The sequence below is a fragment of the Methylocystis sp. ATCC 49242 genome (assembly GCF_000188155.2).
Lineage (GTDB): Bacteria > Pseudomonadota > Alphaproteobacteria > Rhizobiales > Beijerinckiaceae > Methylocystis.
Genome location: NZ_KE124774.1, coordinates 431,601 through 662,286 on the forward strand (window position 1 = coordinate 431,601; position 230,686 = coordinate 662,286).

The 230,686-nt window shown below is 62.6% G+C and carries 200 protein-coding genes, 3 tRNA genes, 2 pseudogenes and 1 riboswitch (1 of these 206 running past the window's edge); of the genes and pseudogenes, 101 read left to right on the plus strand and 104 right to left on the minus strand.

Annotated features, from left to right (window positions below; all coding sequences use genetic code 11):
• Both zapE and MET49242_RS03990 read right to left on the minus strand, forming a co-directional pair.
• Positions 1-957: the 5' portion of a cell division protein ZapE gene (zapE, locus tag MET49242_RS03985; RefSeq protein ID WP_036280849.1), read on the minus strand. 204 nt of this gene lie to the left of the window's left edge; only the first 957 of its 1,161 coding nucleotides appear in the window; its start codon is at positions 955-957; the stop codon falls past the left edge of the window.
• A 2-nt stretch (positions 958-959) separates the two neighbouring features.
• The gene (locus MET49242_RS03990; RefSeq protein WP_036286826.1) at positions 960-1,457 is read right to left on the minus strand and encodes a GNAT family N-acetyltransferase; all 498 of its coding nucleotides are present in this window, start codon (positions 1,455-1,457) and stop codon (positions 960-962) included.
• Positions 1,458-1,555: 98 nt separating this feature from the next.
• Between MET49242_RS03990 and MET49242_RS03995 the strand changes: the two genes are divergently transcribed.
• On the plus strand, positions 1,556-2,110 hold the full coding sequence (locus MET49242_RS03995; protein WP_036280851.1) for a GNAT family N-acetyltransferase: 555 nt from the start codon (positions 1,556-1,558) through the stop codon (positions 2,108-2,110).
• Between the two features lie 7 nt (positions 2,111-2,117).
• Here MET49242_RS03995 and MET49242_RS04000 read toward each other — a convergent pair whose 3' ends face one another.
• Positions 2,118-2,612 (minus strand): hypothetical protein, encoded by a 495-nt coding sequence (locus MET49242_RS04000; protein WP_036280853.1) that lies wholly within the window; start codon positions 2,610-2,612, stop codon positions 2,118-2,120.
• 22 nt (positions 2,613-2,634) lie between these two features.
• Positions 2,635-3,132 carry an NUDIX domain-containing protein gene (locus MET49242_RS04005; RefSeq protein ID WP_036280855.1) on the minus strand — a complete coding sequence of 166 codons (498 nt, stop codon included), beginning with the start codon at positions 3,130-3,132 and terminating at the stop codon, positions 2,635-2,637.
• A gap of 80 nt (positions 3,133-3,212) precedes the next feature.
• Here MET49242_RS04005 and MET49242_RS04010 point away from each other — a divergent pair, with 80 nt between their 5' ends.
• Entirely contained in the window at positions 3,213-4,094 is an 882-nt protein-coding gene (locus MET49242_RS04010) for a metallophosphoesterase (protein WP_036286842.1), read from the plus strand.
• A gap of 1 nt (position 4,095) precedes the next feature.
• On the opposite strand, the gene MET49242_RS04015 is transcribed toward MET49242_RS04010, so the two are convergent.
• Positions 4,096-4,821: a hypothetical protein gene (locus MET49242_RS04015; protein ID WP_036280857.1), complete on the minus strand. Its 726-nt coding sequence runs from the start codon at positions 4,819-4,821 to the stop codon at positions 4,096-4,098.
• A 211-nt stretch (positions 4,822-5,032) separates the two neighbouring features.
• On the opposite strand from MET49242_RS04015, the gene MET49242_RS04020 reads away from it, so the two are divergent.
• Both MET49242_RS04020 and MET49242_RS04025 read left to right on the plus strand, forming a co-directional pair.
• On the plus strand, positions 5,033-10,504 hold the full coding sequence (locus tag MET49242_RS04020) for a GH36-type glycosyl hydrolase domain-containing protein (RefSeq protein WP_036280859.1): 5,472 nt from the start codon (positions 5,033-5,035) through the stop codon (positions 10,502-10,504).
• A gap of 108 nt (positions 10,505-10,612) precedes the next feature.
• Positions 10,613-11,461, plus strand: a complete 849-nt coding sequence (locus tag MET49242_RS04025; protein ID WP_036280861.1) for a hypothetical protein — start codon at positions 10,613-10,615, stop codon at positions 11,459-11,461.
• Here the strand turns inward: MET49242_RS04025 and MET49242_RS04030 are convergent.
• Positions 11,455-11,808, minus strand: a complete 354-nt coding sequence (locus MET49242_RS04030) for a septal ring lytic transglycosylase RlpA family protein (protein ID WP_036280863.1) — start codon at positions 11,806-11,808, stop codon at positions 11,455-11,457. The two genes, MET49242_RS04025 and MET49242_RS04030, sit on opposite strands and share 7 nt — an antisense overlap.
• Before the next feature lie 440 nt (positions 11,809-12,248).
• Here MET49242_RS04030 and MET49242_RS04035 point away from each other — a divergent pair, with 440 nt between their 5' ends.
• Positions 12,249-12,788, plus strand: a complete 540-nt coding sequence (locus MET49242_RS04035; RefSeq protein ID WP_036286845.1) for a hypothetical protein — start codon at positions 12,249-12,251, stop codon at positions 12,786-12,788.
• 57 nt (positions 12,789-12,845) lie between these two features.
• Here MET49242_RS04035 and MET49242_RS04040 read toward each other — a convergent pair whose 3' ends face one another.
• A complete protein-coding gene (locus tag MET49242_RS04040) occupies positions 12,846-13,424 on the minus strand; it encodes a hypothetical protein (RefSeq protein ID WP_036280865.1) in 579 nt (192 codons plus the stop codon).
• A gap of 303 nt (positions 13,425-13,727) precedes the next feature.
• Between MET49242_RS04040 and MET49242_RS04045 the strand changes: the two genes are divergently transcribed.
• Positions 13,728-14,894 carry an AAA family ATPase gene (locus tag MET49242_RS04045; RefSeq protein ID WP_036280867.1) on the plus strand — a complete coding sequence of 389 codons (1,167 nt, stop codon included), beginning with the start codon at positions 13,728-13,730 and terminating at the stop codon, positions 14,892-14,894.
• Positions 14,895-15,057: 163 nt separating this feature from the next.
• Positions 15,058-15,375, plus strand: a complete 318-nt coding sequence (locus MET49242_RS04050) for a GIY-YIG nuclease family protein (RefSeq protein ID WP_036280869.1) — start codon at positions 15,058-15,060, stop codon at positions 15,373-15,375.
• Positions 15,376-15,863: 488 nt separating this feature from the next.
• Here MET49242_RS04050 and MET49242_RS04055 read toward each other — a convergent pair whose 3' ends face one another.
• Both MET49242_RS04055 and MET49242_RS04065 read right to left on the minus strand, forming a co-directional pair.
• On the minus strand, positions 15,864-19,502 hold the full coding sequence (locus MET49242_RS04055) for a vitamin B12-dependent ribonucleotide reductase (protein ID WP_036280871.1): 3,639 nt from the start codon (positions 19,500-19,502) through the stop codon (positions 15,864-15,866).
• Between the two features lie 415 nt (positions 19,503-19,917).
• A complete protein-coding gene (locus MET49242_RS04065) occupies positions 19,918-20,487 on the minus strand; it encodes a hypothetical protein (protein WP_036280876.1) in 570 nt (189 codons plus the stop codon).
• Positions 20,488-20,612: 125 nt separating this feature from the next.
• On the opposite strand from MET49242_RS04065, the gene MET49242_RS04070 reads away from it, so the two are divergent.
• Positions 20,613-21,503, plus strand: a complete 891-nt coding sequence (locus MET49242_RS04070; RefSeq protein ID WP_036280878.1) for a GNAT family N-acetyltransferase — start codon at positions 20,613-20,615, stop codon at positions 21,501-21,503.
• Here MET49242_RS04070 and MET49242_RS04075 read toward each other — a convergent pair.
• Positions 21,461-22,339, minus strand: a complete 879-nt coding sequence (locus tag MET49242_RS04075) for a 1-acyl-sn-glycerol-3-phosphate acyltransferase (RefSeq protein ID WP_244430690.1) — start codon at positions 22,337-22,339, stop codon at positions 21,461-21,463. The two genes, MET49242_RS04070 and MET49242_RS04075, sit on opposite strands and share 43 nt — an antisense overlap.
• A gap of 82 nt (positions 22,340-22,421) precedes the next feature.
• Here MET49242_RS04075 and MET49242_RS04080 point away from each other — a divergent pair, with 82 nt between their 5' ends.
• The 5 genes from MET49242_RS04080 (at position 22,422) to MET49242_RS04100 (ending at position 25,952) form a co-directional block, all read left to right on the plus strand.
• Entirely contained in the window at positions 22,422-22,973 is a 552-nt protein-coding gene (locus tag MET49242_RS04080; RefSeq protein WP_036280882.1) for an SRPBCC family protein, read from the plus strand.
• Between the two features lie 35 nt (positions 22,974-23,008).
• Complete coding sequence (locus MET49242_RS04085; protein ID WP_036280884.1) at positions 23,009-23,599, plus strand: SRPBCC family protein; 591 nt, start codon at positions 23,009-23,011, stop codon at positions 23,597-23,599.
• A gap of 5 nt (positions 23,600-23,604) precedes the next feature.
• Positions 23,605-24,585: a YncE family protein gene (locus MET49242_RS04090; RefSeq protein ID WP_084679291.1), complete on the plus strand. Its 981-nt coding sequence runs from the start codon at positions 23,605-23,607 to the stop codon at positions 24,583-24,585.
• Positions 24,586-24,688: 103 nt separating this feature from the next.
• Positions 24,689-25,096 (plus strand): NADH:ubiquinone oxidoreductase subunit NDUFA12, encoded by a 408-nt coding sequence (locus MET49242_RS04095; RefSeq protein WP_036280886.1) that lies wholly within the window; start codon positions 24,689-24,691, stop codon positions 25,094-25,096.
• A gap of 85 nt (positions 25,097-25,181) precedes the next feature.
• Positions 25,182-25,952, plus strand: a complete 771-nt coding sequence (locus tag MET49242_RS04100) for a DUF2155 domain-containing protein (RefSeq protein ID WP_036286850.1) — start codon at positions 25,182-25,184, stop codon at positions 25,950-25,952.
• Here MET49242_RS04100 and aat read toward each other — a convergent pair whose 3' ends face one another.
• The 7 genes from aat to lptG form a co-directional block, all read right to left on the minus strand.
• Positions 25,953-26,624 (minus strand): leucyl/phenylalanyl-tRNA--protein transferase, encoded by a 672-nt coding sequence (aat, locus tag MET49242_RS04105; protein ID WP_036280888.1) that lies wholly within the window; start codon positions 26,622-26,624, stop codon positions 25,953-25,955.
• Positions 26,625-26,746: 122 nt separating this feature from the next.
• Positions 26,747-28,105, minus strand: a complete 1,359-nt coding sequence (gene accC / locus MET49242_RS04110) for an acetyl-CoA carboxylase biotin carboxylase subunit (RefSeq protein WP_036280890.1) — start codon at positions 28,103-28,105, stop codon at positions 26,747-26,749.
• Between the two features lie 7 nt (positions 28,106-28,112).
• Positions 28,113-28,694, minus strand: coding sequence for an acetyl-CoA carboxylase biotin carboxyl carrier protein (gene accB, locus MET49242_RS04115; protein WP_084678872.1), 582 nt, complete (start codon positions 28,692-28,694; stop codon positions 28,113-28,115).
• An 18-nt stretch (positions 28,695-28,712) separates the two neighbouring features.
• Complete coding sequence (gene aroQ, locus MET49242_RS04120; RefSeq protein WP_036280892.1) at positions 28,713-29,144, minus strand: type II 3-dehydroquinate dehydratase; 432 nt, start codon at positions 29,142-29,144, stop codon at positions 28,713-28,715.
• A gap of 197 nt (positions 29,145-29,341) precedes the next feature.
• Complete coding sequence (locus MET49242_RS04130; RefSeq protein ID WP_036280896.1) at positions 29,342-30,133, minus strand: DsbA family protein; 792 nt, start codon at positions 30,131-30,133, stop codon at positions 29,342-29,344.
• A gap of 87 nt (positions 30,134-30,220) precedes the next feature.
• The gene (locus MET49242_RS04135) at positions 30,221-32,809 is read right to left on the minus strand and encodes an LPS-assembly protein LptD (protein WP_036280898.1); all 2,589 of its coding nucleotides are present in this window, start codon (positions 32,807-32,809) and stop codon (positions 30,221-30,223) included.
• Entirely contained in the window at positions 32,809-33,894 is a 1,086-nt protein-coding gene (lptG, locus tag MET49242_RS04140; protein WP_036286856.1) for an LPS export ABC transporter permease LptG, read from the minus strand. Before lptG ends, MET49242_RS04135 begins: the two co-directional genes overlap by 1 nt.
• A 372-nt stretch (positions 33,895-34,266) precedes the next feature.
• Between lptG and MET49242_RS04145 the strand changes: the two genes are divergently transcribed.
• The 12 genes from MET49242_RS04145 to ppx all read left to right on the plus strand — a co-directional run bounded on the left by MET49242_RS04145 (position 34,267) and on the right by ppx (position 46,818).
• Positions 34,267-35,826 (plus strand): leucyl aminopeptidase, encoded by a 1,560-nt coding sequence (locus MET49242_RS04145; RefSeq protein WP_036280900.1) that lies wholly within the window; start codon positions 34,267-34,269, stop codon positions 35,824-35,826.
• Positions 35,827-35,939: 113 nt separating this feature from the next.
• Complete coding sequence (locus tag MET49242_RS04150) at positions 35,940-36,515, plus strand: hypothetical protein (RefSeq protein ID WP_051133988.1); 576 nt, start codon at positions 35,940-35,942, stop codon at positions 36,513-36,515.
• A 1-nt stretch (position 36,516) separates the two neighbouring features.
• Entirely contained in the window at positions 36,517-36,996 is a 480-nt protein-coding gene (locus MET49242_RS04155) for a DNA polymerase III subunit chi (protein ID WP_036286863.1), read from the plus strand.
• Positions 36,993-37,697, plus strand: a complete 705-nt coding sequence (locus MET49242_RS04160; RefSeq protein ID WP_084678873.1) for a bifunctional 2-polyprenyl-6-hydroxyphenol methylase/3-demethylubiquinol 3-O-methyltransferase UbiG — start codon at positions 36,993-36,995, stop codon at positions 37,695-37,697. Before MET49242_RS04155 ends, MET49242_RS04160 begins: the two co-directional genes overlap by 4 nt.
• Entirely contained in the window at positions 37,694-38,743 is a 1,050-nt protein-coding gene (locus MET49242_RS04165) for an ABC transporter ATP-binding protein (protein ID WP_036280904.1), read from the plus strand. The genes MET49242_RS04160 and MET49242_RS04165 overlap by 4 nt, the downstream gene beginning before the upstream one ends.
• Entirely contained in the window at positions 38,740-39,654 is a 915-nt protein-coding gene (locus MET49242_RS04170; RefSeq protein WP_036280906.1) for an ABC transporter permease, read from the plus strand. The genes MET49242_RS04165 and MET49242_RS04170 overlap by 4 nt, the downstream gene beginning before the upstream one ends.
• A complete protein-coding gene (locus tag MET49242_RS04175) occupies positions 39,651-40,445 on the plus strand; it encodes an ABC transporter permease (RefSeq protein WP_036280908.1) in 795 nt (264 codons plus the stop codon). The genes MET49242_RS04170 and MET49242_RS04175 overlap by 4 nt, the downstream gene beginning before the upstream one ends.
• Before the next feature lie 28 nt (positions 40,446-40,473).
• Positions 40,474-41,022: a CDP-alcohol phosphatidyltransferase family protein gene (locus tag MET49242_RS04180; RefSeq protein ID WP_036280910.1), complete on the plus strand. Its 549-nt coding sequence runs from the start codon at positions 40,474-40,476 to the stop codon at positions 41,020-41,022.
• 3 nt (positions 41,023-41,025) lie between these two features.
• Entirely contained in the window at positions 41,026-42,273 is a 1,248-nt protein-coding gene (locus tag MET49242_RS04185; protein WP_036280912.1) for an AI-2E family transporter, read from the plus strand.
• 5 nt (positions 42,274-42,278) lie between these two features.
• Positions 42,279-42,983 carry a DnaA ATPase domain-containing protein gene (locus tag MET49242_RS04190; protein WP_036280914.1) on the plus strand — a complete coding sequence of 235 codons (705 nt, stop codon included), beginning with the start codon at positions 42,279-42,281 and terminating at the stop codon, positions 42,981-42,983.
• A 72-nt stretch (positions 42,984-43,055) separates the two neighbouring features.
• Complete coding sequence (locus MET49242_RS04195; protein WP_036280916.1) at positions 43,056-45,278, plus strand: RNA degradosome polyphosphate kinase; 2,223 nt, start codon at positions 43,056-43,058, stop codon at positions 45,276-45,278.
• Positions 45,279-45,282: 4 nt separating this feature from the next.
• Positions 45,283-46,818, plus strand: a complete 1,536-nt coding sequence (gene ppx, locus MET49242_RS04200) for an exopolyphosphatase (protein WP_036280918.1) — start codon at positions 45,283-45,285, stop codon at positions 46,816-46,818.
• Here the strand turns inward: ppx and MET49242_RS04205 are convergent, their stop codons facing one another.
• On the minus strand, positions 46,819-47,775 hold the full coding sequence (locus tag MET49242_RS04205; RefSeq protein WP_036280920.1) for an FAD-binding oxidoreductase: 957 nt from the start codon (positions 47,773-47,775) through the stop codon (positions 46,819-46,821).
• Between the two features lie 5 nt (positions 47,776-47,780).
• Positions 47,781-48,146, minus strand: a complete 366-nt coding sequence (locus tag MET49242_RS04210; protein WP_036280922.1) for a group 1 truncated hemoglobin — start codon at positions 48,144-48,146, stop codon at positions 47,781-47,783.
• A 120-nt stretch (positions 48,147-48,266) separates the two neighbouring features.
• Here MET49242_RS04210 and MET49242_RS24725 point away from each other — a divergent pair, with 120 nt between their 5' ends.
• Both MET49242_RS24725 and MET49242_RS04215 read left to right on the plus strand, forming a co-directional pair.
• On the plus strand, positions 48,267-48,482 hold the full coding sequence (locus MET49242_RS24725; RefSeq protein ID WP_144259459.1) for a hypothetical protein: 216 nt from the start codon (positions 48,267-48,269) through the stop codon (positions 48,480-48,482).
• 9 nt (positions 48,483-48,491) lie between these two features.
• Complete coding sequence (locus MET49242_RS04215; protein ID WP_036280924.1) at positions 48,492-48,944, plus strand: Rrf2 family transcriptional regulator; 453 nt, start codon at positions 48,492-48,494, stop codon at positions 48,942-48,944.
• A gap of 287 nt (positions 48,945-49,231) precedes the next feature.
• Here MET49242_RS04215 and rnd read toward each other — a convergent pair whose 3' ends face one another.
• Positions 49,232-50,413, minus strand: a complete 1,182-nt coding sequence (gene rnd / locus MET49242_RS04220; RefSeq protein WP_036280926.1) for a ribonuclease D — start codon at positions 50,411-50,413, stop codon at positions 49,232-49,234.
• A 46-nt stretch (positions 50,414-50,459) separates the two neighbouring features.
• Entirely contained in the window at positions 50,460-50,786 is a 327-nt protein-coding gene (locus MET49242_RS04225; protein ID WP_036280928.1) for a YbjQ family protein, read from the minus strand.
• A 150-nt stretch (positions 50,787-50,936) separates the two neighbouring features.
• On the opposite strand from MET49242_RS04225, the gene MET49242_RS04230 reads away from it, so the two are divergent.
• Positions 50,937-51,881 carry a lipopolysaccharide assembly protein LapB gene (locus tag MET49242_RS04230; protein ID WP_036286865.1) on the plus strand — a complete coding sequence of 315 codons (945 nt, stop codon included), beginning with the start codon at positions 50,937-50,939 and terminating at the stop codon, positions 51,879-51,881.
• A gap of 23 nt (positions 51,882-51,904) precedes the next feature.
• Here the strand turns inward: MET49242_RS04230 and MET49242_RS04235 are convergent, their stop codons facing one another.
• Complete coding sequence (locus tag MET49242_RS04235) at positions 51,905-52,399, minus strand: peroxiredoxin (RefSeq protein WP_051134449.1); 495 nt, start codon at positions 52,397-52,399, stop codon at positions 51,905-51,907.
• A 173-nt stretch (positions 52,400-52,572) separates the two neighbouring features.
• Here MET49242_RS04235 and MET49242_RS04240 point away from each other — a divergent pair, with 173 nt between their 5' ends.
• Both MET49242_RS04240 and bcsS read left to right on the plus strand, forming a co-directional pair.
• A complete protein-coding gene (locus MET49242_RS04240) occupies positions 52,573-56,073 on the plus strand; it encodes a DUF3971 domain-containing protein (RefSeq protein WP_244430692.1) in 3,501 nt (1,166 codons plus the stop codon).
• 176 nt (positions 56,074-56,249) lie between these two features.
• Entirely contained in the window at positions 56,250-57,146 is an 897-nt protein-coding gene (gene bcsS, locus MET49242_RS04245; protein ID WP_144259460.1) for a cellulose biosynthesis protein BcsS, read from the plus strand.
• Between the two features lie 35 nt (positions 57,147-57,181).
• Here the strand turns inward: bcsS and tyrS are convergent, their stop codons facing one another.
• Positions 57,182-58,447, minus strand: a complete 1,266-nt coding sequence (gene tyrS, locus MET49242_RS04250; RefSeq protein WP_036280931.1) for a tyrosine--tRNA ligase — start codon at positions 58,445-58,447, stop codon at positions 57,182-57,184.
• A gap of 122 nt (positions 58,448-58,569) precedes the next feature.
• On the opposite strand from tyrS, the gene MET49242_RS04255 reads away from it, so the two are divergent.
• Positions 58,570-59,409, plus strand: coding sequence for an SDR family oxidoreductase (locus tag MET49242_RS04255; protein WP_084679293.1), 840 nt, complete (start codon positions 58,570-58,572; stop codon positions 59,407-59,409).
• Here the strand turns inward: MET49242_RS04255 and MET49242_RS23910 are convergent.
• Positions 59,384-60,222 (minus strand): annotated as a pseudogene (locus MET49242_RS23910) (IS5 family transposase). The gene MET49242_RS04255 and the pseudogene MET49242_RS23910 overlap by 26 nt on opposite strands.
• Before the next feature lie 188 nt (positions 60,223-60,410).
• On the opposite strand from MET49242_RS23910, the gene MET49242_RS04270 reads away from it, so the two are divergent.
• Complete coding sequence (locus MET49242_RS04270; protein ID WP_036280935.1) at positions 60,411-61,853, plus strand: MBOAT family protein; 1,443 nt, start codon at positions 60,411-60,413, stop codon at positions 61,851-61,853.
• A 3-nt stretch (positions 61,854-61,856) separates the two neighbouring features.
• Positions 61,857-63,056, plus strand: coding sequence for an alginate O-acetyltransferase (locus MET49242_RS04275; protein WP_036280937.1), 1,200 nt, complete (start codon positions 61,857-61,859; stop codon positions 63,054-63,056).
• Position 63,057: 1 nt separating this feature from the next.
• Here MET49242_RS04275 and MET49242_RS04280 read toward each other — a convergent pair whose 3' ends face one another.
• On the minus strand, positions 63,058-63,906 hold the full coding sequence (locus MET49242_RS04280; protein ID WP_036286874.1) for an EcsC family protein: 849 nt from the start codon (positions 63,904-63,906) through the stop codon (positions 63,058-63,060).
• Between the two features lie 310 nt (positions 63,907-64,216).
• Between MET49242_RS04280 and MET49242_RS04285 the strand changes: the two genes are divergently transcribed.
• Positions 64,217-64,765: a DUF992 domain-containing protein gene (locus tag MET49242_RS04285; protein ID WP_036280939.1), complete on the plus strand. Its 549-nt coding sequence runs from the start codon at positions 64,217-64,219 to the stop codon at positions 64,763-64,765.
• Positions 64,766-64,798: 33 nt separating this feature from the next.
• Here the strand turns inward: MET49242_RS04285 and MET49242_RS04290 are convergent, their stop codons facing one another.
• The 9 genes from MET49242_RS04290 to MET49242_RS04330 all read right to left on the minus strand — a co-directional run bounded on the left by MET49242_RS04290 (position 64,799) and on the right by MET49242_RS04330 (position 73,683).
• Positions 64,799-65,539: an SDR family NAD(P)-dependent oxidoreductase gene (locus MET49242_RS04290; protein ID WP_036280941.1), complete on the minus strand. Its 741-nt coding sequence runs from the start codon at positions 65,537-65,539 to the stop codon at positions 64,799-64,801.
• Between the two features lie 11 nt (positions 65,540-65,550).
• Entirely contained in the window at positions 65,551-66,099 is a 549-nt protein-coding gene (locus MET49242_RS04295) for a Uma2 family endonuclease (protein ID WP_036280943.1), read from the minus strand.
• Positions 66,100-66,136: 37 nt separating this feature from the next.
• On the minus strand, positions 66,137-67,633 hold the full coding sequence (gene purF / locus MET49242_RS04300) for an amidophosphoribosyltransferase (protein WP_036286876.1): 1,497 nt from the start codon (positions 67,631-67,633) through the stop codon (positions 66,137-66,139).
• 127 nt (positions 67,634-67,760) lie between these two features.
• Complete coding sequence (locus MET49242_RS04305) at positions 67,761-68,366, minus strand: CvpA family protein (RefSeq protein WP_036280945.1); 606 nt, start codon at positions 68,364-68,366, stop codon at positions 67,761-67,763.
• Positions 68,367-68,669: 303 nt separating this feature from the next.
• Positions 68,670-70,058 carry a DNA repair protein RadA gene (gene radA, locus MET49242_RS04310; RefSeq protein ID WP_036280947.1) on the minus strand — a complete coding sequence of 463 codons (1,389 nt, stop codon included), beginning with the start codon at positions 70,056-70,058 and terminating at the stop codon, positions 68,670-68,672.
• Positions 70,059-70,154: 96 nt separating this feature from the next.
• A complete protein-coding gene (locus MET49242_RS04315; protein ID WP_036280949.1) occupies positions 70,155-70,541 on the minus strand; it encodes an integration host factor subunit alpha in 387 nt (128 codons plus the stop codon).
• A gap of 278 nt (positions 70,542-70,819) precedes the next feature.
• Positions 70,820-71,809, minus strand: coding sequence for a beta-ketoacyl-ACP synthase III (locus MET49242_RS04320; protein WP_036280951.1), 990 nt, complete (start codon positions 71,807-71,809; stop codon positions 70,820-70,822).
• Positions 71,806-72,882, minus strand: a complete 1,077-nt coding sequence (gene plsX, locus MET49242_RS04325) for a phosphate acyltransferase PlsX (protein ID WP_036286878.1) — start codon at positions 72,880-72,882, stop codon at positions 71,806-71,808. Before plsX ends, MET49242_RS04320 begins: the two co-directional genes overlap by 4 nt.
• A gap of 219 nt (positions 72,883-73,101) precedes the next feature.
• Positions 73,102-73,683, minus strand: coding sequence for a DUF177 domain-containing protein (locus MET49242_RS04330; protein WP_051134450.1), 582 nt, complete (start codon positions 73,681-73,683; stop codon positions 73,102-73,104).
• Between the two features lie 136 nt (positions 73,684-73,819).
• Between MET49242_RS04330 and MET49242_RS04335 the strand changes: the two genes are divergently transcribed.
• The gene (locus tag MET49242_RS04335; protein WP_227968263.1) at positions 73,820-74,350 is read left to right on the plus strand and encodes an outer membrane protein assembly factor BamE; all 531 of its coding nucleotides are present in this window, start codon (positions 73,820-73,822) and stop codon (positions 74,348-74,350) included.
• 314 nt (positions 74,351-74,664) lie between these two features.
• Entirely contained in the window at positions 74,665-75,654 is a 990-nt protein-coding gene (locus MET49242_RS04340; protein ID WP_244430693.1) for a transglycosylase SLT domain-containing protein, read from the plus strand.
• An 18-nt stretch (positions 75,655-75,672) separates the two neighbouring features.
• On the opposite strand, the gene argC is transcribed toward MET49242_RS04340, so the two are convergent.
• From argC to MET49242_RS04355, 3 genes are all read right to left on the minus strand, one after another.
• On the minus strand, positions 75,673-76,593 hold the full coding sequence (gene argC / locus MET49242_RS04345) for an N-acetyl-gamma-glutamyl-phosphate reductase (protein WP_036286885.1): 921 nt from the start codon (positions 76,591-76,593) through the stop codon (positions 75,673-75,675).
• A 137-nt stretch (positions 76,594-76,730) separates the two neighbouring features.
• The gene (locus tag MET49242_RS04350; protein ID WP_051133989.1) at positions 76,731-77,129 is read right to left on the minus strand and encodes a polymer-forming cytoskeletal protein; all 399 of its coding nucleotides are present in this window, start codon (positions 77,127-77,129) and stop codon (positions 76,731-76,733) included.
• Between the two features lie 274 nt (positions 77,130-77,403).
• Positions 77,404-77,802, minus strand: a complete 399-nt coding sequence (locus MET49242_RS04355) for a carboxymuconolactone decarboxylase family protein (RefSeq protein ID WP_036280955.1) — start codon at positions 77,800-77,802, stop codon at positions 77,404-77,406.
• Positions 77,803-78,025: 223 nt separating this feature from the next.
• On the opposite strand from MET49242_RS04355, the gene MET49242_RS04360 reads away from it, so the two are divergent.
• Positions 78,026-79,546 carry an outer membrane protein gene (locus MET49242_RS04360; RefSeq protein WP_036280957.1) on the plus strand — a complete coding sequence of 507 codons (1,521 nt, stop codon included), beginning with the start codon at positions 78,026-78,028 and terminating at the stop codon, positions 79,544-79,546.
• 118 nt (positions 79,547-79,664) lie between these two features.
• Here MET49242_RS04360 and MET49242_RS04365 read toward each other — a convergent pair whose 3' ends face one another.
• Positions 79,665-80,162 (minus strand): winged helix DNA-binding protein, encoded by a 498-nt coding sequence (locus MET49242_RS04365; protein WP_371212519.1) that lies wholly within the window; start codon positions 80,160-80,162, stop codon positions 79,665-79,667.
• Positions 80,163-80,441: 279 nt separating this feature from the next.
• Here MET49242_RS04365 and MET49242_RS04370 point away from each other — a divergent pair, with 279 nt between their 5' ends.
• The gene (locus tag MET49242_RS04370) at positions 80,442-81,248 is read left to right on the plus strand and encodes a cyclase family protein (protein WP_051133990.1); all 807 of its coding nucleotides are present in this window, start codon (positions 80,442-80,444) and stop codon (positions 81,246-81,248) included.
• Positions 81,249-81,355: 107 nt separating this feature from the next.
• On the opposite strand, the gene MET49242_RS04375 is transcribed toward MET49242_RS04370, so the two are convergent.
• From MET49242_RS04375 to MET49242_RS04390, 3 genes are all read right to left on the minus strand, one after another.
• On the minus strand, positions 81,356-81,610 hold the full coding sequence (locus tag MET49242_RS04375; protein WP_036286891.1) for a hypothetical protein: 255 nt from the start codon (positions 81,608-81,610) through the stop codon (positions 81,356-81,358).
• A 718-nt stretch (positions 81,611-82,328) separates the two neighbouring features.
• Positions 82,329-82,718: an HU family DNA-binding protein gene (locus tag MET49242_RS04385; protein WP_036280963.1), complete on the minus strand. Its 390-nt coding sequence runs from the start codon at positions 82,716-82,718 to the stop codon at positions 82,329-82,331.
• 32 nt (positions 82,719-82,750) lie between these two features.
• Positions 82,751-83,146 (minus strand): polymer-forming cytoskeletal protein, encoded by a 396-nt coding sequence (locus MET49242_RS04390; protein WP_051133991.1) that lies wholly within the window; start codon positions 83,144-83,146, stop codon positions 82,751-82,753.
• A 201-nt stretch (positions 83,147-83,347) separates the two neighbouring features.
• Between MET49242_RS04390 and MET49242_RS04395 the strand changes: the two genes are divergently transcribed.
• From MET49242_RS04395 to MET49242_RS23915, 5 genes are all read left to right on the plus strand, one after another.
• The gene (locus MET49242_RS04395) at positions 83,348-83,542 is read left to right on the plus strand and encodes a DUF1289 domain-containing protein (RefSeq protein ID WP_036280965.1); all 195 of its coding nucleotides are present in this window, start codon (positions 83,348-83,350) and stop codon (positions 83,540-83,542) included.
• 57 nt (positions 83,543-83,599) lie between these two features.
• A riboswitch (cobalamin riboswitch) is annotated at positions 83,600-83,803 on the plus strand.
• Positions 83,804-84,013: 210 nt separating this feature from the next.
• Positions 84,014-86,338, plus strand: coding sequence for a TonB-dependent receptor (locus MET49242_RS04400; protein WP_244430695.1), 2,325 nt, complete (start codon positions 84,014-84,016; stop codon positions 86,336-86,338).
• Positions 86,339-86,737: 399 nt separating this feature from the next.
• Positions 86,738-87,493 (plus strand): MORN repeat-containing protein, encoded by a 756-nt coding sequence (locus tag MET49242_RS23130; protein ID WP_244430885.1) that lies wholly within the window; start codon positions 86,738-86,740, stop codon positions 87,491-87,493.
• 567 nt (positions 87,494-88,060) lie between these two features.
• Complete coding sequence (locus MET49242_RS04415; RefSeq protein ID WP_084678876.1) at positions 88,061-88,858, plus strand: DUF2092 domain-containing protein; 798 nt, start codon at positions 88,061-88,063, stop codon at positions 88,856-88,858.
• A 27-nt stretch (positions 88,859-88,885) separates the two neighbouring features.
• A complete protein-coding gene (locus tag MET49242_RS23915; RefSeq protein ID WP_084678877.1) occupies positions 88,886-89,425 on the plus strand; it encodes a hypothetical protein in 540 nt (179 codons plus the stop codon).
• A gap of 531 nt (positions 89,426-89,956) precedes the next feature.
• Here MET49242_RS23915 and MET49242_RS04425 read toward each other — a convergent pair.
• From MET49242_RS04425 to MET49242_RS04450, 4 genes are all read right to left on the minus strand, one after another.
• The gene (locus tag MET49242_RS04425) at positions 89,957-90,430 is read right to left on the minus strand and encodes a GNAT family N-acetyltransferase (protein ID WP_036286902.1); all 474 of its coding nucleotides are present in this window, start codon (positions 90,428-90,430) and stop codon (positions 89,957-89,959) included.
• 1,258 nt (positions 90,431-91,688) lie between these two features.
• Positions 91,689-92,198, minus strand: a complete 510-nt coding sequence (locus MET49242_RS25445) for a hypothetical protein (RefSeq protein ID WP_158497253.1) — start codon at positions 92,196-92,198, stop codon at positions 91,689-91,691.
• A protein-coding gene (locus tag MET49242_RS04440; RefSeq protein WP_371212538.1) for an IS3 family transposase occupies positions 92,195-93,381 on the minus strand; the annotation gives its coding sequence in 2 pieces (ribosomal slippage) (positions 92,195-93,129 and positions 93,129-93,381; 1,188 coding nt in all). The genes MET49242_RS25445 and MET49242_RS04440 overlap by 4 nt, the downstream gene beginning before the upstream one ends.
• A 223-nt stretch (positions 93,382-93,604) precedes the next feature.
• A complete protein-coding gene (locus MET49242_RS04450; RefSeq protein WP_158497254.1) occupies positions 93,605-94,741 on the minus strand; it encodes a galactose oxidase-like domain-containing protein in 1,137 nt (378 codons plus the stop codon).
• Between the two features lie 237 nt (positions 94,742-94,978).
• Between MET49242_RS04450 and istA the strand changes: the two genes are divergently transcribed.
• Both istA and istB read left to right on the plus strand, forming a co-directional pair.
• Entirely contained in the window at positions 94,979-96,517 is a 1,539-nt protein-coding gene (gene istA / locus MET49242_RS04455) for an IS21 family transposase (RefSeq protein ID WP_051133996.1), read from the plus strand.
• On the plus strand, positions 96,514-97,356 hold the full coding sequence (gene istB / locus MET49242_RS04460) for an IS21-like element helper ATPase IstB (RefSeq protein WP_036280977.1): 843 nt from the start codon (positions 96,514-96,516) through the stop codon (positions 97,354-97,356). The genes istA and istB overlap by 4 nt, the downstream gene beginning before the upstream one ends.
• Before the next feature lie 378 nt (positions 97,357-97,734).
• Here the strand turns inward: istB and MET49242_RS04465 are convergent, their stop codons facing one another.
• From MET49242_RS04465 to MET49242_RS26530, 4 genes are all read right to left on the minus strand, one after another.
• Entirely contained in the window at positions 97,735-99,555 is a 1,821-nt protein-coding gene (locus tag MET49242_RS04465; protein WP_036280979.1) for a calcium-binding protein, read from the minus strand.
• Positions 99,556-99,628: 73 nt separating this feature from the next.
• On the minus strand, positions 99,629-102,190 hold the full coding sequence (locus MET49242_RS04470; RefSeq protein WP_036280981.1) for a TonB-dependent receptor: 2,562 nt from the start codon (positions 102,188-102,190) through the stop codon (positions 99,629-99,631).
• A 102-nt stretch (positions 102,191-102,292) separates the two neighbouring features.
• On the minus strand, positions 102,293-103,306 hold the full coding sequence (locus tag MET49242_RS04475; protein WP_036280983.1) for an outer membrane protein: 1,014 nt from the start codon (positions 103,304-103,306) through the stop codon (positions 102,293-102,295).
• Between the two features lie 191 nt (positions 103,307-103,497).
• Complete coding sequence (locus MET49242_RS26530; protein ID WP_371212539.1) at positions 103,498-103,914, minus strand: DUF2946 family protein; 417 nt, start codon at positions 103,912-103,914, stop codon at positions 103,498-103,500.
• Positions 103,915-104,703: 789 nt separating this feature from the next.
• Between MET49242_RS26530 and MET49242_RS04485 the strand changes: the two genes are divergently transcribed.
• On the plus strand, positions 104,704-106,857 hold the full coding sequence (locus tag MET49242_RS04485; RefSeq protein WP_036286908.1) for a sulfatase-like hydrolase/transferase: 2,154 nt from the start codon (positions 104,704-104,706) through the stop codon (positions 106,855-106,857).
• Positions 106,858-107,078: 221 nt separating this feature from the next.
• Here the strand turns inward: MET49242_RS04485 and MET49242_RS04490 are convergent, their stop codons facing one another.
• The 8 genes from MET49242_RS04490 to MET49242_RS04530 all read right to left on the minus strand — a co-directional run bounded on the left by MET49242_RS04490 (position 107,079) and on the right by MET49242_RS04530 (position 113,289).
• Positions 107,079-107,564, minus strand: a complete 486-nt coding sequence (locus MET49242_RS04490; RefSeq protein WP_036280987.1) for a hypothetical protein — start codon at positions 107,562-107,564, stop codon at positions 107,079-107,081.
• 243 nt (positions 107,565-107,807) lie between these two features.
• Positions 107,808-108,020: a hypothetical protein gene (locus MET49242_RS04495; protein ID WP_144259462.1), complete on the minus strand. Its 213-nt coding sequence runs from the start codon at positions 108,018-108,020 to the stop codon at positions 107,808-107,810.
• Between the two features lie 93 nt (positions 108,021-108,113).
• Positions 108,114-108,908 (minus strand): hypothetical protein, encoded by a 795-nt coding sequence (locus MET49242_RS04500; protein ID WP_144259463.1) that lies wholly within the window; start codon positions 108,906-108,908, stop codon positions 108,114-108,116.
• A gap of 281 nt (positions 108,909-109,189) precedes the next feature.
• Positions 109,190-109,672: a 30S ribosomal protein S9 gene (gene rpsI / locus MET49242_RS04510; RefSeq protein ID WP_036280995.1), complete on the minus strand. Its 483-nt coding sequence runs from the start codon at positions 109,670-109,672 to the stop codon at positions 109,190-109,192.
• A 2-nt stretch (positions 109,673-109,674) separates the two neighbouring features.
• Positions 109,675-110,145 (minus strand): 50S ribosomal protein L13, encoded by a 471-nt coding sequence (rplM, locus tag MET49242_RS04515; protein WP_036280997.1) that lies wholly within the window; start codon positions 110,143-110,145, stop codon positions 109,675-109,677.
• 142 nt (positions 110,146-110,287) lie between these two features.
• Positions 110,288-111,322: a DUF2865 domain-containing protein gene (locus tag MET49242_RS23135; protein WP_084678882.1), complete on the minus strand. Its 1,035-nt coding sequence runs from the start codon at positions 111,320-111,322 to the stop codon at positions 110,288-110,290.
• A gap of 307 nt (positions 111,323-111,629) precedes the next feature.
• Positions 111,630-112,931, minus strand: a complete 1,302-nt coding sequence (locus MET49242_RS04525; protein ID WP_084678883.1) for an ammonium transporter — start codon at positions 112,929-112,931, stop codon at positions 111,630-111,632.
• 19 nt (positions 112,932-112,950) lie between these two features.
• Complete coding sequence (locus MET49242_RS04530) at positions 112,951-113,289, minus strand: P-II family nitrogen regulator (RefSeq protein WP_036280999.1); 339 nt, start codon at positions 113,287-113,289, stop codon at positions 112,951-112,953.
• 291 nt (positions 113,290-113,580) lie between these two features.
• On the opposite strand from MET49242_RS04530, the gene MET49242_RS04535 reads away from it, so the two are divergent.
• A complete protein-coding gene (locus MET49242_RS04535; protein ID WP_051133998.1) occupies positions 113,581-116,283 on the plus strand; it encodes a caspase domain-containing protein in 2,703 nt (900 codons plus the stop codon).
• Between the two features lie 24 nt (positions 116,284-116,307).
• Here the strand turns inward: MET49242_RS04535 and MET49242_RS04540 are convergent, their stop codons facing one another.
• Positions 116,308-116,928 (minus strand): tetratricopeptide repeat protein, encoded by a 621-nt coding sequence (locus MET49242_RS04540; protein WP_371212520.1) that lies wholly within the window; start codon positions 116,926-116,928, stop codon positions 116,308-116,310.
• Between the two features lie 332 nt (positions 116,929-117,260).
• Here MET49242_RS04540 and MET49242_RS04545 point away from each other — a divergent pair, with 332 nt between their 5' ends.
• Genes MET49242_RS04545 through MET49242_RS04555 form a run of 3 tightly spaced genes read left to right on the plus strand, consistent with a single transcriptional unit; the run spans position 117,261 to position 119,976 of the window.
• Positions 117,261-118,655 (plus strand): M17 family metallopeptidase, encoded by a 1,395-nt coding sequence (locus tag MET49242_RS04545; RefSeq protein WP_036281001.1) that lies wholly within the window; start codon positions 117,261-117,263, stop codon positions 118,653-118,655.
• Complete coding sequence (locus tag MET49242_RS04550; RefSeq protein ID WP_036281003.1) at positions 118,652-119,503, plus strand: C40 family peptidase; 852 nt, start codon at positions 118,652-118,654, stop codon at positions 119,501-119,503. The genes MET49242_RS04545 and MET49242_RS04550 overlap by 4 nt, the downstream gene beginning before the upstream one ends.
• An 11-nt stretch (positions 119,504-119,514) precedes the next feature.
• On the plus strand, positions 119,515-119,976 hold the full coding sequence (locus MET49242_RS04555) for a MaoC family dehydratase (protein WP_036281005.1): 462 nt from the start codon (positions 119,515-119,517) through the stop codon (positions 119,974-119,976).
• Between the two features lie 11 nt (positions 119,977-119,987).
• On the opposite strand, the gene MET49242_RS04560 is transcribed toward MET49242_RS04555, so the two are convergent.
• The 8 genes from MET49242_RS04560 to MET49242_RS04595 form a co-directional block, all read right to left on the minus strand.
• Positions 119,988-120,794 (minus strand): phosphorylase, encoded by an 807-nt coding sequence (locus MET49242_RS04560; protein WP_036281007.1) that lies wholly within the window; start codon positions 120,792-120,794, stop codon positions 119,988-119,990.
• A gap of 88 nt (positions 120,795-120,882) precedes the next feature.
• Positions 120,883-122,529: an ABC transporter ATP-binding protein gene (locus MET49242_RS04565; RefSeq protein ID WP_036281009.1), complete on the minus strand. Its 1,647-nt coding sequence runs from the start codon at positions 122,527-122,529 to the stop codon at positions 120,883-120,885.
• Positions 122,529-123,689, minus strand: a complete 1,161-nt coding sequence (locus MET49242_RS04570; RefSeq protein WP_036281011.1) for an ABC transporter permease — start codon at positions 123,687-123,689, stop codon at positions 122,529-122,531. The genes MET49242_RS04565 and MET49242_RS04570 overlap by 1 nt, the downstream gene beginning before the upstream one ends.
• Positions 123,690-123,692: 3 nt before the next feature.
• Positions 123,693-124,805 carry a microcin C ABC transporter permease YejB gene (locus tag MET49242_RS04575; RefSeq protein ID WP_036281013.1) on the minus strand — a complete coding sequence of 371 codons (1,113 nt, stop codon included), beginning with the start codon at positions 124,803-124,805 and terminating at the stop codon, positions 123,693-123,695.
• 3 nt (positions 124,806-124,808) lie between these two features.
• On the minus strand, positions 124,809-126,725 hold the full coding sequence (locus MET49242_RS04580; RefSeq protein ID WP_036281015.1) for an extracellular solute-binding protein: 1,917 nt from the start codon (positions 126,723-126,725) through the stop codon (positions 124,809-124,811).
• 101 nt (positions 126,726-126,826) lie between these two features.
• Positions 126,827-128,935 (minus strand): exopolysaccharide transport family protein, encoded by a 2,109-nt coding sequence (locus tag MET49242_RS04585; RefSeq protein ID WP_158497255.1) that lies wholly within the window; start codon positions 128,933-128,935, stop codon positions 126,827-126,829.
• An 80-nt stretch (positions 128,936-129,015) separates the two neighbouring features.
• Entirely contained in the window at positions 129,016-130,035 is a 1,020-nt protein-coding gene (locus MET49242_RS04590) for a glycoside hydrolase family 5 protein (RefSeq protein ID WP_244430696.1), read from the minus strand.
• Entirely contained in the window at positions 130,032-131,384 is a 1,353-nt protein-coding gene (locus MET49242_RS04595) for an O-antigen ligase (protein ID WP_144259464.1), read from the minus strand. The genes MET49242_RS04590 and MET49242_RS04595 overlap by 4 nt, the downstream gene beginning before the upstream one ends.
• A 193-nt stretch (positions 131,385-131,577) precedes the next feature.
• Here MET49242_RS04595 and MET49242_RS04600 point away from each other — a divergent pair, with 193 nt between their 5' ends.
• Complete coding sequence (locus MET49242_RS04600) at positions 131,578-132,966, plus strand: lipopolysaccharide biosynthesis protein (protein ID WP_036281019.1); 1,389 nt, start codon at positions 131,578-131,580, stop codon at positions 132,964-132,966.
• Positions 132,967-132,983: 17 nt separating this feature from the next.
• On the opposite strand, the gene MET49242_RS04605 is transcribed toward MET49242_RS04600, so the two are convergent.
• Positions 132,984-134,549, minus strand: a complete 1,566-nt coding sequence (locus MET49242_RS04605) for a hypothetical protein (protein ID WP_051134000.1) — start codon at positions 134,547-134,549, stop codon at positions 132,984-132,986.
• Complete coding sequence (locus MET49242_RS04610; RefSeq protein WP_036286923.1) at positions 134,546-135,664, minus strand: glycosyltransferase family 4 protein; 1,119 nt, start codon at positions 135,662-135,664, stop codon at positions 134,546-134,548. The genes MET49242_RS04605 and MET49242_RS04610 overlap by 4 nt, the downstream gene beginning before the upstream one ends.
• Before the next feature lie 223 nt (positions 135,665-135,887).
• Here MET49242_RS04610 and MET49242_RS04615 point away from each other — a divergent pair, with 223 nt between their 5' ends.
• Entirely contained in the window at positions 135,888-137,336 is a 1,449-nt protein-coding gene (locus MET49242_RS04615; RefSeq protein ID WP_036281021.1) for an NAD-dependent succinate-semialdehyde dehydrogenase, read from the plus strand.
• Positions 137,337-137,357: 21 nt separating this feature from the next.
• Here the strand turns inward: MET49242_RS04615 and MET49242_RS04620 are convergent, their stop codons facing one another.
• Positions 137,358-138,845 carry a L,D-transpeptidase family protein gene (locus tag MET49242_RS04620; RefSeq protein ID WP_036281023.1) on the minus strand — a complete coding sequence of 496 codons (1,488 nt, stop codon included), beginning with the start codon at positions 138,843-138,845 and terminating at the stop codon, positions 137,358-137,360.
• A gap of 22 nt (positions 138,846-138,867) precedes the next feature.
• Positions 138,868-139,188 carry a hypothetical protein gene (locus MET49242_RS04625; protein WP_036281025.1) on the minus strand — a complete coding sequence of 107 codons (321 nt, stop codon included), beginning with the start codon at positions 139,186-139,188 and terminating at the stop codon, positions 138,868-138,870.
• Positions 139,189-139,416: 228 nt separating this feature from the next.
• On the opposite strand from MET49242_RS04625, the gene MET49242_RS04630 reads away from it, so the two are divergent.
• A complete protein-coding gene (locus MET49242_RS04630; protein ID WP_036281027.1) occupies positions 139,417-140,283 on the plus strand; it encodes an oxaloacetate decarboxylase in 867 nt (288 codons plus the stop codon).
• An 88-nt stretch (positions 140,284-140,371) separates the two neighbouring features.
• On the opposite strand, the gene MET49242_RS04635 is transcribed toward MET49242_RS04630, so the two are convergent.
• Entirely contained in the window at positions 140,372-141,091 is a 720-nt protein-coding gene (locus MET49242_RS04635) for a DUF2076 domain-containing protein (RefSeq protein WP_036286926.1), read from the minus strand.
• 204 nt (positions 141,092-141,295) lie between these two features.
• Here MET49242_RS04635 and MET49242_RS04640 point away from each other — a divergent pair, with 204 nt between their 5' ends.
• Positions 141,296-141,904 carry a hypothetical protein gene (locus MET49242_RS04640; RefSeq protein ID WP_144259465.1) on the plus strand — a complete coding sequence of 203 codons (609 nt, stop codon included), beginning with the start codon at positions 141,296-141,298 and terminating at the stop codon, positions 141,902-141,904.
• 22 nt (positions 141,905-141,926) lie between these two features.
• On the opposite strand, the gene proB is transcribed toward MET49242_RS04640, so the two are convergent.
• Positions 141,927-143,057: a glutamate 5-kinase gene (gene proB / locus MET49242_RS04645; RefSeq protein WP_036281031.1), complete on the minus strand. Its 1,131-nt coding sequence runs from the start codon at positions 143,055-143,057 to the stop codon at positions 141,927-141,929.
• Complete coding sequence (locus MET49242_RS04650) at positions 143,054-143,740, minus strand: DUF2585 family protein (RefSeq protein WP_244430698.1); 687 nt, start codon at positions 143,738-143,740, stop codon at positions 143,054-143,056. Before MET49242_RS04650 ends, proB begins: the two co-directional genes overlap by 4 nt.
• Before the next feature lie 199 nt (positions 143,741-143,939).
• Between MET49242_RS04650 and MET49242_RS04655 the strand changes: the two genes are divergently transcribed.
• The 8 genes from MET49242_RS04655 to MET49242_RS04690 all read left to right on the plus strand — a co-directional run bounded on the left by MET49242_RS04655 (position 143,940) and on the right by MET49242_RS04690 (position 155,129).
• Complete coding sequence (locus MET49242_RS04655) at positions 143,940-144,752, plus strand: IS5 family transposase (RefSeq protein ID WP_036281033.1); 813 nt, start codon at positions 143,940-143,942, stop codon at positions 144,750-144,752.
• Between the two features lie 401 nt (positions 144,753-145,153).
• Positions 145,154-146,386, plus strand: coding sequence for a chemotaxis protein CheA (locus MET49242_RS04660; protein WP_202804153.1), 1,233 nt, complete (start codon positions 145,154-145,156; stop codon positions 146,384-146,386).
• A complete protein-coding gene (locus MET49242_RS04665; protein ID WP_036281035.1) occupies positions 146,383-147,207 on the plus strand; it encodes a protein-glutamate O-methyltransferase CheR in 825 nt (274 codons plus the stop codon). Before MET49242_RS04660 ends, MET49242_RS04665 begins: the two co-directional genes overlap by 4 nt.
• Positions 147,204-148,259: a chemotaxis response regulator protein-glutamate methylesterase gene (locus MET49242_RS04670; protein WP_036281037.1), complete on the plus strand. Its 1,056-nt coding sequence runs from the start codon at positions 147,204-147,206 to the stop codon at positions 148,257-148,259. The genes MET49242_RS04665 and MET49242_RS04670 overlap by 4 nt, the downstream gene beginning before the upstream one ends.
• 12 nt (positions 148,260-148,271) lie before the next feature.
• Positions 148,272-148,844 carry a chemotaxis protein CheW gene (locus MET49242_RS04675; RefSeq protein ID WP_051134456.1) on the plus strand — a complete coding sequence of 191 codons (573 nt, stop codon included), beginning with the start codon at positions 148,272-148,274 and terminating at the stop codon, positions 148,842-148,844.
• Between the two features lie 49 nt (positions 148,845-148,893).
• Positions 148,894-151,401 (plus strand): methyl-accepting chemotaxis protein, encoded by a 2,508-nt coding sequence (locus MET49242_RS23140; protein WP_051134001.1) that lies wholly within the window; start codon positions 148,894-148,896, stop codon positions 151,399-151,401.
• A gap of 70 nt (positions 151,402-151,471) precedes the next feature.
• The gene (locus MET49242_RS04685) at positions 151,472-151,873 is read left to right on the plus strand and encodes a response regulator (protein WP_036281039.1); all 402 of its coding nucleotides are present in this window, start codon (positions 151,472-151,474) and stop codon (positions 151,871-151,873) included.
• 67 nt (positions 151,874-151,940) lie between these two features.
• The gene (locus tag MET49242_RS04690) at positions 151,941-155,129 is read left to right on the plus strand and encodes an Hpt domain-containing protein (RefSeq protein ID WP_036281041.1); all 3,189 of its coding nucleotides are present in this window, start codon (positions 151,941-151,943) and stop codon (positions 155,127-155,129) included.
• Positions 155,130-155,299: 170 nt separating this feature from the next.
• Here MET49242_RS04690 and MET49242_RS25450 read toward each other — a convergent pair whose 3' ends face one another.
• The 4 genes from MET49242_RS25450 to MET49242_RS04705 all read right to left on the minus strand — a co-directional run bounded on the left by MET49242_RS25450 (position 155,300) and on the right by MET49242_RS04705 (position 156,943).
• The gene (locus MET49242_RS25450) at positions 155,300-155,452 is read right to left on the minus strand and encodes a hypothetical protein (RefSeq protein WP_158497256.1); all 153 of its coding nucleotides are present in this window, start codon (positions 155,450-155,452) and stop codon (positions 155,300-155,302) included.
• 174 nt (positions 155,453-155,626) lie between these two features.
• Positions 155,627-155,702: transfer RNA gene (locus tag MET49242_RS04695), tRNA-Trp, on the minus strand.
• Between the two features lie 70 nt (positions 155,703-155,772).
• Entirely contained in the window at positions 155,773-156,312 is a 540-nt protein-coding gene (gene pal / locus MET49242_RS04700) for a peptidoglycan-associated lipoprotein Pal (protein ID WP_036281043.1), read from the minus strand.
• Positions 156,313-156,478: 166 nt separating this feature from the next.
• Positions 156,479-156,943, minus strand: coding sequence for a hypothetical protein (locus tag MET49242_RS04705; RefSeq protein ID WP_036286936.1), 465 nt, complete (start codon positions 156,941-156,943; stop codon positions 156,479-156,481).
• Positions 156,944-157,122: 179 nt separating this feature from the next.
• On the opposite strand from MET49242_RS04705, the gene MET49242_RS04710 reads away from it, so the two are divergent.
• Complete coding sequence (locus MET49242_RS04710) at positions 157,123-157,572, plus strand: hypothetical protein (RefSeq protein WP_036281045.1); 450 nt, start codon at positions 157,123-157,125, stop codon at positions 157,570-157,572.
• Position 157,573: 1 nt separating this feature from the next.
• Here MET49242_RS04710 and xseA read toward each other — a convergent pair whose 3' ends face one another.
• The 3 genes from xseA to glmM all read right to left on the minus strand — a co-directional run bounded on the left by xseA (position 157,574) and on the right by glmM (position 161,670).
• Positions 157,574-159,142, minus strand: coding sequence for an exodeoxyribonuclease VII large subunit (gene xseA, locus MET49242_RS04715; protein ID WP_036281047.1), 1,569 nt, complete (start codon positions 159,140-159,142; stop codon positions 157,574-157,576).
• 70 nt (positions 159,143-159,212) lie between these two features.
• Positions 159,213-160,082, minus strand: coding sequence for an outer membrane protein (locus MET49242_RS04720; RefSeq protein WP_036281049.1), 870 nt, complete (start codon positions 160,080-160,082; stop codon positions 159,213-159,215).
• Positions 160,083-160,323: 241 nt separating this feature from the next.
• Positions 160,324-161,670: a phosphoglucosamine mutase gene (gene glmM / locus MET49242_RS04725; RefSeq protein WP_036281051.1), complete on the minus strand. Its 1,347-nt coding sequence runs from the start codon at positions 161,668-161,670 to the stop codon at positions 160,324-160,326.
• A 157-nt stretch (positions 161,671-161,827) separates the two neighbouring features.
• On the opposite strand from glmM, the gene arsC reads away from it, so the two are divergent.
• Together arsC and MET49242_RS04735 are read left to right on the plus strand one after the other, a co-directional pair.
• Positions 161,828-162,190 carry an arsenate reductase (glutaredoxin) gene (arsC, locus tag MET49242_RS04730; RefSeq protein WP_036281053.1) on the plus strand — a complete coding sequence of 121 codons (363 nt, stop codon included), beginning with the start codon at positions 161,828-161,830 and terminating at the stop codon, positions 162,188-162,190.
• A gap of 93 nt (positions 162,191-162,283) precedes the next feature.
• Positions 162,284-162,604, plus strand: coding sequence for a PilZ domain-containing protein (locus MET49242_RS04735; RefSeq protein WP_051134003.1), 321 nt, complete (start codon positions 162,284-162,286; stop codon positions 162,602-162,604).
• A 63-nt stretch (positions 162,605-162,667) separates the two neighbouring features.
• Here the strand turns inward: MET49242_RS04735 and ftsH (MET49242_RS04740) are convergent, their stop codons facing one another.
• From ftsH (MET49242_RS04740) to ybgF, 3 genes are all read right to left on the minus strand, one after another.
• Entirely contained in the window at positions 162,668-164,587 is a 1,920-nt protein-coding gene (ftsH, locus tag MET49242_RS04740) for an ATP-dependent zinc metalloprotease FtsH (protein ID WP_036281055.1), read from the minus strand.
• Positions 164,588-164,709: 122 nt separating this feature from the next.
• A complete protein-coding gene (gene tilS / locus MET49242_RS04745) occupies positions 164,710-165,708 on the minus strand; it encodes a tRNA lysidine(34) synthetase TilS (RefSeq protein ID WP_244430700.1) in 999 nt (332 codons plus the stop codon).
• Between the two features lie 25 nt (positions 165,709-165,733).
• Positions 165,734-166,738 carry a tol-pal system protein YbgF gene (gene ybgF / locus MET49242_RS04750; RefSeq protein WP_051134004.1) on the minus strand — a complete coding sequence of 335 codons (1,005 nt, stop codon included), beginning with the start codon at positions 166,736-166,738 and terminating at the stop codon, positions 165,734-165,736.
• Between the two features lie 209 nt (positions 166,739-166,947).
• On the opposite strand from ybgF, the gene MET49242_RS04755 reads away from it, so the two are divergent.
• The 3 genes from MET49242_RS04755 (at position 166,948) to MET49242_RS04765 (ending at position 170,289) form a co-directional block, all read left to right on the plus strand.
• Positions 166,948-167,832, plus strand: coding sequence for a nuclease (locus MET49242_RS04755; RefSeq protein WP_244430702.1), 885 nt, complete (start codon positions 166,948-166,950; stop codon positions 167,830-167,832).
• Complete coding sequence (locus MET49242_RS04760) at positions 167,810-169,285, plus strand: M48 family metalloprotease (protein WP_036281059.1); 1,476 nt, start codon at positions 167,810-167,812, stop codon at positions 169,283-169,285. Before MET49242_RS04755 ends, MET49242_RS04760 begins: the two co-directional genes overlap by 23 nt.
• A 119-nt stretch (positions 169,286-169,404) precedes the next feature.
• Positions 169,405-170,289, plus strand: coding sequence for an RNA polymerase factor sigma-32 (locus MET49242_RS04765; RefSeq protein WP_036281061.1), 885 nt, complete (start codon positions 169,405-169,407; stop codon positions 170,287-170,289).
• A gap of 50 nt (positions 170,290-170,339) precedes the next feature.
• Here the strand turns inward: MET49242_RS04765 and MET49242_RS23145 are convergent, their stop codons facing one another.
• Positions 170,340-171,041: a CarD family transcriptional regulator gene (locus tag MET49242_RS23145; RefSeq protein ID WP_084678885.1), complete on the minus strand. Its 702-nt coding sequence runs from the start codon at positions 171,039-171,041 to the stop codon at positions 170,340-170,342.
• Positions 171,042-171,072: 31 nt separating this feature from the next.
• Here MET49242_RS23145 and MET49242_RS23150 point away from each other — a divergent pair, with 31 nt between their 5' ends.
• Complete coding sequence (locus MET49242_RS23150; protein WP_144259466.1) at positions 171,073-171,909, plus strand: hypothetical protein; 837 nt, start codon at positions 171,073-171,075, stop codon at positions 171,907-171,909.
• Positions 171,910-172,249: 340 nt separating this feature from the next.
• Here MET49242_RS23150 and fdxA read toward each other — a convergent pair whose 3' ends face one another.
• Positions 172,250-172,588, minus strand: a complete 339-nt coding sequence (gene fdxA, locus MET49242_RS04780) for a ferredoxin FdxA (protein ID WP_036281067.1) — start codon at positions 172,586-172,588, stop codon at positions 172,250-172,252.
• A gap of 125 nt (positions 172,589-172,713) precedes the next feature.
• On the opposite strand from fdxA, the gene MET49242_RS04785 reads away from it, so the two are divergent.
• Positions 172,714-173,532 carry an RMD1 family protein gene (locus tag MET49242_RS04785; RefSeq protein WP_051134006.1) on the plus strand — a complete coding sequence of 273 codons (819 nt, stop codon included), beginning with the start codon at positions 172,714-172,716 and terminating at the stop codon, positions 173,530-173,532.
• Here the strand turns inward: MET49242_RS04785 and miaA are convergent.
• Positions 173,516-174,436: a tRNA (adenosine(37)-N6)-dimethylallyltransferase MiaA gene (gene miaA / locus MET49242_RS04790; protein ID WP_036286948.1), complete on the minus strand. Its 921-nt coding sequence runs from the start codon at positions 174,434-174,436 to the stop codon at positions 173,516-173,518. The genes MET49242_RS04785 and miaA overlap by 17 nt on opposite strands.
• Before the next feature lie 18 nt (positions 174,437-174,454).
• Between miaA and serB the strand changes: the two genes are divergently transcribed.
• A complete protein-coding gene (gene serB, locus MET49242_RS04795) occupies positions 174,455-175,357 on the plus strand; it encodes a phosphoserine phosphatase SerB (RefSeq protein ID WP_371212521.1) in 903 nt (300 codons plus the stop codon).
• A gap of 19 nt (positions 175,358-175,376) precedes the next feature.
• Here serB and MET49242_RS04800 read toward each other — a convergent pair whose 3' ends face one another.
• From MET49242_RS04800 to hflK, 4 genes are all read right to left on the minus strand, one after another.
• On the minus strand, positions 175,377-175,853 hold the full coding sequence (locus MET49242_RS04800) for a VOC family protein (RefSeq protein WP_036281069.1): 477 nt from the start codon (positions 175,851-175,853) through the stop codon (positions 175,377-175,379).
• 127 nt (positions 175,854-175,980) lie between these two features.
• Positions 175,981-177,477, minus strand: coding sequence for a Do family serine endopeptidase (locus MET49242_RS04805; RefSeq protein WP_036281071.1), 1,497 nt, complete (start codon positions 177,475-177,477; stop codon positions 175,981-175,983).
• A gap of 60 nt (positions 177,478-177,537) precedes the next feature.
• Positions 177,538-178,464, minus strand: coding sequence for a protease modulator HflC (hflC, locus tag MET49242_RS04810; RefSeq protein ID WP_036281073.1), 927 nt, complete (start codon positions 178,462-178,464; stop codon positions 177,538-177,540).
• Positions 178,461-179,609 (minus strand): FtsH protease activity modulator HflK, encoded by a 1,149-nt coding sequence (hflK, locus tag MET49242_RS04815; RefSeq protein WP_036281075.1) that lies wholly within the window; start codon positions 179,607-179,609, stop codon positions 178,461-178,463. Before hflK ends, hflC begins: the two co-directional genes overlap by 4 nt.
• A 138-nt stretch (positions 179,610-179,747) precedes the next feature.
• On the opposite strand from hflK, the gene MET49242_RS04820 reads away from it, so the two are divergent.
• Entirely contained in the window at positions 179,748-180,131 is a 384-nt protein-coding gene (locus tag MET49242_RS04820; protein ID WP_036281078.1) for a YidH family protein, read from the plus strand.
• A gap of 243 nt (positions 180,132-180,374) precedes the next feature.
• On the opposite strand, the gene MET49242_RS04825 is transcribed toward MET49242_RS04820, so the two are convergent.
• The 4 genes from MET49242_RS04825 to MET49242_RS04840 all read right to left on the minus strand — a co-directional run bounded on the left by MET49242_RS04825 (position 180,375) and on the right by MET49242_RS04840 (position 184,885).
• Complete coding sequence (locus MET49242_RS04825; RefSeq protein WP_036281080.1) at positions 180,375-181,598, minus strand: acyltransferase; 1,224 nt, start codon at positions 181,596-181,598, stop codon at positions 180,375-180,377.
• Positions 181,599-181,856: 258 nt separating this feature from the next.
• Positions 181,857-182,759: an outer membrane protein gene (locus MET49242_RS04830; protein ID WP_051134007.1), complete on the minus strand. Its 903-nt coding sequence runs from the start codon at positions 182,757-182,759 to the stop codon at positions 181,857-181,859.
• A 277-nt stretch (positions 182,760-183,036) separates the two neighbouring features.
• The gene (locus MET49242_RS04835; protein ID WP_036281082.1) at positions 183,037-184,329 is read right to left on the minus strand and encodes a hypothetical protein; all 1,293 of its coding nucleotides are present in this window, start codon (positions 184,327-184,329) and stop codon (positions 183,037-183,039) included.
• Between the two features lie 466 nt (positions 184,330-184,795).
• A tRNA-Ser gene (locus MET49242_RS04840) sits at positions 184,796-184,885 on the minus strand.
• Between the two features lie 370 nt (positions 184,886-185,255).
• On the opposite strand from MET49242_RS04840, the gene MET49242_RS04845 reads away from it, so the two are divergent.
• From MET49242_RS04845 to MET49242_RS04860, 4 genes are all read left to right on the plus strand, one after another.
• Positions 185,256-186,143 carry an outer membrane protein gene (locus tag MET49242_RS04845; RefSeq protein WP_036281083.1) on the plus strand — a complete coding sequence of 296 codons (888 nt, stop codon included), beginning with the start codon at positions 185,256-185,258 and terminating at the stop codon, positions 186,141-186,143.
• 317 nt (positions 186,144-186,460) lie between these two features.
• Positions 186,461-187,336, plus strand: coding sequence for an outer membrane protein (locus tag MET49242_RS04850; RefSeq protein ID WP_036281085.1), 876 nt, complete (start codon positions 186,461-186,463; stop codon positions 187,334-187,336).
• 115 nt (positions 187,337-187,451) lie between these two features.
• Complete coding sequence (locus tag MET49242_RS04855) at positions 187,452-188,282, plus strand: autoinducer binding domain-containing protein (protein WP_084678886.1); 831 nt, start codon at positions 187,452-187,454, stop codon at positions 188,280-188,282.
• An 81-nt stretch (positions 188,283-188,363) separates the two neighbouring features.
• On the plus strand, positions 188,364-189,011 hold the full coding sequence (locus tag MET49242_RS04860) for an acyl-homoserine-lactone synthase (RefSeq protein ID WP_036281087.1): 648 nt from the start codon (positions 188,364-188,366) through the stop codon (positions 189,009-189,011).
• A 920-nt stretch (positions 189,012-189,931) separates the two neighbouring features.
• Here the strand turns inward: MET49242_RS04860 and MET49242_RS04870 are convergent.
• On the minus strand, positions 189,932-191,404 hold the full coding sequence (locus MET49242_RS04870) for a GlxA family transcriptional regulator (RefSeq protein WP_036281091.1): 1,473 nt from the start codon (positions 191,402-191,404) through the stop codon (positions 189,932-189,934).
• Between the two features lie 176 nt (positions 191,405-191,580).
• Here MET49242_RS04870 and ftsH (MET49242_RS04875) point away from each other — a divergent pair, with 176 nt between their 5' ends.
• The 3 genes from ftsH (MET49242_RS04875) (at position 191,581) to MET49242_RS04885 (ending at position 195,368) form a co-directional block, all read left to right on the plus strand.
• Positions 191,581-193,506: an ATP-dependent zinc metalloprotease FtsH gene (gene ftsH / locus MET49242_RS04875; RefSeq protein ID WP_036281093.1), complete on the plus strand. Its 1,926-nt coding sequence runs from the start codon at positions 191,581-191,583 to the stop codon at positions 193,504-193,506.
• Between the two features lie 224 nt (positions 193,507-193,730).
• Entirely contained in the window at positions 193,731-194,501 is a 771-nt protein-coding gene (gene amoC, locus MET49242_RS04880) for a bacterial ammonia monooxygenase, subunit AmoC (protein ID WP_084678888.1), read from the plus strand.
• Positions 194,502-194,870: 369 nt separating this feature from the next.
• A complete protein-coding gene (locus MET49242_RS04885; protein WP_036281098.1) occupies positions 194,871-195,368 on the plus strand; it encodes a DUF1269 domain-containing protein in 498 nt (165 codons plus the stop codon).
• A 55-nt stretch (positions 195,369-195,423) separates the two neighbouring features.
• Here MET49242_RS04885 and MET49242_RS04890 read toward each other — a convergent pair whose 3' ends face one another.
• Positions 195,424-196,092: a hypothetical protein gene (locus tag MET49242_RS04890; RefSeq protein WP_244430704.1), complete on the minus strand. Its 669-nt coding sequence runs from the start codon at positions 196,090-196,092 to the stop codon at positions 195,424-195,426.
• Between the two features lie 200 nt (positions 196,093-196,292).
• On the opposite strand from MET49242_RS04890, the gene MET49242_RS25690 reads away from it, so the two are divergent.
• From MET49242_RS25690 to MET49242_RS04925, 7 genes are all read left to right on the plus strand, one after another.
• Positions 196,293-196,463, plus strand: a complete 171-nt coding sequence (locus MET49242_RS25690) for a hypothetical protein (protein WP_192815571.1) — start codon at positions 196,293-196,295, stop codon at positions 196,461-196,463.
• A gap of 552 nt (positions 196,464-197,015) precedes the next feature.
• On the plus strand, positions 197,016-197,828 hold the full coding sequence (locus MET49242_RS04895) for an IS5 family transposase (protein ID WP_036279258.1): 813 nt from the start codon (positions 197,016-197,018) through the stop codon (positions 197,826-197,828).
• Between the two features lie 627 nt (positions 197,829-198,455).
• Positions 198,456-199,211 carry a hypothetical protein gene (locus tag MET49242_RS23155; protein ID WP_144259467.1) on the plus strand — a complete coding sequence of 252 codons (756 nt, stop codon included), beginning with the start codon at positions 198,456-198,458 and terminating at the stop codon, positions 199,209-199,211.
• Between the two features lie 359 nt (positions 199,212-199,570).
• Positions 199,571-200,911, plus strand: a complete 1,341-nt coding sequence (locus tag MET49242_RS04910; RefSeq protein WP_051134459.1) for a leucine-rich repeat-containing protein kinase family protein — start codon at positions 199,571-199,573, stop codon at positions 200,909-200,911.
• A gap of 229 nt (positions 200,912-201,140) precedes the next feature.
• Positions 201,141-202,055 carry an outer membrane protein gene (locus tag MET49242_RS04915; RefSeq protein WP_036281100.1) on the plus strand — a complete coding sequence of 305 codons (915 nt, stop codon included), beginning with the start codon at positions 201,141-201,143 and terminating at the stop codon, positions 202,053-202,055.
• A 169-nt stretch (positions 202,056-202,224) separates the two neighbouring features.
• Complete coding sequence (locus MET49242_RS04920; RefSeq protein WP_036286975.1) at positions 202,225-202,683, plus strand: YaiI/YqxD family protein; 459 nt, start codon at positions 202,225-202,227, stop codon at positions 202,681-202,683.
• A gap of 270 nt (positions 202,684-202,953) precedes the next feature.
• Positions 202,954-203,484: a hypothetical protein gene (locus MET49242_RS04925; protein ID WP_036281102.1), complete on the plus strand. Its 531-nt coding sequence runs from the start codon at positions 202,954-202,956 to the stop codon at positions 203,482-203,484.
• A 100-nt stretch (positions 203,485-203,584) separates the two neighbouring features.
• On the opposite strand, the gene MET49242_RS04930 is transcribed toward MET49242_RS04925, so the two are convergent.
• From MET49242_RS04930 to MET49242_RS04940, 3 genes are all read right to left on the minus strand, one after another.
• Positions 203,585-204,436 carry a right-handed parallel beta-helix repeat-containing protein gene (locus MET49242_RS04930; protein ID WP_158497257.1) on the minus strand — a complete coding sequence of 284 codons (852 nt, stop codon included), beginning with the start codon at positions 204,434-204,436 and terminating at the stop codon, positions 203,585-203,587.
• 261 nt (positions 204,437-204,697) lie between these two features.
• On the minus strand, positions 204,698-204,994 hold the full coding sequence (locus MET49242_RS04935) for a hypothetical protein (protein WP_036286978.1): 297 nt from the start codon (positions 204,992-204,994) through the stop codon (positions 204,698-204,700).
• A gap of 330 nt (positions 204,995-205,324) precedes the next feature.
• Entirely contained in the window at positions 205,325-205,615 is a 291-nt protein-coding gene (locus MET49242_RS04940) for a hypothetical protein (protein ID WP_036281106.1), read from the minus strand.
• Positions 205,616-205,831: 216 nt separating this feature from the next.
• Here MET49242_RS04940 and MET49242_RS25695 point away from each other — a divergent pair, with 216 nt between their 5' ends.
• Together MET49242_RS25695 and MET49242_RS04950 are read left to right on the plus strand one after the other, a co-directional pair.
• Entirely contained in the window at positions 205,832-206,257 is a 426-nt protein-coding gene (locus MET49242_RS25695; RefSeq protein ID WP_036281108.1) for a hypothetical protein, read from the plus strand.
• Between the two features lie 334 nt (positions 206,258-206,591).
• Positions 206,592-209,870, plus strand: coding sequence for a GH36-type glycosyl hydrolase domain-containing protein (locus tag MET49242_RS04950; RefSeq protein WP_036281110.1), 3,279 nt, complete (start codon positions 206,592-206,594; stop codon positions 209,868-209,870).
• 662 nt (positions 209,871-210,532) lie between these two features.
• Here MET49242_RS04950 and MET49242_RS25700 read toward each other — a convergent pair.
• Positions 210,533-210,694: a hypothetical protein gene (locus MET49242_RS25700; protein WP_192815572.1), complete on the minus strand. Its 162-nt coding sequence runs from the start codon at positions 210,692-210,694 to the stop codon at positions 210,533-210,535.
• Positions 210,695-211,247: 553 nt separating this feature from the next.
• Here MET49242_RS25700 and MET49242_RS04955 point away from each other — a divergent pair.
• Entirely contained in the window at positions 211,248-213,008 is a 1,761-nt protein-coding gene (locus MET49242_RS04955; RefSeq protein ID WP_036281112.1) for a PepSY-associated TM helix domain-containing protein, read from the plus strand.
• Here MET49242_RS04955 and MET49242_RS04960 read toward each other — a convergent pair.
• On the minus strand, positions 212,977-213,381 hold the full coding sequence (locus tag MET49242_RS04960) for a hypothetical protein (RefSeq protein ID WP_036281114.1): 405 nt from the start codon (positions 213,379-213,381) through the stop codon (positions 212,977-212,979). The genes MET49242_RS04955 and MET49242_RS04960 overlap by 32 nt on opposite strands.
• Positions 213,382-213,406: 25 nt before the next feature.
• On the opposite strand from MET49242_RS04960, the gene MET49242_RS26535 reads away from it, so the two are divergent.
• The 3 genes from MET49242_RS26535 (at position 213,407) to MET49242_RS23160 (ending at position 217,617) form a co-directional block, all read left to right on the plus strand.
• A complete protein-coding gene (locus MET49242_RS26535) occupies positions 213,407-213,775 on the plus strand; it encodes a DUF2946 family protein (protein WP_371212540.1) in 369 nt (122 codons plus the stop codon).
• A 77-nt stretch (positions 213,776-213,852) separates the two neighbouring features.
• Positions 213,853-216,207, plus strand: coding sequence for a TonB-dependent receptor (locus tag MET49242_RS04970; protein ID WP_036281118.1), 2,355 nt, complete (start codon positions 213,853-213,855; stop codon positions 216,205-216,207).
• Positions 216,208-216,261: 54 nt separating this feature from the next.
• Entirely contained in the window at positions 216,262-217,617 is a 1,356-nt protein-coding gene (locus MET49242_RS23160; protein WP_144259468.1) for a sialidase family protein, read from the plus strand.
• 167 nt (positions 217,618-217,784) lie between these two features.
• On the opposite strand, the gene MET49242_RS04980 is transcribed toward MET49242_RS23160, so the two are convergent.
• A tRNA-Thr gene (locus tag MET49242_RS04980) sits at positions 217,785-217,861 on the minus strand.
• 134 nt (positions 217,862-217,995) lie between these two features.
• Here MET49242_RS04980 and MET49242_RS04985 point away from each other — a divergent pair.
• Positions 217,996-219,180 carry a site-specific integrase gene (locus MET49242_RS04985; RefSeq protein ID WP_036281120.1) on the plus strand — a complete coding sequence of 395 codons (1,185 nt, stop codon included), beginning with the start codon at positions 217,996-217,998 and terminating at the stop codon, positions 219,178-219,180.
• Here MET49242_RS04985 and MET49242_RS24735 read toward each other — a convergent pair.
• Both MET49242_RS24735 and MET49242_RS04990 read right to left on the minus strand, forming a co-directional pair.
• Positions 219,177-219,965, minus strand: a complete 789-nt coding sequence (locus MET49242_RS24735) for a hypothetical protein (RefSeq protein ID WP_144259469.1) — start codon at positions 219,963-219,965, stop codon at positions 219,177-219,179. The two genes, MET49242_RS04985 and MET49242_RS24735, sit on opposite strands and share 4 nt — an antisense overlap.
• A gap of 795 nt (positions 219,966-220,760) precedes the next feature.
• Positions 220,761-221,186 (minus strand): hypothetical protein, encoded by a 426-nt coding sequence (locus MET49242_RS04990; protein ID WP_036281122.1) that lies wholly within the window; start codon positions 221,184-221,186, stop codon positions 220,761-220,763.
• A gap of 428 nt (positions 221,187-221,614) precedes the next feature.
• Here MET49242_RS04990 and MET49242_RS23165 point away from each other — a divergent pair, with 428 nt between their 5' ends.
• The 8 genes and pseudogenes from MET49242_RS23165 (at position 221,615) to MET49242_RS05020 (ending at position 230,261) form a co-directional block, all read left to right on the plus strand.
• Positions 221,615-222,622 carry a hypothetical protein gene (locus MET49242_RS23165; protein WP_051134011.1) on the plus strand — a complete coding sequence of 336 codons (1,008 nt, stop codon included), beginning with the start codon at positions 221,615-221,617 and terminating at the stop codon, positions 222,620-222,622.
• Positions 222,623-222,936: 314 nt separating this feature from the next.
• Entirely contained in the window at positions 222,937-223,530 is a 594-nt protein-coding gene (locus MET49242_RS05000; protein ID WP_036281124.1) for a hypothetical protein, read from the plus strand.
• 82 nt (positions 223,531-223,612) lie between these two features.
• Entirely contained in the window at positions 223,613-223,954 is a 342-nt protein-coding gene (locus MET49242_RS05005; RefSeq protein WP_036281126.1) for a hypothetical protein, read from the plus strand.
• Positions 223,955-224,165: 211 nt separating this feature from the next.
• On the plus strand, positions 224,166-224,420 hold the full coding sequence (locus MET49242_RS05010; RefSeq protein ID WP_084678891.1) for a DUF3768 domain-containing protein: 255 nt from the start codon (positions 224,166-224,168) through the stop codon (positions 224,418-224,420).
• A 137-nt stretch (positions 224,421-224,557) separates the two neighbouring features.
• Positions 224,558-225,532, plus strand: a complete 975-nt coding sequence (locus tag MET49242_RS05015; protein ID WP_202804154.1) for a transposase — start codon at positions 224,558-224,560, stop codon at positions 225,530-225,532.
• Between the two features lie 109 nt (positions 225,533-225,641).
• Positions 225,642-225,944, plus strand: coding sequence for a hypothetical protein (locus MET49242_RS25825; protein ID WP_202804155.1), 303 nt, complete (start codon positions 225,642-225,644; stop codon positions 225,942-225,944).
• A gap of 609 nt (positions 225,945-226,553) precedes the next feature.
• Positions 226,554-226,853 (plus strand): annotated as a pseudogene (locus MET49242_RS26540) (DUF6531 domain-containing protein); the annotation flags it as partial.
• A gap of 60 nt (positions 226,854-226,913) precedes the next feature.
• Positions 226,914-230,261 (plus strand): RHS repeat-associated core domain-containing protein, encoded by a 3,348-nt coding sequence (locus MET49242_RS05020; protein WP_036281129.1) that lies wholly within the window; start codon positions 226,914-226,916, stop codon positions 230,259-230,261.
• Positions 230,262-230,686 lie beyond the last annotated feature (425 nt).

Genomic DNA, 230,686 nt, shown 5'->3' on the forward strand with positions numbered 1-230,686 from the left:
CATGATGAAGCGGCGCGCCTCGTTGCGCTGCTCCGGCGCGATGATGGGAACGTCGTCGATGAGCATCGCGTCGAAACGTTGCGCCAGCGCGAGATAGTCGCCCGCCGCCAGCGCCCGCCCGCAAATGTCTGCGAAGCCGAGACGGGCGACGCGGCCCGCCGCCTGCGGAATGAAGATGGCGCGACGCTTCACTTCGATCGTCGCCGGCGCGCCATGCGTAACGCCTGACAGCGACAGGAACAGAGCGTCGAGCGCGGCATGGGCGCGCGTATCGGCGGGTGTGAAATAGACCTCGCCGACACAGCCCTTCTGCGCGCGATAATCGACCGGCGCATCGAGGCGCAGAACGTCCATGCGGTCCTGCAACAGCGCGACGAAAGGCAGGAAGAGATCGCGGTTGCGGCCGCCTTCGTAAAGGCGCGACGGTTCGACGTTGGAGGTTGCGACGACGACGACGCCCGACGCGAAAAGCGTCGAGAACAGCCGCGCGAGAATGGTCGCGTCGGCAATGTCGTGCACCGCGAATTCGTCGAAGCAAAGCAGCCGCGTCTCGCGCGCGATCTCCTGCGCGACGCAGCTCACCGGATCGTCGGCGCAAACGCCGGCGTTCTGCCGGAAGCGATGCAGGCGCTCGTGCACATCCGCCATGAACGGATGAAAATGCGTGCGGCGCTTCTTCTCGACCGTCGCAGCCTCGAAAAAGAGGTTCATCAGCGTCGTCTTGCCGCGCCCGACCGATCCCCACAGGTAAAGGCCGCGGGTCGGCGGCGCCTCGCGCCTGCGGAAAATCGACGTGACGGCGCGCGCCAATCCTGCGCCGGCGACGCCGCGTCCGGCGAGCGCGTTGACGAGCGCCTGCAGCTTCTCGACCGCAGTCCGTTGCGAGGCGTCGCTCTGCAGCGCGCCTTCGACGACCAGCGCGTCATATCGGTCGATGAGCGATTCCGTTCGCGTCATTCTCAGGCGCGCCGCATCTTGCCGCTTGCGGCGTCGAGCGCGCCGGGGCGCAATTCGCAATAGAGCAGGCGGTCGGGATCGACCGGGCCGGGCATGACGATCTTGCCGCGCGGAACACGGGCGAAGCCCATGCGCGAATAATAATCCTCATCGCCGACAAGCAGCACCAGCCCATGCCCTGCCTCGCGGGCGGCGTCGAGCGAATGTTTGACGAGCTTCTCGCCCACGCCCTGCGAGCGGAAGGCCGGCTCCACCGTCAGCGGGCCGAGCAGCAGGGCGGGGGAGGAGCCGACGAGAACAGGCGTCATGCGATTGGCGCCGACAAGAAGCGTGCCGACGCGGGCGACGAAGGAGAGCGACAGATCGGGCGCGACGCCCTCGCGCAGCCGGTAAGCCGTGCGCGCGTAGCGGCCGGGACCGAAGGCGCGCTCGTCGAGTTTCTCGATATGCGCTTCGTCGGCGGCCGTGGCGGGGAAGAATTTGATGACGAGGTCGATCATGACGCTTTTGTTACCCGTGGCCCGCCATATCATGCGGCGCGCGGAGGGCAAAACGCGACCGTTGCCTTGGGCGCAAAGCCCATGCAAAATCGCGGCAAATGAGCAAAACGCCCATCCGCCGCGCCGGAATCGAGGATGCGCGGACGATCGCCGAAATCCATGTCGCCGCCTGGCGCGAGACCTATGCGCAGATGATGCCCGCCGAGACCTTGGCCGGCCTCGACGTCGACGAATGGGCGGCGCGCTGGCGCAAGTCGCTGGCCGCGGGGGCGGGCGACCCGGCATGGGCTGTGTTTCTTGCGCTCGACGAGGAGGGCGCGGCGGCGGGCTTCGCGAAATGCGAGCGTCAGACCAGCGAGAAAATGGCGCCGCTCGGCTACGAAGGCGAATTTTCGTCGATCTATCTGTTACGGCGGATGCAGCGTCGCGGGGCGGGGCGGCGCCTGATGGCGGCGATGGCCGGGCATCTGCTCGCGAGCGGATGCAAGAGCGCCAGCGTCTGGATGTTTCGCGACGCGCTCCACGCGAGGCGCTTTTATGAAGCGCTCGGCGCGACGCCGACGGGCGTCGAAGGCGTGTGGGAGATTTACGGGCTGGTTTTGCCGGATGTCGCCTATGGCTGGCGGGATATTCGCGCGCTGGCGCAGTCCTGAACGCGCTTCAGTGCAGACTCCTGAGCAGTTGCCGCACAAATCTCGCGCGCTTGAACGCGTTGAGATCAATGCGCAATTCTTCGCCTTTTCCCTCGCCGTGCATTGCGGCGCGCGCGTCGCCGAGCACGCCGTTGCGATAATCCTCGAGGGTTAACGCCCCTTTCTTCCGGCGATCCCAGCGATCGAAGATCGCATCCTTGGCGCGCTCATACGAATGCGACACGCCCTGTTCGGCGGCGACGTCGGCGAGGCCGAAGCTGAAATTTCTCCACGCTTCCTTCGTCATCCGGCCCGTGTGACGCGGGTCCATTTCGGCGAAGGTTTTGTCGATGAAGTGATTGGCCTCGGCGGATGTGATGACGCCGTCGCGATTTTCGTCGAAATTGTAAAAGATGGCGTCGAGCGTATGTATCGCATTGGATTGGGCGCGCGGGGAGGAAGACGCCATCGCGACGGCGAGCGCGACGAGCATCGCGGCAGGGAAATGTCCGGCTTGCGACATGATCAATCTCTCCAATGCGGATTCACCAGTAGGGCGAGACCGGCGCGCCGTGAAAGACTTCCGCCAGCCGGGCGCGCGTCGCGGCGGTCGTGTCGTCGGGCAGGGCGTCGAGCGTGAAAAAACCTGCTTCCGCAATCTCCCGGTCGGGCGTGCGCGGACCTTTGCAATGAAAATCCCGCACGACGTAAAGCGCCACATGATCGCGCGGCGAAACCCGGCGGTTGAGAAAGACGCCATGCAGCGCCGGCTCGTTGACGTTGTGGATTTCGCCTTCCTCGGCCAGCTCGCGGGTCAGCGCCTCCAGCATGGTCTCGCCGCTCTCGACGCCGCCGCCGGGAAGGTAGAAGCCCGGCACATAGGTGTGGCGCACCAGCAGAACGCGATTGTCGGGGTCAATCACCAGCCCGCGAACGCCGAGCGTCATCGGCCGCTGGAACAGCGCGCCGAGGGTTATGATCCGCGAGACCGCGCGGGCGCGAAGCGACGGGGGCGGTCGTTCTGTGGGCGGCGGCGTCACCATTGTCTCCTGTTTCGTCGCGCGACTATGGCAAATGGCGCGCGAAGGCTCTAGGACTATTCGCAAACAACAAAGGCCGTCGCGTGACCTTTCTTCTCGCCCATCTCTCCGACGCGCATATCGGACCGATTCCACGCCCCAATCTTGCGGAACTGCTCGGCAAGCGCGTCACTGGCTATGTCAACTGGCTCTACAAGCGCGCTGGACAGCACGACATGGGAGTGCTGTCGCGCCTCGTCGAGGACATGAAGGCGCAAAAGCCCGACCATGTGCTGATGACCGGCGACATTGTGAACATCGGCCTTCCAGCCGAGATCGCGCTGGCGAGGGATTGGCTTGCTTCTCTCGGCGGACCCGAGGAGGTGAGCTACACGCCAGGCAATCACGACGCCTATGTCGCCGACGCCACGCAACTCGTGCATGAGGTCTTCGCGCCCTGGACGGCGGGCGAAACGGCGGCGGCCGGCTTTCCCTATTTGCGCCGGCGCGGGGGCGTGGCGCTTATCGGGCTCGACTCTGGCGTGCCGACGGGGCCGTTCATCGCCTCCGGCCGGCTGGGGGAGGAGCAACTGTCGGCGCTTGGGGCGTTGCTGGAACAGACGAAAACCGAAGGGCTCGCGCGCGTGGTGTTCCTGCACCATCCGCCCCATGTCGGCGGCGCGCGCATCCTGCGGGGTCTCGACGACGCGGCGGCCTTCGAGGACGTCATCGCCCGACATGGCGCGGAACTCGTCCTGCACGGCCACAACCACAAGCCGAGCCTTGCGCACATCGCCGGCCCGCTGGCGGCGGCCCCCGTCGTCGGCGTCGCCTCCGCCTCGGCGCGCCCCGGCGGCCACTATCCGGCCGCGGCTTACAACCTCTATTCGATCGGGCGCGAAGGCGACCGCCTGCGGATCAACATGCGCCAGCGCGGGCTGAACGAGGCGGGTGAAATCGTGGAGATGGCGGCGGTCGATCTTTAGATCAGTGCGCGATGTAGGTGCGATAGGCCCAGAGCGCGATTACCGCCAGCATTCCGAAGAAGGCGGCCGAGCCGAGGAACTCCACGACGAAGAGGAACGCCTGAAATGCCTTGCCGCGCAAGGCGCCGACTTCGCCCGCCGATTGCGCGGCGCTGTCGACACGCAGCGCTCTCGCCGCGCCGCCGCTCGCGTAATCGATGGCCAGCGCCCTTTCGCGCTCGATAAGCCGGTGAGCGATGTAATTTGTGACTGCGTCCACCAGCGCGTCGATTTTTTCGCTCTCGATCAGCGTCACGCGGCCATGGCGGGTGTCCTGCAGGAAGCGGTAGGTGCGACGGTCGCGGTCCATCTCGACGAAGCCGATCTGGTCGATGAACAGTCGCGGCCGCTCGCTGGGCGACACGGCGACGTCGAAAATGTCGCAGTCCGCCGGCACCTGCGCCAGAACCGGGGCGAGGGCGTCGGCGAGGATTTCGAGCCGGGCGATTTCCGCCGCCCGGAGATCGGCGAGCGCGGCGGAATGGTCGGCGTTCTCGACCCGGGCGCGACGAAGCGCCGCGGCGAGACTGGCCATGCGCTCGTCGAGCGTGGCCTTTCCCTCCACCGCCCTCGCGGCGCCCTTTTCCTGCGCAATGATCGCAGACAGGCGGTCGGCCGCCTGGGCGGTCGATTTTCTTCGCAGGCCGGAACGAGGGTTTTCCGTCGGCGCGGGCATGGGTTCGTCCATATCGTCCACTTGCTTCGCCCTCGCCGGAGCGCGGGATTTACGCTTTTTTGACTATAACGGCTTGCACTGCTTCTGCGAAGGGCCGCAGCCGCCGACGGGGGCGAGGGGTCGACATTTCCCCCGCCGTCCGGCAAGGGAATCCTTTATTCTGCCGGTGATTCCGGGGATTAACTATAAACAGCGCCGATGAGCGGACGCGTGGAGGGAACCCATGGCGACTATCCATGGCGAAACGGACACTGGCGGCGCGCTTTTCGAAAGAATCCTTTTTGGGCTCGGGCTCGCCGTCGTCGCTGCGCTAGAGGCTTCGGGCGGCTATGATCACGCCCTCGTCGCGGGCTTCTTCGCCGGCGCCGCGGTCTATCTGCTGCGGCCCTCCGGCGAGGCTGCGCGGCAGGCGATCGATTTCGTCGTCGATTTCCTGGTCATCGCGTCCTTCTCCGTGATGTGCGACCGGGCCGGCGTGTTGTGGCGGGCGCCGGACACGCTGGAGCAATTGTTCCGTTTCTCGCCGGTGGGCGCGGGCGTCGCGACGATCATATACATTTCTGGCGTCGTCACGCTTCGCGCGCGGTCGCGGCTGGCGGTCCGCGCGGCGCTGTTCGCGCTCCCGCTGCTTTTCAGCCTGCTGATCGCGTTGGGCTCCCCGCCCGTGACGCAAATCGGCGGCATGTTTCTGCCGGGGATCGACGCGCCGGAAATACTGAAAAAGATCATCGGCCGCACCTTCGTCCTGTTTCTGCTCAACGAGGCGGTCGTCGTCGGCGTGCCGCTGGCGCTCGGGCGCTTCCTGCCGCGGCAGTGGCGACCGCATGGCATCCTCTTCGCGGCGGCCTTTCTGGCGTCGCTCACGCCATTCGTCGCGACGGCGGTTTCCGCCTTCCTCACGCCTTATCTGCCGGCGCCCTTCGCGGCGTTCGCCGCGACCGTGATGGAGGCGCTGGCGCAGGGGGGGCTGTGGGGCGAGACCTATCTCGTGACGCAGGCGCTCGCCGGCCTGTTGCGCGCAACCCCGTCGCTTTCCGTCGTCGTCTACCACGACTGGAAGGTCGGCGCGGAGAAGGGCGCGGTCTACGGCTTCGTTTACATGGCGCTGCTGCTGGCGGTCGGGCTCGTCGTCTCGTTTCCGCCGGCCGTCTCGCTCATCAAATTGTCGGGTCCCCTCGGCGCGGCGCTGATCGGCGCGGCGACCTATCCGCTGGTCCGCACCATCGTCGAGAGCACGGATTCGACATTACCCTTCGTCGGGCGACTGGAGGAGGCCTATCTCCGGCCGTCGAATTTCGCGCGCGGTCTGGTGGCGGGCGCGGGCGTCGGCGTAGCGCTCATGATCGATCTGCCGGCCATGAGCGGATGGGACCGGTTCCTGTTCGGCGTCGTTGTCGGCGCGCTGGCCTACGCCGGCGTCGACGCGGCCTTCGATCTGCGGGCGCTGACACAGCGTCGTCGCCAGCACTTCCGCAGCTGGCGCGTCTACTCGCTCGGCGCGATGCTCGGCGGCGTCGTCGCGGGCAGCGTCGCCTGGTATCTGGACACGGGCCAGATCCAGACGATCGTCGGCAAATTCTTCGCCTATGTTTCGATCGATTACGCCGCGGACGGGCGGCCGGTCTACGCCTACATCGTGCGCCCGCTGTTCTCGAAATGGGGCGCGACGGATCTTGGCCTCGTCGATGGCGGGGTGCGGCTGCTCTATGACGAGTCGCTTTCGGGCGTCATCCAGTGGGTGTTCGCGGCGCCGCTCTTCTCGATCAATTTCTTCTTCCTCAGCGCCCTCGTGCAGCGCAGCCTCTCGCCGTTGCGCCAGCTCGCGAGCTGGGAAGGGCTTGAGATGCTCGTCGATAACGCGGTGCGCGTGCTGCGCTGGGGCCTGTGGATGGCGCCGGTGATCTACTCGTTCCTCAAGGCGTCGCCGGAGCCGGCCTGGTACAATCAGGATGGGCTGATCCGCACCGGCGTTGCGACCTGGATGAGCTACATCCTTCCGGACAATGAATTCCGCGCGTGGAGCCTCGACATCTTCACCGCGCTGCTCGCCTATGACGTGCTGCGCGTGCTGATCTGGTTCGACCACATGGGCCTGCGCGTTGCGACGCTGGTGAACTTCTCCTTCGTCGGCGGCGATCTCCTCGATGAGCGGGCGGCGCGCTTCGTCGGCAAGGAACAGGTGAGCCGCGCCATTCCCGAGGGCATCCGCCGTTTCGGCACATGGGCGCCTTTGCTCCTGCCCTTCTATATTCCGCAGGGGAGCAACTGGGACAAGGCGTGGACGGGCGCCGAGCAGATGGCGCAGACGCGGCCGCCATCCTACACCTATCTCGTCGGCGGCTATCTCCTTTACGCGGGGCTCGTGGCGCTGGGCCTCGTGCTTTTCCTGCTCGGCCGTCTCGCCCAGGCGCAAAAGCTCCCGCTCGAAGGCGTTACCGGCGCGGGCGGCGTGCCAGGCTCGAAACCTCTGAAGCTCACCAATGGCCTGATGACCAGCGAATGGTTCCAGGACAGTCAGGGCGCCATCCGCATCGAGGGCGTCGCGCGCGGCGGCCCGCCGATCGATCTCACGCGCCGCCCCGACGATCACGCCCATCCGCGCGGACGTTTCCTTTTCCTTCGCGAGGAAAGCGGCGAGTTGTGGTCGATTGGCGAGGCGCCGACGCGCTGCGCCGCTCACCGCGCGACTCTGACGGACGCCGGCGAAAACTGCCTGTTCTTCATGGCCGAGCGGAATGGCTTCGCCGTCGAGGCGCGCGTTTCTCTCGCGCCGGATGAGGCGGTGGAGATCACGCATCTGCGCATCGTCAATCTCCAGCAGCGCGGGCGCAGGTTGACGCTCGCGAGCCTGCGCGAATGGGTGCTGAACGAAACCAGCGTCGAAATGCGCGACGCAGCCTATAACGCCATCCACGTCGGCACATGGTACGTGCGTTCGCTCAATGCGATCTTCGCGCAAAACCGCCTGCTCAAGGGCGGCGCGCGGCGCCATGCGGACAGGCGTCTGTCGCCGGAAATCGGCTTCCACGCCATCGGCGCCGGGGCTGACACGAAAATAACGATCGTCGGCTATGAGGATGTGAAGTCGCGCTTCTACGGCATGGGGCCGGTGAATTCGCCCGACAGCCTGAAAGGTCTCGGCGAGCCGCGCGATCCTGACGACGAAGGGCTGCTCTACGGTTTCGAACCCTGCGCGAGCCTGCGCGTCGACATCGACATCGGCCCGGCCGGCGAAGCGGAGCTCATCATCGTCGACGGCTGGGCGCGCGACATGGGGCGCGCCACCGCCTCCGTCGCGCGTCATCTCGGCATGGCGCCGGTCGCGCCGGAAATTCTTGACAGGGCGCTGTCGCGCCAGCGTTCGCTGATCATGCCGCCGGCGCCGAAAGAGCATCGTTACAAATTCTCGCAGGACGGCCGCAGCGTCACGCTCGCGCCCGGCACGCCTCGGCCCTTCGCGCATGTCATCGCCAATGCGCTGGGGCAGGGGGCGGTGCTCACCAACGACGGCGACATCTTCTCCTTCAACGCCAATTCGCGGCTGAACAGCTTCACGCCGTTCCGCATGGGCGAGGGACGCATGGCCCCGACCGGGCAGATGATCTACGTCTATGATCTGGCCCGCACCGACGCCCATGCGCCGACTTTCGTGCCGCTGCGCCGGAGCGACGCGGAACATGAAGTGACCTTCTCGCCAGGCGCCGCCGTCTATCGCGCCGAGCGCGATCGCCTCGAACTCGAGATGACGGTCTTCGTCAGCCCGACGCGGCCGATCGAGTTCAAGATTCTCAAGATACGCAACAAATGCGATCACGAACGTCTGCTTCAGATCGTGCCGGCCATGGAGATCGTGCTCGCCGAAACGCCGAACGAAAGCCTCGGCGCGGTGCAATCGGTCATCGACGATGATCTGCACTCGATCTACTTCCTCAACCCGCGCAATAATTTCGTGAAAGGCTGGGCTTTCGTGACGACGTCTATCCCGGCGGAATTCGCCGAGACGTCGCGCCGCCGCTTCCTCGGCCACGAGAGCCGCGATCCCTGCCTGCCTTACATGGTCGAGCACGGCCACCCCGACGCCGGCGCGCCGGAGCATGAGCGCAAGGTCGCCGCCTTCTGCGGATCGATCGACGTGCCTCCCGGCGGAGAGGCGATCGTCATCGTGGCGCTCGGCCAGACCACGACGATGGAGGAGGCGCAGAAGCTCGCGGCCTTCGCGCGCGATCCGGCCAATGCGCGCATGGAATTCGAGGCGAGCGCGCGCGCATGGGACGAACAGCTCTCGGTGCTGCGCATCAAGACCAACCGTCCGGACGTCGACCGCCTCGTCAACGACTGGCTTCCCTATCAATTGCTCGCCGCGCGCCTTTGGGGCCGCACGGGTCCGTCCCAGCGCTCCGGGGCCATTGGCTATCGCGACCAGTTGCAGGACGTTTTGCCGCTCGTGCATCTCGCCCCCGAGCGCGCCCGAGCGCAGATATTGTTGCACGCGCGGCACCAGTATCTCGAAGGCGACGCCTGCAAGTGGTGGCATCGGGCGCCGAACGGCGGCACGGGCCTCGCCGACCGCACCCATTCGTCGGACCCGCACCTGTGGCTGCCCTATGTCACGATCCGCTACGTCAACGGTTCGGGCGACGCGGGAATACTCGACGCCGTCGAGCCATTCCTCGAAGCCAATCCGGTGCCGAAGGGGCAGGAGGGCGAGGCCACCGTGCCGCTGACCTCACGCGACAAGGACACGCTGCTCGGCCATTGCGCCCGCGCCATCGACTACACGCTCGACCGCTTCGGCGCGCATGGCCTGCCGCTGGTCGGTTCGGGCGACTGGGACGACGGCATGCATCTTGTCGGCGTGGAAGGGCGCGGCGAGAGCGTGTGGCTCGGCTTCTTCCTGCACGGCATCCTCATCGACATCGCGCCCTTCTTCGAGGCGAAGGGCGATGTCGACCGCGCCTCGCGTTATCGCGATGAGGCCGCGAAGCTGCGCCTCGCCCTCGACGCCTGCTGGCGCGGCGACCGCTATGTGCGCGACTTCGCGGACGACGGTAGCGAGATCGCGCCGATGAGCGCCATGACCGCGCATTGGCCGGTGCTCTCCCGGGCCGTCGACGCCGGGCGCGGGCGCGAGGCGATCGAAAAAGCGTTGGCGGCCCTCGGTCGGCCCAATCGCGTGTTGCTCGTCACGCCGCCCTATAACGAGCATTCAAGGCCATACCCCGGGCGCAGCGCCGAATATCCGCCGGGCGTTCGCGAGAACGGCGGGCAATATTCGCATGGCGTGTCCTGGTTCGTGGACGCGCTGGCGAGGCTCGGGGCGCAGGCGCAGGCCGAAGGCGATACGAAGGCGGCGGAAGAGCTGTTCCGTCAGGCGTTCGAGACCTGGATCGCGATTTCGCCCATCTCGAAGCTCGCGACCCCCGCAGAGGCGGACGTTTATGGCATGCCGCCGCATCAGCAGCCGGCCGACGTCTATGAGGGGCCGGGCTACGAAGGCCGCGGAGGCTGGAGCTGGTACACCGGCGCGGCGGCGCGCATGATCTCCGCCGCCTACGCCATGCTCGGGCTGGAATTCGAGAACGGCGAATTGCGTCCGCGCCCGGACGCTTTCGAGCCGAAAGGCGACCTTGAGCTCGAGAGCGTGACCTATCGCGGCAAGACGTATTCGAAGGATGGGAACAGGAAGGAAACATAGAAAGAACATTTTAAATGCTCGTCTACAAACATTGCCAAAGCGTTAACTTGGCAATAGACTCGGCGTCTTACACTGCCTGTGTTATCAAGCGTGTAGCGGCGTCGCGTCATGCGTGCATTTTTTGTTCTTTGTTCTCTTGCCTGCGCCGTCTTCGCCGCCGCTCCGGCCCGGGCCGGGGCGTGGCTTTATCCCGCAGGCAATGGCCAGGTCATCGTCACGACGACTTTCGCCGACGCGCGCAAGGCCTATGACGCCCGGGGACGGCTGATCGCGACGCCCTCCTATCGCAAGTTCGAGGCGCGCGTTTATGTCGAACACGGAATAACCGACTGGCTGAACTTCGTCGGCGAGGGCGGCTACATGGATTTCAGCGGCGCCGCGTCGCCGACGAACCATCTCAACCAGTTGATCGCCGAGGCCAAGGCCCGCTTGCCGCTGACGCTGAAGCCGCCGCCCGGTCCGCAATACGAGGGGCTGGGGCTGGGCTCGGCCGGCGCGCGACTGCGCCTCTTCACCTACGGCGACTATGTCTTCGCGCTGGAGGCCAGCCTGCGCGCGGCATCGCCGGAAGCGCGGCGGTTCCTCGACATGCGCGATCCGGTGCAGATCGACGCCCGGTTCCTGATGGGGCGGCCGATCACCGTCTTTGGCCTCAAAGGCTTCATCGACACTCAGATCGGCTATCGCTCGCGCGGGCAGAACGGCGACGAGTTGCGCGCCGACTTCACCGCCGGTCTGCGCCCGTGGGATAAACTGCTCGTGATGGCTCAGAGCTTCTCGGCCTTTGCGCCGCGCGGCGGCGTCGCCACATTCGTCGCCGCGCAGAAGCTCCAGCTCAGCGCGGTCTATGACGTGACGCCGTCATTGTCCGTGCAGCTCGGCGGCGTTACGGCGCTCAGCGGGGCAAACTCCCCCGCCGAGCGCGGCGTCATCAGCGCCCTGTGGTGGCGTTATTGACCGGAGACGGGCTCTACCCTGACCATCGCCACGCCGGCCGAGCGGAAGCCCAGGCTGTCCGCCGCATGGGCGGAGACGTCGATCACGCGGCCGCCGGTGAAGGGCCCGCGATCATTGACAGTGACGATGACCGAACGATTGTTCCGCAGATTGGTCACGCGCACATGAGAGCCGAATGGCAGGGTGCGATGGGCGGCCGTGAAGGCGCCGACATGGCCGCCGCTCGCGGTTCGTCCGCCAAGATTATAGTAGGACGCCTTGCCAACCCAGGCGGCGTCGGCGCTGACAGTGAGCGCCAGCAGCGCGACAGATCCAATCACCAATTTCTTCAACAGCACATTCTCCATGCAGGATGGCGGCTCTGCGCCGACTGTATGCGTCACGGAGCGACGCGAGCCCTTGAAGTAGCCGGACGCCCGGGCGAAATAAAGGCAGTCACAAAACCGTATTATTTGCGATAATTTGTGCCCAGGGGCGGATTTTTCCGAAAACTATAGTTTTACGATTTCCCAATTATATCGCCAGCTTGTTTGACAACACGATGCGGATGTTCGCCAGCTGAAACCTGTTTTTCGTCCATGTGGTAAAAATACTACAGCCACTGAAATTCTGGTCCCCTTTGCCGCTCTCGACACTGACACAGCAAAAACCGGCCAGCGATGAGCGGCCGCATGGCCCGGGTTGATTTGGTCCGGCAGGAGCTCAAGTAAAACGATTGGCGATGCGGCGGCAGGGAAGCGCCCGCATTTGTTCCGCGGGCCGTCGCCCTCGTTGGGAGGACGCGATCATGGTCAGGAAAAATATCACGGCGGGCGTCGCGGCCGCGGCCCTCGGGGCCGCGCTCTTGGCGCAGACCGGCGCAGCAGAGGCGCAACATCGCGGCTTTGGGGGCGGCGGCTTCGGCGGATTTCACGGGAGACCGGCCGGCGTCGGCTTCGGCGGGGGCGGCTTTCATGGCGGCTGGGGAGGCGGGATCCGTCCCGGATGGGGCGGGGGCATCCGTCCTGGATGGGGCGGCGGGATTCGCCCCGGCTGGGGTGGCGGCTGGGGCGGCGGCCATCATTGGGGCGGCGGCTGGGGCGGCGTTCGACCGGTCGGCTGGGGATGGCGGCACAGGCCCTATTGGGGCGGCTGGAGATACCGCCGCCATTGGGGCGGCGCCTGGCCGTGGTACGCCGGCGCGGGCCTGATCGGCGCCGGCTGGGGCTACAGCTATCCCACTTATGGCGGCTGTTATCGCCTTCGCACCGTCTGGACCGGCTATGGCTGGGCGCAGCAGTGGGTAAACGTCTGCGGCGGCTGGGGATATGGCGGTTGGGGCTGGTAGGCGCTCAGGCGGAAGGGATTCATGGGCTCTCCCGGAAACGGGAGAGCCCAATGTTTTTCAGGCGGCGGCGGCCGAATGAGCATGCACGTCACGGCCGCCGTTACGTTCCATGATGCCGATGGCGGCGCGTTCCTTGTCCTTGTCCCATGCGCGCGCCCACAACAGCAGGCCGCCGTGCTGCATCTGCTCCTCGAGCCACTGGGCTTCGCGATATCCGACCCATTTGGCTATCGCCGCGCCGATGAGACCCGTTCCGCCTCCGGCTATCGCCGCGCCTGCGACCGCCGCCGGCAGGGCGCCGCCCGCCGCAAGCACGGCTCCGGCCCCCAGGATCGCTCCGATGTAGAACAGACCGCCGATAACGCCGGCCTTGGCCTCGTTCCTGGCCTCCGGGTCGATATATTCGCTGCGTGGCGCGACGACGCTGTCTTGGAGCTCCTTTGCCGGAATGTGATCGGCGCCGAGCTTCTCGCGCACTGTCTGCTCGTCCGCCAAAAGGCTGATGGTCGAATAATCGAAGCCATTGGTCATAAGATCGTCGATCGCCGATATGAGCGCGTCCGAGGTGTCGAATACGCCTACGACCTCGCGCACCTCCCCACGTTCCTCAGGGGTTGAAACCTGTTTTTCTTCCATGGGCGTACCTCCGCGAGCGCATTGCGCCGGGGGCGATCCGAGCTGTCGCGCTCTACGTTTGTTAAAGGGAGCGGATGCGCTGGTGTTTCAAGATGGCGGAATCGGAAAAATCCAAGCAGGAGCTGGACTTCGGCGCGTAGCCGACGGCGCATTGCCGAACGTCGCATTCATAGAAGCTCTTTCTGCGCGCGCGCACCTTGCGTGGACGGCTTGGCGTTCTCATCTGATGAGGCTGCGAAGCCGGGGCGTGGTCGGCGAGGCGGCGAACATGCGCGCCTCGAAACGCATGTACGAAGGGCGCTCATGAACTATCTCGACACCGCATTTTCCGCGCTGACGTCCAACCAGCTTCTCGTCGGCGGCGTCGGGACGCTGGCCTTCGGCTCGCTGATGTATGTCCTGCGAACCGTGCCCGAGACCATGCTGGATCTCGTAGAGAGGACAGTATGGACGAAGGTCTTCGTCGAGAGCCTCTCGAACGAATATCCGGACGTCGACGCCTTCATCGAGGGCCGGCGCCTCGATTTCTTCAGCCGCTCGCTGGAGATCAAGGATGGCGGGCTGAAGACCGGCTTCGGCGGCGGCTGGGGCGTTTATGGCGGAACGTTCTTCAAATATTCCAAGACCAAGTCCGCACAGCAATTCACGCCTTTCGAGACGATCACGATCTCCTTTCTGACCCGCGACCGCTGCGTGGTCGAGCGCTTCATGCGCGACTGCAAGCCCGAGGAGCATCGGAACTCGATCCAGATTTCCATGTTTTCCGCCGGCGGCGGCGAGGGCGGCCTGCGCCGTCGCAAGCGCGGTCTCGACACGGTATTCGTCGATCAGTCGATCAAGGATCGGCTCGTCTCGCGGTTCTCATGGTTTCAGGGCGCCGAGGAATGGCACGCGTCGCGCGGCATTCCGTGGAAGCTCGGCGTCGTGCTTCATGGTCCGCCCGGCACGGGAAAGACGAGCCTCATCCACGCGCTCGCCTCCGACTTCGGCTTCGACATCAAATATATCAAGTCGCTGCACGGGCTCGGCGCGGCGTTCAAGTCGGGAACGTCGAACGATCTCTTCGTCATCGAGGATATCGACACGATCGCGAACAGTCTCGATCGCGGAACGAAGGCGAAAGACGAAGACCCCGCCATGCGCGCGTCGCCGCTGCATGAAATCCTGAATTCGATGGACGGCATGCAGACGCCGGACGGGCTGAAATTCATCGTGACGACGAACCATCTCGACCGGCTCGATCCCGCGATCGTGCGGCCGGGGCGCATCGACGAGGTGATCGAGGTCGGGCCGCTGCCGATCGAGAGCGCGCGGGCGATGTTCCGTGCGTTTTATGGGCGCGAGGGGATTGCAGGTTACACGCCTCGCACCGGGGCGGAGTTGCAGCAGATGTTTTCGACGATGAGCGCGGAGGAGGTGGAGAGCGAGTTGGGGCTGAAGGTTGTGGAGCGGGTAAGGGAGGTGGCGTGAGAGCGACCGCTGGAATCGGCCCCTCGCCCTTCGAGACGCGTGCTGCGCAGGCTCCTCAGGGTGAGGGGCCTGATGCTCGCGAGGTGGTTATTTCACGGAAGTCCCCTTGCCGAGCCGACAGGAGCGCCCGAAGGACGCGTCTCGAAGGACGAGGATTGCTGTGATGGCCGAAGGCGCAAGCATCTACATCCTGCTTTGCGCCGATGGCAGTTACTACACCGGGCTGACGCGCAAGGAGGTAGAAACGCGCGTTGGGGAGCACAATGCCGGGGTTAACGCGGATTATACTAGCCGCCGACGCCCTGTAACGCTCGTCTGGTCTGCTTACTACGAGCGACTGACTGACGCGATTGCAGCGGAACGCCAGATAAAAGGTTGGAGCCGCGCCAAAAAAGAAGCGCTGATTAAAGGCGACTACGACGCCTTGCCCGCGCTTGCTGCGCGTCGAAACAGGAAGAGCGGCGCGCCTTCAGGCCAATGATCCCGGCCCCTCGTCCTTCGAGACGCGCGCTGTGCGCGCTCCTCAGGATGAGGGGCCTTGCATTGCCATCACCGCCCATCTCCAACTCAGGCTGCCTTACCGCGCCGACAAGCAATCCTCATCCTGAGGAGCGCCCGAAGGGCGCGTCTCGAAGGACGAGGATTGCGCCGCCAGCGATTATGACGCCTTGCGCGCGATGGGCGCGCCACAGCAAGAAAGGTGTGAAGGCTAGTGAGGATTGATCGTCGCGGCCCCTGGTCCTTCGAGACGCGCGCTGTGCGCGCTCCTCAGGATGAGGGGCGTTGCATTGCCATCGCCGCCTATTTCCAACCCGGGCTGCCTTGCCGCGCTGACAAGCAATCCTCATCCTGAGGAGCGCCCGAAGGGCGCGTCTCGAAGGACGAGGATTGCGCCCGGGGACATCGGCGCATGGCCTCAACGACAATGGCCGGGACGAGCCCGGCCATGACGACTGAGACGTTGCCTGCTCAACTACACCCCGTCGTCGATCCACACGTCTCACACTTCAGACACGTCCCATTGCGCACCAGCGTGAAATTCGCGCACTCAGGGCACGCTTCGCCGACATAGCCCTTCATCCGCGCTTCGGCGCGTTTCTCCGCGACGCCCTGCACGGTCTTCGTCGGCTCGGTCCAGCCGAGTTGTGACAGCGCTTCCGCTTCTTCGACGGCTTCCGGCGTCGGCTCGCTTTTGAGGGCGACGGCGCCGCCGCGCACCACCATCAGCTTGTCGGTCTTGGAGCGCAGCAGGCCGCGCGAGACGATGGAGCTCGTCTCCGGCGCCTTGCCCTCGTGCTCACCCTTGCCGAGCACGTCATGGCCGATGTCGTCGGGCGAGACATGCGCGAGGTCGGTGCGGCCGAGATAGGACACGGCGAGTTCGCGGAACACATAGTCGAGGATCGACGTCGCGTTCTTGATCGCGTCATTGCCCTGCACCGGACCGGCGGGTTCAAAGCGCGTGAAGGTGAAGGCGTCCACATATTCCTCGAGCGGCACGCCATATTGCAGGCCGAGCGAAATCGCGATGGCGAAATTGTTCATCAGGCTGCGGAAGGCTGCGCCTTCCTTGTGCATGTCGATGAAGATTTCGCCGAGGCGCCCGTCCGCATATTCGCCCGTGCGCAGATAGACCTTGTGGCCGCCGACCGCCGCCTTCTGCGTATAGCCCTTGCGGCGATCCGGCAGTTTCTCGCGCTCGCGGATGACCTGATGCACCACGCGCTCGACGATGCGCTCCGCGACCATGGCCGCGCGCGCGGGCATCGTCGCCGACACGATTTCGTCGATCACATCCGCCGCGTCGATGTCGTCGTCGCCCGAAATGAGCTGCGCCGACAGCGGCTGCGAGAGCTTGGAGCCGTCGCGATAGAGCGCATTGGCCTTGAGGCCGAGGCGCCAGGACAGCAGATAGGCCTGCTCGCAATCCTCGATGCTCGCGTCATTCGGCATGTTGATGGTCTTGGAGATCGCGCCCGTGATGAAGGGCTGCGCCGCCGCCATCATGCGAATGTGCGACTCGACCGAGAGATAGCGCTTGCCCGTGCGGCCGCAGGGGTTGGCGCAATCGAACACGGCGTAATGTTCGCGCTTGAGATGCGGCGCGCCCTCCAGCGTCATCGCGCCGCAGACATGGGTGTTCGCCGCCTCGATCTCGGACTTGGCGAAGCCCAGATGCGTGAGAAGGTCGAAGTTCCGGTCCTCGAGCGAATGCGCGGGAACCTTCAGCGTTCCGGTCAGGAAGTCCGGCCCGAGCGTCCATTTGTTGAAGACGAATTTGATGTCGAAGGCGGAGGGCAGGGCGGCCTCCACCGCCGCGAGCTTCTCGTCCGTGAAGCCGCGCGCGCGCAGGCTCGCGGTGTTGATCGCCGGCGCGTTGGCGAGCGAGGCGTGGCCGACGGCGTAGGCCTCGATCTCCGCAATCTCGCTCTCGCGATAGCTTAGCGCGCGCAGGCCCTCCGGCACGGCGCGGTTGACGATCTTGAGATAGCCGCCGCCTGCGAGCTTCTTGAATTTCACCAGCGCGAAATCGGGCTCGATGCCGGTGGTGTCGCAATCCATCACCAGGCCGATGGTGCCGGTCGGCGCCACGACAGTGACCTGCGCGTTGCGATAGCCATAGAGTTCGCCCTGCGAAAGCGCCTTGTCCCAGGCGGCCGCCGCACGCTCCGCCAGCAAGGGATCGGGGCAGGAGGCGATGTCGAGCGGCACGGGTTTCACCGCGAGGCTTTCATATCCGTCATGCTCGCCATGCGCGGCGCGGCGATGGTTGCGGACGACGCGCAGCATCGACTCGCGGTTCTCCATGAAGCGCGCGAAGGGTCCGCGCTCCTTCGCCATCTCCGCGGAGGTCGCGTAGCAGACGCCGGTCATGATGGCCGAGAGCGCGCCGGTGATCGCGCGGCCCGCGGCGCTGTCGTAAGCGACGCCGGACGACATCAGCAAGCCGCCGACATTGGCGTAGCCGAGACCCAGCGTGCGGTAGTCATAGGAGAGCTGCGCGATTTCCTTCGACGGGAACTGCGCCATCAGCACCGAGATTTCGAGCACGATGGTCCACAGGCGCACGGCGTGCTCGTAGGAGTCGACGTCGATGCGCTTCGTCTCGTCGTCGCGGAACTGCAGAAGGTTCAGCGAGGCGAGGTTACAGGCCGTGTCGTCGAGGAACATATATTCCGAGCACGGATTGGACGCGCGGATCGGGCCGCCGGCGGGGCAGGTGTGCCAGTCGTTGATGGTCGTGTGGAACTGGATGCCCGGATCGGCGGAGGCCCATGCGGCGTAGCCGATCTTTTCCCACAGGTCGCGGGCTTTCAGCGTCTTCGAGACCTTGCCGTCGAGACGCTTGATGAGATTCCAGTCGCCGTCATTTTCCACGGCATGGAGGAACTCGTCCGTCACGCGCACGGAGTTGTTGGAGTTCTGGCCGGAGACGGTGAGATAGGCCTCGCTGTCCCAGTCGGTGTCATAGGTCTCGAAGGAAATGTCCTTGTAACCCTGACGCGCGAACTGGATCACGCGCTTGATGAAATTATCAGGCACCTCGTTGCGGCGCGCGAGCTTGATCTCGCGCTTCAGCGCCGGGTTCTTTTCCGGGTTGAAGCAGTCGTCGCCGGGGCCGTCGCAATTCACGCAGGCGCGCAGGATCGCCTTCAGGTGCTTCTTGACGATCTTGGAGCCGGTGACGAGAGAGGCGACTTTTTCTTCCTCCTTCACCTTCCAGTCCACGAAGGCTTCGATGTCGGGATGGTCGACGTCGACGACGACCATCTTCGCTGCGCGGCGCGTGGTGCCGCCGGACTTGATCGCGCCCGCCGCGCGGTCGCCGATCTTGAGGAAGGACATCAGGCCGGAGGAGGAGCCGCCGCCCGAGAGCTTCTCCTTCTCGCCGCGCAGCCTGGAGAAATTGGTGCCGGTGCCGGAGCCATATTTGAACAGGCGCGCCTCGCGCACCCACAGATCCATGATCCCGCCTTCGTTGACGAGATCGTCCTCGATCGACTGGATGAAGCAGGCGTGCGGCTGCGGATGCTCATAGGCCGACTTCGACTTCACCATCTTGCCATTGGCGTAGTCGACATAGAAATGGCCCTGGCTCGGCCCGTCAACGCCATAGGCCCAGTGCAGGCCGGTGTTGAACCATTGCGGCGAATTGGGTGCGGCCATCTGCGTGGCGAGCATGTAGCGCAATTCATCGCTGAAGGCCCGGGCGTCCTCCTCGCTGTCGAAATAGCCGCCTTTCCAGCCCCAATAGGTCCAGGCGCCGGCGAGACGGTCGAAAACCTGACGCGCGGAGGTTTCCGACGTGTGGCGCTGATCCTTCGGCAGCGCCGCGAGCGCCTCCGTGTCGGCGATCGAGCGCCACAGGAAGGAGGGGATGCTGTTCTCCTCGACGCGCTTCAGCCGCGTCGGCACGCCGGCCTTGCGGAAATATTTCTGCGCCAGCACATCTGCGGCGACCTGGCTCCACTGCGTCGGCACTTCGATATTGTCGAGCGAGAACACCACGGAGCCATCGGGATTGCGAATCTCGCTCTTTGTCGTGCGGAACTCGATGTTCGCATAGGGAGACTCGCCAGCCTTGGTGTATCGCCGCTCGATTTTCATGTGCCCAGATCCCTTCAATGCGCAAGCTACCGCTCGCGCGCAGCCGTCCGCCGGCCAGCGACGCAAATGTTCGCCAAACCAAAACTCGAGAGACGCGCGCCCGGCGCCCCCGGATAGAGTCGGGGCGAGAGCGAGCACGCCAGAAACGAGGAATAACGCCCGCGCAGAATGTCGCTCGCGCCCGGCTCGCGCCAGGAACAGCCAGACATTGGGAGGAACGTCCGCCGCTGCGTCATCGCGTGGTGTCCTCACAGTGCGCGAGTCTGCCGACCGCGTCAAGATATTGTGTCGGGAATTAACAGGCAGACAATATGTGGAGAAAATAGTGGATATTGGGGAAAATTCTACCTAATCCGCCAAAACAGGCTCGACGAAAGCCGGAGATTCGGCAAGGCAAAGATTTCAGCGCGGGATGCTACCTGCAGGCCCCCTCTGGGGCCGGCCTCAACAGAAACGCGTGATTTTCCGCGTTATTGGGGCTGAGATAGAGGAAGCTCCTGCCCTCCGGCGGCCCGAGAAGCTCCAGCCGCTCCCGCACCGTGACGAGCAGGCCGTCGCCTTTGGGCGCGATCTCGAAGGAGCCGGCGTCGTCCATGGAGAGGCGGCAGTCCCTCACGCCGTCCTCTTTCGTCTTGCAGAGCGTGGTCTCCTCCGCCGAAAGGGAGGCGTTGCAGGTCAGCGCCTCGCTCTCCATCGAGCAGGCGCCGAGCGTGCCGAAGCTGCGTTTGTTCCCGACGACCCATATCTGGAGGTTGGCGTCGGCGACGATCGGGCGTTCGTCGCCCGGCGTCTTGGGAACCGATGTCGGCCCGATCATGAGCTTCACATGTCTCACGATCTGGCCGCGATGCGCCTGAAGATGCGCAGCGTCGTAGACGCGCTCGTAGCAGCCGGCGAAGGGGGCGGGGTCTCCCGCGCGGACGGCGGTCGCAGACAAGGCGCCGCAGATCGCAATCGAGACCTTCAAACCCCGCACCCAAACCATTCGACTCTCCTCATGATGTCAAGCTTACGCTGTCGCGCGACGGGTGTCATCCAAAGGCCGGCGTCACAAAAGCGTTGCCGACTCGTGATTTTTCATTCTTGCGCTTCGCAGGAGAAAAAACGCGGATGTGGACGATCAACGCCGGATTCGGCCGCACGATCATCGCTTCGACGCAACCAACACAGCCTCACGCTAAAAAAGTAAAGCTCGACGAGACGCTTGGAAGGCTCGGGACGCTCGAGGCGCGCCTCGCGCGCGGCAAGAAGGAAATCCGAAGGGCCCAGCGGCTGCGATACGACATCTTCTACAAGGAGGGCGGGGCCATTCCCGACGCGCGCACCGCTTTCACGCGCCGCGATGCGGACCGCTTCGACAAATATTGTGATCATCTGATCGTCATCGATCACGCCGCGAAGAATCGTCGCGGCAAGGTCAAGCCGAGGATCGTCGGCGCCTATCGCCTTCTGCGCGACGAGATGGCGGCGAAGGCCGGCGGCTTCTATTCGGCGGACGAATACGACATCGAGCCGCTGCTCGCGCGTCACGCCGGCAAGCGCATATTGGAGCTTGGCCGCTCTTGCGTTCTCGCGGAATATCGCAGCAAGCGCACCATCGAGCTATTGTGGCGCGGCCTCCTCGCCTATGTGCGGGCGCATGACATCGACGTCATGATCGGCTGCGCGAGTTTCCCCGGCGTCAGCCCGCTCGCCCATGCGCAGGCGTTGAGCTATCTCGCGCATTACGCCAGCGCGGACGGGGTCTGGAGCGTGAAGGCGCGCAATGATCTCTACAAATCGATGGCGCTGCTTCCGAAGGACGCGCTCGACGTGAAGAGCGCACGCGAGGCGCTGTCGCCGCTGATAAAGGGTTACATGCGGCTGGGCGCGCGCTTCGGCGACGGCGCGGTGGTGGACATCAAGTTCAACACCACGGACGTCTTCGTCGTCATGCCCGTTGCAGAGATCGACGCGCGCTACATCGAATATTTCAGCGGAACCGAACGCCGCGCGGCCTGATCGCCGCGCGCGGCCGAAAGCATGTCGCGCACCCGCGTCTCGGTTTCGATTGCGAGCGTCTTGCGGTCCTTGCCGCGCAGATCGACGGGCTCGCCAAAGGTGATGTGACAGCGCGCGCCGCCGCGTTTCATCAAATCCCACAGATGCGGCAGGAACGTCATCTCGCCATACCAGCCAACGTCGATCGGGCCTTCGCTGTCAGCATAGAGAATCGCGACGGGCGCGATTGCAGCCTCGCCGTCGTATTTTTCCAGAGCGTCGAAATGCGCCGGATTGAAGCGCAGAACATTCGTGCCGTCGCTCGACGTGCCCTCGGGAAAGACGACGAGATCGCGGCCCTTGCGCAGAACGTCGCGGAGCGCCGCATTGACGCGCGGAATCTCGCCGCGGGCGCCGCGATTGACGAAGACAGTGCCCTGAAGCCTCGCGAGAAAGCCGAGCGCCGGCCATTTCGCCACTTCGCTCTTTGCGAGAAAGACAAAGGGATGAAGGCTCGCGAGCGCGATGATGTCGGTCCACGACACATGGTTCGCCACGACGAAGCGCGGCGCCGGGGTGGGCAGGGCGCCCGTGGCCTCAACCCTTATGCCGATGGTGGCGCAGATCGCCCGGCAGAAGCCCGTCTGGATCCAATGCTGCAAGGCCCAGCCGCATCGCCGCGCCAACGCCTGCAGGGGAACGAGAAAGATGAAGGCCGCCGACATGGCGAGGACGAAAGCAAGCGCGCGCAGATAGGGCATGGCGCGCAGATGGCGCGCCTGTGAGACGGGCGTGTGACAGAAAGAGACGCATCGTCTTGAGAGGGGCGGGGCCGCGCCGCCGCTTCCACCCTCCACGGCCTTGACGCCGCCCCTTCCAGTCCCTTTATGTGCGCAATCCGCCGCGACCGGCGGCAGATCAGGTTCAGGAGAATTTCCCATGTCCTTTGTGATTGCGCGCCGCGCTGTCGTCGTTGCGGCCCTGTCGCTCGTTTCCGCCGCGGTCGTGTCGGCCCCGGCTTTCGCGCATGGCCCCTCGCGCCAGAAGGTCGTCGAGAAGATCGAGATCGACGCGCCGGCCGACAAGGTCTGGGGAATCGTCGGCAATTTCCAGGATCTGAACTGGCACCCCTCCGTCGCCTCGACGGAAGGAACGGGCGGCAGCGACGTTGGCGCGAAGCGCAAGATCACGCTCAAGAACGGCGGCGTGATCGAGGAGTCGGCGACGAAGGTCGACGCGGCGGGCAAGTCGCTCAGCTACAAGATCGATAATGTGGACGTTAAGGTCGTCCCGGTGAACAACTACTCCTCGACGATTTCGGTCAAGGAAGAGGGCGGCAAGAGCGTCGTCGAGTGGAAGGGCGCCTTCTACCGCGGCTTCATGAACAACGATCCGCCGCCGGAGCTCTCCGACGAAGCGGCCGTGAAGGCGGTGTCGGACTTCTATAAGGCCGGCCTCGCAGCGCTCAAGGCCAAGGCGGAGGGCAAGTAAAGCCGGGGCGAGAGGGGCCGCCGGGAGGTTTTGAAATGTCCAGCCTGTCGCGCCGCGCGGCGTGTCTCGCGCTGGCGGCGTTCGTCCCTCTGGCCACAACGGCTTTCGCCGCCGGCGCAGAGCCGCCTGTTCCGGGGCCGAATTCCTGGGCCGCGCATGGCGCGGCCCCGCTCAAATCCGTCGAAACAATCGTCATCGACGCGACCCCCGAAAAAGTCTGGGCGGTGGCAAGCGATTTTGCCCATTACGACTGGCTGCCCGGCGTCGCACGCGTCGAGGCGAGCGGCGGGAACGCGCCGGAGCAGGGCAAGCGCAGGCTCCTGTTGGCCGACGGCGGCGCGATCGACGAGACGCTCGTGAGATGGGACCCGGAGCGCATGACGCTCGCCTGGCATCGCGACCGCGACGACGTGAAGCGCCTGCCCGCCATCAATTACATGACCCACGTGACCGTGAAGCCCGCCGCGGACGGCAAGGCGCTGGCCGAATGGAAGGGCCGGTTCTACCGTGGCCATCCCTTCAACGACCCGCCGCCGGGACTCGACGACGACACGGCCCTGGCCGCAGTGACGGCGCTGCATCGGGCGAATCTCGCTGCGCTGAAGGCGCGGGTGGAGGGGAAGTGACGCATATGCGGCGGAAGGGGCGGGGCGGTCGTAAACGCACAGCGCTGCATGGCGTCGCGCGACTCGCTTTCGCGACGCTTCTTTGTCCCGCTCCCGCCCGCGCCGATGAAGTCTTCATCACCGCGCAGGGGGCGGACGCGCTCGAAATCATCGACGTCGCGACGATGAAACCTCTGGCCCGCCTGCCAATCGGCGGCAAGCCCGCCGGAATCGCGGTGAGCCGGGACGGCGCGCGCGCTTTCGTGACCAGCCCCGAGGGCAAATTTCTCACCGTTGTGGACGCGGAGGCGCGAAAGATCGAACGACGGATCGCCGTCGCAGGGGGGCCGCTCGGCGTCGCTGCCGCAGCGGACGGCCGCCGCGTCTATGTCGCCGATCTCTATGGACGCCGACTTGTCGAGATCGATCCCGAGAAAGGCGAGACCCGCAGCGTCGGCGTCGGAGCGATGGCCTCCGGCGTGGCCGTGACGCCGGACGGCGGGACGATCCTCGTCGCCGACCGCGACGACAATGCGGTCTCGGTCATCGACGCCGCGAGCTTCACCCGCGTCGCGACGATTCCCGTCGGCAGGCATCCTTTTGGGGTCACCATCGACGCAGAAGGCGCCCGCGCCTATACGGCCAATGTCGAATCGGACGACATGAGCGTCATCGACATCGCCGCCCGCAAGGTCGTCGCGACGGCGAAGACCGGCAGCCGGCCCTATACGGTGGCGCTGGCGGGCGGGCGAATCTTCACCGCCAACCAGCATGGCGACAGCCTCAGCGTCTTTGACGCCGCGACCCTCGCGCCACTGGAAACCGTGAAAGTCGGGGAATATCCCGAAGGAATCGACGCGAGCCGCGACGGCAGGACGGTCTATGTCGCAAACTGGTTTTCAAACGAGCTCTTGGCGATCGACGCGAAGACGCTCAAGGTCGTCGGCAGGGCCGAGACCGGCGACGGTCCCCGGGCGTTCGGCGCCTTCGTCGCGGCAGGTAGATGACGCGCGACACTAGACACCGCCGCGCGGCGACGCCATAAGGAGCGCAACGCCAAGACTGGCGGCCGCAACACTGGCGGGCTGCAAGCAAGAGGCCGGAACTCTCATGTCCTATATCGTCCGTTTCTTCACCTGGTGGAACCGCGCAACCCTTTCGACGGGATTGTGGACGCTGCTCTATGGCGAGCGCGTCGGCGAGGATGAATTCGGCAACGTCTATTACCGCCGCCGCGGCGGCAAGAAGGACAAGGCGCTCGGCATCGAGCGGCGCTGGGTTATCTACAAGGGCTATTGCGAGGGTTCGGCCACGCCGCCCGGCTGGTACGGCTGGCTGCATCACACGGTGGACACGCCGCCGACCAAGGAAACCTACAAGCCGAAGGACTGGGAGCTCCCGCATCAGGAGAACCTCACCGGCACGCCGCGCGCCTATCGCCCGCCGGGATCTCAGCTGGCCACCGGCGAGCGCCCGGCGACGGGCGGCGACTATGTCGCCTGGCGCCCGGAGGGCTGAACGCCGCCGTCCTTGGAAACGCCTTTCTTGCCTGTTTCTGTGACCTGCGTGTTCCTCAGCCCCTCGCGTGTGGCGCGGTGAATCGATGATCAAGTCTTTTCGTTTTGGCGCGGCGCTCGGCGTCGCGGGTTTCGCGCTTTCCGGCGTCGCCGTCGCCGAACCGATTCGGCATCCGACGGCGACCTTCGCCGGTCTCGACAAGACGACGGGCCGCATCATCAATTTCGACGTCGCCATCGATGAAACGGTGCAGTTCGGCGCATTGCAGGTGACGCCGCGCGTTTGCAACACCCGCCCACAGACGGAGACGCCGCAGACCACGAGCTTCGTCGAGGTCGATGAACTGATCCTGAAACCGGAGCGTCAGGGCCGGCCGGAGGCCAAGCCCGAGCAGGCCAAGACCGACGGCAAGCAGGAGGCCAAGCGCATCTTCTCGGGCTGGATGTTCGCGGCCAGCCCCGGCCTGCACGGCGTCGAGCATCCGGTCTATGACGTGTGGCTCGTCGACTGCAAGGGCGGCAAGGAGAGCGCGCCGGCACCGGCTGCGGCCGCAGCCGAGCCTTCCGCTGCCCCCGACGCGGCCGCTCCCGCCGCGGAAACCGGCAAGAAGCGCCGCTCGCGCAAGGTCGAGCCCGCAGCGCCCGCGCCGGTGGAGAACCAGCCGATCGGCCCCGCCGACCAGCCGCCGGCGGCCGCCGATTCCGCCGTTCCGGCGCCGGAGGCTGTTCCCGGAGAGGCGCCGGCCGAGCCCGCGCCCCCGCCAGCCCGGAAAAAGAAGAGGAAGAAGCCCGCGGCCGATGCTCCTGCCGCCGCGCCTGTCGAGCCGACCGGCGGAAATCCGCTGCTGCCCTTCTGATCAGCCGTCCTCGAGAGCGGCGAGCGCGTGCGCGCCGCTCACGCTCTGGTCCGGAGACCAGACGTAAAAATCGGCCACAACCGTCAGAGCCTCCTCGAGCGCCCGGTGATAGGCGTCGCGAGAAATCTCGATCGCGCCGAGTGAAGCGAGATGCGTGGTCATGAATTGCGTGTCGAGCAGCTGGAAGCCGCCGGCCCTGAGCCGGGCGACAAGATGCGTCAGCGCCACTTTCGAGGCGTCCCGCTCACGGTGGAACATGCTCTCGCCGAAGAACGCCCCGCGCAGCGAGACGCCATACAGGCCGCCGACGAGTCGCCCCTCGCGGCGGCATTCGACCGTATGGACGAAGCCCATATCGAACAATTCGCGATAGAGGCGGCGGATCTCCGCATTGATCCAGGTCTTTTCGCGATCCGGCGCCGGCGCGGCGCAGGCGTCGATCACCGCGTCGAAATCCCGGTCGACGGTCACCTCGAACCTGTCCGAGCGCACCGTCTTGGCCAGCGAGCGCGAGACGATGAAAGTGTCGAGCGGAAAGATCGCGCGCTTCTCGGGATCGACCCAGAAAAGCTGGTCGTCTTCGGCGCTTTCGGCCATCGGAAAAAGGCCGATGGAATAGGCGCGCAGCAGAAGGTGCGGAGTGATTGCGCTATTGGCGCCGGGTTTGGACATGACGGAAAGATAGCGCCGATCAACGGTTTTTTGCAGCCTCGGCGCTCAAACTGTCATGGCTGCCCCGCCGAAGACCTTTGTGGTCGTTCGGCGGGCATGGTCGCTTGCCGTCGCCGTGCGGTTCAGAACCCCGGCTCGATCCCGCCTGTCGCGAGGAAGTGCTCCAGCCAGTGGATGTCGTAGACGCCGTTCTGAACATCCGCATTGCGGACGAGCGTGCGGAACAACGGCAGCGTCGTGTCGATGCCGTCGACGATGAATTCGTCGAGCGAGCGTCGCAGGCGCATCAGCGCCTCGGTGCGGTTGCGGCCGTGCACGATCAGCTTGCCGATGAGCGAGTCGTAATTCGGCGGGATCGCGTAGCCCTGATAGACGGCGGAATCCACGCGGACGCCGACGCCGCCCGGCGGGTGGTAATAGGCGATACGGCCGGGCGAGGGTCGGAAGGTCAGCGGATGCTCAGCGTTCACGCGGCATTCGATGGCGTGCCCGTAGAACCAGATGTCTTCCTGCTTCATCGAAAGCGGCGAGCCGGCGGCGACGCGGATCTGTTCGCAGACGAGGTCGACGCCCGTGATCGACTCCGTCACCGGATGCTCGACCTGAATGCGGGTGTTCATCTCGATGAAGTAGAACTCGCCGTTCTCGAAGAGAAACTCGATCGTGCCCGCGCCGGCGTATTGCAATTCGCGCATCGCCCTGGCGCAGACCTCGCCCATCTCGCGCCGCTGCGTGTCGTTGAGCGCGGGGGAGGGGCTTTCCTCGAAGACCTTCTGGTGACGGCGCTGCAGCGAGCAGTCACGCTCGCCGAGATGGATCGCCTCGCCCTTGCCGTCGCCGAAAACCTGAAACTCGATGTGGCGCGGCTTTTCGAGATATTTCTCGATATAGACCGTGTCATCGCCGAAGGCCGCCTTCGCCTCGGTGCGCGCGGTGGCTATGGCGATGGAGAGGTCGTGCGGATCGCGGGCGACCTTCATGCCGCGGCCGCCGCCGCCGGACGCCGCCTTCACCAGAACGGGAAAGCCGATCTTCTCGGCGACCTTGAGCGCTTCCTTCTCGCTGCGAACCGGGCCGTCGGAACCCGGCACGCAGGGGATGCCGAGCTTCTTCGCCGTGGCCTTGGCCTCGATCTTGTCGCCCATCAGCCGGATATGCTCGGACTTCGGGCCGATGAAGGTTATGTTGTGTTCTTCGAGGATTTCCGCGAAGCGCGCGTTCTCGGAGAGAAAGCCGTAGCCAGGATGAACGGCGTCAGCGCCCGTGATCTCGCAGGCGGAGAGCAGGGAAGGAATGTTGAGATAGGAATCGCGCGCCGCGGGCGGGCCGATGCAAACCGACTCGTCGGCGAGCTTCACATGCATCGCGTCGGCGTCGGCGGTGGAGTGCACGGCGACCGTGGCGATGCCGAGCTCTTTCGCCGCGCGAAGGATGCGCAGCGCGATTTCGCCGCGGTTGGCGATGAGAATCTTGTCGAACATGCGACGCCTATTCGATCACGAGGAGAGGTTCGCCATATTCGACCGGCTGGCCGTCCTCGACGAGAATGGCGGTCACGACGCCCGCCTTCGGCGCAGTGATGTCGTTGAAGGTCTTCATCGCCTCGATGAGCAGCAGCTTGTCGCCAAGGGCGACGCGCGATCCGATCTCGATGAAGGGCTTGGCGTCCGGGTTGGGGCGGAGATAAGCAGTGCCGACCATCGGCGATTTCACCGCGTCGGCGTAATCGGCGGCGGGCTCGGGGGCGGCCGGCGCAGGCTTCGCCGCCGGCGCGGCCGCTGGCGCAGCGACCGGCGCCGCATGATAGGTTTGGGCGGCCGGCGGCGCGGCGATCGTCAATGTTGCGGGCGGCGGCGCGATCAGCGTGCGCGCGGCGCGGATGCGCAGGTCGCCCTTCTCGACCTCGAATTCAGTCAGATCGCTGCTGGAGACGAGTTCCGCGATCGTGCGAAGCAGTTCCGGGTCGACGACCGGCGCGGGGCCGGTCGGAGCCGGCGCAATGCGCGGGGCGGCTTTCGGCGCCGGGGACTTGCGCGAGGCGGTTCGAGACGTTTGAGCTTTGCGCGCCATGGGAATCTCGGGTCTTTCTCAGATGTTTTCGAGAACGGCCTCTAGGGCCAGCAAATAGGACGTCGGGCCGAAGCCCGCGATGACTCCGCGCGCCACCGGCGAGATATAGGAGTGATGCCGGAAGCTCTCGCGGGCGTGCACGTTGGAAAGATGCACCTCGATCACGGACGCGTTCGCGCCCTTGATCGCGTCATACAGGGCGATGGAGGTGTGGGTGAGCGCTCCGGCGTTCAGAATGATCGGCGCGCCGGATTGTCCTGCCTCCTGAACCCAGGTGACGAGATCGCCCTCGTGATTCGACTGCCTGAAGACGAGCGAGACGCCTCGCGCGGCGCATCGTTCCTCCAACATCGCCCGCACGTCGTCGAGAGTCGCCGATCCGTAGATCACCGGCTCGCGCTTGCCCAGAAGGTTGAGATTGGGACCGTTGAGCACATGGACGACTGTCATTGCGTTCTCGAACGATCCCACATCCTGAAAAAGCGCGACGCGGTTCTTCTCTTAGCCTTATTGCAGCCACAAAGGAAGCCCGCCGCAACACGGCTTTCGAACGAAATCGGCGAATTCGGGTTCGCCAATTTCGCGCTCGTTTCATATTCAGTCGCGCGTTCGGAGGGAAAATCGCGCGCACTTTTTGTAATAGCGCATCAGCAGGCGGTCTTGCCGCATTTGCGCACGTTGTCGATCTTCGTCTTGATCTGGTTGTAGGGCAGGCCGCCGACGAACGCTTCGGAGCCGACCACCCACGACGGCGTGCCGTCGAAACGCATCTGCTCGGCGAGCGCCACGACTTCCTTCAGCGCGGCCTGGGTCTCGGGCTTGGCCATGTCCTTTTCGAGCCGGTCCATGTCGGCGCCGACTTCCTTGGCGGCGGCGAGCGCCTGCTGCTTGCCGATATGGCCGCGGGTGGAGAGCAGCTTCTTGTGGAACTCCCAGAACTTCTCGGGGCTTAGCTGCTGACGCGCCGCGGTTGCGATCTGAGCCGTTTCGACCGAGTCGGGGCCGAGAATCGCGAAATCCTTCAAGACCACCCGCAGCTTGGGATCGCCCTCGATCAGCTTCGCGACGGTCGCAAGCGACTGCTTGCAGTAGCCGCAGTTGTAATCGAAGAACTCGACAAGCGTGACGTCGCCGTTCGGATTGCCGACCACGGCCTGGTTCGGCGAGTTGAACAGCTTGTCTTTCTGCTCTGTGACAGCCCTCTCGCGCGAGGCGGCCTCCGCAACCTTCTGGCGCTTCTCCAGTTCTTCGATCGCCTCCTTGATGACCTCGGGATTGGTGACGAGGTAGTCGTGGACGATTTTCTCGATGACCGTTTTCTGCGCGGGGGAGAATTCGCTTGCGGCCCGCGCGGCGGGGGCCGTCAACACCACGCCGGCGATGACGCTCGCGGCAAATATTGCGCGCGAAGCGCCGGCGAAAGAGAGGGGAAGGCGCATCGAGTTCTCCTTGTCGCGTCAGAGCGCGGTTGTGCGTGGTGGCGCTTCTAACACAGCTTGAGCCCCGTGGCTGTACAAATGGCCGGATCAGCGCGGAATGGCGGTGCGCACGCCGTCGTTCACCAGAACGGAGCCGAGGCCGTAGTTGAACCGCGCTTCGCCGAGAGTGCGGAAATTCAGGCTCACCATCACAGTCTGGTTGCGCGCCGGCAGGCCCGTATAGGACTGCGGCTGGTAAATCTGCGAATAATTGACCATGAGCGTCGTGCACTCGTCATGGTATCCGACCCCGGCTCCGAGCGCGGCCACCGAGAACAGCGGAGCGGTGCCGGTCAGGTTGATGCCCGTGAATTGCGTATAAAGCCACGGGTTTTCAGTATACCGGTTGTAGAGGTAGCGGCTCATGTCGAAGGTGACGGAGCCGGTCATGAAGTAGTTTTTGGTGATATCGTAACGGCCCGCCGCGGACATGCCCTGTCGGCGCACGTCGAAGCCGATCGCGGGCTGCGCGGAGTAATTCGCATATTGGAGGTCGACAGAGATCGGATTCAGATTGAACGACGCGAGAAGATCGAGCCGCCGCATCTGCATGTTGTCCTTGTCGAACCGGCCTTTGGCGACAAAATTGACCCATGACGCGGGGGCGAAGGCGAGGCGGCCGACGAGGTCGGAAGTGCGCGAGTCGAGGCCGGAGTTGAGGCCGACATTAGCGGCGTCCGCCGTAGAGTAGGAGTTATTGCCGGCGATCTGGCGGGACTGACCGAACATGGCGTTGATGAATCCGCCGTTCGCCAGCGACAGCGTCGCCTGACCGCCGTAATTCAGACGCGTGCCGGTCTCGAAGCGGTCGTAGCCGGAGAATTTGCTCCACTCAAACAGGGTCGAATCGTCGAAGACGAGGCTCTGCGCGTCCATATTCACCAGCGACGGAATCGACGTCTGGTTCGGACGCGCGACGAGCTGGACGATCGGCTCGAACACGACATTGCCGAGAGGGCTGCGCGCCAGAATCGGGTAGCGCCATTCCGCGCCGACGCCGGGCAGCGCCTGGCCGCGGAAGCGGTTGTCCGACCCGTTCACGAAGAACGCCTGATTGGCGTTCGGGATCGGTGAAAAGGTGTTGGTGATCTGGTCGTAGCTGTAGATCGGATACAGACCCTGACGGTCGTAATCGAGATAGCTGCCGACGAAACGGGCGAAGGCGAAGCCCGTCCATACGCCGCCGACCGGATCGATGGCCTTGCGTTTCCAGTTCGCGCTGATCGTGGCGTGCTGGTAATCGCCGCCGACGCCGCGCAACAGGCACTGGCTCCCGTTCTTGTCGATGAGCGGGGAATAGATCGAACAGACGTTGTAGAGGCCGTAAACGACGTCCAGGCGGCGCGGATTGATCGATTCGTAATTGGCGAGCTGGGCGGAGGTGCTCGTCACATTCGCGTCGAGTTCGACCTGGCCGCCAACGCCGCCCGTCTTCGCCGGATCGATGTCGAAAACCCGGTTGTAGTCCGTGACAGGATGGACGACGGACTGCTGCGCCTGCACGTCGTTGGGCGACAGGCCCTGGAAGTAGTAGCCGCGCATGTCGAAGAAGCTGCGCGGGCCTTGCCCGGTCAGATAGGCCGTCGACGACGTTTCACGGAAGAAGTAGTTCTGAAGCAGATAGTTGTACTGCTTGTAGTCCTGCAGGAAATAACGGTCGGACAGCGCCGTGATGTCCCACCCCGCGCGCCAGCGGTCGTTGATCGCGAAGTCGCCGAAAGTGTGGATCGAACCGCGCCACCTGCGGTCGCCGGCGCCGAGCGGCGGTTGCGCGAAGGCGCCGGGGTCGCCGACATGCGTGCCTTCGGCGCGGATCGTGAAGCCGCCATTGTCGAAGCGCTTACGGAATTCGCCGGTCAGATAGGGGCCCTGGCGCGTGAAGACGGTCGGCGTGATCGTCAGATCGTAATCCGGCGCGATCGCCCAGAAATAGGGGACGCCGAAGCCCATGCCGAGCTGCGAGCGATAGGTGAACTGCGGCGTGAGGAAGCCGCTCTTGCGTTTGACGGACGGATCGGGCGACGACCAGAACGGCACATAGGCGATCGGCGTGCCGAGCATCTCGAAGGACGCGTCCTCGTAGTAGATCATCTTCTCGACATTGTCGTGGATGATCCGCTTGGCGCGCACTTGCCACATGCGAGGCTTCGACGGATCGTCCTTACAGGCCTCGCAGGCCGTGTAGGTGCCCATGTCGAAGGTGGTCGTGTCGCCGGAGCGCTCGGCGCGCGGCGAGCTGAAATGGGTGTTGTCGGTGGTGTCGACCTGCAGACTGTCGACGAAGCCCTGCTTGAAGTCGTCCGTGAGGTCAAATCGCTCGGCGCGGGCGATCGTGCCGTTCGTCTCCGTCAGCTTGGCGTGACCCTCGGCGAAGACGCGCGAGGTGTTGCGGTCGTAAACGACCCGATCCGCCTCGAGCAGGCGGCCCTTGTAATAGATCTGCACGTCGCCGCGGGCCGTGACGGTGTTCTTCTTTTCGTCGTAGACCATCTCCTTGGCCTCGACGACCATGCGCGCGCCATCGCCCGTCTTCGGCGCCGCGAGGGCGGGCGACGGCAAAAGAGCGGCCGCGCCCGCGAGCGTGGAGGCGCTGGCGAGGAGAGCGGAGAGGAAGCGGAGCCGGCGACGTTCAGCCATCAGCCGTCCTCCGAATACAACAGGGTGAGAGTACCCAACATGCTCCCGACAAGCGCAGGCGACCATGCGGCGACGAGCGGGCTGATGAGCCCCGCGCCGCCGAGATCCGAGAGGACTTTGGTAACGATATAAAGCACGAAGCCTGCCGCCACGCCACCCGAAAGGGTTTTGGCCACGCCGCCAAATCGAAAGAATCTTAATGAAAAACTAGCGGCTACGAGAACCATGGCGACGAGAAGTAGTGGACGCGCCAGAAGCGTCTGGAATTGCAACCTGTAGCCGGTAGAGTCGAGGCCGGCCTCGGTCGTGCGGGCGGTCATTTCCGGCAGCTCCCAGAAGGGCGTGCCCTGCGGCGGAGTGGTGGCCGCGGCGGCCTGCTCGGGGGTGAGGTCGGTCGCGAGCATATAGGAAGCCACCGGCCGGGCGGGTTCGCCCGGCGCGCTCACGATGGCTCCGTTCAGCACCCAGACGCCGGGTTCGAGCCGGGCGCTCTGGGCTTCGACGCGCTCCAGAAACCCGCCGTTCGGCGAATATATGTTGACGCTGACGAAGGTCAGCTCCGTCCCGCCTTTGGCGGTTCCCATGGCGTGCATCACGGCGAGGCCGTCGACGCCGTGCTGGCGAAGCCAGACGCCATGGTCGATGCGCAGGCTCCCCGGCACCCCGAAAAGCTCCAGCTCCATCTGGTCGGAGCGCTGCTTCATGGAGGCGGAAAGGGGATTGTAAACAGCGACTGAAAACACCCCGATGAGCAGGGCGGTCAGCACGGGCGGCGTGATGAACTGCCACACCGACATGCCGGCCGCGCGCGCCACGATCAGCTCGAGCTTGCGGGTGAGGTCGACGAAGGTCGCCATCGAGCCGAAGAGCACGGCGAAAGGCAGAATCATCTCCGCCGCGGCGGGAACCTTCATGGCGGTCATCAGCGCCACCATCCCCGCGCCGGCCTGTGGATTGTCGCTCGCCCGCCGCAGCATCTCGACGAAGACGACGACGAACATCAGGCAAAAGATCGTGAAGAAGATCGCCAGTATGGTGCGCATGAAGCGCCAGGCGAAATAGCGGGTGATGGTGACCCCGATCATGCGAGGGCCTCCGCGCCGGCGCCGGGAATCGGAAGCGTCGCGAGACGGCTCGCCGGAAGGTTCGGAGCGCAGTTTCGCGTCTTCGTCGCCATCGGCCGGGCGCCATCCTTTCCCTTGAACCATGCGCCGACGGGGCGCGTTGACTACGATGGCTAGACGCTCCGCCGCGCCGTGGCAAGCGCCGGCCGACCGCCGCGGGCGCTCCCAACACATTCATATTGCGAGCGTTGCTTTTGCGCCACGCCACTCTCTCTGCGTCCCGATCGCGGCGATTTGGCGGCGCCATTTGACCCGGCCCCGTCGGCGGGATATTGCGCGACCAACATCCCGACGCGCCCGGCGGGCGCCCAATCTCCTTTCCACGAGGCAGCCATGACTCTCAACGCCAAATATGAGGTCCAGACCTTCGACGAGGCGGAGGCGCTGCTGCGCACGCCCGAGGACGCCGAGCGTCCCCGCACCCTGGTGGTCTTTGCCGGCTCCGAGCTGGCCATGGCGGAGCGCGTCAGGACGCTGCTGAAGGACGCCCAGGCGCAGATCGCCCGCGCCGCGGCCGCCGCGAAGTTCAAGGGCAAGTCCGGCTCGTCACTGGAGATTCTGGCGCCCATCGGTGCGCCGGCGAGCCGCCTCGTCATCATGGGCGTCGGCGTCGCCAGCGCCGACGAGGGCGAGGAAAAGGCCGAAAAGCAGGCCAAATTCGAGGACTTCCTGAACCTCGGCGGCCAGACGGCGGCGAAGGTCGGGCAGGGAGCCAGCGCGGTCATTCTCTTCGACCTGCCGGAGACGCCGGCGGACGCCGCCGCCGCGGCGGCCCAGTTCGCGCTCGGCGGCTGGCTGCGCGCCTACAAATTCGACCAGTACAAGACGAAGAAGAAGGACGATTCCGACAAGGAGGGTCCGACCGAGGCGCATCTCGCCGTCTCCGACGCGGCTGCCGCGCGCCCGCTGATCGCCGAGGCCTCCCACACGGCCGAGGCCGTGGTGCTCGCCCGCACGCTGGTCAACGAGCCGGCCAACGTCCTGTCTCCCGCTGAATTCGCCCGTCGCGCCTCCGAGTTGATGAAGCTCGGCGTGGAGGTCGAGATCCTCGACGAGAAGACCATGGCGGAACTCGGCATGCGGGCGCTTCTCGGCGTCGGGCAGGGCTCGGAGAACGAGAGCCGCCTCGTGGTGCTGCGCTGGAACGGCGGCGCGGCGGATGCGGCGCCGATCGCCTTCGTGGGCAAGGGCGTGGTTTTCGACACCGGCGGCATCTCGATCAAGCCGGCCGCCTCGATGGAGGATATGAAGGGCGACATGGCCGGCGCCGCCGCCGTCACCGGCGCGCTGCACGCCATCGCCGCCCGCAAGGCCAAGGCCAATGTCGTCGGCGTTCTGGGTCTCGTCGAGAACATGCCCGACGGGAAGGCGCAGCGGCCGGGCGACATTGTCAGGTCCATGTCCGGCCAGACCATCGAGGTCATCAATACGGATGCCGAAGGCCGCCTCGTGCTCGCCGACGCGCTGACCTATGTCATCGAAAAGCACAAACCCGCGGCGATCGTCGATCTTGCGACGCTGACCGGCGCGATTCTGGTCGCGCTGGGGCAGGAATATGGCGGCCTCTTCTCCAACAATGACGAGCTTGCTGACCGGCTGACCAAGGCCGGGACCGCGACGGGCGAGAAGCTGTGGCGCTTCCCGATGGGGCCGGCATACGACAAGTTGATCGATTCGAAATTCGCCGACATGAAGAACACCGGCGGGCGCCACGCGGGCTCCATCACCGCCGCGCAATTCCTGAAGCGCTTCGTCGGCAAGACCCCCTGGGCGCATCTCGACATCGCCGGCACCGGCATGGGCTCGCCCGCGAGCGACATCAACCAGAGCTGGGGCGCCGGCTGGGGCGTGCGCCTGCTCGACCGGCTGGTACGCGATTATTACGAGGGGTGAGGGCGGCGATGGCGGGCGATGCTGGTGGGGAACAGGCAGCGTCGCTGGGGTCGCGACGGAATCGCGTTACCCCTTTCGGCGAACTTGTCCTCGGCCCGCGAGGGGCGGCGCTTATGGGCAACCGGGGCGATCTGCACGACATAGACGGTCGGATCATCCGAAAGCGGAAAAGCGGCAATCGGCGTTGGATCGCCTGCTCGCTGTCGAATGATACGGGCTGGCGTGTGCCCTTTGACAAGCCAGGTCACTACACGCCATTGTTTTTCGCCGATGAGGCGACGGCCTTCGCCGCGGGTCATCGACCGTGTTCGCAATGCCGCAATTCACATTACAGGCTTTTTCAAAACTGCTGGCGCGCCGCATTTGTGTTACCGAAGGCGCCATCCGCCGACGACATGGACACCGCGCTTGAAGCAGCGCGTATCGATGCGCATGGCAATCAAATTACACGCTCGATGCCGCTCGCCGACCTGCCTGATGGCGTATTTCTAACCCTACCGGAAGATGCGAACGCGCCAGTGCTCAAGTGGGGAGAGGCGCTTTTTCCCTGGTCGCTTACGGGGTACGGCGCGCCGAAAACGGCGCAAAAGACGTGTTTGGTCACCGTGCTGACTCCCGCGCCGATCATTGAAGTTTTTCGCCATGGCTATCGGCCGGCGACCGCCATCTCGCCCGAGCTCTGTTCGTAAGATGCCCGAAATCGCCTTCTACCATCACACGAACAGCACGCTCGAGCAGACGCTGCCGGTGCTGCTGGAAAAGTCTCTGGCGCGAGGCTGGCGCGTCGTTATCCAGGCGGCGAGCGAGGCGCGCTTGCGGCGGCTCGACCAGTATTTGTGGTCCTACAGGCCGGAGAGCTTCCTGCCGCACGGGACGAAGGCCGACGCTTCGCCGCAGACGCAGCCGATCTATCTCACATGCGCGGCCGACAATCCCAACGGCGCCGATGTGCGCTTTTTTGTCGAGGGAGCGCATATCGCGCCCGTGCTCCAGAGCGACGCCGCCCCGCGCGAACGCGCCGTGCTGCTCTTCTCCGGCGAGGATGAAGCCGAGCTTGCAGGCGCCCGCGCGCAATGGAAGGAACTGCGCGACGCCGGTCATACGCTCGTCTATCAGCAGCAGGACGAGAACGGCCGATGGATCGTGAAGGCGCGGGAGCCAAAAGCATGAGCGACGATTTCGCCGACCGCCGCGCGAGGGCGCGAGAAAAGCTCGACGCGATCGATCCCCACAAGCGCGAAGGCGGCGTCGCCGCCGATCCCAAACGCGTCGAATGGTTCGAGGCGGTTTACGAACTCGCGGGCGACGATCCGGCCGCCGTGCCATGGGCGGGGCTGGCGCCGCACCGGTTGCTCGCGCAATGGCTGGATGGGCGTTCGCTCGCGGGTCTTCGCGCGCTCGACGTCGGCTGCGGGCTCGGCGACAACGCCGAGGCGCTGGCGGCCGCCGGCGCGCGCGTGACTGCCTTCGATCTCGTTCCGCGCGCCGTGGAATGGGCGCGCCGGCGCTTTCCGCAAAGCGCGGTCGATTATCGCGTCGCCGATCTCTTCGAGGCGCCGCCGGAATGGCGCGGCGCCTTCGATCTCGTGCACGAACTTTACACATTGCAGGCGTTGCCGGACAGGCTGCTGCCCGACGCGGCGCGGTCGCTGGCGTCCTTTGTCGCCCCGGGAGGCGCGCTGCTCGTGATCGCCCGCGCGCGTGACGAGGCGCAACGCATCGACGGACCGCCATGGCCGCTGACGCGCGCGCAGATCGAGGCGCTCGCAATTGACGGATTACGGATCGCGTCACTCGAGGACATCGCCGCGCAGGGCGACATGGTCCGCCATTGGCGGGCGGAATTTGTCCGCGAGGAGGCGCGCGGTTGAGCGCGCCGCTGCTCGCCGTCGCCAATGCGACGAAGAGATTCGGCGCCGTCGTCGCCCTCGATGATGTGTCGCTCGACGTCGGCCCCGGTGAATTTTTCGCCCTGCTCGGGCCGTCTGGCTGCGGCAAGACGACGCTCATGCGCTGCATCGCCGGGTTCGAGACGCCGGACAGCGGCCGTCTCACGCTGAACGGCGACGATCTTGCGGGCGTGCCGCCCTACCGGCGGCCTGTGAACATGATGTTCCAGTCCTATGCGCTCTTTCCGCATCTCGACGTTTTCGAGAACGTGGCCTTCGGCCTGCGTCGCAAGGGCGAGGCGCAGGAGGCGATCCGCGCGCGTGTGAATGAACTACTGGAGATGACGCAGCTGACGCCTTACGGATCGCGTAAAATCAATGCGCTTTCCGGCGGACAAAGACAGCGGGTGGCGCTCGCGCGCGCGCTGGCGCCGCGCCCGAAGCTCCTGCTGCTGGATGAGCCGCTCGGCGCCCTCGATCGCAAGCTGCGCGAGGAGACCCAGTTCCAGCTCAAGGAAATCCAGCGCAGGACGAACACGAGTTTCGTCATCGTCACCCATGATCAGGACGAGGCGCTGGCGCTCGGCGACCGAATCGCGGTGATGCGCGCGGGCAGGGTGGAGCAGATCGCCTCGCCGGTCGACATATACGAGCGGCCAGCGACCCGCTTCGTCGCGGGCTTCGTCGGAGAGACGAATTTCATCGACGGGCGGATCGCGCGCGACGGCGGCGCCCGTCTCGTCACGTCCTTCGGAAATCTCGCGCGCGATCATTGCCCGCTGGCGGAGGACGCGCGCGCGACTCTCAGCCTTCGGCCCGAACGCATTGCCGTCTCGCGCGAAGGCGAGGGCGTTTCTGGCGTCGTCGAGGATTTCGTGTTTCGCGGGGAAAATACGCTGTTGCGTGTGCGCCTCGCGCCCGACGTCGTGCTGCGCGTCCTGGCGCATGAGGCGCGCTATGCGATCGGCGATGTGGTTCTGCTCCAGATCGCGCCCGACGCCGGCGTTCTTTTCGGGGAGGAGGCATGAGCGTGCGCCGCAAGCTTTCCGTCAGTCAGCGGCTGGCGCTCGCGGCGCCATATGTCTGGATCGCGGCCTTTTTTCTCGCGCCGATGTTGCTGATTGCGAAAATCTCCTTGTCAAATTCGGTGCTGGCGCGGCCGCCCTATGAACCGACTTTTTCGCCCTCCGACAGTATCGCTGCAATGTGGGCGAAGGCGCAGACTTTCACGCTCGACTCCTACCGCGCCCTCGCGACAGACAGTCTCTATCTCGACTCCTATCTTTCGTCGCTGACGATCGCCGCCATTGCGACATTCGTCACGCTGCTCGTCGCCTATCCTTTCGCGCTCGCCATGGCGCGCTCTGCGCAGCGCTGGCGGCCTTTTCTCATCGGCCTTGCCGTGGCGCCTTTCTGGACGAGTTTCCTCATCCGGGTCTACGCATGGATCGCGCTCCTGAAAGATGAGGGCCTCATCAACAATGCGCTGATCGCGCTAGGCTTGATCAATGCGCCGATCGAGATGTTCGCCACGCGCGGCGCCGTCGTCGTTGGCATCGTATATTCGTATCTGCCCTTCATGCTGCTCCCGATTTATGCGGCGCTGGAGCAGCAGGACGCGACATTGCGCGAAGCGGCGGCCGATCTCGGCGCTTCGCCCGCGCAAGTGTTTCTGCGCGTCACCCTGCCGCTCTCGCGGGACGGCGTCATCGCCGGCGCGCTTCTCGTTTTCATTCCCGCTGTGGGAGAATTCGTCATTCCCGATCTTCTCGGCGGCTCCGACACGCTGATGATAGGCCGCACCCTCTGGAACGACTTCTTCGCCAATCACGACTGGCCGGCTGCGTCAGCCGCCGCCATCGTGCTCGTCAGCCTGCTGATCATCCCGTTGCTGCTGTGGGAGCGCGCGCGGCTGAAGGAAGAGGGGGAGAGCCAATGACGGCGACGGCCTCCCGTCTCGCGCGTCGCTCGGTTCTTCTCGCGGGCTTTGTTTTCCTTTACGCGCCGATCGTCATACTGGCGGTCATGAGCTTCAACGCCTCGCGGCTCGTCTCGGTCTGGGGCGGTTTCTCGACGAAGTGGTATGTGGCGCTGCTCGAAAATGATCGGCTCATCGACTCTGCCAAAGTCAGCCTCGCAGCGGCAACATTGTCCGCGGCGGTCGCAACATTTCTTGGCCTGCTGGCAGCGATAGCTCTCGCGCGTTTCGGCGCCTTTCGCTCGCGTATGCTGTTCTTCGGCGCGATTCACGCGCCGCTGGTGTTGCCGGAGGTGGTGCTGGGCCTCGCGCTTCTGACATGTTTCGTCGCCCTCGGCGTCGGCCGCGGCTTTACGACTCTCGTCATCGGCCATGTGACCTTCACCATGTGCTTCACCACGGTCGCCATTCTCGCCGCGCTGCGCGGCTGTGATCCGACGCTGGAGGAGGCGGCGATGGATCTCGGCGCGACGCCGGTCAAGGCTTTCATCCTCGTCGCATTGCCGCAGATCGCTCCGGCGGTCGCTAGCGCCTTTCTCCTGGCGTTCACCCTCTCGCTCGACGATCTCGTCATCGCGAGCTTTGCCGCCGGTCCGGGCGCGACGACATTGCCGATGCGCATCTATTCGCAGGTGCGGCTCGGCGTGTCGCCGCAGATCAACGCGATTTCCACGCTGCTGCTCGGGCTCGTGGCCATGGCGTTGGGGCTCTCTGCGCTCGCCATGCGCGCGGGGCGGCGGCGAGGATTGTGACGGGCCTCCGCCGCCCCACATAGCGGATATGGCTTTCAACTGGTTTGCTTCCTTACCCAATTTCATCACCATCGCCCGGCTGGTGCTTACGCCTGCCGCAATTTCCTTCATCGTCGACGAAAATTGGCGGATGGCCTTCGCGATCTTCGCAACGGCGGCGGCGTCGGACGCGCTCGACGGCTGGCTCGCGCGGACCTTCCGCCTTCAGTCGGAACTCGGCGCGATACTGGATCCCATCGCGGACAAGGCGCTGATCGTCTCGATCTATGTGTCGCTCGCCATTCTCGGGGTGTTGCCGTCCTGGCTGACGATCATGGTGGTGTCACGGGACGTGATGATCATTGGCGCGGTCGTGATCTCCTGGCTGATGTCGCGGCCGGTGAAGGTGCAGCCGCACCTCGCCTCCAAGGCCACCACGGCGGCGCAACTCGCGCTTGCGGGCGTCGTTCTCGCGGGCAAGGCCTTCGGAGAGCAATTCTTTCTGTTGGATGCGGGGCTTGTCGGGCTCGTCGCCGCATTGACCGTTGCTTCAACCGCTGTCTATCTGTGGCTGTGGTTCCAGCACATGAGGCCGTGAAAGATGGCGAAGCAGGTGGACCTGGCGGCGAGCGGCCGTCACGGCGCGGGTGAAGCGGCGCATATGCCCCCGGTCGACGCTCCGGCCGAGGGGGCGACGGCCAACGGTCCGGAGGTCCGGGCTGTCAAATGGGCGGGCCTCAGTCTGGAGCGGCAACTCATGCTCTGGGGCCTCTCATTCGTCGGGCTCGCCGCAATTCTCTATTTCCTCAGCCCCGTGCTTGCGCCTTTCGTCGCCGGTACGGCGCTCGGCTATCTGCTCGATCCCGTCGCCGACCGCATGCAGCGCTGGGGCGTCTCACGGCTCGGCGCAGCGTTGATCCTGCTTGCGGGATTCATCGCCTTCGTCGTCACGGCGCTCATCATCCTGCTGCCAATCCTGTCGCACCAGTTGGCCGGCTTCATCACCGCGCTGCCGGGCTATTTGCAGACCCTGCATGGGCTCGTCACTGAATGGAGCTCGAGTTTCACCAGCGAATATATCAACGAGTGGCTTCAGAAATACGGGTTGGGAGCGGCCGGCGCCTCTTTCGACGCGCAAAAATATTTCAATGATCTCGCCAGTCAGGGCGCCGCGTTGATCGGAGATTTCCTGAAGTCGCTCGTGTGGCGCGGCTACGCGCTGATCAATGTGGTGTCTCTCATCGTCATCACGCCGGTCGTGGCCTTTTACATGCTGCTCGACTGGGACCACATGGTCGAGATCATCGACGATCTCATTCCGCCGCGCCATCGCGACGACGTGCGGATGCTGGCGCGCGACATCGACCGTGCGCTGGCGGGTTTCGTGCGCGGCCAGTCGCTCGTCTGCCTCTTCCTCGGCGTGTGGTATGCGGTGGGCCTGTCGGCGATCGGGCTGAACTTCGGATTCCTGATCGGCGTTATCGCGGGCATCCTCAGCTTCATCCCGTATGTCGGCTCGATCACCGCCTTCGTGTTCTCCATCATCATCTCGATCGTTCAGGCGTGGCCGCACATCAATCTGCCGATCGAGGCGGTGGCGATCGTCACGACCGGCCTCATCATGGACGGCTATGTGCTTTCGCCGCGTCTCGTCGGCGCCTCGGTCGGCCTGCACCCGGTGTGGATCATGTTCGCCTTGCTCGCCTTCGGCGCCCTGTTCGGCTTCACGGGTCTGATCATCGCGGTGCCGACGGCGGCGGCGCTCGGCGCCATCATGCGCTTCCTGGCCCGCCGCTACCGCGCGAGCGCGCTCTATCGCGAGCGGTCCTACGCGCACGACAGGGCCTAGGCGGGATGGTCGCCGGCGCCCGCGGTCCGGCGCAGCTTCCGCTGGAGCTGCCCGTTGAACCGCGCTTCGGTCGTGATGATTTCCTTCCCGCCGCCTGCAATCGGGCGGCGCTCGCCATGGTCGAGCGCTGGCCGGACTGGCCGGACCGCATCCTTTCGCTGATCGGTCCGCCGGGCAGCGGCAAGAGCCATTTGCTCGCCATCTGGGCCGAAAGCGCCGGGGCCTTGCGCGTCGACCCCGTGACCTTGCCGACGCTGGAGGCGCTCAACGCGGCGGCGCCGGCGGCGATCGTGATCGACGACGTCGACCGCGTGAGGGACGAGACGGCGCTGTTCCACCTGCTCAACTTCGCTGTCGAGCATCGCGTTTTCCTTCTGATGAGCGCCAGCCGCCGGCCGCGCCCGGAGGACGTGCGGCTCCCCGACCTATTGTCACGCCTTCGTCGCGCGCCTGTGGTGGAGATCGGCGCGCCGGACGATGAACTGATGCGCGCGGTGCTTGAAAAGCTCTTTCGGGACAGGCAGTTGATAGTAGATGAGCCCGCCTTGGCCTATGTGTCGCTGCGGCTGGAGCGCTCTCTCGACGCCGCCCGCGCCCTTGTCGCGGCGCTCGACCGCGAGGCGCTGGCGCGACGTCGGCCGATAACCCGGGCGCTGGCGGCCGAGGTGATGGAGCGCTTTTCCGACCATGCGGCGGGAAGCGAAGAATAGCCGCAGGCGCAACTTCCGCCTGCCGCCGTGGGCGCCGATATGGCATGATGACTCAAAAGGCGGGACAGCGGCATGTCGACAAACACACGAAGCAAACCCGAGCGCAGCGAGGCTGAAGTAGTGGTCGCCAATATCGAAGTCATGGATCCTGCGGGCGAAATTCTGGAGCATCCCGAAGAACTCGCGACGTCCCCATTGCGCTTCATCAATCGCGAATTGTCCTGGCTCGAATTCAATCGCCGCGTTCTGGAGGAGGCGTCGAACCGCAACCATCCGTTGCTCGAACAGCTCCGCTTCCTGTCCATCTCAGCGAACAATCTCGACGAATTCTTCATGGTGCGCGTCGCGGGCCTTCGCGGCCAGATACGCTCCGGCATGACCGCTCTTTCGCAGGACGGGCTGACTCCCGCCGAGCAGCTCGCCAAGATCACCGAGCGCGCCGCGCGGCTCACCAATGAGCAATTGCGCCGCTGGCGTGAGCTGCGGCGTGAAATCGAAGAAGTCGGCATCGCCATAGTGGAGCCGGCCGACGTCTCGAAGGCGGATCGCGAGTGGCTGGAGGAGCACTTCCTCAATCGCATATTCCCGGTGCTGACGCCGCTCGCCGTCGATCCGGCGCATCCCTTTCCCTTCATCCCCAATCTCGGATTTACACTCGCGCTGGAGCTGATCCGGCCCGGCGACCGCAAGACGCTTCAGGCGCTGGTGCGTTTGCCCCCGAAGGTCGAACGTTTCGTGCATCTGCCGAGCGCGGGCGGCGCGCGCGAGCGTTACATGTTGCTCGAAACGCTGATAGCGATGAACGCGCAGCGCCTCTTTCCGGGCTATCTGTTGCGCGGGCAGGGGCTCTTCCGTGTCATCCGCGACAGCGACCTCGAAGTCGAGGAGGAAGCCGAAGACCTCGTGCTGCTCTTCGAGACCGCGCTGAAGCGGCGTCGCCGCGGGTCGGTGATCCGTCTCGAGGTCGCCGCCGACATGCCGGAGACGCTGCGCGCGCTTGTCGCCGACGAACTCGATGTGGGGCCGAACGAGATTTTCGAGATCGACGGCATGCTGGCGCTCAACGATCTCTCCGAACTCGTCGCGCTCGATCGGCCCGATCTGAAGTTCAAGCCATATAATCCGCGCTTTCCGGAACGCGTGCGTGACAATGGCGGCGACCTGTTTCAGGCGATCAAGCAGAAGGATCTCGCCGTTCACCATCCATATGAGTCGTTCGACGTCGTCGTGCAGTTTCTTCAGCAGGCGGCGCGTGATCCGAATGTCATCGCGATCAAGCAGACGCTCTATCGCACCTCGAATAACAGCCCGATCGTGCGCGCTCTGGCCGAGGCCGCGGAAGCCGGCAAATCCGTCACTGCGCTCGTCGAACTGAAAGCGCGCTTCGACGAGGAAGCCAACATCCGCTGGGCGCGCGATCTCGAACGTGCGGGCGCGCAAGTCGTTTTCGGCTTCATCGAACTCAAGACGCACGCCAAACTGTCGATGGTCGTGCGTCGCGAGGGCTCGGGGCTCGTCACTTACTGCCATATCGGCACGGGCAATTATCATCCCGTCACCGCGCGTATTTACACCGATATCTCGGTCTTCACCGCCGATCCGGTGATTGGGCGGGACGTGTCGCGCATCTTCAATTACATTACCGGCTACGCCGAGCCTGCGGGGCTCGAACGCATGGCTGTTTCGCCGATCTCGCTGAAAAAAAAGCTGCTCGAACATATTCAGCAGGAGATAGATTTCGTGAAGGCCGGCAAGCCCGGCGTGATATGGGCGAAGTGCAACGCGCTCGTCGATCCCGAAATCATCGACGCGCTTTACGCGGCGTCGAAAGAAGGCGTCTCGATCGATCTCATCGTGCGGGGAATATGCTGTCTGCGGCCCGGCGTTCAGGGGATATCGGAAAACATTCGCGTGAAATCGATCGTCGGGCGCTTTCTGGAGCACGCGCGCGTCTATGCCTTCGGCGCAGGGCATCCGCTGCCGCATTCGCGCGCGCAGGTTTATATCTCCTCCGCTGATCTTATGCCGCGCAATCTCGACCGGCGCGTCGAGTCGCTGATGCCGATCACCAATCCCACCGTGCATCAACAATTGCTCGATCAGATCATGCTCGCAAATCTCATGGACAATGAGCAGAGCTATCGTCTGTTGCCCGATGGCTCGTCGCAACGCATCACGCCGCCGGAAGGCGAGGAACGCTTCAACGCACATAAATATTTCATGACTCATCCGAGCCTGTCGGGCCGGGGCAAGTCGCTGAAGGACTGGCGCCCGCGTTCGTTGCTGAAGCGTTAGAAAAATGCTCAAGGGCTTTCTTCGTTCACGCGCCGAGCCGGTCGCTCCGGTGAAAATCGAGGCGGCGCCGGTCGCGATCGTCGACATCGGCTCCAACTCGGTGCGTCTGGTCGTCTATCAGGCGCTGTCGCGCGCGCCGACGCCGCTCTTCAACGAGAAGGCGATGTGCGGTCTCGGCAAAGGCGTTGTCACGACAGGCCGGCTGCCGGAGGACGGCGTCGACAAGGCGCTGAAAGCGCTGCGCCGCTATCGTGCGCTTTGCGATACGATGGGCGTCGGGGATATCGAGGTCATCGCCACGGCGGCCGCGCGAGACGCGGAAAATGGCCCCGCCTTTCTCGACGCCGCGCGCGCCGCGATACGCAATGACATCACGCTGCTCTCGGGGCGGCGCGAGGCGGAGCTCTCGGCGCTTGGCGTCGTCTCCGCCGTGCACGAGCCCAATGGCGTGGTCGGCGACCTCGGCGGCGGCTCGCTTGAACTTATCGACGTCAAGGGCGACCAGCTGGGCAAGGGCGTCACGCTGCCGCTCGGCGGTCTGGCCCTGATGGACGCCTCGCGCCGCTCGACGCGCGACGCCACGCGTATCGCGCGCAAGGCCATCGCCGACGCCAAGCCGCTCGAACATCTCAAGGGCCGCACATTCTACGCCGTCGGCGGCACCTGGCGCTCGCTCGCCAAGCTGCACATGCGTCAGCGCAACTATCCGCTGGGCGTGATGCACAACTATCGCATACAGACCAGCGAGGCCGCCGACTTCGCCGAACTTGTCGAGCATGTCGACAGCGAGGCGATCGGCGACATCAACGTCGTCTCCACGGCTCGCCGGCCGCTGCTGGCGTACGGCGCCATCGTGCTCGACGAGATCATACGTCGCGCCAAGCCGCGTGAAATCGTCATCTCTGCGGCCGGCGTGCGCGAAGGCATGTTGTTCGAGAGACTGCCAGAGGCGGAGCGTCGCGTCGATCCGCTGCTTTCGGCCTCGCGCGAACTCGAAGCCACATTCGCGCGGGCGCCGGGCTATGGCGACGATCTCATCGCCTGGACCGATGACTTCATGCGGTCGGGAGCGATCGACGAGACGCCCGAGGAAAAGCGGCTGCGCCATGCGGCGTGTCTGCTATCCGACATCGCCTGGCGGGCGCATCCGGAATATCGCGCACAACGAGCGATGAATGTCGTGACGCAGGGGCCGTTCGTGTCGATCGACCATCCTGGCCGCGCATATTTGTCGCTCGCCATCGTGCTGCGACACGAAGGGCCGGACGGCGGCGAGGGGGTCGCGACGATTCGCAGCCTGTTGACGACGCGGCTTTTCCTGCGCGCGCGCGTGCTCGGCGCGGCGATGCGCGTCGGCTATCTGGTGTCTGCGTCCATTCCGGGCGTCCTGCCGCGCACGACGATGCGACTCACCAAAGGCGCGCTGGTTCTGACGTTGCCGCAGGACTTTGCCGATCTCGCCAGCGACCGCGTGCTCAACCGGCTGAAGGCGCTCGGCCGCTTGATGGGCGTGGACGGCGTGATCGAGATCGCGCCGTAATCAGCCCGTTGGCGTGAAGGCGTCCGAACGGATGCTTTTCAGGCTCGCGCCGCGCATGAAGAGTTCGCGCTTCAGGCGCTTCACGAGATTTTCGCCGCCACAAAGAAAAAAGGCCGAATCAGCAAGATTGGTCTCCGACTCCAGCGCCACCGCCGCGACGTCTCCGCCTAGCGGCGCATCGGGGTCCAGCGCGCAGGGGCGGTAGACGACATTGTCGCGCGCCACGGCCAGCGCCTCGAGATCGTCGTGCAGGTAAAGACCCTTGCTGTCGCGCGCGCCGTGATAGAGGCGGATCGGCCCGCGATGGCCGCTGCGCAGGGCGTCGCGTAGCACGCCATAGAGCGGCGCGAGGCCAGTGCCGGCGCCGATCAGCACCAGCGGCTGATCGGATTCGACGCCCTCATAAAAGCATGTGCCCGAAGGGCCGGCGACGTGGACGCTGTGGCCGGGGGCGAGCGACTCCATAAGATGCCGGCTCATGCGGCCGTTCTGATGCAGGCGGATGTGCATTTCGAGGAATGGGTCTTCCTCGGGATGGCTGGCGAGCGAATAGTGGCGCCTGAGATCGTCCGCGGCGATCAATTCGAGAAACTGGCCGGGGCGGTAGGAGAAGCCGTCCGTCTCCACGCGCAGCCGCACGATGTCATGCGAAAGCTGTTCGATCGAGCGCACGGTTGCGTCGAGGCGCGCGCCGATGTCGTCGGGCCTCACAATGGTGAGCGGCGTCTTGAGCTCGCAGACGCAGGGAAGAAAATAGCCGAGCGCCTTCTGCGCATCGGAGAGGCCGACCTGCGACTCTGGTGGCGGCGCGCCCTCGATGGCGCGATGGGTGCACGTCTGGCAGTGGCCGGAACGGCAGGAGCTGGGCGCGTCAATTCCGGCGCGAAGCAGCGCTTCGAGAACGGTCTCGCCCGGCGCAATGGCTACCGGGCGATCCTCGTAGGTCAGCAGCGACAAGGCCGTCAGCGATTCAGGACGTCGTCGCGGACGGAATTGGCGAGCGCCGCCACCGCCTGCACGTCTTTCTCCGCAACGCCGAGCTGGCGCAGCGTGCCGTTCAGGTTTTCAATCACCGCGTCGACATGCGAGTCGTTGAGGCCCTGGGCGACGAGGTGCTTGTGGGCGTTGCGCATATCGAGACCGGTGTAGTTGTTCGGTCCGCCAAACACCATGGTGAGGAACGCCTTCTGCTTGGCGGCCTGCTTCTCCATGTCCACGCCTTCGAAGAACTTGGCGATGCGGCCATCGGCGAGAACGCGGCGATAGAAGATGTCGACTGCAGCGTTGACGGCCGGTTCGCCGCCGAGACGTTCATAAAGGCTGGACATTTGGACGCTCCTCCTAAAGAAGTATTTTTGATACTCCTTTTTAGCCCGTCTGTGGAATCTTTGCAAGAAGGGGATATTTCAAGGCGGTCATGTTTTATGTAACGGAGGAGTTCGGAAGGGGTGGCCGGAGACATTCAGCGTCACGTCCTCAACTTTATGTTGTCCGGCAGTTGCGAATCTTGTCGCGCCTCAGCATTTCAAATTGTTGTGATCGAAAACCCCGCTCTCGTCCCCGAAGCGCATGTCTTTTCCGGCGGGGCAATTAACAAGCTCGACGAAGGGCTTCGCCCATTTCACCCCGAAGCGCATGTCTTTTCCGGCGGGGCAATTAACTGAAAGTCTTCCATGCGTCTGACAACACACAGCGATCTGGCGTTTCGAACGCTTATTTTTCTGGGCGTGGCCGGGGAACGCGGAGCGACGATCCCTGAAATTTCCTCGGCATTCGGCGCCTCGGAACATCATTTGCGCAAGGTGGCGTTCGAGCTTGTGAAGCTCGAACTCATAAGGGCGACCCGCGGGCGAAATGGCGGATTGGCTCTCAACATCTCGCCTGCGCAGGTGACGATCGGCGAACTTTTGCGCAAACTCGAGCCGGAATTTGCGGAGTCGGAATGCCTGGGGGCGGGGCAGAAGGGCTGCGTCATCTTCGGCGCATGCGGGCTCCAGCGTGTTTTCAACGAATCTCTCGGCGCGCTTTTCGGCGTGCTGGATCGCTATACGCTCGCGGATGTGCTGGATTCATCGCAGGGCGTTGCGGCGAGGCTCGGGATCGAGCCTCGGCCGCCCTTGATGTGAATCGGCGACCGCAACAGCGCGGTCATCGTCAATCGTAACGCTATTCGGCGGCCGGGTTGGCCGCGAGGCGATCACGCTTGCGGACGCTCGCCGCAATTGCGGCAGACTCGCAGTTGAAGGGCGGAGAGCGCCCCGGAATGTAATCAGTCGCGCGCTCTTGCCCGGACCAAACGAGAGCCTGCGCGCGAACCCCCCCGCGCTCGTCTTGTCGCCGGCGTCCCATCGGCGTGCAAGAGGCCCGAGCCCGCAGCAAGGCGCAGCGCTCCGCCGCGAGCCGCCGGGAAAAATCAACCCGAGGCGGGCGCCTGTGCGTGAGCTTCCGACTCCTGCCAGTCGAAGGTGACGACCCGGCCATTCTCCACGGCGAGGGCAAGCCTGCCGCGTTTGAGCTCCAGCGCTTTTTCGCCGAAGATCGCGCGCCGCCAGCCCTTCAGCGCCTGAACGTCGGCGTTGTCGTCCGAGGCGATGGCTTCGAGGTCCTCGACAGTGGCGATCATTTTTGCGGCGACGCCGGTTTCTTCGGTCACCTGCCGCAAGAGCACCTTCAGCAGCTCGACCGTCGCGCCATTGGCGCCCCGGCGTTCGCGTTCGATGCGCGGCATCGTCGCCGGATCACGGGCGAGGCCGCGTTCCACGGCCGCGACGATTTCCGCGCCGTTACGAGAGCGCTCCATGCCCTTGGGGAAGGAACGCAGATTGGCGAGCGCTTCCTGTGTGCGGGGAGCGGCCTGCGCGATCTCGATCAGCATGTCGTCCTTGAGCACGCGGGAGCGCGGGACGTCGCGCGTCTGCGCCTCGTTCTCGCGCCAGGCGGCGAGCTCCATCAGCACGGCGAGGTCGCGTGGCTTGCGGGCGCGGTGGCGCAGCCGCTCCCAGGCGTTTTCCGGATGCTGTTCATAGGTCGCGGGCGAGGTGAGCGTCTGCATCTCGTCGGCGAGCCATTCCAGGCGATTCGAGCGCTCCAGCCGTTGTCGCAGCGTCGTGTAGATGTCGCGCAAATGCGTTACGTCTGCAATCGCATAGTCGATCTGCGCCGCCGACAGCGGACGGCGCGACCAGTCGGTGAAACGCGAGGACTTGTCGAGATTCGCGCGGGTGATCGCCTTGACGAGCTCGAGATAGGAGGCCTGTTCGCCGAAACCGCAGACCATCGCGGCCACCTGCGTGTCGAAAAGCGGCGCGGGAATGAGGCGCGCGAGCCGCCAGATGATCTCGAGATCCTGGCGGGCGGCGTGAAACACCTTGACGACGTCCGCATTCGCCATCAGGCTGAAAAATGGCGTAAGATCAATACCTTCCGACAGGGCGTCGATCGCGACGGCTTCCTCGGGCGACGCGATCTGGATGACGCAGACCTTGGGCCAGAAGGTGGTCTCGCGGAGGAATTCCGTGTCGACGGTTACGAAAGGATGTCGGGAGAAGCGGTCGCAGACCGCCGCAAGCTCGTCAGTGGCTGTCAAGAGGCTCATGAGCCAATTCTAGTTGATTTTGCGATCAGTCTGAAGTCCAAACCTTTCATACTGACGCACGTTCCACAATCACAGCGGTTCCATAGGCCAGAACTTCGGTCACGCCGTCCATGATATCGTTCGCGTCGTAGCGCATGCCGATGATGGCGTTGGCGCCGGCGTCGGCCGCATGCGCGCACATGTGGTCGAACGCTTCCTGCCGCGTCGCCTCGGCGAGATTGACGTAGACAGACAGTTTGCCGCCGAAGATCGTCTGGATGCCGCCGAAGAAATTTCCCACCACGGAGCGGGAACGAACGGTGACGCCGCGAACGAGACCCAGATGGCGCACAACGCGGTAGCCTGCAATTTCATTCGTGGTGGAGACGATCATGAAGCACTCCGTGAAAAAGCGAATCGGCTCCCGATTCTAGCTCATCCGGAGCCGTGCGCCTGCCTGAAACGGCTGATAATTCATGTTGCAGGCGGCGCCCAAACGAGTAGCATGGCCAAGCCACTCTTCATCAGGGAGCTGTTCCGGCGCATGTCCGCTCAAACTTTCAACGCCGCCCGCCCGGCGACGCGGCCTCTTTCGCTTTTCGTCCTTTTCGCAACGGTTGTTGCGGCCGGTTCCCCGGCCATGGCCGCCCATAAAGGCGGCGTCAGCGCCGGCTGGAAGCTTTGTCGCTCGGCGAATGCTGACGAGCGCATCGCGGGCTGCACCCAGGTCATTGGCGAAATCGCCAAGGAATCCAAGCACAATCAGCTCGCCGCCTATGTCAATCGCGCCAGCGCCTATCAGGCCAAGGGCGACTACGAACATGCGATCGAGGACTTCGGCAAGGCGCTGGAGGTCGACGCAAAGGCCGCCGCCGTGATGTTGGCGCGCGGCGCCGTCCACCATGCGAAAGGCGACCTCGACAAGGCCATCGCCGATTATGATCAGGCGATTGCGGCGGACAAGAAGAACGCCGCCGCATATCTGGCGCGCGCCTCGGCATGGCGCGCCAAGGGCGACGCCGAAAAGATGCTGGCGGACCTGGAAGAGGCCGTGAAGCTTGACAAGAAATCGGCCGCCCCGCTTACGGCGCTCGGCGCCCATCACCACGCCAAGGGCGAGCATGATCGCGCAATTGAGGATTTCTCGCAGGCGATAAAGCGCGAGCCGAAAAACGCGCAGGCCTATAACGGGCGGGGCGCCTGTTACTACGCCAAGGCCGAATATGACAAGGCGATCGCGGATTTCGATCAGGCGCTGAAGCTCGACGGCAAATATGTGAGCGCCCTGGTCAATCGCGCCAACGCATGGCGCGGCAAGAAGGAGTTCGAGCGCGCCAAGGCTGATTACGAGGCCGCGCTGGGCGTCAAGCCCGATCTTGCCGCGGCGAAGAAGGGGGCCGACGACATGGCGAAAATCATCGCCAAAAAAGCGGCCGGAACATCAGCTCCGGCCGACGCCGCGCCCAAGGCCGAGCACGAGCACGACTGATTCCCGCTCGGGCGGTCGGCGCTTTACAGCGCCTTGGCCGCCTCCAGCACTTCCTCCGCGTGGCCGGGCGCCTTCACCTTGCGCCAGATTTTCGCGATCTTGCCCTTCTCGTCGATGAGGAAGGTGGAGCGTTCGACGCCCATATATTTGCGGCCATACATGCTTTTTTCGACCCACACGCCATAGGCCGAGAGGATTTCCTTGCTCTCGTCGGAGGCGAGCGGGAGTTCTAGCTCGTATTTCGTCCGAAATTTGTCGTGGCTCTTTACGGAATCCGGCGACATGCCGACGACGGCCGTCTTGGCCCTGCCGAATTTGTCGAGCAGCGCGTTGAATTCGATCGCCTCCTTGGTGCAGCCGGAGGTGTCGTCCTTTGGGTAGAAATAGAGCGCGACCTTCTTGCCCTTGAGCGCCGCGAGCGACAGCGTCTCGCCGCCCGCGCCTGGAAGCTCGAACGGGGGGGCGGCGTCGCCTTCTTTCAATCCTGTTACGGCCGAGCTTGCCGTTTTCGTCGCCATGGCGCCTTCCTTTCGTCGCATCCGCCATTAAATTCGGACCAAAGAATGCAGAGTAGGCGCCAGCAAGCAAGCCCTTACGCGCGTCATGAACGCCGAGGGCTGATTTTTGGAGTGGCGTCCCTGTCGAGCCTGATGCAGCATTGCAACTGCGACGGCTCCGAGAGCGAGGATATTTGACCGACAGCACTGAGCGCGACGACCGCGAGGATGAGGCAGGAGCGCTGGCGCGCATGCCGAGATTCGCCGTGCGCGCTCCCTCGCGCCGGCTGCGGCGGGTGGCAACCGGCCTCGGTCTCGGCGCGTTGCTGTTGCTGTGTGTTTCCGTCGGCGCCTTTTTCCTGCTCCTGTCGCGCGGGCCGCTGACCTTCTCCTGGCTCGCGCCGAAAATCGTCGAATCGCTCGATGAGCTTGCGGGTGGGCGATATGATTTTCAGCTCGCCGGCGCAGCAATCGCCAATACGGACCACGGGCCGACGCTTTCGGTGGACGGCCTCGTGGTCAAGACCGACGGCCGTGCGATCCTCGCGGCTCCTCGGGCGGAGCTTTCGCTCGATCTCGCCTCGCTCCTTGTCGGGCGCATACAGCCGCGCCGTCTCGAAGTGCTGGACCTCGACCTGCGTCTTTCGGTCCAGGCCGATGGGGCTATCGCCGTTTCTGCAGGCGCCGACCCGCTCGCCACGACCAAACCGGCGGTCGCGCCGACCGAGAACGCCGCCTCGCCGGCCGTGGCGCCCGCCGCGCGCGTGGCGCTGTTGCGCGCCGCTGCGGGAGCTTTGCGCGGCCTGATGGATCTTGCGACGAGCCCCACGAGTCCGATCGGCGCGCTGGATCGTCTCGGCGTCCTTCACGGTCGCCTCGTCATCGACGACCGCACGCTGGATCGCGTCATCCAATACAACGACGTGACGCTCAGCCTCGACAAGGGCGTGAGCAGCATGCGCTTCAGTCTCGCGGCCTCGGGGCCGTCGCGCCGCTGGGCGGCGACGGCGGTGGCGAAGGGCGCGCCGGGGCAGCGCCGTGATTTTCTGGCGCAATTGCATGATCTTTCGATCGACGAAGCGGCGCTGATCGGCGGCTTCCGCACCACGCGATTCGACACCGACGCGCCGATGTCGCTCAATTTGGGTTTCGCCCTGTCGCCGGACGACCGCATAATCGAGGCCGCCGGCCATGTGGAGGTCGGTCATGGATTTTTCCGGCTGGAGGAGCCGGACCACGAGCCAGTGATGATCGACCGGCTGGCGCTCACTGCCTCCTGGGACGAGGAGGGGCGCAAGGTCGTGCTGTCGCCGATCGAGTTCGCCGCGGGCGGCTTCGACATGTCGATTGCGGGCGAGGCGGCGGCGCCGGCCGACGTTCCCGCCGGCGCCGATCCCGGCGCCGACGCCTGGACAATTGCGCTGCGCCTCAATCGACCGACGGTCGTTGCGCCCGAGCGCGCCGGGGAGAAAATCGTCAAGATCGAAAAAGGCTCGCTCGCGGCTCGGCTGATGAACGGGCAGGGCCGCGTTCTCATCGACAAATTCGCTTTCTCGGGGCCGGAGGTGAATGTCGGCGTTACCGGCGCGCTTTCATTCCGCGACGAGATGCGCGTCGCCTATCAGCTCGATGTCGAGGACACGCAAATCCGGGCGCTGGCGCGCCTGTGGCCCACGCATGTCACTCCGCCGGTGCGCGCCTGGTTCGTCGATCATGTGCCGACAGGCATGCTGAAGCGCGCGAGATGCGCAGGCGAATTCGACAATGCGGCGTTGACCGCCATGCGTTACGAGCGGCCGCCGCCGGACGACTCCGTGCTGGCCGAAGGCGAGATCGTCAACGCTTCCGTCGTCGATGTTCTGCCGGGGCTGTCTCCCTTCACGGGGATTTCCGGGCGCCTCCGTGTCACCGGCCGGACGGCGTCGTTCACCGCGAGCTCCGGCGCGCTTGAAACCGCGCCGGGGCGTCGCCTTGCGCTGTCGGAGGGGCGCTTTTCCGTCGCCGACAACGCCATCCGTCCGACCCCAGCGGTCGTCGAGGTTCATGTGGCGGGAAGCGTCGAATCGGCTGCCGATCTGCTGCGACTGCCCGCCATATCGTCACATGCGAGTCTGCCCATCGATCCCGGCGCGCTCAAGGGACAGGTCGAGGGGCGGGTGCGGGTGGATTTCGAGATCGGCGACAATGCGCGCGACGATCACACGACGTTCCAGATCGACGCGACGACCTCCAATCTCATGATCGACCGGATCATCGGCAAGGATAGGCTCGAGGGCGGCTCGCTACGTGTATTCGCCGACCGGGCAGGCCTGCGCGTCAACGGATCGGGCCGGATATTCGGCGCGCCCGCGACGATCGACCTGCGCCGCGCCTTTGGCGAGAAGGGGCCGGCGCAGGCTCAGGTGACGCTGACCTTCGACGAAGCGGCGCGCCAGCGCGCCGGCTATGTGATCGCCGGGATCAGCGGCCCCGTGTCGGCGACGATCCGAACGCCTCTGCCCATCGAGGATCTCGACACCCAGATCGAACTGGACCTCACACGCACGACTTTCGACAATCCCGTTCCGGGAGTGGTGAAGCCCGCGGGCAAGCCCGCCAAAGCCTCCTTCATGCTCGTGAAGCGCGGGGAGGGGGTTGCGCTGGAGAAATTCGATTTCGACGCGGGGCCGACGCAGGCGCAAGGCGTCATCGAACTCAACCGGGACGGCGCTTTCCGCTCCGCGAAACTCGCGCCGCTTCGGCTGTCGTCGGGCGACGATATGCGCGTCGATATCCAGCGCAGCGGTGAAGTGGTAAAAATCGTCGCGCGTGGCTCGAATTTCGACGCGCGTCCGATGCTGCTTTCGATGATCCGAACCGGCGGCGAGCGTGGCGCCGCCGCCGCCAAGGCGACGAGTTCTTTCGACGAAGTCGACGTCGACTTCAAGTCGCCGATCGTCACCGGTCACAACAAGCAGATTCTTTCCAACGTCGATCTGAAGATAGAACGGCGCAAGGGCGTGCTGCGAGGTCTGTCGCTGACCGGCAATTTCGGTCGGGAGCAATTGGCCGTTTCGCTGGGCCGCAACCAGAACAATGCGCAACAGGCCGAAATATCGACGAATGACGGCGGTTCGTTTCTGTCCTTCCTCGACGTGTATCGCAAGATGGATAGCGGCGTGCTCAACGCCAGCGTGCAACTCGGCCAGAACCGCGCTGACGGAACGCTGCGCATTCGCGACTTCTATGTGAAGGGAGAGCCGACCATGCGCCAGCTCATGGCGCAGGGCGGAAATGCGCGCGCGGACGATCGCGGGGTTATGCGGTTCGATCCCGAACTGGTGCGCATCGGTCGGCTGCAGTCCGCCTTCTCCTGGGCGGGCGGCCGCCTGTCAGTGCGCGAGGGCGTGATGTCGGGTCCCGAGATCGGCCTGACATTCGACGGCTTTATCGACTTCCCGCGCGACCGCATCGATCTCTCGGGCTCCTATGTGCCGGCTTACGCGCTCAACAGTCTTCTGTCGAACATCCCTGTGCTCGGTGTCGTCATCACCGGCGGGCAGCATGAAGGGATTTTCGCGCTCAATTATCGCGTGACGGGCGCGCTGTCGTCGCCGGTGGTGAATGTGAATCCGCTCTCGGCAATCGCGCCGGGGCTGATGCGCAAGATCATGGGCGTGCTCGATGGGACGGCGAGGATGCCGGAGACGAGGTAGTTTTGGGCTGTTTGCGTGTTCTGCACTAACCTAACTTCGCTGTTCCCGAGAAAGGGGAGGTTCGGATGAAATGAGCCTCTAACAGCTTGACGATAAATAATGTTTCCGTTAGCCGTAATTAAGGAGCGGGGGTCGTTACGATGACGTCTTTGTGCCGCAGGAAGCATTCGAAGTAAATGTCGTCGCATAGCCGAATGCTTGCAAGATTTCTTCCGGCAATCGGTCTTTTGACTTCTATTCCGCCAGCGTTTTCGCAGTCTCCGAGCGATATTTTTCAGGGACCGGTTAATGGCCGGACAGAAGCTCCGAAATCAAAGCCACGTCTCGAGATTTATAATTGGCTTTACGGATCGTCACGTCGGGCTTGGTACGAATGGTTGACCGTGACGGCTTCGCTGAATTCCTCTCTCGATGAGTCCGGTTTTCGCTCCCGTGTGATGGGAGCCGTCGGCGGTTACGCAATTGATATTCCTGGAAGCGAAGCGGAAATCTTGTCCGCCTCGGGATATGAGCAAAATGATATCCTGCCGTTGATGGGAACCGTCGGTAAACTTTACGGGATGAACGCTTTTGGCGGCTTTCAGTTTGGCTATACCTACCAACACGACAGGGGGAAGCTCAGTGGATTTGTCGGTATGGCTGTTGTCAAAGATTGGGCGAATTCCTCCAATTTGATAGCGTCGACGATAAGGCACTCGGTTGACGCGGCGACATTTAATGTAAGCCGTCTGGGTGTCCTCGGGAGTCTTGAAGGAGAGTTTTATCCAACAGATCAGACGATGATTTCAGGGTGGGCTATATATACGCCGGCTTATAATTGGGGTTACTTCGAGGCGAGGGCTGGAGTGCTTGTTCCTTTTCGGAACCTTCTTCCACGATCTCTGGCGGAGAATGCTTACATTGGCCCTCACGTAGCCCTTAGCATGACAGATGGCGTAAGACAGCCAATGTTTGGCGCTCATCTGAGCGGGCTAAATATAGGGAATATCCATCTCAATTACACCGTAGGTTACGCCCGTGAGTTTGCAGGAAGCGGCGTGTATTCAATTCTCGAAACAACACTCCAATTCTAGTACTCGGACGCAAAACGTCTCAGAGTCCTCTCAAATCATCCGTCTTTTTCAAGAAGAACATGCTTTTTCTTGCCAAGCGACAGCTTGGCGACGCCGTCCGTCTCGAAGTCCTTTTCATTGAGCGTCCCGCGCTCGTCGGTCACGACTACATCGTTGACGCGCAACCCGCCGCCCTTGATCTGGCGACGCGCTTCGCCGGTCGAGGCGACGAGGCCGGCCTTCACGAAGGCCGACAGCACCCCCAGTCCGGCGGCGATTTCCTCGGCGGAAACGCAGACCTTCGGCAATGACAGCGCCAGCGCGCCTTCCTCGAATGTCGCGCGCGCGGTTTCGGCCGCCTGTTCCGCAGCCTCGCGGCCGTGGATCAGCGCGGTCGCCTCTGTGGCGAGAGTCTTCTTCGCCTCGTTGATCTCGGCGCCCTCGAGCGCCGCGAGCCGGGCGACCTCCTCCATGGGCAGGAAGGTGAAGAGCTTGAGGAAGCGAGCGACGTCGGCGTCTTCCGTATTGCGCCAGTATTGCCAGTAATCATAGGGCGAGAGCATGTCGGCGTTGAGCCAGACCGCGCCCGCCGCCGTCTTGCCCATCTTGGCGCCCGAGGATGTCGTCAGAAGCGGCGAGGTGAGGGCGTAAAGCTGCGGCGTTCCCATGCGGCGGCCGAGATCGAGGCCGGTGACGATATTGCCCCATTGGTCGGAGCCGCCCATCTGCAGCAGCGCGCCATGGCGGCGGTTGATCTCTACGAAGTCATAGGCCTGCAGACACATATAGTTGAATTCGATGAAGGACAGCTCATGCTCGCGCTCGAGCCGCAGCTTCACCGAATCCATCGTCAGCATGCGGTTGACCGAAAAATGCCGGCCCACGTCGCGCAGGAATTCGATGTAGTTGAGCGGAGCGAGCCACTCTGCGTTGTCGAGCATCAGCGCGTCGGTCGCGCCGTCGCCGAATGTCAGGAAGCGCTCGAAGACGCGCCGGATCGAGGCCTTGTTGGCGTCGATCTGCTCGATCGTCAGAAGCTTCCGGCTCTCGTCCTTGCCCGATGGGTCGCCGACGCGAGTCGTGCCGCCGCCCATGAGGGGTAATGGCTTGCCGCCTGTGCGCTGCAGCCAGGCGAGCATCATGATGGGCAGGAGAGAGCCGACATGCAGCGATGGGGCGGTGCAGTCGAAGCCGATATAGGCCGGAAGCCCGCCGGCGAGCGCCTTTTCGTCGAGCCCTGCGAAGTCCGAGCATTGATGCACGAAACCGCGCTCCATGAGAACGCGGAGGAAGTCTGATCTGGGGGAGAAATCGTCGGCCATGGCGCCGGTGTTACGGCGGAAGGGGCGCAGAGGCAAGGCGCGTGAAGGCCCGCGGTCGCGGCGTGTCGTTTGCGTCCCGAAAAGAGCCGCTGTAGCCTTTGATTTGGCAGGAGATCCTTGCGATGGACATTCGGGGCAAGATCGTTCTGGTCACGGGCGCTTCGAGCGGCGTCGGCGCTGCGGTGGCGCGGGCGATGGCCGCCGCCGGGGCGGGGCAGATCGTCCTCGTCGCGCGCAACGAGGCGGCCTTGCGGAAGGTTGCGGACATCATTGCAGCCGATGGCGGCCGCGCCGACGTCTACGCCGTCGATCTCTCCGATCCCGATCGGACAACCGAGATCGCGCGCCGTATTCTGGAAGAGATCGGCGCGCCGGATATTCTCGTGAACAACGCCGGCGCCGGCCAATGGAAGTTTCTCGACGAGTCCACGCCGCGGGAAATTCAATCCGCGATAACCGTTCCCTATCTTGCGGCCGCCTGGGTGACTCGCGCTTTCCTACCGGCCATGCGCCAGCGCGGGAGCGGCCATATCGTCAATGTCAGCTCCGCGGCTTCGCGAATCGTGTGGCCCGGGGCCACGGCATACACCGCGGCGCGCTGGGCGATGCGCGGTCTCACCGAAGCCCTGCGCGCGGATCTTCATGGAAGCGGAATCACGGTAAGTCTGTTTGAAGGCGGAGCGATCGATTCGCCCTATTGGGCGCATAATCCGGGCAGCCGGGAGCGGCTGCCGGGGATCTCGAAGCTCATTCCGCTCCTGACGCCCGAAGACGCCGGCGCGGCGATCGTCGCTGGCGTGCGGGCCGACAAAGGCCTGATCGTCGCCCCATTCCTCCTGAAGGTGATTTACGCGCTGCACTACGTCTTCCCATGGGCGGCGCAGGGCCTGCTGACGCGCAGAGGCTATCGCAGACCTGAGAGTCTGTCCGTGAACTTCACTCTTGATTACAGAGCCTTCTGAGTATCAGGCGGATGGAAGCGAGGTGCAGAAACGCGAGCGCCTTGCAATTGAGGTTTTCGAAGTCCTTTGCCAGCCTTCGGCAGCGGCCAAGCCATGAAAAGGTTCTTTCGACGACCCAGCGTCGGGGCAAAACCTCGAAACCTTTGGCGGCATCCGAGCGCTTGACGATCTCGGTGACGACGAAGGGCAAGGCCTTCTTCTGCGCGTCCCTGAATTGCGGGCCCTGATAGCCGCCATCCGCGAACAGTTTTTGCAGAAACGGGAATTTTCCCAACATCGTGCGCAGGACGAGAACGCCGCCGTCGCGATCCTGGATGCCGGCAGGATGAACGAGCGCGTGAAGCAGCAGGCCTATCGTATCGACGAGAATATGCCGCTTCTTGCCCTTGATCTTCTTTCCTGCATCGTAGCCATGCGGATCGATGCGACGCCCCCTTTTTCTGCGCCTTTCACGCTCTGGCTGTCGATAACGGCGGCGGTCGGGCTGGCCTCGCGCCCCGCCGCTTCGCGGCATTTCACGTAGAGAGCATGGTGGATGCGATCGAGCGTCCCATCATATGTCCAAAGATCGAAATAGCCGTAAACCGTGCTCTTGGGCGGCAAATCCTTCGGGATCGCGCGCCACTGACAGCCGGTCGAGAGCACATACATCAAGCCGTTCACAACCGCGCGCATCTCGACCGTGCGTTTCCCTCCACCCCGCTTCGCAGGTGGGATCAGCGGTTCGACGAGCGTCCATTCCGAGTCGGTCACGTCGCTCGGGTAGCGCAATTTGCTGCGATCGTATCGCGCACGATTTTCATTCGTCCACATCGGCGGCCCCTTCGAGAATCAGGCCGCATCATTGAATCATAACCGATTCATTCGATTCAACTTGTCCTCGGACCGACACTGAGGGCGCATAGCGCGGCCGGGCGCCATTCGGCCTGGTTTCTTGCCGGCGTTCGGCGCTTTTGTTAGAAGCGGCCGCGCGCAGTTGCGACACGAACAGGGTCGGAGGAATGCTTTTTTACGAGCCGCTGTTCCTGTTTCTCTTCGCGCCGGCGGTCTATCTCCTCTACCTTTTCTTCGGCGCCGAGCGCGGCAGGCGCGCGCTTATCCTGCTTCTCGCGAGCGTGGTCTTCTATGGCTGGAGCGAGCCGACCTTCATCTTCGTCGTCTTCGCGTCGATCGCGCTCGATCTCTTCGTCGCGCGCCGGATCGGACTTTCACGTTATCTCGAGGGCAGGGACGACGCGGCCGACGGTGAGGCGCGGCGGCGCTGGCTCGCGCTTGGAGTCATCTCGAATCTGGCGATCCTCGTCTATTACAAATATACGGGCTTTCTCGCGCTCAATCTCGATGCGCTGCTGCGCGCCCTGACGATGCCGGGCGTCAATATCCCGCAGATCGCATTGCCGATCGGCGTCAGCTTCATCGTCTTCGAAAAAATTACCTATCTCGTAGATGTCTATCGCGGCGTCACGGCGCCGGCGCGCGGGCCGCTGCTTTACGCGCTTTATGTGTTCTTCTTTCCGAAGCTTCTGGCAGGGCCGATCATCAAATATCACGACATCGCGCGGCAACTCGAGGAGTGCCCGCATGCGGATGTCGACGATTTCGTCACCGGCTTCTCGCGCTTCATGCTCGGCGTGGTGAAGAAGCTGCTGATCGCCGACACAATGGCGAGCGGCGCCGATCTCATCTTCGCGCGCGACGCGGCGACGCTCGGTTTCGTGGACGCATGGGCGGGCGTGATATTCTTCACCCTGCAAATCTATTTCGATTTCTCCGGCTACTCCGACATGGCGATCGGCCTCGCGCGCATGTTCGGTTTTCGTCTGCTCGAAAACTTCAACATGCCCTACATCGCCACCAGCATCACGGATTTCTGGCGGCGCTGGCATATGTCGCTGACGAGCTGGATACGCGAATATCTCTATTTTCCGCTTGGCGGAAACCGGCAGGGAGAGGCGCGCACCTATTTCAATCTGTGGGTCTGTTTCCTTGCCTCCGGCGTCTGGCACGGCGCCGCATGGACCTATGTCCTGTGGGGCGCGTACAATGGCGTCTTTCTCGTGCTCGACCGCCTGTTTCTCGTCGAGCGCCTCCGGGGTTTGCCCGACTGGCTCTCCAATATCATCACCATGCTTGTTGTCATGGTGGGATGGACGCTCTTTCGGGCCACTTCGCTCGAACAGGCGGACGCCTTCCTCTCGCTGATGTCGCGGCCATGGACGCCGTCCGTCGTCGCAATTCCCCCCGAATATGTCGTGATGGCGGTGATCGCTACGGGCGTTTGCGTGGCGCAGCGCATCGCGCTCAGTTTTGAAGGTTTCGACTGGGCGGGCGCCGCGCGGCGTTTCGCGTTTGCGTCCAACAGCGCGCTCGCGCTCCTCTTCGTCGCGGCCTTGGCGAAAGGGCTTGCCGATCCCTTCAAGCCGTTCATCTATTTCCGGTTCTGAGCGATGACGCGCCTGTTCCTCTCCCGCCTTCCCATCTTCGCCTGCGCAGGCTTCATCGCCTTTCTGTTTCTTGCGAACATCTGGAATTTCGCCGTCGAGCGCGACTGGCCCAAGCTGCGCATCCGCAGCGCGCATCCGCTCTTTGGCGTTGCGAAGCCAAAGCCGGCGCCCTGGACGCTCGACGCCTTTCTTGCAGGGGAGACGCAGAAGGCCGTCTCGGCGAATCTCGGCCGGGCTTTGCCGGTTTTTCCGATTTCAGTGCGTGCGAAAAATCAGCTCGTCTACACGTTGTTTGGAAGTTCCGGGGCGCCGGGCGTGGTGGTGGGACGCAACGGGCAACTTTACGAGCAGTTCTACATCGACGAATTCTGCGCGCGGGGCGGCGCGCCGGACCTCGCGCGCGTCACGCAATGGGCGACGACGATCCGCGAAATTCAGGACGCGGCGGAAGCCGCCGGGAAGAGATTCGTCTATCTGATCTCGCCGTCGAAGGCGGCCCGTTACCCGGAGGACCTGCCGCGTAGCGCGCCATGTGCGTCGCGCGCGGCCGCCATGCCCGACAAGCTCGCGCCCTATCGCGCTGCGCTCGATGAAAGACGCGTGCATTTCGTCGACGGCGCCGGTCTGATCGCGCAGAAGCGCGCCGAATATTCCGTCCCGCTGTTTCCACGCGGCGGCACGCATTGGAACAGTCTCGGCGCCGCACTCGCCTTGCGGGAAATGACGCGCGTCGCGCCATCCTCAATCGGCGATTTCGAGTTCGAATGGGCGATCGCGCCCGAAGCGGTCGGCACGGATCGCGATCTCATCGAATTGATGAACCTGCTCTGGCCGGACGTGTCCTATCCCACGACAATCGTCGCGCGCGCCGGCGCGTCGGGGAACTGCCCCCGCGCGCCGCGCCTGCTGGCGATGGGCGGCAGTTTCGTGCATGAAATTCTCGCCGCCGGGACCCAGTCGCCGTGCCCGCCGCAAATCGACTACTGGTTTTACATGCGCACCGAGGACAATGGCGTGGAGCTCGGCCATTTTCGCCGCGCGCCGGGCGATCCCGCCAACGGTGAGCGCCAGTCGGCGGACCCCGACGCGCTCGATGAAAACCTCCGCGGCGCCGATCTCATCGTGCTGGAGGAGAATGAATCCAACATCGCCACGATGAAACAGGTTGGCGATTTGCGCGCGGCCGTGCGCCGCTCACAGTAGATCACGCCGCCTGGGAGGGATCTTCCCAATAGCCTTCCTCGCGCGCGATCCGCGCATATTCGGCGCGCACCATGACCGGATTATAAACGCGCTCCAGCCGCCGCATCGTGAAATGGCCCCGCGCGAGGGTCTGGAAATGGTCGGTGAAGGCGACATTGATCGCCGCGCCGCTCAAGGCCCCGATCAATGGCGCGGCCTGCGCGGCCGCCTTCTGCGAAACCACCACGCCGAAGCGGCCGGCGATCTGGGCGACCAGCCGAACCATCGCCGGCGCGCTTTCCTGCGCCACGCCGCGCACGGTGACAAAACGCGCGGCGTCGCTGACGGATTTCGCCAGAATCGATCGGACGGCGAGATAGCCGCCCTCGAGAAGATTTCCCTCCGCCGCATGGGCGCCGAGCGCAAAGACCTCGAGGCAGGCGAGGGCGGTCGCCGGCTCACGCAGGTTTTCGCCCTCATGGCGGGCGATGTCGGCGATGGAGCGAAGCATGATGGTCGTGGACAGGGGCAGTTCGATCGGCAGGGCGGCGAGCCCGACGGCGCCGCCGACGCCCCCGGTCAGGGCCGCGAGCCGGAGGTGGAAGCGCGTAGAATTGCCCGGCCGCGCGTCCTCCAGGCTTGTCAGGGCCACGCTCAGGGCGGCGGTCAGGGCCTTTTGCGCCGCAAGGGAGGCTGCTTCCTGCAGCTTTGGAGACAGCGCGAGGCCGACGACGCCCATCTTCCCGCCTGCAAGGCCCGCGAGGCGCGCGACAAAACTCTGCCGCTCCAGGGCCGCCACCGCGGCGCGCAGCGCCTCGTGATCCGAACCGGAAAGTCCGGGTTCGAAAAGGACGGGCAGTTGGGTCGCCATGACAAATGCCTCCATCGCCGCGTCCTTGCGACACATCGCCGCCTTCGCGCGTCAGGGTTAACCTCAGAATTCGTTCGCCAAGAGGCCGTTTGCAAGGGCTTATTGAGCATGCATGATGCGCCCGAGGCAGAATCAAGCGCAAGCTGTGCGGCGTCGCACAACGCATTGGGCCGCCTTGTTCTTAGACGCTGTAGCGTTTTCGCCGGTTGTTCTATATTGCGCCCCGAGCGTAGCAGTCCGACAGACCGCGACCGCGACCGCGATTTCGGGGCGAGAACGCCCCGGTGAGTTGTAAGAGGAGGAGAGATATATGTCGAAACGCTTCACTTTGGCCCAGGCCCTCGGCGGCGCCTGCATTCTGGCGCTGCTCGCGCCGGGCGCCGCCTTCGCCGGGGACCGCATCGGCTCGCTGACCTGCCGTCTTCTCGGCAGCGGCCTCAGCGTCCTGATCGAAAATCAGCAGATGGATTGTATCTACCGTGACGACGCCGAAGGCGCCGAACCGGCGCATTACACCGGCACGCTGACCAAGGTCGGCCCCAACATCACGATCAATGGTCAGGGCGAACTGGCCTGGGGCGTTGTCGCGGCGACCGGTCATATCGGCCCCGGAGCGCTGGCCGGCAATTATGTTGGCCCGGGCGTTTCCGCCAAGGTTGGCGTCGGCGGCGGCGGAGCAATGCTCGTCGGCGGCTCCGACAACACCTTCTCGCTGCAGCCCTTCAACGTGCAGGCCGGCGCCGGCCTCGGCTGGACGGCGGGCGTCGAGAGCCTGACGCTCACCTATGTGCCGCCGCCGCCCCCGCCCGCGCCGCACCGTCACCACCATCATCATCACCATCATCACCATCATCATTGATGATGGCGGGCGCGGGTTTCGGCCCGCGCGTTCTCACGACGGCGCTTGAAAATCGAGCAGCCGGTCGGTGGGAAAATCATACAGCCTCGCGCTCTCGCGCCATTCCGGCGTCAGCAGCGCGAGGCATTTTCTTGCGAATTCCTCGGGCGTTTTCAGCGTCATGGGGTCTTCGCCCGGCATCGCCTGGGCGCGCATGCGCGTGCGCAGCGGACCGGGATTGGCGAGCATGACGGTGACGCCGTCGCCCGCCGCCTCGACGGCGTAGGTGCGGGCCATCGCCTCCAGCGCCGCCTTCGAGATCGCATAGGGACCCCAAAAAGGCTTCATCGCAGCGCGATGCGCCGCGGCCGATGTGATGAAGGCGACGCGGCCATTGCCCGAGGCGCGCAACAGCAGGTCGAGCGAGCGGATCAGGCGCCAGTTGGCGGTGACGTTGACCGCCATGACGCGCGTCCAGTCCTTTACATCGACATGGGCGAGCGGCGACAGCGGCCCGAGCACGCCCGCATTGCCGACAAAGACGTCGAGCTTGCCCCAGCGTTCGAACAGCGCCCGTCCGAGACGGTCCAGCGCGTCGAAATCGGCGAGGTCGCAGGGAACGAGCGTCGCCTCGCCGCCAAGCGCGCGAATCTCATCGTCGAGTTCTTCCAGCGCGCCCTGCGTGCGGGCGAGCGCGACGACATGAGCGCCGGCGCCGGCGAGTTCGAGCGCAAGGGCGCGGCCAACGCCGCGCGAGGCGCCGGTGACGAGGGCGATACGGGGGGAGGGGGTCAAGCTGCTGTCCGTTATGAGAAAATTTCGGCTGTCTCGATTGCGAGGCCGGGCGGATCGAGCATTATCGCGCCGTCCTTCACGAAGGCGACGACGATCTGCTCGCCCTGCCGTTGATAGTGAAGGACAAGGCGGCGTCCGAGATCGACAACGAGATAGTGGATTACGCTCGCGACACGGAAATAGTCGCCAAGTTTAGTGTCCGTGTCGATATTGCGTGACGAGGGGGAGATCACTTCCACAATGACGGATGGAGACGGGGCCAGAAGCGAGTCCGGTGCGACCGCCTCGCCGCAGTTCACCAGCGCGTCGGGTTCGTAGACAGTCTGGTCGTCGATCGCCACGCCGAGGCCGTCGACGAACGCCTCGCTGGGCAAGTCGGCCTTGGCGATGGCTCCCGACAGGGCGCGCCAGATTTTGGCCTTGGCCGTCACATGAGCCGCGCGCTCCGGCGCCATCGCGAAGATTTCGCCGCGAGACAGCTCATAGCGCCCTCTCTCCCGGGTTTCCGCCCAGGCAAGAAATTCGACGGCGCTCATACCTTTGGCGGCGGTCGCGGTCATGGCTTCTCATACCACGCGGATGGCTGCGAGCCTCCGCTCAACTCGCCTCGGCCAGCAGCGACAGTTGCGCGCGGTTCTCGCCGGCGAGGTCGGTCAGCGCCGTCGGATAGTCGCCCGTGAAACAATGGTCGGTAAATTGCGGACGGATGGGATCACGCCGCTCTTCGCCCATGGCGCGGTAGATTCCGTCGACCGACAGGAACGAGAGCGAGTCGCAGCCGATGTATTCACGCATTTCCTCGATCGAATGCGTCGCGGCGAGAAGCTTTTCCTTCTGCGGCGTATCGATGCCGTAATAGTCGGGATTGGTGATCGGCGGCGAGGAGATGAGGAAGTGCACCTCGGTCGCGCCCGCGTCGCGCATCATCTGCACGATCTTCACCGAGGTCGTTCCGCGCACGATGGAGTCGTCGATGAGAATGACGCGCTTGCCCTCCACCACGCAGCGGTTGGCGCTGTGCTTCATGCGCACGCCGACTTCGCGCACCGACTGCGTCGGCTGGATGAAGGTGCGGCCGACATAATGGTTTCGGATGATGCCGAGCTCGAAGGGAATGCCCGATTGCTGCGAATAGCCCAGCGCCGCCGGCACGCCGGAGTCCGGCACGGGCACGACGACATCGGCGAAGATGCGCCGCTCGCGCGCAAGCTCGCGGCCCATCGCCTTGCGCACCTCATAGACCGGCCGGCCGTGCACGACGGAATCGGGGCGGGCGAAGTAGATATATTCGAAGATGCAGGGCCGCATCGGTTGCGGCGGGAAGGGCTCGAGACTCTCGAGGCCGTTCTCGGAGATGACGACGATCTCGCCGTTCTTCACGTCGCGGACGAAGCGCGCGCCGATGATGTCGAGCGCGCAGGTCTCGGAGGCGAGGATATATTTGCCGTCGAGTTCCCCGATGACCAGCGGGCGGATGCCGAGCGGATCGCGTGCGCCGATGAGCTTCTTGTTGGTGAGCGCCACCAGTGAATAGGCGCCCTCGATGGAGCGCAGCGCCTCGATGAAGCGGTCAACAAGCTGAGTCTTGCGGCTGCGCGCAACGAGATGGAGGATCACTTCCGTGTCGGATGTCGACTGGAAGATTGCCCCTTCCTGGATCAGTTCGCGCCGCAGCGTCTGGGCGTTGGTGAGATTGCCATTGTGGGCGACGGCGAATCCGCCCGTGTTCAATTCGGCGAATAGCGGCTGCACGTTTCGCAGCATTGTCTCGCCCGTTGTCGCGTAGCGGACGTGCCCGATCGCCGCGACGCCGGGCAGGCGCTTGATCGTGCTCTCTTTCGAGAAGTGGTCGCCGACGAGTCCGAGACGGCGTTCGCCGTGGAATCGGCCGTTGTCGAAAGTGACGATGCCCGCCGCCTCCTGACCGCGATGCTGTAGCGCATGCAGGCCAAGCGCGGTGATCGCGGCGGCGTCGGGGAAATCGAATACGCCGAAGACGCCGCAATATTCACGAAGGCGATCGCCGTCGAGATCGTCCGTCGTCTCGATCTCGCTGGGAAGGGAGCGTTCGTATTCCGCCGGTGACTCCGTCATCTCGCCGTCTCCTTTTCCCAACGCATCGCCCTGTCGAACCGCGCTCCGCGCGACATAACCAAACGCTCGATCCTGCAGCCCGACGGTCGCCGGGGCGGCCTGCATCACTCTCTTGCCGGGCCGTCGCTTATGGCTCGGTCTTCTTCTCTTCGCCGGGCGCGGCTTCGGGCGACTTCTCCGGCTCCCCCTCCGCGGGCGGCGCCTCTATCGTCGTGGACGAGCCCTTCTTCGCCTTTATCTTGGCGACGATGCTGTCGACGTCGTCCGGCAGCATTTCGCGCAGCTTGTCGCCACCCGCCTGCAGGATCGGCTTGGCGCGCGCGTTGCGCACCCATTCCGGCTGATTGGCCTCGGGAACCAGCCAGCCGTAGAAGGCGAAGGCGACGATTGCGAGCAGCACGCCGCGCGCCGCGCCGAAGACGAAGCCGAGGGTTCGGTCCAACGCGCCGATCTTCGAGTCCAGGATCAGGTCCGACAGCTTGACGGTCACGATCGACACCAGAATCAGCGCGACGAAGAACACCGAGGCCACGGCCGCAGCCAGCGCAATTTCGTCCTTGGAAATATAGGGTTTGATGTAAGGCATCGCCATCGGGTGCAAATAATAGGCCGCCGCCGCCGCGACGACCCAGGAGAGGATCGCCAGAACCTCGCGGGTGAAGCCGCGCAGCAGGGCCAGCATGCCAGACACCAGAACGATGATAATCACTGCCAGATCAAGATATGACGGCATCGCTGTCCTCTTCTCTCCGCCCTGACGCCCAGGAAAACCACGATTGCCCGGGCACGCCCAAGAAGCTCCAAGCGCTGCGCGCTCGGCGGCGACGCCGGCGCCAATCGCATGATCCTCTACGAAAGCCCTGTCAACTTCCGCAAGTCACGTATTGCGGGAATGATCCCGCCATGGGCCGGATTTGCAGGGCCTGAAACCGGGCGGCTTCAACGCCACGATTGTCGCGATGCTCCGCTTCTAGCGCAACTTCGCGCTGTTCGGAAACGGGAAAGCGCAATTTTTTGGGCGCCGCCCCGCCGACGCTCATGCTCGCGCGCGTGTGCGGGGGGCGCTCTGCGCGATCGTCGCCACGAGCTGACCCACGTCGGCGCAGGGTCGCAGCGACAATCCCGCCCGACGGTCGTCGTCGTTGATCTGCTGCGCCTGCGCGAGCACGGCCTGATGAAAACCGAGTTTGGCCGCTTCCCGCAGCCGCATGCCGGCGTGAATCACCGGACGGATGGCGCCGGAGAGGCCGATCTCGCCGAAGAAAGCCTGATCCGGCGGCAGCACGGCGCCGGTCAGCGACGAGACCAGCGCGGCGGCGGCGGCGAGGTCGGCGGCCGGTTCGTCGGCGCGCAATCCGCCCGCGACATTGAGATAGACGTCGTGCATGCCGAGTTTCAGGCCGCCATGCGCCTCCAGCACCGCGAGGATCATCGACAAGCGATTCTGGTCGAAGCCAACCACAGCGCGGCGCGGCGTGCCAAGCGAGGTCGGCGCGACCAGCGCCTGGATCTCGACGAGCATCGGCCGTTGCCCCTCCATGCCGGCGAAGACGGCCGCCCCCGGCGCGGAGGCGTCGCGGCCGGCGAGGAAGAGGGCGGATGGATTGGCGACCTCCGCGAGGCCGAGGCCGGTCATCTCGAAGACGCCGATCTCGCCAGTGGCGCCGAACCTGTTCTTCGACGCCCGCAGCATGCGGAAGTGATGCGCGGCGTCGCCCTCGAAGGAGAGAACGGCGTCGACCATGTGCTCGACGACGCGCGGACCGGCCACCTGGCCGTCCTTGGTGACATGGCCGACGAGAATGATGGTCGAGCCGCTGGTCTTCGCGTGGCGCAGCAGCGCCTGCGCGCTCGCGCGGACTTGAGTCACCGTTCCGGGCGCCGAGGGAGCCAGCTCGGTGTGCATGGTCTGGATCGAATCGATGACGATGAGCGTCGCGCGCTTGCCGGTCGCGCAGGTGGCGAGAATGTCCTCGACCTGGGTCGCCGAGGCCAGTTCAACCGGCGCATCGGCGAGATTGAGCCGCGATGCGCGCAGCCGCACCTGCGCCACGGCCTCTTCTCCGGAAATATAGATGACGCGCGCGCCGCGCCGCGCCAGCGCCGCGCAGGCCTGGATCAGCAGCGTGGACTTGCCGATGCCCGGCTCGCCGCCGAGCAGCAACACGGAACCGGGAACGAAACCGCCGCCGGTGACCCGGTCGAATTCATCCACTCCGGTGACGATGCGCGCGGCGGGGCGATCGTCGCCGGCGAGGCCCTCGAGTTCGAAGGCGCGTCCACGCGTTACACGTACGGCGGTCGGTCCGCCGTCGCTTTCCTCGACGATGGTGTTCCACTCGCCGCATGACTCGCAGCGGCCCTGCCAGCGCGAGGCGACGGCGCCGCAATTCTGGCATATGAAGACTGAGCGCGATTTGGCCATGGGCGGTTGGCGCATGTCGCGCGCTGTTTTGTCAAGCGCTTCCCGACTGTTGCTCAGGTGGCGTCAGCACGATTCCGTCGCGCTCATACGCTTCAACTATTCTTCTTCGTCGTCGTGGCCGTTGGCGACGCTCCGCCCGCCGTTGATCCTCGAGCGCAGAATGTTGGACGGCTTGAATGTCACGACCAGCCGCGCGGTGATTTTGGCGCCGGCGCCCGTCTTGGGATTGCGCCCCAGCCGCTCCTTTTTCGATCGCACCAGAAAGGCGCCGAAAGAAGAAAGCTTCACGTCCTCACGCGAAACAATTCTGTCGAATATTTCCTCGAGGACCATTTCTACATAGTTGGCGGAGTCGGCGCGAGGCAATCCCAGCCTCTTGTGGATTGCGTCGGCAAGATCCGCCCGTGTAACGGTTCTGCCCGGACTGCCGTTCCCTTCGATTGTCCAGCCATTCGGCTTCGTTTCGTGTTCCCCCTGGCGCATCTTCTACCTTGTATATTCTTTTGGACTGAAAAAAGCTTCCGAAGAAGTCTATTGATCTCTTGACCGTTCGTCTGGCCAAAAACGGCGAAAGCTATGGATGGAAGGCTTACGCCGCGTGTAATTTCTCCGCCGCGAATGCTCAAGGCAAAGCTTGAACTCGCTGATTGTCAAATTTTTCCAGAAATGTAATCGGAAATCAAGCGCAGGTTGTATGTCTGCTTGACAAAATGTATCCGCTATATCTGTTTACAAATAAAATTGCGTTTTCTTTCACCCACTTACCAGCGGATCAAAGCAGAGCCCCATGTAAAGCCGCCGCCGACCGCTTCGAGCATTACGAGGTCGCCCTGCTTGATGCGGCCATCCGCCGCCGCCACGGAGAGGGCGAGCGGCACGCTTGCAGCCGACGTGTTACCGTGTAAATGCACGGTCGCGATCACTTTTTCCGGCGCAATTCCCAGCTTTTGCGCCGACATGTCGATGATCCTGCGATTCGCCTGATGCGGCACGAACCAGTCGAGCTGCTCTGGGGTGATTCCCGTCGCCGCGAAGGCGTCCGCGACGACGTCGGTCACCTTGCCCACCGCGAATTTGAAGACTTCCTTGCCCTCCATGCGCAGGTGACCGACGGTCTGGGTGGCGGAAGGCCCGCCGTCGACATGGAGTTTGGCGCGATGACGTCCGTCCGAGCGCAGATGCGTCGTCAGCACGCCGCGTTCGTCAAGGCTCCCCGTCGACGCCCGCGCCTCGAGCACCATCGCGCCCGCGCCGTCGCCGAACAGCACGCAGGTCGTGCGGTCTTCCCAGTCGATGATGCGTGAAAACGTCTCCGCGCCGACGACGAGGGCGCGCTTGTGAGAGCCGGAGCGCAGGAACTTGTCCGCCGTCGCGACGGCGAAGACGAAACCGGAACACACAGCCTGCAGGTCGAAGGCCACCCCATGTGTAATGCCGAGCGCAGCCTGAATTTGCGTTGCGGTCGAGGGGAAGGTCCAGTCCGGCGTCGAGGTGCCGACGATGATCAGATCGATGTCGTCGGGCTGGAGGCCGGCGTTGGCGAGCGCCGCGCGCGCGGCCTTTTCGCCGAGCATGGAGGTCGTTTCGCCCTTCGCGGCGATATGGCGCTCCTTGATGCCGGTCCGCTGGACGATCCACTCGTCGCTGGTGTCGACGAGCTTCGCGAGCTCGTCATTGGTGAGAGTCTTTTCGGGGAGATAGGAGCCCACGCCGAGGACGACAGAGCGGAATTGGGAGTTTACTGTCGTCACTGGGCGGCTTCCTGAGGCGGGTTTGAAGTATTGGCGGCGCGTTCGCCCTCGAACTGGTGCGCCAGCGCGACGGTGTCGCGGATCTGGTTCAAGAGGTCGCTGCGCGCCATTTCGTAACCGATCTCGACAGCGCGGGCGAAGCCGACGGAGTCGGTTCCGCCATGGCTCTTGATGACGACGCCCTCGAGGCCGAGGAACACGCCTCCGTTGATGGAGCGCGTGTCCATCCGGGACTTCAGCTCCTGAAAAGCGCCACGCGCCAGAAGATAGCCGAGCTTTGCGAGGAGCGACCCGCCCATCGCCTGGCGCAGATAGGCGGCGATCTGTTTCGCCGTGCCTTCGGCGGTCTTCAGTGTGATGTTCCCGGTGAAGCCTTCCGTCACCACGACGTCGACCGCGCCCATGCCGATGCCGTCGCCTTCGACGAAGCCGGCGTATTCGAGACCGGGCAAATTGGATTCGCGCAGAATAGCGGCGGCGGCCTTGACCTCCTCGACGCCCTTGATCTCCTCGGTGCCGACATTGAGCAGGCCCACAGTCGGGCGCGCCCGTCCGAGAATGATGCGCGCCATCGCCGAACCCATGATCGCCAGATCGACGAGATGGCTGGCGTTGGCGCCCATGGAGGCGCCGACGTCGAGCACGACGGACTGGCCGCGCAGGGTCGGCCACAGGCACGCCAGCGCCGGCCGGTCGATGCGCGCCATGGTGCGCAGGCAGATTTTCGACATCGCCATCAGCGCGCCGGTGTTTCCGGCTGAAACCGCTACGTCCGCCTCGCCTTTCTTGACCGCCTCGATGGCCATCCACATCGAGGAGACGCGGCGGCCGTAGCGCAGGGCCTGGCTCGGCTTGTCGTCCATGCGGATCGCAACCGCGGAATGGCGCACCTCGGAGCGTTCGGCGAGGCGAGGGTGATTGGACAGCTCGGCGCGGATCGCCGTTTCGTCGCCGATGAGCAGGAATCGGCTGTCGGGGCGTCTTTCGAGCGCGATCGCGGCGCCCGCGATCGTCACTGACGGGCCGAAATCTCCGCCCATCGCGTCGAGCGCGATCCGAACATTCTGCGGCATGTGACCGGTCATCTCCCGACTGATTGCGAAGCCGCGCCACATTCTGTCGCGCCGTCTTCGGCCACTGATTCTCCGCGGGCGAGCACAGCTCTCCGCGACGATCGATTCCGGCTCGCCGACGCTTCCAACACAGGCTCCGCGTTCAACCGCGCGTGACTTGCCATTTGGCGGGCGGCCGCGCAAGTGCCTAATCTCGCGCGAATCAGAGGCTGAACTGGTTCAGTTTCCGTCGGCTGGCGTCTTGTTCCCGACAGCCGCCCGCAACTTGGCGAAGGGGGAAACGTTCTCGTCCGGCGTCGAAGGGGCGGGCTCGACGAATTCGACGCCGGGTTTGCGCGGGTAGGGGTCCAGCGCCAGCGTCAGGAATTCGGAAACGACCGCCCCGAGGTCCGCCGCGCCGCCGATCAGCGGATCCGGCGGGTCTTCGCCCAGCGCGTCATGAGCGTGCTCCTCGCCGGACGAGTCGTGGTGGGGCCGGCTGCGCGGGGCGTCCTGCGGCGGCGCGAAGCGCAGGTGCAATGGCTCGGCGACGTCCGACTCGAACTCATCGAGCGTCACCACGCAGGTCTGGCGGATGCGGGCGCGGACTTCGCCCTCGATGTCGAGGCCGTCGCCGCGCCAGCGTTTTGCACGCAAGGTCGCTTCCAGTGAGAGGATGGCGGGCAGGCCGTTGAGTTCGGCGAGCGCCGCGCGTTCGGCTTCCGTCGCGACGAGCTGGATGTCGAGGCCCTCCGGGGGAACCTCGGCCAGAGACAACGGGCGCGAGTGCGCCGCATGACTGTCGTGGGACTCGTGTCTCATAATAATGTCTTTCCCCATGCGCCCCGCTTGCTTCGTTAGCGGGAAGATATGTGCGCGGGCGCACAGACGCCAGCGTCCCCTCGCAAGAAGAGACGAGCGGCTTGCTTTCGCGTCGATCGAAGGTTACGCACTGCTCATGGATTGCATGATCGCCGCGGCGCTGTCGCGGGCGCGGCGAGGTTTGGCGGAGAATTACATGACGGCGCTGGCGTTGCGCAATTTTTCCCAAGGCGCGTCCGGCCGGGCGGTTGTGCGGCTCGCGGCCGCTTGCGGCGTCGCGCTGGCGTTGTCCGGTTGCCTCGGCTACGAGGGCGTCATCAACCGTGGCGCAGTGATCGACCAGCGCAAAGTCATGCAGGTGAAGCCCGGCATGACGGCGCCGCAAGTGCTCACGGCGCTCGGCACTCCCTCGACGACCTCAACCGTCGGCGGCGAAGCGTGGTATTACGTCAGCCAGCGCATCGAGCGGTCGCTCGCCTTCATGCCGCAGAAGATCACCGACCAGCATGTTCTCGCGGTCTATTTCGACAAGAACAAGAAAGTCACGCGCGTCGCCGATTATGGCATGGAGGACGGCAAGCCGATCGATTTCCTGTCGCGCACGACGCCGGTCGCCGGTCCGGAATATCATCTGTTGCAGGGCCTGCTGTCGAAGATTTCCCTCTAAGGGATTGGATTCGATCGCGTTGAGCCGCCAATCGGGTTTCGTGGCGCAAATAAGGCGGTCCTTGCAGGGCGGCGCAGTCAAGCCAGCCCTTCTGCCCGTTTTCCGGGCGTTCGCCTCGAATGGCGGCGCGCGGGAATGTGGCCGCGGCGTGACACATCGCGCCGCTCTTTCGCCGTCCCCTGCGTTTAACCTCCTGTTTATGCCGCCTTTGCGGAGACAGGGAGTTTTGGCATCGCATGACGGATTTGACGCTATCGACACGAGCGGCCGGATCATCTGCAGCGGGCGGGACGCGTTCGTCCCGTAGTCTCTCGATGCGTATCAGGGAGGGCTGGTCGGCGATCCGCACAGACCGTTCCTTCCCGATCCTTGTGCGCGCCCTGTGTGTCGGAGCGCTACTTTCGGCGATCGCCGCACTCTCTCTTTCCGTCCAGCGCGAAGACACGGCGCGGCCCGACAGATTGTCCCGGCTGACCCGCGCGCGGGCCGCCACCGCGCCCTTCATGACGCTCGCGGCCAACGTAGACGACACCGCGCTCGATTCCGATTTCTCGCTCGAACAGGCGGCCCTCACCTGGTCGCATCGCCTCGGCAAGGATCAGGATGTCGCCGACGCTCAGGGCGTGCTGCGCTTCGGTCCGGTGAAGGTGCATCAATCCATTGTCGAGCGCGTCGTGCAGGCGGCGAACAAGACGGAGATGGACCCGGCGCTGCTGATGGCCATCGCCGACAAGGAGTCGAGCTTCTCTTCGACGGCCAAGGCCAAGACTTCCTCCGCCAGCGGACTTTTCCAGTTCGTCGAGAAGACCTGGCTACAGGCGTTGAAGAATTTCGGCGGCCGCTATGGTCACGAAGAAGACGCGAAGGCCATCGCCGCGCAGGACAAGGCCGTAAGCGTCGCCCCGCAGAAGCGCGCGCAGATTCTCAATCTTCGCAACGATCCGTTTCTGTCAGCCGCGCTTGCGGCGGAAATGCTGAAAAAAGACAGCGCCAAGATCGCCGAAAAAATCGGCCGTGCGCTGACCGCCGGCGAGACCTATCTCATTCACTTCCTCGGTCCGGAGGACGCCGAGCGGTTCATGAAAACGGTGGAGGAAGCGCCCAACACCTCCGCGGCGGCGCTGCTGCCCAAGCCGGCGCGCGCCAACAAGCCGATCTTCTATGAACAGCAGGGCGGCAAGCTGAAGGACCGTTCGGTGAGCGAGGTCCATGAGGCTTTCGAGTCGATGATGGGCAAGCGCACCAGCCGCTACGAGGATGTGGCGGCGAAGCTTCCGGCGGGCGTTACGGCCTATGCGGAGTAGGGCGGCAAAAGCCGCCGCCTATTTCCCGGCGCCGATCATAAGGTCCAGATTCTGAACGGCGGCGCCGGACGCGCCCTTGCCAAGGTTGTCGAGCCGCGCGACGAGGATGGCGTGACGGCGCGTCTCATTGGCGAAGACGAAAAGCTCCATGTCGTCCGTGCCGTTGAGCGCCAGTGCGTCCAGCCGTCCGTTCGCCGGCGCCTTCACGACGCGAACATGCGGCGCGCCCTCGTAATGACGGGCGTAAGCCGCTTCGAAGTCGGCGGCCTTGGGCCTGCCCGGCAAGGCGTCGAGCGCGAGCGGGATCGACACGAGCATCCCTTGCCGGAAGTTGCTCACTGACGGCGCAAAAAGGGGACGGGCCGTCAGCCTGGAATAGGCCATTATCTCCGGAATATGCTTGTGCTCGAGCCCGAGTCCGTAAAGCTCGAAGGCTGGGGCCTCGCCCTTCTCATAGGCTTCGATCATCTGCCGCCCGCCGCCCGAATAGCCGGAGACGGCGTTGATGGTGAGCGTCTGGTCTGGCTGGATCAGGTCAGCGTCGATCAGCGGGCGCAGCAGGGCGATGGACCCGGTCGCGTAGCAGCCGACATTGGCGACGCGCGGGGCTGAAGAAATGGCGTCAGACTGACCGGCGCAGAGTTCAGGAAAGCCATAGACCCATCCCGGCGCGACCCGATGCGCGGTCGAGGCGTCGAGTAGACGCGGGGCCTTCTCTCCCAGAGCGTCGCAGAGCGCGACGGTTTCCTTCGCGGCGTCGTCGGGGAGGCAAAGGATCGCGATGTCGACGGCGCCGAGAATGTCACGCTTGGCGGCGGCGTCCTTGCGCTTTTCGGCCGGGATCGCCACGAGTTCGATGTCGGCGCGGCCCGCAAGTCGCTCGCGGATTTCCAGACCGGTCGTGCCGGCGTCGCCGTCGATGAAGATTTTGGAGCGCATCGCGATTGCCTGACTGAGAGATTGCCAGCGGTCAATGTCGCCCGCGGCTGTCAAAGTCAACCAATCTGCTTCAGGCGCCGGGGAATCGATCCCGGCGACACGCGGTCGAGGAGCGCGTGCGCTCCGTTCATCGGCCTCTACTTTCTGGAGCGCGTAAGTTTCAGCGGTCCTTCCGACGGGGGGATGGCGCGCTCGCTGCGAAACGCGGTCGATTCGGCGACTCCTTTCAGCACGCCGCCCTTTTCAATTTCGATTTCGCCGTAATTCCAGTTCCCTTCGACGCGGCCGGTCGAGCGCACGCTCAGCAACTGCTTGATGGTCACGTCGCTGCGAATGCTGCCGGATATCTCGGCGTCCGTCGCAGAAATCACGCCATCGATGACGCCGGACTCGCCGACGATCAGCAGACCGCAATTTACTTCGCCGTTCAGTTCACCTTGAATCATGACGACGCCGGTTGCGTGAATCTCTCCGGTGATTTGAACGCCTTCGCCGAGGAAGACCGCGTTCTTCGTATCCGGCGTGAATTCCATCATTCGATTATTCCTGTAATTTCACTATGTTTGCAAACAATGCGAATGTTTGCCTGAGTTGCTTTTATAGTTATTTTGCCATCCTTCCAAGTCGGACGCCCTGAAAAAGGAAATCCCTGTCCTTCAACGATCGCCGTCATCGCCTTTGTCAACTAAGGCGCTAATCATTTCGACGGCGCGCTAAACCCGCGCCGGCCCGCCGTTTCGATCTGGATATTGTAATTTGCGTCGCGATGAAAATAGGCCGTATTTTATCATCGCGCGCCTCGCCGCACGGTCAGCGAACCTCATACGCTTCGTCGATCGGCACGCCCAGCGCCGTCACGAGGCGATTGGTTTCAGCGGCCATGCCGATGACGGCCAGCAGTTCATGGTATTCCGCATCCGTCATGCCTTTGGCGCGCGCGCTCGCGGTGTGAGAGTGGATGCAATAGGGGCATCCCTGGGCGACGGATACGGCGATGTAGAGCATCTCCTTCGTCTTGGGGTCGAGGGCCCCGGGCCCCATCACGGCCTTTATGCTCTGCCATGTCCGCCTGAGCGTCGCCGGATCATGCGCGAGCGCGCGCCAGAAATTGTTTACGAACTCACTGTTGCGGGTGGCGCGGATGTCGTCGAAAACCGCGCGCGCCTCCGGTGAAAGCTGTTCATCGGTGAGCAATGAAACTGTGGCCATGGCGTTATCCGGGTTGGCTTTTTGGTCGCGCCCGCAATTATCTGACCGAGCGGATGTGCGACAACCGCTCATTTCGCCGCTTTCCGATGATTTAAGCGGGAAAACGCCGAAGAATCCGGGGGTGTGATCCTAAAGCCACGGTGGGAAAATTTCTCAAGAAATCAATGTTGGGCTACTGTATCGCCTGCTAGATTAGCAGGGTGGTCCATCGAGGAGCGTACGGTTGCGCAAGCTTGCCCCGATTGTTGTTTTTACGGCTCTGTCCTTCCCGGCATTCGCAGCGGAAGCGCCCTCCGAGGAGGATGCGCCGCCCGCCGCGCCGCCGCGGCCGTTGTGGACGAGCTTCTACATCGGCTTTAACCGAGGCTTCGGCGGCGGCGTGCTGGACTCGGACGTCGGTTTTGTTTCGGCTGTACCCGGTCTCAGCACCGCGACCACGACGACGAATCGGGCGAGCGGCTTCATCGCCGGCGGTCAGTTCGGCTACACCTATTCCTTCGCCAATCATTTCGTGCTGGGCTTGGAAAGTGATTTCCAATGGAGCGACATGAGGTCGTCGCATCAGGCGACGACCTTCGCGACGAATCCGGCCCTTATCACCAACGCCGACATACACAGCGGGATCGACTGGTTCGGCTCGACGCGCGCCCGCGCGGGCTATTCAGTCGGGCGCCTGCTGCCTTACGTGACCGGCGGCGTGGCCTATGGGCAAGTGCAGTCGAGCGGGGTGCAGTTCCTGGGGTCGGGACTGGCGACGACGGGCTCCCGGACCAACACCCGTGTCGGCTGGGCGATGGGCGGCGGCATCGAGTTTGCGCTGAACAGCAATCTTTCCGCCAAGGCTGAGTATCTCTATCTCTACCTTCCGGGCGTCGGCGGCGGCGCGACCGGCGTCGGGGCGCCGCCCGTGACGCCGATGGCGGGATCGTTCCGAACTAACTCCGTGGACGTACACATCGTCAGGAGCGGCCTGAACTACAAGTTCGGCGGGGTCGGCGATTTCTCGAATCTCGCCGATGGCAGTCTGCTTGCAACGATCTTTTCCGAGCCGTCCTATGACTGGACCGGCTTCTATGTCGGCATCAACGGCGGCTACGGCGGCGGCGTCGTGACGGGCTCGACCACCTTCGTCCAGCCGGGCGCGCCGGGGCTTGCGGAGACGACGACGGCGTCCAACCGGACGGCTGGTTACGTCGGCGGCGCCCAGGGCGGATATAATTACCAATTGACGAAAAACATCGTCGTCGGCGTCGAGACCGACGCCCAGTGGAGCGACGTGAAGGCCCAGCATCAGGCGGCGACGATCGGCGGACCGCTGGGCTTCGTCTACACGAACACGCCAAACGACGTATCCTGGTTCGGAACAACGCGGCTTCGCGCCGGCTACGCTTCCGGTAACGCGCTCAGCTACGTGACCGGCGGCGTCGCCTATGGCGAAGTGAACGCGCACGGCTCCCAGATTTCCGGCGGCGTGTTCGGCGGCTCGGCGTCGCAGAACAAGGCGGGCTGGGCGCTCGGCGGCGGCGCGATGTATGCGCTGACGAAAAATCTCTCGATGAGGGCCGAATATCTCTACGTGAGTTTCAGCGGCGTTTCGGGGCCGGCTTATGGTGTGGCGCCGCTGCCTATGCCACCGCTCGCGGGCAGCTTTTCGACCGGAACCTTCGGAACGAACGTCTTTCGCTTCGGCTTCGACTGGAAGGTCGACGGAATCATCAGTTCGGCGGTCGCCGCAGCGCAGTGATTTTCGTGGCGGCGATCTTTGCGCCAAAGGCGTGAGCGCCTTCGGCATACGCCTGAAACGCCAGCGGCCGCCGGATCGATCGGCGGCCGCGTGAGCGATAAAGCTGCGCTGCAGTCATTCAAAGCCGATACTGGATCTGGTCTTCCCAGAAGCGATCGAGGCGCGACATCGAGCGATTGAGGGCCGAGAAATCGTCAGCCTCAATGCCGCCCAGCTGCTCGATCGTCTGCGCGTGCTTCTGATAGGCCTGCGCGACGAGCGCATGGATTTCCTTGCCGCGCTCGCCGAGGCTCAGGCGCACGCAGCGGCGGTCGATGCGGGACTTGGAGTATCGCATGAAGCCGCCTTCGACGAGCTTCTTGACATTATAGGACGAGTTGGAGCCCGTGTAATAATTGCGTGCGCGCAGTTCGGAGGCGGTCAGTTCCTGGTCGCCGATGTTGTAGAGCATCAGGGCCTGAACTGCATTGACGTCCTCGACCTTGGCGCGATCCAGCGCGTCCTTGATCACTTCCAGCAGGCGGCGATGCAGGCGCTCCAGCAGCAGGACCGTGTTCGTGTAGGCCGGCATGATTGAAGCGGCGCGGTCGGCGGTTTTGGTTTCGGCGCGAAGCATCATCTTGATCCCTGAGTTTCTTGGTTATTTTTCTCGCTTGTCGATGGAGAGGAATTTAGCGACCGCGTCTGAATTGCGGCTTAAACAAGATCGTGAATCAAGAGTTGTCCGAGTTTACATGAATCAATCCTGAATCGTCGGGTTTCAGAAAGATGTTCATCGAGCGCCCCCGTTCGTTGCAACGTCGGCAAAGTTCAGGGAAGCTCTTTTCGCGGGCCGGACCCGATTGCCGGCGCCGGCGATTGATGCGCGGGTTTTCGTTTCAATGGAGATGGTGGAATGTCGCGAATCCTGTTTGCGGGAGCGATTGCTCTGGGAGCCCTTTCATCGGGACTCATTTGCTCAGCTCAAGCTCAGACGATCGACCTCGCCGCCACGAAAATCGTGGATCTCAGTCACGCCTATGATGCGGACACGATCTACTGGCCGACGGAGAAATCGGGCTTCGAACTGAAGCAGCAGCACAAGGGGCTGACGAAAGGCGGGTTCTTCTATTACTCGAACACTTTCTGCTCGCCCGAGCATGGCGGCACGCATCTCGACGCGCCGATGCATTTTGCCGAGGGGCGATGGGCGAATTCGGATATTCCGGTCGAGCGCCTCGTCGGGCCCGCCGTCGTGATCGACGTTTCCGGGAAGGCCGCAAACAATTCCGACTATACGCTCACGCCGGCCGACATCGCCGACTGGGAGAAGGCCCATGGTCGTATTCCCGACCAGGCGATTTTCCTGCTTCGCACGGGCTGGAGTTCGCGCTGGCCGGATCGGAAAGCCTATATGGGCGACGACACGCCAGGCGACGCGTCCAACCTTCATTTTCCGTCCTTTGGACCCGAGGCCGCGACTTTTCTCGTAAACGAAAGGCGCGTCCGCGTCATCGGCGTGGACACGGCCAGCGTGGACAACGGACCGTCACGCGAGTTTCTGGTGCATCGGATCGTCGGCGCCGCCAATGTCGCCGGATTGGAGAATTTGACCAATCTCGATCAGCTTCCCGCGACGGGCGCCGTCATTGTAGCTGCTCCCATGAAGATCGCGCACGGCTCGGGCGCGCCGACGCGCGTGATCGCCTTCGTTCCGCGTTGACGCGAGGCGGCGGGCTCGATGCGCTGGCGGGCTTTGAGTTTCCCGATTGCGAAAAAGGCCAGCGCCCTCACGGACGTTGGCCTCGATCATGTGAAGGCGCCGGACGATCAGTCGAGGACCTTGCCGCCGGCGTCCTCGCAGGCCTTTTCCGATTCCGTGAACACCCAGCCCTGACCCTTGCACGCATTCATGCCCTTGCAGGCGTTCTTGGGCGTATGGCAGTCGGTCTTGCCCTTGCAACTGTTGGCGCCGAGGCAATGAACTTTGCCGGGCGTCGCCTTGACCGGCGCAACCGCGCCCGACAACGCAAGCGAAACCGCAGCAATGGCCAGCACCGCGCCTTTTTGTGGAATTTGCTTCATCGACGTTTGCCTCCTTTTGAGAAGTTTATCGGCGCCGCCGCGAGCCTGGCAAGCATTCATCATGGCGTCGGCGTTTAACGGCGTCTGCGCTCGAATGCTCGCGCCGCCGGAGCTCGGTAAGCGCAGGTCAGGCCAGTCGTTCGGCGACGCCCCAGAAGATGTAACTCGTCATCGATTGATCGGGCCATCGCCGGAAAAAATACGACAGAGATCGCCGCCGAGTCGTTGACGCAAGTCCATTCAGACAAAAAAATTATACTCAATTCACAGATCATGAACCACAGTCGATCATCCGCGCGTCGTCATTGATCAACTCAAACGATTGGCTCAATTTTCAAGCCTTTGCGCCTTTGACGAAGGCCGAACAGGTGGGCCTGCAGCACACGCCGCCGACCTGCGGAGAATGGCGTTTCCCCATCTCGCGATCCGAACGCCTTGCGGTCGCTGAGGCCGGCCGCGATCAATATCGCCTTGCCGCCGCTATCGACGCTCTGCCTCGGACAGGTTTTCAAAATTTTGGTCGAACCCAACGAGCGAAGCGTCAAAGACACGGGACTCGAAGAATACGTTACGACTGTGGCTTCAACGCGCCAAACCGCGAGGAGGAGAGGGCGGACGCACGGCTCAGGCCCCTCTCATTTCCCGGATTGGATGAACGGCGGCGTCACGAGAGCTTTCGCCGCCGTTCCCGGCAGTTTTCGACTGGCGGCAAGCCGGATCAGGGCGTAGCCGCGTTCTTCAATTTCGACAGAGCGCGGATTTTCACGCGCACGCTGGCCGGCTTCGCGGCGCCCTTCACCATCTCGCCGGTGGCGGGGTTGCGGACGAGCGTTCCCGCCTTGCGCGCAGGCACTTTGCGGAGGGTGACCTTCAACAGGCCGGGCAGGGTGAATTCGCCCACGCCCCTGGGGTGCACGGAGCCGAGAAACACGCTTTCGAGCGTCGCGTAGACGCCGACGGCCGTCTTGCGCGGAAGTTCGTTCTGCTCGGCGATCAGATTGATAAGCGCCGATTTGGTCAGGGTTTCCTTGAACGGACGAACAGTGGCCGGTTCGGGTTTGCTCTTCTTTTTCGCCGGGGCGGGTTTGCTGACTTTTGCCTTAGCCACGATGAGTCTCCTCAGGTTGAATAGCTGACTGGCTATTTTTTCGGACGGGGCAGCCTGGTCGGCTGCTCGTGAGATACAGCGGGACGCTCACTGCGGAAGCCTGTCGACTCAGCCCTACCTTTGAGCAGGCCGCCTTTTTCGATTTCAATCTCGCCGTAATTCCAATTACCTTCGACACGGCCGGTCTCGCGGACGGTCAGCAACTGCTTGATGGTGATTTCGCTGCGGATGCTTCCGGAAATATCCGCTTCAGTCGCCGAGACGACGCCGTCGACAACACCGGTTTCGCCGACAAGCAACAGGCCGCAATTGACCTCCCCCGTCAACGTGCCCTGAATCATCACAATGCCGCTTGCATTGATTTCGCCGTTGATATGCACCCCTTCACCGACAAAAACCGCGTTTTTCGTATCGGGTTTGAACTCCATCGTCGGTTGACTCCTTCAGGCCGCAGAGCATGGCCGTAAATGATCGTGGGCGTAACAGCGTTTTCCGCGCTTCAGCCTAGCTTCTATAGACGCAACTGATTCTAAGCAAACGTTTACTAGGCGGCCCATTGATAATATTGGGGACGCCGGCCGAATCCTCCGGCCCGTCTTTACGGTTAGGCGAGTGGAACGGGAAATCAAATGGTCGATAGCCCATGCGTGAAGGTTTGCAAGCTGAATGACAAGGGCGTTTGCACAGGCTGCGGTCGCGATCTCGACGAGATCGCGAACTGGATGCGTATGTCGGACGCGGATAAAAGCAAGGCGGCGCAGCGCGCCAGGATGCGGCTGAAAACCATCGACGGGAAGCAGGGCGACAAGAAAAGCCTCGGCTGACGGATCGGGGCGACTCTATTCTTGTTTTCAATCGACTTGACTCGCCAGCCCTGTCAAATGTTTACTCGTGGCGATGGTTCCCGAAAGGGATCAAAAGGGAACGCGGTGAGCGCGCTCGAGTGCGCAATGCCGCGGCTGCCCCCGCAACTGTAAGTGGTGAGCCGTAGACCAAAAAAGCCACTGGGACATGGCGTTCCGGGAAGGCGGTCTCGAGGCGACGACCCACGAGCCAGGAGACCTGCCATCATTCGTGGTCACGCGCGAAAGCGTCGGGCGGGGTGCACCGATGCGGCCGAAACCTGTTGTCCGCCGCAACGGCGGAGGATGGGGAGCGACCTCTCGCAGTGACGGTCCACGTCTGTTGCGAGCGCCACCATGTCCGGCTGTCGTTTGCGCATTTCTGCGCATATTCCTCCATTATCGTCTGTCGCTTACCTTTCTCGTCCCACTGTCCGCAGCGCTGCGGCGCTGGTGTTTGCCTCTTATGCCGGCGCGGCGCTCGCTCAACAGGCGCTGCCAACCATCGAGGTGGGCGGCCATACGACGCGCCGGGTCCCGTCGCCGGCAGCACACGCGCCGGCGCCCCATCCCGTCGCGACCGTTTCCCCGACGCGGACGCCGGCGCCGGTTGCCGCGCGTTCGACGGAGAGCGTTCCAAGGCCGCCCATAACGGCCGCGAGCGAGAAATATTTTACAGGAGCGGAAATCAACGCCGTTCCCATCGCGCGTCCGGCCGACGCGCTCGAAATCGTTCCCGGCCTCGTCGTCAGTCAGCACAGCGGCGACGGCAAGGCGAATCAATATTTCCTTCGCGGATTCAATCTCGACCATGGCACGGATCTCGCGCTCTATCTCGACGGCATGCCCTTGAACATGCGCACCCATGGCCATGCGCAAGGCTACGCGGACGCCAATTTCATCATTCCCGAATTGCTGCAGGGCATGCTCGTCCGAAAGGGGCCTTACGACGCGGAGGACGGTGATTTCTCTTCCGCCGGCTCGGTCTATCTGCAATATCTCGACAAGGTAGATCGCGACTATTTCCAGCTTACCGGCGGAAGTTTCGCCTATGGCCGCGCGCTTGGCGTCAAATCCTGGCGCGATGTCCACGAGGGGACCGTGCTCGGCGCGGCGGAGGCGCAATATTACAACGGCCCCTGGGAACGCGGCGACAATTTGCGACGCATCAACAGTGTCTTGCGGTGGACGCGCGGCGCGCAGTCGGACGGCATGTCGCTTACCGCCATGGCCTACGCCAACAAATGGTTTTCGACGGACCAGATCCCCGCCCGCGTCGTAGATTCGGGTCTGAAGTCGCTTTGGGGAACGATGGACCCGACCGACGGCGGCGACACGACCCGCTTCAGCCTCTCCGGCCGCTGGAGCCGGACCGAAGGCGCCCACGCTTCGCGCATCGAAGCCTATGTGGTGCGCTCGACGCTCGAGTTGTACAACAATTTCACCTACTTCCTGGCGCATCCTGATCTTGGCGACCAGTTCCGGCAGTTCGATCGCCGAACCATGATCGGCGTCAACGCTCGGCACGATATCAAATGGGATTCCTTCGGCCTGCCGGTAGTGACGCGCCTGGGTCTGCAGGGTCGTTACGACGACATCCGCCTCGGCCTGCAGGAAGGCCTGCGCCGGCAATCATATGACGCGATCCGTAACGATTATGCGGGCGAGGGGAGCGTCGGCTTATGGACCGACACGACCGTAAAGTGGCTGCCGTGGCTGCGCACGGTCGCCGGCGCGCGCTTCGATTTCTTTACCGCCGACGTGAACTCGATCCAGACGCTGTGGGACGCGCCGAAATTCCTCGCCAGCACAGGATATCCCGCCTTTCTGTGGACGGGACCGTTCAACAGCGGCTCGAAAGACGCGGCGATCATGAGTCCCAAGGCGTCGATCATTCTCGGCCCCTTCTACAAGACGGAGCTTTTCCTGAACTATGGCGAGGGCATGCACTCGACGGACGCGCGCGGCGCGGTGCAGAGATTCGCCACATCCGAACTCTCCGACGCCGATGGCTTCGCGCCTGTTGCGGCTATCCCATTGCTCGTCAAATCTCGAGGCGCAGAGATCGGCGCGCGCACGAAATTCATCGAGGGGCTCGATTCGAGTCTCAGCCTGTTCTGGCTCAATCTCGAATCGGAAGACCAGTTCGTGGGCGACGCCGGCACGACCACCTTCGGTCGGCCGAGCCGGCGCTATGGCCTCGAGATCACCAATCACTATAGGCCGAACTCCTGGATAACCTTCGACGGCGACGTCGCGCTGGTGAATGCGCGCTATCGCGGCGTCGACCAGCCTCAGACCCTGGCCTGGCTCGATCTCATCACGGCGGAGACGCTTCCCTACGGAACCTTTCTCGGCAACGCTCCCGGCAATTACCTTATCAACGCGCCATCGATCGTTGCGACGGGCGCTCTGGAGCTGGGCGCGGCGACGGGGTGGTTCGGAGCGCTGAAATATCGTTATGTCGGCATGCGGCCGCTGACCGAGGACGGCTATCTGAAATCCCCCGCCATCGGGACGCTGAACGTGCGACTCGGCTACCGCTGGGCGGACGGCTGGCGTCTGCAGGTCGACGCCTTCAATATCTTCAACTCGCGGTCGGACCAGATAACATACGGTTACGGCTCGCTGCTGCCGAGCGACCCGCTCTATGGCCTCTGCGTCAATCGCATCGCGCCTGACGCCGTATGCGCAGTCGGCGTCATGGATCGCCACTTCAAGCCGGCCGAGCCGCCGGCGGTGCGCGTGACGCTGGGGGGGCCCTTGCCGGCGTTTTGACGCCAACGCCCGAATCGCCACGCCTTGCCGAAGTTGTCTTCGAAGGCGCGGGCGCGACAGATGTTCGAACCGCAGGCGCCGCTGGGCCGGACGAAAAGGGGGCAGGGCGGGACCCTTTTCCTGCCCCCCGAGCCTCGGCCGACATCAGTGCAGGCCAGGCGCGACGCAAGACATATGCGGGTTCACAGAAGCGCATCGCTTTGAAACGAATAAAACAGCGCTGCGGAAAAGCGCGCGCGGACTTTCGCGCAACTGAACGACAAAATATGAAGCATGAGCCAATTCGCTGAAATGGGGCATGGTTCTTGATTTATAAGCGTATCGGCGAAAGAACTCCTGCCATGGTCTACATGCTGCCGCAGAGACGATCCAGGATCGACGGCGAAGGGAGAATTGAAGATGATGGTTTGCGGCAAAAAAAATGATGCGAAACCTGGCAGGCCGAAGCCGCTGATCTCATTGATGAACGCCATGTTTGTTCTTGGCGTGTTCGTGTCGCCGGCAACCGCTGTTTCAAAAGTCCTTTTGCCCGCGTGTCCAGCGACGCCGGTCGCAAGCTGGAATGGCTGTCAGGGAACACACACATATCCCGACGGTGGAAAATATGTTGGCGAATATCATGACGGCGCGCCAAACGGACAGGGCATCCTTACCTATCAATATTGGGGAGAATACGTCGGCGCATTTCGCAACGGCAGACCTGACGGCGAGGGCGCATTCACCTATCCCGACGGACGGAAGTATAACGGTCATTGGCGTGACGGCGCATTGCACGGCCGTGGCGTTCTGCTTTACCCGGACGGCCGCGCGCAAAGCGGCGAATGGCGCGAAGGGCAATTCACGACTCCTGAAGAAGATTCTTCGACGCCCATTACAGCGGCCTTAATCGCCTTTGCCGTGACGATCGGCGCGGCCCTGTTCGCGATCGCAAGAATCCGGACGCTTAAGACGCCGGAGAATGAAGCTGCAACGAGTGACGCTGAGGCGTCGTCACAGCAAAGTCTCGACGCTGCTCTTCGACTTCTCGAGGAAGCTGTAGAGGATTTCAGCGTTTCCGACAGAAAGATGCTGGAACTGCGTGAAAGCGCGAGGCGCCAATTCGCGGCGCAGAGAGCGGCCCGCAAGGGGTTTTTGGGATTTCTGAAATTCTGGTGATCGGATCTACATCTGTCAGGGCGATCGAGAGGCCATCCTCCAGACTTTTGATCGCTCACATCGCACTTGAACTCGATAGGCCTCCAAGATTCTTGGTATCGCAGCGGCCAAAGACATCAAGCATTGAAGCGCGAATCGACGAACGCCAATTTCTCCGACCGCGTGAACTATGGTTGTGACTGCATAAAGGCGGGATCGAGTTGCGCCGAACTTTATTGATCTTGGTTGAAAATGATAGTGCAAGAATTGCAAACAGACTTTGGCGAGTTGGCGGCGTGACCCCGTGGCCCGAGATCATTTTCACATACCCGTTGTCGACCTTTCACCGGCATGGCCGCCAGCAATCTCGGGCCTCGCAATGTAGACACCTTCGTCATTGCGACACCACGTATATCCTTTTATCATGCGCACAGTTGTGAGGGAATGACGTTCCTTCGCATGAGGACGCGACTGATAGCGCCTGATCTCAGCGGTGCGAAATATTGCATCGCTGGCAGTCGACAAATGTCGAGGGGCGGCCGGAGATCCAACAAGCGCGAACCACGCGTCGGCTTATGGGGGGCATGAATGAAATATCGTTTATTGCTACTGACAACGCTTGCGCTGATCGGTGTCGGCGTTCAGGGGCCGGCATCTGGAGAGCAGCCACCTGCCGCGACGGCTCCAAAGGCGTCGATCGGTGCGATTGATCCAAAAGCGCTCGATATTCTTAAAGGCATGAGCGACACTTTGGCGAAAGCTAAGTCGATGTCGTTCAATATTCGACGCGCATTTGATGAACCCGCGTCGAACGGTCAGCCTCTGTTTTATATGATCTCGTCAAATGTAACCCTTCAGCGTCCTGACAAGCTGAAGATCGTAACCTTGGGCGACGGTCCTGCTTCGGAATTTTATTACGACGGCGCCGAGATGGCCGTGTTTCTTCCTGCGTCCAATCTCATCGCGGTGGAATCCGCTCCTCCGAAGCTCGATGATATGCTGGAGGCCGCCTATTCAAAGGCGGGGATTTATTTTCCTTTTGTCGACTTCATCGTCGCGGATCCCTATGCTGCAATCATCGAGGGTCTGACCTCCGCCTTCGTCATGGGTCAATCAACGGTCGTCGGTGGGACAACGACAGACATCGTGGCAATCGCAAATGCGAATTTTCAGGCCCAGATCTGGATCGGCGCAAAGGATAAGTTGCCGCGTCTGGTCTGGCTGACGCCCGCGAAATCGAAAGACAAGCCGCGCAGCATGCTGGAATTTTCGAACTGGAGAATTGATGCAGCGACGTCGGCAAAGACCTTCCGGTCAACGGCGGCGGCAAAAGCTGGCCGTATCAAATTCTCAAAGCCGGGGCTGTCAGCTCCGGCGAATAAATGATCTGAACTCGCATCAAGGAAGACCGCGATGAATAAACGCAGATTTTTCTCCCTCGTCCTTGCAGCATCGTTCCTCGCAATAAATCCTGCTCACGCATGGCGGGGCGGAGGTTTCGGCGGATTTCACGCCGGGGGCTTCGAGGGCTTTCGCGGCGACGGCGCATTTGTCGCCAGAGGTCCGGAGGGCGGCGTCGCGGCAGGCTATCGTGGACCCGCAGGTGAATGGCATGCGGGTGGGATCGGCGGTAATGGCGGTACATGGCACGCAGATGGATACCATGGCGGCGCATATTGGGGCGGCTATCATGGTCCCGTCGTCGTCAATAGCTATTATGGCGCGGGGTGCTACGCGTGTGGCGCCGGTGCAGCCGCCGCTGCTATCGGAACGGCCGCCGCAGTGAACGCCGTCGCAAATTCCTATGCGATTGGAACCAGCATTGCCGTTCTGCCAGAGGGCTGCGCCTATCGCCTTGTGAACGGCGCCGCTTACTATGTCTGCGGGAGCACATGGTTAGCTCCGCAATACGGCAATAATGGCGTTCATTACCTTGTCGTGGCGCCGTTATGAGAGTGGCAATGAACCGTGCACGTAATTGATAACGGTTCATTTCTCCTCTGAAGCGGAGAGCGTTTTGGAAGTTCGACCTGAAATGCGTGGCGAGTTACGCAGCTCGTTCAGGCGTCTAAGACGCCGAACCACTTGAAAAGACTCATAGAAGACCGCAAGGAAAAATCATGCGTAGAGCTTTCATCCTTCTGACACTTATTTCCTCGATAGGCGTCACGCCTGCGTCGGCCCAGGGGACCGCTCAGGAGCGATCCGATTGCATGGGAGATGCATTCAAGTTCTGCAGTTCCGATATTCCGTTCGTATCTGAAATTGAGGATTGCCTGAGATCGAACATGAGTCGCCTCAGCAAGTCATGCCGACGTGAATTTGCCGGGCCAGATCACAAGACGAAGCTCAAGGAGGAACATTTTCAGTAGATTATCAGCGGCTGAAAACGCGTCAGCAGCCGGGGCCCGTCAAGCGGGTTAACGTCGGCGCGTCAAGGGAGCGGCCGTTTCCCCGTGACACTGCGAGCAGTGTCACTGACAATTATAGCGCCTTGACCATGTAGCTCGCCCCGGGGCCATAAGAACCAAGTGTCGGTGACTTCCCGGCTACTTGAATCTCATCGAACCCGAAGCGTCGCCAAAGTGAACCGCTACCATAGATTGAGGTGAGCGCAATGAATGCAAGTCGGTTTCGCCTCGCGATGGTCGCCAAGTGTCCGACCAATGTATTTGCAGCGCCTCGGCCTCGCATATGAGGCAAAATCGCGATGTCATGCAGGTATAGACAATCGGGCGATTTTGGTAAGTCATTCAGGAAATTGTCGAGCGGCGGCGCGTCATAGAGCATCCAAGGATGCGAAATGGCGTAACCCGTCAGATTTCCGCCCCTCCCTAAGATGAAGCAGCCACTGGGGAAAAGCTTAAGCTTTTCCGCAAATACTTCGGGGCGCTCGCTCATATTGGGGTGAATGATTTTTGAAACCGAAACAATTCCTCGAAGATCACGCTCGGTCATCGAACTCCATACAGGCCCTTGTTTCATATCGCTTCGTGTCCTGCTGCGCCTCGGGATGTGCATTCTAAACATTCAAATATTGTGACTCCAGCGACGGCTAAACAAGCACCCCCGAAGCGTCGCTAACACATGCTGGTATTCGAAGTCATCTTTTCAAATCGCTGGGGAACATAAAGATATTCTGATGTCCGATTGTCTACGTCTAGACGACGGCTTAATACAGGTTAGAGCTGTTTACAAGCGCGTCAGATTTTTGCTTTACTCCTATCGGTAAGCGGCGCAAAAAATAGTGGTAATGGAAAGCAAAACTGCGCGAGGTTGCTTCATGGTTTGGGTTGCGAGCCATGAGGAGCAGATTGGATAGAGTATCCTTGGAGCCGTGACGAAAAGTGCGCAGAGGCCTTGAAGCGAGAGTGGTAGTGTCGGTTCATTAGGCTCATTCAAACTTTGTCGCGCTTCTTGTTTTGTTGGGCGCCGGGGGGAGAGTTCGCGCACGCTTTTCCTGAACGGTCTTTCGTGATGCCGAGACTCGTGATCATGTAATTGATTTGTGTGCGGCGTCATCAGTTTCCTGACGTCATCTCGTTAACTCAAGTGGGGGGCGCCATAATGTTTGGAAGCACATCTGCTTTGTCGCAATTATCTCTGTGCGTAATGGTGGCGCTTGTGCTTTGGTCATTCGGCGCTTCGGCGCAACAGCGTCGGCATTTTCGTGACGCATATGATAACATGATCGGTCAGAGACATGAGACGCCGATCACCGGAAGGAGCTATTATACCGACCAGCAAAGCAATATGGCGGGTCGATCAAATACCGACGCAGGCGTGAATCCGCGTGGCAACGTGAGGGTAAATCCACTTGGCTTCGGCGGCGTTAATCCTTTCGGGAGTTCGACGGAGCCAAACACGACAGAGTGAATAGTTTCGGCGCGGAGGCGCGGGAATCACGACGTGAACCGGGTCATCGTTCATGGACTTCAATTCTCCGGTATTCGGCTGATAGCCTTTCGGGCGCTTTTTGAAGGCCGAGAATGTGTGCTTCGTGAAATTCTCGGCCGGATATGGGAGGAAAGACATTCGGGCAATATTGACCGGGATTTAACGGAATCTGGCCAGCGGGTGATTCCGATTGTTGCCCCGACCCGGACGAGACTAATAAATGCTGACGTAGATTTGGTATGCGGCAGGTGAAGATTGGGAGGCGTCAATTAACCGCAAACGTTTGCTTATCGTCGCCCATGCGCCTTCCCCCAACACACTAAGGCTTCGGGAAGCTGTTGCAGACGGCGCGCGTTCGACAGACATAATGGACGTTGACGTCATCGTGAAAAGTCCGTTTGCGGCCAGTGAGGTTGACGTGCTGCCGGCAAGTGCGATCATTCTTGGGACGACAGAGAATCTCGGTTAAAAGAGCGGCGCGCTGAAGGATTTTTTTGATCGTTGCTATTATCCATGTCTTGAACGTTGCCAAGGCATGCCATACGCCTTGTATATCCGGGCCGGAAATGACGGGACGGGGACAAAAAGAAGCGTGGAAGCAATCACGACAGGTTTGCGGTGGCGTAAAGTGCAGGAACCGCTGATTTGCCGGGGTCCTTGGAGTGAGGATCTTGTTGCCGAATGCCACGCCTTGGGAGGATTGATGGCCTCGGGCCTGGATGCCGGAATATTCTAAACCAGTGATGTGAATCTGAAATTCGGGACAGGAAATGTAATCTGCTTTCTGGCTGATGCGCTTGTTGGATGTGACCTGCCCCTGAACTTTCATCCAGCGGCGGGTTGAGTCCTTCCGGTTGATACGCCCGAGGGCGCGAATGGAGCAACAGGCGATCGGCGGAGTTGGTCCGGGTTGCGCAGCCGATCGCCTGTTGCGGTGAGATTGGCCGCGAAGGCGGCGGGCGTCGCATAGCCGAGGGCCGAATGCGGGCGGCGGTGATTGTAGTCCTGGGCCCAGGCGCTGATCTTCTCCCGGGCATGGTCGAGCCCGAAGAACCGCGTCTCGTTCAGCAGTTCGTCGCGCATGCGCCGGTTGAAGCTCTCGCAGAAGCCGTTCTGCATCGGCTTGCCCGGCGCGATATAGCGCCACTCGATCCTGTTCTCGCTCGACCACGACAGCACGGCGTTCGAGGTGAACTCCGTGCCGTTGTCCGAAACGATCATGCCGGGCCTGCCGCGCCATGCGATCAGCGCCGACAGTTCCCGCGCCACGCGTTGGCCCGAGATGGATGTGTCGGGGATCGCCGCGAGGCATTCACGCGTCACGTCGTCGACGATGTTCAGGATGCGGAACCGGCGTCCGCAGGCGAACTGGTCATGCACGAAGTCCAAAGACCAACGCGCATTCGGCCGCGCCTCGACAGGAATGGGCGCCCGCGCGCCGACAGCCCTTCGGCGGGCGCGCCGCTTTCTCACCGTCAGCCCTTCCTCGCGATAGAGCCGGTAGATGCGGTTCTTGCCCGACGTCTCGCCCTCCTGCCGCAGCAGCACGAACAGCCGCCGATAGCCGAAGCGCCGGCGCTCGTTGGCGAGTTCCCGCAGCCGCTCCCGTAACGGCTTGTCGGTCGGCCGCTTCGAGATGTAGCGGACGGTCGCGCGATCGACGGCGACAATCTGGCAGGCCCGACGCTCCGACAGAGCCATGGCGGCTCGCAGATGCACAACGGCTGCGCGCTTGGCGGCGGGCCCTACCATTTTTTTGACAAAAGCTCCTTCAGCGCCGCGGCTTCCAGCATCTGATCGGCCAGAAGCTTCTTCAGCCGCGCATTCTCTTCTTCGAGCGCTTTCAACCGCTTGGCCTCGGAGACGTCCATGCCGCCATATTTGGCCTTCCAGTTGTAAAGCGTCGTCTCCGACACAGCATATTTGCGAGCCAGATCCGCCGCCTTCGCGCCCGCCTCGTGCTCCCGCAAAATCCCGATGATCTGCTCTTCCGTGAACCGCTTCTTCTTCATCTCGTCCGTCCCGATATGGCCGGACTCTAATCGCATCTGGTCGAGTTTCTCAGGGGCAGGTCAGATGCAAGGATTTCATCGGCGGACCTGATCCGGCGATTTGGCTTGGGCTGTCATTGCGCCGCTCGACGAAGGCGCGGATATGAACTTCGAACTTGCTCGTTGACGCATGGAAGCCGATAAATCAACGTCGTCCGTGGTCGTCTCGACGATGCCGATCGGCCTACCGGATGTTGATAACCTTCGCGACGCTTGGTGTACCGTCACTCTTCATCGCAAAGAGCATGTAGTTTCCTGACAGGACAAGGCCGCGATTGGCGGGAATGCGGAGCGTCGCGCTCGTAGCTGTCCGGCTGACGATCGTCAACGGTACGCGGCGCTGGTCAGTGTTCAGGGAGTGCGTCACGGAGGACATCCGAACGAGGCTGAGGGACGACACGCTGTTCCCGATACCGACCGTAATCGTCTCACCATGGGTCGCTGTCGCGGGCGCGGACGACAGGGTGGGGCGGTCGCGCGAAGCGCCGTCCGGATTCAAAAGATAGGGCGGTTTGAAAATCTGCGCGTCAGGATGGTTTGTCGTGCATTTTCCGCATTGCCCTCCGCCGCCAACAAGCACGCTGCCGTCGAGCAAGAGAAGAGCAAATGAATGATAATTACGCGGTGTATTCATCGGCGCGAGCGACGTGAAGTTTGCCGTCGTCGGATTCCAGATTTCGGGGATCAGCACCGAGTTAAAATCAGAGAAAAGGTTGCCACCGCTTTTTACGCCACCGAAAACCGCCACATCGCCGTTCGGCAGCACAACCGAGTTGGCGAAGGTGCGGGCATATTTCATCGAGCCAAGTTTCTTTACGTAAGGCGCGACGGCGGGACCCGGGGCCAGGTCGAGGATAAAGGCGTTGTTAGTCGGCGTTGGCTTATCGTAGCTTGGCGCGCCGCCGACGGTCAGAATTTTATTGATGTCGTAAGGAATGAAATTGCCATTCATCGCATCGCTGTCATCGCCTCGTAGCCCGGCATACACGACTGACCCGACGCCGGCTGTGTTGATCCAGTGCATTTTTCGCGACGGTCCGGCGTGGAAGACCCAGCCGTCGCGGGATCCAAAAAGCCACATATGGTTGTCTGCGCGATACGCGCCGGTCGGATCAGCGGTCATGAAATCGTCGGGCAGAACATTTGCAAGCACCGTCCATCTTCCGCCTGGCGTCAGAAGTTCGCCTTTCTTGTCTTCGTTGCCGCCGCTCCATGAGCCGCCCAAGGTAAAGACCTTGCCGCTGGAGGTGAGAGTCGAACTGGAATACCCACGCGGAATATTCAACTCGGGTCCGGACAACCACTGCCCGCGGCTATTCATCGCACTTGTGCGTGTCGCATTGGTGCCTCCAGTCATGACGAGCGAGCCGTCAGCAAGAAAATTTGTACCCTCGCAGAAATATTCGTGATTTGTGTTTGTTATGACCGTCTAATGAACAGCGGCGGCAAAGTGTGCCACTGAAGCGGCTTTGCGGGCTGCTGTGACGGCGGCGCAAAAGTGTACCGGTCCTGATAGGCCGAACTCGATGTCATCGACTGGCATGGAGAGGCCGAAAGGATGTTCACAGTGGAACTCTATGCCCGGGTGAGACGCGCGGTGATGGCGGAAGGGCTGAGCCGCCGGGAAGCGGCCAGGCGCTTCGGCGTGCACCGCAATACGATCACGAAGATGCTTCAATATTCGGTTCCGCCGGGGTATCGGCGTCGGGAGCGGCCGATCTCGAAGAAGCTGGGGCCGTATATGGCCTGGATCGACAAGGTCCTGGCGGATGATCGGCTTGTTCACGCCAAGCAGCGTCATACGGCACAGCGGATATTCGAACGGCTGCGGGACGAAGAAGGGTTTTCCGGCGGTTACACGATCGTCCGGGAATATGTCGCGCAGGCGCAGTTGCGGTCGCGCGAGATGTTTATTCCACTCAGCCATCGACCGGGGAATGCGCAGGCGGATTTTGGCGAGGCGGACGCCTATATCGCCGGCAGGAAGGTCCGCTTTCATTATTTTTGCATGGACCTGCCGCATTCGGACGGCTGCTTCGTCAAGGCCTATCCGGCGGAGACGGCGGAAGCCTTCTGCGACGGCCATGTCGCGGCCTTCGCCTTCTTTGGCGGCGTCCCCCAGTCCATTCTTTACGACAATACGCGTCTCGCGGTCGCCAGGATCGTGAAGGGTGGAGAGCGTCTGCGTTCGCAAATGTTTGCGGAACTCCAGAGCCATTACCTTTTTGCTGATCGCTTTGGCCGGCCCGGCAAGGGGAATGACAAGGGCAAGGTCGAGGGGCTTGTCGGCTATGTCCGGCGCAACTTCATGACGCCACTGCCCGTGGCGGAGAGTTTCGAGGCGCTGAACGCGAGGTTCCTGGACGCCTGCACGAAACGACGGCGGGCGATCCTGCGCGGCCAGTCGACGCCGATCGGCGAACGCATGCAGGCGGATATGGCGGCATTCCTGCCGGCGCCGCCGGCTCCCTATGACGCCTGTCACAAGGTCGCGACGCGCGTGTCGTCGATGGCGCTGGTGCGCTACCGCAACAACGATTACTCGGTCCCGACGCGCTTCGGCCATCGGGAGGCGCTGGCCAAGGGCTATGTCGATCGGGTCGAGATTGTCTGCGGCGGGGAGACCATCGCCGTGCATGCGCGCAGCTACGGCAAGGCCGAGTTCATCTACAACCCGCTGCATTATCTCGCCCTGCTCGAACACAAGAGCCGCGCGCTCGATCAGGCCGCGCCGCTCGACGACTGGCGGCTTGCCGACTGCGTGCATCGTCTGCGGCGGCTGATGGAGGCGCGCATGGGGAATGGCGGGCGCCGCGAGTTCATCCAGGTGCTGCGGCTGATGGAGGACTTTCATCAGCATCAGGTCGAACAGGCAGTCGCGGAGGCGCTGCGTCTTGGCGCGATCAGCTTTGACGCAGTGAAGATGCTGCTGCTGGCCAGGCTGGAGAACCGGCCCGCGCGGCTCGATCTGACATTCTACCCCTACCTGCCGGCGGCTACGGTCGGCGCGACGGATCCGCGCGCCTATCTCGGGCTCGTCGCCGGCGCGAGCGTCATCGCGGGCGTCATGGAGACGACCGCGGGAGGTCCGGCATGACCATCTCGCATGAGCCAGGTTCGCAGACGATCGTCGCGCCGCAGGTGCTGCTGGGTAATCATCTCAAGGCGCTGAAGCTTCCCACCTTCGCGCGCGAATATGAGAAGGTGGCGCTGGAGTCGGCGCAGGACCGCGCCGATTACCCGCGCTATCTGCTACGCCTGTGCGAACTGGAGCGCATTGATCGCGAGCGGCGCAATGTCGAGCGCCGCATCCGGCTGGCGCGCTTTACGCAGGTCAAAAGCCTCGACACATTTGACTTTACCGCCCAGCCTTCACTCAACAAGCCGCTCGTGCTGGAGCTGGCGCGGTGCGAATGGATCGAGAAGCGACAGAACTGCATCGCCCTTGGGCCAAGCGGAACGGGGAAGACCCACGTCGCGCTCGCCCTGGGGCTCGCCGCCTGCCAGAAGGGGTTCAGCGTCGCGTTCACGACCGCCGCGGCTCTTGTGCACGAACTGATGGAGGCGCGCGACGAGCGCCGCCTGCGCGCGCTGCAAAAGCATCTCAACACCGTCAAACTGCTGATCGTCGACGAGCTGGGCTATGCGCCGTTCACGGCGGTCGGCTCAGAGCTGCTCTTCGAGGTCTTCAGCCAGCGCTATGAACGCGGTGCGACGCTGGTGACCAGCAATCTGCCCTTTGATGAATGGACGTCGGTGTTTGGCTCCGAGCGTCTCACCGGCGCATTGCTCGACCGGCTCACCCATCATGTCCACATTCTGGAAATGAACGGCGAGAGCTATCGGCTGGCGACCGCAAAGAAAGCGCAACGGCGAAACCGCGATCTCCCCGACGCGCCCGCAATCGACAAAGGAGGCGCCGACACGACGAACTGATCGCCGTCGCGCGCGTTGAACCGCGCTGCGCTACGCTCCGCGCGCCTCAACGCCCGCGTCAACTAAACTACAAGGGCCGTGCGGCCCTTTTCTCGAAACCAGACCGGTACACTTTTACCCCGCCTTCATGCACATTTTGTCCCCGCCATTGACACATCACCTCTTCATTAGGGGAGGCTCATTTATCGGCCACCGGTCGTTGGTCGCTGATAACTTTGTGCTGTCTGCAATCGATTGATGTTAGCGTGCAGGGTTTGCGTGCAAGCCCACATCACCAAAGCCGTGTCATGATAGAAACAGATATAATCGAATAGACCGATGAAAAATTAGCGTGCAGGGATGAATGAAGCATTCCTGCACGCCAGGAGGGTGCCCGTCTCAATATATAAAATCAGTTGCAGGATTAAGGGTCGACACGCCAGTCAAGGCGATTTCGAAATCCGCTGTACGATTTCCATCCACGTCTCCAGACAGAATTCCCCCCGAGAAGCGAAGCTGGCCGGGTGTTCCACTAAATCCGCTTGCGCCGATATATGTGAAGCTTTGATCTCCCGGCTGAGAGGTGTTTGCGTCGACACGCCATAAGTCAATGCGGTCAACGCCCGAAGTGAAGTCCACTATCACGTCACGATTAGGGCCGACAGACATATCGGTCAACCGGGCGAAAACGAACGTGTCTCTCCCAAGCCCGCCTCGGACGATATCTTTGCCGGCGCCGCCTTCTATCACATTTGCCAAATTATTGCCCGTTAGAACGTCATTGAAGGGTGTCCCTACAATATTCTCAATCGCGGTCAAGGTGTCGACGCCCGCGCCCTGAGTGTTCTGTGCGCCAACTATCGACAGGTTCACAACTACTCTCGCGGTGGCGTGGAGATACGATACTGTGTCTATTCCCGCGCCGCCATTGATCGAATCATTTCCGGGTCCGCCTTCGATCACATTGGGGCCCCCATTACCGATCAGCGTGTCGTTGAACGACGATCCGATGAGGTTTTCGATTGAAGTCAATGTGTCGACCCCGGCTCCAATCGTATTCTGGGCGCCGGCGATTGAGAGATTCACAACGACTCGGGCGTTTGCGTGTTCGTATGACGCGGTGTCGAATCCAGCGCCGCCGTTTATGGAGTCATTACCGGGGCCGCCCTCGATTACGTTAGGGCCGTTATTGCCAATAAGCGTGTCATTGAATCTCGATCCTCTCAGATTTTCGATCTGCAGGAGAGTATCGGTCCCTGCGCCTATTGTATTCTGGGCGCTGGTAAGTGCGAGATTGACGACGACTCTGGAGGAGGCGTTTTCGTATGACGCCGTGTCAGAGCCAGCGGCGCCGTTTATGGAGTCGTTTCCGGGCCCGCCTTCAATGATGTTGGCGCCTGCGTTTCCGACAAGAGTATCGTTAAAAGCGGAGCCGATGAGGTTTTCGATCTGCAAGAGCGTGTCGATGCCCGCGCCAAGCGTGTTCTGAGGTCCCGCAAGGGCGAGGTTTACAGCCACTCGCGACCTTGCGCGCGTATAGGACGCGGTGTCGGATCCCGGTCCGCCGTCGATCCTGTTTTTCCCCGTCCGGCCTTCAATATTGTCGTCGCCGGCGCTGCCGGAAATTATATCATCCTGCGAAGTTCCGACAATATTGTTGTTACCCGTCGAGCCATTGATATGTATCGTATCGACGCCGCCGACTTCGCCCAATCCCGGATAAACATATGGCCCCCATACTGCGCCATAAGTGATGAGATCAGTTTTGAACACCCAGCCGGAAGCATTGAAGCTGGAGTTGCCCGGCGTCAGATTCACCGTGATGTCCTGATTGCCCCATGCGCCATAGATGGCGAGATTGTTCGACATAAGGCCAGGGCCAAATTGGGAAGATGAAAAAATTGCCTGACCAGGCATTTCCATCAGCATGTAATTGAAGGCGAGCACTTCGAGATTTCGGAGCGTGGCGGTCGAAAAATTGAAATTGTCCGCGGGAAAATCAATGCCGGTCATCGTCTTGGTGACCCAAAGCGTATCGACGCCGGCGTTGCCGTTATATGTGTCCCCCGGTATGAAGCTTCTACGATTGACGATTATGTTGTCGCCGCCGGGAGTTCCCAGAAGTGTGTCGGGAGCGGCGGTTGCGTAGAGATCAGCGGCGAGTGCTGAATTCGCCGAAATTGCGAGGGCTGTGGCGGAGAGAAAGGTAGAAAACTTCATGAGTTAGATCCTTCTCCAGAGTTTTTCAGCGACGTCGAGCGGTCCAACGTTCAGTCGCTTCTCGATTTGACGGTTAAAATTTTACGGTCAGGCCTGCGACGATGTTTCGTCCCATTCCGGCGACCGGGCTCGGTATGCTGAAGGGACTAAGACCGGTATTAGTCCAGGCCTTGTAGCCGGTGATGTAGAAGCCGCCCAACGCGGGGTAGTAGAGCGTGTTGGCGATGTTCTCGATTGCGAAATCAAGCCGCAGGTTCGACCACTCGTAACTCGACCGCAAATTGACGAGCGTATATGCCGGCGTGTGAAGTTCGTTGCGCTGGACAGATACATGGTTTTTGGCGCCGACAACGACAAGTTCAACACCGTTCGTCCATCCACCGAGCTTGTGCTCAATTCCAAGTCGCGTGTTGATGGGCATGATATTGTATAGGCCATCGCCCTTCTTCTGGGCGTCTGCGAGCAGGTAACACAACTGGTCCGCATAGACGGAGCCGATAGTCGGCGGATTGCCCGCGGCAAAGAAATTACAGTTGCGCGGGTCGCCCGTGTCCAGGTTTCGGCCGTAAGTGTAACTGGCGAGCGCTGTGCCGTAGAAGCGGCCGAAATCAGGATCTTCGAATATCTTCAGCCTTCCGGAGAAATCCACACCCCATATCAGGGCATTGTGGTTTCTGAATTGAAGCTCTTGAAACACGTAAGGACCGGGAGCCGCCGGCCCCGTGAAAGCGAAGCTGCCAACACGATTGGCGTCGATATAATTTTGAACAAAGCTGTAATAGGGCGCGATACGCGCCTCCCACTCATTCTTCGGGTCGCGCCAGGAGCCAGTAAGCGAAAAAGTATGCGCCACCTCCGGCACGAGATCGAGATTGCCAACGTAACCATTCGCGTCGCCGAACTGGTTGACCATGGCAGCGGTCATGGTGCCGACGCCCCAGGCGTATCGTTCATACAAATTCGGTGATCGCGTCTTGCGCGAATACCCGCCTTCGTACGTTGTATTTTCGTCGGGCTTGTAACGAACTTGCGCTGTCACGTCGAAGTTGACGTCGGTGCGTCGATGGCTGCGGGAGTTGAAAATCTGCGCAGCGACGGCGTCCGGATTCAGCATGATGCCGGGAATCCAGAAGTCGCCGATTTTCATGGGCATGAATGCAGGATTTCTTGGATCGTAGGCCGCCGCCTCTCCGGCGTTCGAAAAGACGAGATCATTTCGCACGCCGACGAGCGTTGACCACTGCGGCGTCCATTTCGCTTCCCACTCTGCGAAATGACTGAGCCGGTTACGTATGCCATTCCGGATGTTCCATTGCGTGAATGGCGTCATCATCTTCATCGTCATGTCGAAGATGGTCGGATCAGGCAGCATGAATGTCGTATTGTCGCGCGCTGTCATGATGCCGCCACCGGGAATTGGCTCCCACCAATCATTCAATCGGAAGCCGTGAAATTCGCTTCCGACGCGGACGAGATGATCTTCATTTACCGGGTGATCGAGCTTGACGGAGTAGCCATAATCGAGACCGTTCGTGGCCATCGGCATGTAGTCGGGCTGCTTGTCGTTGAGAAAGCCCATCGTGTGCGAAACATTGTGCCAATAGGCGCGCGCGTCGACGAAACCCCAGTCTCCTGTTCCCTGATACTTTGCTTCGACCTGATACCCGCGGTTGGCGGTCATATCCATGCGCTGATTGGCGAAGCCCTGGTAGGGAATATTCGTGATGGCGCCCCTGAGCGACAGAAGATGCCCGTCGTTCTGATAGGCGATCGTACCCTGGTGGTTTTCGGAAATGAAATTCGTCGAGAGAACCTTGGCGTCATTGCCGCCAGCGCGATAGTCGGTCGCCCGTGACCACGAGCCGTTGTATAGGAATGCGTAGTGGTCAGTCGCCGTATTGACGATGGCTGAAGCGCCAATGCCGGTGTTGTTCGAACGAAAGAAGCTCGACGTCTCGCCGGTCACGAGAACGTTGTTGTCGGGGCCGAGACGTAACTTGCCTGCCTCAAAAAGCTCTATGAACGGCTTTCTGGCGTCAGCGGGTTCGGGAGGCGCGGCGGTCGTCGTCGCCGCCGATCGGAAAACAGGCGACGGTGGTTCGACGATGATCGTTCCGCCGATCGAATCGCCGCCTTTGCTGACCGGAACAACGCCGGAATACACTTCGACTTTCCCGACCGTGTTGGCGTCGGAATAGGAGAGCGGCGGGTTCATGTGATTGGCGCATGCTGACGTGACAGCGACGCCGCTGGTCATAATCTTGATTCGATCATCCGCCATGCCATGGATGACGGGCAGTCGTGAAACGCCGCCAGCCTCATACATGCTGACGCCGGGCGTTCGCTCGAGGAGTTTCGTCGTGTCGGGCGACGTGGCGCGTTCGTCCGCGATTTCTGCGCGAGGCACGACCTCCGGTTCTCGCATCGGCTCGGGGGCGGGCGCCGGCTCCGGCGCAGGAGCCGCAACCGGAGCGGCTACAGGCGTCGCAACGCGCCGCTGTGGCGTTGTGGATGTCGCGTGCCTTGGGCGGTTGGCCGCAATGGTGATGTCGGGGAGGGCTTGCTGCGCCAAACCGGGCGTTGCACAGACGAGCGCGATGAGACTGGCGCTGCGAGCGATAGATACGCGGAACATGGTCTTTCCTCCGCCCAACGCGATAAGCAATTAATTCCGGCTCGCCACGATCCTCGAGCGGATTGCGGCGAGCCGGACATCCATCATCGTTTTTTCAGTCGATCAGTAAGTCGTTAGCCCGGGAGCCGCGCCCCAGTTGAAGTGGTAGTTGATACCCGCGCGGGCGATGACGCCGTCGTATCGCACACGTGTCGTGGGGAAGATCATCTGCGCATCCGGCACAGCTCTGCCCATATGAGCTGCGACGTTTGAAACGGCGGCCACTGCGCTGCCGTTGAGATTCATGGAGCCGAGATCATAGTAGAAGGCCTCGGCTTTCAGGCTCCAGTTCGGCATGAACATCCACTCGAAACCGCCGCCGGCGTTCCAGCCGACCAGCGTGCTCGAAGTGCGGCCCGAGCCGACCGCGATCTGGGAGTAGGGGGTCGTGATCATGCCGCCGTAACATGCGTCGGTCGGCGTGCCGCACCAGGCGGAGGTCGATGTATAATTGCCATTGGCCCAGGCGCCGCCATAGGTCAGACCGCCGGTGCCGAAAACGAGCAAGGTCGGCGTGACCAGATAGCCGACGCGACCGCGCACGGTGCCGAACCAGTCAAGGCCCGCCTGAATCGTGCCGCCGCCGACCGAGTTGCGGGTGCCGTGCGGCATGAGCATCATGCGGCCCATGGAATAGAGATCCTGACCGACGCCGGTGTAGCCGCCCGAGCCACGGATCGCCGAACCCTGCATGTCAGCTTCGACGCCGATGACAATGGTGGGGCTCCATTGATAATTGTAACCGATCTGCCCGCCGCCGATGAAGCCGTTCTGGTTGAGACTGGCGTTGCCGCTGTTGGCGGCCATCAGTCCGCCATAGCCGGCGACGAGGAGCGGAGGCCAGCCGGGCTGATTGAAATAGCTCGTGTAATACTGGTCATAGGCGTTGCCGACGGTCGTCGCGTTGGAGCTCAAACCGAAGCCGTAGCCGGCGTTGAGACCGGCGTAGAAGCCGGTCCACATGGGCGGCGCGACATAAACGGGCGGCGGAGCCTTGACGGAGGGGAGGTCGGCGGCGAAGGCCGATCCTGCCGAAACCGCCAGCAGAATGGCGGATAAGGTGGGGGCGAGTTTCATTCTCTTGCCTCTTTGCTTTCGTGCGGGTGGTGTTGATGACGGTATCGGAAGCCAAGGGTGCTTACGCCAGAACCGAACAAGGTTCATGGCAGTAGGCGCCTGTGGCGACAGATCTGAGAGTGACGGTTGAAGTCGCTAATCTGGCGGGAGTCCGCGGGACTCCCGGGCGAGATCGAACTCGCCCGCCTGGATCAGGCGTGAGGCGGCGCGGTTGACGACCAGCTGCTTTCCCAGCCCGACTGGCGCAGTCCCACTCGGCGCGGGAGGAAATAAGCGCGCGGCGCCCCGATTTGCGGCGGAGACGGAGCGATTATTTTCGCAAGGACTGCGAGAGGAATGAGCGACGCATCGTCATAAAGCGCTGCACAAAGCACGCAGCATTGAGAGAGATCATGCTGGTGGCCTGCGTGACCGTTGTGGTCGCCGGTATCGTCACAAATCGCAGTCGTGGAGGCAATTGACGCCGACCGCTCGCCGACGTCTGGCGTCATAGACCCGGACGAGTGGATTCCCGTCGCGCTGAGCACTTGGATAGCGAGCAGACACGCCAAAGCGCACGCGACGAGCGCGTGTTTTAGAAGCGTTCTATTTGCCCAAGAGCGAGTCATGACGATAAAATAAGTGCAGCACCGCTTAAAATGCAATGTCAACAAAGTTTTTGCCGATGATGTTCCGTTTGTTGTGACCCAAATGACACATGTTTGATTTTTATCATAAAGCGCAATGACGCCGAGCAATCTTGCTGGACGGCCGATTTGGCCGGAGCCGGCCGATGTCTCGTGATCGCGATCGATGTCATGAGATCGTCAGGCGGGGTTCGGTCGGGAACTTCGAAGAGAGGCCGTCGATGATCCTGGCCCGGCGCTTTGGCGGCCCGCATGAACCGGCGCGCCGCGAAGCGGGCGCTGCTCCGAATCCAAGAACCTCCGCGCAGGACGCCTCAACGACGAAGTTTTACGACTGGGTGGATGGAGGCGCACGCGCCGTTGGCAATGTTTGTATCGTCACATTCGGCGCCTGCAGGCTCCTGGAATGCATAACTAATTGCGCCATCAATAATGTAATTGTTGACTGGATGAAATGAAAATTTTTAGCGGGTTTGGATTCGTGCGGAAGCGATCTTGAAAAAGATCAATATCGTATATTTACTGCGCAATTATGTTAGCAGAGCTGAGCATTACAATAAGTAAAGATGGTTTGCGTGAGGCCGTCGACAAAGTGATACAGGCGGTGTGGGCGAATATTGGGCCGGCGTAATCCGCAAGGTTCAGAAATACTGAACAAGATAAATTATCGATCGTCGGCGTTGACGTTTGCGAGATGCAAAATGTCGCCAGTCGCATATGATGCCGAGGCGTCAGGCCATGCGTGGAAGAGGTGAGATCATGAGATGGGATATGCGTCGCTGGAAAGTCACCTCCATACCGATCGGCGTCGCTGCGCTTGCGCTCGCCTCAACATGCGCAGCAGCTCCTGCGCAGTTGCGCCGGCCAAACATACTTCTCATCCTCACGGATGACGCTGGCATAGATCAGATTCGCACTTTCGGTTACGGCGGCCGCACCGCGCCGCCCACTCCGAGCATTGATGCAATCGCCAATGCGGGCCTGCGGTTCAGAAACGCATGGACGATGCCCGCCTGCTCGACGGCCCGCGGCGTGCTGTACACCGGGCGCTATCCTTTCCGCACCAATTTATACGCCGCGCTCGGTCCCTCCGATCTCGCCAATTCCATGATCTCGCCATGGGAGATGACGCTTCCGAAGCTTATGAAGAAAGGCGGCTATACGAGTGGGCTGTTCGGGAAATTCCATATCGGTCTTCAGGGAAACAATCCCTTCAAACTTGCCATGCCGGGCGCGCTCGGTTGGGATTACTTTTCCGGATGGCTGGACGAAACCGGCGATCCGTCGTCGATCGATACGACCGCCGGCGGCGTGGGCGCTCCGGACCAATATCCATGGGGCTATGTGCCCGGTTCGAGGAACGGCGGCGCCGATCGCGGCGCCTGCTATGCGGGCGACGGAAGCTGCCAGCTTCTGAGCGCGCCATATGCCTCGAAGAATCCGCCCGGCCGCGTCTGTCGGGACGGCGGCGGCATTTTCACGCCCGGGCGGTCCTGCCAGCTGCGAACTCCGCCGAAAATCAACTTCGGCATATTGAGCGCTCACTATGTTTCTCCGCTCGTGATCAATCGCGGCGTGAGCGTCGAGCAGCCTCTGATCACGAACAGGCGGGCGCGAACCTATCGCAATGTCGAAGCGACCGACGCGGCTATCCGCTGGATCAAGCAGCAGCAGGCTGCTGGTGGGCCATGGATGGCAACGGTCTCGACCGCTACTGTCCACACGCCGATGCAAGCGCCCCCTGTGCCCCGTCTGCCCGCGAATTCGGTCGACACCAATGGGCTCGATCCCGACAACCCCGCAAGCCAGATCATCATCGCCAATCAGATGATCGAGGAAATGGACGCTGATATCGGCCGGCTTCTTGTGGAAACAGGACTTGCGCGCAGGAGCCCGAGCGGCTCGCTGATTTACGAGCCCGAAGCAACGGACACGGTGGTCGTCTATGTCAACGACAATGGCTCCCTCGGCTCTCAGGTGCGACTGCCCTTCGACGGAAGCCGCGCGAAAGGCACGCCCTATCAGACCGGCGTGTGGACGCAGCTGGTCGTCGCTGGCCCGCTCGTGAGCCAGCCGGGTCGCGCTGTGACAGCAATGGTCAATATTGCCGATCTGTATCAGTTGTTCGGCGAAATCGCCGGAATAGATGTGCGCAAGGTCGTGCCGCGCACGCTCGATTCCCGGCCCATGCTGCCCTATCTCCGTAACCCCGCCCAGGCGCCCATCCGCACCTCCAATTTCACGCTCGTCGGCCCGAACATACAGGCCAATGGCGCAATGAACGGCCCCTGTCAGTTTGCAAGCAGTTGCTCGCAGATTCCTGTGACCAAGAGCGTCTGCGAGGATAATGGCGGCGTCTGGTTCGGGCAGCGCGCGACCGGGACTTATCCCGTGTCGGGCGGCACGCCGATCCCAGCGAACGGCTTTACCTACTGTTGCCAGGTCCAGATCTGGCTGCATGACAACGGTTACACGCCGACCAAGATTAATCCGGAAACGGGCATGGCCATCCGGAATCGCATCGGCTACAAGCTCGTGCGCAACAGCCTGAAGGATTACAGCTCGGCCAGCAATTCATGCCTCGACACGACTACCGACGAGCTCTATGTCGTGAATGAGGCGGAGCCTGTGCCGTTGCTGGACCGGGAAGACAGGTTGATCCCCACGCCCTATACGCCCGTTCAGCAGCGCAACCATGACGCCTTGTCGAAGGAGCTGGACGCCCTGCTCGGATCACAGCCGTCGTGCCCGGGCGACGGCAATATCGATGGCGTCGTGAACCTGCAGGATGTTCACGACTACGGCGTCATGGTGCATCTGTCTCGCGGGAAATCGAGTTGGTACGACTTCAACGAGGACGGGCTGACCAATCCGGCCGATTTGGCGATCATTCAGAAGAATTACGGAAAGGTGTGCCGAAAGTAGAGGCGTGTGTGGAGCTGGCGTTCTGTAATCTTGCTAGCGATCTCGAGCGGTCTGCCTGCAGCGTCAGTAATGTCAGGAAAAATCGAGCCCTGCGGACAGTCCCGGGACTGTCTGCAGGCTCGAAAGAGCGGCTGTATCGATAAGCGCTCATCGCGCTCCGCACGATGTCGATGCCCGAACACTTCGTCGCGTCAGCGTAACGCCCGCAATCGTCGAGGCGATCAATGGAATGATTTGTCGACGAGAAAAATCCAGATCATGACAAGAGGCAACAGGAGGGAGAAGGCGACCTTCGTGATGTGGAGCGACAAAAGGTACGTATTTCGCCTTTTGGAAATTTCCATCAGCAGATCGTTCTCAAATTCGGCGATCGTTTTGGCGCCGATCTCGGCGTCCGGTCCCATCATGTTCAGACAGCGCAGGTCGATCCATGCTGCTGACGCGAATGCAGCCATAAATGCGAAGATCGCGACCTTGATGTAATGGCCATATGGCGTGCCTTCATCGATCAGGCCAAGAGAGAAAGTTAAGGCGGCCAGCATTACGGATATGAATTGCAGTAAATCGGCGCTTTTCGAGTCGATCACACTCATGTCGTGCAGGACGCTGTCGATGAGCGTCTTCAGGCCCGCGCTCCCTTCGTTTCGTATCGCGTGATATTTCCTCTCGTTTTGGGTATGGTCGTTTGCAGTTGTCAAAATAGGCATCGGCTCCTCTCCCGCGCGCCGCCCCGCATTTTGTGAAGCATCTAGCGGCCGACATTAATGCGCCGCCCGAATATACATAAGGTTCCACTATCGCCGAAGCCGATTTTCAAGCGCCGGAAGGAAGGCGCCGAAAGCTCGATCCTGCCGAGCTTTCCGAAGCCGTGATCGACGGTTGGCGAGCGCGTCTCTCGAATGAAGCCATCACGACAGAACTATCGGCTGAGCGGTTCGCTTCGTTGGAATTCACTCATCATCCTGGGTCAGAATGTGTCGAAGCAAAAAACCGACAGAATAGGAAAATGCGGCGCCAAAGATTCCGAGAAAGGTCGAGTTGACATATTTTGGCTCCAAACCCTCCGAAACGATCTTGAATATCGAGGCTCCGATAAGCAAAACAAACGGCAATGAAATCAGAATGCCAACCCAATAGAGAATGTTTGCAAGCTGTTTCGTCATAGCCATGTCCCCTGTTCGTCCTGTCCGCTGTCGCCATCGTGGTGACAGGATAGAAAACTCCATGCGCTCATGGAAGCGGTCGGCTTGCCGATTTCACGGAGTGTCGGTGACGCTCTCGGCGCCTTTGCAGCGGCTCTGGAAGTTCATGTCATCAAGGTTTTCACTGCGATGAGTAAGACAGATGGCGCCGTTCCTCACGTGAACGAGCCAAATGGAGTCGAAATCGCACTGAAGCCATTTGCTCGGTAATTCACATTTATATTCCTCGCCCTCGACCGCCAGTGCGTTTCCCGCCAATTCCCTCAGATTTCCAAGCCTGACGAGCTGCTCGTATAACTTCCGTATGTTGTTGCGTTCCCACGCGATGAAGACAGTCTTCGCCTTGCCGTTGACGTCAGGCGCGAAGGCTCTGTCACCGAGTAGATCGTGGGCCAGGGACTCGTTTTGATTGTATCCATACGGCGTCCAGACCGGGAAATTGATCCTGGCGGAAAGAGGAGCGATCGTCGCCAGCGGCCTAACATAATTGAAATAGTGTCCCGTCGCCTTGTTGATCATTTTCACCGCAGGATTGGCGGCTATCAACAAATCGGGGCAGCCAAACTGATTCAATAGGGCATCCGGCAGGCGTGACAGCCGGCCGGCCGCCTCGCTGCCCAGATTGCCGTCTTCGATCATCACGCCGTCATCCCTGATCGGCTTTTCGGCGTGACGGAACATGACGACAACAAGCGATCCAATCGTCTTGGGGTCGATCGGAACCGACGCGGGCGTCGGTTCGGTGGCGGTGGTCCACGACGACGGGGGCGGGGAGGGAGTACAGGCGGCTGACGCTGTCGCGGGAACCAAAAATAGCAATGCGACAGTAATGCGCGAAGTCGATTTCATGGCGCGGGTCCGGAGTATGGAATACGCCAATGATTTTAGTCGGTTTTGTTGTGGACGCTATGGTCAAGATCGCTTCATTCGCGTCGGTAGCTCTGGTCTCAGGCTGAGATGGTTGGGAATTGTTGCGAAACAACGCGCGCAATTGTCATAAAGGCTCGCAATCGAAATTTTGCCCCGCATTCATCATGCGAGACGCCTGCGCCACAAAAAAAGCCGAGCGGCTGCTCGGCTTTAATGATTTGTGACGGTAAGCGGAACGCTGAAAAACAGCGTCCTGACCGTTAGCGCTTCGAGAACTGGAAGCTGCGGCGGGCCTTGCGCTTGCCGTATTTCTTGCGCTCGACCACGCGCGAGTCGCGGGTAAGGAAGCCTTCCTTCTTGAGCGGCGAGCGCAGCTCCGGCTCGTAGTGCGTCAGCGCCTTGGCGAGGCCGTGGCGCACGGCGCCCGCCTGACCCGAAAGGCCGCCGCCGGCGACGGAGACGACGAGGTCATATTGGCCGGTCCGCTTCGCGACGACGAGCGGCTGCTGCAGGATCATGCGCAGCACGGGACGCGCGAAATAGACGGCGACGTCTCGGCCGTTGACGGTGATCTTGCCGGAGCCCGGCTTGACCCACACGCGGGCGACGGCGTTCTTGCGTTTGCCGGTGGCGTAGGCGCGGCCCTGCTTGTCGAGCTTCTGCTCGTATTTCGGCGCCTCGGACGCCGCGGCGACGGCCGCCTGGTTGAGGTCGGACAGCGAGGAAAGGGTGGTCTCGGCCATGATCAGGCGCTCCGGGCGTTCTTGGCGTTCAGGGCGGCGACGTTGAGCGCCTGCGGGTTCTGCGCCTCATGGGGATGCTCAGCGCCCTTGTAGACACGCAGATTGCCGAGCTGCTTGCGGCCGAGCGGGCCGCGCGGCAGCATGCGCTGCACGGCCTTTTCGAGCACGCGCTCCGGGAAGCGGCTTTCGAGGATGAACTTGGCCGAACGCTCCTTGATGCCGCCGGGGAAGCCGGTGTGATGGTGATACACCTTCTGGTCGCGCTTGCGGCCCGTCAGCACCACCTTGTCGGCGTTGATGATGATGATGTTGTCGCCGTCGTCCATATGGGGCGTGAAGCTCGCCTTGTGCTTGCCGCGCAGGCGGAGGGCGATGATCGAGGCGAGGCGGCCGACGACGAGCCCGGAGGCGTCGATCAGCACCCACTTCTTTTCGATGTCGGCGGGTTTCGCCGAATAGGTTTTGCCGTACATGGGATGGAAATTCCGTCTGAACGATATGTTCGGATGGACGCTGGATAGGGGAGTTGTGGCCGGCGGTCAAGGCAAATGTGGCAGTGATCGGCGCGGAAAGCCATAAATCTTCGCAGATTCGTTTATATGGTAATTTGATACCTCATTTTTCGGCGGCGTTTCGCCGGCTTCCGCCGTAGACCGGCCCGGCTCTTGAACCGGGTCGCTTTTCAGCCGCGCTGCGGCTGGGCGCCATATCGAGTTTTGTTGCGCCGACTGCGGCGACGGCCAAAGCGAGGACGATCAGCAACGCGGGCGTCGGCAGGGAGGCATTTGCCTCTGGATTGTCGCCGGGGCGGACGTTCATTGGCGTCGTCCCGCCCGCCAGCGACGGCCGCGGGCGGCTCTGCTGCTCCTGCCGTGCGATCCCGGCGATGGAGCCGGAGGGCGACGCCGGGGGCGTCCCGGAGTGGAGAGGCAAGCGTGAGACGGGGATCAGCGCCTTGAGTTTTGCGCGCAATCCGCGCGGGAGCCTGCTCAAGTTCCCGGCGTGGTTCAACCTGGACCCGTCATAGACGTAAAAACCATCCTCTTCGAAGGCGATGTCGCCTTTGCGGAGCGTCGGGTCCGAGCGCAGCATATGCAGGAAAACCGCTTGCGATTGCTCGGGCCTATTGCAGGAGCATCCGCTGGTCGTCATTTCCCGAAATTTGAACGCCGTCGGAATCGAAGCATATGACTGACCCTTGAAATTCCGCGCCGTTTCGATCGTCGCTCCTTCATATATGTCCACTTTGGCCGATGGGCAGGCGTATTCGCAGGACTCCAGTTTCGTCGCCAATTCGGATTTGATGAGGGGAAAGAAATATCCGTCGCACATGCGCACGCAATATCCGCCGCCCGAGGAAGGGCCGGCGACCGCCTCACTGTCCGCTCCAGCGTTACGGTTTCGATCGAAGTCAGGTCGGGCGGTGTGTTTCGGTGATCGATCGGTAATATGTCGGCGGGGCGCAGAAGGTCTCGCGGTCGGGCGCCATCTTTCACTTCTGTGCGTTGCCGGGCCTTCCGAGCGATGCGGCTGCGGCGCGAAGCCGCCAAATAACTCTTCAAAAAAGTCCTGGGCGTGCGAATGTGCGGGCGCGGCCAGCGCGACAGCGGCAATGACTCCCAAACGCGTGGCGACCCTAACGCTACGCATGGCGCCAATCCTCGACAGGGGGCGACTAACGGCAAGCTTTCCGTCAACCTGTCGCAACCCGGCCGAATTTCAATAGTCTTGCTGTTGCTTGTCAGTATTGTGCAGGTTTAGTTTGAGCTTGCTGAGGCGCCGCCATTCAGTCGCGTCAATTGTCTGGCGAGGGGCGAGCGACGCATCCATGGTTCCCTGAAATTCCGGGCGGTCTGGCATGTCCTGACGCGGCAGGCGGGGCCGAGCGCAAAAGACTCGACGCCCGCGGCCCGCTCCCGCCTCCCGAGCGGGAGAGAGAGCGGCGGTTATAGATCGATCATTGATGCAGCGCTTCGCCGTGCAGGGCGATGTCGAGCCCTTCGCGCTCGTCGTCGCTGTTGACGCGGAGGGTCGTGACCATCGAGACGAGCTTCAGTGTGATCCAGGTGCCGATGACGCACCAGACGATCGTGACGCCGACCCCGATCGCCTGCACGACGAGCTGATGGAAGTCGCCTTGGAGCAGACCGGCGACGCCGGGATCGGACTCCGACGCCGTGATCGCGCGCGTCGCAAAGACGCCGGCAAGCAGCGTGCCCATGATGCCGCCGACGCCATGCACGCCAAATACGTCGAGCGTATCGTCATAGCGGAGCCGGTGCTTCGCCACGGTGCAGAACCAGTAGCAGACGCCGCCGGCGATAAGCCCGATAACGGCGCCATGCCAGGGCAGGACGTAGCCCGAGGCCGGCGTGATGGTTCCGAGACCTGCGACGGCGCCGGAGACGACGCCGAGCACCGACGGCTTGCCGCGCTCGATCCATTCCAGCGCGCTCCACACCAGCGCGCCGGCGCAGGCGGCGAGATGCGTCGCTACGATGGCGAAGACAGCGCGGGAATTGGCGCCGAGCGCGGAGCCGCCGTTAAAGCCGAACCAGCCGACCCAGAGCAGTCCCGTGCCGACGACCGCCAGCGACAGATCGAAGGGCGAGAGATTCTCCCGCCCGAATCCGACGCGATTGCCCAGCACCAATGCGCAGACGAGGCCCGCGACGCCGGCGTTGATATGCACGACCGTGCCGCCGGCGAAATCGAGCAGGCCCATCTTCTGCAGGAAGCCGCCGCCCCACACCCAATGCGCCGAAGGCACATAGACGATGAAGAGCCACAGCACGCAGAAGATCATGAAGGCGGAAAACTTCATGCGCTCGGCGACCGAACCGCCGACCAGCGCGCAGGTGATGACCGCGAAGGTCATCTGATAGGCCATGAAGAGGATCTCGGGGATGGTCTTGGCGAGCGGGCTCACCGTGTCCATGCCGATCCCGGAGAGCATGACCCGCGCCGTGTCGCCGATATAGGCTCCGTCGCCGGAGAAGGTCAGGCTGTAAGCGACGCCGATCCACAGCAGCGAGACGATCGCCGTCGCAATTAGGCTCTGCGCCATGGTGGCGAGCACGTTCTTCTTGCGCACCATGCCGCTATAAAAAAGCGCGAGGCCGGGCAGCGTCATCATCAGCACGAGCGCCGTGGCGATGATCATGAAGGCCGTGTCGGCGCCGTCGATTTTCGCCGCGTCATCGGCGAGGGCGGGCGTGGCGAGCAGGCACAGCGCACCGAGCGCCGGGAAGAGTTTCATGGCGTGGGCTCTCGATTGATCAGAGTGCGTCGGAATCGGTTTCGCCGGTGCGGATGCGCAGGGCGCGCTCGAGCGGCGTGACGAAGATCTTGCCGTCACCGATGTGGCCGGTGTGCGCGGCCGTCTTGATCGCCTCGATCGCCCGATCGACAAGCTCGTCGCCGATGGCGATCTCGATCTTCACCTTCGGCAGGAAGGAGACGATGTATTCGGCGCCGCGATAGATCTCGGCGTGGCCCTTCTGGCGCCCATAGCCCTTCACCTCGGTCGCGGTCATGCCATGCACGCCGAGTTCCGTAAGCGCCTCGCGCACTTCATCGAGCTTGAAGGGTTTGATGATGGCCGTGATGATCTTCATGTGGGCGTCGATGCTCTCGATAACGGCAGGATGGCGATTTCGACAGCAATCGCCGTGCCAGATCCGCGCATTTGGCGTACGGAAAGGCTTCGCTCAGGGCGTCATCCCGCGGATGGCCATGCAACAGGCGCCGATCGCCTAAAAAATCCACAATGTGTGCAAAGAATTGGCGTGATCGCGCCGAATGGATGGACGCCCGGCCAAAGGCGGGTGGTTCATGCCCGGTTCAGCCGCAAAGTCGCGTGAATATGTCGAAGCCGCGCCGATTTATGCGCCGGCAGGAGAATAGGAATGAGGTTCTTTCGGTTTTGGGCGCTCGCATTCGCGGCCGTGCTCGCGCTCGCGGCCGGACAGGCGCACGCGGAGGAGAAGCGGCTCGCGCTCGTAGTCGGCGAGGCCGCTTATCCGTCGAAGCCGCTTTCGACGGCGGCCAATGACGCCGGCCTCGTTGCGCAGACGCTTCAGGCCGCTGGTTTCGACGTCACCGGCGCGCGCGACCTCGAGGAAACAGCGCTGAAACAGGCGTTCCGCGACTTCCTCGACAAGGCCGCCGGAGCTGGTCCCGACGCGGTCGCCTTCATCTACTTCTCGGGTTACGGGCTGCAATTGGAGGGAGAGAACTACCTGGTTCCGATCGACGCGGCGATTACGCGCGACAGCGATCTTCCCATGCGCGCGTTGCGCGTTTCCGATTATCTGAAGCCGCTCGCGGCGTCCGGGGCAAAGCTCAGCATCGTCGTGCTGGACGCGGCCCGCCCCAACCCCTTCAAGATGACGGGCCAGCCGATAGCCGGCGGCCTCGCGCTTTACGAGCCGGGGGCGAGGGCCTTGCTCGCCTTCAACGCCGCGCCGGGCACGGTTGCGCCCGAGGACAAGGGCGATTACGGCGCCTACGCCCACGCGCTCGCCGAAATGATCCGCGACGGCGGCCGGCCGCTGATGGATGTCTTCGACAAGGTGCGTCTGCGCGTCTCCGACGTCACGAAGGGCGCGGAGATCCCCTGGAACTCCTCGAAGATCGAAACGGATTTCGTCTTCTTCCAGCGCGAGGCCGATGCGCCTCCGCTCAAGGACGTCGATGGTCAGGACATGAACAAGCCGCTCAGCGCGCTCGGCCCGGAGGCCGGTTTCTCGGCGGCTGTCCAGCGCGACACGCTGCAAGGCTACCAGGACTATGTCGCGACCTATCCTTCGGCGCCCCAAGCCAGACGCGCGCGGGCCATGGCCGCGACGCGGCGCGAGGCGCTGACCTGGCGCCGCACGCGCGTTGTCGACACGCCTAATGCCTACTGGTCCTATCTGCGGCGTTATCCGAAGGGGCCGCATGTGTGGGATGCGCGCCGTCGTCTCGCGGAAATCGCGCAGGCGGCGGAGCCGCCGCCGTCTTTTGAACCGATCGAATATGACTATGCGCCGCCGCCGGTGGAGGAGATCGTCTATGTCGAGAGGCCGGTCGTCTATTTCGACGATCCCGAGTGGGATTTCGCGCCTCCGCCTCCGCCGCCGGTCTACCTGCTGCCGCCGCCGCCGCCGAACTTCGTCGTCCTGCCGCCGCCGGTCATTATCGCGCAACCCTATGTGCTTCCGACGCCGGTCTATGTGCCGGTTCCGGTCTGGCAGCGTCCGCCGCCCTACATCGCCCCGCCGCCGAATGATTTCATCTATCGCAATCTTCACAATGAGGTTGTGGTCGATCCCGGCGCAAACAACGTCGTGGTGAAGAATCCGCAGGGGCATGTGATTTCCACCGGCGCCCTGACCGCCGCCGGCGCCGGCGCGGCCGCCGTGGGGGTGGGGGCGGCGCTGCCGCATTTCATTGCGAAGCGAACTCCGGCGGTTCCACCTGTTCCTGGAGCGGTCGCGCCCGGTGTCGGTCCCGCCGGCGTCGTCCCTCCTGTCGGCGGCGTGACGCGACCGGGAATCCCGGGCGCGCAACAGCCGGTCGGAGCGACGCCGATCGGCGGACCTCTCGGCAAGCCGGGAGCCCCACTTCCGGGCGGAGCGGCCGTCGCGCCAACGCCCGGAACGCCCGGCGCCCCGCTTCCGGGCGCAATAAAGCCGGGCGCCCCCGCGCCGGGGACGCCGCCGGCCGGGGCGATCGTTCCGCCGAAAGGCGAACCTGGATCCGGGAACCACGCGCTGCCGAAGCCCGCGCCCGACGTGCTAAAGCCGCATGCGCCGATCGGAAAGCCCGCGACGCCGCCCGATGGAACAGCCACGCCGCCCGCGGGTGATACGGGGCCAAAGGATCATGCGCCGCCGAAGCCGGCGCCGGTGGGGGCAAAGCCTCTCGCGCCGCCTCTCGGCAAGCCTGCGACGCCTCAAGGCGGGGCCGTGGCTCCACCGACCGGCGAAGCTGGGCCGAAGGATCGCGGGCTGACGAAACCCGCGCCCGATGGCGCAAAACCGCTCGCGCCGCCGACCGGAGCGCCCATGGACAAGGCGCCGCCCGCGCTCGGTCGGCCCGGCCGCGGCGGACGAGGCGTTCCGGCGCCGGACGGGGTCGGGGCGCCCGATGTCGCGCCGAAGCCGCCAGCCGGGCCGAAGGGCGCGCCGAGGCCGAACAGGGGCGCTCCCGTCGAACTCCCAATTGCGCCTCGGGTAATGGACGGCGGACCGGTCGGAGCCCCGCAAAGGTCGATGCAGCGCATGCACGCGCCTGTCGACAGGCTGGCGCCGCCGCGTGAAGCGCCCTTTATGCAGCCGCGGGTGCGGGAGCCGCCGCCGCCCATGCAGCCTCGCATGCGAGAAGCCCCGCCGCAGATGCGTGCGCCGGCGCCGATCGATCGCGGCCCGCCCGCGGGGATGATGCGCCCGCCGCAACCCGGGGCGCCGCTGATGCGTCAGGCGCCGCCAGCTGCGCCGCAGATGCGTCCGCCGCCGCCTGCGGCCGTGCCGATGATGCGTCCGCCGCCGCCCCAGCCCGGACCGGGTGGAGGCGGGGCGGGACCGCGCGGCATGGGCGGGCCCGGAGGCCCCCCGGGGTTTCGCTGATCCGAGAGTCCTGAACTCCGCGGCCTATTGCGCCGCGGAGGCTTCCGTCTGACGCGCCGACGCGCGGCGTTGCGACTGGCCGCCGGTCTGGATGTCGCGCCAGGTGTTGGATTGCGAAATCATCTGACGAATCGAGGCGACGTTTTGCGCCGCGTCGATCGGCGAGAGATCGCGCCGCGACCATTCCTCCGCCTGATCGAACTTGCCTTGCAACGCCAGCACCAGCGCCAGATTCTGTCGCACGCGCATGTCCGCTCCCGGCTGGGCGGCGGCGGCGCGCAGGACTTCCTCGGCGCGCGGCAGGTTACGCGCAAGCGCGTAGGACAGGCCAAGATTGGAGAGGACAGACGGCTCATTGGGCCGTATCTTCAGCGCGGTTTCGTAGTAGCCCCGGGCGCCTTCATGGTCGCCGAGCTGGTCTGCGATGGAGCCCTGCGTCGAGAGGACCGACCAGTCGGGCCGCTCCGGCGTGTGCGCCTTCTGCAGAACATCCGCCGCCTGCTTGAGCTGGCCGGCGTCGGCAAGCGCCTTGCCATAGGCGCCGAGCACCTTCATGTCCTCCGGATTCTGGATGGCGAGGCCCTGAAGCACCGCGACCGCCTGCGCGTTCTGGTCCAACGCATGGAGCGCCCGCGCGTAGGTCATCGCGGTCGCCTTGTCCTTGGGGTTGGCGTCGTAGCGACGGCCCCATTCCTCGGCGAACTGACGGAGCGCGCCCTCGTCTTTCGGCAGGGCGGGGTGGAGGACCGGCCAATCGAGCCCGTGACGTCGTTGAGCGTTTTCGAGCAGCCGGAGAGGCCGACGAGCGCCGCCAGGGCGACGGCGCAGAGATTGATCGATTGCCGGGAGGTGAGTCGCGCCTTTATCACGGCGAATCTTTTCCGTTTGTGTGAATGGACTGCTAGACGAGCAATAAAGCGTTAACCCTAATGCAAGCTTAACGTGAGCAGTTAGGCTTGAACGGATAGAAGATGACAATGAAGCTGGAAGACTGGTCACCCGACGCCATCGCCGTTGATTTCGTGGACAAAAAGAGCTGGCCGCAACTCCTCGAAAAACTGCCGCCTGCGGTCGCAGCCTACTCTGCGGCAAGCGGCTTCGAGGCGAAGCCTGGAAGCTTGCTCGTCACGCCGATGGGCGAGGGCGTTGCGCCGCGCGTCTTGTTCGGCGTCGAGGAGAAGGACGCGAAGAAACGCGATCCTTTTCTCGCCGGAAAGCTCGCGGCCCTTCTGCCGCGCGGGCTCTACCGGCTGGGGGAGGGCGTCGCCGACCCGCAGGGCGCGGCGCTGGCTTTCCTGCTCGCGAGCTATTCCTTCTCGCGCTATGTCGCGCCCAAGAGCGAGAAGCCGCGCCTCTGCGCGCCGGAGGGAATTGACCGCGCCCGCGTCGAACGCATCGCGCAGGCCGTCGCCTTTGGCCGCGATCTGGTCAATACGCCGGCGAACGACATGGGACCGGAAGCGCTGGCCGAGGCGGCGCTGGGCCTTGCGGCGAAGCACGGCGCGCAAAGCCGGGTGATTGTCGGCGACGCGCTGCTGGCCGAAAATTTCCCACTGATCCACGCCGTCGGCCGCGCGGCCGCCCAGGCGCCGCGCCTCGTCGAATTTACCCATGGGCCGGAGGACGGTTTGAAGGTGACGCTCGTCGGCAAGGGCGTTTGCTTCGACAGCGGCGGACTCGACATCAAGCCTTCGAGCGCGATGCTGCTGATGAAGAAGGACATGGGCGGCGCCGCGACGACGCTGGCGCTGGCGTCGATGCTGATGGAGGGCGGCGCTCCGGTGCGGCTTCGCGTGCTGTTGCCGATCGTCGAGAATTCGATTTCCGCGAACGCCTTCCGGACCAGCGACGTCTATCGCAGCCGCAAGGGGTTGACGGTCGAAATCGGAAACACCGACGCGGAAGGAAGGCTGATCCTCGCGGATGCGCTGGCCTACGCCTGCGAGGAGGACGCCCCCGAGCTGCTCTTCGACTTCGCGACGCTGACCGGCGCCGCGCGAGTGGCGCTTGGACCGGAGTTGCCGCCTTTCTATACGGGCGACGATGCGCTCGCTTCGGAGATAGCGGCGCATGGCTTTCGCGTGAACGATCCCGTGTGGCGTCTGCCGCTCTGGGATAATTACGACAGCGGGCTAGATGGCAAGATCTCCGATCTTGTCAGCGTGACGAGCGGCGGCTTCTCGGGCTCCATCGTCGCCGCGCTGTTCCTGCGCCGTTTCGTGACCGATCCCGCGCGCTGGGCGCATTTCGACGTCTACTGCTGGAATCCCTCGACAAAGCCGGGGCGACCCGAAGGCGGCGAAGTGCAGGCGGCGCGGCTGATTTACGAATTGATCGAAGCGCGTGCGGGACAGGGAAAGGCGACACGATGAGCGAGACATTCGACCGCCGGCTGACGCCCGCGCGCAGCGACCTCGCGGCGGCCCATCTCAAGGGGCGCGTCGACGCGGATCGCTACGTCGAGGGCGTCGTGATGGAAGTGAAGGATTGCGTCGTCGATATGCGGCGCGAGCCACGCCCCGACGCGTCCATCGACACGCAGGTTCTCTTCGGCGAACGCGTGACGGTTTATGACGAACTGGAGGGCTGGGCCTGGGCCCAGCTTTCGCGCGACGGCTATGTCGGCTGGATCGCCGCGAATACTCTATGGAGCGAAGTCAGCACGCCCACGCATCGCGTCTGCGTGCCACGCACCTTCGTTTATCCGCGCGCGAGCATAAAGCTGCCGCCGCTGATGGCGTTGCCGCTCGGCGCCGAGATCGCGATTCTCAAGGAGCATGAGTCTTTTTACGTCACCCGTGACCTTGGCTTTATCTGGCGCTCGCATCTGGCGCCGCTCGACGCGCCCGCAAATGATTTTGTCGCGGTTGCGGAGACGTTGATCGGCGCGCCCTATCTCTGGGGCGGCAAGTCGTCGCTTGGCATAGACTGTTCAGGGCTGGTGCAGGTTGCGTTGCTCGCCGCTGGCGTCGAGGCGCCGCGCGACAGCGACATGCAGGAAGCGCAACTCGGCTCGCTGCTCGACCCCGGCGCCGAACTGCGCCGCGGCGATCTCGTTTTCTGGAAGGGTCACGTCGGCGTCATGCGCGATGCGACGACGCTGCTGCACGCCAATGGCGCGCATATGCTGGTGTCGAGCGAACCGCTGGAGCTCGTGCGCGAACGCAATGTGAAGGCTGGGGCCGGAGAGGTGACGAGCATGCGGAGGCTCGCGCTTTGAGCCAGGCGACGATGACGAAATTCATCTATTTCGAAGATCTGTCCGTCGGACAACGTTTTCACTCCGCATCCGTGGAGATGACCGCGGAAGAAATCATCCGCTTCGCGCGCGACAATGATCCTCAGTTCTTCCATGTCGACGAAGAAGCGGCGAGGGGCAGCGTGTTCGGGGAACTCGTCGCTAGCGGCTGGCAGACCGCAGCGCTCACTGTGCGTCTGATACTCGAGTCGGCTGAAGCGCCTTTTGCTGGCGGCGTTGTCGGCGCCGACGTGCATGTGTCGTGGAAACACCCGGTGCGGCCGGGCGATCGCCTGCGGATCGAAAGCGAAATCACGAAGATGGTTGCGCCGCGGTCCCGGCCCGATCGCGGTTTCGTCACTTTCCTGACGACGACATTCAATCAGGACGACGCGCCGGTGCAAACGATGCAGTCGACAATCGTCGTGTTTCGAGATCCCGCGCGCAGCGGCTGATCGCGCCGGCGTCAGCGCCCCTTCACGAAAGCGCGCAGGAGGCGCTTGGTGGCCACGACACCCGCCACCGCCGGGCCGCGCGTGAGATCGGACGTCGGATTGCCGTTCGAGAATCCGGCGCCGAAATCGGTGACGACTGCGACGCCGGCGAATGGAATGCCGAAGCGACGCGCAAGAATGGCCTCGGGCACGAGCGTCCACCCGAAGAGATCGGCGCCGAGCTGGCGCGCAACCTTGGTTTCGGCGGGCGTCTCGAAACTCGGGCCCGAAAACCACATGAAGACGCCTTCATGCACGGCGACGCCGGCGGTCGCCGCGGAGGTCTTGACCCGGCGAAGCAGCCGCTTGTCGTAGGCCTCGTTCATGTTGATCATCGCCTTGCCGTCGGCGGCGGCGCCGATGAGCGGATTGAGGCCGGTGAAATTGATATGGTCGGTGATTGCGACCACGCTGCTGGGAACGAGATCGGCCTGGACGGACAAGGCCAGCGCCGTGGATAGAAGGCTGCGCACGCCGAGAAGCGAGAGCGTTTCGATCGGCGTCGACATCAGGCTCGGATCGCCCGTCTCGTAGAAGGTTGATCGGCCCTTCAGCACCATCGTCGGCGCGCCGTCGATCGTGCAGACGAGGAGTTCCCCGTCCTCCACGCCCGGCGCCTGCGGGAAACCGGGCAGTTCCGCATAGGGAATCGCGACAACGCGCTCGGCAAGGTCGGCGAGACCGAAGAACGTGCGCCCCAGGATAACGGCGTTTTCTATTGGCCCCAGGTCGCTGCGGGCTCTGATGATGTCAGCCGCTTCCTGGGCGGAATTGCTCATTTATACCCTCTGCGCGCTCTGGCGAATCAACCTGCCGTTGAGCTTGAACTTCGCAGGAAGGGCGCGGTCAGGCAAGGTTACCAGAACACTAATTTTTATTGTTACTTACGGAATTGTCATCGAGCGCCTCGGCCTGATTACGGAACGCCGCCGCAAACAATGCGCGCGTGTATTCCTTCTGGGGCTGCGCAAACACCTGCGCCGCCGGACCCTCCTCGACAACCTTTCCATGCCGCATGACGATGAGATGGGCGGCGAGCGCTTTCACAACACGCAGGTCGTGGCTGATGAAAAGATAGGCGAGCGAACGTCGTCGTTGCAGGTCGCGCAGCAGGTCGATGATCTGCGCCTGAACGGACATGTCGAGCGCCGACGTCGGCTCGTCGAGCACGACGAATTTCGGCTCCAGCACCATCGCGCGCGCGATGGCGATGCGTTGCCGCTGGCCGCCCGAAAATTCGTGAGGATAGCGATCCATCGTCGCGGGATCGAGGCCGGTCTCCTTGAGCGCGCGCGCGACGATCTCGCGTCTCTGGTCGAGCGTGAGTTCGGGCCGCTGGACGGTGAGACCCTCGGCGACGATCTCCGCCACCGACATGCGCGGCGACAGCGAACCGTAAGGATCCTGAAACACGATTTGCATGTCGCGCCGGAGGGGGCGCATTTCGGCGACGCTGTCGCCATCGATGCGCTGGCCGAGAAACACGATCGGCCCTTCCGAGCGAATGAGCCGCAGCAGTGCGAGCGCGAGAGTCGTCTTGCCCGAGCCGGACTCGCCGACGACGCCGACCGTCGCGCCTTCGCGCACCGCCACAGTCACGCCGTCGACCGCCTTCACGTGATCGACGGTGCGCCGCATGAAGCCGCGCTTGATCGGGAACCAGACGCGAAGGTTGTCGGCGGAGACGACAACTGGCGCCTGCGCGTTTTCGATGATCGGATCGCCTTTCGGCTCGGCCGTCAGCAGCGCCTGCGTATAGGGATGGCTCGGAGCGGAGAAGACCGTCGCGACGTCGCCTTGCTCGACGATGCGGCCCTTCTGCATGACGCAGACCGTGTCGGCGAAGCGCCGCACGAGCCCAAGATCATGGGTGATGAACAGCATAGCCATGCCATAGGTCTGCTGAAGACGCTCGAGCAGGGCGAGGATCTGCGCCTGCACGGTGACGTCGAGCGCTGTCGTCGGCTCGTCGGCAATGAGAAGATCCGGCTTGTTGGCGAGCGCCATGGCGATCATCACGCGCTGACGCTGGCCGCCGGAAAGCTGATGCGGATAGGCTCCGAGCCGCGCTTCCGGATTGGGGATCCCGACTTCCATTAGCAGTTCGATGACGCGCGCGCGCATGGCGTCGCGACCGTGCATGCCGTGAAGCTCGAGGATCTCAGCAATCTGCTGCTCGATCGTGTGCAGCGGATTGAGGGAAGTCATCGGCTCCTGAAAGACCATGGTGATGCGCGCGCCGCGAATGGCCCGCAGGCGCGCATCGGGGATCGTCAGCATGTTCTCGCCGTCGAAAAATGCTTCCCCCGCAGGGATCGCGCCCGGCGGCAGCAATCGCACGATCGACAGCGCGCTGATCGATTTGCCGGAGCCGGACTCGCCCACGAGCGCCAGCGTCTTGCCGCGCTCGAGCGAGAAAGAGACATTGTCGACGGCGATCGTCTCGCGACTTCCGTGCAGGAAGGAGACGGAAAGATTGCGGACATCGAGGAGTGGGGTGGTCTTTGCGTCCATTACCTGAACGTCTTTCTCGGATCGAAGGCGTCGCGCACCGCTTCGCCGATGAAGACGAGCAGCGACAGCATGAGCGCGATGATGGCGAAGCCGGTGAGGCCGAGCCATGGAGCCTGGAGATTGGATTTGCCCTGCAACAGCAACTCGCCGAGCGACGGCGAGCCCGGCGGCAGGCCGAACCCCAGGAAGTCGAGCGCGGTGAGCGTCGTGATCGACGAATTGAGGATGAAGGGCAGGAAGGTCAGCGTCGCCACCGTGGCGTTGGGCAGCAGATGCCGCCAGATGATGCGGAAATTAGACAGCCCCAGCGCCCGCGCGGCGTTCACATATTCGAAATTGCGGGCGCGCAGGAATTCTGCTCGCACGACATGCACGAGCGACACCCAGGAGAAGAGCAGCAATATGCCGAGGAGCACGAAAAAGCCCGGCGTGAGGAACGACGAGATGATGATAAGCAGATAAAGCTGCGGCAGCGACGACCACACTTCGATGAAGCGCTGGAAGACGAGATCCACGCGCCCGCCGAAATAGCCCTGTATGGCCCCGGCGGCGACGCCGACGATGGAGGAGATCGTCGCAAGGATCAGGCCGAAGAGCACCGAGATACGGAAGCCGTAAAGGAGCCGCGCGACCACGTCGCGACCCTGATCGTCAGTGCCGAGCCAGTTGTATTCGAGCGCCGCGCAACCACGGTTCGGCTCGCCGGGCCGCAGTCCCTTGGCGGCGGCGATTTCGCATTGCTTCTGCGTCAGCATCCACGTCGGAGGCGACGGCGCCGGCGTCGGCAATTCGAGGTTATGCGTGTCGTAAGAATAGCGGATCGGCGGCCAGAGCATCCAGCCGTGGGCCTTGATCTCATTGGCGATGACGGGATCGCGATAATCGGTGCGCGCGAGGAAGCCGCCGAATTTTTCTTCCGGATAGGTGACGAAGGCCGGAAAGAGCAACTCGCCCTTGTACCACGCGAGGACGGGCCGGTCGTTGGCGAGGAAATTGGACGCCATCGACATGAGGAACATCGTCATGAAGATCCAGAAGGACCAGTAGCCGCGCCGGTTTGCCTTGAAATTATCGAGCCGGCGGCGGTCAAGCGGCGTCAGTCGAAGCCAGCCGCTGCGGGCGATGGGCGGGGCGAGGCGCATGTCAGTGGCGACGCTCATCTGTCAGACCTCCCGCGTCTCGAAATCGATGCGCGGATCGATCCAGGTGTAGGTGAGATCGGAGATGAGATTCACGACGAGGCCCAGCAGCGCGAAGATATAGAGGTTGGCGAAAACCACCGGATAGTCGCGGTTCACGATGCTCTCGAACGAGAGATAGCCGAGGCCGTCGAGCGAGAAGATCGTCTCGATCAACACCGAGCCGGTGAGGAATGCATGCACGAAGGCGCCGGGGAAGCCCGCGATGACGATCAGCATGGCGTTGCGAAAGACGTGGCCGTAGAGCACACGGTTTTCGGTTAGCCCTTTCATCCGCGCCGTCTGCACATATTGCTTGCGGATCTCGTCGAGGAAGGAGTTTTTCGTCAAGAAGGTCTGCGTCGCGAAGGCGCCGAGCGTCATGGCGCTGACGGGCAGCGCGATGTGCCAGAGATAGTCGCCGATCTTCCCGATCAGAGAGAGCTGGTCGAAATTGTCGGAGGTCAGCCCACGCAGCGGGAAAATCTGCCAGAAGGAGCCGCCCGCGAAAAGCACGATCAGCAGCATCGCAAACAGGAAGCTTGGGATGGCGTAGCCGACGATGATGAGATTCGACGTCCACATGTCGAATTTCGTGCCATCGCGCACCGCCTTTGCGATGCCGAGCGGAATGGAGATCGAATAGGAGAGCAGCGTCATCCACAGGCCGAGCGACATGGAGACGGGAAGCTTCTCCCCGATCAATTTGATCACCTTTTCGTCGCGGAAATAGCTGCGGCCGAAATCGAACATCGCGTAATTCTTCACCATCAGCAGGAAACGCTCCCAGGCCGGCTTGTCGAAACCGAACTGCTTTTCCAGTTCCGCGATGAATTTGGGGTCGAGCCCCTGCGCCCCGCGATATTTGGAGGCGGTTTCCGCCATCATCGGTCCAGCCTGGCTTGCGGCCCCCTGGCCCACGTCGCCGCCGCCGCCCGAGAAGCGGCCGGTGGCGCCGACGTCGAATCCCTGAAGTTGCGCGATGATGCGCTCGACAGGGCCGCCCGGCGCGAACTGCACGATAGCGAAGGAGATGAGCATGATGCCGAGGATCGTCGGGATCATCAGCAGCACGCGGCGTGCGATATAGGCGCCCATCAATCAGCGTCCCGTGAAGTTGATCTTGCGGGCTTTCTCTTCGTCCCACCACCATGTCCAGAGCACGCCGGTGTCGAATTTCGGCGGTCGCTCGGGCTGGCCGAAGAGATCCCAATAGGCGAAGCGATGCACCGGATTGTACCAATGCGGAATCCAGTAGCGCTGCGAACGTAGCGCCCGATCGAGCGCCCGGCAGCAGGTGACGAGCTCCTCGCGCGTTCCCGCCTGCAACGCTTTGTCCACCAGCGCATCGACTGCGGGATGGGAGACGCCGGCGAGATTGCGCGTCCCGTTCACATTGGCGGTCTTGGAGCTGAAATAGGCGTTGAGCTCCTCGCCCGGATTCCATCCCATCATCATGACGTCATGGACGATGTCGAAGTCGAAGTCCTCGAGCCGTTTCTTATACTGGGCGGCGTCGACGATGCGGATGCGGGCGGTGACGCCGAGCAGCTTCAAATTTTTGACGAAGGGCTGCGTATGGCGCTCGAAGACGTTGGAATTGTCGAGAAACTCGAATTCCAGCGGCGTTCCGTCAGGAAGCAGCAGCACGCCGTCCTTGCGCGTGCAGCCGGCGGCGACGAACAGATCATTCGCCTTTTTCAGCAGGGCGCGATCCTGCCCGGAGCCGTCGGACACGGGCGAGACGAAGGGCTCGCCGAAAACCTCCGCCGGAAGCTGGTCGCGATAGGGCTCCAGCAGCGCCTTCTCTTCTTCGCTCGGCAATCCCTTCGCCGCCAGCTCTGAATTCTCGAAATAGGACGAGATGCGCTTGTAGGCGTCATACATCAGGTTGCGGCTCGTCCATTCGTAGTCGAAAGCGTAGCCGATCGCCTCGCGCACGCGCGGGTCCCTGAAGACCTTGCGTCGCGTGTTGAACATCCATCCCTGAATGTTGGGAATGTTGTTGTTGGGCACGGTCGTGCGTTTGACGCGCCCGTCCTTGAAGGCGGGGAAGTCGTAGCCGGTGGCCCAGACGCGGGCGATATTTTCCTCGCGCTCGGTGAACGCCCCGGCCTTGAACGCCTCGAAAGCAACCTGGCTGTCGCCGAAATATTCGAAGCGGACGACGTCGAAATTGCCTTGGCCGATTACGATCGGCAGGTCCTTCGCCCAATAATCCTTGTTGCGGTGATAGGCGATGAAACGGCCCTGTTCGAAATCGCCGACCTTGTAGGGTCCGGAGCCGAGCGGCGGCTCCAGCGTCGTCGCCTCGAAGTCGCGGTCCTTGTAATAGGCGCGCGAAAAGATGGGCTGGTTGGCGACATTGAGCGGCAGGTCGCGCGTGCGGCCCGGCGCGAATTTCACGACGAGAATGTCGTCCGCCTCGGCCTCTGCGCTCGTCACGTCGCGCAGCATCTGGCTGATGACCGGGTGGCCCTTGCTTTTAAGGATGTTGAGCGAGAAGGCGGCGTCATGCGCCGTGAGCGGCGAGCCGTCGTGGAAGCGCGCTTCCTTGCGCAGCAGGAAAGTGTAGGTGAGCTTGTCGGCCGAGATGCGAACCTTTTTCGCCACCAGCCCGTAATAGGCGTCGCGCTCGTCCAGGCTCTGGTTCATCAGCGTGTCGAAGACGAGCGACATGCCGGTCGCGGGATTTCCGCGCAGCACATAGGCGTTGAATGTGTCGTAGGTCGGGCTGGCCGGCGAAAGCGCGAGCGTGCCGCCCTTCGGCGCATTGGGGTTCACATAGCCAAAGTGCTTGAAGTCGGCGGACTCCGCCAGATCGCCGAATGTCGAAAGTCCGTGGCTTTCAATTTCTCCGGGCGCCGCGATTTTCTCTACTTTTGCTCCGGCGTTTCCCGGCGGCTTGGCGATCGGTCTGGCGAAGGCGCCCGGCGTCAGCGCCGTCGCGGCGCCGAATGCGCCGGCGCGGATAAGGCGGCGGCGGGTCAGAGGGTAGGCGAAAGGAAAATCAGCCAAAATCGACCTCGGGCAGGGAAGGGGGGACGGCGCGACGCGCGGTCGATGATTCTGCCTGATTATGTAGCTTTTTCGCGGCGCCGCTAGTGGCTATCGTCCGCTCACGCCGCGTGCGCCATCTCGTCGCCGAGATTGGTCATCTGCCGCGACTGCTCCGGGTCGTAAAGGCGCAGGCGGGCCGCATCGGCCTTGTTGTAGAAGGCTGTTGCCTCGCGCAGATCGAGCCGGTCGAGCGCGAGATTTGCGTCGGCGGAGCTGGTCTTATCCCACTCCACCAGAAAGACGGTGTGGTCCGCCTGCGCCGCGAGGAAGCGGGCGTGCGGGGCTTCGAGCGCCGGCGGCCCGTCGATGATCACGACGTCGAACCATTTGCGCGCCAGCTTAAGCGTCGCGCGCAGCGTCATGCCGCTCATCAGCCCGCCGATGGAGGTCTGCGAGTCGATCGTGCGGCCGCCGTATGGCAGCAAAGTGTAGCCATCGGCGGGCTGCTCGATCAGCGCCCGGTTGAGGTCCTCGCCCGTGTCGAGAACATCGAGCAGGCCGTAGCGCGGCCGTTTGACGTTCGGGGGGCGATCCGCCTCGATCAGCAGAACGCGGTCGCCGCCTTGCGCGAGAAAGGCCGCCATGTTCACGGCCACAGTCGAGCGGCCTTCGCCGCGCCGCGCCGAGGCGATCATGATGACGACGCCGTTCTCGCCGCCGGCGACAGGGCCGAGTTCGGCGCAGAGATCCGCAATCCAGGGGGTGATGTCGAGGACGAAGCCTTTTTCTTCATCCTTGGCCGGCGGCAGCAGCGGCGCGCAGCCGAGCACCTCGACGCCGCCGAGGCGCTTGGCCTGCGAGGCTGTCTTGAGGGTGTTGTGGCGCCATTCCCGGATGAAGGCGTAGAGCAGGCCCGTCACGAGCCCGATTCCTGCCGCGCCGCCGAAGATAACCATCATCGGCGGGGTGGTCTTGGTCGGCGGCAGCGCCGGAGAGACGATGCGGATGTCGCTCGGCTCGAGCCCCTTCACCTGCGCCAGCTGGCGTTGGCGGTTGAGGAGCTCCTCATACACTGCGCGTTCGGCCTTCGCTTCGCGGTCCAGTTCGGAGAGCTTGACGAGTTCAGGGCCGAGTTGCCCGCTTTCCGCCTGTGCGCTCCTCAGCTGGCTGGAAAGCGTCGCTTCGCGCTGCTCCGCCTCCAGATATTCAGTTCGCGCGGAGGCCATCATCCGGCCGATCTCGGCGCCGATCTGCCGGCGCACGTCGCCGATCTGCGCCTGAAGGCTCGCGACTTCGGGATGGCGCGGCCCGAGCACCGTAGCCTGATCGGCGGCCTGCCGCGACAGCCGCGCGTATTCGGAGCGCAAGGCGCTGAGCACCGTGGACTGCACTGTCTGAGGCAGATTGTCGCCTGCGCTCGCGCCGGCCTTTCGCAGCAGTTCATAGCGTGCGCGGGCTTCGGCCGTGCGCGCGCCGGCCAGCACCAGTTGCTGGTTCAATTCGTATATGCGGCGTTCGAGCAGCGTGCTGCCCTGTCCGGCGTCCGTGATCTTCAGTTTCGCCTTGAGGTCGGCGGCGGCCTCCTCCGCGCGATTGGCGCGGTCCCGCAACTGCGACAGCCGCCCCTCGATCTCCTTCGCGGTCATTTCGCTTGCGCCGATGCGGAGCCTGGCTTGATCGTCGACGATGACTTGGGCCGCGGCGTTGGCGACCTTCGCGCTCTTTTCGGGCGAGGGCGAGCTGACTGTCACGTCGATGACATAAGTCGTGCCGCGGCGGCTGACGATGAGTTTCGAGGCCAGCTTTTCGATCGTCGACTGGCGCAGCGCCTCCTCGGTCGTTCCCTTGCCGGCGAAATAGCTGTCATGGGTGAGTTCGAGCTTGTCGACGACTGCGCCCATGAAGCCGTCGGACTTCGCGATCTGGACAATGCTCTCGATCGCGTTGAAATCCTGACCGATATTGGCGAGAACGCCCGAATTCTGAGTGATTTTCGCCGCGCGCGGGTCGACCATGATCACGGCGGTGGCCGAATATTGCCGCAGGAAATAGCCGAGCGCCAGCAGTGGCGCGGTGACGGCAAGCGCAACGAGCGCGATGCGCAGCGGATTGCGCCGAAGGAAGAGCAGCACGCCGGCAATCACCGCTCCGGGCGTCGGCGGATCGTCCTGTGCTTGTGTGGACGCTTGCGGAATGGTGCGGGCGAAGGGTCGCAAGGACGGACTCATGTCTTTGTCAACGCGAAACCCGGGACGGCGTTTGCGCGCCCGCATCATAAAATAGAGAAACTGTTAACCTTAAGTTACAGTTAGCGCCTGTCCCCGGCGCCCGCGCCCATAAGCGCGTCGAGAAAGGGCTGTTTCCAGCCATGCGAGGCCGTGTCGAACAGCGCGAAATCATGGTCGAACTGCCAATAGGCCCAGCCCCAGCCGTGATTCTGCGCAGTCTGCGCGACATGCGCCATCCAGGCCGCGCGCGAAAGCGGTGGGGCGCTGTCATAGACGCCGAACTCCCCGAGATAGATCGGCCGTTTTTGCGCGGCCGCCCAGCGCGCCACGACGGCGAAATCGTCATCGACCATGCGTCGCGATTCTTCCGCGCCCCAGGCGACGTCGCGCAACGAAGCGAGTTCGCTCGACCAGGGCGCGCCCTGATGGGTGAAGCGCATCGGCTCGTAATAATGAACGGTGACGATCAGATTGCGGTCCTGAGGAGGGATATCGAGCTTCTCGATGTCGTGGACGTCTCCCGCGTTCAGGGCGGCCACGATGACCGCTCGGTCCGGGTCGGCCGCGCGGATTTCGGCGAGCGCGGCGGCGAGCGCGTCATTCCATTCGGCGGCGCTCATATGGCCGCCGGGTTCGTTGAGGATTTCATAAACCACGCGCGGGCGCGCGCCGGCGTAGCGCTTCGCAATCTGCCGCCAGAAGGCGACAATCTTCTCCTTGCAGGCAGGAGGCGTCTGCTGGCACAGAGCGTTGTCGTGCTGGTCCAGCACGGCGGACAGGCCCGCCGCAGTCGCGGCGTCGAGCACGCGGTCGAGGCGGGCGAGAACTTCCCCGTCCAGCCGATTCTTCGGGTCCATGAAGTGGAGCCCGAAGAAATTGATCCGCACATGATCAAATCCGGCGGCGCGGATCAACCTGAAGTCGTCCATGCGGAAGGGCGCGTCTGTTTCGCCTTTCCATACGCCGTCATAACCCAGCACATTGACGCCGCGCCGGATCGCGAGCGAAGCGGGGGAGGGCGCCGGCTGCGCGGAGGCGGCGCAATGCAGGGAAAGCAGCGCGGCCAAGACCTTCAGGAACATTGCGGCGCGACGCGTCATCTTGCAGCGCCCATGCGTGTGCGTCCACGCGACCGGCGCGGCGCGGGCTCTTCGAAGCGAAGGCTTTCGGTCGCCTCCTGCGGCGCCGGCGCCGGCCGCGCGTAAACCAGCACGAAGCAGGTCAGCAGCATCGTTGCGGAGATGTTGGTGGAGCGCAGAAAGAACGTCTCCGTGAAATCGATGAAGAACAGCAGGCATGCGTAAACGAGAGACAGAGCTATATGCGGATCGAGCCGGCGCTCCTGCCGGATGCGTTCAAGAATCCGCAGGCCGAACATCAGCGCGCCGATGAGGAAGACGGCGAGCCCTGTCGCGCCGGTCTCCATCGCAATTGCGATGTATCCGTCGTGATAATTGTCGAGAAACCAGCCGTGCCGCTCGGTAAAGAGATCCTTGACCTCCGGGATCGTCCAGAAGCCGTTCAGCCCGAAGCCGAGCCACTTTCGATCCATGAAATAGCTGAGCGCATGTTGCCAGATGAAAGTGCGCTCGGTGAAATCGATCTCCTGACCGAAGAGCAGGAGATAGCGGCTGCCCGTCTTGACGAAATAGGCGATGAGCGCCGTCCCCAAGAGCCCCATGAAGAAAGGCGCGAAGGCCAGTATCCGCGTGAACGTCAGCGACAGGCCGGCGAGGTAAAGGCAACCCACCGCGAAGGCCGCGAGTCCGCCGCCGCCGCGCGAACCCGACATGACGATGCAGACCAGCGCGACGAGGGCGCCGAGAGCGTGATACAGGCCGCGCTGTGGCGTCAGCAGGCGGTAACAGGAGAAGAACAGGAACACCGCCGCCAGCACGCCGAGATTCTGCTTGGTGTAGAAAACGCCGTTCCACTGTCCGGCGTGCTGCCACGTCTTGAGCACGCCAATGTCCGGAATGAAAAGGGCGACTGCGATGGATGCGACGCAGAGGAAGAACTGGCCGAAAAACACGGCGTCGATGATGGCGTCGATGTCGAAAGTGCGCGTCAGCCGGTAGGCGCCGAAAGCGACAATCGCGAGTGCGGTGGCCTTTGGCAGACTGGCCATGAAATTCGTCGACCACAGCGGTGAAGCGACCGCGATCGCGTAGATGCCCAGCGCGACGAAAAGGCCGGGCCTCGGCGCGAGCCGAACGATGACGCGCCGGAAATAGCTGACGACGACGACGACGGCCCACAGTCCTACGCCGATATATTGCTGAAGGTTGGAGTCCTCCGAGACGGGGAGCACCTTTGGGTGCAGGTTCCCGTTCGAGAAAATCGATATGACGATCAGGCTGAAGAAGATCGCGGGCGTCGTCCAGGCGTTCGGCTCCGGGCGAGCGTCGGGCGGGGCGGTGGAGCCGGATGTAAGCTTCGAGCGTCGCATGGGAATTGGCTGGACGGCGTCGCGAATCGGCGCGCGCAACGGTTGCGTCCAAGCTAGTCGATTCCCGGCCTCCTGTCTCGCCTCGCCGCTGCGCCTTGTTTCTACTCGATAACCATTGTTCTCAGCTCTGCTGGCGCCCGAGCGGTTCAAGTATTATGAACGTGACCTTGGCTTTAACGAAACCGCTGGGGCTATGGCGATCCTGACCTTCATCCGTGACCGGCTCGCCCGTCACAGGGCCGCCGTGGCGGCGGTTGTGGCGATGAGCATCAAGGCGGGCGGCGCGCTGCTCACCCTGACCGTATTTACGCTGGCCGCGCGGGCGATGTCCGCCGACGAGTTCGGGCGGCTTGCGATCTGGTTCAACGCGATGAGCTTCCTCGCGGTGGCCGCGGTCTTCGGCCAGGACACGCTGATCGCGCGAAACTTCGGCGAATACGCCGGCAAGGGCGATTACGCCCAGGCATGGGGCGCCTATCGTTTCGGCTGGCGGTGGACGCTTATCTCCGGGGCGGTCTTCGTCGCCGGGCTGATTGCGCTTGCGCCGCTCATCTATCCCGACATTGCCCGGACGGCGTTGCTTGCTGGCGCCTTCTTTCTTTTCACCCAGACGGCGCTGCACTACTCGTCGCATTCGAGCCGCGTCGCCGTGAATATCGTCGTCTCCGAGACGAACCGGGAACTTAGCTGGCGCCTCGTTCTGCTCGTCGTGGTCATCTGGTCGGTGCTGCATCAGGGTCTTACGCCGGCGGAATTTTTCGCCGCTGCGGCAATCGGACAAATTCTGTCTCTCGGCGCCCAGCTCATATACATGCGCCGATCCTACAGGACGCATTCCGTCACGCTTCTGCGCGATGACGATCGCAAACACTGGTTCGCGCGCGGGCTTGCGATGTGGCAATCGGCGATGGTGGAGGCCGCGAGCCTCTATTTCGACGTGATGCTGATCGGCTATTTCGCCTCGCCGGCTGTGGCAGGCGATTATTTCGTGGCGGCGCGCATCGCGAACATCTTCATGATGGTGTTGACGGGTCTCAACACCTATTCGTTTTCGCACAGCGCCAATCTTTATTTCTCGGGACAGACCCAGAAACTGCAGGACATTCTCCGCATGCTCGTGCTGGTTGGGACGGCGATGGTCGCGCCGGTCTTGCTGCTGATCTATGTGTTTGGCGTGCAAATACTGACGATTTTCGGCCAGCGCTATGCCGCCGTCTACCCGACGGTCGTTGTGCTGGCGACGGCCTGTTTCATCATGTCGATGAGCGGCTCGGCCTCGGTGATCCTGCTTACGACGGGGCATGAGAAACTCTATTCCCGCGTCATCACTTACGCGACTCTGGCGCGCGTGGCGCTTACCGCTGTTCTCGCCTGGGCCTTTGGCGCATTCGGCGCCGCCTGCGGCTGGGCGTTGATCAATGCGCCGCTTTTCATGGCTCTCGGGGCGATCTGCCGCCGCGCCTGCGGGGTCGACACGAGCATCGTGAGCGTGCTGACCTATCTGCGCGCCCGGCCGCGCGAGAGCGCGACCTTGTCGACCGACGTCGCCGGCCCGGGCGAGAGCAAGCCAACGGCAAGCTGAGGCCCGCCCCGACGCCTTCAGAGCAGGGCGGGCGCCAAAGGACTCTCCTGCGCTTCGACGTGGTACAGCGCGCGAGCGTCGATGCGTTCGTGAACGATCCGGCGAAGGCCCAAATTTTTTGGCGTGAAGATCGCGCCGTCGATGCACTCGAGCCGGCCGCAGCGATTGAGGGTGTGAAGGCGCGCGCCCGGCCAGCCGGCGCCAGGCGCAACGAGCTTCACCGGCGTCTGAAGGAAGTTTTCTTCGTCCAGCTGGTCGATGCGCATGATGACGATGCGCTTGCCGTAGCCTTCGGAGCAATCCTGCACCGGCCGCAATAATACGCCTTTGCGGGAGACGACGGCTCCCGCCGGCCGCGCGTAACGCGAGTCGACGAGAACCGGATTCTGCGCATGTGCTTGCCACGGCCCGAAAAGGCTGTGCGCGTGATGCAGCGCCAGCGTATCGGAGTAGCCGCCGACGCCGTCGCGGACGACCGAGGTTATCCAGTAGCGGTCGCCATGGCGGAAGATGGTCGCGTCGGCCGCCTCGACGCCATCGAGCATTCGCGCGACAGGCTCCCATTTTCCCGGAAACGCCACGCAGCGATAGAGTGTGACGCCGCCGGAGGCCGAAGCTTCAGGCGCCATGTAGAGCTCGCCCTCATGCTCGATGAGAAAAGGGTAGGAAAGATGCCACGGCTCGACGAGCGCGGGCGTTGGTTCGCCAACCGGACCCGCGGCGTCGAATTCCTGATAGTAGATTTCGCCACGATCCGTGCGATAATCGAGACGTTCATAGAAGACGCCGCTTCGACCGCGCCAGTGGATGGGAAATGGATCGGCGGCGAAATTCATCTCGCGATCCTGCATCACGCGCCATGCTGGGCCCGTGAGCGCTCCGGAATCGACGACGTCGGGGCCGTCGACAAAACGCCATCCAACGCGCCAGTGCGGCGAGTGGCAGCAAAGATGATAAATCGCGCGCGCGCATCGAAAGGCGATGTTGCGCAAGGCGAAGGAGTATGGGTTGCGCGCGCGCTTCTCTGCTGGCGCGCTTGGCGCGTCGACAACTCGCGGGGGACAGGCGAGCGCCTGCTCGATGAGCACGATGACACGGGAAAACACCGCCTCCAGCCCGCCGGTCAGCCCATCGGCCGCTTCGAGCGAGGGAAGTCCCCATGCGACAATCGCGCCGCTTCCTGCGTCCTCTAGCGCTATGGTCGGCGCGCTCCCGCCAAGGAGCGACGCAATTGCATATTGATCTGACGAATGGCCGTCATAAAGCGGGCGCAAGACCCTTGCGCCGTGCGGCGCGGCGACGCCGCCGACCAGATCGATGACCACATCGGCTTGCAACGCCGCCGCCGGCGAAATCGAACGCGCGTTCAGCGCATCGGTGAAGGTGGGCCGTCGCCTGCGCAACAGAAGACGCTCGAGCGACAGAAGCTGTTTGACCGCGCTTGGCCATTCCTCGCCGCCTTCTTCGAACCGAAATGCGACCTGCGCATGCGGCCAGCGCCGGGCGAGGCCGTCGCGCAGCCGCTTATGCCAGCGCATGAACCGCGCAGGCGAGATCGCGATTTCAATCGTCTGATATCTCATGGCGTTGGCCGTTCCATCAAACGCAGATATTCGTCCAACATCGCGTCCAGAGGGTAGCGCTCGGCAAGCCGTTTGCCGCGACCGGTGAGCGTTGCTTCGAGTTCGGGATCGTCCAGAACGCGCCGGACGGCGCGGGCGAACGCCTTTGTGTCGGCCGCGTCGACGAAGAGCGCGCAGGGCGAGCCGTCGACCGCGAGTACTTCGCGCAGCACATCGATATTGTTGGCGACGACGGGCGCGCCGGCTTGCGCCGCCTCGACCGGCGCGAGACCAAATGTTTCCGTCGAGCTGGGGAAGACGAAGCAATCCAGCGCGGCGAGAAAGGCGCCCATCTGCGCCGTATTCAGTTCGCCGAGGAAATGAACCCGTTCCGCAACGCCAAGCGAGTGCGCCAGCGCTTCGAGGTCGCCACGCGCCGCGCCCTGACCGGCAAGCGCGAGATGCTGCTCACGGTTTTCACTCAAAATCCGAATTGCGAGATCGACCTGTTTGAGCGGATGCAAACGCGCCGCGCAGCCGAGGAGTTCGGCGTCCTGCGGCAGGCCGAAATGCCGGCGCGCGTCGGTCTTCGATATGGAGGCGGATTTGTCGAAGAAGCCGTGATCGATGCGCTTGAGCCGGCGGCTGTAAGGCTTCGGATAATCCCGGTAAGCCGTCTCAGTTTGGGCCGAGTTGACGATGATATGGTCGTAAAATCCGACCATCCCCATCGCCTTGTCGAGGGCGCCGACGACCGCGGGAACCGTTTCCGGCGGCGACAGCTGATTGGCGATGACGAGCGGCGATCCCGCCAATCGCGCGACCGGCGCGCCGATCAGATTGCCGTAATGCTGCAATGTTACGACGACGTCCGGCTTCTCGGCGCGAAATTCCTCGAATAGTGCGCCGAGCATTTTGAGAAGGCCGAAGGGCGTCGACGGTCGCGCCTTCGCGCAGAAGACGACATTTTCCTCACCGTCAAAGCTTTCGGTCCGTCGAAAGAAGAAGATCTGCCGCGTGCGCCAGCCATGCTTCGCGAAGCCCAGCGCAAGCTGGCGCGCAATCTCCTGTGCGCCGGCGTTTTCGGCTTGCGTCTGCACGATAGCGACCGTTTTGGGCTTCTGCGGTTTGCTCAATGGCCTGACTTCTATTTTCGATGCGAAAGTCGCGTCGTCCGTTGACGCCAAGCTGAAGTTTTCCATCAATCGGAAGTCGAGCGCCAGCCTTGCCTTTGGTCACGGTTAAACAGCTGACTAATTTTTACGATTTCCGCATTTTGTTCGGACCTGCGCTTCGGCATTCCTATATCTGACGAAGAAGCGCGGCCGGTCCGCGGCAATCTTTGAGGATGGCAAAGGAATGGATGCGAAGGATCGCCTCTTTATCGAAAAGGCTTTCATCGGCGGCGCGTGGATCGGCGCCGATAGCGGCGCGACCTTTCCGGTAACCAATCCCGCAAATGGCGAGACGCTCGGCCATGTTCCCGATATGGGCGCAGCCGAGACGCGGCGCGCAATCGAAGCGGCGGAGGCGGCCTTGCCGGCCTGGCGCGACCGGCCGGCGAAGGAGCGCGCGCAGATCATGCGCCGCTGGTTCGAGCTGATCATGGCCGAGCAGGAGCGCCTCGCGCGCATCATTACGGCCGAGCAGGGCAAGCCTCTCAATGAGGCGCGCGGCGAGATCGCCTATGGCGCCTCCTATATCGACTGGTTCGCGGAGGAGGGGCGCCGCGTCTATGGCGACATTGTCCCGGGCGCGATGGACAGGCGCCTGCTGGTGCTGAAGCAGGCGATCGGCGTTACGGCGGCGATCACGCCCTGGAACTTCCCGTCGGCGATGCTCGCGCGCAAGGTCGCGGCGGCGCTGGGCGCGGGTTGCACGATGGTGGTCAAGCCCGCGGAGCTGACGCCTTTTTCGGCGCTGGCGCTCGTCGAACTCGGGTCGCGCGCCGGCGTTCCGGCCGGGGTAGTCAACGTCGTCACGGCGTTGAATCCGGCGCCTGTCGGGGAGGAACTCACACGCAATCCGGTCGTTCGCAAACTGACTTTCACCGGCTCCACCGAGGTCGGGCGAATCCTCCTGCGTCAGGCGGCCGATAATGTGCAGAAATGCTCGATGGAGCTCGGCGGAAACGCGCCGCTCATCGTCTTCGAGGACGCGGACATCGATCTTGCCGTGAAAGGCGCGATCGCGACCAAATATCGCAATTGCGGGCAAACATGCATCTCCGCCAATCGCTTTCTCGTGCAGGCGAGCGTGGCGGAGGTTTTCGCGCGGAAGCTCGCCGCCGCGGCGAGCGCGCTGAAGGTGGGAGAGGGGTCTCAGGATGGCGTCGTCATCGGCCCCCTGATCGAGGAGGCGGCTGTCGAGAAGGTCGAGCGTCATATTTCCGACGCTGTGGCGCATGGCGCGAAGGTTCTGGCTGGCGGCGCGCGTCACGCGCTGGGCGGCCTGTTCTTCCAGCCGACCGTGCTCGCCGATGTGCCGCCGGATGCGCTGATCTTCAACGAGGAGACATTCGGTCCCGTCGCGCCGGTAATTGCTTTCGAGACCGAGGCCGACGCAATCCGTCTGGCGAATGCAACGCCCTACGGTCTTGCCGCCTATTTCTTCAGTCGCGACATCGCGCGGATTTTCCGCGTGGCGGAGCGACTGGAGTTCGGCATGGTCGGCGTTAATGAAACGATTCTCAGCTCCGAAGCCGCGCCATTCGGCGGTGTGAAACATTCGGGGCTGGGACGCGAGGGCTCGCGCTATGGAATCGAGGACTATCTCGAAATCAAATATGTCTGTCTCGGCGGCATGTGAGGCGTGCGGCGGGCGGGCGGCTCACGATCCGCTCGCCAGCGCCTCGCGCACCCTGGCGGAATAGCCGTAAATGTCGTCGAAGAGGCGCAATTGCCCGTCGGCGTCCACTGTCGCGGTGAAATATTCGATATGCACCGGCATCGGCCGGGCGAGATCGATGCGCCGCTCGGAGGCGCCGACCATTCCGCGCAGCCGCTTTTCCGTCCAGCCCGCGTCGGCGGTCAGCACGGCTTCCGCGAGCGCGAAAGGCTGATCGACCCGCACGCAGCCATGGCTGTAGGCGCGCCGCGCCGTCGCGAAGAGGCTGCGCGAGGGCGTGTCGTGCAGATAGACGGAAAATTCGTTCGGGAACACGAATTTCACACGGCCCAGCGCATTCTTTTCGCCCGGTGGCTGACGCACGCTCGCGCGGCCGTTGCTGTATGAAACCTTGAAACCGCGCGCGGCGAGATAGGAAAGATCGCCGCCGTGTTTTCCCGCCATCTCTTTCGTGATGATCGATTGCGGAACGCTCCACGACGGATTGATCACGACATAACGCATCGTGTCGGAGAACACTGGCGTCGGCGTGCTCGTTTTGCCGACGACGACCCTTGTACGATGCGTTTTCACTCCATCGCGCGTAAGCGCGAGTTCGAATTGCGGGATATTGACCTCGATGCGCGTCGCGCCCAGGTCGCGAGGCTCCCAGCGCCAGCGCTCCATATTCGCGATGATTTCCGCCTCGATGCGCTTCGCCTCGCCTTGCGTCAAGGATGCGAAGGAATTTTGCGGCCCAATGTCATTGCCCCGGGAGGCGAGGGCGACGCGGCCGGAGTTTTCCCGTATCGTGCGCAGTTCGGCGAGTTTGTCGCGCAGGGCGCGGTAGCCGGCGTGCGGCGGATTGAAGTCGGCGAGATCTGCGCCGGCGAGGGTGACGGCGTCGAGCGCTTCCGAGGCGCTCGCCAGCCGCGGCCGCGCGCCGATAAGGCGCGAGATCCTGGCCGGATCGACCCTGGCGCCGCTCGCTTGCGCCGCGTAGTCGACGATCCCCTCGGAAAGATCGAGTTCGGCTGCGACGCTCCATTGTGCGTCATTCGAAGGTATCGGCGCGCTGATCCGCAGCGCGTCGCGCCTCGCGTCATGCAGCGTTTGAGCCGCGCGCGTCGCTGCTGGCGAGAAATATTCGCCCAAGCGCCACAGGGGCGCGAAATCATGCTTTGCGTAATAGGCAGCTATGGCGTTTCGACGGGCGCGGCGGGCGGAATCCGTCTCGCTCTGCGTCCATTCCTCGAGCCTTTGCGCGATGGCCCGCGAAACGTCGATTGTCGCTGTCGCGCCTGCGTCCGGCCCGGCGGTCATGTCGTTTGACAGGAATTTCTTCGACGCGCCCGTTCCCGCCAATGCGACTGCTGCGGGCATGTCCCGAGGCGCGGACCATGGGGCCTGAGCGCCGGCGGGAGAGGCGAGCAGCATCGCGGCGATGGCGAGCGGCGCGGTTTGAGCGAAAGCCGGGACGCGACGGAACATGACACATACTCCTTCGGGCGCCTCACAAGGCTGAGCGGCAGACGGTGCGGGTAACACGGCCGCGGACGCCATAGCCTTCGTCTGTCTCGACCTCGACCTCATGGCAGTTTTGCGAGACGGCCGGCTCTTCAGCGCTGACGGACAGAATGAACGGCTTCGTCGACGGCGACGTGGACTGGATTTGCGCGGCGGCGGCCTCGGGAGCCTTGGCGAAGATCGCCTTGGCGGCGGCGAAGCTCACATTGGCCGCGAGAATGATGAAGGCGATCTTCATAGCGACGGCGACGCGGACCGGGCGGGAAGCGAAGGTGCGGTCGGCGCGGCGGGTTTCGTTGCGGCTCATGACAGGACCCCTTTTGTCTGGCGTTCACCATTTGTGAACGATCTGACACTAGGGGCGGCCGCTTGCCGTAACCGTGCGCTGGCGCACAGGGCGGGAGGGGAACCGGCGTCCGCGTCCCTGTCCTTCCGCCACTGTTTGTGCGAAGGGGCGGATATACGCCCAGTATGAACCAGCCGGAGGTCCGCCAATGGGCGGTTTCCGCTGACGTGGGCGATTGAGGAGAAGAAGATGCAATGCGATCACGCCGCAAATCTTCGTGCGCTGCTGGATCAGCCGGGGATCACGATTGCCCCGGGCGTTTATGACTGCATCACGGCGAGGCTGGCGCAGCAGGCCGGCTTTCGCATGGTCTTCAGCAGCGGCTTCGGGATCGCGGCTTCGCTCCTCGGCGCGCCGGACATCGGCCTTTTGACGGCGTCGGAGATCACGGACCGGGTCAGATATATTTGCAGGGCGATCGATATTCCTCTCATCGCCGACATCGACACTGGCTATGGCAATGCGAATAATGTCGTGAGGACGGTCGAAGACGCCATTGCCGCGGGAGCGGCCGGAATTATCCTCGAGGATCAGGAATGGCCGAAGAAATGCGGCCATCTCGAAGGCAAGAAAGTTATCCCGCCGGAAGAGCATGTCAAGAAAATCCGGGCGGCGACAAGGGCGCGGGACTCGAACAAGCTCGTCATCGTCGCGAGGACGGACTCCCGCGCAATCTACGGGCTTGACGACGCCATAGAGCGGGGGAAGGCGTATGCGGACGCAGGCGCCGACGTCGTCTTTGTAGAAGCGCCGCAATCGAGGCAGGAACTGGAAAAAATCGCGCGAGAGCTGAATGGCCTGAAGCTGTTCGCCAACATCATCGAAGGCGGCAAGACGCCCGAGCTGACCGCGAAAACCCTCGACGAAATGGGTTTCAAATTATGCGCCTTCGCGCTCAGCGGTCTCTTCGCGTCAACGCTCGGGATCAAGAAGTGCTTCGAAACGCTTCACAGCAATGGAATGACGGGCGACATGCTGAGCGAGCTTTCGTTTCAACATTTCGAGAAGGTCGTCGATCTCGACAAATACCGCGCCCGGGAAAAAGAATTCGAGTGAGCCGCATTTATCCGGCCGGATTGAAAAACAAAGAAAAACCCCGTCGGCGTCCCGACGGGGTTCTCCATTAGTTGCGCTCTGTGACGGGTCAGACGTCGAAGCCGCCATCGCCGCCGTCATCGAATCCGCCGCCGTCATCGAAGCCGGCGTCCGAGCTGTAGTCGGCGTCCTGCATGCCGCTCTCGCCGCCATAGCCGTGATCATAGCCGGCCTCTTGCGCGCCGGATTCATCGCCATAGTAATTATTGACGATGGTGGTCTCGCTGGTCGGCGTGAAGCCGGACCCGATGCCGAGATTGCCCATCCCGCCATAACCGCCATGGTGGGAGAACAGGTTGCGGATGCTGTCGGCGAGCAGCACGCCGCCCGCGACGCCCGCGGCCGTGCCGAGCGCGCCCTTCAGGAAGCTGTTGCCGCCGCCAGCCGGTTCAGGAGCATAGCCTTGCGGCGGGGGCGGAGGGGGCGCATAGCCGGGCTGGGCGCCCCACGGCCCATTGGGTCGCTGCTGCGCGGGACGCGGAGGCGCCGACGGACGCTGACCGCCGCCCAGCAAACCGCCGAGGAAGCCGCCTGCAGGCTTCGACTCCAGCTCCTTCACACGGGCTTCAAGCTCCTGAATACGCTGATTGGCGCCTTCCAGAGCCTGTTCCTGCACGATCACGGTCTGCGCCAGCAGATAGGGCGCGGCCGGCTGGGCCTTGACCTGCTCGTTGATGAAAGTCTCCGCCTCCTGGTCGCGCGCGCCTGTGGCTGCGCTCTTCGTCCGCTCGAAAAGGCCGACGAGAAGTTGGCGTTCTTCCGGTGACATAACACTCTCCCCTTTGTCGCCGCGCCTGGCGCGCGACGACAAGGAATATGGGGGAATGCGGCAATTTCGCCAAGAGCTGGCGGGAACGGGGCCGGTTAAACTTTGGTCATTCGCCGGTAAGCGCGAGGTCACTATATAAAGAGATATGAAGCCAGGGCTGAGGAACACCCTGAAAATCGGTCGGCGTTTTTGGGTGGAGAGGCCATGTCGTTTACGGAAATCCAGAGACGGCGTCCGAGTTTTTTCCACGCATTGGAGTTGGACGATGGCGACTATGCCAGGTTCGTGCGAGAAGCCTTCGATCCTATGGACGGCGAGACGAAAGCCAATGTGCTGGTCGCTTATCTGAACCTGCTTCCGATCCTTCTCGCCCTGAACAAAAGCGCCAGCGACGGGCACGAACCCTATTCGGTAGAAGATTTCATCAGAGGATGCGAGAGCGATCTGATGCAGGGCCACGGTGAAGCGATAAACGCACGCCTGTCGTGGTTCATGTTCGCCGCGCTTCTCGGGAGGCTGGAAAAACTGGCAAGTAAAGGCGTCGATGCCGCCAACGACGCCGGTGCGGAAATCTGGCTCCAATTGGCTGAATCGACGCCCGAGTTGAAATATATGCTGCCAGAGAGCGTTTTATGGAAGCAATCCGAAGTGGCCTCGTTCAATCCAAATTGTTCAGACGAAGAATTGATGCGCCTGACACTGGAAGTTCACATGCCGCCGGTGTTCTCGAAAAATCGTTTGATTTCCAATTTTTTCAAATCACGAGGCGTTTTATACCATCCCCCTGCCGCGATGACATGCACAATCCCCTGAACGCGGAGTAATCACGCCGCGCTCACTCGCCGGAGAGCGCCATGTCGTCCCGATGGATGATTTCGTCGGGGCCCTTGAATCCCAGAAGGCTTTCTATGTCCTTCGTCGAGCGGCCGGCGATTTTGGCGGCGTCCATCGCATCATAGGTGACGAGGCCGCGGCCGATTTCGCCGCCCTTCGCATTACGGATCACGATGCAATCGCCGCGCGCGAAGCCGCCCTCTATGCGGGTCACGCCCGCGGGCAGCAGACTTTTGCCCGATGTGAGCGCGCGCTCGGCGCCGTCGTCGATATGAACCGCGCCCTTGGGCTCCAGCGAGCCGGCGATCCATTTCTTGCGCGCGGTCACCGGGTTCGACGGCGTCAGAAACCAGGTGCAGCGCCCGCCGCCGGCGATACGCTCGATCGGCGCCTCCTCGCGCCCGTCGGCGATCACCATATGGGCGCCGCCGGTGGTGGCGATCTTTGCGGCCTCGATCTTGGTGCGCATGCCGCCACGGGAATATTGAGAGGCGGCGCCGCCAGCCATGGCCTCGATCTCGGCCGTGACGCGCGGCACGATGGGTATATGCTTCGCATCCGGGTCGGAGCCGGGCGGGGCGGTATAGAGCCCGTCTACGTCGGAAAGAAGAATCAGCAGGTCGGCGCTCGCCATGGTCGCGACACGGGCGGCGAGGCGGTCGTTGTCGCCATAGCGGATTTCCGCGGTCGCCACCGTGTCGTTCTCGTTGATGACGGGAACGGCGCGCAGCGACATGAGGCGGGTAAGGCACTCGCGCGCATAGAGATAGCGGCGCCGCTCCTCCGTATCCCCAAGAGTGACCAGCACCTGTCCGGCGACGAGCCCGCGGTCATGAAGCGCTTCCGCCCAGAGCCGCGCCAGCGCGATCTGGCCGACGGCGGCCGCGGCCTGGCTGTCCTCGAGCTTCATCGCGCCCATCGGAAAGCCCAGCACGCTGCGGCCCAACGCCACCGCGCCGGAGGAGACGACCAAAACGTCCGCGCCGCCGCGATGCAGCGTGGCGATGTCATCGGCAAGGCGCGTGAGCCATTTGCGCTTGGCGGACGCCTTCTTGGGGTCGACGAGCAGCGAGGAGCCGACCTTGACGACGATGCGGCGGAATGAGGCGAGTTTGGGGGCGCGCTTGGTCATGAAGGCGATAAATCGAGGAGCTTCGCTGTTTGCGCGGTCGGACGGGCCGGGCGCGATTCATAAAGTATGGCGAGAGTTAGCTTAGCCCGGAGGCGACTGCAAATCCGGGACCTCCTATGCGCCGTCGGCCTGCCAGCGCCGGATGACGTCGAGGGGTGGATCAAGTTCAGCAGATTCAGCGTGAGATTATCGCGTATGAGCGCGGCCAGCGCGACCTCCATGGCGACCGCCAGGGCGACGACGCCCCACAGCGGCAGGCGCCACGAGAGTATGAAACCCAGCGCCATCATGAAGGTGTCGGAAATCGAATTGAGGATGCTGTCGCCCGAATAGCCCAGCGCGAGCGCCTGCGCCCGGTAGAGACGGATGACAAGCGGCGTGTTCTCGACGATTTCCCACCCCGCTTCGATGCCGATCGCGACAAGAAGCCGGCCTCCCATTGGATACCGGGGCAGCAGGAGCCAGGTCAGCAGATAGAAAAGCGTCCCATGGATCACATGGGTGAAGCTGTACCAGTCGAAGACATGTTGCGAGTTTCCGGCGGAGAGGACGGAGCCTTCCCACAGTTTCACGTAGCCGCAGGCGCATATGGCGGGCTGACCAAGAAAATACAGAGCCGCGCTCTGTGCGGCGATGCCGCCGCTTCCGATCAAAATGAAATTGCGTAACGAGAATGTGGCCATGTTTTCAATTTACGCACTTTTCACCATAGCCTGCAATGCAAGAGGACGCTCATCGAAGAATAGCGGCGCAGAGCGCGGCGCGGATGAATGCGGTGCAATGATTAGATGATCCGATCGAGGGCGTTCGAGCTCCTATTAGTCTTGATCGACACTAGAGGGTGTTATGTACTTTGGTGATTGATTGTCTTAGTAGAATCGGATGTCTGCGATTCGCAAACCTTATCCGTCTGACGTCAGCGACGAAGAATGGTCGCTGGTTGCGCCTTATCTGACGCTCATGGACGAAGGCGCGCCGCAGCGTCAACATTCGCTGCGCGAGCTGTTCAACGGCCTGCGTTACGTGCTGCGCTACGGCATCGCCTGGCGCGCCATGCCCAACGATCTGCCGCCATGGTTCGCCGTGTATCAGCAATCGCAGCGCTGGCTGTCGGCGGGCGTGTTCGAGGCGCTTGCGCAGGATCTGCGCGCCCAGTTGCGCGTCGCTTCCGGGCGGGCGGCGGAGCCGACGGCGGCGATCATCGACAGCCGCACCTTGCGCTCGACCCCTGAGAGCGGCCCACGAGCGGGCTATGACGGCGCGAAGCGAAAGCGCGGCTCGAAGCTGCACATGGCAGTCGACACATTGGGCCATTTGCTGGCGTTGCATGTCACGCCGGCGAATGTCGATGACCGCGCCGAGGTCGGCAAGCTCATCGCAGCCGTGCAGGATGTGACAGGCGAAAGCGTCGAACTCGTTTATGTCGATCAGGGCTACACCGGCGAAAAGGCGTCCGAGGCCGCAAAGGCGCAGGGCGCCGAGCCTTGCGTCGTCAAACTCGCCGAGGCCAAAAAAGGCTTCGTGTTGCTGCCCAAGCGCTGGGTGGTCGAGCGTTCATTCGCCTGGGCGACGCGATGCAGGCGGCTCGTCAAAGACTACGAGCGCTATGCTCAGACCCTCGCAGGACTCCACGTCGTCGCCTTCGCATGTCTCATGCTCAAGCGCGCAGCAGATTTCATGATCCAAGGTGCATAACACCCTCTAGGAAACTGTCGACGCGTCTGTACCTGCAAATTGTCTTAAAGGCGTTCAGCCGCAGGTAAGATTCGACTCGTATAAGAGAATTCATGGCGACGCGAATCTATTCGCAGGCATGACGCCGTGTCGCCCTATCGGTGAAAGCCCGAGATCAGCATCCCCTGACAGCGCCCGGCGAATTCTGTTTGCGATCGATGATCGAAACAGTATGCGAGCTCGTTCGGTCCGACGTGATAGCGGCGGGCTGGCACGTCGACTTCACCGCCGCTCAGCGTTCTTTTTGCGTCAATCGTTCACCGGCGACGGTGTGAGCAAATGGGCTCCTTTGGCATGACCGTCGAAGCGCGAAGCGAAGCGCCCGGAAATTCCGCTCCAAAAGACCTTTTTGGGGGCGTCCTGTGATCGTGAGGGATGGCGACGCGCAAGCTCCGGGCGCAGAGGCTTTATCCGCGGCGCAGGTCAACAGTCAGCTGCGCGTGTCCGCTAAGAAAGTGGGCCGGCTGATGGATCTCGTCGGAGAGCTCAGCCTCAGTGTTTCCGAGACGATCCGTAGCCCGGACATCGCCGGCGTCGATCTGTCGAACTTCGAGAAATCCGCGCATCGACTGCAACTCGTCGTGCGCGAGGTGCAGGAGGCCGCTGCGGAACTGCGTCTTGTTCCGATCGGCGACGTCTTCCGGCGCATGGGGCGTTTGGTACGCGAACTGGAGCGCCAGACCGGCAAGGAAGTCGATCTGGAGATTCATGGCGAGGAAACGGAAATCGACAAGATGGTCGTGGACCGTCTTTTCGAGCCGCTCGTGCATCTGGTGCGCAATTCGGTCGATCACGGCCTCGAGCCGCCCGACGACAGGATGGCGGCGGGCAAGCCGCGTCGCGGGCGCATCAGGCTGGCCGCCGCGCAGGTTGGCGGCGACATACAGATTACGGTCTCCGATGACGGCCGCGGATTGAACCGCGCGCGTATCCTGCAACGCGCCCGGGAGCGCGGCTTTTTCGGCGCTGACGAAGAGCCGGAGGACGCGGATTTATGGAAGGTCGTTTTCAAGCCGGGTTTTTCGACGGCGGAGACTGTCACCAATCTTTCTGGCCGCGGCGTCGGCATGGACGTTCTGGACCACACGATGAAAGCGTTGCGGGGGCGCATCTCGATCGATAGCGTCTGGGAGCGTGGCGCGCGTGTCGTGCTGGCGATCCCGCTGTCGCTCGCCTTTCTCGACAGTCTCGTCATGCGCGTCGGCGAGCGCCTCTATGCGACTCCGATTGGTGTGGTCGCCGAGATTTTTCGCCCCGACTCCGACCAGGTCACCATCCTCTCCGCGCAGGGCGGCAGTGAAGTGGTGAAGGTGCGCGACGCATTGATCCCGATCTGCCGGCTGGATGAGTTTTACGGAGAGCGTAACGAGACGCGGACACCACTGGAGCGCCAGATCATTGTGGTTTTCCATACGAGCCGCGGGCGCATCGGGCTTCCGGTCGATGAGATGTTCGATCAGCAGCAAGTCGTCATGAAGCCTCTGCAGGGGCACCTCGAAAGAATCAGGGCGAGCTTTGGTTGCGCGCTTCTCGGCACTGGCGAGGTTGCGATCATGCTCGATTGCGAGAAATTACGGGAAGGCGCCGCGGCATGACGCTCGACCCACAAAGTTCGGCGCCCTCGCAGGCCAGCAAGCGCCTCCAGGCCTGGTTGAATAAACGCTGCGGGCTTCATTTTCCCGAGAACAAGTGGGAGATGCTGAATCAGCGACTCGCGCGCGTCATCGAACGATACCGCCTGGACAGTATGGAAGCGCTTGTCCAGGAGGTCGAGAGCGGCGACGACCATGAATTGCTCGCGGCCGTGGTGCACGCCGCTTCCACCAATCACACTTACTTCTTCCGCGAGCCGCACGTGCTCGACTACTTTCGCGTCAACATCCTGCCTCAACTAATGTATCGCGACGAGATAAGGATATGGAGCGCGGCCGCCTCGACGGGCGACGAAGCTTATACATGCGCCATCATCGCCGCTGAAGCCCTCGGTCGTCACGCCCTGCGCGACCGGGTCGCGATCCTCGGCACCGACCTGAGTGGACCGGTGATCGAGTCGGCGGAAGCAGGCGTCTATGGCCTTCCAAATCTGGAGCAGACATCGCCTGAAATAGTGGCGCGTTATTTCAATGCCATTGGCGACGGGCGTTTCCTGGTCGCGGATGACATAAGAAGAATATGCACTTTCCGCCGAATGAATTTGAAAGTGCGGCCTTACCCGTTCCAAAAAAAATTCGACGTCGTCTTCTGCCGCAATGTTCTTTACTACTTCGATATCGCAACGCAGCGCGCTGTGCTGGACGAAATCTATGACGCGACGCAGCCCAACGGGTGGTTGCTTACCAGCGTTACAGTAAGCTTGCGCGATCTCGGATCCCGTTGGACGACCATCTGCAGCGGCGTTCACAGGAAGCTCCAATGAAAGAAAAAGCAATGCGCCCCGTTCGGGTCCTCATCGTCGACGATTCCGCGCTGGTGCGAAAGGTGCTGGCGGATGGATTCGCGCGCGACGGCGGGATCGAGGTTGTCGGGCAAGCGGGCAATCCCTATCAGGCCCGCGATTTGCTGGTTGAACTAAAGCCGGACGTGATCACGCTCGACGTCGAAATGCCGCGCATGGATGGTGTGACCTTCCTCAGGCATTTCATGCCGATCATGCCGACGCCGACGGTGATGATCAGCTCGCTCACGAAAAGCGGCAAGAAAATCACGTTGGACGCGCTGGAGGCGGGCGCGGTCGATATCGTCGCCAAGCCGACCGTGGGCCTGGTCGACGGACTTCCGGCGATGCTGGACGAAATTTGCCGTCGGGTGAAGGCGGCCGCTTTCGTCGACGTTTCACGCTTCGCCCGGTCGACGCCGCTCCCCATCGAGCATGTCTCGGCGCTCGATGAGACGACCGATCAGCTCATCGCCATCGGCGCATCCACCGGCGGCGTGCAGGCGTTGAACCGCATCATGCCCGCTTTCCCTGCGGAGAACGCCGCGATCGTGATCGTGCAGCACATGCCGGCCGGCGTGACGTCGAGCTTCGCCGAGCGGCTGAACGGGATTTCCGCAATGCGCGTAAGGGAGGCGGCGCATGGCGATCGACTCATGAACGGCCTTGCGTTGGTCGCGCCCGGTGGACAGCGGCATATGACGGTCATCCGCTCGGGCGGCGAGTATCGCGTCGCGCTGCAGGACGGTCCCGAGGTCAATTATTCGCGGCCAGCCGTCGATGTTTTGTTCAGTTCCGTCGCGAAGGCCGCGGGGCGCAATGCGGCCGCAGCGGTTTTAACCGGCATGGGGCGCGACGGCGCCGCCGGCCTGCTCGCCATACGCAATGCTGGCGGCAGGACGATGGTGCAGGATGAGGCGACCTCGATCGTCTACGGCATGCCCAAGGCGGCCAATGACGCCGGCGGCGCGGAGGTCGTCGCGCCGCTCGAGAAAATACCCGCCTTGCTCGCCCGGGCGACGAGACGCGGCTGAATGGAGAACATTATGTCCGATCATTTCAACCGGAGCGGCGAGGAGGGCTATTCCTCGAACAGATCGTTCCAGAGTGAGAACACAGCCCTCGTCTTCAACGAGGAAAACAATATCGAGGACATGTACCTCACCTTCGGCGTGTCCGGCGAGGAATATGGCGTGGGCATCGCCTATGTTACCGAAATCGTCGGCATGCAGCGCGTCATGCAGGTGCCAGATGTTCCGCGCTTCATCAAGGGCGTCATCAATCTGCGCGGCAAGGTCATCCCCGTGATGGACGTGCGCTGCCGCTTCAACATGGAAGAGAAGCCCTACACCGAACGCACGGTGATCATCGTGCTCGACGTCGACAATGTGCCGATCGGTCTCGTCGTCGACAATGTGAGCGAGGTTCTGGAAATTCCGCCCGCGGCCATCGATCAGGCGCCCCAGTTCGGCGCCAATCGTAGCGGCAACGGCGTGATCCGCGGCCTTGGTAAATCCGGAGACCGGGTCGCCGTCATTCTCGACATCAAGCGGCTTGTCGCCGACGGCGCGATGGACGCGCGCCTCGAGGCGCAGGAGGCAGGAGCGTCTCTGCAATGACAATGAGATTCCTTGGGCGTGAACGCCTTTCGAACGGGAGCGGTGCGCGATGAATGACGAAAACCCCAAGGAGCCGCCGAAAGGCCCCCCGAAAGTCGACCGGCGAGAGATTTTCGATCTCGAAGCCCCTTTGAGCGACTATGCGCCGCAAGGCGCGAGGAAAAACTCCGAAACCCGAATGACTGCGCCGGGCGAGCCGACGCGTCCCGCGCCATCCGAAAAAAGGGAAGCACCCATGTCCATCACGGATAAAGCCGATAGCTACAAGGCTTTGAAGGAAATTCAGCGCATCGCGGCCGCAATGAAGGTTGGAGACCTCGCGGCGCGCGCTCAGCTCTCCGGAATAGATGACGAGTGGGGCGAGGCGCTCACAGGCCTGAACACAATTCTCGACGCCTTCTCGAACATCGTCGCAGAAGACCAGCGCGTTCGTCAGGCGCTCGACGGCGCCACAAGCTCGGTAATGATCGCGGACGCCGACGGCGTGATCCGGTACGCCAATAATTCTGTCGTGAACATGCTGAAGTCGGCCGAATCCGATCTGCGCAAGGATTTGCCCAACTTCGAGAGCGGCAAAATACTCGGTAGCAATATCGACGTCTTCCATAAGGATCCGCGACATCAACGACGCTTGCTTGACGGCTTGACGACCGTTCACCGGGCGCACGTCACCATTGGCGGAAGAAGCTTTGGACTGGTGGCTTCGCCGATATTCGACACGGCGGGCAAGCGTGTCGCGACATCTGTGGAATGGGTGGATCGAACCGTCGAAGTACGGGTCGAAAAAGAAATCGCCACAGCCATCGAGGCCGCCGGTCACGGCGATTTCGATCGTCGTCTCGACCTCGCGGGCGCAGAAGGTGTTTTCAAACTTTTGGGCGAGCGTATCAACACGTTGCTCACCAACACGGGATCGGCGCTCGCGACGATTGGCGAGGCGCTCAATCGCATCGCCGGAGGCGACGTGAGCCGACCGACTGTTGGCGAGTTCCACGGAGCCTTCGGCAAGCTGAAGACGGATGTCGAAAGGGTGCGCGGTAATGTTCAAGATTTGATGTCGGCCCTTACCCATATGTCCGAGGAGCACGACAAGGGCGATATCGACGTCGTAATACCAGTCGACAAATTCCAGAACGATTTCGCGAAGGTTGCCGACGCGATCAACAACATGGTCGCCGGGCATATAACTGTTAAGAAGAAGGCGATGGCCTGCGTCGCCGAATTCGGGAGGGGCAATTTCGAGGCGCCGCTCGAGAACTTCCCCGGCAAGAAGGCTTTCATCAATGAAACAGTCGAGCGGGTGCGCGCAAATCTGAAGGCGCTGATCGAAGACGCGGGCACGCTAGCCACTGCTGCGACGGACGGCCGGCTCCAGATACGCGCCGACGCCAACCGGCACCAGGGCGACTTCCGCAAGATCATTCAGGGCGTGAACGACGCGCTCGATTCGATCGTGACGCCGATGACCAATATTGCCAAGGGAATTGAGGCGCTGGGCCGCAACGACATGAGCGTCACGCTCGAAGGGGAGTATCGCGGCGATTTCCTCGCGGTGAAGAACGCTTTCGATAATGCGCTGGTCGGCATCAACGCCACGCTGTCCCAGATTGTGGACGCCGTCGAGCAGGTCGGCCAATCGGCCGAACAGCTGAATGCAGCGTCGCAGAGCATGGCCGCCAATTCGGAGGAACAGGCGGCGGCCGTCGAGGAAGTCAGCTCGAGCCTCACCGAAACCAATTCACAAGTGCAGGCGAACACCGAGAATGCCAACGCCGCCAATCAGCTCGTGATCGGCACCTCTCAGGCGGCGGTTCAGGGTCAGGCGAAAATGGAGGCGATGACCGAGGCGATGAATGCGATCAACGCCGCGTCGCAGAATATCGGCAAGATCATCAAGGTGATCGACGAGATCGCCTTCCAGACGAATCTGCTCGCGCTCAACGCGGCCGTCGAGGCGGCGCGCGCCGGGCAGCATGGGCGCGGCTTCGCTGTGGTGGCGCAGGAAGTGCGCAACCTCGCGGGCCGCAGCGCCAAGGCCGCTCGCGAAACCGCCGACATGATCGAGGATTCCGTTAAGCGCGTAGGCGAAGGCGTGAATATTGCGAGAGAGACGCGCGAGGCGTTGAACCTGATCGTCGCCAATGTCGTGAAGGTGAAGGATCTCGTCGCGGAGATTGCGACGGCGAGCACTGAACAATCGCGCGGCGTCTCGCAGATCAGCATCGCCATGAGCCAGGTGGGCAAGGCGTCGCAGGAAGGCAGCCAGCAAGCCGAGGAACTGGCGTCCGCCTCGTCGGAACTGAGCAAGCTCGCGGGGCAGATGCAGGACAATGTCCGGCGGTTTACCCTGCGGGAGCAGGGGCTGTCCTCTGTGGCGAGCATTCCCGAGCTCAATGGCATGACGACGGAGATGCTCAATCAGCTCAAGGCGCTTCTGGCGAGCCAGCAGCGTCCTGCGGCAACCCCCGCCAAGGCTGTCGCCAGCGGCGGATCGCGTCGTCCCGCCAGCGCGGTGATTCCGCTAGATCAGGATGAACGTGGCTTTGGTCAATTCTGACGCGCTCCATCATTGACGCCGCGGTCGTTTCGCGGCGTCGAGACATTGATCTAGAAAGTGAGATACGCATATGCATAAGGTAATGGTCGTCGACGACTCCGCGATGATGCGCGTCGTCATTTCGAACTTCGTCTCGTCGCTGCCAAATTACAAAGTGATGGCCGCCGCGGAGAACGGAAGGAAGGCGCTCGAACAGCTCGCCAAATTTCCGGATCTTTCGCTGATCCTGCTCGACATCGAAATGCCGGAGATGAACGGGCTCGAATTCCTGCGTCACGCAAAATTGAAGTCGCGCGCAAAGATCGTCATTCTTTCGTCCGTCGCGGCGGCGGGCTCGCGGCAGGCGTCCGAGGCGCGGTCGCTTGGCGCCGATGCGATCGTGACCAAGCCGGCGGGAGCCGTGTCCATGGATTTGGCCGACAAGCGCGGAGCGGAGCTGGCGCGGGTCATGAGCTCTCTTGCTCCCGCCTGATTTCCGCATTCCGGTTTGGTCCGCGTAATTTCCGGAGCAAAAAGCGTCATTCTCGACGGAGTGCAGCGTGTCCGACGAACTCGAAGAAATCTGGGCTCTCTATGCGGACGACGGAGGCCAGTCGCTCGACGCCGTCGAGGCGGCGCTACGCACTCTGCGGCGGAACGCGTGGGACGCCGAAGCCATCGGCGGTCTCTTCCGGGCGATGCACACGTTCAAGGGCAACTCGCGCATTCTCGGGTTGACGACAATTGAATCCTGCGCGGATGTTGCTGAGGATCTCGTCGGGCTCGTCCGCGACGAGGGCGCTAAAGTCGACGGAGAGTTGCTCGATCTCATGCTCGAGGCCGCCGACGCCCTGCGTGGCATGATGGAGAAAACGATTGTCACGCGACGCGACGCCGAGGAGTCGGTGTGCGCCGATATTCTCCTGCGCATGAAAGATAAATATGCGCGGCTGAAGGAGGCCGGGGTCGCGTTTGGCGTGCATATGGGGGAAGGGCCGACGGGCACATCCGACGTGGAGTCTGGCGAACAGGAAAGTTTCCAGACCGCGGTCATTTTTTCGCCGCCGGAGGCGAAGCCGGCCGACGACCCGATGTATCTCGAAATGTTCCTCGACATGGCGCGCGATGCGCTCGACGCCATGCGCGAAGCGTTGACGTCGCGAGATGAGGGAACGGGGAATTACGGCGAGGCATTGTATAACGCCGCCTCGCCGTTACACGACGCGGCGGTGCGCATCTCCATCGACGAATGGCCGGAGCTGACAAAGGAGCTCATGTCGGCCGGCGGCGGTGTCGATCGAGCCGGGGCGCTCCTCGATCGGCTCTCGGAACTTTTCGAAAAGGACCTCGCGCGGTTGCAAGGCGCGCCAGTCAAGATCTCCGAGAATTCAGATTCCCTGGTCCAAGACGGAGCAGACTTTCCGCGTGAGCTGGAGCCGCTTCTCGACGGCCTGTCGCAGGCGGCGCAAGCTCTCCCGTGCGACGATGAATCCGTCGGTGAGAACATTCGCCGTTTCGCCATGGCGATTCAAGAATGGGCTGCAAGGCTCGGTTACCAGCGAATCGCGGAGACATCAGCGCAACTGCCAGATGCTGCGTCCAACCTGGACGAATTCGAGCGCCTCATGTTCGCGCTCTACGAGGACCTGATACTCGTAGAGGAAATGGAGGCGATCGGGAATCCGTCGGCCGAACTTCAAGTCGCCGCGACGACGCCGCTTGGCGCATGGTGCGCGGCGCGGACGCCTGCGACGCTGGCGGCGCTCAGGACGGCGCTGTCCAATCCTGCAGGCGAGGAAGTCGATTGGGCGCGCATGGCGGAGCTGCTCCGGCGCGTCTATCGCGCGTGCTGCTTCCAGCGCCATGAGACCGCCGGACATGTCGTGATCGCTCTGGTCGATCTCGCCGCGCGCGTCCATGCTGGCGAAATGTCGCCCGATCCGCCGCTCATGCGGGTGCTGGCCTCGTTCGTAGACGCTGCAAAGCCGCTCTTCGGCGCGACCGACAACGACGTTGCTTCCAGCGCGGAGGCGATGGCGGGCCTTCTGCGCGAAGCCCGCGAGGTTACGGAGGCGCTGAACGGCGCGCTTTCGATCGCCTTGATCGAGGAGCAACTTGGCCTGCCGCAAAGCTTTCGCGGCGTCCTGTCGTCCGAGAGCGCGACGGTCGCGACGCTGGCGCTCAAAACGGGGAGCCGGTTCTATATTGTTCGCGCGGACATCGAGCGTCATTCGGAGCTCGCCGAAGGTTTCATTGAATGGATTGGCGCAGCAGGCGCGCTCATCGGCAGCGTGACGGTCTTCGATCGCGACGCCACCTTGTTCGATTTCCTCATCGCCTCCGCGCTGGATTCGCAGGCGATCGGGGAGGGGCTGACGGCGCTCGACCCGACGGGAGCCGTGCTGCGACTCGAAATGGCGCTCGGACGTTCTGGCGGTGACCCGGACATGGACGACGGCGAGTCCGAGGCGCCGTCGAAAGTTCAGGACGGGCAATTTTTCGAGTCGTCCGCGCCGTCGATGAAAATGCTCGAATCCATTGGCGAAATCGTCACCGGCCATGCGACGGTCAGACAAATTCTCGCGGGCTGCGGGGAGACGGACGTCGTCGGACTTATCGACGCGGCGATGCGCGCCTCCGGCGGCGACTGGTCGGCGGCGCGCGACGCCGTGCGTCGTCAGGTTCAGGATTGGCAGGAAAACATCGAACGCCTTGTCCAGCTCGAATCCCAGCTTTCCAACCGTCTCGACCAGCTACAGGAAGAAGCTGTTTCGGCGCGCGCGCGGCCGGCGTCGGGTCTCCTGAAGGCGCTCGTCAGCCATGGGGAGGATTCCGCGCGGCGGCTTTCCCGATTTGTGCGTTTCAAGGTTTCAGGCCAGACGGAGTCGATCGACGTCGATCTGCTCGAGCAATTCAGCGAACCATTGCGATCGCTGATTTCCTTTGTGCTCGCAGAGAGCATCGACCCGTCTGCAGCCCGTATCGCGGCGGGCAAGGCCGCCTGCGCTGAAGTCCATATCCGGCTCGCGCGCCACGAGGACCGCATCGTGGCGACGATCGAGGACGATGGCGCCGGCGTGGACACGGCAAAACTCCAGGCGCGAATTCAGCGCCCCGCCGGGAGCGGGTCGCCGAAGTCATCGTCGGGAGCGAGCGGCCACGAAGGGCAGGGCGTCGATTTCGCCCTGATGCTTCGAGGCTTGCGTCTCTCCGGGGGCGAACTGGCCATCGCCAATTCGACTTTGGGCGGCGTTCGCTTCGACGTCACGCTGCCGCTGACGATGGCGGTTCTCGACGGCATGGTCGTGCGCGTCGGCGCAATCATGTATGTCGTGCCGATCCATGCGATACAGCGCATCGTTCATTCAGGCGACGCGGATTTGATGCGTCTCTCCGCCGCCAATGGCGGCACGATGTTGAAACTGGAGCGCAACGACGTGATTCCCGTGCGCTTTCTCTCCGGCGCAGGCGGAGATGATGAGGACACCGACCAGCGGCTGCGACCTTTGCCGCCTGCAAACGACAATGCGGAAACCGGCGACCTCAAACATCTGTTCGTCGTCACGGGAAGCAGGGATCAGCGCATCGCGCTGTCGATCGATGAATTGATCGGCCAGCAACTCGTACTTATCCGCCCCATGAAAGGCTATCTCTCGGCAATTCGAGACGTGATGGGATGCGCATTGCTCGGGAACGGCGGAGTTGGAATGGTCCTCGATCCCGCGCGCCTTACAAATTATGCGTCGTGAATTGCAGTAACAACGATTCTTTCGCGGATGTTAATTGTGCTGCGCGTGAACACGAGTGAAGCGCCGATTTTTCCTGCGCGGGTTTTTTCGCTCGGAACGAGTGCGCAAACTCGACGAGAAACGGCCCGCGACGATCGAGGTCAGGGCGCGGACCGCGTCGCTTTTGAAGTTCAGTCGTTTCGTAACCAGTAATAGCCCGCGGTGGCCGTCGCCACCGCAAAAACCAGCACCACCAGACCATAGCCAGCATAGCGACCTCCATCAATCGTCGTGCGACCGCTCGGGAGCGAGCCGCCGTCGTCTACACATCTCGGAGCGTCCACATCTGGCCGTGCTCAGGCGACGGCATTTCCTGCCAATCCTCAGTGAAATTTCGCAACTCCCCGCCGGGGAGAGTAGGGATTGATCGAGGGGGAGGTTGCTCGCCTCGTTACCCCGCCATTACATAGGTTCAATCCACGAGAAGCGAGATATGTATCTAAGCGATTGATTTTAAATGGCAGGAGTGGAGGGGCTCGAACCCCCAACCCCCGGTTTTGGAGACCGGTGCTCTACCAGTTGAGCTACACTCCTGCATGCGCTTTGCGCGCGCCTTCAATGCCGCAACAGCGCCGCCGACGCAAGGGGCGTTTTCGCCCTTTGATCAGGAATTTCCCCCTGCGAGCAAAGTCACTGCGCGGCGGTTCTGCGACCAGCAGGAAATGTCGTCGCAGACCGCGACCGGACGCTCCTTGCCATAGCTCACCGTGCGGATGCGGCTACCCGAAACGCCCTTTGAGATCAGATAGTTCTTTGTCACCTCGGCGCGGCGGGCGCCCAGCGCGAAATTATATTCGCGGGTGCCGCGCTCGTCGGCGTGGCCCTCGACGGTGAAGCTGTAGCGGCCATAGCGGTTCAACCACTCGGCCTGCTTGTCGAGCGTCGCCTGCGCTGTCGATGTCAGATCGGTCGAATCGGTTTCGAAGAAGATGCGGTCGCCGACATTGGTGGCGAAATCCTGTGCGCTACCGGGGCTGGCGATCCCGCTCCGCTGCACGCCGCCGCGGCCGTAACCGCCGGCGCCGCCGGCGAGGCCACCCTCGGCCGCTTCATCCGCCGTGTTCTTGGCGCAGGCCGCCAGGGCCATTGCCGCCGTCAGGGCGACGGCGAGTTTGGCGCAGCGGGCGCTTCGAGAAAACAGCATGATCTACTCCTGTTACGACTAGCGACTGGGGATAGTCCTAGTCCCGCAGGGTTAAACGAAGGTTCCGTCAACCTTGATTGAAGGTGTTCGGAACCTGTTGCATTTGAGCAAATTCGCCCCTTCCTTAATAAGGAGTTAAATGGTTAACGAAACATGAATGGCGGATTCAGGGATTGTAAAGCTCGCCGTCCGGGCCTTTCCAGCCGCCTTTCAACTCCGCGAAGCGCAGGTCTTCGTCGAAGAGGCGTGTTCCGCCGGGCTCGATATATTGCCGGCCGTTCGGGGTCGGCCGGGTCGGGCGGATCAGCGAGAAATAGGCGTCATCCGTGCAATCGCCGGGGCGTTCGGCGACGCCCGGGGCGCAGTCGAGGTTGGCGCCCCGCGGGAACTGCACCCGGGCCTTGAAGAAAATCTCGTAACCGCGCATCTCGCCGGCGATCATGTCGAAATCGGCGGTGCGGGTCGTCTCGTAAGAAACGACGGTGAACGGCGAATTGAAGCGCTTCGCGACGAGGTGGTTGATCACCGCGCGAGCATGCTCTTCCGTGGGACGGCACGCAATAATGCATGCCGAAGCCGTTGCCGTGAGCGCCATGAGCGCAGCGAGCGTAATGACGGAGCTCGATCCCATTGTCTTGCTCTCTGAATTTTGATTGGACGCGCCGAAGAAGCCCCGGCGCCTGATTGTCTTGATGTTAGTCAAGTCTATATGAAGCTGCAACGGCTTGGGCCAAGGCTTGTGCGCAGCTGGCCTTGCCCGTCGGCGGGGCGCCGCTAGTATGACAGGGCGGTATGGGTCTGGAGGGTTGAATGAACGAGGGCATTGCGCCGTTTTTATCGCCGCTGACGTTGATCATCGGCGGCGGGCTTCTGGTGATCGGCGTGTTGTCGCTCTTCGACATGCATTTCCTCAAGTCCAGGACTCAGGAAAAGATCGCCCTCGTCCTTGGGCTGGTTTTCATCCTCGCAACCGAGGCGATGTTCGTCACCAGCGGCGCGAGCGGCCGTTATTTCGAGGGAATGAAGATCGACGTCACCGACTGCGAATATCAGGTCGAGCGCGACTTTCCGCAAGAGCGGCGCGATAATCCGAAGCTGATTGAGCAGAAGATCAAGGCCTGCATGGACGACCTCGGCTACGAGTGGGCGACGGAACATGAGCATTGTCAGGAGGCCCAGCTCTCGACCAATGTGTTCTGCTATCTGCCCAAGGCCAAGATGCAGCGCAGCATCGTCGCCTTCCAGATGAGATTCGAATAGATCAGAACAGCGAGCCCTGATCGTCCCCGGGCTTTTTCGCGCGCTTGCGCGGGGCGGGGACGGTCGGCGCCGGGCCTGTCGCGGCGTTGCCGGCGCGGGCGTCTATCCTTCCGTCGGCAAATTCTATGCTGAGCGCGGTTCCGGGCGGCGCCTGTGCGACGCCCCGCACCAATGCGTCCTTCTCGTCGCGCACCAGCGCGAAGCCGCGCGCCAGCACGGCCTTGTGGCTCAGGGAGTCCTGCAGGCGGCCGAGGCGTTCGAGCTTCTCCTTCTTCTGGCGCAGGAGCGTAACGAAAGCGCGATCCAGTCTTCCCCCGGCGTTGGCGAGGCGTTGCGCGGAGCCCTGATTCTGCTGTCGCGCCAACGTCAGCCGCGCCGCGAGGCCTTGCGCCAGCCGGGCGTCGAGCCCTTTGAGCCTCTCCCTTGCGCGGGCGAGTTCCGCCTGCGGCGAGTGGCGCGCGAGCAGATTGGCGGCGCGAGCCAGACGCAGCCGCTGCGCGTCCCGTCCGGCGCGAAAGGCGCCGCGCAGCCTCTCGCCGGCGCGGTCCAGACGCTGGCGCGGATTCGCAAGCAATTGCTCCGGCGCCGGCAGCAGCCGCGCGAGCGTCGCGAGCTGCGTGCGACGCTGCTCCATGGCGCGGGTCTTCGCCGCCGCGAGTCTTCGCGCGCGCGCCGCGAGATGCTCGGCAAGTTCGGCCCGGACAGGCACGGCCTTTTCGGCGGCGCCGGTGGGCGTGGGGGCGCGCAGATCCGCGACGAAGTCGATGAGCGTGGTGTCCGTCTCGTGGCCGATGGCGGAAATAAGCGGGATGTCGCTCGCCGCCGCCGAGCGAACGACAATCTCCTCGTTGAAGCTCCACAAATCCTCGAGCGAACCGCCGCCGCGCGCGACGATCAGCACGTCCGGGCGTGGAACGGGGCCGTCGGCCGGCAGGGCGTTGAAGCCATTGATCGCCGCCGCGACTTCCACCGCCGACGTCTCGCCCTGCACGCGCACGGGCCAGACGAGCACGCGCCGCGGAAAGCGGTCGTTGAGGCGATGGAGAATGTCGCGAATGACCGCGCCTGTCGGCGACGTGACCACGCCGACGACTCGCGGCAGGAAGGGCAGGGGACGCTTGCGCGCTTCGTCGAACAAGCCTTCCGCTGCAAGCTTCTTGCGCCGCTCGTCGAGCAGCGCCATCAGCGCGCCGACGCCGGCGGGCTCCATCGCCTCGATGACGATCTGATAGGACGACTTGCCGGGAAAAGTCGTGATCCGGCCGGTGGCGACGACCTCCAGCCCTTCCTGCGGACGCGTGCGCAGCCGCATGAAGGTTCCCTTCCAGATCACGGCGTCGAGCCGCGCGGATTGGTCCTTGAGCGAGAAATAGGCGTGGCCGGAGGCGTGCGGGCCGCGATAGTTGGAGATTTCGCCGCGCACTCGGACGCGCCCGAAACGGTCCTCGATCGTGCGCTTGAGCGCATTGGCGAGTTCCGAAACGCTTATCTCGGGCGCATTGGTTCCTTGCACGGAACCGGCGTCGTCGTCGGCTATATCGACCATCGCCGACATATGGCGGATTTTCATGGCCCGCGCGAGGCCAAAAGGAAACGGCGCGGGAGAACCCGCGCCGCTCGTCTCTTTGGTGAAAGAGCGATCAGTATTTCCGCACCAGCGGACCCGGAGGCGGCGCGAGGACCGGCGCCGGCGCGAAGCCGCCGAGCATGTAGCGGAAGCCCAGACGAATGTCGTGCGAGGCGAGATCGAACGACTGGCGCTCGCGCGGGCATACCGCGACGCCCTGGCAGTAGATCGGATTGGTGTTGATCGTGCCCATGTCGAGGTAACGGTAGCCGACTTCGAGCTTGAGATTCGGGGTCACGTTGTAGGCGAGACCGGCCATGACCGCCCAGGCGAAATTCGTCCGGTTGGTGTCCGACGCATAGCCGAAGCCGCCCGCTGGCTGCGCCGAGAAGTCGTTGACGTTCTGCAGCCAATTGACCGCAAAGCCGATGCCGCCGCCGACATAGGGCGTGATCCCGTACCAGGTGCCGAGGTCGAAATAGCCGTTGGCCAGGAAGACGGCCGCGCTGTGCTGGCCGTTGTAGGTGTCGTGGCAGCGCGCGCCGATGCCGCAGGGCGAGAAGCCGGGGGCGCTCCAGATGTCGGTGTAGCTCTGCGTCGCGCGATAGTTGGCGGCGGTGCGATATTCGCCCGTCACATCGGCGCGGAACCAGCTGTTGAACTGATAGCCGACGCCGGCGCCCGCAAAGGCCGCGTCCCCGATCGAATACTGGTTGAAGAGGGGCATCGGCACCACGACCGTCGGGTCGAAGGTCGAGCGGAGATTCGTGAGCTGGTTGACGCCGACGCCGACGTCGCCGCGCAGATACCATCCGCCGAAATCAACCGGCGGAGGCGGCGCTTCGATCGGCGGCGGAGGCGGCAGAAGATCAGCGGCATGCGCGCTGGCGCTCGCGCCAACGACGGCTGCCGCCGCAAGGATGAGGGCAAAGGAACGGCCCATGACTGAATTCCCCTTCGCGTATAGCGGGCCGCTGAGCGGTCCCTTGGCGCAACGCCAACAGCGAAGACTTTGCAATATAATGCTTAAGTCCAAGTTAACCTTACGATTTAACCAAAAGAGCCGGCTTATTTATTGTTTTCATTAGTAATTTTGCGCGCCAACGCACAGCGCGCGCGAGGGCGTTTCAGCCTCCGCGCGCGCTTCGGATTGGTCCGATTTTGATATTCGAAACCCGCGCGGCTCACGCCGCTTCGGCGGATTCCTTCAGTGCGTTGCAGACTTGCGAGACGAGCGTTTCGACGAGATCGGGATCGTCGCCTTCGCCCATGACGCGAATCACGGGCTCGGTGCCCGATGCGCGCACGATCAGGCGGCCGCTTCCATTCAATCTCTCTCGCGCGGAATCGATGGCCATCACCACCGAATCCTTCTCCAGCGTCCGCTTCTGCGCCCGCACATTTTTCAGCACCTGCGGCAGGGGCTCGAAACAATGACAGACGTCGCTGACGCGACGCTGCTGGCGTTTGACCTCGGCGAGCACCTGCATCGCCGTCACGAGACCATCGCCCGTCGTTGAAAAATCGGAAAGGATGACATGGCCGGACTGTTCGCCGCCGACATTATAGCCGGCCTGCCGCATGCGTTCGATCACGTACCGGTCCCCGACCGCCGTGCGCTCGAGCGTCAGGCCGAGCGAGCTCAGATGACGTTCGAGGCCGAGGTTCGACATGATCGTTGCGACGAGGCCGGGCTTGGCGAGCAGGCCCTGATCGCGCCAGCTCTCCGCCACCACGGCCATCAGCTGGTCGCCGTCGATGACCTGACCACGTTCGTCGACCATGATGACGCGATCGGCGTCGCCGTCGAGCGCGATGCCGACATCGGCGCGCAATTCGCGGACTTTTTCGCGCAGCGCCTGCGGCGAGGTGGAGCCGACGTCCCGATTGATGTTGAAGCCGTCGGGCTCGACGCCGATGGCGATCACCTCGGCGCCCAGCTCCCAAAGGGCTTCCGGCGCGACCTTGTAGGCGGCGCCATTGGCGCAATCGATCACGACGCGCAGACCCTCGAAGCTCATGTTGCGGGGCAGGGTGCGCTTGGCGAATTCGATGTAACGCGCGCGAACGTCGTCGATACGACGGGCGCGGCCGAGTTCCGTGGGGCCGGCGAGCTTGCGCGTGAGGTCGCCGTCGATCAGCTTCTCGATCTCCATTTCAATGCTGTCGGAGAGTTTGTGGCCGTCCGGTCCGAATAGCTTGATTCCATTGTCCTCATAGGAATTATGCGAGGCGGAGATCATGACGCCGACGTCGGCGCGCATCGAGCGCGTCAGCATGGCGACGGCCGGCGTCGGCATCGGGCCGAGCAGCAGCGGGTCCATGCCGACGGAGGTGAAGCCGGCGACGAGCGCATATTCGATCATATATCCGGAGAGGCGCGTGTCCTTGCCGATGACGACGCGGTGGCGACCCTCGCCGCGATGGAAAATGAGCCCTGCGGCCTGGCCAACCTTCAGCGCCAGTTCTGGCGTAATCTTGACATTGGCGAGGCCGCGGATGCCGTCGGTGCCGAAATAGGTGCGGGTCATAAGGAGTCCTTCTTGTCGTCGGACAAAATGCTCGTGCCTTTTATCGTAAGTGCGCGAAATAACAGAAGACAATCATGGCAGATTTTGTGTCGCGCATCTTCCTCTGCGTGAAGCTTTAGTTAATCGTTAACCGCCCCCGACGGCAAAAGGAAGCCAAATGAAAGTCGAAATTTATCACAACCCCGCCTGTGGCACCTCCCGCAACGTGCTGGCCGCATTGCGAGAAGCCGGCTTCGAGCCGAAGGTGATCGAATATCTCAAGACGCCGCCGGACCGGAAGACGCTCGAGAGCATTTTGAAGCGCATGGGCAAGAATGTGCGGGATATCCTTCGCAAGCGCGGCACGCCCTATGAGGAACTCGGCCTCGACGATCCCAAGCTCGGCGAGGAGGCGATATTCGACGCCATCGAGAAGCACCCGATTCTGATCGAGCGGCCGATCGTGGTGCTCGGGGACAAGGCGGCGCTGTGCCGTCCTGCCGAAACCGTGCAGGCGCTGATCGAGCAAGCCAGGGATTGATCGGCGCATTAAGGTTAATCAACGGCGCCATGGTAAAGCTTTGCTTAACCGTGTTTACATATTCGCCGCGAGAAATTTCAGGAGGCGAAGCCGATGGAGCGCGGAACAACGGTCGAGCGGCGACGCGCGATGCGGCGGCGGACGCTGCTGTCCGGGCGCATCGAGTTCGAGCGCTCGGCTTTCGATTGCGTAATCCGCGATCTCAGCGACACGGGCGCGAAAATCTGTTGCGATGAGGAAATCGCGCTCCCTGATGTCTTTCGGCTCTTCATCGAGCGGAAGGGCGAACTGCGCGACGTGCGCGCGGTGTGGCGGGCAAGGGACGGAATCGGGTTGGAATTTCTGTCAGCCGAGGAATTCGGGAATGTCCTCGTCTTCGAATCCGCGCGTGGCGGTCAGCTTCCGCAACGATAGGGCGCCCGAGGCGACAGTCGAATTAAAAAAGCCCGGCGGAGACGCCGGGCTTCTTCTTTTCCGTCAAACCGGATGAGGCTCCATGCCTCCGACGTCCGGCTCGGGCTTCTGGCCCGTGGTCGGGACAGCGCTGCCCCAGGGCGTCTGCGGCGGCTTTGCGCTCGTATCCTCACGGACCGGGCGCTTGCCCGCGAGAAGATTCACGATCTCCTCGCCGGACAGCGTCTCGAACTCCAGCAAGCCCTGCGCGAGAGTTTCGAGCTGGTCGCGCTTCTCCGTGAGGATTCGCTTAGCCGTGTCGTAACCCTGTTGCACGAGACGACGCACTTCCGCGTCGATCAGCTGCTGCGTCGCCTCGGAGAGGTTCTGCTGGCGGCCAATCGAATAGCCCAGGAACTGCTCCTGCTGCGGATCGGCGTAGGCCACCGTCCCGAGCTTGTCGGAGAAGCCGAGCTGCGTGACCATCGCCCGAGCCACGCGGGTGCACTGCTGGATGTCCGACGCGGCGCCGGACGTCACCTTCTTCGGACCGAAGATCAGTTCCTCCGCCACGCGGCCGCCCATCGCCATCGCGAGCATTGCGGTCAGCTCCTGGTAGTTTTGCGAGATCTGATCGCGTTCGGGGAGGCTCTGCACCATGCCCAGCGCGCGACCACGCGGGATGATCGTCGCCTTGTGGATGGGAGTCGAGCCCGGCATGTTGAGCGAAACAAGCGCATGGCCGCCTTCGTGATAGGCCGTGAGCTTCTTTTCTTCATCCGTCATCGCAAGCGTGCGGCGCTCGGCGCCCATCATGATCTTGTCGCGCGCGTCCTCGAACTCCTGATTCGTGACGATCCGCTTCGACCGGCGCGCCGCAAGCAGCGCCGCCTCGTTGACAAGGTTCATCAGATCCGCGCCCGAGAAGCCCGGCGTGCCGCGCGCCACCACCTTCAGGTCGACGTCCGGCGCCAGCGGCACCTTGCGGGCGTGAACCTTCAGGATCTTCTCGCGGCCGATGAAGTCGGGGTTCGGAACCTGGATCTGACGGTCGAAGCGGCCCGGACGCATCAGCGCCGGATCGAGAACGTCCGGACGGTTGGTCGCCGCGATGAGGATGATCCCCTCATTCGCCTCGAAGCCGTCCATCTCGACCAGCAGCTGGTTCAGGGTCTGCTCGCGCTCGTCATTGCCGCCGCCGAGACCGGCGCCGCGATGACGGCCCACCGCGTCGATTTCGTCGACGAAGATAATGCAGGGCGCGTTCTTCTTCGCCTGCTCGAACATGTCGCGGACGCGGCTCGCGCCGACGCCGACGAACATTTCGACGAAGTCAGAACCCGAGATCGAGAAGAAGGGCACGCCGGCCTCGCCCGCGATGGCGCGCGCCAGCAGCGTCTTGCCCGTGCCGGGCGGTCCGACGAGCAGCACGCCGCGCGGAATACGTCCGCCCAGACGTTGGAACTTGCCCGGATCACGCAGAAACTCCACGATCTCCTGCAAATCTTCCTTCGCCTCGTCGACGCCGGCGACGTCCTCGAACGTCACGCGGCCCTGCGTCTCGGTGAGCAGCTTCGCCTTCGACTTACCGAAACCCATGGCGCGGCCGGCGCCGCCCTGCATCTGGCGCGACAGGAAAATCCATACGCCGATGAATGCAACGAGCGGCAACGCGTTGAGCAGAAGCGTCATCAGCCAGCCGCCGCCTTCATTCTGCGGCTTCGCGCTGATGGACACATTGTGAGCCTGAAGGCGCGGAACGAGATTGGCGTCGTTCGGCGCATAGGTCGAGAACGGACGATTGTCGTTGAAGCGACCCGTGATTTCATTGCCGGCGATCGTCACGTCATGAACGCGACCCTGATCAATTTGCGTGAGCAGTTCGCTGAACGAAATATCCCGGATCGGCGTGCGCTGACCTGGCTGCTGAAACAGCATGACAAGCGCCACCACCAGCAGGCCGATAATGGCCCACAAGGCGAGGTTCCTGAAGTTTGCGTTCATTGAGTAACCTTTGGGAGGCGCACGAACGGGACCATCCCTCGGAACGCTCCGGTCATTTAGGGTAATTTAGGCGCGCCCCCGTTCCTTGCCAAGATAGGCGGGCGCAGCGAGCGTCTCCGCCGTCAGCTTCGGGGTTTCTGCTTGAAGCGGCGCGGCGGCGCGGGGCGCAACGTGACATGTGCGCCCTGCGCGTCCAGTAAAAGATCGGCGATGGTTAACCGCAGCTTCGCGCCGTCGGCTAGGGCCGCGACCAGGCGGCGCGCGGCCCGTTCGAGCCGTTCGAGACGCAGTGGCGCGAGCGGCGCCAGTCGCGCGATTTCCCCAGCGAGCAGCCGCTGGACGATCTCCGGGGGGAGTTCGCGAAGCGCCGCCGCATCGAACCGCGCCGTCTCCGAATCGACGTCGACAATGGCGCGCTCGCGAGCATTCTCCGCGCAGAAATTCAATGCCGCGTCGGCGTGAGCGGCGCGCTGACCGAGTCGCAGCAAGGCTTCGTCGTCGAGACCCTGCGCGGCGAGAAGCGGCCGTAACTTGCGCAATCGCGCCCGGGCGTAATGCTCGTCGATATTCGACGGATCGCGGAAATAATCGTGGTCGCAGCGTCGACAGATTTCTTCGAGCGCCGCTTTCCGCAGGCCCAGGAGCGGCCGCAGCAGCGCGACGCCGCCGCAGCGTGATTCGGCGGTCATGCCGGCAAGGCCCGCAACTCCCGAGCCGCGCGTGAGGCGGAACAGAATTGTTTCGGCCTGATCGTCCGCGTGATGCGCGGTGACAATCGCCCCGGCGCCGATCCGTCCAGCGCAATCCGCGAGCAGCGCGTAGCGCGCGGTCCGCGCCCGCTCCTGAACGCGCGTGCGGGGCTTTTCGCCCTGCCAGGTCAGGACATGATGAGGAAAGCCGAGCGCATTCGCCCAGGCGCCGACCTGCTCGGCTTCTCGTCGCGCCTCCGGCCGCAGGCCATGGTCCACGGTCGCGACAGCAATGTCATGCGAGCGCCGGTCCGGCCACTGCGCGGCGAGCAGCATCAGCGCGACCGAGTCCGGCCCGCCGGATACGGCGAGCAGCAGCGAACGATGCGGCGCCAGCAGCGCGAGCAGGTCGCTTTCGTTTTTCCCGCGCAAGCTCAACCCGCGCGGCGCAAAAGCGTCAGCATTGAATCTTCTTGCTCTCGCGCTGGGCGGCTTCCTTTATGCGCGCCGTCGCGTTGGGATATTTCACGCCGATCTCGCTGAAGGAGGCGCAGGCCTGCTCCTTTGCGCCCATGGCGCTCAGCGACTGGCCGAGGCGCAGCAGGGCGTCCGGCGCCTGCGCGGACTGGCCGTATTTGGTGGAAATTTCGAGATATTTCTCCGCCGCCTCGCGATGGCGCCCGCGCAGGAAGAAGCTCTCGCCGAGATTGAACGTCGCGGCGGGCGCGAATTTGCTCTTGGGGTTCTTGCTGAGAAATGTCGTCAGCGACTTCTCGGCCGCCTCGAATCTTCCTGCGCGCAGCGAGGAGACCGCCTCGTCGTATTCCTCCTTGGGGCCGGGCGGGGCGGCCGGTGGCGGCGGAGCGATTTCGGCCGGGGCGATGGGCTCGTCGCCGACGAGGCGACCGTGGGCGATGTCCAGCGGCTGGCCGACCTCGCGTACAGGCGGCGCGGTGGTGACGGATCCGGCGGCGGTCTTTGGCGGGTTCGCAAGGGGCGCCGAGGGTTGGGTCGTGCCGAGTTGCCGCGGCGCGCCGGGGGCCGTCGGGTCCGTCGCCGGGTCGAAGGCGTCGCCGCGACGGCCCGCCGATGGCGCTGGCGCCGGCGTCGACGGGACGGCGGAGCGGGCAGGGGCGTCCGAGGCGCGCGGCGCCTCCGACTTCGCGGCGCGCAGCTGGTCCTCGAGGACCTGAACCTTGTGCTGCAATTCCTCGTTCTGGCCGGTGAGACGCCGAAGGTCGCGCTCCAGCCGGTCCACGCGCATTGTCAGCGCGGCGGCGTCGGGTCCAGCCGGGCCGCCGATTTCTCCGGGGCCCTCGTCGATTATGTCGGCGGGGGGACGATTGTAGGTCTGCGCCGGCTCAACGTCGACCTCGGGCCGCGCGCCGCCATAAGGATCATAGGCCATCGCGGCGCCTGCGAAGAGCAGGGGGGCGACGGAGAGAACGATGCGAGAGATCATGGGGCTTTGTCGGGAAGATCGAAACCGCGCGGACCGCCGCGCCGATGGAGCACGAGGCGCTAGCATAGGCGCTGTTTCGGCCAAATTGCGGCGGAAGTCTTGCGAATGTGGACGCCCGAACATGGCTTTGCCTTAACTTTGACGGGATCGGGATTTTTGTTTCCGGAGACATGGGATCTGCAATCTATATTGCAATGCGGCGAGGACGTTTGAGCCAGAAGCGTATGAACCTCGCGAGCGAGCGTCGCGCCGTGAGCCGAAAGAAGCCGATTTGGGCCTCGCTCCTTTATGCCCATTTGCTGAATATGCCTGCGGTCGCGCTTGCGTCAGCGCCGGAAACCGGCCCCTGTTCACTCGAAGCCACGGTTCCCGCCACGATCGCGGCGGTGGATGAGGATTTCGACCTGCTGCTCGACGACGGCCGTCGGGCGGCGCTTTCAGGTCTCGAATTCCCTTCGTTGACAATGAGCGGACAGGGCTTGCGCGCGGATGCGCTGAAGCGGCTTTCGGAGTGGCTCGCCGGGCGTGACATATTCCTCGGCGCTCTGGCCGCCGGGCCCGACAGATGGGGCCGCCTCCCCGTCCGGCTTTTCGCCGCCAAAGGGGAGGGCGCGGATGCGCCGCTCATATCGGTCGGAGCCGCGCTCCTTGAGGCCGGCGACGCCCGCTTCCGTCCGGACCCGGCCGCCGCAGATTGCGCCCGGGACTATCTCCCGGCCGAGGCGCGCGCGCGGTCGGCGGCGCGGGGACTTTGGGCCGATCCCGAATCGCGGCCGGTGGATCCGGCGGCTCCTCAGGCGCGAGCCACGCTGCTTGCGCGCAAGGGAATGACGATCGTAGAGGGAACCATTCGTTCCGTGGGCGAATCTCGCGGGGCTATCTATCTGAATTTCAACGAAAAGCGCTGGGACAATTTCTCTGTCGTGATTTCGCGGCGCAATTTGGCTATGTTTGCAAAAGCGGGATTCGATCTGCTGACGCTGACCGGACGGCGGGCGCGTGTGCGAGGACTTATTGAAACAGGTTTTGGACCGCGCATGGAAATATCCACTCCTGCCGAGATCGAACTCATTGACCGCGCCAGTTCGCCTTAAATCCTGGGTTCGGGCGGTCTTCGTCGCGGCGTGCGCGCTGGCCGTTTCGGCCTGCGCCGAGCTCGAGCGGCAAGGGCAGGTTTTCACGGCGCCGATCCCGCCGACCAAGCCGGCGCCGCCGCGCATGGACAACCGCAGCTCGGTCCAGCACAAGGAGCTCGTTGCGCAGTTCGGCGGGGAATATCAGGCGCCGGCCGCAGAGCGCTACCTGAACGAGATTCTCGTCAAGCTCGCGGGCGCGAGCGATACGCCCGGCCAGCCAGCCTACAGAGTCACGATACTCAATACGCCGGTGGTCAATGCTTTTGCTCTGCCGTCCGGCAACCTTTACGTCACCCGTGGTCTGCTGGCGCTCGCCACCGACGCTTCGGAGGCGGCGGCGGTGATGGCGCATGAGATCGCCCATGTCACATTGCGGCACAGCGCCCTGCGCGCCGAGCGCGAACGCGAGGCGGCGCTTATTTCCCAAGCCGCGACGGTGATCCAGAACAAGCAGAAAGGCGAGGAGGTTCGCTCCAGCCAGCGCCTCTCGGTCGCGAGCTTCTCGCGCCAGCAGGAACTGGACGCCGACGCGACCGGGGTGCGGGTGATCGCTCGCGCCGGTTACGATCCATATGGCGCCTCCCGCTTTCTCACCGCGCTCGGTCGTTCGACCGAGCTTCGCGCGGCGCTCTACGGAAAGAAAAAGAGCTCGCTGGACTACGACATCATGTCCACCCATCCGTCGACGCCGGACCGCGTGGCCAAGGCGATAGCCGCAGCCCGCCAGATTGGCGCGCCGGGCGTGGGCACGCGCGACCGGAACGGCTATCTCGCGGCGATCAACGGCGTGGCCTTCGGCGACGATCCGATGGAGGGCTATGTCCGAGACCGCAAGTTCACCCATCCGCGGCTGCGCTTCACTTTCACCGCGCCAGAGGGCTTCCTGCTGGAGAACTCCAATGAAGCGGTCTTCGGCGTTCGCCAGGCCGACAATGAGGCGTTGCGCCTCGACAGTGTCCGCGATCCGCACTTCGAGTCCCTCGAAACCTATGTCGGATCGGGCTGGGTCGATGGGCTCATGCAGTCTTCGGTGAAGAAGATCGACGTCAATGGCCTGCCGGCGGTCACGGCGATCGCGCGCGCGGGCGAGTGGAATTTCCGCCTCGCCGTGATTCAGTCGGGAGATTTTCTCTATCGGCTGATCTTCGCCGCGAAGGCGCTGACGGACGAGGCGGACAAGAGCTTCATGGAATCGATCATGACCTTCCGACGAGTGACGCCGGAGGAGGCGCATGAGGCTCACGGGCTCAAGATTTCGGTGGTCGCGGCTGCGCCCGGCGACTCGGTGGAAACCCTTTCCTCCCGTATGGTTACGCCTAATCGACCAGTCGAATATTTCCGGCTTCTCAATGGCTTGGAGGATGCGGACCCCGTGACGCCGGGAGAGCATTACAAAATTGTAACGGAATGAAACGCAAAGGCGACGGAACTTCGCGCGCATAGGCGGGTTGAACAACTAGAGTTGTTCAAGAATGCGCGATTATCTCATCCGATATCAGTAAAGAGATAGCGCGCTGTGGAGACCTGACCATGGCGTATCTTCCTGGCCTCGGCCGCGAACTGATGAAAGCAGCGGCTGAGGCTCCCTTCCTGGAACGGGACGAGGAAAAAGCACTGGCCGTAGCCTGGCGCGACCACGGCGACCGGCGAGCGCTTCATAAATTGACGGCGGCGCATATGCGTCTCGTGATCGCCCTTGCGGCGAAGTTCCGTCACTATGGCCTGCCGATCGCCGATCTCGTCCAGGAAGGCCATGTTGGATTGCTCGAGGCCGCGGCCCGCTTCGCGCCAGAGCGCGACGTGCGTTTCTCGACCTATGCGACCTGGTGGATCCGCGCCTCGATCCAGGACTATGTCCTGCGCAACTGGTCGATCGTTCGCGGCGGCACCAGTTCCAGCCAGAAGGCGCTGTTCTTCAATCTGCGTCGCCTTCGCGCGCGCCTCGCCCGAGACCCCGACGCTTATGGGTCAGGCGACGCCTATCAGGCCATCGCCAAGGCGCTAGGCGTCTCGCGCGCCGACGTGGAAATGATGGATTCCCGCCTGTCCGGGTCGGACGTGTCGCTGAACGCGCAACTCGTCGACGACGATTCATCAGGGTCCGCCCAGCGCATGGATTTTCTTGTCGACGACCATCCGCTGCCCGACGAGGCCGTGCAGGAGACGATGGATTCGGACCGTCGCGCCCGATGGCTCAAGGACGCGCTCGCGATCCTCTCCGAGCGAGAATTGCGCATCGTGCAGGAGCGTCGGCTCACAGACAATCTCGTGACCCTCGAGACCCTCGGCGACAAGCTCGGCATTTCCAAGGAGCGGGTACGGCAAATCGAAAGCCGCGCGCTGATCAAATTGCGCAAGGCGCTTTCCCGTATGCAGGACGGGGAGGGGACGGAAGAGAGCCTCCCGATCGCGTAATAAAAAAGCCCTCCTGTCGGAGGGCTTTTTCTTTGGCGTATCCCGATTGGTTACGCCGCAGCATCGACATCCGCGTCGTCGCCGTCGTCACCCACGTCGGCATCGGCTTTCTGGCCGCGGCGGGGGCCCTTCTGCAGGAAGGACTCGATCAGCTTCAGCGCTTCCGAATCGATCAGCTTGCGTACGGCCGCGATCTCGCGGGCCATACGGTCGAGCGCCGCCTCATAAAGCTGCCGCTCCGAGTAGGACTGCTCCGGCTGCGTGTCGGAGCGGTAGAGGTCGCGCACCACCTCGGCGATCGTGACGAGGTCGCCGGAGTTGATCTTGGCCTCGTATTCCTGCGCGCGGCGCGACCACATGGTGCGCTTGATGCGCGCGCGACCGCTCAATGTCGCCAGCGCCTTGTCGACGACATTACCCTCGGCGAGCTTGCGCATGCCGACGTTGGCGACCTTGCTGGTGGGCACCTTGAGGATCATCTTGTCCTTGATGAAGCTCACGACGAAGAGCTCCAGGCTGAATCCGGCGACCTCCTGTATCTCGACGCCGATGATCTGGCCGACGCCATGGGCCGGATAAACGATGAATTCGCTCTGTTTGAATCCATGTTTCTGACCGCCGGCTTTCGCCTTGCCGGCCGCAGGCGCGGCCTTGGAGACGACGGGCTTGGTCTCGATTGCGGGCTTGTCGGAGGCTTTGTCGCCGACGACAGGCGCCGCCGACGATGCGAGGTTCTCGGATTTCTTTGCCAATTCTTTTTCTTCGCCGGCTGTCGGGGGTTGCGTGGACTTTCCGACCACGGCGGGCGTTGCGGCTGCGACGCCCGTCGCGGGGGAGGCGGTTACGGACTCTCTTGCCGGCGTCGCCTTGACGGCGTTCGACGGAACGGGAGTCGTGGAAAGGTTCTTGGTCGGGGCAGGAGCCGGCTTCACGCTCTCTGCTTTTTCCCTGACGGCCGGAGGCGCTTGCCTCCCTGCCTTTGCCTTTTCGACGCTCGGCGCCTTGACGGAGGCCGTGTGCTCGGACGCGGCCTTTGCCGGCGACTTCGTCGGCGCTTTCGGCTCCTTGCCCGGCGCGGGGACTTTCGCCGCAGACGCCTTCACACTCGCCGTCGAGGCCGGCGCGCGGGCGGAGGCGGACGGGGCGCGACGAGACGTCGTCGCCGCCTTGGCGGGCGCCTTCTCGCTTGTCGTGGCGCTTGTCTTGGTCGCGGCCTTTGCCGCCGCTTTCGCCGCTACCTTCGTCCGCGTCGCCGCCGACGAGGACTTGCTCGAAGACGACGCCGTTGTCGCGGACGCCGTTGTCGATGACTTCGCCGCCGATTTTGGCACCCCAATGGATGGCGCCGTCTTCGCGCTGCCGCCGGGAGCGGCTGAACTCTTTGACGCTACTGCGCCTTTTCCGCGCACCGATTTTGGAGCCGATTTTTTTCCCGAGCCGCGCGAGGGCGCCGGAGCCGCGACAACGCCGGGCCCTTTCGTCTTTTCGTTCTTCCTGGCGGACGGCATACGCGGGATACTCCTTTGGCGTCCCGCTGTGGAGACGGGACGAATCACGCAGACCACTCGCTACATTGCCCGAACGACAACTGCCGATCAGGAGGCAAGCGGATTTTCATAAACCTTGGCTAGAGCCGCAGCGCGCTTACGGACTCCCTTGGCCGCTGTTCCCGAGGCGCGCACCTTCTCATTGCTGGAGGCTGAACTTCGTCGTTGGGTCGTCGGTCGATGAGCGTGTATTAACAGCTCATATATCACGCCGCGGCGCGAAAATCAAAGATTACGCATATGCGTCAAATGGGCCGGGACCGGTCAAGTCCTAGCTAACAATATAGGATTGCTGAATATTTGGTTGCGTTAAGGATGTGGAAACCTCTCGCCGCGCCCCCGCCGGCGCCGTTGGCGCGGGCGGGTAGATTCACCTGCGCAAAAACAGGGCGCCGTGCGGCGAAGCTCTCGAGTCAGTCCCCCTGGCCGGGCTCGGCGGAAAAATGCGCCTCGAATTTGCCGGGCTTGCCATCCCATTCCTTGGCGTCGGCGGGCGGTTCGCGTTTGATCGTGATGTTAGGCCAGTTCTGCGCCATGTCAGCGTTGAGCTTCAGCCACTGCTCGAGGTTTTCCTCGGTGTCGGGCTTGATCGCCTCCGCCGGGCATTCCGGCTCGCACACGCCGCAATCTATGCATTCGTCGGGATGGATCACGAGCATGTTCTCGCCCTCGTAGAAGCAGTCCACCGGACAGACCTCCACGCAATCCATATATTTGCACTTGATGCAGTTTTCTGTGACGACATAAGTCATGTGCGCGTCCCACTCCGATTGCTGCGCTAGCTAGCGTTTTTGCTGTCGTCATGCAAGGCATCGATGACATGCTATCCAGTTGCGCAGCGTTATCGCTGAGATAGTGATTCCAGGCAGGTTCGTCGATGCCAGAATTCGAGGTTCAACCCATCCTGCCCACGCGACAGGCCGTAACCGCCCGCGCCCTGCTGCTCGGCGAACGCATCGACACGGTTGGCCTCGAGCGCGCCGATCTCGTCTCTACCGCCCCGCTGGCCTTTCACACCGGACAGGCTGGCTTCGCCGTGCTCTATCGATTTGGCGTCGCGGTGCTGTTTGGCCTTTCGCCGCTGGAGGAGGACGAAATCCTCAAGAAAATCGGCGCGAGAGTCGCTGGCGCCTCGCGCGGCGATGACGAGACCCTGATCATCGAGACGACCCATGAGGGGGAGGAAAAGGCGCAATCGAATGGCCGTTTGACGGTCAAGGACCTCTCCGAGGCGAGGCTCCTCGTCGTCGCCGACGCGCTTGCTAAAAGCGTGGCGCTGGCGCGGGACGAGCGGCGGGTCAACGCCGTCTTCGACACGATCGAGCCCTTCGCGGCCGAACTGGCGAGCAAGGGCCGTCCGCCGTGGAAACGCAAGTCGATGCTGGAGCTCATCGGCCAGACGCTGCTCGTGCGTCATCGCGTCTCTGGGCGCGTTGCTGTCGAGGACAAGCCCGACGTATTGTGGGACCGGCCCGATCTCGAGCGCCTCTATGCGCGTCTCGAAGACGAATACGAACTGGAGGCGCGCGGCCGCACGCTCAACGCCAAGATTGACGTGATCGGGGAAACGGCGCGGGCGCTGACGGATCTCATCGACGCCGATCGTTCCGTGCGCCTCGAATGGATCATCATCGTTTTGATCGCCACAGAGATCGCGCTGACGCTGCTCCAGATGTTCCTCATGCGAGGGCATTGAGCGCCGCATTCAACTCCGCTTCCGGCGCGGCACCCGACAACCATTGAAAACCCGGGAGCTGATGTCGCGCGAAAGTGAATTGACGCTTGGCGTAGCGGCGCGTGTCGAGCTTGCCGCGCATGACCGCCTCTTCCAATTTCATGCGGCCATCGAGAAAAGCGACGAGATGCGGAACGCCATGCGCGCGCATGGCGGGGAGCGCAGGGTCGAGACGGCGATCGCGCAGAGCGGCGACTTCGTCGAGCGCGCCTTTTTCCATCATGCGATCGAAGCGGGCGTCGATGCGCGCGTAAAGGCTCTCGCGTTCGGGCGCCAGGAAAAAGGAGGGGCAGGCGGAAGCGTCCAGCAGCGGCGCGCTTCGCGGGCCCTGAAAAGAGGCGAGCGGTTTGCCTGTCGCCGTCAGAACTTCCAGCGCACGCAGGATGCGTTGTGGATCGGTCGGCCGCAAACGCGCCGCGGTTTCCGGATCGCGCGCGGCGAGTTCGGCGTGAAGCTCCTGCGGAGTCTTGCCGGCGGCGACGGTGCGAACCCGCGCGCGGACTTCCTCCGGCACGGCCGGGATGTCGGAAAGGCCGTAGAGCGCGGCCTTGAAATACATGCCGGTGCCGCCCGTGATGACCGGCGTCACGCCTCGCGCGTCAAGATCCATCAGCGTGGCCGCGAAATCGGCAAGCCAGCGGCCGACGGAGTAATTCACGGCCGCGTCGACGTGGCCGAAAAGAAGGTGCGGGACAAGGCGCTCTTCCTCCGGCGTTGGACGCGCGGTGATAACGCGAAGATCGCGATAGACCTGCATCGAGTCGGCGTTGAGGACCGCGCCGCCGATGCGCTGCGCGACGGCGAGGGCGAGCGCGGACTTGCCCGAGGCGGTTGGACCTGCAATGAGAATGGCGCGTGGCGGCATCAGGCTATTGCCGCGCAAATGGACGAGATGTCAAAGCCGATTCGATTTGTCGCGACCTTTGTCGCGGGGCAGGAAACGACATTCGACGACGCCACGGTCGAACGGGCGCTGCGCGAGGCGGGCGCGACGGCGACGTGCATCGACTGGCTCGCGCCGGGCGTCGCGGCCGATGCTTTTCTCGCTGGCGAAGGCAACGCCGCGTTTCGCTTCCGCCAGCACGAGGCGCTGGCGGGCAAGCCCATCGACGTCGTCGTTCAACCGTTGGAAGGACGCCGAAAGGCGCTGCTCGTCGCCGACATGGACTCGACGATGATCGAGCAGGAATGCATCGACGAACTCGCCGATTTCGCCGGCATGCGCGATCGCATCTCCATCATCACCGAGCGCGCAATGGCGGGCGAACTCGCCTTCGAGGCCGCGCTGCAGGAACGCGTCGCGCTACTTGCAGGCGTGACGCTCGAACAGATCGAGACGCTCGTGGCGCGCATTACATTGACCCCGGGCGCTCGCACGCTCGTCGCCACGATGCGGGCGCATGGCGCGCATACAGCGCTGGTGTCGGGCGGCTTCACGCAATTCACGCAGCCGGTCGCCGCGCGCATCGGTTTTCACGAAATGCGCGCCAACAGACTCGAAATTGCAGACGGCGCGCTGACCGGCGTGGTGCTTGCGCCAATTCAGGGGCGAGAGGGCAAACGCGCGGCGCTCGCGGAAATGCGCGAGGCGCGAGGATTGTCACACGGGGCGACGCTCGCAATCGGCGACGGCGCCAATGATCTCGACATGCTGCGGGAGGCGGGGCTGGGCGTCGCCTACCACGCCAAGCCGAAAGTGGCGGAAGCCGCGCATGCGCGGATCGACCATGCCGATTTGACGGCGCTGCTCTACGCCCAGGGGTATCGGCGCGAGGAGTTCGTTTGAGGAACGGCGGGCGCGCGGATCACTCGCCGCCATAGGCTCGTTCGAGAGCGTCGATATCGAGCTTCACCATCTGCAACATGGCTTCCGCAACGCGCCTGGCGCGCGATCGGTCCGGGTCTTTCATCATCTTTCCGAGCGCCGTGGGAACGATCTGCCAGGAGACGCCGTAGCGATCCTTCAGCCAGCCGCATTGCTCGATTTTCCCGCCCTCCGACAGCGTCGACCAGAGGCGGTCGATTTCTTCCTGATCCTCGCACTCGATCATGAGCGATATGGCGTGGTTGAAGGGTTCGAATGGTCCCGCGCTCATGGCCATGTAAGGCTGTCCAAGGAGCGTGAACTCGACGACCTTGACCGAGCCCGCCGGTCCGCTGGGGCTTTCAGCCGGCAGGGCGGTGACGCTGTCCACTCTCGAATCGGGAAGCAGCGAGGCGTAGAAGGCGGCGGCTTCGTCCGCCTTTTCGGAATACCAGAGGTTGGGGATTATTCTTTGCATCGTCGACTCCGCGCAAGGGCGGCGCATGAAGCCGCCGGGTCAGCGTAATGGGGGCGCGCAGTCGCGGTCAAAAAAATCCTCCTGCGAAACTTTCCGCAGGAGGATGATCAAGATGACGATGGGTCGATTACTCGACCGGCAACGCCACGAAATGCGCGTCGCCCTGGCCGTTGGCGACGATGAGCAGCGCAGTCTTTTTGCCGGCGTCTTTCAGCGCCTTGATCTTCTTCACTGCGTCGGCGGGATCGTTCACGGCCTCCTGATTGACCTCGAGAAGAATTTCGCCGGCTTGCAGGCGCTTCTCGGCCGCGTCGGAACGCGGATCGACCGCCGTAATGAGCACGCCGCTCTTCACCGTGTCCTTGATCTGGAAGCGCGCGCGGAGCTCGTCGGTTAGGCGCGAGAGTTCGAGGCCCAGCGTCGTCTGGGACGAGGGGCCGCTCGTGTCCGGCTTGTCCTTGTCGCCCGCGTCGCGCGAGGCGACCTTCTCGCCGTCCTCGAGGCGGCCGAGCTTCACTGTCTTGGACTGCTCCTTGCCGCCGCGCACGATGACGAGCTCGACGTCCTTGCCGACCGGCGTCGCCGCGACGAGCTTCGGGAGATCGCGGGATTCCTTGATCGGCTTGCCGTCGAACTTGATGATGACGTCGCCGGCCTTGAGTCCCGCGGGCTTCGACGGTCCCTTGTCGTCGACGCCGGCGACCAGCGCGCCGCGCGTGGCGCCCAGATTCAGCGTCTCGGCGATGGCGTCGTCGACGTTCTGAATTCTCACGCCGAGCCAGCCGCGACGGGTTTCGCCAAATTGCTGGAGCTGTTCGATCACCGGCTGCACGGTGTTCGCCGGCGTGGCGAAGCCGATGCCGACAGACCCGCCCGAGGGCGAGAGAATGGCGGTGTTGATGCCGATGACCTCGCCGTCCATGTTGAACAGCGGGCCGCCGGAATTGCCCTTGTTGATCGAGGCGTCGGTCTGGATGTAGTTGTCATAGGGGCCGCTGTCGATATTGCGATTGCGCGCCGACACGATGCCCGCCGTCACCGATCCGCCAAGACCGAAGGGATTGCCGACCGCAAGCACCCAGTCGCCGACCTTCGCCTTGTCGCTGTCGCCGAATTTCACCGCCTTCAGCGGCTTCTCAGGCTTCACCTTCAGCACGGCGACGTCGACCTTCTGGTCTTTGCCCAGAACTTCGGCTTTGAGCTTCTGGCCGTCATTGAAGATGACTGTCACTTCATTGGCGTCGGCGATGACGTGATTGTTGGTGATGACGATTCCCGACGGATCGATCACGAAGCCCGAGCCGAGCGAACTGGATTTGCGCTGGCGCGGCATGTCCGGCATGCCCTGGCCCTGACCCTGGCGGCGCTTGAAGAATTCCTCGAAGAGATCGTCGAAGGGCCCCCCCGGACCCATGCCCGGCGGCAGGCCCGGCATGTCGCCGCCCTTGCCGCGTTTGGTTTCGACGGTCTGTGTCGCGGAAATGTTCACGACCGCGTCGGAGACTTGCGCCGAGAGTTCGGAGAGTGAATCGGGGCCTTTGGCCGAGGCTGGCGCGGCGGCGAGCCACAGGGCGGACGCCGTCGCGAGGGCGAAGCGCGCGGCGCGACGAAATGCGGATGTCATGCGTGTTGTCTCCTGCAGGGACAAGAAAATGTCGCGCGCCCTAACGGGCGCGCTTGCGGATTACCGCTTTTGATTTGGTTCCGGAGGGTTCGGGTCCGCGCTCGGCGCGGGGCTCCCCTCCGGACCCGAGAAAAAACGGAAAAATTCCGAACGCGGACTGACGAGAAAACGCGTCTCGCCGGGTTTGAAGGCGGCTTCATAGGCCTGCATCGAGCGATAGAAGGCGAAAAAGTCGGGATCCTTCCCGAAAGCTTCGGCAAAAATACGGTTGCGCTCAGCGTCGCCTTCGCCCTTGATCTGGTCGGCCTTCTGTTGCGCCTCCGCTTTCAGCACCACGACGTCGCGATCGGCCCTGGCGGTGATTTTCTGCGCCTGCTCGGCGCCTTGCGCGCGATACTCGGCCGCCTCACGCTGGCGCTCCGTCTGCATGCGGCCATAGACCTTCTCGGAGATCTGCTGCGGAAGGTCAACACGGCGGATGCGGGCGTCTACTACCGCGACCCCGAATTTTCGCGCCTCTCTGTCGGCCTGCTCCTTGATCTTGACCATGAGAGCGGCGCGCTCGTCCCTGACGATCTGCTGCTGATTGGCCTCGCTGAGCACGCGGCGGACCGCCGAGTTCAGCACCGACGCGAGCTGGTTGTTCGCGCCGAGCACGCTGTTGACAGATTGATAGAAGCGCAGCGCGTCGACGATGCGATAGCGGATGAAGCTGTCGACTTCGAGGCGCTGGTTGTCGGCCGCGAGAACCTCGAGGTTCGGGCTTTCGACGTCGAGAATGCGGTTATCGAAAGTCACGACATTCTCGATGACCGGAAGCTTAAAGTGAAGACCCGGCTCGGTGATGAGGCCGCGCCCGGGGACCGGCTCGCCGAAGCGCAAAACCAGCGCCTGCTCGGTCTGCTCGACGGTGAAGAGCGCGCCGCCTGCGGCGACGACCGCGATCAGCAGGGCGATGGCGACAGTGAAGAGGAGGCCGGACTTCATTTGCGGCCTCCCTGGAAGGGAGCGAAGGAGGGCAGGGGCACAAAGGGGGCGACGCTCGCGCCACCCTTCGACGGATCGTCCAGTATCACTTTTTCCGCGCCGCCCAACACGCGCTCCATGGTCTCGATGTAAAGCCGCTGGCGGGTCAGCGCCGGCGCGTTCTTGTATTGCTCGTAAATCTTCTCGAAGCGCGCCGCCTGACCGCGCGCCTCGGCGACGGTCTGCTCGCGGTAGGCCTCCGCCTTCTGGAGGATTTCCGCCGCGGCGCCGCGCGCCTCGGGCACGACCCGGTTCGCGTAAGCCTCTGCTTCATTGCCGAGGCGCTGCAGGTCCTGCTGCGCGGCGGTCACGTCGCGGAAGGCCGCGATGACGGACTGCGGCGGGTCGACGGACAGAAGCAGCACCTGCAGGACCATGACGCCGCTGTGGTAGTCGTCGAGCACTTTCTGCATCAGCGCCTGGCACGCCGGCTCGATGAGCTTGCGGTCGGCGGTGAGGATCTTCTGGATCTGGGACTGGCCGACGATCTCGCGCATGGCGCTTTCCGCTACGGCCTTCACGGTCAACGGCGGATTGGCGACGTTGAAAGCGTAGTCCTCGGGCTTCGCCGGGTCGATCTGCCAGACGACGCGGAATTTCACATCGGCGATATTTTCGTCGCCCGTGAGCATCAGGCTTTCTTCCGGCGCCTCGGGCCCGCGCGCGACGACATTACCCGGCGCGCGGCGGCGGCCTTCGGCCGGCGCCTCCTCGCGGAACCCGACGTCCGTGACGTTGCGGTCCGTGACGGCGAGCTTGATCACCGAGCCGATGGGCGAGGGGAGGTTGTAGTTCAGGCCCGCCTGCGTCTTGCCGCGATATTTGCCGAAGATGAGATTCAGACCGATCTCGTTGGGGCCAACCGTGTAGAAGCCCGACAGCAGCCAGGCGAGCAGGGTAAGCAGGACGAGAATAGCGAGTCCGCGTCCGCCGAAGCCGGACGGCAGAATCTGCTGAAGCCCCTCCTGGCTGCGTCGCAGAAGCTCCTCTAGGTCGGGCGGCTGCTGTCCTCCGCCCCCCCCCGGGCCTTGTCCCCAAGGGCCGCCTTGCTGTCCCCAAGGATTATTATTCTGGTTGCGCGGGCCGCCTTGATCACTCCAGGGCATTTCGTCTCGAGACTGTTGGTGTGGCCTCCCGCGGCGATTCCGCCGCGATCCGCCAATATAATAGGTACTCGCCGCGGCCGCGGCAATGACGGGGTGGGCGCGCTGCCAGAGCCTTGGCGGCAGCGGAGGATTTTTCGGATGATACGCGATTACGCCAATATCGCCGCCAATGAACGCACCTTCCTCGCCTGGGTCCGGACGGGGATAGCCGTCATTGCGCTCGGGTTCGTGATCGAGCGGTTCAATCTGTTCCTGCTCACGATCGCCGGCGCGGTCGGCGATGACCAACACCTCGCCCGGCTACATCGCCTTGGGAGCCCGACGGGCCGCTACGGCGGCGTCGCCCTGGTCGCGGCGGGCGTCGTTCTTATCGTTGTCGCGACGCTCCGGTTTCTGCACACCGCGCGGCTTCTCTCCTCCGACGCGCCGCACTCGCCGCGCGCCACACATCCGAGTCTCGTCGTCCTTTCGGTTCTCGTGCTCGGCGTCGCGGTGTTCAGCGCCTATCTCGCGTTTGGCTGAGACGATCGCGTCACTGGGTCCAGACGAAATAGAAGGAGACAAGCAGGGCCAGCGCGAAGCCGATGAGAGCGTTCATCAGGAAGCCGCCGCCGAATTCATTCATGTCAGTCACTCCTCGCGCCGCGTTCCGAGCATGCGCCCCGAAGAAGGGGAACGGCGTCTTCGCCAGAGCTGCGTCGGATGCGCATATCAGCTTGACTTATCTAAGCTCGATTCAGCCGGACGTTCAACTGCCCCCGCCTTTCAGGACGCGTGTTGATCCTGAAGAACGCGCGCCTCCCTCTGCGCCAGCTTTGCGAGACGCGCGGCGCGCGGCAGGCCCAGAGTCTCCCTCAGATTGAGGAACCGCTTTTCGATCCCGAAGAAGGAAAGCGCCGCCACAGCGAAGGCGAGCGGAACGGCGAAGGCGACGGATCCGATTTGCCCGAGCAGGGCGACCGGAGTCAGAACGAAGATCGGCATGTGGTAGAGATAAAGTCCGTATGAAATCTTGCCGATCCAGACCATGGGACGCCATCGCAGCAAGGCGAGCAGCGGCGCCGGCGGCGCCGAAAGCAGAACTGCGATGAACAATGCTGTCGCAACAGAGACATAGGCGTAGAAGAAATAGAAAATGCTGGCGCCGTAGAGTCCGCTTTCCTGAATGCCCGGACCATAGTGGAGGATCGCGAGGAGCGTGAGAGCGCAAAACCAGCCTGTGGCCTTGATTTGCGTGGCGTAGCGGCCCGGGTCCGGCAACCAACCCCAATGGGCGACGAATGCGACCATGGCGCCGCAGAGCAGTCCGTCGGCGCGCGCGAAGATCAGATGGTTGGCCGCCCCGAACAGCGGCCACGCGTAAAAATGCCAGAACGCGGCGTGCAGGACGGCGCGAAGCCCCAGCGTGAAAACGATCGCGATCAGGATGAATTTGACGACAGAGGCCCGACTCGCCGTGACCAGCCGCGACATGATTAGCGGCCATATAGAGTAGAACTGTTCTTCGACCGAAAGCGACCATGTGGGGGTAAGCATCCCGAGGATGAGGCCGCCGAAGATGAGGGCGAAATTCGACACATAGAGCGCAGAATAGAGAATCGCCCACCAGTCGAAATTCCCGCTGTGTCCGCCCGAGAGCAACAAATAGGCGGCGCAACCCGCAAGCGTCATCAGCATCGCGGGGGACAGGCGCAGGATGCGGCGGATATAGAAGGCCTTGAAGTCGATCTGCCGCCAGGAGGCGTATTCCTGAAGCAGCAGGGTGGTGATGAGGAAACCGCTCAGCACGAAGAAAATATCGACGCCGAAAACGCCGCCGTGAAAGCCGAGCGCGCCGGTGGCGAGTTTCGGCCCCATGAGATCGGCGCCCGATCCGATCAGGGTCGAATGTCCTCCCAGAACGGAGACGATGGCAATCGCCCGGATTCCGTCGAGCTCCGGCCGGTAGCCCAGCTTGAATGACCGAGTTTCGGATTGCGTCGCCGCCATATGCCGATCCTGTCCTTGACGTCCGCACGCCGGTAGCTCGGGACGGCGGCGCCGACGTCCCTGCGCGGGGCAGTCCGTGAAGGAGGGAATTGATCCCCGGCTACGCCGCCCGGCAAAGGAATAGGGATTATCGCAAATGCGGAGCGAGCAAAAGCTCAACGATATGATAGAGGACGCCGCCGTGAGCGAAGCGGAAAAGGCGCAGCAGCGCAGGGACTGACGGATCAGCCCGGCCGCTGCGCCGTTGCATGGACGCGATCAGTACTGCGCGATGACCGGGGCCGAAGCCCAGTTGAAATGATAATTCAGACCCGCGCGCACGATATTGCCGTTGAACCGGACCCGGGTCGAAGGCAGTGAGGCGGTCTCCGCTCCAAAGAGCGTGCTCGTCACCACCAGCGGGCTGGAGTTGTAGGTCACCGAACCGAGATCATAATACAGATACTCGACCTTGGCGCTCCAGTTCGACATGAACATCCATTCTATCCCACCGCCGGCCGTCCAGCCCACGCGCGTATCCGAGAAGGCGCCCGTGGAGCCCCACGGAACCGCCGTGTCGATGAAGCTCGCGGACTGCGATATCGTGGCGCTGGAGCTCACGCCGCCATAGGCCAGACCGCCCGTTCCGTAAATCAGCAGGGTCGGGGTGGCGAGATAGCCGATGCGGCTCCGGACCGTGCCGAGATAGTCTAGGCTCTTCGACGTTCCCACGACAGTCGCGACATGGGAAGGAACGAGCGCGCCAGCAATGGCTGCGACATTCGCCGAGGAACCGGCGCCGCCATTGCCCGCAATTCCTTGAATGTCGGCCTCGATGCCCGTGACGAAGCTTCCGGCGATCCGCCAATTATAGCCGATCTGGCCGCCGCCGATGAAGCCGCCGGCGTTGGCGGGGTTATAGGCGCTCGCAGAAATCGCCGACGCGCCCAGAACGTCGCCGTTGAGTCCGGGAAGGGTCCAGAAAGGAGCGGAAGCGACATTTGCACTATTGCTGTTCGACCACGTTCCACCTGCGTTCAGACCGACATAGAAGCCTGTCCACATGGGCGGCGGCGGCGCGGGAAGCGGGTCGTCCTTTCGTGACGGAAGATCGGCGGCGACCGCCGATGCGGTCATAAGGACCGCAGTCATCACGACGACGCAAAAATGGCGCGTTTTCATTCGGCATTGTCCTTGGAGAATATCCGTGGCGGTCCTTCCACGGATTGGAGGTTCGAAGCTTCAATGAGAAGCATTCGCTGATTCGCTATGCAGGACAATGGCCGCACCGATTTATCTCGGTTGCAGGCGCGCGTTTCTGCAATTGTGTTGCTGTTTTACAATACGAACATCAACCAAGCGCATGAGGAAAGATAGTTCTGTTCGGTCTCTCCAGCGGACATTTGGTGTAAAATGAAGCGGACCGGACTCAATTGTCCGGTCCGCAAGCGCATGTCGACTACTGTGAATATTTGATCAGCAAAAATCCGCGCGTCCACGTCAGCCTGGTGGCGTCGGTTTTCGGATCCTGGTCGGGTAGCGCCTTGATCAGTCTGGAAGGCTGTGACCTGAAGATTCCGGTCGTGGGATCGAAGAGAACCGTATTGAGATAGGTCCCATTCGGGCAGGCGAATTGGGCGAAGTCGTCCGTCTCGATGTTCGGCCAACTCTTGTAAGTATGACAAAGACTGAGTTTTCGCATGAGTTGGCTCGGAGCGTTGACGGCGCCGAAATCCTTGAGCGTGAAATAGGCGCCCGACACGCCAACAAAATTGGCCGTGGTGTCGGCCAGGTTCGGCGCGCCATTTTTCGCAAGGATCGTCGAGATTGTTCCGTTGAAAAGCGTGCTGCAGGGTTTCGAGTAGAGATTATAGCCCCCGTTGACTTTCAGCTTCGGGTATCTGGGATCGCTTTCTCCCAGATCCCATTGATAGGGAAAACCTGTCGCCCAGCAGTTTTGCGGCGCCTGCGTCTCGCGAACATATTTCCTGGCGTCGTCGAGGCCCAGTCCGAGATAGGTGCGGGAGAAAACATTATACTTCCTGTTATTGATCCGAACTTCATACACATTCTGATCCGGATTGGGCTGCTGCCGGCTGGGATAGGCAATCTGCGCCGAGGAACCTCCGACTTCGAAGTTGCCGACAGGCGGCGTCGCCGTTTTGAAGACATTGAAATAGACGTCGTTCAAATTGGCCCATGTCCAGACGCCTTCTTCCGCATTGCCATTTGTCGTTCGTACTTCGCCGACCGAAAATCCTTTGGTTCGAACGCCAGCGCGGATAAATGCGTATAGCCTGTCGACCGCAGCCTTTCCGCAGAGCGCTTGCGCCGTCCGCATCCCGGCGGTCGCAAATAAATTGACAATCACACGATCCGCCGGGACCGGCGGGCTGATATTCGCGATTTTTGAACTGAGCTCCTGAAGCAGCGGATCGATCACCTGCGGCACGACTTTCGCGGGCGGCGCATAGTCCGGGTTGTTGCAGACGAAATTGTTTATGCCGTCTTCCTTTTTGCCGTTCGGCTGCACTTTCCTTTCAAAGTTGTCGATCAGCATCTCGATTTGCGCGTAAGGCCCGGGCGTAACCTTGTAAAAGAAGAGCCTTGTGCCGCTACTGCCGGCGTCGATGACGGCAGTGTAAACAGGCGGAATGGCCTGGGCATGCGCAGCGCCCCCCGTGCTGAAGAAGCTTGCGGCCACGGCCAGCAGGCAACACAGTTTTTGCAAGTTGGCTCTCAAGATTTTCATATTGAGTCTTCTCGATTTGTTCCGACGCGCTTCAGGTGTGTCATACTATCTTAGCCTAACTTGGTTGCGATCAGTAAACGAGATAATTCGAATGACAACTATCGATTATTGCCGACAAGCGTTTATAATTTGCAATTGCAAACAGGCCTCTTGCTGTCGACATAACTATAATTATTTTAATAGTAATTACTGCTAATATAATTCGAAATCAGTTCGGCGATGTCGCTGCGATTTCGATTGGCCGAGGCGACTTCGGAAAAGCATTGGTCATGGACGGTTTTGCGCGCTTACCCACGGTCGAGAGTGAATCCGGGCCGTCTGCGATCGAGATTCTGAGGTCCCGTCTCGCTGACCGCGACAGCGCGAGACCGTTAGGTTTCGGTCGGGCTTGTGGGCGCTGAGGCGTCGCTCGATCACGCGACGCGCGTTTTCGTAAATCAGCTGCCGGCGAGCGATTTCTTGATTCTGGCGGAGACGGTGGGATTCGAACCCACGATAGGGTTTCCCCTATAACGATTTAGCAAACCGTCGCCTTCAGCCTCTCGGCCACGTCTCCGCATATCGGTCCGCGTTACCGCGAACGGCATGCGTCATATGCCAAAGCAGCCCGGTCTTGGCAAGCAGCGAGATGGCTGTCGTTGAAGCGGATTGTGGGGCAGGGGTGGCTCGCTCATTCCTCGGGCGGAAAATCCGTAAACGGGCGTTAAGGACCGATCGCCCGAGCCAGCTTGATCTGTGGCATAATTGCAACTCCGTGCGCGAAAGAGCGTAGCGGCAGGGCAAATGTCGACATTCGGCGTTGACCCTACGCAAGCGTGAACTCTACTTTGCGGCGAGGATGGTCGGAAGACAATCCAGGCTTCTGCATTCTCCCGTGCAGGCGCTGGCAAACATGATCCACGCGATCCGCTTTTAGATACGAGGCCATGATGAAGTTCACCTCCGTTTCCGCCGCCGTTCTGGCGCTGGCGCTGACCGCCGGATCGGCTCTCGCCGCCGATCTCCCGTCTCGCAAAGCCGCTCCGGCCTATATTCCGCCGCCGCCGCCGCCGCCGATGTGGACCGGCTTCTATGTCGGTCTGAACGCGGGCGGCACTTTCGGCGCCTCGGGCGGCACGAGCACGGAGAGCTGGGGCGTTCTCAACGGCGGTTCGCCGATTCACGGCTGGGCCGCCGGCCTGAGCGCCACTTCCGCGCCGACAAGCAACAACAACAGCGGCTTCATCGGCGGCGGCCAGATCGGCTACAACTGGCAGTTCATGAACAGCTTCCTCGTGGGCGTGGAAGCGGACATCCAGGGCGTCGCCGGAAACTCGGGCAGCCAGAACATCTTCGGCGCGTCGTCCGATCCCTTCACCGGGACGACCTTCGCGACCTTCGGAACGCGCAGCAGCCGCCTCGATTACCTCGGCACCGTTCGCGGCCGCCTCGGCTGGCTCTTCACCCCGACGCTGCTGGTCTATGGCACGGGCGGTCTGGCCTATGGCGGCGTTTCGACGAACAGCTCCTTCGTGACCAGCGAGCTTGGCATCGGTCTGTCTTCGGTCGGCGGCACGACCTTCGCCGACACGCGCGTCGGCTGGACGGCCGGCGGCGGCTTCGAATGGATGTTCATGCCGAACTGGAGCGCCAAGGTCGAATACCTGTATTATGACCTGGGCACGGTCTCCGCTTCCGGCGCCTCGATCGAGCCGGTTGTCGGCGACTGGGGCTTCTCCACGACGACCCGCACCCGCTTCGACGGCCATATCGTGCGCGCGGGTCTGAACTACCACTTCAACTGGGGTTCCGCTCCGGTCGTCGCAAAATACTGATCGACTCATTCTGCTGTCGCGAGAAGCCCGGCCATCATGGCCGGGCTTTTTGTTTTTGTGCCGCTCATCGACCCTATTCGTCGCTGGGGCGCCTGTTTTCTTCGCAGATGCAAACGAAAATGTTGCGGCGGCGCCACAGTCGCAGAAATAAGGCCTTTACAGCTGCGTCTCAGCTCGGGATTGCGTTGACGGATTATGTCAACCGCTGATTGATTGGGTCAGGTAACGACGGGCTGGTCCCCGGCTCGGAGTGAAGTGGAGCAGAGGCCGTACTGGCGCCCTTCCTGACTGGTTTTACGAAACACGAGGCCATCGATATGAGAAAGATCGCTTTTTCCGTCGCCGTTCTGGCGCTCACGGCTGGGTCGGCGCTCGCCGCCGACCTTCCCTCGCGCAAGGAAGCCCCCGTCTACGTTCCGCCGCCGCCGCCCCCGATGTGGGTTGGTTTCTACGTCGGTCTGAATGCTGGCGGAACCTGGGCCGCTTCGACCAACTCCGCCTCGGATGCGTGGGGCCTCGCCAATGGCGGCACGCCGATTCACGGCTGGGTCGCCGCCGCCAGCGCTGCGTCCTGGCAAAATGGCGGCAACAACAGCGGCTTCATCGGCGGCGGCCAGATCGGTTATAACTGGCAATTCATGAACAGCTTCATTGCCGGTGTGGAAGCGGACATCCAGGGCGTCGCCGGCAATTCGCCGAACCGCGACATCTTCGGTTCTTCCTTCGATCCGATCAGCGGCACGAACATCGTCACCTTCGGCAATCGCAGCAGCCGCCTCGACTATCTCGGCACGGTTCGCGGCCGCCTCGGCTGGCTGTTTACCCCGACGATGCTCGTTTACGGCACAGGTGGTCTTGCCTACGGCGGCGTTTCCACCAGCGCCACCTTCGTGACGAGCGAAATCGGCTTCCCCTTCAACTCGGTCGCCAGCGCCTCCTTCGCCGATACACGCGTCGGCTGGACGGCCGGCGGCGGCATCGAGTGGATGTTCATGCCGAACTGGAGCGCCAAGGTCGAGTACCTCTACTATGATCTCGGCACTGTTTCCGCCACGGCGGTCGCCGTCGAGCCGACGGTTGTCGATTGGGCCTATTCCACCACGGTCCGTCAGCGCTTCAACGGCAACATGGTCCGCGCCGGCCTCAACTATCACTTCAACTGGGGCGCGGCTCCGGTTGTCGCCAAATACTGATCAGACAAGCTAGCGATCGTGAAAAGCCCGGCCTTTGGCCGGGCTTTTTTGTTGCCGCGCATGTGATTCGCTGCGGAGAGGCGAAACAGGGCTGTGATGAATTTTGGGATAGCGGTTGCCTGAGCGGCCAGGGCGCACTACCTTGAACTTGTCCATTATCAAACCTTTGGCCGATCACGTGCATTCGGATGATTTCTTTGATCTGATTGACCGGCTGGCGCGCGCCGACCGCGTAGAAGCCGCATCCGATATCATCACCGGCTTTACGAATGCGTGGGGGCTTCACAACGTCGCCTACGCGGCGCTGAACATGCCGAGCCCCGGCGCCGCGCGGCCGCTGTTGTCGATGACCTATTCGGTGGAATGGCAAAAGCATTACGCCCAAAGCGGTTACGTTGACATCGACCCGATCGTCCGCTCGGGCCTCGGCGGCATTCTTCCGATCGACTGGTCGGAGATCGACCGCGGCGATCCGATCATTCGCAAGTTCTTCGGCGAGGCGCAGGAACTCGACGTCGGCGCTAATGGAATGTCGATACCCATCCGCGGCCGCCACGGGGAATTCGCCCTTTTCACCGTGACATCGAACGAAAATGCGCTCGAGTGGCGCGCGATTCGCCGCGATCTGATTCGCGACCTGATGGTGGTTGCATGGAATTTCCATGCTGCGGCGCTGCGCTCATGCGGGGAACTGGCCGAACCGGGCGACGTGCATCTGCCGCTGCGTGAGGCGAGTTGCCTGCGGTGGAAGGCGCTCGGCAAAACCGACGAGGAAATCGGAAGAATTCTCGTTATAAGCCCGCACACCGTGCGCTTTCATCTCGAATCGGCGCGCGCGCGGCTGAACACGGCGAATACCACGCACACGGTAGCGAAGGCGCTTGCTCTGGGACTGATCAACATGTCCTATGAGCCGACCCATCTGATGCCCAAAAAACGTAAATGACCCCCCCATTTTCGGGAGGTGATAACACACTGAAAGTCCTGCAAGTTTTCCAAATCACCAACTGATATGGGGATTTGCAGGATGATCAAAATCATACCGGGAGAATGGCGCGCGCGTTTTCCGCGACTGATCGACGAAATGCACAAGCTTCGGCGCAATGTCTTTCACGAGCGCCTCAAGTGGCAGGTGACTGTCATCAACCGCTGGGAAATAGACGGTTACGATGCGCTGGACCCGCTCTATGTGCTCTCGCTGGACGAAAATGAGCGGGTGATCGGCGGGCTTCGACTTCTGCCGACCACTGGCTTCAACATGCTCAACGATACTTTTCCGCAGCTTTTGCCAGACGGCGCGCGCATAGAAAGCCCGCTGATCTGGGAGTCGAGCCGCTTCACCGTCAGAATGACGGGCGACAGCCGCGTCGACGCCCCGGTCATCAGTCGCGCCACGGCGGAGCTCGGACTCGCCCTCAATGAAATCGGCAAGGCCGCCGCCCTCAGCCATATCGTAACGGTTTATGACCGCGCGATGCATCGCATGCTCATGCGCTGCGGTTGCGCTGGAGAACCGCTTGGCGCGCCCCAGATGATCGGCGGCGTCGAGACTTACGCCGTGCTCTACGAAGTCGGACCGGAGTGGGACGCGCGCGTCAGATGTCTCGCGGGGCTGGCCGGCCTCTACCTCGATCCGGCAGTCGTCGACACGATGCGGGCAAGACTGGCGTCATGAACGGCGCAGAGCCAATCGAGACGCGAGAGGGAATTGCGCGGCGTGGCCGTCGTCGCGCAATCGCTGCGGATGTCCCCGCAGCACACAATATAGTGAAGCCTAAGGGGGCTCAGATGATTCATATTGTCACCCGAGAGAATTTTTCTCTCTTGGACTCTGAGATCGAGCTGCTTTATCGACGAAGATGCGAACGTCAGGATCTTGCCGCGACCTGCGCTTTCTTGCGAAATCTCGCGAAAGACATTGCGCTGCTCCGCGCGGTCCGGGATGCGCAGCAAAGGGTCGACGACAATGCGGCCTGGTTCGGGCGCCTCGCGTCCGACATGGATCGGCTGGCGAAAACTTCCGATCGCAGCGCGTCGCGCGCGTCCGACGCAAGTCGCCGCCGTACGTCTCGTCCGGTTGCTGCGAATACGAAAAAGCTACGTGTTCCGGAGGCTGTGACCGCAGCGCCTCGCAGGCGGGCCGTGCGCTAAGCGCGCCGACGACGCGCGTCTCGTGAGGGACACGCGTCGTATCCCATTGATGCGACGAAGGCGGCGACCGGCCCGTCGCGCCTCTTGTCGTCAGGCGTTGACGAAAGCCGTAATCGCGAAGGTCACGGCTGCGGCGGCGGCGAAAATCGACAAAATGGCGGTGATCGAGTTCATGGCGTCTTCCCCTTTGACCCTGGCTGGGCCGCTGCCCGACTGCCTTGTTTAGCGGATTATGTTCTGGTCTCAGTCGGCGCGACAAAATTACGCATTGCATTTGGCTAATGCGCAAGAAGGAAAAGATTTTGCGTCGCACGCGAAAAGGCGTCGCAAAATCGGGCGCATTGTCGAGCTGGCGATCGAAAGTTAATTTGCATTAATGATTTGTGAGACTGCGCGCGGCGCAATGACGATCGCTTTCAGCGCAGTCTCGGAATATGACGCGAATCAAGCCAGAGAGTGAAGCTTGGCTTTGAGGTCGCCGATCTCCGTTTCCGCGCGGATCTGGTCCGTGACGTCATATTGGACGCCGAGGAAGTAGATGAGCTGACCTTGCGCGTCGAAAAGCGGCGTAATGTTGAGCTTGTTGTGAAACAGCGCGCCATCCTTGCGGTAGTTGCGCAGAGTCACTTCGATTGCCTGTCGGTTGCTGATGGCCTCGCGCAGTCGACGAAGCCCCTCTTGGTCGCGATCTTGCCCCTGCAGGAAACGGCAATTGCGGCCGATGATCTCGGCGACCGAATAGCCCGTGATGTCCTCGAATCGCTTGTTCGCGTAAACAATTGGCGCATCTTCTAGATCGGGGTCGGTCAGGGTGACGCCGTTGACGCAAGTATCCAGGATCGTCGTCAAAATCTCGGGGATGATCTCCGAATCCTTGCGAACGGAAAACATCTGCGCCTTGTCCTGGCTCTTCGATTTGGCCCAGACCCGATAGGCGCTCGGCGCCATGTCGGTGAAGCGGCGGAATGCGCGGCGGAAGCTCGCCTCGTCGATAAATCCGGCGCTGGCCGCCAGCTCCTTCACGGGCTTGACGCTGGTTTCCAGCAGCATTCGGGCGGTTTCGACGCGGATGCGGTCGATGAAAGTCTTGGGCGACTCGCCGCAGGCCTGTTTCAGCCTTCGGTGCAGCGTGCGCTCCGACGTAGAGAGCGCCCGCGCGAGATCCTGAGCGTTGAAGGCGGCGTCAGATTGCCGGACGATTCGCTCGGCCTCGGAAAGAAACGAATCGGAGCTGTCGCCGAGCACGCTCACATTGTAGGCGGCCCCGCGTATGCCGCCCTTCGCGGGCGCCGATTCGCCAAGAGTGAAGTCAGCTGCGATTCGGCCCGCGTCCGGTCCACAGAGCGTCCGGATCACGTGCAGCGCCACGTCGATCCAGGAGAGAGGTCCCGCCGCCGTGACGACTCGGCGATCGTCGATCAACCTTGCGCCCCAGGCCGTGTCGGCTCTCGGATAGCGCTGCTTCAGCTCCTCGTGGTGCCATCGGCTGGTCGTGCAACGACGTCCTTCGAGCAACCCCGCCTCGCCGAGAAGGAAGACGCCAGAACCGCAACCCCCGATAAGAGCGCCGCGGGAATGATGCCGGCGCAACCATGCTGCGGCTGCGGCGTGGGCCGACATGTCCGGCGGCTTGCCGTTGGGATCGGGCGCGAAACTCGGCACGATAACGGCGTCGCATGTCGTGACTTCCTCGAAAGAGGTCTCGACCTCGAAAGTCGCGCCCGAGCCGTCCCGCACGGGACGCCCGGTCGCGCTGGCCGTGACGACGCAGAAGTCCGCGTCTCCGCCGCCGGAGTCCTGATCGGATGGAGCCAAAGCGCCGCCGATCGCCCGCCGCGCGAGCGTCAGAAGATCGGTCAATCCGAGAAAAGCGGAGCCCAGACAGCCGTCCAGGCCGGCCACGACGATCTTGTGCATCTCCCCCCGTCTTTTTGGCGAATTATGGACTGAATTTGGCTATTTCGCCATCCTGACCTAGATTGGTTCCAATCACACATTGGACAAGGCGAGGGCATCCGTCCTCCGTCCAATGACGATTTAGCAAGGGGAGGACGCTCCAGTCGTCGGAAGCGTTTGTTCCTCGGGAGGTGAAAATGAAGGCGAATTGGAAGAAATATTTGCCTTGGGTCGTCTTCGTCGCAGTCGCAGGCGTGCTGTTTGCGATGTTCCAGCATCAGCAGTCACGCACTCCGGCGCGAGAGATCACCTTCAGCGAGCTGCTGGTGCAGATCGACGAGGGCCGCGTCCATGACGTGACGATCGCCGGCAATGAAATCTCCGGCCACTTCAATGACAACCGGACCTTCCAGACCTATGCGCCGAACGATCCGAACCTCGTGCAAAAGCTCGAGGCGAAGAAGGTGCAGATCAGCGCCAAGCCGGCCAGCGACAATCCGGGCTGGCTCTCCACGCTGCTCGTGAACGGCCTGCCGCTGCTTCTGTTCATCGGCGTCTGGATCTACATGGCGCGCCAGATGCAGGGAGGAGCTGGCGGCCGCGCCATGGGCTTTGGCAAGTCCAAGGCGAAGCTGCTCACCGAAATGGCCGGCAAGGTGACGTTCGAGGATGTCGCGGGCGTCGACGAGGCGAAGGAGGATTTGCAGGAGATCGTGGAGTTTCTGCGCGATCCGGGCAAGTTCCAGCGTCTGGGCGGACGTATTCCGCGCGGCGTGTTGCTCGTCGGACCGCCCGGCACGGGCAAGACGCTGCTGGCGCGCGCCATCGCGGGCGAGGCCGGCGTGCCCTTCTTCTCGATCTCGGGTTCTGACTTCGTCGAAATGTTCGTCGGCGTCGGCGCGAGCCGCGTCCGCGACATGTTCGAGCAGGCGAAGAAGAACGCGCCCTGCATTATCTTCGTCGACGAAATCGACGCGGTGGGCCGTCATCGCGGCGCCGGTCTCGGCGGCGGCAATGACGAGCGCGAGCAGACCCTGAACCAGCTGCTGGTCGAGATGGACGGCTTCGAGGCGAATGAGGGGATCATCCTCATCGCGGCGACCAACCGTCCGGACGTTCTCGATCCGGCGCTGATGCGTCCGGGCCGCTTCGACCGTCAGATCCAGGTTCCGAACCCCGACTTCATCGGCCGCGAGAAGATCCTGAAGGTTCACGCCCGCAAGGTGCCGCTGGCGCCGGACGTCGACCTGAAGGTGGTGGCGCGCGGCACGCCGGGCTTCTCGGGCGCGGATCTGATGAACCTTGTCAACGAGGCGGCGCTGCTTGCGGCGCGCCGGTCGAAGCGGATCGTCACGAATCAGGAGTTCGAGGACGCGCGCGACAAGATCATGATGGGCGCCGAGCGCCGCACGCTGGTGATGACCGACGAGGAGAAGAAACTCACGGCCTATCACGAGGGCGGACATGCTCTGGTTCAGCTGACGGTCCCCGGCGCGATGCCGATCCACAAGGCGACGATCATCCCGCGCGGCCGCGCGCTGGGTATGGTGCAGGGCCTGCCGGAGCGGGATCAGGTGTCGCAGACCTATGAGCAGTTGACCGCAATGCTCGCGATCGCCATGGGCGGCCGCGTGGCGGAGGAACTGATCTTCGGCCACGACAAGGTGACTTCGGGCGCCGCGTCGGACATCCAGCAGTGCACCCGCGTGGCTCGGGCGATGATCACGCAGCTCGGCTTCTCCGACAAGCTCGGGACGGTGGCGTATGCCGAACCGCAGCAGGAGCAGTTCCTGGGCTATTCGCTCGGCCGCCAGCAGAGTCTCTCCGAGGCGACGCAGCAAACGATCGACGCGGAAGTGCGCCGGCTGGTTCAGGAAGGTTACGACGAGGCGAAGCGCATCCTGACCGAGAAGCGCGCTCAACTCGACACGCTGGCGAACGGACTCCTCGAGTTCGAGACGCTCACCGGCGAGGAGATGAAGGGCCTGCTCGTCGGCAAACGTCCGGTCCGCGAGGACACGAGCGCGACGCCGACACAGCCTCCGCGCGGCTCCGGCGTCCCGGCGACGGGCCAGAAGCCCGAGCCCGACGTTGACGGCGGCATGTCGCCTCAGCCCGTCTGATCCGGCTTCGGCACGACAGGAAAGGCCCGGCGCAAGCCGGGCCTTTTTCTTTTTGGCTTCAAGGGTTTCCTTGTCGCGAGGCGCAAAGGAGCCCGGCACCTGTAATGGCGGATTTTGCCCCCAGTTTGGCGACAAAGTCACTGTTGTCTTGTGTGGTACGAGGCAAGATGTGACAGCTGCGAGGGTCATGACCTCGAGCGAAAAAACATGGAGGAATAATTCATATGAGCTCGACGACAAGCGCGGCTGCTGGCGCAGCTGCAGAAGTAGAATCCGTAGTCGATCTGCGTGGCATGTGGATTGGCCTCGTATTGCTGAACGTGTTTTATCTGATCGTTCGCATTTACGAGCAGGTCTTTGGCTGGCGCGCGGGTCTGGACTCGTTCGCTCCGGAGTTCCAGACGTATTGGATGTCGATCCTGTGGACGGAGATTCCGCTTGAGCTGGTTTCGGGCCTCGGCCTTGCCGGCTATCTGTGGAAGACCCGCGACCGCAACGTCGACGCTGTTACGCCTCGTGAAGAGATGCGTCGTCTCGTTGTCCTGGTTCAGTGGCTTGTCGTTTACGGCATCGCCATTTACTGGGGCGCTTCGTTCTTCACGGAGCAGGACGGCACCTGGCACATGACGGTGATTCGCGACACGGACTTCACGCCGTCGCACATCATCGAGTTCTACATGAGCTACCCGATCTACTCGGTTATCGCGGTTGGCGCGTTCTTCTATGCGAAGACCCGCATTCCGTATTTTGCTCATGGCTACTCGCTGGCGTTCCTGATCGTCGCCATCGGCCCGTTCATGATCATCCCGAACGTTGGCCTGAATGAGTGGGGCCACACCTTCTGGTTCATGGAAGAGCTGTTCGTTGCTCCGCTTCACTGGGGCTTCGTGTTCTTCGGCTGGATGGCTCTGGGTGTGTTCGGCGTCGTCCTTCAGATCCTGATGCGCATCCATGCCCTCGTCGGCAAGGAAGGCGTCAAGCTCCTGACCGAGTAATGACGATGGCCGCCCGCGCCGAGCGCGCGGGCGGTTTTCTCTAAAAGGAGGTGAAACGCGATGGTTTTAAACGCACTTCTCGTGGCGTCCTTACTTTCGCCGTTGGCGTTCTGGTTTGCGGCGCCCCGCCGGGTCACCGCTCCGGTTCGGGTCCGCTGCAGGGCGAAACTTTAAAGCTGATCCGTCTCGAACCTCCCATCGAGCAACGGGCTACCCGCCGATGCCGCTGACCAGCGGCGCCGTGCGGGTTAGCTTTTACAGAGTTTACAATCCTGAATTTGTAACTGTGCATTGTAATTTCATTCATGTGGTCTAGATCGAACCCTGCGGCGCGCGATCATCGTCGTGCACATAAGCAGGAGAGCGCTCATGAATGATCTTCTCGTTATTGCTTTTCCGTCGGAGGAGAAGGCCGAGCAGGTCCGGCAAAAGCTTTTTACGATGCAAAAGGAATATTTGATCGAAATGGGCGACGCGGTCGTGGCCGTCAAAGGCGCCGACGGTGAAATCAAGCTCAATCAGCTGTTCAACACGACAGCGATCGGGGGCGTTTCCGGCGCCTTCTGGGGCGCGCTTATCGGCCTGATCTTCATGATGCCGCTTGCCGGCGCGGCGCTCGGCGCGGCCTCGGGCGCGGTGTCCGGCGCGCTGACCGATTTCGGCATCGACGACAAGTTCATGAAGGACGTCGCAGGAGCGATTCCGCCGGGCGGAGCGGCGTTGTTCGTGCTCGTTCGCAAAATGACGACGGACAAGGTTCTCGAGGGGCTCAAGGGCGTCGGCGGCGTGGTGCTGCGCACGTCTTTCGAGAAATCCAAGGAAGACGCCATTCGTGCGGCGCTTTCCGCGCAGGCTCCGTCAGCCTGACACAAAAAATGCGCGCCGGGTTGTAATGACCCGGCGCGCATGGAGCTTTATTCAATCAAGCGATTGTTTCTTCCCCGGCTTTACGCCGATGCGAGTGAAGCGTCATGTAGAAGCTGACGACAACGAAACCAATGCCCAGCAGCGCGACGATGATGAAGAGCGACGTCCTCTGAATGATCGCCATCGCTGGCACGAAGATGGCGAGGATGAGGCCGACGACGCAGATCTGCCATGCCTCCGCGTGCACGCCGGCGACGAAAGTCGCGAGCGCGAGAAGCGTCATGAGGTTCAGGCCGGTGGCGTTGACGTCGACGAGGGTGCGGATCGTCGGCGAGTAAATCAGCCACATGGCCGCGAGGAACGCCGCCCAATGCAAGATTTGCGTCCAGATGAGTTTGATTCGCTCCTGTCGCGTGTCCGCGTGGCGCCAGCCGACGTAAATGCAGATCGCGCAATAAACAGGGGTCAGCAACTCCCAGTAATAGCCCGACGGCTCGCCCGTGAAAGTGACGAGGCCGATGCCGAAAACCGCCATCGACAACATGATGATGTAGGGAAGATCGATCTTGACTACATCGAGGAAGAGAACTTCCGCAGGCTGCGTCCGGATCTCCTCGATCCCTTCTTCGAGCGCTTCCACCCAGCCGTGCTCATGAGGCTTTTGGCCTTCGGTGGCCGGGCCGGCGGTGACGTTCGTTTCGGCCTGGTCGGGGCTGTTCGACATGAATGGGGTTCTCCCTCGCCTTGGTGCTGAAATAGGCGCGCCCTATCTTGTCAAATTTCGAGAGAGCCTATCTGGCGCGAAGATAGTGCCTGGAGGGGGCCTCGGCAACCTTCGTTGCGCCGCCGCCAACCGCGCCGGTTTCGTTGCCCGGGCCTGACCTTTGGTTTAAAGCTGCGACGATCCGGACCTGTGGTGGAAACATGAAAAGAACGCTCATTGCCTCAGCTTTCCTGCTGATGATCGGCTTTGGTCTTTGGTCCCTCTATTTCGCAAGCCGTTATCAGGCCTTGTGCGAACTCTCCTATTGGTCTGCAAGCTCCGCTGAGCTGAAGCTCTGCGACGAGCGCCTGTCGGAACTCAGAGGTCGCTAAGGGCGAAGGTATAGCCGCGCGTTCTGGGGGCGGCGCTTCCGCGCGTTTACGCCTTTGATCAACGGATGATGACTCTTCTCAGCCTGAACAGATGTCTAAAGGCGAGCGCCGGCGCTTCGCCGCCTTTTTCCGGCTAATTCGGTTGCCGCAGGCGAAGAAGCGGATTCAGCTCGCTCCGCTGGCCGATAATCGCCGCTGATCGCCCGGGCGAAGCGCGCTTTTCGATGACGCGGCTCGCCATATAATGGCCGCTCGACAGACAACACGATCAGTGTTTTATGCCTCTTGCTCGCGTTTAGCGTCATGTTAGGCCATGCTGCAGCTCCCTCGCAGCATGGCGTTTGGGGGCTGCACAATGAAGACGCAGAGCGGGAGAACAAACAACATTGTTCGCGTTGCCGGGAGCTTTCGTGTAAGCCGGTCTTGTTACAATAGCGGCGGCGCAAGCTACACTGCTCTGCATAGAACTGGTTTGCTCTTCTCTGTAAGCAATTTGGAAATCGTCTAGAGGGTGTTATGTACTTTGGTGATTGATTGTCTTAGTAGAATCGGATGTCTCCGATTCGCAAACCTTATCCGTCTGACGTCAGCGACGAAGAATGGTCGCTGGTTGCGCCTTATCTGACGCTCATGGACGAAGGCGCGCCGCAGCGTCAACATTCGCTGCGCGAGCTGTTCAACGGCCTGCGTTACGTGCTGCGCTACGGCATCGCCTGGCGCGCCATGCCCAACGATCTGCCGCCATGGTTCGCCGTGTATCAGCAATCGCAGCGCTGGCTGTCGGCGGGCGTGTTCGAGGCGCTTGCGCAGGATCTGCGCGCCCAGTTGCGCGTCGCTTCCGGGCGGGCGGCGGAGCCGACGGCGGCGATCATCGACAGCCGCACCTTGCGCTCGACCCCTGAGAGCGGCCCACGAGCGGGCTATGACGGCGCGAAGCGAAAGCGCGGCTCGAAGCTGCACATGGCAGTCGACACATTGGGCCATTTGCTGGCGTTGCATGTCACGCCGGCGAATGTCGATGACCGCGCCGAGGTCGGCAAGCTCATCGCAGCCGTGCAGGATGTGACAGGCGAAAGCGTCGAACTCGTTTATGTCGATCAGGGCTACACCGGCGAAAAGGCGTCCGAGGCGGCGAAGGCGCAAGGCGCCGAACTGTGCGTCGTCAAACTTGCCGAAGCGAAGAAGGGCTTCGTGTTGCTGCCCAAGCGCTGGGTGGTCGAGCGTTCATTCGCCTGGGCGACGCGATGCAGGCGGCTCGTCAAAGACTACGAGCGCTATGCTCAGACCCTCGCAGGACTCCACGTCGTCGCCTTCGCATGTCTCATGCTCAAGCGCGCAGCAGATTTCATGATCCAAGGTGCATAACACCCTCTAGCGGATTCCTGTCTTGAGACGAGCGCAATAAATTGGGGGAGAGGAGTCATAGTCGAATATGAACTACAAAAGCCGCGTCCTTATTTGAATCGCTCCTACAGACGCGAAGAAAGCGCTGCGCTGACGCTTCCGGGGCCTGTCTCTTTGAGCGGACACGGCTTTCAAATATTTCCATGGTGAGTAAGCCATTAGCGTCGGCGGCATAACGAGGCGCCATGCGAGGTCTGGTCGCGACAGGAAATGGCTCTGTATGCGTTCCGAAGCCAATCGGGCGAATTTCGCAGCATTCGATGTCTTCCCGCAATATTAGGGGGTCCATTCGTTTTTGTTCAGGTCCAGCAGCGTGGATGTGGAGTTCTACTCCAAGGCCGGTCACGCTAGCGCCGCACGCTGTAGCCTGCGCCTGGAAATATCGGCCTCGGCATGTATTGCAATATGACCGCAGCGCTTCAATTACATTTCAGATGGATTTCTGGGGTCGCGATTTTGCAAGCGGCGAGCGATTAATGCTTTCGCTGAGTGGATTTTCATTGCCAAATGAAATTTGGCGGACGCGTTATTGGGATGACATTACTTGTGTCGCGCAATCTGCTTTGGTTTCTGCGGCGGAGACCAAACATGATTCAAAACGGTACTATGAACGAACGTTTGAAGCGCGCGCGCATATCGGCTGGATATCGAACCGCCAGCGATGCGATCAGTCGTTTTGGCTGGAGGGGATCGACGTACCGCGCCCACGAGAACGGCCAGAATCATTTTGACGCTCAGACCGCGACTAATTATGCGCGCGCGTACGGTGTGAACGCGGGCTGGTTACTTACGGGCGATGGCGCGATGAGCGCGAAAGCGAAATTGCCGCGTCGGGCAGAGCTTGTTCAAACGAACGGCGATGGCCCGGACGGACATGAAAAGGGGTCCAATATTCCTGTGTTGGGGGTAGCCGCTGCGGGCGTGTGGATGGAAGACGAGGTGCGCAGAATGACAAATGGAAGCGGCCGCACCCACCCGTTTCCTGCGGATCCGCGCTTCCCGGTAGAAGCCCAGTTCGACCTTGTCGTCGAAGGAACGTCGATTAACCGGTTTGCGCAAGCTGGCGATCATATTCGATGCGTGGACGTGGAAGCTGCAGGAATTGACGTTGAAGATGGCGATCTGGTCATTGTCGAAAGAACCCGTGGGAATTCTCTGAAGGAGACATCCGCGAGACGCGTTCGTCGAAGCGGCGAACATTACGAATTCTGGCCCGACTCTAGCGACCCGCTCTGGCAGACGCCCGTGATTGTGAAGGACGGTCATTCTGAGGAAAATGAGAATGTCCGTGTGATTGGATTGGTCATTTGGAAATTCAGGGACGCCTGCGATCGGGACGCTTAGGGTCGATTAGAGACTAAATTAGCTTCCAGTGGCGTTTTTTATTTGCGGCGTGTCCTCCTGCTTTGTGCCTGAAGGGTAGTAGGCTCCGCCCTTGACGCCTCATCCGCGGGAACGGCCGCCGCTTCGCCGAATTACGCCGATTTGCGCGACTTCAGACTGCGCCATCGTGGCGACTGCTTGGTCCCGGTTCAGATTTAATTTTTTCCGACTTCAATCCAGATTCCATGTAAGCGTGAATTAATCCCGCTTTGGTGGCTCTCCGGAAGAGCACCCGCTCTCCTGGCGTGAAGGTCGGCGACGACGCGGCTCCGTCAAAAACAGCGCTTTTGCTCCCGCGCGCCGTCCGCTACAGCGTGAGAATGCCTGTCTCCAAGACGACAACCGAACTGGAAGCCCTTCGCCGCGGCGATCTGGCCGGCGCAAGGCGGCTGCGTCTGCCGGGACTTGCCGAATTTCCGCGTGAGATATTCGGTCTAGCCGATACGCTCGAGGTGCTGGATCTCGGCGGCGGCGCGCTGAGCGATCTTCCCGATGACATGGGCCGGCTCCACAAGCTGCGCGTGTTGTTCTGCTCCGGCAACAGGTTCGAGCGGCTTCCTGCATCGCTCGGCGATTGCGCGTCGCTGAGTCAGGTCGGCTTCCGGGGGACGGGGCTGCGCGAGATACCCGGCGAGGCGCTGCCGCCCCTGCTGCGCTGGCTTATCCTGACCGATAATCAGATCGAGCGGCTGCCCGACGCTCTCGGGGAGCGGCCGCATTTGCAAAAGCTGATGCTCGCCGGGAACCGTCTGCGGACACTCCCGCCAAGCCTCGCTGATACGGCTTCGCTCGAGCTTGTGCGGCTCAGCTCCAATCGCATCGAGATCCTTCCGCCCTGGCTCGCGAGTCTGCCGAGGCTCGCCTGGATCTCCTGGGCCGGCAATCCCATGGAGCGCGCGCTCGCTCCAACAGCGGCGACGATGGTTCATTGGGCCGACCTCGAAATCGGAGACCGGCTGGGCGAGGGCGCCTCGGGACTCGTGCATCGGGCGTTCTGGCGTGTGGGCGGTTCGGATGAGGCGCTACCCGTGGCCCTCAAGCTTTTCAGGGGCGCGATGACCAGCGACGGTTTGCCGGAGCGCGAAATGGCGACCTGTCTCGCCGCCGGCGAACATGCCAACCTCACGGCCGCCCTCGGTCGGCTGGCGGATCATCCCGAGGGTGCGGATGCGCTCCTGATGCCGCTGGCGCCGGCTCATTGGCGCACGCTGGCGGCTCCTCCAAGTCCCGAGAGTTGCAGCCGGGACGTCTATGATCCCGGGCTACGGCTTTCTCCGACGAGCGCGCTGCGCCTCGCGCGCGGGATCGCCTCCGCCGCCGCCCATCTTCACGCCCGCGAATTGATGCACGGCGATCTGTATGCGCACAACATTCTCTGGGACGGTGAGGCCGGCGAGGCGGCGCTCGGCGATTTCGGCGCGGCCTGCGTGCTTCCCGAGGGAGTTGAGGGCGACGCGTGGCGGCGGATAGAGGTCCGCGCCTTTGGATTGCTGCTCGGCGAATTGCTGGACCGATGCGCGTCGGAGCCCGCTGCGTTGACAGGATTGCGAGAACTCGAATGGGCCTGCGTGCAGCCCGATCGAGCGGCCCGCCCGTTGATGCAGGATGTGATCGGCATCCTCGACGATACGATGGAAGAGTGCGGCTCGTTTTTTTCATAAGCGCGCGCCGGTCGTTCGCGTTGATGTCCGGCCTGCGGATGTAATTTTGTCCGCTTGTTCCTGCGCCGTCATGCCGTGGCGGATATGTCTCATTGGGCAACAATGTGAGGCAGGAAGCGTTACCGTTGCCGCAACTCTTGTTGACGCCCCCGGTCCCGGGCGTGAGGCTTGGAAGAATTCTGGCGCGTCTACAGCCGCAGCTGAGAATCAATGCATCGGGAATTGTCCAATGAGAAAGATCGGCTTTGCGCTCACTGCGCTGACGCTTGCGGCTGGTTCAGCCTTCGCCGCCGATTTCCCTTCGCGCGAGTCTCCGCCTCCGGCATACATTCCTCCGCCGCTGGTGTGGACTGGTTTCCACGTCGGTCTTAACGCCGGCGGAACATGGGACAGCAGCCAAAATGTCTCTATCGCTTCCGCTCCCCTTTTTCAGGGTGGAGCATTTGGCCCCGCTCCCTGGTCGGCGGCGGCGGCGCTCGGCGCGACGGGCGTGCTTGGCGCCAGTGGGAACGGAGGCTTCATCGGAGGTGGCCAGATTGGCTACACTTGGCAATTTCATCGGAACATCGTCGCGGGCGTCGAGGCCGATATTCAAGGAATCGCCAGCGGAGTAGGCGGCGGCTCCCTGACAACTACGGTTCCCGTCATGCTTCCCGCGGCGCCATTTCCATCGGCGAACACCGTCATGTCGGCTAGCAGGAGCCTCGACTATCTGGGAACAGTGCGGGGCCGCATCGGCTATCTCTTCAGCCCGACCTTGCTCCTTTACGGAACCGGCGGTCTTGCATATGGCGGCGTAAGCCTGAACGTCACCGGTTTGCAGAGCTTTACACTTGGCACTCCCGGTTTCATTACAACTGGCTTCGGCGGTAGTTCATTCTCCGATACGCGTGTTGGCTGGAGCGCGGGCGGCGGTCTCGAATGGATGTTCTGGCCGAACTGGAGCGCGAAAGCTGAATATCTCTATTACGATCTCGGTTCTGTCCGAACCAACGCCGGGTTGACTACGACAGTTTTGGCTACCGGAGCGCTCGTTTGGGCAAACGGAACACAGGCGCAGGCCCGTTTCGACGGGCATGTCGTGCGGGCGGGCGTCAACTATCACTTCAATTGGGGTGTTGATCCGACTGTCGCCAGCTATTGATCGGATGCTTTGCAGTCGCTGCTTAACAAAAACTTGCAAATCGAGCGGTTCGCTGGACCTCGCTGCGAAACTCGCTCGCGCCGGGAAAAGTATTCGTCATGTGGCTCTTCGCAACGCCGCCGCCATCAGCGCGGGTGACAACTTGGGCCGAAGCTGTCAGGACGGCGCCATGACGATTACAATCTACATCGACGCCGATGCTTGCCCCGTGAAGGATGAAACTTTCAAGGTCGCGGCTCGCTATGGACTGCGGACGTTCGTCGTATCCAACAGCTTTATCCAGATTCCCCAATCTCCGCTGATCGCCCGGATAATCGTCGATGCCGGCGCCGACATCGCCGACGATTGGATCGTCGAGCGGATCGTTCCGAATGATGTTGTCATCACCAGCGACATTCCGTTGGCCAGTCGCGTATTGGCGAAACAGGCGCACGCGATTGCGCCTTATGGCCGCGCTTTTACAGAGGACTCCATTGGTCTGGCTCTCGCGCAGCGATCGCTCATGGAGCATATCCGTTCCACGGGCGAAATAACCGGCGGTCCGCCGCCTTTTTCTTCCGCCGACCGTTCGCGGTTTCTCCAGACATTGGACCTCACGATCGCGCGGGAGCGGCGACGGCGGCATTGAAAATATCGCACCGGCCATGCGGAGCCGCGCGTGCTTTTGAGGGCGCGGTCTGCGTATTCAAATTTGACGCATTTGTCTGTCGAAAGCAGACGGGGAAGGGGGCGGAACCGACGACGGAGAGGCTCCATAGCCTTTTGAAATCTCCATTCGCCGCATGAAATGCGCCGCTCAAGCTTGTTTGTATGTCGATTTTTCGCCGGATTCGTTTACAAAATATGAATCGCGAGACGAGCTCGACGCATCGATTCGAGCGACGGAGGAGGGATCTCGATGGAATGGCTCGAGTCCGATCAAGACGTGAGCGAAATGAACTCCGTCAATGAGACGCCATCAACGGCGGCGTCTGTAGTGAATTTCCCGACCCGCCAGATTTCCTCCGGCGGCGACAACGCCGCCGCGGCCCTGAACCTCGTCGCGGAAGCCGCGGCTGCAATCAAGGGACTGGAGGAGCAAGCGGCCGAAGCGGTAGCGCGCGCTCACAATGTCGCTGACGCCGTCGTCAGGAAGCTTGAACTCGCCGATGCCCGCGCGGAGCGAGCCGAAATAGCGCAGCTCGAGGCCGAGGCAAAGATCGTCGAACTCACAGCAGCGCTCGAGGAGACGCGCAACGCATTCGATATGCTGCAATCGCGGCTCGCTGCAAAAGAAGCCGAGTTGATAAGGGTGGAGCAGCGCGCGAGCCTCGCGGAACGCCGCGCGGACGAAGCAAATGTCGCCATCCAGAGCATTGTCGAAGCGATCCGGACGCAATTGCCCGTCAGAACCGAGCTCGATCCGGATGAAGCCGGAACCGCAGCCTGAGCCCTTTATTTCCGGGCCGAATTTATCGTTTTGTACGCCGGTGAAAATGGTCTGAACACGGGTGCGCTCGCATGCTCGTGCATGAAAGTGCACCCGTGTTTCAGCGCGTCCCCACGTTTGTCAGGGACCCGCTCACGTCGTCGACCGGTCCTGACCCATTGCCACGGATGAAATTGTCGCCGGCGCTTTCGGCGGCGGTGAAGAGATAGACGCCTTTGCCGCTGTTTCCGGTTGCAGTCGAATGCGTAAGGCGGAGAATTGCCCCGATCTCGCTTCTGAAGCCGACAAGGTTATTGTTGGCCTCGCTGTCGACGACCATGAGTCGCGTGTATCCCTGTATCATCACGCCCGCGCCGGAATTGTTTATCGCCGACGCTTGTTTGAGGACGCCCTTCGCCGAGCCGCCGTTCGTTGTGATATTGAAGCCGTCGCCGCCGTTATTCGATGAAATTATGTCCGTCAGCAAAAATTTCAGATTTGCCGTTGGACGAAGATATACGCCGACGCCGGTGAAATTCTGAACGGCGCAGTTTCTGATCGAAAGCGAACCAGCTGAATTTAGCTTGATTCCATTCGTCGCGGATTTGAGCCCGTCGATCGTAAGGCGTGAGATATTCACGCTGTCGTTCGCCCCGGCATTGATTGTTATTGCGTCGCCTGCGCTGGCGCGAACGACGCCGGCGCCCTCGGCGCCCGTTATCGTGATCGCCTTATTTATGTTCAAAGGACCATAATTTCCGGGGCTAAGCGCCTTTATCTCGCCGCCAGCCAAAGTCTGGTTCAAGGCGTATTGGAATGTGAGGCAGGGATTGGCCGAGGATGCGCAGTTTCCCGTATTGACGCCCTTGCTCGAGACAAAGGAAACGGCGGCTGCCTGCGCAGGGATGACCATGAGGCTGGCGGCGATCGACATGAAGCCGGCGGCGACCGGCATAGACAAAATCCTGGACATGAATGACTTCCCCCGCTGGAGATGAGGCGGCAAAGATCGCTCCTGCAGGAGTGATCTAGCGAGTTTCATCATGAACTGCGTTGTGGAAACGCACAGCGGGTTGCAGCAGCCATATCGCGATACGCGGGTTTTGCCCCGCATCCGATATTGCTCATGAAGCCGGTCACGCCTGATAGTGTGAACCGGCCGGGTAGCAGCAGCCATAGCATGAACGCAGCGCCGGATCATTGTGCATCAAGGATCCGACGCCGCCATCCCTCGTCAGTAGTAGTGACGCCGCGCGTAGTGGCGCCGGTAATAGTAACGGGGCGTCGGAGCGGTGGCTGCGCCAATGAGCGCGCCGCCGGCCGCCCCGATTGCGCCGGCGGCCAATGTCGGGCCAGCGAGGCCGCCCGAAGCCAGAGCGCCAATTCCCGCGCCGCCGAGGCCGCCGATTACGCCTCCTCCCAAGGCGCGTTCGCCGGGAGTGTAGCAGCCGTATAGCGGGAGAGAAGCCGTCAGTAGCGCGGCAAGAACAATGACCTTTTTTACGGGGCGGGCGACAACCAGACTTTGCATTGACGAGACCTCGGTTCGGTGCGTTTGACTGATCATCCCGAACGGGAATCGCCCGGGAAATCAAACCTCAAAATGAACCAGCTTTAAGCCTTAACGATGGCCTCGGCTCCGCGCGTCACGACGAATTCCCGCAGTATTGCCCCAATGCGAATATTTCTCAATTTTTGCCGCCCAAAAACGAAACGCCGCGACGCCATATTCCTTTCGGCCGAGCGCCAATAAAGGTCGTCGTGACGTCCTCCGGACAGGCCTCCACGAAAATCACCCCTGCCGTCATGCCAAAGCTGGCGCTGTCTCTTTGGCGGCAAAGCCTGGGGCGCCGGCGGAGAATCAAAGCTCCTCGGCGAAATATGCTCTAGTAGCAGCGAACGCCTCAACGAGCATGCGCCTGTCGGTTTCGTGCTGCTCGAACCAGGTGATGTCGTTGTCGTCGCCCTGCGGCTGATCCAGTCCCCAACAGCAAATGCACTTGTCAGCCAGTTCTTCGTCACTGGATTCGTTTAGCGCCGATATCAGGTATTGGCATGACCCGTTGCTGCATCTCGTCAACCAGCGCACGGCGATGTCGATGCATCTTTCCCACCCTCTGGGCGAGGCGCCGGTCTGCAGATAGCTCCTCATCGACGCTTTCTCGGATTTGTCTCTGCTCGATGCAAAGCGCTTATATGAATGAGATAGAACCCGCCTCCTGCAACGCAAGGCTTTGCAGATAAGTTCCCGCAACGAAATGCGGCGTCACTTCACGGATTTGACCGATGCGCGTCGGAACCATGACCAGTCTATCGACGTTTAAGAGTCGGGTCGGTGAAACCTGATTTTGCAGGTCGGTGACATCAGATGTCTAACCTTACGGACAGGCCGACGACTGACGTTGATCTCACGAGCGGAGATACCGCGCGGAAGGTTTCGGCGCCGAGCGCCGCGACGAAGCCTGTCGAAGGAAATGACTCTCTGGAACTTCGGGAAAACGCCCGGGGAACGAACGACCCCGAGAAATGCGTCGTGACGGAGGTTGTCGGCAAAATCCTACAATCCGGCTCAAGCGATCAGCTGAGGGGATACGCGAACGAGGCGGTGGGGAAAACGAAGCTTGCTCTCGGCCTCGCCGTACAATCACCCGAGCTTGCCGTCGCCGGGATTGCGCAAAGCGCTCTTGGCGAAGTGCAGAAATTCGTTGGCGAAGCGAAACTGGCGGAGGAAATGGCCCAGACGGTCGACGAGGATCGAAATTCGGCTGAACCCCCGAGCGGCGCAGGTTTATAGCCAGCGCAATTGTCGCCGTCGATCAGGGTTTAGACCCGGCAAACTGGCGAGACGCGCGGCCGCGCCTCACGTTGGCGGGCAATCTGCATCCATTTCAAGCCTGCATCCGATCGCAAGGACTCGGGTCACTCATCCGACGATCCGAAGCGAATGGCCGTCGCCGGACGATGGCGCGCGCAGCGAGGTGAAGGATCAGACCGCCTCTGCGCGATTTTCCCGAGAATCGCTTTATCATGTCGCCAGGCTCGAGCTCGAGGGCGTCCGGTCTCGTGTTTTTCTGTCGCCGTAACCGCAAAGGTCGTCGGGACAAGAGGCCATTGTCGAAGGACAGGGAATGTTGCAAACGCCAGCAGAAAATATCACGACGCCGCGCATGGACGATCTTGGCCTGTCACGAATCGCCAACAGGGCAGGGGTCTCGATCAGCCTGTTGCCGAACGGCGCGGTCTTCGCGATCGAACATGTGCGGGACAACCGCCGTATCATGATCAACCAGACGCTCGCGTCGCCGATCGCCGATGGGATGGGCGGACTTTATCTGCGAACCGGGGGCGCCGACCCGGTGATCCTCCCCGTCATCGGCCCCAATGCGAGATGCCGTGTCGGCGTGGGGGAGGACCGCTTTGTGTGGGAGGGCGTGCAGAAGGGCTTGCGACATCGCGTCAGCCTGTGGCTGCATCCGGACTTGAACCTGTGGCTATGGCGAGTCGAGGCGCACAACCTGCGAGACCGGGAGATCTCCTGCGACGCCATCTTCATTCAGGATATCGGCCTGGGCGAACCGGCCTTCCTGATGAACAATGAAGCCTATGCGAGCCAATATCTAGATCATTTTGTCGCGACGCATCCGCGAATGAATTTTGTTTTGATGAATCGCCAGAATCTTTGGCAAGCCGGCGCGCATCCCTGGGTCGCCCATGGTTGCCTCGACGGCGCAGAAGGCTACGCAACCGATTTCCGCCAGCTGATGGGGCCTGCCTACCGCGACGCCGACCAGATTGACTTCAGCTTTGGGACCACGCTCCCTTCCCACCGTCAGCAATACGAAACAGCTTGCGCTGCGCTGCAATCCGGCCCTGCCGCGCTGGCGCCTGGCGCCGAGGCCGCGTGGACGTTTTTCGGATTCTACACGCCAGACCATCCGGCGGCTTCGAGCGCCGCCGATCTCGCGTTGATCGATATCGCCGAACGCGCCGGCGCGAACTGGAAGCCGTGTAAAGCCGCGTTGTCTCTGCCGCTGCGGACTCATTTGCATGACGCCTCGCCGCTCATCGCCCGCAACCTCGATGAGAGTGCGATAGGTGCGCTTTATCCACAACGCACGCATGTCGAGCAGGCGGGCGGCGAGTTTCTGTCGTTCTTTACGCCCGATAAAACCCACAGCAGGCATATCGTCTTGCGCGAAAAGGAGCACATTGTGGCGCGCCGCCATGGCGCCTTGCTGTTCAGCGGCGCCGAGATGTTGCCGAGTGACGATACCTTGTGCGCCACCTGCTGGATGCACGGCGTTTTCGGCGCGCAACTCACCATCGGCAATACATCTTTTCACAAGCTCTTTTCCGTTTCGCGTGATCCCTACAACATCACGCGGGGTAACGGGTTGCGCATGCTGGTCGAAATCGGGAATCGATGGCGATTGCTGGCTACGCCGTCCGCATTTGAAATGGGCTTATGCGATTGTCGCTGGATATATCAACTCGAGGACCGAACCATTGCGGTCTCCGCGGTTGTCTCCGGCGAAGAGCCTGCGATGCAGTGGCGAATTACCGTCGAGGGCGCCCCCTGTCGCTTGCTTATTTTCGGCCACCTCGTCATCGGCGAGCATGAATTCGCACATGCGGGTAGGATGGAAATCGACGCGACGAAAAATCAGTTCACCTTCCGGCCGGATGTGGATGGCATGTGGGCCCGGCAATATCCGCAGGCGGTCTTCCATCTGGTAACAAGCGCGCCCGAGCAAGTCGAAGCAGTCGGCGGCGACGAATTGCTTTACGTGGACAACAGACGGCGCAGCGGCGCGTATGCAGTGATGCGAACTTGTCCCACGCGCGAATTCGTATTCGCGGTCGTCGGTTCGCTGACGGATGCAAAGCGAGCGGAGTCGTTGGCGGCGAAATATCGCGGGCTAGTCGGCCACGAAGCGATGCTGGCCAAATCCACGCATTACTGGCGCAACATTACGCGCGGGCTGCGTCTGGAGGGTCCCGCGCCTGATGCCGAGGTCGAGGCCATCAACACGATCTTTCCCTGGTTCGCACACGACGCCATGGCGCATCTCACAGTGCCTCATGGCCTCGAGCAATATTCGGGCGCCGCATGGGGAACGCGCGACGTTTGCCAGGGCCCGATGGAATTGCTCCTGTCACTCGAGCACGACGAGCCCGCCAAGGCGATTCTCCGGATCGTTTTTTCCCAGCAGCACGAAAAGCGGGGCGATTGGCCGCAATGGTTCATGCTGGATCCCTATTCATCGATAAGGGACAGCGAAGCGCATGGGGACGTTATTATCTGGCCTCTGAAGGCCCTGTGCGATTACGTCGAAGCGACCGGGGATTTTGCTTTTCTCGACGAGCGGGTCGCCTGGAGGCGTGGAGATACTTTCGAGAAGACGGCCTATTCGGACTCCGTTGCGACGCATGTGGAAACCCTGATCTCTAAGGTGCGCGAGCGTGTCATCCCTGGCACGCATCTCATCCGCTACGGGAACGGCGACTGGAACGACTCTCTTCAACCTGTCGATCCCGAGAAGCGCGACTGGATGGTAAGTAGCTGGACTGTCGCGCTGCTCTATCAACAATTGCGCCGCTACGCCGAAATCCTGCGGCGGATTGGGCGCAATGAGGCCGCTGATGAGCTTGGGTCCATCGCCGCGGGCATGCGGGAAGATTTCAATCGCTTCCTCATTCGCGACGAGACGCTGGCCGGCTATGCCTTGTTCAAGCCGGACGGCGACATGCCGGCGCTGCTGCTCCATCCGAGCGCCGATGCAATCGGTCCTGCTTACTCGATGCTTCCGATGGTGCAAGCGATAGCCGGAGGAGTCTTCACTCAGGAGCAGGCGCAGCGTCATCTCGACCTTGTCAGAAATTACCTGCTGTTTCCCGATGGGGCGCGCCTCATGGACAGGCCGATAGCCTATCACGGCGGCCCTGAAACGACTTTCCGACGAGCGGAATCCGCCGCCTTCTTCGGCCGGGAAATTGGCCTGATGTATACGCATTCACACTTGCGTTATGCGGAAGCCATGAGCATCCTCGGCGATCCCGATGCGCTTTGGGAGGCGCTGCTTGTCGCCAATCCAATCGCCGTCACCGATCGATTGGCTCATGCGTCCTTGCGGCAACGCAACGCCTATTTCAGCAGCAGTGACGCGGCCTTTGCGGATCGGTGTCAGGCAAGCGCCGAATGGTCGCGCGTCAGGGCCGGGACTATTTCGGTCGACGGCGGATGGCGTATCTATTCAAGCGGACCGGGTCTTTACACAAATATGCTGGTGCAGCACGCTTTCGGAGTGCGGCGGATTTTCGGAGCGCGTAGCGTGAAACCTTGCCTGCCGACTTCCAAGGAAGGCTTGACTTTAACGTGGGCGGATCGCCATGTCGTCGCCTCGTGAACGCATGGCGGAAGCTGCGCCCGGATAGGGCTCGCCTGCTCATCGCGTCGGTTCGTAAGCGCGATGGTTCACGCGACGCGGCGATGAATGAGAGCGCAACGGCCCGAAAGCAAGACGGTTAATCAGAAGAACGCCCCAACCGCTGGAGAGCGTTCAGGAAAAGTGTAGGCGGTTTTCCGTTTGAACGCGCGACAAGATAGCAAGCGTGAGCGACTTCGGCGAATTCGAATTCGCCGAAGTTGTTCTCGTGTAACGATCGCGCGCTCTTGATCGATTTACCAACAGGGCCGACACCAGCAGCGCCACGGACCACAAGTGCGCACATAGCCAGGTCTGCACCAGCGTCCCCACCCGCGGCACGCAGCCGCGTCGACAGGACTGAAATTTTGTGTTGCCGAGAGAACGCTTGCTGCGCCGCGCAGCGTTTGCGCCTCTGATTGAGATATGAATGGGCCGAAGCTCAGACTGGCCATGACGACCATGCATATGAAAATGCGATTTTGCATGAATGATCTCCTCGAGGACGGCCTCCAACAAGGAACATGCTAGGGCGGCAAATATGAAAAATCCAGCCGCGGCCCGACAAACATGGGAACTCAGCCGCGGGCGAAGCAGCGAATCCTGCATCGCCCGCGCTCGTGAGATTTTCGTTCAGACGTTGTCTACATGAACGATCCCAACACCGCTCCGCCCATACCGCCGATAATGGTGCTCGCGAGCGCCGCCGGGAAGCCTATCGTCGCGCCACCCAATGCTGCGCCGAATGCGGCTCCTATAATCGCAAGCACAACAGTCATTGCGATGTGTTCCTTGTAAGTAACCATCGCGCTACTCCTTGGCTGCATTGTAACCCGCTTCCTTTACGCGCCGAAGCCGGCGCATGCGGGCTTGCCAATTCAACTTCTGGATGGCGCATGGTGTTCCCATGCCATGCAAGATCGTTGGAAAGCCCGGCTGCGTTCAAGGCGCTGCGCGCCAGCGCAGAGATATGTTGCTTAAAGGCGGCTTCATCGCGCCGGTCACATTCGCCCGCGCTGGCGAGTTCGGCGCAGGGAACGCGAACCGAGGAAAGGCGCAACTCCGCCGATCGCCGCCGGTAGGGACGATCCGGGCGAAAGTAACCAAAATCCCTTGCCGGAGCCGGCGCGTGGCGGTCGACGCAAGACGCGTTCGCCGCGGCGCTATGACGGCTGACTTGACCTGCTGGTTGGGTGGCCAAGGGCCTGCATGCCGCCTTGCTCACTCCTTAACCTCGACGTTGCACTTTCTATAGATTCATCCAAGATTCCGGGGGCTATCGGGTTAGCGTTGGTTGATGATACGCCCGATGCGGCGCGTTGGCGGAACGCGGCGAGAAAAGTAGCAGGAGGCCACAATATGTCACTGATCGACCGGTTTTTTCGGCGTGATGAAGGATTCACTGCGGCAGGCCCGAATTCGGCGGCCGGGGCTGCGGGGGCGCGCAGCGGCAGCGTTCGCAAGCGCAAAAGCAATTCCTCGCTCTACAGGTGGGCCTTCGTCATCCACAAATGGGCCGGGTTGATCGGCGCCGCATGGCTCGCCGTGCTCGGGCTGACGGGCTTCTTCCTGAATAACGACGACTGGCGATGGCTGCAGCAGGTGACGGCGCCGCACTGGCTGGTCAGCGATTCCGTCAGCATGAACGCCGCGCGAAATGTCGTACGTTATCTCCAGATCGATCCGAATGACGCCACGAGGCGGCTCGCCGCCGGTCCGCGCGGCCTCTGGCGAAGCGACGACGGCGGGGCCAATTGGCGGGCGACACAATTCAAGGACAATGCGCATCCGCAGGTGTTCGCCATCGAGGCCGATCCTGCGCTCGGCTGGAAGCGGCTGTGGATTGGGACAGACATGGGTCTCTTCGCAACAAGCGATAGAGGCGATACGGCGGAGATCGCGGGACTCGCGGGCGAACGCGTCACGGCTCTCGCGCAAGGCGCGACGCCGAACGAAATGCTTGGCGTCATCGACAAGTCGCGCGTCTTTCGCTTCGACCCGGAGTTGGCGTCGAGGGCCGAAATACTCGATATTGCGCCGCTGCCAGACGACGCGCGTCCGCTGGGCGTTCGTCTCCATCGCTTCGTCCGCTCGATCCATTTCGGGCGCGGTTTGTTCGAGGAGAAGACGTCGCGGCTCCTCAATGATCTCGGCGGACTTGGAATGCTGACTCTTGCCATGACCGGCCTTCTCTACTGGGGTTTCGACAAATGGTGGCGCGTGCAGGCGAAGGCGGGCGTTCGCGGCATGTCGCCGGAAGCCAAGCGCGCGACGACAAGCTGGCTATACCGCATTCACGGTGCGACGCTCGGCCTCATCGCCGCTCCCGTCCTCCTTTATCTCGCCCTCACGGGCATCGTGGTCGACCACGATCAGGAGCTCGGCGGGCTGCTGCGTAGCATCAGCACCCCGACCGCGCTGCTGACCCCGGCCTTCCGCCTGAACAGTTGGGATCGCCACATCGATGCGATCGTCGGCTATCCAGACGCGCCGGGAGCGTTCTCCGTTGGCAATTTCCTCGGCATGTTCACGACTGCCGACGACGGGAAGACATGGGCGCGCGAGAGCAACGCCGATGGCCAGCCGATCGGCGGCGCCAACCGCATGCGGCGCATCGGCGACAGGGTTGTCATCATGTCGGGCATGGGTTCGACGGCGATCATCCGCGGCGACGACTATGCATTCCATGAGGCTGCGCTGGCGCCTGCCGATCCCGGCATGGGCGAAAGAATGGATCGGGGCTCCGGCCGGGAGCAAGGCGCAGGGTCGGGGGGCATGAGGCCGCAGGGCGCGTCGCAGTCGGCGCGGCCGATGTCGATGAGCATGGGCGCCTTCTCCCGCGGATTTGCGCCCTCTGACGTCACCGCTTTCGAGGGTGGGCTACTATGGCGTACCAGCGCAAAACTCGTCTTCACGAGCCTTGATGGCGCGCGGCTCAAAATGTTTGAGCCGACGAATCCCGACTCGCCCGGCGTCCCGATGTTCATGTGGTTGCGCAGCATCCACACCGGCGCGCTGTTCTGGAGCGAATGGCGCTGGGTGAACGATATCTTCGCGACGTTCGCTCTCTTCCTGATCGGGACCGGGCTTATTCGCTGGTGGCGTCAGAAGTGGATGTAGCGCCAGCGCGAAGACCTCGCGCGTAATGCGAGGCGAGCCCGACAGCGATCAGCAGCAACGCCGCGATCGCCGACCCCGGGCGCATCTTCAGCGCGGTGAAGGAAATCGCCGTCGCTTCGGTAAGAAACAAGGCGCCGGCCGCAACGAGCAGCGGCCGGGGCCGGTGCGCGGCGGCGAATTCCTGACGCAGCCAGCCAATGACCACCATGGCGGCCGAAAGGCTGAGCGTTACGCCCACGAATTCGAGCAGGTTGCGCAAGCTCGCGCTCCACACGACCACAAGACAGAGGGCGCCCTGTGCAAGGATTGCGATGCGCGGATGGTCGCCATGCAGTCGGCCGAGAATTGCGGGCAGTGCGCCATCCTGCGCCATGCGCGCATAGACGCGCGGGCCGCTTCTGGCCCTCGCGTGTGCGGCGTCGCTCGTATTCCAGGCGATGCTCTCGCCGCTGGTCGCTCCGGGGACGTCCTCGCAAAATACCGAAACTGTCGCGGCGGCGGCGATGTTCCTCGCGAGCCCGTTCTGCCATGACGACGCCGGGAACCCATCGGGGAAAGCCGGTCATTCGCAGCACGATTGCTGCCTTCTTTGTCAGGGGCAATCGCGAGACGCCATGGTCGTCCTCGCTTTCGTCCTTGCGACGCTGACCCTCGATCCCGCGCGCGAGGCCCGGGAACCGGCCTACGCCAACTACGATGACGCGTCGCCACGCCTGATCGGCTGGGCGAGCAGTTGGTCGTCCCGCGCGCCGCCTTTCTTCTCCTGACAGCGTGACTGCGGCGCCTCGCGCGCCGCGCCGATAATCCCGCACGCGCGGCCCTGACAAGCCGCAGGAGAATTCCCATGACCTTACCGCGTTTTCTGCGCGGCGGCGCGTCCGTCGTCGCCCTTCTTTGCGCCTTCGATTCCATCGCTTACGCCCAGCAGGCGCTGCCGACCATCAGCATCGGTCCGGCGCGTCGGGGTCTTTCTCGCACACCCTCGGCCGGTCATAGCGGGGGCTCCGGAACGCACGGATCGGGGCCGTCTTCCGCGTCCGCCCAGCCGGTGCAGGAAAAGGAGATTATCGTCGAGACCGCGACGCGCACACAAAAGAAGGTGAGCGAAGCGCCCGGCGATCTTACTGTCTTCAGCGAGAATTACATCCAGCGCCGCGACGCTCCGCGCATTGGCGCCATTCTGCGCGACGCGCCGGGTATTTATTCCTGGGGCGCGAGCCTCGGCTATACGGCGCCCTCGGCGAACCGCGCGAGCCGCTTCTCGTTCCGCGGCATTTCAGGCACGCAGCGCACGCTGTTCCTGATGGACGACCAGATCATGAACGACCCGATGTTCGGGACGTTCAACTTTTCCCAATATTTCATGGACGACATCGAGCGCATCGAGACTCTGCCCGGCGCGTCATCGGCGCTTTATGGCGCGAAAGCCTATGGCGGCGTCGTTCGCGCCTTCAGCAAGATTCCCGAGAAGCGCGAGGTCATCGCCCGCGGCGAGTCGACGTTCGGCGAGTTTTCGCGCCAGGCGGGCAACATCATCTATCGCGACCGGCTCGCGAATGGCGTCGGCTGGAGCGCCGGCGGCCGCTGGGAAGGCAGCGAGGGCTTCCGCGACAACATCATCCAGCGCACGCTCGTTCCGCCCTATATCGCCGGCGCCGTTCCGACCGTCACCGCGCAGGGGCAGCCGATCTGGTATCTCGGCGCGCAGGGGCAGGCCAAATGGCGGGCCGTGAATTCGCATCTCAAGCTCTATTACGATTACGATCAGGCGACGAAATTCGGCGCGGGCGTCACCTATTTCCTCAACAATTCGATGCAGGGGCTGTTCGACAGCTACGCACCGCTGTCGAGCTATCTCGGCTACAACGCCTCCGTCGCGCCGCCGAACCGCATCACGCCCGCCGCACTGCTCGGCGCCGGCCTCGCCTATGAAACGACGCTGACGAGCTATTTCTTCGCAAAGCACAAGTTCTCCGATGACTCGGAGATCAAGCTCAACGTCAACAACATGGCGCGCGTCTACCGCTTCACGACGCCTTCCGTCGCGCCCAATTCAAACGCCTTTGCGGCCGGCGGCGCGGGCGTCTACAACAACTATCCGCAGAATCTGCTCAGCGCGAACGTCCAATACAGCTTCTCGCCGAAGTTCATCCCCTTCTTCGCGCATCATGTCACGACGGGTGTGGGCGTCGACCGGGGCACGGCGGCCTTTCAGGCGTTCAACGTCAACAACTGGACGAACTTCGGCTCGTCGACGGCCTTCACGAGCAGCATGCAGGCCGAGTCGCGTTTCGTCTGGGGTTTCGCGCAGGACGAAATCAAGGTGACGCCCTGGCTCACCGCCTATCTCGGCGGGCGTGTCGACTGGTGGCATACGAGCGGCATACGCTCCGGCGCGGGCTTCTACGACAATTTCAGCGGCCAGGACGTCGTCAACTTCAACCCCAAAGTGTCGCTCGTCGCCAATATGCCCTGGGAGGACGGCGTGCTGCGGGCGTCGGCCGGCCGCGCCTTCCGCGCGCCGGTGCTCAATGCGCTCTACGTCGACAGCACGCGTGGCAACGTGCGTTCCTTCTCCAATCCCAATCTGAAGCCGGAGACTGCGATTTCCTGGGAAGTCGGCTACGAGCAATATTTCAAGCAGACGGGAACTTTCGCAAAGGCGACTTTCTTCGAAAGCTGGCTCTCCGACTATAATTCCGTGAAGCGCCTGCCAGCGCCCACCATCATTCAGACATGGTCGACGACGGTGAATTCGGGCGAGGCGCTCGTGCGCGGCTTCGAGATCACGGGTTCGCAGACGCTCACCGACTGGCTGACCGCTTACGTGACTTACACTAATGTCTTCGACGCCTTGACGCTGGAGGCGCCCGACCAGCCCGACACGGTCGGTAAACGCCTTCAAAACGCGCCGCGCCATCTTTTCAACGCGTCGCTAGAGGCGAACTATCAGGATTGGACCGGCACGCTCACCGGGCGCTACACGGCGGACAGTTTCGATCTCGCGACCAACACGGACTTCGTGCGCGGGGTCTACGGCAGCTTCGACCGCTTCTGGCAGCTCGACGCGCGCGTCTCCTGGAAACCGACGCAATACACCGAGCTCTATGTCGCGGGGAACAACATGCTCGGCCGCTACTATCAGTTCACAGTCAATCCGGGCGCCTATTTCACGGCGGGGCTGAAGTTGACCTACTGAGCGGCTGCGCTAGCCTGAAGCCAGACAAAGTGCGGCGGTATTGAGGAGGCTATCATGCGTGCATTGGAATTTGGACCATATGCGGCCATAGTCAAAAACGCGCGGCTTGCGTCGATCGCAGTCGCGGCGGCGTTGATCGCGGCGCCGGTCCTCGCCCAAGAGGCGCGGCCGGCGGGGGAACCGCCTCCCGCCGCCGCGGGAGCGGCGCCCGCGGCGCAACAGGGCGCCGGCGGCGACCACGCCAGGCATGTCATGCGCCTGCCTGACGGCGTGGTCAGCCTCGACGTCGTCGCCGACGGCGCGAAGCTGCATCTCCTCACCGGCAAACATTCGGGAAGCGGGACGACGATCTGGCACCAGATTTCGACCGACGACGGCAAGAGCTGGTCGAAGGAGGCCGAGGTGCAAGGGCCGCCCGGCGCTGGCGCGACAGTGACGCGTGGCTCCGACGCGCGCCTCGCTTCGGTCAACGGCAAGCTCGTCGCCATGTGGATGAGTCATGTGGCGGACAATTCGCACGGCGGGGCGGGGCCGATGATCGCCGCGCGCTCCGAGGACGGCGGCAAGACCTGGACCCCGCTCGCCGGTCCGGCGGACTGGCCCAAGGGGCCGCATGCCTTCTTCACCCTGTCGTCCGACGGCAGGACGCTGCATGCGGCCTGGCTCGACAGCCGTGACGGGCCGCCGCCTGCGCCGGGCGCGCAGGGCCTGCGCTACGCCTTCTCGACCGACGCGGGCGCGAGCTGGTCAAAGAACCTCACGCTCGACATCGCCTCCTGCGCCTGCTGCTGGACGACGAGCAAGGCCGACGCCGCCGGCAATCTCTATGTGCTTTACCGCGACAAGCAGCCCTCCGACATGGCGATCGGCGTCGTCGACCCGAAGAGCCGTCAATGGACTCGGCTCTCCACGGTCGGCGCCTTTGGCTGGGATTTCGCCGGCTGTCCGCATATTGGCGGGGGTCTTGCCATCCGGGGCGGCAAGACCCCTGAAATTCACGGCGTCGTCGGAACGCGCAAGAAAGAAAACGCCGGCTTCTATCACCTCAAATCCGCCGGCGGCGGCAAGAGCTGGTCGGAGCCGCAACGGCTCGGCGATGAATCCGCGACGCATGGCGACATTGCGATCGGCAAGGACGGCCGGCTCGCCGCGGTGTTCGACATGGTCGATCCGGAAGCGAGTGACGGCACGCTCGCCATCTACGCAGCGACCTCCTCCGACGACGGCGCCAGCTGGACGGAGGCCAAGCGTCTGTCGCCGCTGAAAATCACCGCCACTCATCCGCGCGTCGTGGCGACGAAATCCGGCTTCCTTGCGCTATGGACCGAGCAGCTCGCGCCCAATGAGCAGCGGCTTGCGATGAAGGCAATCGGCAAGAATCTCGAACTCGGCCAGGCAGGGGCGCGATAGCCGATCCTCCAAAATGAGCCAATGCTCAGGCTCACATGACGATGTAAGTTACGATTAGAACAAGATGCGCCAGCGATTCCAAAAATCGTTGGCGCGCCGCTGTGAGCAGCACTGGTCACCAAGGAGAAATTGGCGCTCTTTCTGATTTCATAATTTATTGATTTCATTGGTGCCGGTTGAGGGATTCGAACCCCCGACCTACTGATTACAAATCAGGAAAGACATTTACCTTCTAAGTCCCGGCGGATCACAAATATCTTATATTCTAAGTAATTATGCAAAGGCGAGGTCCTCCAGTACCCTTCTTTGGGTTGCTATTTCCCTCCATTCTGCTACCTATATTGCGTCCAGGTAGCACTCGCAACGCAAGAGGACCAGGTGCCGGTCTGCCGCTTAAGCAAAAATGTGATCGACTCTCTATCGGGCAGCGACACAGACGTTATTTGGTGGGACGATACGCTGAAGGGTTTCGGCCTGAAGGTCACGCCGAAAGGTCGAAAGGTGTTCTTAGTCCAATACCGTCCGAAGGTCGGGGGAGGCAACGCCCGCAAGTACACGATCGGGCAGTACGGCAAGCTCACCCCCCAGCAGGCGCGAGCCGAGGCCATGCGCGTCCTTGCGGAACGGGAGGGTGGTCGCGACCCTCAGGCTGAACGGCAGGCGAAAAAACTCGAGGTGATGTCCCAGAGGGTTGAGGACCTGGTAGATGACTTCATAAACAGGCATGTCAGTCAAAACAGGTCGGCGTCCGAAACGATACGCATCCTCCGGCGCGAGGTGCTACCCGATTTCGGCACGCGCGCTGTATCAGAACTCTGCAGAGCGGACGTTGACCGCTTAATACACAACATTCAGGCGAGGGGGGCGCCGATCATGGCAAATCGCGCCTTTGCGGCCATCCGCAAGTTTCTTGCCTGGTGCGTGGGTCGTGGTATTCTCGAAAATTCGCCATGTGAGGGGATGCGAGCTCCCTCGAAGGAAAGATCTCGGGAGCGAGTCCTTTCCGATGAGGAACTGAAATCGATCCTGGTTGCCGCAAGGACTATGGGCCACCCATTCGGTTCGATCGTTCAAGTGCTGGGACTAACAGGGCAACGGCGTAATGAAGTGGGCCTCATGACCTGGGCCCAATTGGATTTATCGAATGGGCAGTGGGTTATCCCAGCAGAGCGTGCGAAAAACGGCAAGTCCCACGTCGTTCATTTGTCGGAAGAAGCGAAAGCCCTAATAAGCAGTTCGCCAAGGTTGGGCGATCTGGTTTTTTCGAACGATGGTAAACGCCCCTTCCAAGGTTATTCTAAGTGCAAATCAAGATTGGACCAAGTCTCGGGCATAAATAATTGGACCTTGCACGACTTGCGCCGGACGGTTGTTTCGGGAATGGCTCGCCTGGGCATTCCGCCGCACGTCGCCGATAAAATACTCAATCATCAATCTGGCAGTATTGGAGGAGTCGCAGCGATCTACCAGCGTCATGAGTTTCTCGACGAGCGTCGTGACGCGTTAGAGATATGGGGGCGGCATGTGGCCGCCCTCTTAGGGATTGCTGAACACGCAGCCTAACTTACGCGCGATTTTGCTGGAGGCGGGGTGGGCCGGATGCGAGACGGGGTTGGCCGGTTGCGACGGTGAGCTTTGGCCGAGATTTTCCTAGGTTTAACGGGATTTCCCTTTAAACGGGCGAGCTTGAGTAGTATGTCTCTCACGAATGCCTCGTTGTCCTTGTTTTTCGGCAACGTTACCCTTTCTGAGAAACCGTCCCCTTTGAATTCGATGATTATATCGTCGGTTGCTCGCGCCTCCTCATGGGGATTGGCCTCGTGCCCCTCTCCAATCTCATCGCACCCAGGACGATGCTTCTTGCGAGCCCAGGCGTCCAATCCTTGCCCTTTTTCTAAAGCCTTCTGCACGACTTCGCTGGGTCGGATTTTCTCGGATTTAAGATACTCAGCCGCCTGAACGTCTCGGCTATATAGCTTTTCGGCTTTTCGATGATCTTCACCATAGTGCATCAATGTTTGCATACAGAGACGTAGGGGGTGCGTCTTTTCGGTCAGCTTCAGGCGACACTTGCTTGCAAGTTCGAAGACAAGTTCTCGGGTATTTGGGTGACAGCAGATATGAATCCAAAGCGCGTAAGCATACGCGAATGCGCGGTAATGCTGCTCGCGCGACGCTTTAGCGACGGTCAAGGCGCTTTCAGTTAGGCGAGAGACGTCTTGGGGGCGAACGGCATAAGGGTCTTTCGGAATTCCCAGGTCATCCAAAAAAGTAGCCGCGTCATCGATAAGCTCTGATGAGAATCTAAATGGCTCACGACCTTTGGGGGATTTAACGTGCGGAGGCATTGATCGCTCCTATGTCTGTTTAACAGATATATATCCTGTCCTTCAAAAAGTTCAAGAGTAGCGCTGCGCGTTGGGCGATGGCGTTGGCTTATTGAAAGGACGCATTGCTGATGCAGTTTCGAATTTTGCGACGCTGATTTGGACCGCCGGTCGAAGCTCTTGCTGCGCGTGCAAGCGAGCTCAGTGCGCTCCGTAAAGACTAGTTGTCAACACAATGGAGATCGCCGTGACGACTAGAAAACGCGAACCCAAAAACGCAGCTAATTCCGAGAAAGCTGTCAGACCGGAAGCATCGTGCGACGAAAGGCTCCTCACGGAGTTTGATGTCGCTCAACGCCAGGGTAGGGCGGTGAAGACGCTCCGTAACCAGCGCCTCAACGGTGGAGGAATTCCCTTCTTAAAACTAGGGCGGAGTGTGAGGTATCGCCTCTCCGATGTTCTTGCGTGGGAGCAGGCGCACTATAGAACGAGCACCAGCGATCGTGGGGGCGTGCAATGAAACTCCGCTGGCTCTCGTCGAAAAGCGACAGGCAACGGAGAATTATGACGATGGTAGGTTGCTGCGGAGCGAGGTTGCCGCTAACACCTCCAAATTCATGATAAACGTTGCCGTGAGAGGGGACCGCGACAAAAATTCAGGTGCCGGTCCCCTATTTTGCCGATATGACGATCAAGCGCCTCAGAATCGAAGCTTCTTCGAATTGAAGTTCTGAGCACCTGATTCCTCGCAGGAGCAAGGAAATAAATAAGCGACGAGACGAAATCGTCTCGTCGCTTATTCGAAATGGCTTGCGATCATGGAATCTCGCTTAATGCCCGCGGAAGGATTAGCATTTCGTCATGCGAAACCCGACCGGTCTTGAAAGCCTTCATTGTGTAATCGGTCGCGCGCCCGATACTTTCAGTTATCGGCTTGGCGTGTGCCCGGATAAGGGGGAGTTTTCCCCGAACGTAGAAAGCCGCGTTTTCATCAAAATGCTTGTCCAGAGGCTGCGCGAGCCTTGATTTCGGCGGCATCAGACCGACGCCCTGAAAATGGATTCCGTCGTTCACCGTGACATCCCTTACGAGCTGCTTTTCCCGTTTCCAAACCGGGTAATCTGGGCAGACGATCCAAACCGGATGCATGCCCACGCTCCCGGCGGAAGTTGGTCTTCGAATTACGCGCGTTAGCAAGGTCGCATAAACCCGCTCTACCTCTTTGCTCATTTCATCGATCATTCGCCGACGAGAGCCTCCTATCTGCCGATATTGGAAAGTGAGCAAGTACGGCGTCCAGCCATCATTTACTTGGGTCTCGATATAGCGGCCCCAGTGAGCCACAATTTCCCGTCTACCTGCTGCCGACGCCCAGCTGTTCGTGTTATCGTATCTATGGGTATGGCTGGTCGATTTGACTGTTGTATGTTGGTCTACCATCGTTCAATCACCTTTCGGGCATGGGGGTCCAACTACGAGTCCCGAATTTCACGGTCCCCGTATTGGTTAGTGCCGATAAGGTAGCTTCGACATGCGAGGCGCATCCACTGCCTGCCGGTTCGCTACGACTACAATTGGTATTTACGGCGCACGTTTTGACGTCGATCCGCGACACGCTTGACCCCTGCTATTCGGGCGATGCTACGAGCGTGCTCGAAAGGCGAAATTGAATGCGACGCTTCAATCCTGATTGGGGGTTCGTCCTTCACGTCACGCGCCCCGCGGTGTTACTCGCGCCACGGAGTTATCTCGACGAGATCGCCGCAGGTCTGCGCGAAGCGGGCGTTCAGGACGCGGTGAAGCAGCGCGATAGCGAGCCGATTTTCGATTGGCTGACGAGGCTGATCTCGCTCCAAGGGATCACCGACGCGGTTGCCTTCGGCTTCGACGCCCGGCATGGCGGCGTTCGATTTGCCGACGTCGAAAGGGCGCTTCGCCACGTCCCGATCTGTCCGCGACTGCGCTGCTACTGGGCCTTCGACTCTTGCGGCTATCGGAAGGGGGCGGGAACCTGCGCCGAGCCTGGCCTCCTGCCGTTTTGCCCGCTTCCCAAGCATCGACTGCGAAAAGGCGCGCTGAACGTCGCCGCCTACAGCCTGTTCCTTTTCATCCGGGACGTTTGCGACGGCGATTTTGTCGGCTGGATTGACGAAAGGCTGGCGGCTGCCGACCCCGGCGTCGGGGTTTCAGGGCGCGCCGTGCTCATGCAAGCCTCTCTCCTCGATCCGCTACGCCATATCGACGGCGTCGGCCCGAAACTGTGGAACATGATGCTGGCCGACCTTCTGCTCGCGGGCGACCCTGAGCGGGAACGATGGATGACGACCGGCGCAAACATGATCGCCATCGACACCCTCGTTCACAACTTTCTGCACCGGACCGGGGTGCTGCGGCGGTTCAACGCCGAACACGCCTACGGTCCCGGCTGCTATGCGCCGAACGGCTGCGCCGAGATTATCATGAGCCTGGCCCAGCGCATCGACGCCCGCGAATTCAACCCTGCAAATCCCGCCGTCTTCCCCCGCTTCGTCCAGCACGCGCTTTGGGGCTTCTGCGCAGCCTGGGGTTGGAACATCTGCAACGGCAACCGGATCGTCGACCGTCGTCGCTGCGAAAACACGCATTGCCCCTCCTTTGCCGATTGCGATCGCGTGCCGCTCAAGGACGCTCGCGATTAGGCCCGACCGAAAGGCGACGGCTGTTGGCGCGGGATAACGAAAATGGCTGTCCAGTTTCCCGGCCGTTTTGCTCGCCGACATTGCGCCGGTTTCAGACGATGGCGGGGCGGCGAAGATCGCCTTATGCCTTGATCTTGACAATAGGAAAATAGTCCTATATAATGGCCGTGCCGGGCCATTGTGGCCACGGCTCAGCTTTTGGGAAAGCTCATGACAAACCCTTGTCGGCCGCCGCTGCGGCCACCACACGCGCCATCGATCATTCAACCGAAACGGGGGCCTCTGGCCCCCTTCGTCGTTTCTGGGGGGTCACGATGAGCGCCAAGCCAAAACACGCAGCCCAAGACAATGGTGAGCCCGTACTCGTGGTCATGGGGCTGGACGACACCCGCAAGCCGCACGCCTCAACCTTCGACGAAGCGGATGCAAAATTGGCCGCCAAGGCGGCGGGGCTGATGGGCATGCGGGTAGTGAAGCTCGACACGGCTGAGCTAAAGGCGCTTGCGGCCAAGCTGCCCCGGGGCAAGGTGTTCGCCAGCGGCCGGGCTTTCGTGCCCTTCGTCAAGGCCAGCCTGTATGCGTCGATCGTCGCCGCCGCCGGCTTACCAGCCAAAAGCCCCAAGCCCGCCCGTATGGCCACGGCTAGCCCGCCTGACGGCCATTCGGGGGCCGGGGGCGGCGACCAGCCGCCCGATACGGCCGAGGCAACGCCTGCCAAAGGCTGGGGCGATATCGGGGCGGGTAGCCTCGTGCTCGCCACCACCGGCCCGAACGAAGGATGGTACGAGGCGGTCGTCATCGAGGTTCATGGCGACCTGCTGAAACTGCAGTGGTGGTCCTGGCCCGACGAACCGCTGTTCGCGCGGAAGATTTCCCAAGTCGGGCTGCTGCCGCGGGACCCCGCATGAGCGAACGGCCCGGGCGTCTACGAAACGCCCGGGCCTCGCTCCCAGAAATTCACTGACAACGTTTTGACCGAGGGGACCTGAGATGGGCGTCGCCAAGAAAATCTTGTTCGGTTTTGCCGCGCTCCTGCTGCTGAGCTTTCCGATCGCGACGCGCGGCGGCGCGAAAGTCGGTTGTGGCCATCCAGCCGTTATCGCGCAAATCGAAAGCGGTCTTCGCGCCCTTCCTTTCACCGCCGAAATGTTCGGGACCGGATTCAACGCGCGCGAGATCACGACCGTGAATGAACGCGGAAGCCGATCATTGTGCCAATGCAGCATCGGCTCGACGAGCCAGACCGCTTTCACCCTGCCGGTTCGTTACACGGTGACTCGCGCGGATGACGAGAAAACGTTCCGAGTCGAAATCACCCAAATTGGGCGGTGACAACTCGCCCTGCGCCCTTCGCCCGGGGCTGACCGCGCCAGCCACCCTCACGAAAACCCGACACAGGCTGCGTTCCTCGGCTGCGGATGCGCAACCGACCAACGACGGAGACACTGCTTTGCCAACAGAAGCCCCCGAACGACGGACCAACTGCATCCGCCGCCGCAACGATGCGTTTCGCCGCCATGGAATTGGCGCCGGCGAATTCTTGATGACCGCAGGCGTCGCCAGCCTGCCTTTGGCCGACCAAGCGGCAATCGTTCGCAAGGTGATGCGCTTCGACGCATTCACGCCCGACAATGACCCTTACGGCGAGCATGATTTCGGGGCGTTCGAGCACAAGGGCCAAAAGTTCTTCTGGAAAATCGATTATTACGCGCCCAACATGGCGCATGGCTCCGACGATCCCGCCGACCCGGCTCAGACGATCCGTGTCCTAACCATCATGTTTGCGGACGAATACTGATCTGCGCGATAGGCGCCTCCCCACAGGCGCTACCTGCGGGCTCAGCGTCGAGTCGTGAGGCGACGCTTAACAGCCCGTTGACGAAGTCGGGTCCGACTGAATCCTTTTTCAAGTGAGATTCGGCTGAGGTTGGTTCGATGGTGAGACGGCGTGAGACCGGGACGCAGGGGGATCTAGTTATCGGCTGGGCCGAGCTAACGCGCTCTCCGGGGCACGCATTTTACGACGAGCTTCAGAACGTTTTGCTGGACGCGGGCTTCGACGTTTTCGTCGAGAACGCCTGCAAGCCCTGCTACGCGGCGAAGATGGGCGCGCCGTCGTTGTCACCAGGGCGCTATTTCCGCAAGCACATGGTCGGCTACTTCGAAGGGCTCGACAGCGAACGCGGCATCGTATGGCGCTGCGCGGACTCTTATTCGTTGCGGGATTTTTTGCGCCTGTCGACGCGCGAGAAAGTTCCGGATCATTCATGGCTGTCGAAGACGCGATCGCGTCTGCCGCACGAGGTTCACGAGAAGGTATTCGGTTTCGTCTTGAAGCTCGTCGCCGAGCGCGGCCTCGTGAAGGGCGAGCGCATCGGCGTCGACGGTTCGACCATGGAGGCGAACGCGGCGCTGCGCAGCATCGTGCGGCGCGACAATGGCGAGACCTATCGCGCAATGCTCGAGCGCATGGCGAAGGAAAGCGGGATCGCGACGCCGAACGCCGAGGATTTGGCGCGTTTCGACCGTAAGCGCAAAGGCAAAAAGCTCTCGAACGACGACTGGACGAGCGCCACGGACGCCGAGGCGAAGATCGCGCGGATGACGGACGGGATGACGCATCTCGCCTACAGGCCGGAACATGCGGTCGACCTCGACACAGGCGTGATCATCGCCGCGCCGATCCACGAGGCGGACAAGGGCGATAGGACGACGCTCGGCGACACGCTGGAGACGGCGAAGGCCAATCTCTCGGCTGTCGGCCTCGCGCCGACGCCGGACGATCCTTGCGAAATCATCGCGGACAAAGGCTATCATTCGCGCGAGGTTTTGAAACGACTCGACGACGGCGAGTGGAAGAGCCGGATCAGCGAGCCTTTGCCGGCGAAGGGCTATTTGCGCTGGCAGTGACACAAAGAAGCGCGCGACGCCGTTTACGCCAACCGCGCACGGCTGAAATCGGGCGTTGGACGCGTCGCCATGCGCAAGCGCGGGGAGCTGGTCGAACGCAGCTTCGCTCATGTGCTGGATCGCGGCGGCATGCGCCGGGCCTGGCTTCGGGGGCCGTGAGAACATCGCCAAGCGTTATCCGATCCACGTCGCCGGCTTCAATCTTGGCGTCCTGATGCGCGCCCTCATGGGCTACGGGACGCCGAGAGAACGCGCCGAGGCCACCAGAAACGCCTTTTTGTTCGTCATTCGGACGGATAGCGCGATGGCCATCGTCATGATCACGGACATCGGCGGCGCGCTGGCATGCTCGCCGTCATCGCCGCTCCGGAACCCAATTAATCAAGCTGCGACTTCGTCACCGCGCTGCTAGGGCTCGCGAGAAATGTTCGCCGCCCCGCCGGCTGAAAATCTCACCTTCGTTGACAACCTACCAAAATTCGGAGCCCTCGAACCGAACCAGAACTGACCAGGTCGGTTGAGTTTGACTGATCGCTCGTTAGCAATTTATGCTATGGATTATTATAACCCTTGCCGTAGCTTTATTGGGGGAGGCGACGCGATGGGCTGGAATTTCAAACGAGCACTTTGCCGTCTCGCTGTGGCTTTACTTTTCTCGGGCATATCCGTTTCGTATGAAACGTCCACTGGAGGAACGAACTGGCGTCTATCTGGAGCGACCACTGCTCATGCGCAGGCTGTCGTACAGCAAGTATTACGCGGCGTAGCTAAGCCCATTGCTCTTGAAAGTGGTACTTGCACAATTAACGGAACCACGCACTCTTTAAGAGGCCGAATTGTAACTCCTCCTCAATACGGGACACTGACGATACAAAGCGGGCTATTCTTAATTTGTCCTCAGTCACAAATTGCGACTAAAGTTTGGGCCTACAGGTGGACGAGCGTTGATAGAAATGTAACAACTGATCGAGTTGTCGTCACTCTTACGGCAACCTATTGCGATTCTACCGGGTGCCGTGACATGCCACCTGTCACAAGTACTGTCAACATTGTGTTAGAACCATCCAAAAAATGCGAACCATGCGCTCCTGCCTGCGGAACTGGATGCGACGAAGGCAATCCCATCAGCGCCGCAACCGGCAACAAATTCCAGGTCGAAACTGACCTGACTGATGGGAAGTCGACGGGAATATCTCTCACGCGTTATTACAACAGCTTGATCCCGACGAGTTCAGCGTTTGGGACTAATTGGGGCAGCACATGGGGCCGCCGCTTGCTTGTGGGGAGCGGGATAGTGCAAGCGGTTAGAGCGACTGGCCGTAAGGATACATTTCGACTGAACCCGGCGACAGGGGCATATGACGCGGACCCTGACGTAAGAATGGTCTTGTCGACCGCGGCGGGGGGGTGGAAGCTGGTTACGGAAGATGACACCATTGAAAGCTACACGTCCGCAGGCATTCTCAGCACGATCACGACGCGAGCGGGCCGTGTCACCAGGCTCGCATACGACTCCAGCAATCGTCTGACCCAGGTGACGGGCCCCTTCGGCCACCGGCTCAGTTTTGCGTATGACCCCAACAATCGCGTTCGCCAGATGACGGCCCCCGACGGCGGCGTATATGCGTACCGTTATGACGCTGTCGGCAATTTAGTTTCAGTGACCTATCCCGACAATTCCGTGCGTAGATATGTTTACGAGAATGCAAGCTTTCCCCGCGCGCTGACGGGCATTATTGATGAGCTCGGCAACCGCTTTGCCACCTGGGCATACAACTCCGCGGGCTTGGCGATCTCGTCCGAGCATGCGGGGGGCGTCGACAGGACGACGCTGACATATGGCGCAAATGGTGCGACGACGGTTGTTAATGCGCGCGGCTTTTCGCATAGCTATAGCTTTAAGACACAATTCGGCATGGACAAGCCGACGTCTCTTTCAGGGGCCCCGGTTCAGTCATCCGGCGGCAAGGCGTTCACCTACGACGCCAACGGCTTTATCGCCAGCCGGACTAACTGGCGCAATGTCCGGACGACATACACCCACGACGGTCGTGGCAACGAGACATCGCGCACGGAGGCGGCGGGAACGGGTCTGGCGCGGACGATCAACACGACGTGGCATCCGACGTTCCATCTGCCCTTGCAGATCACCGAGCCGGGGCGGACGACGAATTTCAGATACGACGCGAAGGGCAATCTCCTGACCAGGACGATCACGGCCGGGGCGCGGGCGCGGACCTATTCCTATACCTACAACGCCCTCGGCCAAGTGCTCAGCGCCGCCGACCCGCGTGGCAATGTGACGAGATACACATACGACGCTCGGGGCAACCTCGCGAGTGTCACCAACGCGTTGGGGCATGTCACGCGCTTCACCAATTACGACGGGGCCGGCCGCCTGCTGCGCAAAGTCGATCCCAATGGCGTCGTGACGACCTATGCATATGATCCGCGCGGGCGGCTTACGTCAACGATCGAGGCGTCATTGAGGTGGTCCTATACTTATGACGCCGCAGGCAATCTGACCCGCGTCACCGGGCCGGACGGCGTATATGTCGCATTCACTTATGACGCCGCGCATCGACTGGTCGGCATGGCCGACGCACTCGGCAATCGCATCGCCTATACGCTCGACGCGGCTGGCAACGTCACCCGCGAGCAGGCCTTCGACCGCGCAAATGTCCAGAAGCGCGTGCGCAGTTTCGCCTATGACGCGGTCAATCGCCTCATCCGATCGATCGGCGCGCAAGGCCAGACGACGAGCTATGCCTACAACCCCGAAGGCAATCTGGTTTCGGCGACCGACCCTCTTGCGCACCGCAACCTTTACGCTTACGACGCGCTGAACCGGCTCGTGCGGCAGACAGATCCAAACGGCGGCGCAACGTCGCTCGGCTATGACCCGCTCGACCACCTCACTATGGTCACCGATCCGCGCGGGTTGCGAACGATCTACACATGGACCGGGCTCGACGACCAGACGCGCGTGAACAGCCCGGATACGGGCGTCACGGCGCGCACTTTCGACGCGGCCGGCAACGTGTTGACGTCGACGGACGCGCGCGGTGTGCGAGCGAGCTATACCTATGACGCCTTGAACCGGAAGCTGAGCGAGACTTTCGCTGGCGGCGTCACGACCACATTTCAATATGACCAAGGCGTCAACGGCAAGGGGCGGCTGACGAAGATCATTGACTCCTCCGGCTCGACGAGCTTCAGCTACGACGCCAACGGCCATGTCATCCAGAAGCAGCAGGTCATCGGCGGGATCGCGCGGACAACGCGCTATGGCTATAACGCCGGTGGGCGTCTTTCGACGATCACGTATCCATCAGGCCGACAGGTCGCCTACGCCTATGACGCCACGGGTCATGTGACCGGCGTCTCGTCGGGCGGCCGGCAGATCGTCAGCAATGTGACCTATGCGCCGTTCGGCGGGGTCACTGGCTGGAATATGGGCAATGGCGGGGTCTATCGGCGCACGATCGACGCCAACAACCGCGTGGCGTCGATCGTCATGCCGGGGGCGCGGTCGATCACGCTGACCTATGACGCGGCGAGCCGCATCGTCGGGATGAATGACAATCAGCGGCCCGCGAAGACCTTCGGCTATGACGCGCTCGATCGCCTGACGAGCTATGCTGGCGGGACGCTGACCCAGAGCTATAGCTATGACCCCGACGGCAACCGGACGCGAGCAACGCTGCGGGACGGGGCGACAACGAACAACTATACATACGCTTATGGCGCGACCAATAACCGGCTAATGAGCATTGGCGGCGCATCGAGCGAGACGTTTACCTACACTCCGACGGGTTCGACAGCGACGCACAGGGGCGGCGCGGCGAATAACGTCTTCACTTACGACGCGCGGGGACGACTGGTGAGATCGACCGTCGGCGCGTTCGCCAGGAATTACTTGATCAACGGCCTCGGTCAGCGGGCGACGAAGTGGAATCCGTCCGTCGCTGCGGATAAGGCTTACTTCGCCTATGACGAGGACGGTCACCTGATCGGAGAATACGGCCCGGCCGGCGCTCTAATCGAGGAGACGGTGTGGCTCGGCGACCTACCGGTCGCGACCTTCCAACCCGCCGGGACGTTCTATGTCTCCCCCGACCACCTCGGCGCGCCGCAACAGATCACGAACGCCAGCCGGCAGATCGTATGGACATGGGATCACGACCCCTTCGGCAACGGCGCGCCGAGGGGAAGCCTCGCCTACAATCTTCGCTTCCCCGGCCAGTATTACGACGCGGAGACAGGGCTGAATTACAATTATTTCCGCGACTACAATCCAAAGCTCGGGCGCTATCTCGAGAGCGATCCGATTGGCCTTGTGGGTGGGCTGAATACCTACAATTATGTCGCGGCCAATCCGGTTTGGAGCGCCGATCCGGACGGTAGGAATCATTGGGTAGTGGGGTCGGCATTAGTAATTAATTTAATTGCGATAATAAATCAAACTGTTGATTTTAAACGACAAATCCAGGATGCCGTCAATCCCGCCGCTCGGCCGATAGCACCTATGTGTACCCCTAATAATCCTTTCGGGTACGGCAATGCCGGCCCCCCGGTTGAAGGCCCTGACTGGTTTCCCGAACGACCGTCTCCGCCGCCGGGAGGCAGGTCTCCGCCAACGCAGCCATACAAGCCACGCATTCCAATTCTATATATTCCGGCTCCTCCGACCGGCAGTTTTAATCCGCCGAGAGTCATAACCAGGTGATAGAGTGGCTGAGATTTTCCGGACGTAGAGTTTTTGTCCCATTGGCCTTTGTGGGTTTACGAGGCTTTGCTGATCCGAAATTCTTCCGAAGGTCGGATTTGGCGTTGGAGGGCTTGGCAGATGGACAGAAGCACGAAGGACGAAGCGACGGGTGGGTATGATATGGATTCGTCGGACAGATTGGTTTCCGGCGTTCGCGTTCCGGCAATCGGCTGTGGCCGAACGAGTTGAAGCGTCGGATCGTCCAAGAAAGCCTCGCGCTTGGGCGTTTGCGATTGCTACGAGAGTCGCGTCCGCATCGTGTCCGCCGCGTCGCGTCTTAACGAACGTCCTCTTCCGAATATGGGGGTCCTCAGCACCATACTGAATCCCCAATTGAATCGGCATGTTCGGATAACGCCCTAATACCATCGGCTATGAGGCGA

Coding starts and splice junctions, on each gene's coding strand:
- MET49242_RS04910 (WP_051134459.1), top strand. CDS start 199,571: ATGCCTGTCTCCAAGACGACAACCGAACTGGAAGCCCTTCGCCGCGGC.
- MET49242_RS04590 (WP_244430696.1), bottom strand. CDS start 130,035: ATGACGCGTCGCGCCGCAATGTTCCTGAAGGTCTTGGCCGCGCTGCTT.
- plsX (WP_036286878.1), bottom strand. CDS start 72,882: ATGCCGCAGAATGTTCGGATCGCGCTCGACGCGATGGGCGGAGATTTC.
- MET49242_RS04575 (WP_036281013.1), bottom strand. CDS start 124,805: ATGGGCGCCTATATCGCACGCCGCGTGCTGCTGATGATCCCGACGATC.
- aat (WP_036280888.1), bottom strand. CDS start 26,624: ATGTCCAAACCCGGCGCCAATAGCGCAATCACTCCGCACCTTCTGCTG.
- MET49242_RS04570 (WP_036281011.1), bottom strand. CDS start 123,689: ATGAGCGTCGCCACTGACATGCGCCTCGCCCCGCCCATCGCCCGCAGC.
- purF (WP_036286876.1), bottom strand. CDS start 67,633: ATGACGGAGTCACCGGCGGAATACGAACGCTCCCTTCCCAGCGAGATC.
- MET49242_RS04665 (WP_036281035.1), top strand. CDS start 146,383: ATGACGCTCGACCCACAAAGTTCGGCGCCCTCGCAGGCCAGCAAGCGC.
- MET49242_RS04605 (WP_051134000.1), bottom strand. CDS start 134,549: ATGAGATATCAGACGATTGAAATCGCGATCTCGCCTGCGCGGTTCATG.
- MET49242_RS04350 (WP_051133989.1), bottom strand. CDS start 77,129: ATGATGGAATTCACGCCGGATACGAAGAACGCGGTCTTCCTCGGCGAA.
- MET49242_RS04100 (WP_036286850.1), top strand. CDS start 25,182: ATGATCAAGTCTTTTCGTTTTGGCGCGGCGCTCGGCGTCGCGGGTTTC.
- MET49242_RS04785 (WP_051134006.1), top strand. CDS start 172,714: ATGCCAGAATTCGAGGTTCAACCCATCCTGCCCACGCGACAGGCCGTA.
- MET49242_RS04395 (WP_036280965.1), top strand. CDS start 83,348: ATGGTCGATAGCCCATGCGTGAAGGTTTGCAAGCTGAATGACAAGGGC.
- MET49242_RS04160 (WP_084678873.1), top strand. CDS start 36,993: ATGAGCGACGATTTCGCCGACCGCCGCGCGAGGGCGCGAGAAAAGCTC.
- MET49242_RS04485 (WP_036286908.1), top strand. CDS start 104,704: ATGCGTCGCTGGAAAGTCACCTCCATACCGATCGGCGTCGCTGCGCTT.
- MET49242_RS04860 (WP_036281087.1), top strand. CDS start 188,364: ATGATCAAAATCATACCGGGAGAATGGCGCGCGCGTTTTCCGCGACTG.
- MET49242_RS04170 (WP_036280906.1), top strand. CDS start 38,740: ATGAGCGTGCGCCGCAAGCTTTCCGTCAGTCAGCGGCTGGCGCTCGCG.
- MET49242_RS04315 (WP_036280949.1), bottom strand. CDS start 70,541: ATGCGCCAGGGGGAACACGAAACGAAGCCGAATGGCTGGACAATCGAA.
- MET49242_RS04550 (WP_036281003.1), top strand. CDS start 118,652: ATGAGCGAGACATTCGACCGCCGGCTGACGCCCGCGCGCAGCGACCTC.
- MET49242_RS04045 (WP_036280867.1), top strand. CDS start 13,728: ATGAACTATCTCGACACCGCATTTTCCGCGCTGACGTCCAACCAGCTT.
- hflC (WP_036281073.1), bottom strand. CDS start 178,464: ATGAAGTCCGGCCTCCTCTTCACTGTCGCCATCGCCCTGCTGATCGCG.
- MET49242_RS05015 (WP_202804154.1), top strand. CDS start 224,558: ATGGTGAGACGGCGTGAGACCGGGACGCAGGGGGATCTAGTTATCGGC.
- MET49242_RS04555 (WP_036281005.1), top strand. CDS start 119,515: ATGACGAAATTCATCTATTTCGAAGATCTGTCCGTCGGACAACGTTTT.
- MET49242_RS04150 (WP_051133988.1), top strand. CDS start 35,940: ATGGGCAACCGGGGCGATCTGCACGACATAGACGGTCGGATCATCCGA.
- MET49242_RS04330 (WP_051134450.1), bottom strand. CDS start 73,683: ATGAGACACGAGTCCCACGACAGTCATGCGGCGCACTCGCGCCCGTTG.
- MET49242_RS04145 (WP_036280900.1), top strand. CDS start 34,267: ATGACTCTCAACGCCAAATATGAGGTCCAGACCTTCGACGAGGCGGAG.
- MET49242_RS04390 (WP_051133991.1), bottom strand. CDS start 83,146: ATGGAGTTCAAACCCGATACGAAAAACGCGGTTTTTGTCGGTGAAGGG.
- MET49242_RS04850 (WP_036281085.1), top strand. CDS start 186,461: ATGAGAAAGATCGCTTTTTCCGTCGCCGTTCTGGCGCTCACGGCTGGG.
- ftsH (WP_036281093.1), top strand. CDS start 191,581: ATGAAGGCGAATTGGAAGAAATATTTGCCTTGGGTCGTCTTCGTCGCA.
- MET49242_RS25825 (WP_202804155.1), top strand. CDS start 225,642: ATGTGCTGGATCGCGGCGGCATGCGCCGGGCCTGGCTTCGGGGGCCGT.
- MET49242_RS04735 (WP_051134003.1), top strand. CDS start 162,284: ATGGAGCGCGGAACAACGGTCGAGCGGCGACGCGCGATGCGGCGGCGG.
- MET49242_RS04365 (WP_371212519.1), bottom strand. CDS start 80,162: ATGCTTCGCGCCGAAACCAAAACCGCCGACCGCGCCGCTTCAATCATG.
- MET49242_RS25445 (WP_158497253.1), bottom strand. CDS start 92,198: ATGAAAGTTCAGGGGCAGGTCACATCCAACAAGCGCATCAGCCAGAAA.
- MET49242_RS04425 (WP_036286902.1), bottom strand. CDS start 90,430: ATGACCGAGCGTGATCTTCGAGGAATTGTTTCGGTTTCAAAAATCATT.
- MET49242_RS04630 (WP_036281027.1), top strand. CDS start 139,417: ATGCAATGCGATCACGCCGCAAATCTTCGTGCGCTGCTGGATCAGCCG.
- MET49242_RS04195 (WP_036280916.1), top strand. CDS start 43,056: ATGTCGACAAACACACGAAGCAAACCCGAGCGCAGCGAGGCTGAAGTA.
- MET49242_RS04230 (WP_036286865.1), top strand. CDS start 50,937: ATGTCCGCTCAAACTTTCAACGCCGCCCGCCCGGCGACGCGGCCTCTT.
- MET49242_RS04050 (WP_036280869.1), top strand. CDS start 15,058: ATGGCCGAAGGCGCAAGCATCTACATCCTGCTTTGCGCCGATGGCAGT.
- glmM (WP_036281051.1), bottom strand. CDS start 161,670: ATGACCCGCACCTATTTCGGCACCGACGGCATCCGCGGCCTCGCCAAT.
- MET49242_RS04130 (WP_036280896.1), bottom strand. CDS start 30,133: ATGCGCCTTCCCCTCTCTTTCGCCGGCGCTTCGCGCGCAATATTTGCC.
- MET49242_RS23155 (WP_144259467.1), top strand. CDS start 198,456: ATGATTCAAAACGGTACTATGAACGAACGTTTGAAGCGCGCGCGCATA.
- MET49242_RS23165 (WP_051134011.1), top strand. CDS start 221,615: ATGCGACGCTTCAATCCTGATTGGGGGTTCGTCCTTCACGTCACGCGC.
- MET49242_RS04835 (WP_036281082.1), bottom strand. CDS start 184,329: ATGAAAATCTTGAGAGCCAACTTGCAAAAACTGTGTTGCCTGCTGGCC.
- MET49242_RS05020 (WP_036281129.1), top strand. CDS start 226,914: ATGGTCTTGTCGACCGCGGCGGGGGGGTGGAAGCTGGTTACGGAAGAT.
- MET49242_RS04960 (WP_036281114.1), bottom strand. CDS start 213,381: ATGGCGCAGGATGGCGCACTGCCCGCAATTCTCGGCCGACTGCATGGC.
- MET49242_RS04280 (WP_036286874.1), bottom strand. CDS start 63,906: ATGGCGACCCAACTGCCCGTCCTTTTCGAACCCGGACTTTCCGGTTCG.
- accB (WP_084678872.1), bottom strand. CDS start 28,694: ATGGCGCGCAAAGCTCAAACGTCTCGAACCGCCTCGCGCAAGTCCCCG.
- MET49242_RS04210 (WP_036280922.1), bottom strand. CDS start 48,146: ATGTCCAGCCTTTATGAACGTCTCGGCGGCGAACCGGCCGTCAACGCT.
- MET49242_RS04305 (WP_036280945.1), bottom strand. CDS start 68,366: ATGCCGTCATATCTTGATCTGGCAGTGATTATCATCGTTCTGGTGTCT.
- MET49242_RS04805 (WP_036281071.1), bottom strand. CDS start 177,477: ATGACATCCGCATTTCGTCGCGCCGCGCGCTTCGCCCTCGCGACGGCG.
- MET49242_RS04295 (WP_036280943.1), bottom strand. CDS start 66,099: ATGACCGCGACCGCCGCCAAAGGTATGAGCGCCGTCGAATTTCTTGCC.
- MET49242_RS04355 (WP_036280955.1), bottom strand. CDS start 77,802: ATGGCCACAGTTTCATTGCTCACCGATGAACAGCTTTCACCGGAGGCG.
- MET49242_RS04415 (WP_084678876.1), top strand. CDS start 88,061: ATGAAATATCGTTTATTGCTACTGACAACGCTTGCGCTGATCGGTGTC.
- MET49242_RS04635 (WP_036286926.1), bottom strand. CDS start 141,091: ATGTCACCGGAAGAACGCCAACTTCTCGTCGGCCTTTTCGAGCGGACG.
- ftsH (WP_036281055.1), bottom strand. CDS start 164,587: ATGAACGCAAACTTCAGGAACCTCGCCTTGTGGGCCATTATCGGCCTG.
- MET49242_RS04885 (WP_036281098.1), top strand. CDS start 194,871: ATGAATGATCTTCTCGTTATTGCTTTTCCGTCGGAGGAGAAGGCCGAG.
- MET49242_RS04020 (WP_036280859.1), top strand. CDS start 5,033: ATGGCGACTATCCATGGCGAAACGGACACTGGCGGCGCGCTTTTCGAA.
- MET49242_RS04135 (WP_036280898.1), bottom strand. CDS start 32,809: ATGGCTGAACGTCGCCGGCTCCGCTTCCTCTCCGCTCTCCTCGCCAGC.
- MET49242_RS04005 (WP_036280855.1), bottom strand. CDS start 3,132: ATGGTGACGCCGCCGCCCACAGAACGACCGCCCCCGTCGCTTCGCGCC.
- rnd (WP_036280926.1), bottom strand. CDS start 50,413: ATGAGCCTCTTGACAGCCACTGACGAGCTTGCGGCGGTCTGCGACCGC.
- hflK (WP_036281075.1), bottom strand. CDS start 179,609: ATGCCCTGGAGTGATCAAGGCGGCCCGCGCAACCAGAATAATAATCCT.
- MET49242_RS04950 (WP_036281110.1), top strand. CDS start 206,592: ATGTTGCAAACGCCAGCAGAAAATATCACGACGCCGCGCATGGACGAT.
- pal (WP_036281043.1), bottom strand. CDS start 156,312: ATGCTGTTTTCTCGAAGCGCCCGCTGCGCCAAACTCGCCGTCGCCCTG.
- MET49242_RS04535 (WP_051133998.1), top strand. CDS start 113,581: ATGAGGTTCTTTCGGTTTTGGGCGCTCGCATTCGCGGCCGTGCTCGCG.
- MET49242_RS04190 (WP_036280914.1), top strand. CDS start 42,279: ATGGTCGCCGGCGCCCGCGGTCCGGCGCAGCTTCCGCTGGAGCTGCCC.
- MET49242_RS03995 (WP_036280851.1), top strand. CDS start 1,556: ATGAGCAAAACGCCCATCCGCCGCGCCGGAATCGAGGATGCGCGGACG.
- MET49242_RS04540 (WP_371212520.1), bottom strand. CDS start 116,928: ATGACCTACGCGCGGGCGCTCCATGCGTTGGACCAGAACGCGCAGGCG.
- MET49242_RS04625 (WP_036281025.1), bottom strand. CDS start 139,188: ATGAGCCGCAACGAAACCCGCCGCGCCGACCGCACCTTCGCTTCCCGC.
- MET49242_RS04655 (WP_036281033.1), top strand. CDS start 143,940: ATGTCTGCGATTCGCAAACCTTATCCGTCTGACGTCAGCGACGAAGAA.
- MET49242_RS04585 (WP_158497255.1), bottom strand. CDS start 128,935: ATGAGTCCGTCCTTGCGACCCTTCGCCCGCACCATTCCGCAAGCGTCC.
- istB (WP_036280977.1), top strand. CDS start 96,514: ATGACCATCTCGCATGAGCCAGGTTCGCAGACGATCGTCGCGCCGCAG.
- MET49242_RS04925 (WP_036281102.1), top strand. CDS start 202,954: ATGGAATGGCTCGAGTCCGATCAAGACGTGAGCGAAATGAACTCCGTC.
- xseA (WP_036281047.1), bottom strand. CDS start 159,142: ATGAAAATCCGCCATATGTCGGCGATGGTCGATATAGCCGACGACGAC.
- MET49242_RS04825 (WP_036281080.1), bottom strand. CDS start 181,598: ATGGCGGCGACGCAATCCGAAACTCGGTCATTCAAGCTGGGCTACCGG.
- rpsI (WP_036280995.1), bottom strand. CDS start 109,672: ATGGCCGAGACCACCCTTTCCTCGCTGTCCGACCTCAACCAGGCGGCC.
- arsC (WP_036281053.1), top strand. CDS start 161,828: ATGAAAGTCGAAATTTATCACAACCCCGCCTGTGGCACCTCCCGCAAC.
- bcsS (WP_144259460.1), top strand. CDS start 56,250: ATGTCGTCGCATAGCCGAATGCTTGCAAGATTTCTTCCGGCAATCGGT.
- MET49242_RS04930 (WP_158497257.1), bottom strand. CDS start 204,436: ATGTCCAGGATTTTGTCTATGCCGGTCGCCGCCGGCTTCATGTCGATC.
- MET49242_RS04670 (WP_036281037.1), top strand. CDS start 147,204: ATGAAAGAAAAAGCAATGCGCCCCGTTCGGGTCCTCATCGTCGACGAT.
- MET49242_RS04600 (WP_036281019.1), top strand. CDS start 131,578: ATGGCGATCCTGACCTTCATCCGTGACCGGCTCGCCCGTCACAGGGCC.
- MET49242_RS04920 (WP_036286975.1), top strand. CDS start 202,225: ATGACGATTACAATCTACATCGACGCCGATGCTTGCCCCGTGAAGGAT.
- MET49242_RS04015 (WP_036280857.1), bottom strand. CDS start 4,821: ATGGACGAACCCATGCCCGCGCCGACGGAAAACCCTCGTTCCGGCCTG.
- ybgF (WP_051134004.1), bottom strand. CDS start 166,738: ATGATCTCTCGCATCGTTCTCTCCGTCGCCCCCCTGCTCTTCGCAGGC.
- MET49242_RS04890 (WP_244430704.1), bottom strand. CDS start 196,092: ATGTCGAACAGCCCCGACCAGGCCGAAACGAACGTCACCGCCGGCCCG.
- MET49242_RS04085 (WP_036280884.1), top strand. CDS start 23,009: ATGTCCAGCCTGTCGCGCCGCGCGGCGTGTCTCGCGCTGGCGGCGTTC.
- MET49242_RS04035 (WP_036286845.1), top strand. CDS start 12,249: ATGGTCAGGAAAAATATCACGGCGGGCGTCGCGGCCGCGGCCCTCGGG.
- MET49242_RS04675 (WP_051134456.1), top strand. CDS start 148,272: ATGTCCGATCATTTCAACCGGAGCGGCGAGGAGGGCTATTCCTCGAAC.
- fdxA (WP_036281067.1), bottom strand. CDS start 172,588: ATGACTTATGTCGTCACAGAAAACTGCATCAAGTGCAAATATATGGAT.
- MET49242_RS04275 (WP_036280937.1), top strand. CDS start 61,857: ATGACGCGCCTGTTCCTCTCCCGCCTTCCCATCTTCGCCTGCGCAGGC.
- MET49242_RS23135 (WP_084678882.1), bottom strand. CDS start 111,322: ATGCGTAGCGTTAGGGTCGCCACGCGTTTGGGAGTCATTGCCGCTGTC.
- MET49242_RS23130 (WP_244430885.1), top strand. CDS start 86,738: ATGATGGTTTGCGGCAAAAAAAATGATGCGAAACCTGGCAGGCCGAAG.
- aroQ (WP_036280892.1), bottom strand. CDS start 29,144: ATGACAGTCGTCCATGTGCTCAACGGTCCCAATCTCAACCTTCTGGGC.
- MET49242_RS04650 (WP_244430698.1), bottom strand. CDS start 143,740: ATGGCCACATTCTCGTTACGCAATTTCATTTTGATCGGAAGCGGCGGC.
- istA (WP_051133996.1), top strand. CDS start 94,979: ATGTTCACAGTGGAACTCTATGCCCGGGTGAGACGCGCGGTGATGGCG.
- MET49242_RS04870 (WP_036281091.1), bottom strand. CDS start 191,404: ATGCACAAGATCGTCGTGGCCGGCCTGGACGGCTGTCTGGGCTCCGCT.
- MET49242_RS23160 (WP_144259468.1), top strand. CDS start 216,262: ATGCGTGCATTGGAATTTGGACCATATGCGGCCATAGTCAAAAACGCG.
- MET49242_RS04335 (WP_227968263.1), top strand. CDS start 73,820: ATGGATTGCATGATCGCCGCGGCGCTGTCGCGGGCGCGGCGAGGTTTG.
- rplM (WP_036280997.1), bottom strand. CDS start 110,145: ATGTACGGCAAAACCTATTCGGCGAAACCCGCCGACATCGAAAAGAAG.
- MET49242_RS04080 (WP_036280882.1), top strand. CDS start 22,422: ATGTCCTTTGTGATTGCGCGCCGCGCTGTCGTCGTTGCGGCCCTGTCG.
- MET49242_RS04070 (WP_036280878.1), top strand. CDS start 20,613: ATGTGGACGATCAACGCCGGATTCGGCCGCACGATCATCGCTTCGACG.
- MET49242_RS04640 (WP_144259465.1), top strand. CDS start 141,296: ATGTCGTTTACGGAAATCCAGAGACGGCGTCCGAGTTTTTTCCACGCA.
- MET49242_RS04090 (WP_084679291.1), top strand. CDS start 23,605: ATGCGGCGGAAGGGGCGGGGCGGTCGTAAACGCACAGCGCTGCATGGC.
- MET49242_RS04685 (WP_036281039.1), top strand. CDS start 151,472: ATGCATAAGGTAATGGTCGTCGACGACTCCGCGATGATGCGCGTCGTC.
- MET49242_RS04545 (WP_036281001.1), top strand. CDS start 117,261: ATGAAGCTGGAAGACTGGTCACCCGACGCCATCGCCGTTGATTTCGTG.
- MET49242_RS04285 (WP_036280939.1), top strand. CDS start 64,217: ATGTCGAAACGCTTCACTTTGGCCCAGGCCCTCGGCGGCGCCTGCATT.
- MET49242_RS04800 (WP_036281069.1), bottom strand. CDS start 175,853: ATGCAAAGAATAATCCCCAACCTCTGGTATTCCGAAAAGGCGGACGAA.
- MET49242_RS04155 (WP_036286863.1), top strand. CDS start 36,517: ATGCCCGAAATCGCCTTCTACCATCACACGAACAGCACGCTCGAGCAG.
- MET49242_RS04565 (WP_036281009.1), bottom strand. CDS start 122,529: ATGGACGCAAAGACCACCCCACTCCTCGATGTCCGCAATCTTTCCGTC.
- MET49242_RS04215 (WP_036280924.1), top strand. CDS start 48,492: ATGCGTCTGACAACACACAGCGATCTGGCGTTTCGAACGCTTATTTTT.
- miaA (WP_036286948.1), bottom strand. CDS start 174,436: ATGCCGCCACGCGCCATTCTCATTGCAGGTCCAACCGCCTCGGGCAAG.
- MET49242_RS04940 (WP_036281106.1), bottom strand. CDS start 205,615: ATGAGGAGCTATCTGCAGACCGGCGCCTCGCCCAGAGGGTGGGAAAGA.
- MET49242_RS04525 (WP_084678883.1), bottom strand. CDS start 112,931: ATGAAACTCTTCCCGGCGCTCGGTGCGCTGTGCCTGCTCGCCACGCCC.
- MET49242_RS04615 (WP_036281021.1), top strand. CDS start 135,888: ATGGATGCGAAGGATCGCCTCTTTATCGAAAAGGCTTTCATCGGCGGC.
- MET49242_RS04065 (WP_036280876.1), bottom strand. CDS start 20,487: ATGGTTTGGGTGCGGGGTTTGAAGGTCTCGATTGCGATCTGCGGCGCC.
- MET49242_RS04490 (WP_036280987.1), bottom strand. CDS start 107,564: ATGCCTATTTTGACAACTGCAAACGACCATACCCAAAACGAGAGGAAA.
- MET49242_RS04820 (WP_036281078.1), top strand. CDS start 179,748: ATGATACGCGATTACGCCAATATCGCCGCCAATGAACGCACCTTCCTC.
- MET49242_RS04970 (WP_036281118.1), top strand. CDS start 213,853: ATGACCTTACCGCGTTTTCTGCGCGGCGGCGCGTCCGTCGTCGCCCTT.
- MET49242_RS24735 (WP_144259469.1), bottom strand. CDS start 219,965: ATGCCTCCGCACGTTAAATCCCCCAAAGGTCGTGAGCCATTTAGATTC.
- argC (WP_036286885.1), bottom strand. CDS start 76,593: ATGCGCTCCAAAATCTTCATCGACGGCGACGCCGGCACGACCGGTCTG.
- MET49242_RS04500 (WP_144259463.1), bottom strand. CDS start 108,908: ATGAAATCGACTTCGCGCATTACTGTCGCATTGCTATTTTTGGTTCCC.
- MET49242_RS04470 (WP_036280981.1), bottom strand. CDS start 102,190: ATGTTCCGCGTATCTATCGCTCGCAGCGCCAGTCTCATCGCGCTCGTC.
- MET49242_RS05010 (WP_084678891.1), top strand. CDS start 224,166: ATGACCGCAGGCGTCGCCAGCCTGCCTTTGGCCGACCAAGCGGCAATC.
- MET49242_RS04895 (WP_036279258.1), top strand. CDS start 197,016: ATGTCTCCGATTCGCAAACCTTATCCGTCTGACGTCAGCGACGAAGAA.
- MET49242_RS04095 (WP_036280886.1), top strand. CDS start 24,689: ATGTCCTATATCGTCCGTTTCTTCACCTGGTGGAACCGCGCAACCCTT.
- MET49242_RS04955 (WP_036281112.1), top strand. CDS start 211,248: ATGTCACTGATCGACCGGTTTTTTCGGCGTGATGAAGGATTCACTGCG.
- lptG (WP_036286856.1), bottom strand. CDS start 33,894: ATGATCGGGGTCACCATCACCCGCTATTTCGCCTGGCGCTTCATGCGC.
- MET49242_RS04830 (WP_051134007.1), bottom strand. CDS start 182,759: ATGAAAACGCGCCATTTTTGCGTCGTCGTGATGACTGCGGTCCTTATG.
- MET49242_RS04340 (WP_244430693.1), top strand. CDS start 74,665: ATGCGTATCAGGGAGGGCTGGTCGGCGATCCGCACAGACCGTTCCTTC.
- serB (WP_371212521.1), top strand. CDS start 174,455: ATGGACGAGATGTCAAAGCCGATTCGATTTGTCGCGACCTTTGTCGCG.
- proB (WP_036281031.1), bottom strand. CDS start 143,057: ATGACCAAGCGCGCCCCCAAACTCGCCTCATTCCGCCGCATCGTCGTC.
- ppx (WP_036280918.1), top strand. CDS start 45,283: ATGCTCAAGGGCTTTCTTCGTTCACGCGCCGAGCCGGTCGCTCCGGTG.
- MET49242_RS04465 (WP_036280979.1), bottom strand. CDS start 99,555: ATGAAGTTTTCTACCTTTCTCTCCGCCACAGCCCTCGCAATTTCGGCG.
- MET49242_RS04000 (WP_036280853.1), bottom strand. CDS start 2,612: ATGTCGCAAGCCGGACATTTCCCTGCCGCGATGCTCGTCGCGCTCGCC.
- MET49242_RS04765 (WP_036281061.1), top strand. CDS start 169,405: ATGGCGTATCTTCCTGGCCTCGGCCGCGAACTGATGAAAGCAGCGGCT.
- MET49242_RS23915 (WP_084678877.1), top strand. CDS start 88,886: ATGAATAAACGCAGATTTTTCTCCCTCGTCCTTGCAGCATCGTTCCTC.
- MET49242_RS04370 (WP_051133990.1), top strand. CDS start 80,442: ATGTCGCGAATCCTGTTTGCGGGAGCGATTGCTCTGGGAGCCCTTTCA.
- tyrS (WP_036280931.1), bottom strand. CDS start 58,447: ATGGCCGACGATTTCTCCCCCAGATCAGACTTCCTCCGCGTTCTCATG.
- MET49242_RS04450 (WP_158497254.1), bottom strand. CDS start 94,741: ATGAATAGCCGCGGGCAGTGGTTGTCCGGACCCGAGTTGAATATTCCG.
- MET49242_RS25700 (WP_192815572.1), bottom strand. CDS start 210,694: ATGGTTACTTACAAGGAACACATCGCAATGACTGTTGTGCTTGCGATT.
- MET49242_RS25695 (WP_036281108.1), top strand. CDS start 205,832: ATGTCTAACCTTACGGACAGGCCGACGACTGACGTTGATCTCACGAGC.
- MET49242_RS04175 (WP_036280908.1), top strand. CDS start 39,651: ATGACGGCGACGGCCTCCCGTCTCGCGCGTCGCTCGGTTCTTCTCGCG.
- MET49242_RS04255 (WP_084679293.1), top strand. CDS start 58,570: ATGGACATTCGGGGCAAGATCGTTCTGGTCACGGGCGCTTCGAGCGGC.
- MET49242_RS04990 (WP_036281122.1), bottom strand. CDS start 221,186: ATGATCGATGAAATGAGCAAAGAGGTAGAGCGGGTTTATGCGACCTTG.
- MET49242_RS23140 (WP_051134001.1), top strand. CDS start 148,894: ATGAATGACGAAAACCCCAAGGAGCCGCCGAAAGGCCCCCCGAAAGTC.
- MET49242_RS04180 (WP_036280910.1), top strand. CDS start 40,474: ATGGCTTTCAACTGGTTTGCTTCCTTACCCAATTTCATCACCATCGCC.
- MET49242_RS04560 (WP_036281007.1), bottom strand. CDS start 120,794: ATGAGCAATTCCGCCCAGGAAGCGGCTGACATCATCAGAGCCCGCAGC.
- MET49242_RS04375 (WP_036286891.1), bottom strand. CDS start 81,610: ATGAAGCAAATTCCACAAAAAGGCGCGGTGCTGGCCATTGCTGCGGTT.
- MET49242_RS04705 (WP_036286936.1), bottom strand. CDS start 156,943: ATGGGATCGAGCTCCGTCATTACGCTCGCTGCGCTCATGGCGCTCACG.
- MET49242_RS04915 (WP_036281100.1), top strand. CDS start 201,141: ATGAGAAAGATCGGCTTTGCGCTCACTGCGCTGACGCTTGCGGCTGGT.
- MET49242_RS04845 (WP_036281083.1), top strand. CDS start 185,256: ATGATGAAGTTCACCTCCGTTTCCGCCGCCGTTCTGGCGCTGGCGCTG.
- MET49242_RS05000 (WP_036281124.1), top strand. CDS start 222,937: ATGAGCGCCAAGCCAAAACACGCAGCCCAAGACAATGGTGAGCCCGTA.
- MET49242_RS04935 (WP_036286978.1), bottom strand. CDS start 204,994: ATGCAAAGTCTGGTTGTCGCCCGCCCCGTAAAAAAGGTCATTGTTCTT.
- MET49242_RS05005 (WP_036281126.1), top strand. CDS start 223,613: ATGGGCGTCGCCAAGAAAATCTTGTTCGGTTTTGCCGCGCTCCTGCTG.
- radA (WP_036280947.1), bottom strand. CDS start 70,058: ATGGCCAAATCGCGCTCAGTCTTCATATGCCAGAATTGCGGCGCCGTC.
- MET49242_RS04710 (WP_036281045.1), top strand. CDS start 157,123: ATGAACGAGGGCATTGCGCCGTTTTTATCGCCGCTGACGTTGATCATC.
- MET49242_RS04040 (WP_036280865.1), bottom strand. CDS start 13,424: ATGGAAGAAAAACAGGTTTCAACCCCTGAGGAACGTGGGGAGGTGCGC.
- MET49242_RS04495 (WP_144259462.1), bottom strand. CDS start 108,020: ATGACGAAACAGCTTGCAAACATTCTCTATTGGGTTGGCATTCTGATT.
- MET49242_RS04025 (WP_036280861.1), top strand. CDS start 10,613: ATGCGTGCATTTTTTGTTCTTTGTTCTCTTGCCTGCGCCGTCTTCGCC.
- MET49242_RS04185 (WP_036280912.1), top strand. CDS start 41,026: ATGGCGAAGCAGGTGGACCTGGCGGCGAGCGGCCGTCACGGCGCGGGT.
- accC (WP_036280890.1), bottom strand. CDS start 28,105: ATGTTCGACAAGATTCTCATCGCCAACCGCGGCGAAATCGCGCTGCGC.
- MET49242_RS04620 (WP_036281023.1), bottom strand. CDS start 138,845: ATGTTCCGTCGCGTCCCGGCTTTCGCTCAAACCGCGCCGCTCGCCATC.
- MET49242_RS26530 (WP_371212539.1), bottom strand. CDS start 103,914: ATGACTCGCTCTTGGGCAAATAGAACGCTTCTAAAACACGCGCTCGTC.
- MET49242_RS04270 (WP_036280935.1), top strand. CDS start 60,411: ATGCTTTTTTACGAGCCGCTGTTCCTGTTTCTCTTCGCGCCGGCGGTC.
- MET49242_RS03990 (WP_036286826.1), bottom strand. CDS start 1,457: ATGATCGACCTCGTCATCAAATTCTTCCCCGCCACGGCCGCCGACGAA.
- MET49242_RS04530 (WP_036280999.1), bottom strand. CDS start 113,289: ATGAAGATCATCACGGCCATCATCAAACCCTTCAAGCTCGATGAAGTG.
- MET49242_RS04225 (WP_036280928.1), bottom strand. CDS start 50,786: ATGATCGTCTCCACCACGAATGAAATTGCAGGCTACCGCGTTGTGCGC.
- MET49242_RS04235 (WP_051134449.1), bottom strand. CDS start 52,399: ATGGCGACGAAAACGGCAAGCTCGGCCGTAACAGGATTGAAAGAAGGC.
- MET49242_RS04030 (WP_036280863.1), bottom strand. CDS start 11,808: ATGGAGAATGTGCTGTTGAAGAAATTGGTGATTGGATCTGTCGCGCTG.
- MET49242_RS04720 (WP_036281049.1), bottom strand. CDS start 160,082: ATGGGCCGTTCCTTTGCCCTCATCCTTGCGGCGGCAGCCGTCGTTGGC.
- MET49242_RS04595 (WP_144259464.1), bottom strand. CDS start 131,384: ATGCGACGCTCGAAGCTTACATCCGGCTCCACCGCCCCGCCCGACGCT.
- MET49242_RS25690 (WP_192815571.1), top strand. CDS start 196,293: ATGAAAAGAACGCTCATTGCCTCAGCTTTCCTGCTGATGATCGGCTTT.
- amoC (WP_084678888.1), top strand. CDS start 193,731: ATGAGCTCGACGACAAGCGCGGCTGCTGGCGCAGCTGCAGAAGTAGAA.
- MET49242_RS04055 (WP_036280871.1), bottom strand. CDS start 19,502: ATGAAAATCGAGCGGCGATACACCAAGGCTGGCGAGTCTCCCTATGCG.
- MET49242_RS04475 (WP_036280983.1), bottom strand. CDS start 103,306: ATGAAACTCGCCCCCACCTTATCCGCCATTCTGCTGGCGGTTTCGGCA.